The sequence below is a fragment of the Serratia marcescens genome, assembly GCF_001902635.1.
GTDB classification, from domain to species: domain Bacteria; phylum Pseudomonadota; class Gammaproteobacteria; order Enterobacterales; family Enterobacteriaceae; genus Serratia; species Serratia marcescens_F.
In genome coordinates this window covers 1-230,686 of the sequence record NZ_MJAO01000006.1, presented here as the reverse complement: position 1 = coordinate 230,686, position 230,686 = coordinate 1, and the positions used below count along the sequence as shown (strand labels likewise).

The window sequence follows — 230,686 nt, the reverse complement described above, 5'->3', positions numbered from 1 at the left end:
CATCCAGCAACAGCAGCCGCGCGACGCCTTCAACCGCTTCCAGCGCGAGGCGCTCGACGAGCTGGCGCGCCAGTTCGGCCTGTAATCCTCTCTGCGGGCGCCGCACCCGGCGCCCCTGACAACCTCGCCGCCAGCCGCTACGCTGAAGGGCAACCCTGTCACCATGAGAACAATAAGATGTCCGAACAAACCGTCAGCTTTATCAAAGGCCGTCACGGCGACATCGCCGTGCACGACTGGGGAAACGACAAGTCGCGCTATCTGGCGCTGCTGATACACGGCTACGGCGAGCATCTCGGCCGCTATCAATACGTGGCGCGCACGCTGCAGGCGCAGGGCGCGCGGGTGTTCGGCCCCGACCATCTCGGCCACGGCCTGTCGCAGGGCGAACGCGTGCTGATCGAGGATTATGACGCCGTGGTCGACGACGTGCAGCGCGTGGTCGCGCATCTCCGGCGGCAATACCCCACCTTGCCGCTGGTGGTGATCGGCCATTCGATGGGCGGCATGATCGCCACCCGCTACGTGCAGCGCCATGGCGAGGAGGTGTGCGCACTGGTGCTGTCCGGGCCGCTGCTCGGCGACAGAACAGCGATCTCCGATCTGGCCGAACTGCCGACGATCCCCGACGCGCCGCTGGATACCGCCACCCTGGCGCGCGATCCGGCGGTCGGCGCGGCGTATCAGGACGATCCGCTAGTGTGGCACGGGCCGTTCAAGCGCCCCACCCTGCGTGCCATGCAGCGGATCCTCGCCGCCATCAACGCCGGGCCGGGCTTCGGCGCACTGCCCACGCTGTGGATCCACGGCGACGACGATCGGCTGGTGCTGATGAGCGAAACGCAAACCGCGTTCGATCGTCTGCGCGGCGACGATTTCGAACGGATGATCAATGCAGGCGGGCGGCACGAGAGCTTTAACGAAACCAATAAGGATCAGATCCTCAAGCGGGTGACCGATTTTATTGCGCGGGTGTTAGGCTAAGGCGTTCCCCCTCAGCGGGCCGAGGGGGGCATGACAGCGTCAGCCTTCGACGATAGCGAGGTAGTGTTTGACGAAGCGATCCGAGGTGATGTCCCAGCGCACCGGGGTGCCCTTCTCGACGAACCAGGAATCGCCGGCCTGATACTGCACCGATTCGCCGGTGCGTTCGTTGGTCAGGGTGGCGCTGCCTTCCCACACCGTGGCGTGCTCGGCGAACGGATACTCCATCGCGAAGCTGCCGCGGGTGCAGCTGAACACGCCGCAGTTCAGGTTGTCGGTCGGTTCGCCGAAGATGCTGGCCACGCCGACGGTCGGCGTGCCGGCGATCACCGTGGCGCCCAGGTTGCTGACGCTGCCGATTTCCAGCAGTTCCGGCAGCGGTTGTTTAAGCAGTAACGGTTTCATGTCATTCTCCTCTGAGGGTTAACGGCGGCCTTTCCAATAGCCGGATGTCTGGTGCCAAACCTTACCGGCGGTGGTCATCACCCGCCGCAGCTTGTCCTTGCCGAAGATGTTGACGTGCGGGATCGCGCTCATCAGATCGTAACGATCGGATCCTTCGCTCATGCCCTCCGCCAGTACCTTGCACACGATGTGGCTCGGCGTCACGCCGAAGCCGGAGTAGCCCTGCACGTAAAACACGTTGTCGCGATCCGGCAACGTGCCGATCTGCGGGAACAGGTTGGCGCTGCAGCACAGCGGGCCGCCCCAGGCCAGATCGATCTTCACGTCTTTCAGGTACGGGAACACCTTCAGCATCAGGTTGCGGTTCCAGGCCTTGAGATCCGACGGGAAATATTCGATCAGGCGGGTGGCGCTGCCGAACAGCAGCCGGTTTTCGTTGGTCACCCGGTAATAGTCGATCACCGGGCGGATGTCGCTGTAGGCGCCGCGGATCGGGCTGATCTGGCGGATCAGATCGTCAGACAGCGGCTCGGTGGCCAGCTGGAAGGCGTAGGTATTGATGGTCTTGCGGTAGATCTGCGGCTCCATGCCGTTGAGGAAGCCGTTGCAGGCCCACAGCATCTTGTTGGCGCGCACCGAGCCCATGGCGGTGCGCACCGTGATGCGCGGCCCGTACTCCACGTTGAGCACGCTGCTGTTCTCGAAGATTTTCACCCCGTAGCCGCTCAGCGCCTTGGCCTCGCCCAGCAGCAGATTGAGCGAATGCACGTGGCCGCCGCCCATGTGTTTCAGCGCGCAGGTATAGGCGTCGGAGCCCACCACCTGCTTCACCTCCGCCCCGGTGTAGAGCTCGATCTCCTCCTGCGGCGCGACCGCCTTGAACTCCTTCAGCCAGCCGCGCAGGGTCTTCTCCTGGCGCGCGTTGCTGCCGAGGTAGCCGTAGCCGAAGCAGAAGTCGGCGTCGATATCATATTTCTTGATGCGCTCGCGGATAATGCCGGCGCCGAGGTTGCTGATTTTGAAGATGGTTTCCAGCCCGGCCGGGCCGACGTGGCGTTTGATCTTCTCCAGATCGTGGCCGATGCCGGCCATCACCTGGCCGCCGTTGCGCCCGGTGCCGCCGTAGCCCAGATAGCGGCCTTCGAGAATGGCGATGTTGGTGATGCCCTTCTCCGCCAGCTCCAGCGCGGTGTTGATGCCGGAGAAGCCGCCGCCGATGATCACCACGTCAACGTCCAGATCCTCTTCCAGCGTCGGGAAGCGCAGATCGTATTTTTTGGTCGCCGCGTAGTAGGTTAAGGACTCGATTTCGTTGTTCACTGCCGCACTCCCGATTGCCTATGCCATGACATCGGATTATCGGGAGGCGGCGGCGGGGTCGCCATGTCCCCTTAGGGACATTTGCTACAAAAAATTAACATTCACGCGCTGCGCCGCTGCGGGGCGGTCAGCAACAGGCTGAACAGTTCAGCCTGCGAGCCGATGTTCAGCTTGCCGTAGATGTTCTTGCGGTGGTTTTTCACCGTGCCAAGGCTGATGAACAGCCGGTCGGCAATCTGCTGCGAGCCGCAGCCGGCGAGGATCAGATCGACGATCTCGCGCTCGCGCGGCGTCAGCAGATAACGCGCCTGCGCGCCGTCGCCGTTCACCGTGTCGGCATCGGCCGGTGCCACCACCACTTCGCCGTGCAGCCGCGCCACGCTTTTCACCAGCGTCAGCGCACTGCGCAGCTCCGCCCGCTGCGGGTAGCGCACCGCCACCGTGCGGCGCGCCGAGCCGAAGAACACCCCCAGCCCGCGCTCCGGCGTCAGCTGCAACAGCACGCCGGCCTCGTCGTGCCAGCCGGTCTTACGATAAAAATTGCGGTAATAGTCGCTGTGATAAAACCCGCAGGGCGCCAGCTGGCGCAGCGTGAGCACCTCACCTTCACCGCCGTCGTTCAGCGCGCGGTAAAACGGATCCTGCAGGTAGGCACCCTGCTGATAGATTTGGTTGACCGCATCGCTGTTTTCCCGCTCGGTTTTGATCAGGCAGCGCGGCGGCAGGCCGCGTTCGAAGGCATAGACGATGGCGTTGTCAAAGGCGAAAAACCCTTCCAGCCAATTCAACAGGCTGGGATAAAAGCGCGGGCTGGCCACCGCATCGATCACCGCAGACAAGCGTTCAACCTGAATATCCATACCCGCCTCGCCATTATTAATACATTAACAATCTACCGGTTCCGGATGGTGTTGGCCGCATGGCGACCGATACTGTTAAAAAAAGCATCCGGCGCGCCGAAATGCAAGAACGCGATCGTTTACATGTTAAACAACTCACAAGTTGCCGCGGCGGGGAAAGCGATAGCCGCTCCGCGCCCGCTGGCTTATGCTGTGGCATTGCGCCCTGCCACGCCGTCAAGGAGACCTCATGTCCGTCAGCCACATCATCGCCAACCGCCAGACCTGGTTCGGCCACGGCAGCATCCAGCAACTGCCGCCGCTGCTGCTCGCCGATCCGCAGCCGACGCTGCTGTTCAGCTGCCGCTCTTTTCTCAACGGCCCGGTGTACGCCGGCCTGCGCGAATCGCTGACGCCGCTGCTCATCGGCACTGAGATCGTCAGCCACGAGGCGTCGCCGCAGGAAATAGACGCCTGGGTGGCGCGCTGGCGCGGCCAGGCGCGGCGCGTGGTGGCCATCGGCGGCGGCAGCGTGCTGGATGCCGCCAAGGCGTTCTCCGCGCTGGTGGAGCATCCGCTGCCGACGCTGCGCTATATGGAAAAGGTGGGCGACAGCAAAATCAGCGGCGCCACCCTGCCGCTGATCGCCATTCCTACCACCGCCGGCACCGGCAGCGAGGTGACGCAGAACGCGGTGATCACCGACACCCAGGTCAGCAAAGTGAAGGCCTCGCTGCGCCACAATAACTTCGTGCCGCACACCGCCATTCTCGATCCGCAGCTACTGGCGGGCGCGCCGGACAAGGTGCTGGCCTACTGCGCCATCGACGCCTTCACCCACCTGTTCGAGGCCTATCTGTCAAAAACCGCCGGCGCCATGACGCGCGACATGTCGCTGAGCGGCATCCGCCACTTCCTTGCGGCCTGGCCGGCGCTCAACCGCAGCGACGCGGCGCGCGAAGCGATTATGCAAGCTTCGTACCTTGGGGGGCTGACGCTGAGCGCCGCCGGGCTGGGGGTGATCCACGGCATCGCCGGCGAGATCGGCGCGCTGCGCGACTATCACCACGGCCAGGTCTGCGGCCGCCTGCTGCTGCCGTTCCTCGCCCAGCTGGAAAGCAGCGAACAGCCGCAGCAACGCGCGCTGATGGCCGAGCTGGCCGCACGCCTGTACCCGCACTGGCAGGGCAGCCCGGAGCGCTATCTGATCGATTTCATCACCCGCCACGCCATCGCGCCGTTCTGGCAGGACGATTTGCCGATTTCCGGCCAGGAATTGGCGGTGGCGCTGGAGAAATCCAACAGCAAGAATTCCTGGATCGACTATGCGCCGGCGCAGCGGCAACGGATGATCGAAGAGGCGTTTCGCGTCGAATGATGATATCTACCCTAAATAGTTGGAGCTGCATCCCGGCGGCAAGAGGCGGCTCGCCAGGAGCTTACTCAAGTAAGTGACTGGCGTACGCACTCGCAGCCAACACAGATGCAGTTTCAAGTATGACGGGTATAATCAGATCAACGCACTAGCAGGAGTTAAGGAAATGGGCATCATCGGCTGGATCTTCGCCGGCATCGCGGTCGGCATCCTGGTCGGCGCGCTGATCAGAATCTTCAGTAAGAAGAAAGAGCAGTAAGCGTCACGCTGTTCCGTGGGCCGCCAGCAGGCACTCATGGAACAGCTTCACCACCCGCTGCGGCACCGGCGAGCGGCGCAGCACGCTGGAGTATTCGCAGTGATAGCGGAACAGCGCCGGTTTGATTGCCCGCATCAGGTTCTGCGCCACGAAAAACGCCGCGTAGTGATCCGGCAAAAAGCCGACGTATTTGCCGGACAGGATCAGCGTGGCGATCGACTCCTGCGCGAACCCCGTCGCCTTGCGATGCAAATGTTGCTGCAGGCTCAGTTCCATATTCGGCGAATGGTAGCCTAATCCGGCGAAGGCATAATTGTGCAGCAGATCCCAATTTAACGTTTCATGGCGGGCGGAAAATAATTCATGCTGCGCGCCGCAATATAAGAACATCCTCTCACTGAATAACGAATGATAAGATAAACTTTCCGCGCTGCGGTGCATGGGAATAACGCCAACCTGAAATTGCCCGTCAATTACGCCGCGTTCAATGGTATTAATCGGCTCCACGTACATTTGCAAAGAAACCTCCGGCGCACGCTCGCTGAATAACGCGATGGCCCGGCCGATCTGCGCCTGCGGATTGCTGACCGTATGGTCAAATATCGCCACGTGCAGCTGCCCGCCCATGCGCTGATGCACCTCGTCCACCCCGCGCCGGAACGCCTCGGTGGCCGCCAGCAGGTTGACGGTTTCCTGGTAGATCAACAGCCCCTCGTCGGTGACCGCAAAGCCCTCGCGCCCGCGCTGGCACAGCGTCAGACCCAGCCGCTGCTCCAGATCCTTGATGTGCTTGCTGATGGTCGACAGGCTGATGTTCAGCTCCAGTTCGGCGGCACTCATGCCGCCGCAGTCGACCACGGCCTTGAATACCCGCAGCAAACGCAGATCCATATCCGACAGTTGCCCTAACAGCGCGCGCTTTTTTACTTGCATAAAACCTTAAGTAAGTTTCGACATATGATTATTCACAGTAGAGAACAAGCGGTACATAGTCAATTTCGCACAACAATTCGTTAACAACTCGGTTTATTTCATTAATCGCTCTTATTTTCCTGTTCGGAGGAAAACATGGCCGCTGAAAATCACCCGCTAAATAGTCTCGATGCCGAAGGGTTAGAGGCCCATTGGATGCCTTTTACCGGTAACCGTAATTTTAAAGCGCAGCCGCGCATTATTACTCAGGCCGCGGGGGCGTATTACACCAGCCATGACGGCAGAAAGATTTTCGACGGCCTGTCCGGCTTGTGGTGCTGCGGATTGGGGCACGGCCGGCAGGAGATCACCGACGCCGCCCAGCGCCAGCTGGCGACGCTGGATTACTCGCCGGCGTTTCAGTTCGGCCACCCGCTGTCGTTCGAACTGGCCAACAAGATCAAGGCACTGACGCCGGCGGGGCTCGATTACGTGTTCTTTACCGGCTCCGGCTCCGAAGCGGCGGACACCTCGCTGAAAATGGCGCGCGCTTACTGGCGCGCCAAAGGTCAGGCGGGCAAAACCTGCTTTATCGGCCGGGAAAAGGGCTATCACGGCGTTAACTTCGGCGGTATCTCGGTCGGCGGCATCGCCGGCAACCGCAAGGCGTTCGGCGCCGGCGCCGAAGCGGACCACCTGCCGCATACCCTACTGGCCGGCAACGCCTTTTCGCGCGGCATGCCGCAACAGGGGGCGGAGCTGGCGGAAGAGCTCAACCGCATCATCGCGCTGCGCGACGCCTCGACGATCGCCGCGGTGATCGTCGAACCGTTCTCCGGCTCTGCCGGGGTGATCGTGCCGCCGGTCGGCTACCTGCAGCGCCTGCGCGAGATCTGCACCCAGCATGACATCCTGCTGATCTTCGATGAAGTGATCACCGCCTTCGGCCGCTGCGGCGCGATGACCGGCGCCGAGGCGTTCGGCGTCACGCCGGACATCATGAACATCGCCAAACAGGTGACCAACGGCGCGCAGCCGATGGGCGCGGTGGTGGTGCGGCCGGAGATCTACCAAACCTTCATGAACGGCGGCGAGCCGGACTACCAGCTCGAATTCCCGCACGGCTACACCTACTCCGCCCACCCGGTCAGCTGCGCGGTCGCGCTGGCGACGCTGGACATCCTGCAGCGCGAACAGATGGTGGAGCGCGTACAGGCGCTGGCGCCCTACTTCGAGCGTGCGGTGCACAGCCTGCAAGGGGCTAAACACGTCACCGACATTCGCAACATCGGCCTGGCGGCCGGCATTACGCTGGCGGCACGGCCCGGCGAACCGGCGCGGCGCCCCTTCGAGGCGGCGATGCGCTGCTGGGAAAGCGGATTTTACGTGCGCTACGGCGGCGACACCCTGCAGCTGGCGCCACCGTTCATCAGCAGCGAAGCGCAGATCGATGCGCTGATCAACGCCGTCGGCGATGCCCTTAACGCCACCGAATAAGGAGAGAACCATGACCATTACCCATTGGATCAACGGCGAGCCCGCCGCCGGCGGCGAACGCAGCCAGCCGGTTTACGACCCGGCCACCGGCCAATCGGCGCAGGAAGTGCAGTTGGCCGACCGTGCCACGGTGGAGCGCGCCATCGCCGCCGCCGAACAGGCTTACCCCGCCTGGCGCGACACCCCGCCGCTGAAGCGCGCGCGCATCATGATGAAGCTCAAGGATCTGCTGGAGCAACACGCCGACGCCATCTGCCAGTTGATCACCGCCGAGCACGGCAAGGTGCTCAGCGACGCCCTGGGCGAACTGCAGCGCGGCATCGAAAATATCGAATACGCCGGCTATGTGCCGGAACTGCTGAAGGGCGAACACAGCAAAGAGGCCGGCCCGGGCATCGACAGCTGGAGCGAGTTTCAGCCGCTGGGGGTGGTGGCGGGCATCACGCCGTTCAATTTCCCGGCAATGGTGCCGCTGTGGATGTGGCCGATGGCGGTGGCGTGCGGCAACACCTTCGTGCTGAAGCCTTCCGAGCGCGTGCCTTCCGCCGCGCTGTATATCGCGCGGCTGGCGGCGGAAGCCGGGCTGCCGCCGGGGGTGCTCAACGTGGTCAACGGCGATCGCGAAGCGGTGGAGACGCTGCTGCATGACGGGCGCGTCAAAGCGATAAGCTTCGTCGGTTCGACGCCGGTGGCGGAACACATCTATCACACCGGCTGCGCGCAGAACAAACGGGTGCAGGCGTTGGGCGGGGCCAAGAACCACGCGGTGGTGCTGCCGGACGCCGATATCCCCGGTGCGGTCGGCGCGCTGATGGGCGCCGCCTTCGGCTCCTGCGGCCAGCGTTGCATGGCCATCCCGCTGGTGGTGGCGGTGGGCGATGGCACCGCCGAAGCGCTGATCGCCGGGCTGCGGCAACAGATGGCCGCCATGCGCGTCGGCCCCGGCAGCGACAACCGCAACGACATGGGGCCGCTGGTGACCCAACAGCATTATCAGAAGGTAAAAGGCTATATCGATCAGGGCGTGGCCGAAGGCGCCGAGCTGCTGGTGGACGGCCGCGAACTGAGCGTGATCGGCGACGACGGCCGCCCCAGCCAGGGCTATTTCCTCGGCCCGACGCTGTTCGATCGCGTGACGCCCGGCATGCGCATCTATCAGGAGGAGATCTTCGGCCCGGTGCTCGGCGTGGTGCGCGCGGCGTCGCTGCCGGAGGCGATGGCCTTGATCGACGCCCACGAATACGGCAACGGCACCTGTCTGTTCACCCGCGACGGCGAAGCGGCGCGTTACTTCTCCAGCCGCATTCAGGTCGGCATGGTGGGGATCAACGTAGCACTGCCGGTGCCGGTGGCCTACCACTCGTTCGGCGGCTGGAAGCGCTCGCTGTTCGGCGATCTGCACGCCTACGGCCCGGACGCGGTCAGGTTCTACACCAAACGCAAGACCGTCACCCAGCGCTGGCCGGCCTCCGGCGATGCCCGGCACGCCAGCTTCAGCTTCCCGTCGGGACAGGGGTAATCCCAGCATAACGAAAAGTCCTTTCCGGGGAAGTTCGCTTCCCCGGCGTTTCCGCGCGCTCCATTTCATCTTTACGCAGGACAACAGAGTCGCCCTCCTGGCGGCAACAACAATTCACCCAAGCGTTAATGGAGTAGTTCCCCATGAAAGAGTCCGCCCCTGAACACACCTTCAAAGGCAACCTCAGCGTCCTCGACGTGGTGATGATCACCGCGTCCGGCGTGACGCCGGCCAGCTCGATCTTCGTCATCGCCCCGCTGGCGATTGCCAGCGCCGGCAGCGGCGCCTTTCTGTCGTTTCTGATCGCCGCCTGCGTCGCCGCTACCATCGCGCTGTGCTATGCCGAACTCGGCGCTGCACACCCCAGCGCCGGCGGCGAATACAGCATAATCAAGCGCCTGTTCGGCACCCTGTGCGGGTTGCAGACCTATCTGTTTATCCTCAGCGCCGCGCTGTTCGTGCCGGCGGTGCTGGCCACCGGCGCGGTGCCCTACCTGAACACCGCGCTGGGCACCCGGTTCGACGCCTCGACCGCCGGTATGATCACCGTCCTGATCGGCGGTGCCTGCGCCATTTTCAACATCAAGGCTAACGCCCTGCTGACCGGCGCCTTCCTGGTGGTGGAAGTGGCGGTGCTGGCGCTGATCGCCTGGCTCGGTTTCAGCCATCCGCACCAGAGCACGGCGATCCTCACCGCGCCGGTGATGCTGGACGCGCAAGGCAGCCTGGCGCCGGTGTCGCTGCCCCTGATCGTCGCCATGGTCGGGGTCGCGCTGTTCTCCTACAACGGTTACGGCGCGGCGGTGTACATGGCGGAAGACATGCGCGAACAAGGTAAGCCGATGGCGCTGGCGATCATACTGACGCTGGTCATCGTGGTGCTGGTGGAACTGGTGCCGTTCACCGCCCTGTTGATCGGCTCGCCGTCGCTGACGGAGATGGCCAAACAGGCCGACCCGGTCGGCTATGTGGTCACCCAGCTCGGCGGCCCGACGCTGGCACGGGTGGTGAGCGGCGCGATTTATCTGTCGGTGTTCAACGCCATCATCGCCATCGTGGCGCAGTTCAGCCGCATGATGTTCGCCAGCGGGCGCGACGGTTTCTGGCTGCCGGCGTTCAACCGGGCGCTGAAAATCATCCACCCGCGCTTCGGCACCCCCTGGATCGCCACCCTGCTGTTCGGCGTGCCGTCGGCGCTGTTGGCGTTTTGCTCCGATCTCGAATCGCTGACCTCGTTCACCGTGATCCTGCTGCTGCTGGTGTACATCATCATGGCGGTGGCAGCGCTGATCAGCCGCCGTCGCCGCCACTTCCATCACCCATACCTGATGCCGCTGTGGCCGCTGCCAGTGGTGATGGCACTGCTGTGCTGCCTGTATGTGCTGTGGACGATTTTGATCGCCAGCAGCCTGAAAGACTTTATTATCATTGCCGGCATCATCGGCTTCGGGCTGGCGCTGAACCACCTGCGCGGCCGCCAGACGGCGCCCCTCGCCGCCCCCTCAATAGAAGGAGAATAACCATGACGCAGCGCGCTCAGGATCTGGGCATTATCATCGGACAGGGCACGCCCGGCCCGCTGAACGCCATCACCGACGTGCCCGGCGTGCGCGTCGGCCATGCCAGCATTCATGCCGATTTGGCGGACGGGCGCAGCGTGCACACCGGCGTGACGGTAATTGAACCGCGCCCCGGCTCCGCCCGCCACGCGCCTTGCTTCGCCGGCGTGCACGTACTGAACGGCAACGGCGACGCCACCGGCCTGGAATGGGTGCGCGAAGCAGGCCTGCTGACCAGCCCGATCGCCTTCACCAACACCCACAGCGTGGGCGTGGTGCGCGATGCGCTGATCGCGCTGGAGCGTGAAACGCTGCCCGCGGGCGACAACGCGGTGTATTGGAATATGCCGGTGGTGATGGAAACCTTCGACGGCCTGCTCAACGACATCAACGGCTTCCACGTCAAGGCCGAGCACGTGCGCCAGGCGCAGCAGGCAGCCCGGGGCGGCTTGCCGCAGGAAGGCGCGGTCGGCGGCGGCAGCGGCATGATCTGCCATGAATTCAAAGGCGGCAGCGGCACCGCATCGCGCCGCTTGCCCGCCGATCAGGGCGGCTGGACGGTGGGCGCCATCGTGCAGGCCAACCACGGCAAGCGCGAGTCGCTGCTGGTAGGCGGTTACCCGGTAGGCCGGTATTTGGGGCATCTCCCCTCGCCGTTCACGCCGCAGCTGCCGCACCCCGGCATGGGCTCCATCGTGGTGGCACTGGCGACCGATGCGCCGCTGCTGCCGCACCAGTGTGCGCGGCTGGCGCAGCGCGCCAGCATCGGCATCGCCCGCACCGGCGGCGGCACCGAGGACTCGAGCGGCGACATTTTCATCGCCTTCGCTACCGGCAACGACGGCCTGCCACCCGCCGACTACGCCAATAAAGGCGCTTTCACTACGCCGCTGCGCATGGTGAACAACGATTATATTTCAGCGCTGTTCGCCGCGGCGGCGGAAGCGGTGGAGGAAGCGATCGTCAATGCGCTGCTGGCGGCCAATACCGTCAGCGGCAACGGCCATCGGGCGGAAGGGTTGAGCGCCGAACAGCTGGTGACGGCGCTGGAGAAAGCCGGCTGGCGGCGGTAAAAAACAGGGCGCGGGGGTGAGCCGCGCCCTGCTTATCAGGATTCGCCGCCCGGCTTGGGTGGCGGATAGTCGTAATCCAGCCGCAACGGTTCGGCGTAGACGCTGTTCCACAGCTGTTGGTACAGCTTGTCCAACCGCCCGCTCATCGCCGCACTGTGCATCACCAGCTCCAGATTGCGCGAATTGTCCAGATAGCCGCCGGTCCAGTTGCTGGTGCCCACCCAGGCAATCTCATCGTCGATGGTCATCAGCTTGCTGTGGATCACCCGGGCAAACGGAATGAAGCCGCTGCTGGCCGGTGGTATGGTCACCACTTTGATTTGCACATTCGGCACCAGCGCCAGGCTCTTCAGCCAGGCGATATCCGGCTTCTTGGTGTTCCAGTTGGCCACCATCAGTTCGATCTGCACCCCGCGCGCCGCCGCGCTGCGCAGCGCGTTGTCGATCACCGCATAGAAGGGGCGACTGCGCTCCGGGCCGAACGACAGCGGCGCATAATCCATCACCTGCACCCGCACCTGCCGTTTGGCGTCGGCCAGCAGGCGCGGCAGCTCAGCCTGCGAGTCAATCACCCCCGCCGGGTTGTAGGCGCGCGGACTGGCGACCAGATAGTTGCCCTGCGGCGATAGCGTCGGCGGCGAATCGGGCAACGGCGGCACCGGCTTACCCTGCGCCAGCAGCGCCTGCGCCTGCCAGTCCTGCTCGAAGATCGCCTGGATCTGCCCCACCACCTTGGCGTCGCTGATGCGCAGCCCGGTTTCGTGAATGTGCTCCAGCGCGCGCCAGTCGAAGTTCTGGCTGCCGACAAACGCCTGTGCGCCGTCCACCAGCAGATACTTGGCGTGCAGGATGCCGCCGCTCAGCTTCTGGTAAGGAATGATGCGCAGCTCCAGATTGGGGATCGCCTTCAGCTGTTCCAGCGTCTCGGCGGTAGAAATGCGAATGCCCTTATCTTCCACCAAAAAGCGGATTTTCACCCCGCGTTCGCCGGCCGCCTTCAGGTGCTGCAGCACGCCGTCCAGCAGCGAACCGTCCTGATTCGCCACGTAGAACTGCCCCAGATCGATGCGGGTTTTCGCCGCGTCGAACATCTCGCGCCACACCTCTGCGGTGTTGCGCAGGTCGTCGGCCTGCAATGCGGTTTCCACCGGTGCGGTGTACACCAACTCATAGCCGGGAATAGCAAAACGCGCCGCAGCGCTCTGGCTCAACATCAACAAACAGCCGCCCCACAATGCCGTATAAAGGCGGCCAAGTGGCCGCCGTACTGGATGGCCATTAGGCATAGCGCGGCGCTCCGCTGTCAACCCATTGTTCGCCGCTGCCGCTCTCCGGGCGGCTGGTCGGTTGGCCGGCACGGATCAGCAGTACCTTCAGCAGCTCGTTGATGCGCTCCATGCGGCTCTGCAGGAAGTTGTTGGCCACCAGGCACAGCAGCGCGATGGCGATGCCCAGGCCGGTGGCGTACAGCGCGGTGCCCATCCCGGCCGACACCAGGCTCGGCTCGGACACCCCCGAGGCGGCCAGCGCCTTGAAGGTTTCGATGATCCCCATCACCGTGCCCAGCAGCCCCAGCAACGGCGCGGCGGTGACCACGGTTTCCAGCAGCCACAGGCCGCGCGCCATCGGCGGCTTGCTCAGCAGGTACTGGGCGTCGATCAGATCGCCGATCGCCTCGCGATCGCCGGCGCGGTGTTTCTGCGCCAATACCGGCGCGATCACCGCCATCGGCAGGCTATTGCGTTGGGTCAACTCGTCCGGCAGATCGGCGGCGCGGCGCACGTCCGGCGTCAGCGCCTGCTCCAGCCGGCGCGCCTGGCGCTGGGTATAGGCGAAGTACAGCGTGCGTTCAATGATGATCACCAGCGCGATCGCCAGCGCGGCGTACATCACGTAGAAAATAATGTCGTGCAACAGATTGGCGTCCATACAGGGTTCCTCTTCCCCGCCGCCCGACAGGCGGCGGGGTATTCAGTTAAAAGGTGGCTTCCAGCGAGACGCTGAAGGTGCGTTCTTCGCCGACGTTGTAATACGGCGTGCTGGCCTTCACGCCGCCGTAAGGCACCGCGTTGAAGGTGGTGGTGCGCACCGAGGTCAGGTATTCCTTGTCAAACAGGTTGCTGATGCCAAAGCGCAGCGCGGCGCTCTTGACAATTTTCTTGTCCACCGGCAGATGCACCCCCGCCGCCAGATCGAACACCGTGCGGCCACCGATCTTCTCGTCGTTGGTCAGATCGCCGTAAAACGCACTGACGTATTTGCCGCTGACGCTGCCGTAATACAGCCCGTCGTCATACCCCAACGTCATGTTCAGCAGGTTTTTCGGCACGTTCGGCACCTCTTTGCCGGAGGTCGGCAGCGGCTGCCCGCCGTTGCTGACGATGTCGCTCTTCTGCTTCGACTCGGTGTAGGTATAAGAGGTGTAGTAGTTGAAGTTATGCGGCAACTGGCCACTCCACTCCAGCTCCAACCCTTTGTTTTCCACGTTGCCGATGTTCATCATTTCGTAGTCGCCGGCCGCGTTGGTGGTGGAGATTTGACGATCGCTGTAACGCATGTAGAACAGCGTGGCGCTCAGCAACATGTCTTCCTGTTGGAAACGCCAGCCCAGCTCGTGGTTCCAGCTCAGTTCCGGCTTGGTGCTGATCGAGTCGCCGACGTTGTACAGCACGTAGTTCGGCGGCGTGCGCATGTTGCGCGTCAGGTTGTAGAACACCTGGTTTTCCTGGTTCACCTTGTAGCTGGCGCTGAAGCTCGGCAGGAATTCATGATAGGTGGCGTGGCGCTTCTCCGGCACGTTGTACAGGCTGCCGCGGTTGTCCCCTTTACGCTCCACGTACTGATAGGCCAGGCCGCCGACGAAGGTCCAGTCCGGCGTGGCTAACCAGGTGTCCTGCAGCCACACCTTCTGCGCCGGGGTGACGGTGTACTGGTTACGCCCCTGCACGGTGTTGCCGTTGGCGTCCTTAACCTGATCGGAACCACCCGGCTGCCCCCAAATCTGCGACGGGTTGCCGTCGCCCTTGATGCTGATGAAGGGCTGGGTCTGCAGCTGACGCGCGCGCTCATACCAGTAGCCGATATCCAGGCTGTGCTGATCGTTGATGTCCCACTTCAGCTTGGTGGTGATGCCCGGCCGCCAGGTCTGGGTCCAGGACGGGCGGTAATAGGTGTTGGACTGCAGATTGCTGAGATCGTACTGCCCGGCCTTGCTGGAAGTGCTGGACAGCACTGAGGCCGTTTGGCCGTTGAAGCTGCCGCCGTTGCCCCAGTAATAATAAGGCTGCAGGGTCAGCGACAGGTTGTCGCGCAGTTGCAGTTTCTGGGTAAACGACAGCGTGAAGTTCTCGAACGGGTTGCGCTCGATCTTGTAGTACTTGTTCAACTGCCCTTTGTTGTTGTACTCCGGCGTGGTGGCGTAGTCGGTGTTGCGGCCGTCGTTTTGGAACTGCGCCTTGCTCAGGGTGTTGTAGTTGGTGTTGTTCTGGCGGTTGTACTTCATCACCAGATTGCTGCTGTTGCCGTTGCCGTCTTCATACAGCGAGTTCATCTCGAACTTGTCGGAGTACAGGCGCCCCTCGCCGCGCCACTTTTTCGCTTCGGTGTGCGAATAAGAGAGCCAGTTGCTGAAGCCGTTGTACTCGCCGGTCTCGAGGCGGGCGAAGGTTTTGCTCAGGTTGTTGCTGCCCAGCGTTTGCTTGAGGAAGCCGCCGAAATCTTTCGCCGGGCGGCGCGTCACCAGGCCGATGTTGCCGCCGCTGGAGCCGATGTGCGGGCCGTCCGCTTCGGAAGAACCCTGGGTGACAAACACCTCCTGCAGGTTTTCCGCATCACCCAGCAGGTTCGGGTACACCGCGTAGTTGCCGGAATCGTTGATCGGAATGCCGTCCATCGACAAACCGATCTGATCCGAGTTCATGCCGCGCATGGTGTAATCCACGCCGCTCAGGCCGCTGGCGTCGTTGCTGTTGACGTTCAGGCCCGGCGTAAATTTCAGTTTGTCGATGGCGTTGGCTGCCGCCGGCATTTTATCCATCGCTTCTTTGGTGACGGTAGATCGCGCCTTGGCGCTGTCGTCCTGCACCATCATACCGCCGCCGAGCGACTGCCCCTTGACGCTGATGGTGCCGACATCGGTAGCGTCGGCCGCCAATACGGCGCCCGGCAGCATCGCCGACATCACCGCCAGATAGATCCCAGAACGATTGAACGATTTCATTGTTTCCATCCCATAAAAATCAAACGATTAACCCTTGCGCTAAGGCGCCTGATAATTGAACGTTGCGGTAAATCTTTTGGTTGTTTGCCCGGCGAACGCCTCGCTCGGGAACGGCTTCACGGTACTGATGCTTTGCAGGCTGCTCATCGCCGCGCGGTTCAGCAGCATGCTGGCGGCTTTGTTGGCAATGCCGGAAGAGAGCACCCGGCCGCTGCGATCGACCTCCAGCCACACCTCCACGTTGCCCTGCGGGCGTTCGAGCGAAGCCTGACGCCCGCTCGGGTAGCGCTTGCGCTGTTCCAGCTCGCGGCGCAAGGCCAGCAGATAGCCGTTTTCAATCGCCTGCGCGTTCACCTTCGGCGCGGCGGGGGTGGCCGGTGCGGGTTGCGCCGCCGGTTTACTGACCAGCGTGCGCGGCGCGGCGGGCGCCGGCGTCGGTTTAAGCGCTTCCACCGGTTTGGCTTTCTCTTTCACCGGTTTAGGCTTGGGCTTCGGCTGCGGTTTCGGTACCGGCTTGGCTTCAACGATCGGTTCCGGCGCCGGCACGACCGGTTCGGGAATCGGTTCCGGTTCGGGCGGCGGCGGTTCTGGCTGCGGCTCCGGCGGCGTTTCCGGTTGAGGTTCGGGCGCCGGCTCAGGCTCCACCAGCGCCAGTTCGATGGCGGTTTCGTCGTAGCGCGGCTGGATCTTCAGCGCCGCCTGCTGGCTGGCGAACAGCAGGCAACCGGCGACAATCAGCGCCGGCAACCAGCTGAAAAGATGACGTGAGCGATAGAGCAGATACATGTCACAGCTTCCGTGTCGCGATGGAGACGGAGAAGAAGCCGCCCTGGCGCAGGTTGTCCATGACCGCCACCAGCCGCTCGACCGCCACGCCCTTGTCGCTGTTGACGATGATGGTGGTGGTCTGATTCGCCTGCTGCTGCTGTTTCAGCGTGTTGACCAATGCGTCGAGCGCGATCGGCTGGCCATCCAGTTGCAGCTGTTCGTCGGCCCCCAGCGTGATGATCGCTTTCTTCTGCGGTTTAAGCTGCTGCGCGCTGCCGGCGGACGGCAACTGCGTTTTCAGCCCGAGCGCCGGAATGACGTTCAGGCTGATCAAGACGAAAAACACCAACAAAAACATCATCACGTCGATCATCGGGATCAGTTCGATGTGCGCTTTGTTCTTTTTCGGTTCATTCCAGTTACGCATGACACTCCCTCCCAAAAGCGAAGCAGCCAATATAGGAGGGCTTTGTTTACCTTTTGTTACGCTTATGTGATCTTATTTTCACAGTGTGGATTTTTTGCGAGAATTTTTTCAATTTCTGGCGGTGAGGGAAGAGATATAACTCATTAATTAGCGATAGTTTTTATCGGAATAATTGCGAGGCGGGCATATCGGCATGGCAACAACAGAGAGAACAATGTGAGAATAGTGACACCTCAAACGGTCACTACAACAAGACCTGAAGCCCGTGTTTGCGTACGATTGAAAGCCGTTTGAGCGACACGCCGCCCAGCCGCTTCACCTCCGTTTCCCATTTCTGTACGGCCGACACGCTGGTATTCAGATAACGGGCAAAAACCGGTTGGCTTGATACCGCGCATCTGTGCAACGCTGAGGGCATCATGGCGAGCGCACACGCAACAACCTGTTTTGCAGGCATAAAAAAAGACGCCCGCAGGCGTCTTCTTGGCATTTTCACTGAAGCCCGAGGCGATCAGTTCACTTTCACCGGCATGCCGGAACGGGCCTTGATCGCCGCGTCCACGTCGCTCTGGTTGACGCCGGCGTCCATCAGCACTTTGCCGACCGGCGCAGAGATGGTCAACGGCACCGGATCTTTGGATTTCAGCTGCTCTTCGTTGGCCGACAGCGGGTTATGCACTTCCACGTAGCGCGAGCCGTCCGGTTCAACGGTGGCTTTCATCGGTTCGTTGATAAACTGCACGCGAGTACCGACCGGCACTTTCTCGAACAGGTACTTGATGTCGTCGGCGCGCAGACGCACGCAGCCGTGGCTCACGCGCAGGCCGATGCCGAAGTTGGCGTTGGTGCCGTGAATGGCGTACAGGCGGCCGACATACAGCGCGTACAGCCCCATCGGGTTATCGGGGCCGGCCGGGAACACCGCCGGCAGGATTTCGCCTTCGGCCGCGTATTCGGCGCGCATCTTGGCGGTCGGCGTCCAGGTCGGGCCGTCCTTCTTGCGCTGCACGGTGGTGGTCCAGTTCAGCGGGGTGTCTTTACCCAGCTGGCCGATACCGATCGGCAGCACCACCACGGTGTTGGAGCCTTTCGGGTAGTAGTACAAACGCATCTCGGCGCTGTTGATAACGATACCATCACGCGGCGCGTCCGGCAGGATAAGCTGCTGTGGGATGGTCAGGGTGCTGCCGGCCTTAGGCAGGAACGGATCCACGCCCGGGTTGGCTTCCAGCATGTTGCTCAGCCCCATCTGGTACTGGGCGGCGAAGCTTTCCAGCGGCAGTTTGCTGTCTTCCGGTACGGTGATTTGGATATTCTCGCCCACCAAACGGCTGTCTTTTGGCGGCAGCGGGTAAACGACGGCGAAGGCAGCCTGGCTGAATGCAGCCAGTGCCGTAAACAGGGTTAATAACGCGCGAATGCTCATTTTCATCTTCGTGTTGGTCAAGGCCACTGGCGATTATGGGTATCGGTTTCTACGGCCACCTTGCTCCGCTGAGTTTCAGCCGGCAGCCAAGCGCGCTGCGGCCTGAAAAACCCAGGGGGGTTTGACCGGATGCGCATTATATGTGCACATGAATCAAAGTGTGAACCATTACCGAAGCAATATCGCAATTTTTTGTAACCTGACGCGCCACGAAGATGATTTTTTGCGAGAACCTCCGCCTAACTGGCGGCAGCCAGCGGTTCCGCTCGCCGGATCGGGATCAAATATTCACAGCGGATCGCCGCGCCGCCGAGCGGGCAACTGCCCTCCTGTGCCGGATAGAAACGTTCGATATCCTGCCCCGGCCGACGAATGGCGTTCATCAGCGGCATCGCGGTGTCATACAGACGGGCGATAAAATGCTGTAATCCTTCCGCCTGCCCCTGATAGGCAAAGCGGGCATACTCGCCCTGTTCGATGGTCACGCGCTCGCCCACCGCCCCTTCGTCCGGCAACGCGGCGGTGTAGGCCATGCGCGGGCAGCCCCGACGTTGCCGATCGACCTCCAGGCTGGTGAGACCGTACACCACCTCCGGCAGCGCCTGCGGCTGCAGCAGCTGCCGCCAGGCGTGCCGACGCAGTTCGCACTTAGAGTCCGCCAGCTGCCCCAGCGTAAAACTGCGACGCTGGGTATGGCCCACCAACTGCATGGCCGGCAATGTCACGATGTCGGCCTGCGGCAGTGGGGCCTCGGTCAGCCGCAGCGGCGGTTGCAGACCATAGCTCGACCAGTCCTGGCTGCGGCGATAGCTGGCCGGCGGCAAACCGAACTGCTTGCGGAAGCAACGGGTGAAAGTCTGCTGCGAATCGAACTGGTAAGCATCGGCGATGCAGGACACGCTGGTGCCGGTCAGGCGCAGTTCGCGCGCCGCCGCGGTCAGCCTTCTGCGGCGCGCGTAAGTGCCGAGAATATGGCCGGTATGTTGTTTGAACATCCGCTGCAAATGCCACTTGGAGTAGCCGGATTTGGCGGCGATGTCGTCCAACGTCAGCGGCTGATCCAGACTCTGCTCGATCCAGGCCAGCAGCTGTTCAATCACCTGTTGCTGGTGCATGGTTTTCCCCTTATTTGCTCAATAACGTCTGCGCCAGCATCCTGCCTGCGGCTTCATCGGCGGCCACCAGCACCGGATAGCCCCAGAATTTGGCGCCGTATTCGGCGAACGCTTCCGCCGCCGCGCGTTTGACGTCGTCCGGCTCCAGCATGATCATGCCTTTCACCCACAGCTTCAGTGCCTCGCGGTTATCGCGTTTCCACAACGCCACCTGGGTGCGGGCATCGCGGTCGTGCTCTTCTCCTTCATCGCCGACGCTGCGGTCGGTCATCAGCACAAAAGGTTCGGCGCGCGCCAGCAGCGCGCTGAATTCGGCCAGCTCGGCCTGGGTATCGCGGCCGGTGCCGCGCATCCACACCAGCGGAAAATCGGCGGTATCGAGTGACATAATCAGTTTCCTTGCGAAAGGGTTTAGGACAGGCGCTTACTTTATCGGCAGCGGCGCTAGACCACATTGCGCAATCAGGACATAATACTTTTCAATTACGCCAAATTGAGAACTATTCTCATGAAAATACAGATCCCGCGCCGCTGTCTGGATATCGATCAGGTGCCTCGCCCCCTGTTCGCGGTGCAAAGTTCCACCATCGCTCAGGATTGGGAAGTCGAGCCGCACCGCCATCAGAAGGCGCAGCTGATCTACACCGTGCGCGGCCTGATCCGCTGCGAGGTGGAAAACGGGCTGTGGCTGGTGCCGCCGCAGTGCGCGCTGTGGATGCCGGGCAACGTGTTGCACAACGCCCAGGGCGCCGGTTCCACTGAAGCCTACTGTCTGTTCGTCGATCAGCACGCCATCGCCGGCCTGCCGCAAAACTGCTGCACCCTGTCGGTCTCGCCGCTGCTGCGCGAACTGCTGTTGCAGGCCACCACCTTCGAACCGCTCTACGACGAACAGGGTGCCGAGGGGCGTCTGACGGCGGTGTTGCTGGATCAACTGGCGGCCGCACCGATCGAGAATCTGCATCTGCCGGTGTCCGACGACGCGCGCATACGGCAACTGACTGAAGGCATGCTGAGCAGCCCGGCAGACAAATCCACCCTCGGGCAGTGGGCGCAGCGCATCGGTATGAGTGAGCGCTCCCTCAGCCGCACCTTGCAACAGCAGATGGGCATGAGCTTCGGCCACTGGCGACGTCAGCTGCACGTGATGTTGGCGCTGCAGCGGTTGACGCAGGGTGAAAGCGTGCAGACGGTGGCGCTGGATTTGGGTTACGAGAGCGCCAGCGGCTTCGTCACCATGTTCAGAAAGGCGGTGGGCAAACCGCCGGCGCGCTACCTGGCGGAGCGCAACGCCTCCGGGCAAGCGCCGGGCGGTGCGATCACCATGTGACAAACCGGCGCGCCTGCACGCGCCGCAGGAAAGGCATTATTGCGCCAGCCAGCCGCCGTCCATGTTCCAGGCGGCGCCGCGTACCTGCGCCGCCGCATCGCTGCACAGGAACAGCGCCAGCTCGCCGAGCTGCTGCGGGGTGACGAACTCTTGCGAAGGTTGCTTCTCCGCCAGCAGCTCATCGCGCGCCCGCTGCGGATCGGCGCCGGCAGCGATGCGTTTGTCGATCTGCTGCTGCACCAGCGGCGTCAGCACCCAGCCGGGGCAGATGGCGTTGCAGGTGACCGGCATGCGCGCGGTCTCCAGCGCCAGCGTCTTGGTCAGCCCCACCACGCCGTGCTTGGCCGCCACATAGGCCGACTTGTCTTTCGACGCCACCAGCCCATGCACCGACGCCACGTTGATGATGCGCCCCCAGTTGCGCTCGCGCATGCCCGGCAGCGCCAATCGGCAGGTGTGGAACACCGCCGACAGGTTGATGGCGAGAATGGCGTTCCATTTCTCCACCGGGAACTGATCCAGCGGCGCCACGTGCTGAATGCCGGCGTTGTTCACCAGAATGTCCACGCCGCCGAACTCGCGTTCGGCATACTGCATCATGTCCGCTATCTGGGCCGCATCGCCGAGATCGGCGCCGTGATACCCCGGCGCGGCGCCCAGCCGGGCGATCTGCGCTTGCGCCAGCACCACATCGCCGAAGCCGTTGAGGATCACGCGCGCGCCGGCGGCGGCCAACACGGACGCTATCCCGAGGCCGATGCCGCTGGTCGAGCCGGTCACCAGCGCGGTTTTGCCTTGTACACTCATGGTATCGCTCCTTTAAACAATGCCGGTCAGGTAGAACACGCCGATCACGAACAGCACCGCGGCGCTCTTGATCAGGGTGATGGCGAAGATGCCGCCATAGGCCTGCCGGTGGCTAAGGCCGGTGATCGCCAGCAGGGTGATCACCGCGCCATTGTGCGGCAAGGTGTCCATGCCGCCGCTGGCCATCGAGGCCACCCGGTGCAGCACTTCCAGCGGGATATGCGCGGCATGGGCGGCGGCCACGAAGTTATCGGCCATTGCCGCCAGCGCGATGCTCATGCCGCCGGAGGCCGACCCGGTGATGCCGGCCAGCAAGGTAACGCTGATCGCTTCGTTCAGCAGCGGGTTGGGGATCGCTGCCAGCGCCTGCGACAGCACCAAAAAGCCCGGCAGCGCGGCGATCACCGCGCCGAAACCGTATTCGGAGGCGGTGTTCATCGCCGCCAGGATCGCCCCGCCGACCGCCGTCTTGCTGCCTTCCGCCAGCCGGCCGCGAATATTGCGAAAGCCGAACACCACCACCAGCAGAATACCCGACACCAGCGCCGCTTCCACCGCCCAGATGGCGGTGATCTTCGCCACGTCAGTGGTGATCGGCTTGGCCAGCCCTGGCAGCGTCAGCTCGTGGCTGGCGCCGTACCACTGCGGGATCCAATGGGTGAAGCCAAGGTTGAATACCCCGACCAAAATCAACGGCAGGATGGCGATCAGCGGATTCGGCAGGTTGATGTTGTCCGGGGTTTCCGGCTCGTTCAGCAGATCGGTGCCGTACCCCTCTCCCTTCAGCTGCGCCTTGCGCCGCTGGCGCTCAAGGTACAGCAGGCCGACCGCGATGATGAACAGCGAGCCGATCAGCCCCAGCCAGGGCGCGGCCCAAGCGTTGGTGCCGAAGAAGCTGGTCGGGATAATGTTTTGGATCTGCGGCGTGCCGGGCAAGGCGTCCATGGTGAAGGAGAAGGCACCGAGCGCCACGGTGGCCGGGATCAGCCGTTTGGGGATGCCGCTCTGGCGGAACAGCTCGGCGGCGAACGGATAGACCGCGAACGCCACCACGAACAGCGATACGCCACCGTAGGTCAGCAGCGCACACACCAGCACGATCACCGGAATGGCGTGGCGCCGGCCGAGAATGCGGATCGCCGCCGCGACGATCGAACGGGAAAAGCCGGACAGCTCGATCAGCTTGCCGAATACCGCCCCCAGCAGAAACACCGGGAAGTAGAGCTTCACGAAGCCGACCATCTTCTCCATAAACAGCCCGGTGAAGGTCGGCGCTACCGCGCCGGGGTCGGTCAACAGCACCGCGCCCAGCGCGGCGATCGGGGCGAACAAAATCACGCTGTAGCCGCGGTAGGCGGCCAGCATCAGTAATCCCAGTGCTGCCAGGGCAATCAAAACGCTCATCGGTCACCTCTTTCCCCTGTATCTTTCGTGCCGCAGCGTTGTTGCCTGGCTGCAACCTGAAATCCATTGGGGTGGTTGTTGTTATTGTCAGGTACGGAGTGCGAAATTACGGTTTCAGCGCAAAGCGCAGCTGATGCGCCCGTCGCCGTTGAATGCGTTCCCTGCGTGCTTCATCCCAAAGATAAAATCCCTGGCCGCTGCGCTGGCCGGTATCGCCGCGCTGCAGCCGCTGTTCCACCAGCGCCATCATCTCGTCACCGGTCGCCAGTTCCGGGAACAGGTGGCGGGCGATGTCCGCCACCGTCGGCAGCCCGGTCATGTCGGCGGCCTCCAGCGGGCCGACCATGGCGTAGCGCCGCCCCAGCGAGGCGCGCATCACCTGATCCACCACCTCGGCGCTGGCGATGCCGCTGTGGACGATGTGCAGCGCCTCGCGCAACACCGCAAACTGCAGCCGGTTGCCGACAAACCCCGGCGCGGCGCGCTCCAGCAGCACCGCCTCCAGATCCATTTCGCCGAGCAGCGCCTGCACCGCCGCCAGATGGCGCGGATCGGTGGCGCGGCCGGGCACGATCTCCACCAGCGGGATCAGGTGCGGCGGGTGCCAGAAGTGGGCGATCAGCAGGCGCTGCGGGTGGGTCATGCGCGCCGCCAGCTCGTCCGGCGGCAGGCCGCTGGTGTTGCTGGCAATCACCGCGTCGTCGGCGATCAGCCCTTCCAACTGCTCATACAGCGCATGCTTCAGCTCGAGCCGTTCCGGGATCGCCTCGATCAACAGCCGGGCGCGTGCCACGTCGTTCAGATCGCCGGTTACGCGCAGCCGCGCCAGCGCCGCGTCGCGCTCGCCATTATCAAACTGCCCGACGTCGCTCAGCTCGGCCAGAATGCCGCTCGCCACCGCCGGCGCCTCCACCCGGCGCTGCGGATCCGGGTCATACAGCAACACCTCATGGCCGTGGCGAATAAAGTGGGTGGCGATGCCCACCCCCATCAATCCGGCACCCAGTACCGCATAGTCAGATGACTGCATCGTGCCCTCCTCGGTTGTTTACGGGCGCTCTACCGCCAGCGCCACGCCCTGCCCGCCGCCGATGCACAGCATCGCCAGCCCCTTGTTCACCCCGCGGCGCTGCATTTCGTACAGCAGCGACACCAAAATGCGGCAGCCGGACGCGCCGATCGGATGCCCCAGTGCGATCGCCCCGCCGTTGACGTTGACCCGCTCCGCCTCCCAGCCCAGTTCTTTGCCCACCGCCAGCGCCTGCGCGGCGAAGGCTTCGTTGGCTTCGATCAGATCGACCTCCTCCAGCCGCCAGCCGGCTTTCTCCAGGCAGCGGCGCGCGGCGGGTGCCGGGCCGATGCCCATGATCGCCGGATCGACGCCCGACGAGGCGTAACCGGCGATGCGCGCCAGCACCGGCAAGCGCAGCGTGGCGGCTTTTTCCGCGCTCATCAGCAACACCACGGCGGCGCCGTCATTGAGCGACGAGGCGTTACCGGCGGTCACCGAGCCCTCCTTGCGAAACGCCGGGCGCAGCCGCGCCAGCGCCTCCAGGCTGGTGTCGCGCGGCTGTTCATCGTGCGCCACACTCAGCGCCTCGCCCTTCGGCTTCGGCACCGTCACCGGCGTGATCTCCTGGGCGAAACGCCCGGCCTGCTGCGCCGCCCGCGCCTTCTGCTGCGAGCGCAGCGCAAAGCTGTCCTGCTCGGCACGGCTGATGGCGTATTTCTCCGCCAGGTTCTCGGCGGTGATGCCCATGTGGTAGTCGTTGAACGCGTCCCACAGGCCATCGTGGATCACGCTGTCCACCATCTGCGCGTGGCCGAGGCGCAGACCGGCGCGCGCGCCGGCCATCAGGTAAGGCGACTGGCTCATGCTCTCCTGGCCGCCGGCGATCACCGCCTCGGCATCGCCGCTGCGGATCGCCTGCACCGCCAGATGCACCGCCTTCAAACCGGAACCGCACACCTTGTTGATGGTCAGCGCCGGCGTCGTAGAGGGCAGCCCGGCGTTCAGCGCGGTCTGGCGCGCCGGATTCTGCCCGCAGCCGGCGGTCAGCACCTGGCCGAGGATCACTTCATCGATCTGCTGCGGTGCCACCCCGCTCTGCGCCAGCAGCCCTTGTACCGCCGCCGTGCCCAGTTCCACCGCCGTCAACGGCGCCAGCGCGCCGTGAAAACTGCCGACCGGCGTGCGCGTCGCCGCCACGATCACCACTTCACGTTGTTGCACATTCACCTCCCGTCTCAGAAACGCATTTCCGGCACGCGATCCGGCACGATCAGCCGGCCGGCGGTTTTAGCGACAATCTCCGCCACGCTGACGCCAGGCGCGCGTTCGCGCAGCACGAAGGCGCCGTCTTCAATTTCCAGATAGGCCAGATCGGTCAATACCTTGCGGATGCAGTTGGCACCGGTCAGCGGCAGCGTGCAGCGCGGCAGCAGCTTGGACTCGCCGCCCTTCGCGGCGTGGGTCATCACCACGATGATGTTCTCCGCCCCTGCCACCAGATCCATCGCGCCGCCCATGCCCTTGACCATCTTGCCGGGGATCATCCACGAGGCGATATTGCCCTCGACGTCCACTTCAAACGCCCCCAGCACGGTCAGATCGACGTGGCCGCCGCGGATCATGGCGAACGACTGCGCCGAATCGAAGATCGACGCACCGATACGCGCGGTAACCGTCTGCTTGCCGGCGTTGATCATGTCGGCGTCCAGCTGCTGCTCGGTCGGGAACTCGCCCATCCCCAGCAGGCCGTTTTCCGACTGCAGCATCACGTCCATGCCCGCCGGCACGTAGTTGGCCACCAGCGTCGGGATGCCGATGCCCAGGTTGACGTAGTAACCGTCCCTCAGCTCTTGTGCCACGCGCTGCGCCATTTGTTCACGGGTAAGCATGCGTATTCTCCTTATGCCCGCAGGGTGCGTTGTTCGATACGCTTTTCGAAGGTGCCCTGGATCAGCCGATCGACGTAGATGCCGGGGGTGTGGATCGCCGCCGGATCCAGCTCGCCCGGCGCGACGATCTCTTCCACTTCCACCACCGTGATGCGCCCGGCGGTGGCCATCAGCGGATTGAAATTCTGTGCGGTATGGCGGTAGATGACGTTGCCGAAGTGGTCGGCCTTCCAGCCTTTGATGATGGCGAAATCGCCGGTGATGGCGGTTTCCATGATGTAAGGGCGGCCGTTGAACTCGCGCACCTCTTTGCCTTCGGCGATCGGCGTGCCGTAACCGGTGGCGGTGAAGAACGCCGGGATACCGGCGCCGCCGGCGCGGATCTTCTCCGCCAATGTGCCCTGTGGCGTGAGATCCACCTCCAGCTCGCCGCTGAGCGCCTGCTGCTCGAACAGCGCGTTTTCGCCGACGTAAGATCCCACCACCTTGCGGATCTGATGGGTCTCCAGCAGCCGCCCGAGGCCAAACCCGTCGACGCCGCAGTTGTTGGAGACCACCGTCAACCCGCGCACGCCGCGCCGGCGGATCTCTTCGATCAGGTTTTCCGGGATGCCGCACAGGCCGAAGCCGCCCGCCAGCACCGTCATGTTGTCCGTCAGGCCTGCCAGCGCTTCCTGGTAGCTGCCGACGCGTTTGTCGAGCCCTGCCATATCGTTGCCCCTGCATATTGCGGCGCAGGGCGAAATGCCCTGGCTTGCGTGAGGGCATCTTCAGGTCACAAAAATGATTTGTTAATTTTGTTTTTATGCCACATTCATTTAGAATTTTTATTAATCAATCGTTAACCGTCAATTAACAAAGAGTTAACGCCAGCCAAAATGAAAATGAGCATCAAACAGTTACGCGCGTTTTTAGCGGTAGCTCACACTCTGAACTTCGCCCAGGCCAGCGAGCGGCTGAATATTTCTCAGCCGGCGCTCAGCCTGGCGATCCGTGGGTTGGAAGACGCGCTGGGCGGGCCGCTGCTGCTGCGCACCACCCGCCGGGTGACGCTGACGCCGGAGGGCGAAACCTTCTTCCCGATGGCGCGCCAGCTGCTGGCGGATTGGGACAACGCGGAAGAGGCGATGCGCCAGCGCTTCACCCTGCAGATGGGTAAGGTGGCGATCGCCGCCATGCCGTCGTTCGCCGGCAACCCGCTGCCGCCGATTCTCAAGGCGTTTCGCGGTCGCTACGCCGGTATCAACGTGGCGGTGCACGACGTCATCAACGAGCAGGTGTTTGAAATGATCCGCGAAGGCCGGGTGGAGATGGGCATCGCCTTCGAGCCGGAGCCGAGCGACACCCTGCACTTCACCCCGCTGTGCCGCGATCGCTTTATGGCGGTGGTGCCCAAGGATTCGGCGCTGGCGCGCAAGGCGCAGGTGAGCTGGAAGGAGTTGCTGGCGCTGGATTTCATCACCCTGCAGCGGCCTTCGGCGGTGCGGCTGCTGCTGGAACAGGAACTGGCCCGCAGCGGCCGAATGCTGGAGGTGGCGTTTGAAAGCCACCAGCTGGTGACGGTCGGGCGTATGGTGGCCAACGGGCTCGGCGCCAGCGCGGTGCCGGCGCTGTGCGAGAAACAGATGGATGAGCTGGGGGCGGTCTGCGTGCCGCTGATCGGCCCGATCATCGAACGGCGCGTGGGCCTGATCCGCCTGGCCCAGCATCAGCTCTCTTCCGCCGCGCAGGCGCTGGCGACGGTGATCGAAAGGGAGATGGCGGAGAGTGGCGCACAGCCTGCGCTTAAACCGTAAACCCGACGTGCTTGCCGCCCGGCAGCTCAACGTCCAGGCGCAGCGTGCCGCCCATCGCTTCCACGTAGCGTTTCAGGGTCGAAATCTTCAGCTCATTGCCGCGCCCTTCGATGGCCGCGACCGAAGGCTGAAAAATACCCAGCGTTTTCGCCAATTCCTGTTGGGAAATATTCAGCGCTTCCCGCAACTGGTGCAGGTGCGCTTCAAACAGCATCTCTTCGGCCATTTCCTCGATGCGCCGGCGGCTCTCCGGGGTGCGGGAGGCCAGCAGTGGTGATTGCCTTGCGGCTTCGATAGGGGATGCGGACGTTTTATTCCCCCCACCAACGCCACCGCGCTCTTTACGGCATTTTTATTCCGCGCCCCGTTAACGTTACGGCGTTTTTACAGACAGTTTTTGCCGCCGCAGATACCCTTTTCACATCGCCATTATGGCCCCACAAGAGAGTCGTCTCATGCGTTTATCCCTGCCTCTGGCCGTGACCGGTCTTCGTTCTGGAGCGCGCCATGCATTCTAATATCATCGGCTTCAATCCTCTGCTGGCGGAGCTGCCCGCTTCGACGACGCGCACCTTCCGCAAAGAGCTGGAGCACTACCTGCAGCGCTACCCAGAAACCGAACAGCTGGATATTTATCTGCACGATCTGAACGGCCAGCTGCGCGGCAAACGGCTGCCGATCGCTGAAGCCTTTGGGCTGGAAAAAGGCTGCTACTTCCCGCTGTCGATCTATGCCCTGGATCTGCACGGCCGGGTAATTGAAGAGAGCGGGCTGGGGCAGCGGGCGGGCGAGCCGGACCGGCTGTGCCTGCCGGTATCCGGCACCCTGCGGCCCTGCGCACGCGATCCCGAACGCCACGCCCAGCTGCTGCTGACGATGCAAAACGCCGACGGCGACGCCTGCGAGCTGGAACCGCGCGTGGTGCTGCAACGGGTACTGAAGCGCCTGCACGATCGCAACTGCTTCCCGGTGGTGGCGGCCGAGCTGGAGTTCTACCTGCAAGATCCGCAGCGCCCCGCCGACGCGGAAACCTGCCCGACGCAAAGCTTCGCGGTGGATGCGCCGGAGCGCCACCATGCGCTGCTGAGCGATATCGAACGGCACGCCCGGCTGCAAGGCCTGCCGCTGACCGGCGTGGTGGCCGAAGCCGCCTCCGGCCAGTACGAGCTGAACCTGCATCACAGCCGGCGCGTGCTGGAAGCCTGCGACCAGATCATGGCGCTGAAACGCCTGACGCGGCAGATAGCCGAGCAACACCACCAACACGCCTGCTTTATGGCCAAGCCCTGCGCCCACGCCGCCGGCAGCGGGCTGCACTTTCACATCAGCCTGCAGAACGAGCACGGCGAGAACCTGCTGACCGGCGCGCCGGGCGAACTGAGCGACAACATGCAGCAGGCGATGGCCGGCATGCTGGCGCTGATGCCGGCGTCGATGGCGATCCTGGCGCCCAACATCAACGCGTTTCGCCGCTTCCGCCCCGGCATGCACGTGCCGCTGCGCGCTTCCTGGGGCCACAACAACCGCACAGTGGCGCTGCGCCTGCCCTGTGCCGACAGCGCCAACCAGCGCATCGAATATCGCCTGGCCGGGGCCGACGCCAACCCTTATCTGGCGCTGGCGGTGATGCTCGGCGGCCTGCTGCACGGGCTGGAACACCCGCTGCCGCTGCCACCGGCCGCCAACGGCTGCGAGAGCGACAACGCCGCGCCCTTGCCGCTCGGCCAGCAGGAGGCGCTGGCGCTGTTCCGCCACAGCGATCCGCTGCGCGAGCTGCTCGGCCCGGCGTTCTGCACCCTGTGGCACACCTGCAAAAGCGCCGAACTGCACCGTTTCGAAGAACAGGTCACCGCCGCCGAACTCGGCTGGATGCTGTAACCGACCTCTGATTGGCTAACGGAAGGATAATCATGAACATGCAATCGCAATTGGCACCTGCGCAGCCGCTGCTCTGCTGGCGCAAAGGCGTTTTTCACATCAGCACCGATCGGCAGTTGCTGGATCTCGATGTGATCCAGCGTTTCCTCAGCTTGCCGGATCGGGCGGCGGCGGAGCGCCTGGTGCACCACGGCCTGTGCTTCGGCCTGTACCGCAAACGCCACCAGCTCGGCTTCGCCCGCATGGTGACCGATTACGCCACCTTCGCCTCGGTGAGCGAACTGTTCGTCAGCGCCGAATACCGCGGCGTCGGGCTGGGAAGCTGGCTGACGCGCTGCTGCCTGGCGCATCCGGCATTGCGCGGCCTGCGCGTCACGCTGCCCGCGCTGCAAGCGCCCTGGCGCGCCGACGGTGCGGTGCACGCCCTGCGCGCCCTTCACTGATAAGGAGACCCCAATGTCTCGTTTGGTGTTGATTTCAAACAAGCAGTGTGACGGTAAGGATCTGGCCTGCGCCGGCCAGACGCTGGCGGCCGATGCCGAACCGGGGCTGTGGCTCGGCTGGAACGGCGACGTGCAGAATTTCGCGCAGCGCCCGATCCACTGCCGCCAACGCGCCGGTTACGATCAGGTGACCTTCCCGTTGTCGATCGAGGAGTTTCGCCGCCACTATCAGGGCTACTACCACGACGGCCTGTGGCCGGTGTTCCACAACCAGCCGGAGAAGGCGCACTTCACGCCGGAAAACTACCGCGCCTACCGGCAGCTGAACCGCCATTTCGCCGATATCGCCTGCGAGCACCTGTGCCCCGGCGACATCGTCTGCATCGACGACTACCAACTGCTGCCCTGCGCCGAGGCGCTGAAGGAGCAGGGATTGCTGAACCCCTGCGCGTTCTTTTTCCACCTGCCGTTCCCGTCGGCGGCGCTGCTGCGGCGCATCCCGGAACATCGCCAACTGATCGCTTCGCTGCTGTTCTACGATCTGATCGGTTTTACCTCGGCGGACGATCGCAACGCCTTCCTCAACTGCCTGGCAGGCGAGTTCCCGCTGGAGATGCTGCCCGACGACCAGATCCAGGCCAACGGGCATATTTTCGCCACCGGCATTTTCCCCGCCGGCATCAACGGCAGGCAGGTTTACTGATCTCAGGCCACCGGCGGCCAAAGGCATTACCCAGGCCGCCAACCGCTTACCCCGCCAATCCAACCGTTCACCCGGCGAATCCAACCGCTGACCGAAATACGCCTGTCTTCCCCCCTTACCCCCGGCGATGATGAGCTGTTCCTAAACCCGCCTTACCTCGGGAAAGACGCTACGGCTCGCCGCGCCACTCTGACATCTCTTACAAGCGGATGAGTTCATTCATATTTTGCAGACTGGAATTAAGGATACCTCATGAAACGAGAGGGGATTTTAAAGCACATTCCGTGGATGCTGCTGGGGATACTCGGCGCAGCCTGCCTCGGCGTGGTGGCGCTGCGCCGCGGCGAACACATCAGCGCGCTGTGGATCGTCGTCGCTTCGGTGGCGGTGTATCTGGTGGCCTACCGCTACTACAGCCTGTACATCGCTACCAAGGTGATGAAGCTGGACGCCGGCCGCGCCACCCCGGCGGTGGTCAACAACGACGGCCTGAACTACGTGCCGACCAACAAGAACGTGCTGTTCGGCCACCACTTCGCCGCCATCGCCGGCGCCGGGCCGCTGGTGGGGCCGGTGCTGGCCGCGCAGGTCGGTTACCTGCCCGGCACGCTGTGGCTGCTGGGCGGCGTGGTGCTGGCGGGAGCGGTGCAGGACTTTATGGTGCTGTTCATCTCCTCGCGCCGCAACGGCGCCTCGCTCGGTGAGATCATCAAGAAAGAGATGGGGCCGGTACCGGGCACCATCGCGCTGTTCGGCTGCTTCCTGATCATGATCATCATCCTGGCGGTGCTGGCGCTGATCGTGGTGAAAGCGCTGGCGGAGAGCCCGTGGGGGGTATTCACCGTCTGCTCCACCGTGCCGATCGCGCTGTTTATGGGCATCTACATGCGCTATCTGCGCCCCGGCCGCGTGGGTGAAGTGTCAGTCATCGGCATCGTGCTGCTGGTGGCCGCCATCTGGTTCGGCGGCGTGGTGGCGCACGACCCGTACTGGGGCCCGGCGCTGACCTTTAAAGACACCACCATCACCTTCACGCTGATCGGCTACGCCTTTGTCTCCGCCCTGCTGCCGGTGTGGCTGATCCTGGCGCCGCGCGACTATCTGGCCACCTTCCTGAAAATCGGCGTGATCGTCGGGCTGGCGATCGGCATCGTGATCCTCAACCCCGAGCTGAAAATGCCGGCGGTTACCCAGTTCGTCGACGGCACCGGCCCGGTGTGGAAAGGCACCCTGTTCCCGTTCCTGTTCATTACCATCGCCTGCGGCGCGGTCTCCGGCTTCCATGCGCTGATCGCCTCCGGCACCACGCCGAAGCTGTTGGCCAATGAGACCGATGCACGCTTTATCGGTTACGGCGCGATGCTGATGGAGTCCTTCGTCGCCATCATGGCGCTGGTGGCGGCTTCCATCATCGAGCCTGGCCTGTACTTCGCCATGAACACCCCGCCGGCGGCGCTGGGCATCACCATGCCGGATCTGCACCGCCTGGGCACCGAAGACGCGCCGATGATCATGGCTTCGCTGAAGGACGTCACCGTGCACGCGGCGGCGGCGGTCAGCTCCTGGGGCTTCGTCATCAGCCCGGAACAGATCCTGCAGACCGCCGCCGACATCGGCGAACCTTCGGTGCTGAACCGCGCCGGCGGTGCGCCAACGCTGGCGGTAGGCATCGCCCACGTGTTCCATCAGATCATCCCGGGCGCCAACATGGGCTTCTGGTACCACTTCGGCATTCTGTTCGAGGCGCTGTTCATCCTGACCGCGCTGGACGCCGGCACCCGCTCCGGCCGCTTTATGCTGCAGGATCTGCTGGGCAACTTCGTGCCGTTCCTGAAAAAAACCGACTCGCTGGTGGCCGGCATCATCGGCACCGCCGGCTGCGTCGGGCTGTGGGGCTACCTGCTGTATCAGGGCGTGGTGGATCCGCTCGGCGGCGTGAAGAGCCTGTGGCCGCTGTTCGGCATCTCCAACCAGATGCTGGCCGCCGTGGCGCTGGTGCTGGGCACCGTGGTACTGATTAAGATGAAGCGCACCCAATACATCTGGGTGACCGTGCTGCCGGCGGTGTGGCTGCTGATCTGCACCACCTACGCGCTGGGCCTGAAGCTGTTCAGCGACAACCCACAGCTGGAAGGCTTCTTCTTCCTGGCCGGCGAGTACAAGCGCAAGATCGCCGAAGGCGGCGCCGAGCTGAGCGCCCAGCAGATCGCCAACATGAACCACATCGTGGTGAACAACTACACCAACGCCGGGCTGAGCATTCTGTTCCTGCTGGTGGTGTACAGCATCATCTTCTACGGGGTGAAAACCGCGATGACGGCGCACAAGAACCCGAAACGCACCGACCAGGAAACGCCTTACGTGCCGGTGCCGCAGGCCGCGCCCGCCGACGGCGTAACTGAGGGGGAGGTCAAAGTTTCGACCCAGCATTGATGTGATTTAACGGATACCCTGCATATACCCTTCATCTTTCAAGTGGCAGGGGTGTTGGCTACCTTCGCTCACCCCGGTCACTTGGCGGACCAAGCTCCCGGGGAATCGTTCAGTTGCCGCCTACCTGCAACTTGAAATCTATTGGGTATAATGAGATCTATCATGCAGGGTATTCTCTTCAATAAGGACAGGCTATGTTCGGAAATCTCGGCCAGGCGGGAAAGTACCTCGGGCAGGCGGCGCGCATGTTGGTGGGCGTGCCTGACTACGATACCTACGTCCAGCACATGAAAGACAACCACCCGGACAAGCCGGTGATGACCTATAAAGAATTTTTCCGCGAGCGCCAGCAAGCGCGCTACGGCGGCGACGGCAAAGGCGGCATGCGCTGCTGTTAACCCGCAGTCACAAGGATCCGTATGAAACCCATCGCAGTCACCATCCTGACCGGCTTTTTGGGCGCCGGTAAAACCACCCTGCTGCGCCACATCCTGAACGCCGAACACGGCTATAAAATCGCGGTCATCGAGAACGAATTCGGCGAAGTGCCGATCGACGACGCGCTGATCGGCGATCGCGCCAGCCGCATCACCACGTTGAGCAACGGCTGCATCTGCTGCAGCAAATCCAACGAACTGGCGGACGCGCTGCTGGATCTGCTGGACGGCGCCGACAGCGGCCAGCTGGCGTTCGATCGGCTGATCATCGAATGCACCGGCATGGCCGATCCCGGCCCGATTACCCAGACCTTTTTCTCGCACGAGATCCTGTGCGAGCGCTTCCTGCTGGACGGCATCATCACCCTGGTGGACGCGGCGCACGCCGAGCAGCAACTGAGCCAGTTCAGCATCGCCCAGGCGCAGGTGGGCTACGCCGACCGCCTCCTGCTGACCAAAACCGACGTGGCGCCGGACTGCGAGGCGCTGATCCAGCGGCTGCAGCGGATGAACGCCCGCGCGCCGGTCTACAAGGTGACGCACGGCGATATCGATCTGAGCGTGCTGTTCGACATCGAAGGCTTTACGCTGAACGACAAGCTCAACCTGACGCCGCCCACCCCGCTGTTCCGCCGCATCCCGCAGCAGCAGAGCGACATCCGCTCGATCGTGGTGACGCTGGAGCGCCCGCTGCCGCTGATGCAAATCTCCGAAGTGATGGAAGGCCTGCTGCTGGAATACGCCGACAACCTGCTGCGCTACAAAGGCATTCTGTCTATCGAAGACGAGCCGCGCCGCCTGCTGTTCCAGGGCGTGCAGCGGCTGTATAACGCCGACTGGGATCGGGAGTGGCTGCCGGAGGAAGAGCGCAAGAGCACGCTGGTGTTTATCGGCGTGGATCTTCCGGAGGAGGAGATTCGGAGAAGGATTGGGGGGTTGGGGTAAGCGGGGTTTGGATATGGGAGCCTGTGGGTGGGCTCCTTTATGTAGGGTGCTAACGGGGTGGAGGAAGTGCAACCATCAGCAGCTGTATTTCTCTCGGCTGTAGGGCACACTCAACGCTACGGCTATCGCCCTTGCCAACCGCGTTTTTCCGATAGATATGACTGACATATCACAACAAAAACATTCATCAAGGTAGGCATTCACTCCCTCACCTGGCATAGTTAACGCATTCGGTAAATCGATGAGTTAACTGCTGGGTATTGATGCATACTGCTCTCGTCAGCAGTCACATTGCCCAGAATCAGCTCGGCAATGTGAGGGAGTGGTTTTGGCAACTGCAATAGAGGCGTTATCTTCAAAAGAATCCGTTTTAAAAGCCATCGAAGAATATAAAAAAATTGGCCGAGATACATTCTTAAAACAACATAAAATAAAGCGATTTAAAAAATACACCATTCTTTATAATGGCGAGAAGTACGATATCCGAGGCATCGTCGCCAGAGCATACAGTGAGCAGCATGGCTATCCGTTAAAGGGAATCAACGCCGATAACGGCACGGAAAAAGCCATCCAATTTCTCAAAGATCTCGGTTTTGAGATCGTCGAAACGCCACATCCTTTTGACTATTTAACCGAAGGCAAACTGTACACACGCAAAGCGCTTATCGAGCTCTACGGCGGACAGCTGCAAGGCGGTATCTGGACCCCGCGGGAATTCCCGGTAATCTTTATCTTCACCGGAGAAAGCGGCGAAACCTACGGCTATAAAGATGGATGGACAGCCGAAGGCAGCTTCTCTTATACAGGAGAAGGCCAAAAAGGCCCTATGGAATTTATTCGAGGCAATAAATCCATCCGTGACCATAAGAAAGACGGCAAAGATATCTTCCTATTCGAAGACAACAAGAAAGAAAAAGGCGTCCGCTATCTTGGCATGTTTGAGTGCGACTCTTGGGATCACATTCAGTGTTTAGACTTCGAAAATAACATGCGCCAAGGCATTACCTTTAACCTGTTCAAAGTCTCGTCACTGCACGCGGTTGAAGAAGATGCAGACGCCGATGAAGCTGATACGCAGACAGAGACGCTCGAGCAGTTACGCAAGAAGGCACTGCAGTCCTCCCAGCAATCTGGCCAGCGCCAACAGAGTGACAGCAAAAAATCCTGGTTCAAACGCAGCGAAGACGTAAAAAAATACGTGCTCAAGCGCGCCAATGGTATCTGCGAAGCCTGCGACCAGCCGGCACCGTTCAAGAAAAAGAACGGAGATCCCTACCTTGAACCCCACCACACCAAGCGCCTAGCCGACGAAGGCCCCGATCACCCGCAGTGGGTGGGCGCCATCTGCCCAACTTGCCATCGCCGGATTCATAGTGGGGTGGATGGTAAAGAGGTGAACAAGAAGCTGATGGTGAAGTTGGAGTTGAAAGAGGCAGCTATCGGTTAAAAGTTGCCTGCAACAGCGTGCTACCTGTCAACTTCAAAACCAGGTTTGTGCAGTATCATAGGAATAATAAAGAATAACAGGGAACCTCAGCATGTCAGTACCAACCTACGACCAATTCATCGAGCCAGTGCTTCGCTTTTTGGCAACTAAGCCCGAAGGCGCACTTGCTCGGGATGTGCAAGATGCAGCAGCAGACATACTTAACCTAAACGAAGAACAACGAGCAGAGACCATCGCCAGCGGCCAATTGGTTTACAAGAACCGTACCGGCTGGGCCCACGACCGTTTGAAACGTGCAGGGCTCTCGCACAGCTTATCCAGAGGCAAATGGTGCTTAACCGCCAAAGGCATCGACTGGTTAAAGCAGCATCCAAACCCGCTCACTGCAGCAGAAGTCGAGCATCTCGCTTTGGCTTATACCACCGTCAAACTTCAACAAAATAGTGATGCAGTGGATTTGGACCCGGTTACAAAACCCCTTCTCACCGAAGCGATGTTAACAAACAGCCCAGACGATCGCCTGGAACAATCAATCAAAGAGATCCGCGATGCGGTTGCGACAGAACTGCTAGAGAACCTGAGCCAAGTATCCCCAGGCCGCTTCGAGGTCATCGTGCTGGATGTGCTGCACCGTTTGGGCTACGGCGGCCACCGCGATGATTTAAAGCGAGTCGGAGGCAGCGGTGATGCGGGGATTGATGGCGTAATTTCTTTAGACAAGCTCGGCTTAGAAAAAGTGTATGTGCAAGCCAAACGCTGGCAAAACACCGTAGGCCGCCCTGAGTTGCATGCCTTCTACGGTGCACTTGTGGGGCAAAAGGCCAAACGAGGGGTATTCATCACGACCTCTGGCTTTACTAAGCATGCCGTTGCCTATGCGCAATCGGTAGAAGGCATGGTACTTATCGACGGTAACCGACTGGTGCATCTGATGATGGACAATGAGGTGGGTGTTAGTTCAACGTTGCTGAAGGTTCCTAAACTCGATAGCGACTACTTCGACCAGTGATCCCCTTGCAAAATCGGTAATTTCTTAGAGATCGAGCACATATCTCCTGGCCGATGTGTGGCCATGCCGTATTTTGTCCCTTTAGTTGGCTTATGTCGTTTAAGATTGCTCTGCTTGCGGGTATCATTTTGCGATACACATTCCAAATGACTAGTTCAGATTTAGCGTTTCTTGAGGATTTTCATGAATAACAACGAGCAGCTTTTCTTAAACGAGCTGGATAACAAATTTTGGAAGGCCGCCGACAAGCTGCGTGCCAATATGGATGCCGCCAACTACAAGCATGTAGTCCTGGGGCTGATCTTTCTAAAATATGTTTCCGATGCCTTCGAGGCGCGCCAGCAGGAGCTGATCACTTTGTTCCGCGATGTTGGTAACCCGGACAACATCTATGCCATGTCACGCGACGATTACGATTCTGATGAAGAGTACGCTCAAGCGATCCAGGAAGAACTAGAGATCGAAGATTACTACACCGAGAAAAACGTCTTCTGGGTACCCAAAGCCGCACGCTGGGAAACGCTGAAAAACAAAGCCATGCTGCCGACCGGGACGGTATTGTGGGTCGATAAGACCACAGGCCAAGAAATTAAACTGCGATCGGTCTCTTGGCTTATCGACAATGCGCTGGATGAAATTGAAAAAACCAACCCAAAACTGAAAGGTATTTTGAACCGCATCAGCCAATTCCAACTGGGCAATGCGGTTTTGACTGGCCTCATCAACACCTTCTCCGACGCGAACTTCAGCAACCCGGAATATAACGGCGAGAAGCTCAGCTTAAAAAGCAAAGATATTCTTGGACACGTTTACGAATATTTCCTCGGCCAGTTTGCACTGGCGGAAGGCAAACAAGGCGGCCAGTACTACACACCAAAAAGTATCGTTACGCTGATTGTCGAAATGCTGCAGCCGTATAACGGGCGCGTGTATGACCCGGCAATGGGTTCTGGCGGGTTCTTCGTCTCTAGCGATCGTTTTATTGAAGAACACGCGGGTGAGAAGAATTACAATGCTGCTGAACAGAAGCGCAATATCTCCGTCTACGGCCAGGAGTCTAACCCGACCACCTGGAAACTGGCGGCGATGAACATGGCGATCCGTGGCATCGACTTTAACTTCGGTACGAAAAACGCCGACACCCTGCTGGATGACCAACACCCGGATTTGCGCGCCGACTTTGTGATGGCTAACCCACCGTTCAATATGAAGGAATGGTGGAACGCTAAGCTGGAAAACGACGTGCGCTGGAAGTACGGCACACCGCCGCAGGGCAACGCTAACTTCGCCTGGATGCAGCACATGATCCACCACCTTGCGCCGAAAGGCTCGATGGCGCTGCTGCTGGCCAACGGTTCAATGAGTTCTAACACCAACAACGAAGGCGAAATCCGTCGTAACCTGATCGAAGCCGATCTGGTGGAGTGTATGGTGGCGCTGCCGGGGCAGCTGTTTACTAACACCCAAATCCCAGCCTGTATCTGGTTTTTAACCAAAGATAAATCCGGCGGCAATGGTAAAGCGCACCGTAAAGGTGAAGTATTGTTTATCGACGCTCGTCAGATCGGCTATATGAAAGACCGCGTACTGCGTGATTTCACCCGCGAAGATATCGCCAAAATTGCCGACACCTTCCACGGCTGGCAGGCAGATAAGGATTACGAAAACGAGGCAGGATTCTGCTTCTCTGCAACTCTTGAAGATATCCAGAAAAACGACTTTGTGCTAACCCCTGGCCGCTATGTCGGTGCTATCGAGCAGGAAGAAGACGATGAGTCATTTGCCGAGAAGATGACACGGCTGACGGCACAGCTTAAAACGCAGATTGAAGAGAGTGCAAAACTGGAAGCGCAGATTAAGGCGAATCTTGGGGGGCTGGGTTATGAGTTTTGAATCCAAATTAAACATAGGATGGGCGGTAAAACCGTTAATTGAATGTACTAAGGACAGGGTTATCTCATATGGTGTTGTTCAACCAGGTAAGCACGAACCTGACGGTATCCCAATTGTTCGAGTAAACAATATCACTTCAAATGATTTCAGTTTGAATAATGTGTTATGCATTTCAAAGGAAATTGAAGAAAAATTTAATCGAACGAGACTGAGTGGGGGAGAAGTGCTACTTACTTTAGTAGGAAGTACCGGACAGAGTATGGTCGCCCCCCAAGAATTATCCGGTTGGAATGTGCCCCGTGCGATTGCAGTAATGCGTATTGATGACGACATTGGTGCAGAATGGGTAAATATATGCTTACAAACTAAAGAAGTTTCCGAATATCTTGATGCAAGAGCGAACACTACTGTTCAAAAAACAATCAACCTAAGAGATGTCCGAGAGATTCCAATTGTTTTACCCCCGAAGCACCTTAAGTCTGTGATTGAATCAATTGCGTTAAGCATCAGTAAAAAAATTAATATTAATACTCAAATCAACCAAACCCTCGAACAAATGGCGCAAGCCCTGTTCAAAAGCTGGTTTGTCGATTTTGAACCGGTAAAAGCTAAAATCGCAGTGCTGGAAGTGGGTGGTTCGCAGGAAGATGCGACGCTTGCCGCCATGATGGCTATTTCCGGGAAAGATGCTGATACGCTGGCGGTTTTTGAACGTGAACCCCCTGAACAATATGCTGAGTTAAAAGCCACAGCAGAACTGTTTCCGTCTGCGATGCAGAATAGTGAGTTGGGGGAGATTCCGGAAGGGTGGGAGCTAAAAACTTTCGGTAAAGTATCAAATTGCCACGATAAAAAAAGAATACCACTATCCAAACCTCAGCGAGAAAAAAAGAAAGGAGATATTCCTTATTATGGAGCAACGTCAATTATGGATTATGTAGATGAATACATATTTGACGGTATATATCTTTTGCTAGGTGAAGATGGCTCTGTTATTAAAGAAAATGGACTTCCATTTACTCAGTACATTTGGGGTAAATCTTGGGTTAATAATCATGCCCATGTACTAACTGGAACTGGAAGTGTCACAACTGAGCATCTAATGGTGTTCATTAAGCAGAAAAGCATAGCAGCGTATGTTACTGGAGCTGTTCAGATGAAGTTGAACCAAAAAAATATGAACAGCATACCTTTTATATTTGCAGATGAGGCAGTGAATAATGTGTTTGGACAGAGAATTGCCTCTATCTATGCAGTCGTCAGAGCTAAAAGTGAAGAAAATTTAACTCTGACTAGTCTCCGTGACACCCTCCTCCCAAAGCTCCTCTCTGGCGAAATCACTCTGCCGGAAACCGAGCAGGCAGTAAGTGAGGTGGAAAATGTATAAAGTTGATATGCCAACTAACAGCCTGCACTCCCTACAGGAAGTCTCTTTCAGCAGTCTCGGCTTTACCGAACGGGGAAATCTACAAGAGTGGCTGGCGCAGAATCCTCAAGCGTTGACTCGCGATAACGACGATGAGCTACTAATTATACAGAAAGAGTTCGCCGGGTTTGACGATACCAAAGAGCGCCTCGACCTGCTAGCAATTGATAAACAGCGCAATCTAGTGATTATAGAAAACAAACTCGATGATTCCGGGCGTGATGTTGTCTGGCAGGCACTGAAGTACGCCGGTTACTGCGCCAATCTGCGTAAAGAGCAAATTCTCGATATCTTCCAGCGTTATCTCGACAAATACGAACAGGAAGAAACCCGTCCAGCGGCGGAAGTCATGGCAGAGTTTCTGGAATGCGAAAGCCTGGATGAAATACAAATCAATCAGAGCCGTACCCAGCGGGTGATGATGGTAGCCGCCAGCTTCCGTAAGGAAGTCACCAATACAGCACTGTGGCTGATGCAATTTGGCCTGCGGGTTCAGTGCTTTAAGGTTAAACCCTATAAATTCAACGACGATATATTCGTTGATATTCGGCAGGTTATCCCTACGCCGGAAGCGGAATCCTTCATGATCGGCATGGCCCAGAAAGAAGCTGAAGAGCTGTCCACCAGTAGTGGTGTTAAAACAACTCTGATGACCCGTAAATCTTTTTGGACCAAGGCACTAGAGCGTCTAAAAACTAGCTCTTGCACGTTGTATAACAATATCAGCCCGTCCACTGACCACTGGCTTAGTGCAGGTTCTGGCATTAGCGCCGTGTCGTATAACCTGATTTTCAGTAAAAAAGAGATTCGGGTTGAGCTGTGGATTGCCAAAGCCTCCGCAGAAAGTAATACCTTTGCTTTTAACTGGCTGCATGAGCGCAAAGAGGCAATTGAAAACGCGTTTGGTCATGCGCTTAAGTGGGAGCCTCTGCCAGGTAAGAAATCCTGTCGAATTTCCTATGCCTGCCCGGCCATCAGCCTTGATGAAGCTAACTGGCCCGAGATGATCGATTGGCTGTTAGTAAACCTGACGGAGTTTGAAAAAGCGCTCGCTCCTTTTATTGCCCCACTGAATATGGCGCTCAAAGAGATTTCAAACGCGCCGGAAGAAATGGAAGAAACCGAGACAGAGGAAGCCTGATGCTGAGTGAAGACGATTTAGAACAGCAAAGCCTGCAGTGGTTTGCTGAACTGGGTTGGGAGGTACTACATGGCCCGGATATCGCGCCCGACGGTGATAATCCGCTGCGTGCTTCGTTCCACGATGTGTTTTTGCGTCCGTTATTGCTGGAACAGCTGCAAAAAATTAATCCGCATCTCCCGGTTGCCGTGCTGGATGAGGTGATATTGCGTATCGCCCATGCACAAAGCCCGGATCTAATCGTCAGTAACAAAGCCTTCCATCACCTGCTGCTCGACGGCGTGCCGGTACAGTACAAGCAGGACGATAACGTTATCCACGATAAAGCACTGTTGATGGATTTTTACCACCCGAACCATAACCGTTTTACGGTGGTCAATCAGGTAGCCATCCAGGGAACGAAGCAGGTGCGTCGCCCGGATGTCATTTGCTATATCAACGGGTTACCGGTGGCAGTGATTGAACTAAAAAGCCCAATTGATGCCAATGCCGATATCTGGGCAGCATTCAATCAGCTACAGACCTATAAAAACGAACTCAGCGATTTGTTTATCTGCAACGAAGCGCTGGTAGTCAGCGACGGCTATAACGCCCGCATTGGATCCCTTACCGCGAACGAAGAGCGTTTTCTTCCGTGGAAAACGCTGTCTAACGAAGACGACAAGCCGCTGTTTGAGTGGCAACTTGAAACGGTAGTTAAAGGATTCTTTAACCGTGAATTGCTGCTCGACTACATTCGTTATTTCATTCTGTTTGAAAGCGATGGTAAAAGACTGATTAAAAAGATTGCTGCTTACCACCAATTCCACGCAGTGCGTGAGGCGGTGGCAGCGACAATTGTGGCCTCTACCGGTAAACACTTGCCGCTACGCAGCAACATCACGCCAGGCAGTAAAAAAGCGGGCGTAGTTTGGCATACTCAAGGTTCTGGTAAGAGTATTTCAATGTGCTGCTACGCCGGGAAGCTGCTGCAACAGGCAGAAATGAACAACCCGACCATCGTGGTAGTGACCGACCGTAACGATCTCGACGGACAACTTTATGCCACGTTCTGCCAGGCGCAAGATTTGCTTAAACAGGAACCGTTGCAGGCGAACGACCGCGACCAGCTCCGCGAGATGCTCAATGCCCGTGAATCAGGCGGAATTATTTTTACCACCGTACAAAAATTTGCCCCGCTGGACGGCGAAAAAACTCACCCAGCGCTCAATCTACGCAGCAATATCGTCGTCATTTCCGATGAGGCGCACCGCAGTCAATATGGCCTTAACGCCACGTTGGATCGCGAAACAGGCGCTTATAAGTACGGTTACGCCAAACATATGCGCGATGCATTACCCAATGCATCGTTTATGGGCTTTACCGGAACACCTGTATCTTCCGAAGATAAAGATACGCGCGCTGTGTTCGGCGATTACGTCTCTATCTACGATATTCAGGATGCAGTGGAAGACGGTGCAACCGTGCCTATCTACTATGAATCGCGTCTGGCAAAACTCGACCTCAACCACGAAGAGCTGGAAACGCTCTCTGAGCAAGTTGATGAGCTGGTCGAAGACGAAGAGACCGATCAGAAAGAGAAAACCAAAGGTGACTGGAGCCGCCTGGAAAAACTTGTAGGTTCTGAACCGCGTATCAATCAGGTGGCTGCCGATCTGGTTCAGCATTTTGAGGCCCGTAACGCCACAATGGATGGCAAAGCGATGATTGTTGCCATGAGCCGTGAAATCTGCGTGAAACTGTATAACGCATTGGTCGCGTTACGTCCAGAATGGCACAGCGATGATGTTGAAAAGGGTGAAATCAAAATCATCATGACCGGCTCAGCCTCCGATAATAAATTCCTGCAGCCGCACATCTACAATAAGCAGACCAAAAAACGCCTTGAAGCACGCTTTAAAGATCTCAACGATCCGCTCAAACTGGTAATTGTGCGCGATATGTGGCTTACCGGGTTTGATGCCCCCTGCTGCCATACCATGTATATCGACAAGCCAATGCGCGGACATAACCTAATGCAGGCCATTGCACGCGTTAACCGTGTCTTTAAAGACAAACCTGGCGGGTTGGTGGTCGATTACATCGGGATTGCTAACGAGCTGAAGCAAGCTTTGAAAACCTATACCGATTCAAAAGGTAAGGGGCAGACCACTATCGATGCTCATGAAGCTTTCGCTATTCTGCTTGAAAAGCTGGATGTAATTCACGGCATGTTTGCCAAAACACCAACCGCTGCCGGGTTTGATTACACTGGTTTTGAAGAAGTACCCCAACGGTTTTTACTCAAAGCTGCAGATTACGTGCTGGGCCTCGATGATGGTAAAAAACGCTTTTTTGATGTCGTACTGGCAATGAACAAAGCCTGGTCACTGTGCAGTACGCTGGATGAAGCCAAACCATTGCAAAAAGAGATAGCGTTTCTGTCAGCGGTGAAAGTAGCGATTATCAAGCTGACGACAACCGACAAGAAATTCAGCCAGTCAGAGAAAAACACGCTGCTCGGTAAAATCCTTGATAACGCTATTATTGCGACAGGGGTGGATGATGTGTTTGCACTGGCGGGGTTGGGAAAACCCAATATCGGCTTACTTTCAGAAGAGTTTTTAGAAGAAGTGCGTGAAATGCCTCAGCGTAATCTGGCCGTTGAATTGCTAGAGAAGTTGTTGAACGACGGAATTCATGCTCGTACAAAAAATAACGTAGTACAGGAGAAAAAGTATTCAGATCGCCTTAGGGCCGTATTGCTTAAGTACAATAACCGCGCAATAGAAACTGCACAGGTAATTGAAGAGCTTATACAGATGGCTAAAGAGTTCCAAGAAGCCATGGCACGCGACGATGCTCTAGGTCTCAATCCGGATGAGATCGCGTTCTACGATGCATTAGCAGAAAACGAAAGTGCTGTGCGTGAACTAGGTGACGAAACGCTCAAAAAACTGGCAATTGAAGTTACCTTGAAACTGCGACAGTCCACTACGGTAGACTGGCAAGTACGAGAAAGTGTGCGTGCCAGACTGCGTATTTTGGTAAGACAAACACTGCGTAAATATAAATACCCTCCGGATAAAACCGCAGGCGCAGTTGAGCTTATTTTGAAACAAGCCGAGGTTGTTTCGAATAATTGGACCAGCTAATAAATATAAAGGGAGGGCACATCACCTCCCATCTCTAATAATTTAGGCTTGCGAGGATAACATCTGATGAATCGTTCAACAAAACAGTTGAAACTCTTGGACTCACTTAGGTTACATGAAAAAAACAATCATAAGTTCTCTATAAAAGATCTTGTTAACTCTACCGGCTACAATGAAAATAGCATCAGAAAATATATTAATGAAAAGTTAAACGGCGTTTACTTACACCCAATCAATGAAAAAGAATGGCGATGTGATGGGCTATTAAAATTATCAAATGATGATTTTATAAGAATGATGTCTCAATCTTTGAAAGCAAAAACCGTCACACCTGAGTTGAAGATATATAAAGGACTATTAAAGCGCAGTTTAGATGCTTTCATCCTTTCACTTGAAGTATATAACAGGCCAAGCTTAGATAACCGTGTTGAAGCATTTTGCATTCTTTCAATAAATGCGTGGGAATTATTACTTAAGGCTGAATTAATTAAAGCGCTAAGTTTGGATACTGTATTCAAGTCTAGTGGCCATTCGATTAGTATAAGTGATGCACTAAATAAAAGATTACAACAGAATGATCCCGTCAGGAAGAATCTAGAAACACTAGTTGAATTACGAGATAGCGCGATACACTTACTTATCCCTGAATTACAGCCCGAGTTGTCAAGACTATTCCAAGCAAATGTACTGAACTATCAACAGCGATATTTAAATGAAACAGGTTCATCACCGTTATCAGGCCAAAGCATTGGAATGCTCAGCTTAGTTATTGATGGTCCACAGAGTGATATCTCTATTATTAAAGAAAACTATGGGAGTATGACAGCAGCAGTAGCTGAAGAGTTTCTGGGAAGATTCAATAAAAATGCAAGTGAATATGATTCTGTAGAATTCACAATACCAGTGGACTATAAGTTAACGCTAACAAAAAATACTAAAGAGAGTGATTTGTCATTAGGCATAGGTGAGAAAGGTCATAATGCCATTATTATTAGAGAGGTCAGAGATCCAGATATCACCCATCCTTATTATGAAGGGACAGCCATTGAAAGAATAAACAATCAGCAAAGTGAGTTCTCGATCACTCGATATTCATTCAGAGCTGTAATTAGTAAACACAAAGTTCAAAACAACAAAAAATCCCCTATGCATTTTGAAATTGACAAGAGACATAGATACTCTGAAAAATTCATAATATGGTTTGTAGATAGTTTAAAACAGCCAGAATGGTTAGATGATGCAATCAGTTATTTGAAAAACAAGAAAGTAAAAAAGATAGTTAGTTAATTATCCCGATATTGCAGCTATGCATGCACCGTCGTAAGTAGCTGCTAACTTTTCATAGAAAAGCAGAAGTTGTAAAAAGATAGACGAATCAGTTTAATTAATCCTAACAACACACATAGACTCCTATCACCTTCAATAATAGTACCAGTTTCACCCCATATCTCTTGAGAATGAAATAGTCCGCAATTATCGATGCCTGCAGTTCCATGCTGTAGTGGTGCAGCAAAGGTTTATCAAGCCGATATTGATAACTTACCGCCCAACTGAGAAGCCCACGGGTACGTACCCACAGCCCTTCTGGTGCTGCCAAACGTGTACCATCTCATGAATAAAAAGATGCTGAGCTTCAGGATCCTGGCTCGCATAATCCTTTTTATATAAAGCCCTACGAAAGTACGGCTCCCCATTCTGACTCATCGCCGTGTACTGATTCTGTAACCCAAATGGCAGGTAGCTATCGCAGTGAACCAACACGCCCTGATAGAAAATAGTGCTGCCAAACACTGAACGCGCCAGGTTGGCCTAGCCCGGAGTTAACGCCCGCATGATCCCTTCCTGTTTTGGCTCCATCCTGGAACTCCTTGATCCGAAAGAGTTCAATAAGACGAAATTTTATCCTTTAATATCAATCAGATGATAATTAGGAAAGCATCAGGAAGATCTGGGTTTTACTAAAATGGGAAATGCGTCAATACAGAGTCAAATAGGCAGGCAGTGGCAACAGGCAGATTCCAAACACAAAAAAACCACCTTTCGGTGGCTTCTTGTTCGCGCGGTACTTAATGGTGCCGAAGGCCGGACTCGAACCGGCACGTATCTCTACGGTTGATTTTGAATCAACTGCGTCTACCGATTTCGCCACTTCGGCACTGAAGTAGTATGCGGAAAACGGGTGCATTATACCTTTCAGCGATCCGCGTGCAACACTTATCCGTTGTTCAATGAGTTAAGTGTCGAAAAAAGCGCCGCAGCGCACGTTTGCCCACTCTCTCTCAGCTCCCCGCCGCTCAGCCGCGTCACAAACCCTGTGCCATATCACATTAATTATCACAGGATAGTGTTGCGCAGAGAAACCTGCCAGATAGAGAATAATAAGAAATTAATCATATAGTTAATTTAAAAACCACCCCAAACACCCACGCCGGCATTTGTGATAACCGTCGCTTACTTGTTAACCGCGATGATTGAAGATGTTCCTCCATAACAAAAAATAACAGCTTCGCGGCGCCCCTGCCGCCGCCGGGGCCACAGGAGCGAACATGATCCCGTCTGAACGCCGCGATTACATCTATCGCTATGTGCATGAATATCAGCTGGCTAGCATCAGCGCGCTGTCGGAGCTGATGAGCGTCTCGCACATGACAGTACGGCGCGATATCCGCGTGCTGGAAGAGCAAGGCAAAGTGGTCAGCGTCAGCGGCGGCGTGCGCCTGAGCGAGGCGTTGCGCCAGGAGCTGGCCTATTGCGAGAAGGCGCAGCTGCACCATCGCCACAAGCGCGAGATCGGCAAATACGCCGCCGGGTTGGTGGAAGACGGTCAGGTAGTCTATCTCGACGCCGGCACCACCACCTTCGAGATCGCCCGCAGCCTGGCGGAGCGCTTCAATCTGACGGTAGTCACCAACGATTTTTCCATCATCCAGCATCTGATGAATCGCCCGCAGCTCAGCCTGTTCCACACCGGCGGCCAGGTGGATCAGCGCAACTACTCCTGCGTCGGCAACAGCGCCGCCATACTGTTGCGCAGCCTGAATATCGACGTGGCTTTCATCAGCACCAGCTCGTGGGATCTGGAGCACGGCCTCTCCACGCCGCACGAGGAGAAGGTGCTGGTCAAGCAGGCGCTGCTGGAGGTCGCTCGCCGCCGGGTGCTGGTCTCCGACAGCAGCAAGTACGGCAAATACGGCATGTTCCGCGTCTGCCCGCTGGAGGCGCTGAGCGACATCATCTGCGACGCCGCGCTGCCGCCGGAAGCGCAGCAGTTGCTGCGCGAGCGCGGTCTGCAACTGCACAACGTCCAACTCTGATAACAACAACGCTAGGGAAAGGAGCACCATATGAACATCGTCATCACCGGCGGCGCCGGTTTTCTCGGCCAGCGGCTGGCGAAAGCGCTGCTACACGGCAGTTGTCCGCTGGCCTTCGACAGGCTGATCCTGGCGGACATCACCCCTCCGCCCGCCCCGCTGCCGGATGCGCGCCTGCAGTGTCTGGCGCTCGATCTGTCGCAGCCCGGCGCGGCGGAGCGGCTGATCGACGCCGACTGCGGCGTGCTGTTCCACCTGGCGGCCATCGTCAGCAGCCACGCGGAGAGCGATTTCGATCTCGGCATGCAAGTCAATTTCGACGCCACCCGCCAATTGCTGGAAGCGGCGCGCCGCCGGGCGCCGGGCATGAAGTTTATCTTCACCAGTTCGCTGGCGGTGTTCGGCGGCGAGCTGCCGCCGGTGATCGACGATCGCTGCGCGGTCACCCCACAATCCTCCTACGGCACGCAGAAGGCGATGTGCGAGCTGCTGATCAACGACTATGCGCGCAAAGGCTTCGTCGATGGCCGCGTGCTGCGCCTGCCCACCATCAGCGTGCGGCCGGGCAAGCCGAACAAGGCGGCCTCGTCGTTCGCCAGCGGCATCATCCGCGAGCCGCTGCACGGTGAGCAGGCGGTGTGCCCGGTAGACGCCGAGCTGGCGCTGTGGCTCTCCAGCCCAGCCGCGGTGGTGCGCAACTTCATCCGCGCCGCCACGCTGCCCGCTTCGGCGTTCGGCACGCTGCGCACGCTCAACCTGCCCGGCATCAGCGTGCGCGTGCGGGAGATGCTCGAAGCACTGCGCACGGTGGCCGGTGACGCCGTCGCCGCACGGGTGCGCTTCGAGCCGGACGCCGCCATCAACCGCATCGTTGCAGGTTGGCCAGGCAAGTTCGACACCGGGCGGGCGCAACAGTTGGGCTTTATTGCCGATGAAAGCTTCGAGCAGGCGATCCGCACCTTTATCCGCGATGACATGCCGCAAGGCGGGGGCTGATCATGGCGATGTATACCCCAATCATCGGGCTGGCGGTGGCGGTGTTCGCGCTGATCTTCCTGGTGCTGCGCACCCGCGTGCATGCGTTGATCGCCATGCTGATCGCCGCCTCCATCGCCGGCATTACCGGCGGGATGGGCGCCACGCAAACCGTCGACGCCATCACCAAGGGCTTCGGCTCCACGCTCGGCAGCATCGGCATCGTCATCGGGCTGGGGGTGATGATGGGCCGGGTGCTGGAAGTCTCCGGCGCCGCCGAGCAGATCGCCTACAGCTTTATCAAATGGCTGGGCAAAAAGCGCGAAGAGTGGGCGCTGGCCATCACCGGCTATATCGTCAGCATCCCGATCTTTGTCGATTCGGCGTTCATCATCCTCTATCCGCTGGTCAAGGCGCTGGCGAAAAAGGGCAAGCGCAACCTGCTGACGCTTGGCGTCGCGTTGGCGGGCGGGCTGATCCTCACCCACCACGCGGTGCCGCCAACACCGGGGCCGCTGGGCGTGGCGGGCATCTTCGGCGTGGATATCGGCGCCATGATGCTGGCCGGGCTGGTGCTGGCCATCCCCTGTGTGATCGGCATCGTGCTGTATGCGCGCTGGCTAGGCACGCGCTACCCAGACTTTATGCCGCAGGAAGAGGAAGCGCCGCAGGATCTGCGCGCCGCGCATCAGCAGTATCTGGCGGAGAAAGAGGGCAAGGCGCTGCCGAGCCTGACGTTATCACTGTTGCCGATCCTGACGCCGATCGGGCTGATCTTCGTCAACGCGGTCAACAATATGCTGGCCAAGCGCGAGGGCATGGGCTGGCTGGCGGAAAGCCTGTGGGGCCAAAGCTTCGCCTTTCTCGGCTCGCCGATGATCGCACTGGCGATCAGCGTGCTGCTGGCGGTGTACACCCTGATGCCGCACGCCAACAAGCACGACACGCTGGAGCGGCTGGAGGAAGGCCTGCAGACCGCCGGCATCATCCTGCTGGTCACCGGCGCCGGTGGCGCGCTGGGGGCGGTATTGCGCGAGAGCGGCGCCGGCACGCAGCTGGCGCAGCAGGTCGCCGGGCTGCCGATATCGCCGGTGCTGATCCCGTTCGTCATCGCCACACTGGTACGGGTGATACAGGGTTCCGGCACGGTGGCGATGATCACCGCCGCGTCGATCTCAGCACCGATCGTCAGCCTGCTGCCCGGCGTCAATATGCTGGCGGCGGCGCAGGCGGCCACCCTGGGCGCGCTGTTCTTCAGCTACTTCAACGACAGCATGTTCTGGGTGGTCAACCGCATGATGGGCATCAAGGATGTACGCCAACAGATGATGGTGTGGTCGGTGCCCACCACTATCGCCTGGGCCATCAGCCTGTGCGGCGTGGTGTTGCTGGACTGGCTGCTGTAACGCTTCCTCCTTCAGCTACAAGGCGCGATCTATGGGGAACGCGCCTTGCCTTCCTCTTACTGCTGCCATGGGTTCTGCTCAACCAAAGCAAGTGCTAAAAGATCCCGAAGCGGAATGACAATACTGCGCATAATTACCGGGCAATGATTCGGCCAATAAAAAATGAGTCTGCAAAACATTCCAGAAACACTACTTTTACTTTTTGACATTTAACAGGAAATAATTAATTCAACGCAGGATCTTCATCGAAGATGAGGTTATTTTCGTTGGATAGCGCTCTAGCCAAAACCATCAAAAAATAGCTTACACTCCTGGCAAAATAGCTACCTGGCGCTAAAAACCAGCAGAGAGCACTTGCCTCTGCGGAGTTAATAGTTTTAAGATGATGCAAGAAAATTTTCCCTGGTGTTGGCCTATATTGGCAGCCTGGCCCGACGAGGCCAGGTTTTTTTTTATATTTTTATCAGCGATATATAAGGGAAAAATTGTACTAATTTAGTGAGTTAGACACCAATCAAACTAAGACACAGTGCTTTGACAGACCGTTAGTCGTTCAGACGGATTATTATGTAGCACCGAAAAAAATCGACTACCATCACTATATTCATCCACCACCCTTTCAATCAAAATAATATAATTCCTATCTGATTTTATCTATTTTTTAGATTTATATCGAATGTCATCAACTATAGGAACATGTCAGCCTATCGGCGGAATAATTCCGTGCCAACAAAAAAGGCGCGGCCCCGCGGCCACGCCTTTCTTCAAATACCGATTGTGCCGCTATTTGCGTTTGAGCAGCATATACACGCTGATCAGCAGGAACAGCATGCTCGGCAGCAGCGCACCCAGCACCGGCGGCATGTTGTATACCATGCTCAGCGGGCCGAAGATCTGATCCAGCACGTAGAACAGGAAGCCAAAGCTGATGCCGGTCACCACGCGGATGCCCATCGGCACGCTGCGCAGCGGGCCGAAGATGAACGACAGCGCCATCAGCATCATCACCGCCACCGACAGCGGCGAGAAGATCTTGCTCCACATGTTGAGCTGGTAACGGCTGGACTCCTGGCCGCTCTGCTTCAGGTACTTCACGTAGTTGTGCAGCCCGCTGATGGAAAGCGAATCCGGATCCAGCGCCACCACGCCCAGCTTGTCCGGGGTCAGGTTGGTTTTCCATTCGCCGGTCAGCGTCTGGGTGCCGGTCACCTGTTTCGGGTTGGTCAGATCCGAGGTGTCCACCTGCGAAAGCTGCCACAGGCCTTTCTCGAAGCTGGCGGTGGCGGCATAGCGCACCGTCTCCAGGCGACGCTGATCGTTGAAGTGGTAGATGTTCACGCCGGAGAGTTCTTTATCGCCGGAGACGCGCTCGATGTAGATGAAGTCGTTGCCGTCCTTCGCCCACAGCCCGCTCTTGGTGGAGAGCAGCGAGCCGCCGTACATCTGCTGGGCGCGGTAGTTGCGCGCCATCTGCTCGCCCTGCGGCGCCACCCACTCGCCGATAGCCATGGTCAGCAACACCAGCGGAATGGCGGTTTTCATCACCGAGCCGGCGATCTGCAGGCGGGTGAAGCCGGAAGCCTGCATCACCACCAGTTCGCTACGCGTCGCCAGCTGGCCCAGGCCGAGCAGCGCGCCGAGCAGCGCCGCCATCGGGAAGAAGATCTCGATGTCTTTCGGCACGCTCAGCAGGGTGTACATGCCGGCGCTCAGCGCGGTGTATTCGCCCTGGCCCACCTTGCGCAGCTGATCGACGAACTTGATGATGCCGGACAGCGACACCAGCATGAACAGCGTCATGATGATGGTGTTGAAAATCGTTTTACCGATATAACGGTCTAATACGCCAAACATCAGGCCGCTCCTCTCAGGCGTGCGCGCAGTTTGCGCATCGGCACGGTATCCCACAGGTTCAGCGCCAGCGCCAGCGCGAAGTAAGCGCCGTTAACCAGCCACAGCCACAGCATCGGATCCAGCTTGCCCTTGCCGGCGTTGGAGCGCAGCGAGGTCTGCAGCAGGAAGAAGATCAGATACAGCAGGATGGCCGGCAGCATGCTCAGCACGCGGCCCTGGCGCGGGTTCACCACGCTGAGCGGCACCACCAGCAGCGCCATCAGCGCCACCGACACCACCAGCGTCAGGCGCCAATGCAGCTCGGCGCGCGCGTCCGGATCGTCGGATTCCCACAGCGTCTGCATCGACATCTGCTCGGATTCGGTGTTGTCCGCCGCCACGGTGCGGTGGCCAATCACCGCTTTGTAGTCGTTGAAGTCGGTAATGCGGAAGTCGCGCAGCAGCGCGGTGCCTTCAAAGCGGGTGCCCTTGTCGAGCGTCACCACCTGCGAGCCGTCTTTCTGCTGCACGATGTTGCCGTGTTCAGCTACCACCACCGACGGGCGTTGGTTGCCGTTCGGCCGCAGCTGCGCCAGGAACACGTCGTTGAAGGTGCTGCCCTTCACGTTGCCGATAAACAGCACCGCGTTGCCGTCCTGCGAGGGTTTGAACTGCCCTTCTGCCAGCCCGGCGATGCTCGGGTTGGCCTTGGCTTCGTTCACCACCACGTCCTGATAGCGCGAGGCCCAGGGGCCGGCCCAGAACACGTTCACCGCCGCGACCGCAGAGGTGAACAGCGCCAGGATCATGGCGGCGATAATCAGGGTGCGTTTGCCCAGCCCGCAGGCGTGCATGACGGTGATTTCGCTCTCGGTATACAACCGCCCAAGCGTCATCAGCAAGCCGAGAAACAGGCTCAAAGGCAGGATGAGCTGCGCCATTTTCGGCACGCCCAACGCGAGCAGGGAGAGTACTAAGTTTGTCGGGATATTGCCGTCCACCGCGTCGCCCAACACCCTGACCAGGTTCTGACAAAAGAAGATCAGAAGCAGGATGAACAGGATGGCGATTTGGCTCTTGAGCGTTTCCCGTACCAGATATCTTATGATGATCACGCTTATTACGCCTGTGAAAACTTGTCTTTTTGCAGGAAAATCGATAATTTCATCGTTAATCCGCCATTTATTCTCATCATATGGCAACCTTCACAGCTAAAATAGTATTACAACATCAAGCCGTTTGGGTGTCCTATAGGAACTTGCTTATAGTCGCCAAAACAGAGCAATTTATGCCGTTCAGGTTAACATAATCTGTTAACTCAAATGGCAGGAGATCGTTACGGAGTCGGTTATTCTAGCCGTAGCGTCCGCCTTTGTCTTTAAGATTCAGGAGAGTGCATGGAGTTCAGTGTAAAAAGCGGTAGCCCGGAAAAACAGCGCAGTGCCTGTATTGTAGTCGGCGTTTTCGAACCGCGCCGCCTGTCCCCTATCGCAGAACAACTCGACAAAATCAGTGATGGTTATATCAGCGCATTGCTGCGCCGTGGCGAACTGGAAGGCAAGGTCGGGCAGACGCTGCTACTGCACCATGTGCCCAACATTCTCTCCGAGCGCATCCTGCTGATCGGCTGCGGCAAAGAGCGCGAGCTCGATGAGCGCCAATACAAGCAGGTGATCCAGAAAACCATCAATACCCTCAACGATACCGGCTCGATGGAAGCGGTCTGCTTCCTGACCGAACTGCACGTGAAAGGCCGCAATACCTACTGGAAAGTGCGCCAGGCGGTGGAAACCGCCAAAGAGACGCTCTACACCTTCGATCAGCTGAAAAGCAACAAGGTGGAGCCGCGTCGTCCGCTGCGCAAAATGGTGTTCAACGTGCCGACCCGCCGTGAGCTCACCAGCGGTGAACGCGCCATCCAACACGGCCTGGCGGTGGCTTCCGGTATCAAGGCAGCCAAAGATCTCGGCAACATGCCCCCGAACATCTGTAACGCCGGCTACCTGGCCTCGCAGGCCCGCCAGCTGGCGGACGCCTTCAGCACCCACATCACCACCCGCGTCATCGGCGAACAGCAGATGAAAGAGCTGGGCATGAACGCTTATCTGGCGGTCGGTGCCGGTTCGCAGAACGAATCATTGATGTCGGTGATGGAATATAAGGGCAACCCGAATCCGGACGCTAAGCCGATCGTGCTGGTAGGCAAAGGGCTGACCTTCGACTCCGGCGGCATCTCGATCAAACCGGCCGACGGCATGGACGAGATGAAATACGACATGTGCGGCGCGGCGACCGTGTACGGCGTGATGCGCGTGGTGGCGGAGCTGAACCTGCCGCTGAACGTGATCGGCGTGCTGGCCGGCTGTGAAAACATGCCGGGCGGCCGGGCGTACCGTCCGGGCGACGTGCTGACCACCATGTCCGGCCAGACCGTCGAGGTGCTGAACACCGACGCCGAAGGCCGTCTGGTGCTGTGCGACACCCTGACCTACGTCGAGCGCTTCGAGCCGGAGCTGGTGATCGATATCGCCACCCTGACCGGCGCCTGTGTGATCGCCTTGGGCCACCACATCACCGGCCTGATGTCGAACCACAACCCGCTGGCGCACGAGCTGCTGGGCGCTTCCGAGCAGGCCGGCGACCGCGCCTGGCGTCTGCCGATGGCCGACGAGTACTACGAGCAGCTGGACTCCAACTTCGCCGACATGGCGAACATCGGTGGCCGCCCTGGCGGTGCCATCACCGCCGCCTGCTTCCTGTCGCGCTTCACCCGCAAGTACACCTGGGCACACCTGGATATCGCCGGCACCGCCTGGCGTTCCGGTAAAGCCAAGGGCGCGACCGGCCGCCCGGTAGCGCTGTTGTCGCAGTTCTTATTGAACCGCGCGGGCCTGAACGGCGACGATTAAATACCCTTCATCTTTCAAGCCGCAGCGTTGTTGGCCGCATTCGTTCACCCCAGTCACTGACTTGATGTCAGCTCCTGGGGATGAACGAACTTGCCGCCTAGCTGCAACTTGAAATCTATTGGGTATATAATCCTCTCAGCAGCGAAGGGGTAGAGTTATCTGCTCCGTTCCCTAAAAGGGCGCAACCGACATGTTGTGCCCTGTTTTTTTATCGGCAGCGGTGGATCCTTAATGAAACAGGCGACGTTTTATTTGCTCGACAACGCGGAACCGTCAGGCGCGCTCAGCGCCCATGAGGCCGTGGCCTGTGCCGTTGCCGCCGAACGCTGGCGTGCCGGCAAGCGGGTGCTGATCGCCTGCGAGAGCCAGGAGCAGGCCCAGCGGCTGGACGAAGCGCTGTGGCAGCGCGAGCCGCATGAATTCGTGCCGCACAACCTGGCCGGCGAAGGGCCGCACTACGGTGCGCCGGTGGAACTGTGCTGGCCCGGCAAGCGCGGCAATGCCCCGCGCGATCTGCTGATCGCCCTGCTGCCGCAGTTTGCCGATTTTGCTACCGCTTTCCATGAAGTGGTAGACTTCGTTCCTTACGAAGACACTCTGAAACAGTTGGCGCGCGACCGTTACAAGGCCTATCGCAGCGTCGGCTTCCATTTGACCACGGCTACGCCGCCAACTCACTGAATACGATAAAGAATGGAAAAGACAAACAGTCAGCTCGACACCGCATACGACCCAAAACAGATCGAACAGAAGCTGTACGATCACTGGGAAGGTCAGGGTTACTTCAAGCCGAACGGCGACACCAGCCAGGAAAGCTTCTGCATCATGATCCCGCCGCCGAACGTCACCGGCAGCCTGCACATGGGCCACGCGTTCCAGCAGACCATCATGGACACCATGATTCGCTATCAGCGCATGCAGGGTAAAAACACCCTGTGGCAGGCGGGCACCGACCACGCCGGCATCGCCACCCAGATGGTGGTGGAGCGCAAAATCGCCGCGGAAGAAGGCAAAACCCGCCACGACTACGGCCGTGACGCGTTCATCGACAAAATCTGGCAGTGGAAAGCGGAATCCGGCGGCACCATCACCCGCCAGATGCGCCGTCTGGGCAACTCCGTGGACTGGGAGCGCGAGCGCTTCACCATGGACGAAGGCCTGTCGAACGCGGTGCGCGAAGTGTTTGTCCGTCTGCACAAAGAAGACCTGATCTACCGCGGCAAGCGCCTGGTGAACTGGGATCCGAAGCTGCGCACCGCTATCTCCGATCTGGAAGTGGAAAACCGCGAATCCAAAGGCTCCATGTGGCACCTGCGCTACCCGCTGGCCGACGGCGCGAAAACCGCCGAGGGCAAAGACTATCTGGTGGTTGCCACCACCCGTCCGGAAACCGTGCTGGGCGATACCGGCGTGGCGGTCAACCCGGAAGATCCGCGCTATAAAGACCTGATCGGCAAAGAGATCATTCTGCCGCTGGTCGGCCGCCGCATCCGCATCGTCGGCGACGAGCACGCCGATATGGAAAAAGGCACCGGCTGTGTGAAGATCACCCCGGCGCACGATTTCAACGACTACGAAGTCGGCAAACGCCACGGCCTGCCGATGATCAACATTCTGACCTTCGACGGCGACATCCGTCAGGAAGCGGAAGTGTTCAACACCCTGGGCGAAGTCTGCACCGACTACTGCAACGAGATCCCGGCCGAGTTCCGTGGCCTGGAGCGCTTCGCGGCGCGTAAAGCGGTGGTTGCCGCCTTCGATCAGTTGGGCCTGCTGGACGAGATCAAACCGCACGACCTGACGGTGCCTTACGGCGACCGCGGCGGCGTGGTGATCGAGCCGATGCTGACCGACCAATGGTACGTGCGCACCGCGCCGCTGGCCAAAGTGGCGGTGGAAGCGGTCGAACAGGGCCAAATCGAGTTCGTGCCGAAGCAGTACGAAAACATGTACTTCAGCTGGATGCGCGACATTCAGGACTGGTGCATCTCGCGTCAGCTGTGGTGGGGCCACCGTATCCCTGCCTGGTATGACGTGAACGGCAAAGTCTACGTGGGCCGCAGCGAAGAAGAAGTGCGCAGCGAGAACAACCTGGGCGCCGACGTGGTGCTGACCCAGGACGAAGACGTGCTGGACACCTGGTTCTCGTCCGGCCTGTGGACCTTCTCCACCCTGGGCTGGCCGGAGCAGACCGACGCGCTGAAAACCTTCCACCCGACCAGCGTGATGGTCAGCGGCTTCGACATCATCTTTTTCTGGATCGCGCGCATGATCATGCTGACCATGCACTTCATCAAGGATGAAAACGGTAAGCCGCAGGTGCCGTTCAAGACCGTCTACATGACCGGCCTTATCCGCGACGACGAAGGCCAGAAGATGTCCAAGTCGAAAGGCAACGTGATCGATCCGCTGGACATGGTCGACGGCATCTCGCTGGAAGATCTGCTGGAAAAACGCACCGGCAACATGATGCAGCCGCAGCTGGCGGAGAAAATCCGCAAGCGCACCGAGAAGCAGTTCCCGAACGGCATCGAGCCGCACGGCACCGACGCCCTGCGCTTCACCCTGGCGGCGCTGGCCTCGACCGGCCGCGACATCAACTGGGACATGAAGCGCCTGGAAGGCTACCGCAACTTCTGTAACAAGCTGTGGAACGCCAGCCGCTTCGTGCTGATGAACACCGAAGCGCACGACTGCGGCTTCAACGGCGGCGAGAAAGTGCTGTCGTTGGCGGATCGCTGGATCCTGGCCGAATTCAACCGCACGGTGAAAGCCTACCGCGAAGCGCTGGATACCTACCGCTTCGATCTGGCGGCCAACATCCTGTACGAATTCACCTGGAACCAGTTCTGCGACTGGTATCTGGAGCTGACCAAGCCGGTGGTGAGCAACGGCAGCGAAGCGGAACAGCGCGGCACCCGCCACACGCTGATCACCGTGCTGGAAGCGTTGCTGCGCCTGGCGCACCCGATCATTCCGTTCATCACCGAAACCATCTGGCAGCGCGTGAAGCCGCTGACCGGCACGACCGCAGACACCATCATGCTGCAGCCGTTCCCGGCCTACGACGCCGCGCTGGAAGACGAGCAGGCGCTGAACGATCTGGAGTGGATCAAGCAGACCATCATCGCCGTGCGCAACATCCGCGCCGAGATGAACATCGCGCCAAGCAAGATGCTCGACGTGCTGCTGCGCAACTGCAGCGCCGACGCCCAGCGCCGCGTGCAGGAGAACCAAAGCTTTATCGCCCGTTTGGCGCGCCTGGAGTCCATCGCGCTGCTGCCGGCCGGTGATAAAGGCCCGGTCTCCGTCACCAAGCTGGTGGACGGCGCCGAGCTGCTGATCCCAATGGCCGGTTTCATCGACAAAGACGCCGAGATCGCGCGTCTGGCGAAAGAGATGGGCAAACTGGATGCGGAAATCGCTTCGATCGAAGGCAAGCTGGCGAACGAAGGCTTCGTGGCGCGCGCGCCGGAAGCAGTGGTCGCCAAAGAGCGCGATCGTCTGGCGGCCTGCAAAGAAGGCAAAGTGAAGCTGCAGGAACAGCAGGCGACCATCGCCGCGCTGTAATTCACCGGCTCACGCCAACGCCTAAAAACAGCGGGGTCTTCCCCGCTGTTTTTTTATCGCCGTTGCATCCGGGCCGGGTTAGATGTTATTACAAGATATTACTGCTGCAGGGACGCCGCCGGGAAATAATCCCCGGCGCGTTTCGTGCTGCGATAAAAACGAAAAACGAACGTGGTCTCTTTCAATGGCGAGTGTAAACATGACAACAGCAACCCCGGTGCGCCTGCTGGTGCGCCCTATCACGGCGGAAGACAATGCCGCCATTGCTCACGTCATTCGCGAAGTCTCCGCCGAGCACGGCCTGACGGCGGATAAAGGCTATACCGTCTCCGATCCCAATCTGGACGCCCTGTATCAGCTCTACAGCCTGCCGCGCAGCGCTTACTGGGTGATCGAGGTGGACGGCCAGGTCGCCGGCGGCGGCGGCATCGCGCCGCTGCAGGGCGGTGCTGACGACATTTGCGAATTGCAGAAGATGTATTTCCTGCCGGTGCTGCGCGGCAAGGGATTGGCGAAACGCCTAGCGCTGCAGGCGCTGGATTTCGCCCGCCAACACGGCTTCCGCTGTTGTTACCTCGAGACCACCGGCAGCCTGACGCAGGCCGTCGCGCTGTACGAACACCTGGGCTTCGAACACATCGACCACGCGATGGGCGCCACCGGCCACGTCGATTGCGAAGTCACCATGCTGAAAACGCTGTAATCACCCCCGCCTCCCCATCCGGGCGCAGCTTGCTGCGCCTTTTTATTAATATCGCAATCAATCAGTAAAACTCGCTATAACGCCGTTTTTCAAGCAGATAAACTGACGTTAAAAACCACTATGTAAATTTAATGTGAAGTTCGTTAATAAATTAACGATTGTAAATTGACCGCCTTTTCCCCCGCGTTACTCTGCCAGTATCCCAATCGCGCACGGAGAGCTGTCATGTCGGAAAATACCTTTGATTACATCATCGTCGGCGCCGGATCCGCCGGCTGTGTGCTGGCGGCGCAGTTGATCCGCCGCACCCAGGCGCGGGTGCTGCTGCTGGAAGCCGGCGGCGACGACAATAACCTGTTCATCAAGATGCCGGCCGGCGTGGCCAAGATCATCGCCAAAAAGAGCTGGCCCTACGAGACGGAACCGGAACCGCACGCCAACAACCGCCGCATGCAGATCGCGCAGGGCAAGGTGCTGGGCGGCAGCAGTTCGGTCAACGGCATGATCTACCTGCGCGGCCAGCCGCAGGACTACGACGACTGGGCCGAGCGCTACGGCTGCACCGGCTGGAGCTACCGGGAGGTGCTGCCCTACTTCAAACGCGCCGAAGCCAACGAAAGCCTGTCGGACGACTACCACGGCGCCGATGGGTTGCTGCCGGTCAGCGAAAACCGCTACCGCCACCCGCTGAGCATGGCGTTTATCCGCGCCGGCCAGGAGCTGAACCTGCCCTATCGCAACGACTTCAACGGCGACAGCCAGCACGGCGTCGGTTTCTATCAAACCACCACCCACAACGGCGAACGCGCCAGCACCGCCCGCACCTACCTGAAGGCGGTGCGCGACGAACGGCGGCTGGTGGTGAAACTGAACGCCCTGGCGCATCGGCTGACTTTTGAGGGCAACGTCGCCACCGGCGTGGTCTACAGCCAGAACGGCGGCGCGGAAATGACTGCACGCGCCACCAAAGAGGTGATCGTCAGCGCCGGCGCGGTCGGTTCGCCGAAGCTGCTGATGCTGTCCGGCATCGGCCCGCGCGACCACCTGCAGCAGCTGGGCATCGAGGTGCGGGCGGATCTGCCGGTGGGCAAAAACTTCCACGACCATCTGCACATGTCGATCAACGTCAGCACCCGCGAGCCGATCAGCCTGTTCGGCGCCGATCGCGGCCTGCAGGCGCTGAGCCACGGCGCGCAGTGGCTGGCGTTTCGCAGCGGCGTGCTTTCGTCCAACGTGCTGGAAGGCGCCGCCTTCACCGACAGCCAGGGCGGCGGCCGGCCGGACGTGCAGATCCACTTCCTGCCGCTGCTGGACAGCTGGGACGACGTGCCCGGCGAGCCGCTGCCGAACATTCACGGCTTCACGCTCAAGGTCGGCTACCTGCAGCCGAAGGCGCGCGGCGAAGTGCTGCTGCGCAGCAGCAACCCGCGCGATCCGGTCAAGCTGCACGCCAACTACCTCGGCCATCCGGACGATCTGGCCGGCAGCGTGCGTGCGGTGAAGTTTGGCCTGGGCTTCCTGCAAACTGCGGCGCTGAAGCCGCTGATCAAAGATCTGCTGATGCCGCAGCCGGAGTGGACGCGCGACGAAGCGCAGCTGGAAGAGTTCGTGCGCAACTTCTGCAAGACGGTGTATCACCCGGTGGGCAGCTGCCGCATGGGGCCATCGCCGCAGGACGCGGTGACCGATCCGCAGCTGCGGGTGCACGGTTTTGAGCAGCTGCGGGTGATCGACTGCTCGGTGATGCCGCAGCTCACCAGCGGCAACACCAATGCGCCGACCATCATGCTGGCGGAAAAGGCGGTGGATCTGTTGCTGGGCGCGCCGCAGTAGGGGCGCCCCTCAACGTCATGCGGCGGCGGGCACGCCGCTGTGGAAACGCAGCTCGCTGTCCGGGGACAGGATCAGTTCAGCTTCGAGGCGGCCGAAATGCGCCACCCGTTCGCTGATGTCGCCGCCGGCGATCTGCTCGGCCAGCGTCAGGTAGTCCTGATAGTGGCGCGCTTCGGATCGCAGCAGCGAGACGTAAAAGCGGTTCAGCTCGTCGTCCAGGTGCGGCGCCAGTTTGGCGAAGCGTTCGCAGGATCGCGCTTCGATGTAGGCACCGCAGATCAATTTGTCGATCAGCGTCGCCGGATCGTGGGTGCGGATCTCGCGGATCATGCCTTTGGCATAGCGGCTGGCGGTGATCTTGCGATACGGGATCCCGCGCGCCTGCATGATCTCCAGCACCTGCGAGAAGTGGTGCAACTCTTCCTTGATTAACAACACCATGCGATCCGCCAGATCCTGGCCGTAGGCAGACCCGTTTTTCGGCAGGATCTTGCGGGTGAACTGGCCCTGCCGGAACAGCGTGTCGGGCGCACCCTGCGCTTCGTGCAGAAACGCCTCGTAGGGGCGCAGCAGCGCCAACAGCGCATCGCCGCTCTCTTTATCCGCCACATAGCGGCGGATCAGCCACATGCCGGTCTGCGCGGCTTTCAGCTCGCACACCAGGTGGTCGGTCAGCAACAGCTGCAGGTTCTCCGGACGGCGCGCGGCGTCGATCCAGGCATCGGGAGTTTCACAGTGCAGGAAGCTTAAAATCGGGGCTAACAGGGATTGGTATGTCATCGGCTTCATTGCCCTATGTATTTCAAGTTGCAGCTAGGCGGCCAGCTCACTCATCCCCAGGAGCTTACTTAGGTAAGTGACTGGGGTGAGAGAGTGCAGCTAACAACGCTGCTGCTTGAAAGACGACGGGGATATCAGGGGCCGGCGAGAACCGGCCCACAGGTATTGATCGGAAAGGGATTAGTGGCGTTTGCCGTCGTCGTCTTCGTCGATGTAGTCGCCGTCTTCGTCATCCTCACCGTCTTCACCGTTCGGATCTTCGAAGTAGGTGCCCCAGCCGTCGTAGTTGACGCCGCAGCGTTCCGCCAGCGCCACCAGCTGTTCTACCTGGGCGTCGATCAGCTCGGGGTTCAGGCCGACTTCGCTGATCACGTCGCAGCACATCACCATCGAACCGTCTTCCACTTCCAGCTCTTCGGCGTCGGTCACTTCGTAGCCCAGCTTGAAGGCTTCAACGGCGGCCTGCTCCAGAACCTCAAATTTCTCGGCGGACAGATGGTGCTCGATGGTGTAGAGCGCGTCCGGATCGCTGCCGTCTTCCAGCAGTTCTTCGATGATCAGGCGAGTCTCTTCACGTTGTTCTTCCAGCAATTCGCGGTTTGCCATGCCTATATCCTCAAGTCAAATGGCCTTCATTCCTTCTATTTTCACACACCGCCGACATTGCTTCCACGATAAACGTGAAAGATTTCCTTGTCGGGGTTGAAATTGAATATTCATACATATAAAGTGAATTTTAATTCAATTAAACAATCAGGGAATCGGACTATGAGCACCGGCAATGCGTTCTACCAACGTCACTTTCTGAGGTTAATGGATTTCACCCCCGCCGAGCTGCAGGCGCTGCTGCGGCTTTCGGCCGACCTGAAGCAGGCCAAGAAGCAGGGGCAGGAACAGCGCCGGCTGCAGGGCAAAAACATTGCGCTCATCTTCGAAAAAGACTCGACCCGCACGCGATGCTCTTTCGAAGTTGCCGCATTCGATCAGGGTGCCCAGGTCACGTACCTCGGCCCAAGCGGCAGCCAGATCGGCCATAAAGAGTCGATGAAAGACACCGCCCGGGTGCTGGGCCGCCTGTACGACGGTATTCAATATCGCGGCTACGGCCAGGCGCTGGTGGATACCCTGGCGGAACACGCCGGCGTGCCGGTGTGGAACGGCCTGACCGACGAGTTCCACCCCACCCAACTGCTGGCGGACCTGCTCACCGTACAGGAACACCTGCCGGGCAAGGCGCTGAGTGAAGTGAAACTGGCGTACGTCGGCGACGCGCGCAACAACATGGGCAACACGCTGCTGGAAGCCGCCGCGCTGGCGGGCATGGATCTGCGGCTGGTGGCGCCGAAGGCCTGCTGGCCGCAGCCGGAGCTGGTGGCCGAGTGCCAGGCGCTGGCGCAGCAAACCGGCGCAAAACTCACCCTGACCGAAGACATCGCCGAAGGGGTGCAGGATGCCGATTTCCTCTACACCGACGTGTGGGTGTCGATGGGCGAACCGAAAGAGACCTGGCACGAGCGTATCGCGCTGCTGCAGCCGTATCAGGTCAACATGGCGATGCTGAAACTGACCGGCAACCCGAACGTGAAGTTCCTGCACTGCCTGCCGGCGTTCCACGACGATAAAACCACGCTCGGCAAACAGATGGCGCAGCAGTACGATCTGCACGGCGGCATGGAAGTGACCGACGAGGTGTTCGAGTCGGCGCACAGCGTAGTGTTCGATCAGGCGGAAAACCGGCTGCACACTATCAAGGCGGTGCTGGTCGCCACGCTGAGCAAAACCCTCTGACAATCCCCCCTCCGCCCTGGCCCCCCCGGCCAGGGCGGCTAATATATTCCTGGAATATCAAATAGCAGATTGACCTTTGCCCACCGCCGGCAAAGGTTCTACCGTGACAGGCCGACGGCGCCCGCGCCGTGAAAACCAACGATAACAAACCGTGCTCAGCGCCGCCTTGCGGCGCCTTCAGGGGATACATACCGATGAAAGCCAAACTCTTGCCGCTGTTCCTGCTCGCCGCCCTGCCCGCCGCCGCGTTAGCCGCCACGCCGCCGAATACGCTGGTGGTGGTGCAATCGCTGGATGACATCGTCAGCCTCGATCCGGCGGAAGCCAACGAACTCTCCAGCATCCAGACGGTGCCCAGCCTGTATCAACGATTGGTGCAGGCAGATCGCGACGATCCGGCCAAAGTGGCGCCGGTGCTGGCGGAAAGCTGGCAGGGCGATGCGGCGGCCAAAACGCTGACGGTGAAACTGCGGCCGCAGGCGGCGTTCGCCTCCGGCAACCCGCTGACCGCCGACGACGTGATCTTCTCCTACCGCCGCGCGGTCAAGATGAACAAATCGCCGGCGTTCATCCTCAACGTGCTCGGCTGGCAGCCGGACAACATCGACGCGCAGCTGAAAAAGATTGACGAACATACCGTGCAGCTGCGCTGGACGGCGGACGTCAGCCCGGCGGTGGCGCTGAATATCCTCTCGACGCCGATCGCCTCGATCGTCGACAGCAAGGCGGCGCTGGCCAACGTCAAAGACGGCGACTTCGGCAACGCCTGGCTGAAAATGCACTCCGCCGGCAGCGGCCCGTTCAAGATGCGCGTCTATCAGCCGCATCAGGCGATCGTGCTGGACGCCAACGCCACCACGCCGGGCGACAAGCCGCAGCTGAAAAACATCATCATTAAAAACGTGCCGGATCCGGCCACCCGCCGCCTGCTGATCCAGCAGGGCGACGCCGATATCGCCCGCGAACTGGGCGCCGATCAGACCGACACGCTGAAGAACCAGCCGGGCGTCAAGGTGCTGGAGATCCCGTCCGCCGAACAAAACTACCTGGTGTTCAACACCGGCAACGGTGCCAATCCGCTGCTGAACAACCCGGCCTTCTGGGAAGCGGCGCGCTACCTGGTGGACTATCAGGGCATCACGAAGGATCTGCTGAAGGGCCAATACTTCGTGCACCAGAGCTTCCTGCCGGTCGGGCTGCCTGGCGCGCTGAAGACCAACCCGTTCAGCTACGATCCGGACAAGGCGAAAGCCATCCTGGCCAAGGCCGGCATCACCCACGCCGCCTTTACGCTGGACGTAGAGAACAAGCCGCCGTTCATCACCATCGCGCAGGCGCTGCAGGGCAGCTTCGCCGCCGCCGGCGTGAAGGTAGAGCTGCTGCCGGCCGCGGGCAGCCAGGTTTACTCCCGCGTGCGCGCCAGGCAGCATCAGGCGGCGATCCGCCTGTGGATCCCGGATTACTTCGACGCCCACTCCAACGCCAGCGCCTTCGCCTACAACGACGGCAAGAGCAGCACGGTGGCCGGGTTGAACGGCTGGCAGATCCCGCAGTTGAACCAGCAGACGCTGGCGGCGCTGGCCGAAGCCGATCCGGCCAAGCGCCGCGCGCTGTACACCGCCATGCAGCAGGAACTGCAGCGCAGTTCGCCGTACGTGTTTATCGATCAGGCCAAAACCGAAGTGGTGCTGCGCGACAACGTCAAAGGCTACCAGCAGGGGTTGAATGCCGACATGGTGTACTACGATCGTGTCAGCAAATAGCCGGCGGGCGACCATCGCCGGCCAATCGATTGCGGGGCGGCAAAAAACGGCGTTTTAACGCTTGCAGTGGCGAAAAGCGCGAGTATAATGCGCCACAATTTGCCAGGAGAAAGCATGAAAAACGACGTTTGTTTTGTTAGCCGCAATCGACAAAACCGACTGCCTATCGGCGGCCAGCTGCCGTTGTTTCTCCTGTTGCTAAACCGATCGTTTCAAGCCCCTCATTGAGGGGCTTTTTTTTGCCTTAAAAAGTCCCGCGCCACGGGCACGCGTCGAGGAGGAGTGAAAAATGGCCAACCCGCTGTATCACAAACACATCATCTCTATTAACGATCTCAGCCGCGAGGATCTGGAGCTGGTGCTGCGCACCGCCGCCGGTCTGAAAACCAACCCGCAGCCGGAACTGTTGAAACACAAGGTGATCGCCAGCTGCTTCTTCGAAGCCTCGACCCGTACCCGCCTGTCGTTCGAAACCTCGATGCACCGCCTCGGCGCGTCGGTGGTCGGCTTCGCCGACGGCAGCAACACCTCGCTCGGCAAGAAAGGCGAAACCCTGGCCGACACCATCTCGGTGATCAGCACCTACGTAGACGCTATCGTGATGCGCCACCCGCAGGAAGGCGCGGCGCGCATGGCCGCTGAATTCTCCGGCAACGTGCCGGTGCTCAACGCCGGCGACGGCGCCAACCAGCACCCGACCCAGACCCTGCTGGATCTGTTCACCATCCAGGAAACCCAGGGGCGCCTGAGCAACCTCAGCATTGCCATGGTCGGCGACCTGAAGTACGGCCGCACCGTGCACTCGCTCACCCAGGCGCTGGCCAAGTTCGAAGGCAACCGCTTCTACTTCATCGCCCCGGACGCACTGGCGATGCCGGCCTACATCCTGAAAATGCTGGAAGAGAAAGGCATCGAGTACAGCCTGCACGGCAGCATTGAAGAAGTGGTGCCGGAGCTGGATATTCTCTACATGACCCGGGTGCAGAAAGAGCGTCTCGATCCGTCCGAATACGCCAACGTGAAGGCGCAGTTCGTGCTGCGCGCTGCGGATCTGGCCGGCGCGCGCGCCAACCTCAAGGTGCTGCACCCGCTGCCGCGCATCGACGAGATCGCCACCGACGTGGATAAAACGCCGCACGCTTACTACTTCCAGCAGGCGGGCAACGGCATCTTCGCTCGTCAGGCGCTGCTGGCGCTGGTGCTCAACGCAGACTTGGCTCTTTAAGGGGGAACCGCCATGACTCACGACAACAAACTGCAGGTCGAAGCGATCAAATGCGGCACGGTGATCGACCACATTCCGGCGCAGGTCGGCTTCAAATTGCTGACGCTGTTCAAGCTGACCGCCACCGATCAGCGCATCACCATCGGCCTGAACCTGCCCTCCAACGAGCTGGGCCGCAAGGATCTGATCAAGATCGAGAACACGTTTCTGACCGAGCAACAGGCCAACCAGCTGGCGATGTACGCGCCGAAGGCCACGGTGAACCGCATCGACAACTACGAAGTGGTGCGCAAGCTGACCCTCAGCCTGCCGGACCACATCGACGGCGTGCTGACCTGCCCGAACAGCAACTGCATCAGCCGCAGCGAGCCGGTGGCGTCGAGCTTCAGCGTGAAGCCGCGCGACGGCGAAGTGCACCTGAAGTGCCGCTACTGCGAAAAAGAGTTCGAGCATCAGGTGGTGCTGCAGGCGGACTAAGTCCGGCATTTGTACCGGGAGATGGCGCTGTTATTCTCCCGGTGACGCCCTATAATGGGCCCTCTGAAAATAACTCTACCCACGTTGCTACCCACCGAATTTCAAGCTGCGGCCGAGCGCGGCGGCGTGAAAGACAACGGGTCTATCAGGAGAAAACATGTCACGTAACATCAGCACTGAACTCGCCCCGGCAGCCATTGGTCCTTACGTGCAGGGCGTTGATCTGGGCAGCATGATCATCACTTCCGGCCAGATCCCGGTCGATCCGAAAACCGGCGCCGTCGCCGACGACGTCGCCGCTCAGGCGCGCCAGTCGCTGGAAAACGTCAAAGCGATCGTCGAAGCCGCCGGCCTGATCGTTGCCGACATCGTGAAAACCACCGTGTTCGTGAAAGACCTGAACGACTTCGCCACCGTCAACGCCGCGTACGAAGCCTTCTTCACCGAACACAGCGCGCCGTTCCCGGCCCGCTCCTGCGTGGAAGTGGCACGTCTGCCGAAAGACGTGAAGATCGAAATCGAAGCCATCGCCGTGCGTCGTTAATCGACACGCACGCGCATCACGGCCAGTGCAGACTGGCCGTTTTTCAATTAATTGAATGCTTGGCGCTGACGGACACAGCCCAGAGTTTCAGCATCCGGAGAGGATGAAGCGTTAACCTGCTTCGCCGCCAGCTTCAAAACGGCGATAACCTCTTCTCGCGAAGCCGTAATCGGTTTACCGCGAGGCGTTATGCGGTCAATCTGTTCAGATGTATAGATTTTCACTGTATCTACACCTTCCATGCCGAATTTATACACCTTCAGCGCATAAGAGGCAGGTTTTGTTACCTGACGTTTTGTTGACTTTATCACCATGCGAACCTCCTGTGCCCCTACCGGCATTTCGCCATTATTGCGCAAATTTCACCCACCTTCAATTATGAGGCCGGCGGCGAAAAACCTTCCTGGAACCACAGGAAAAGCGCCTCAGCATCTCGATAAAGTATCTGTTTTAGCCCCCCGGTGAGATCGACAAAATGATGATGATTTATATAATAATCGGCCAACTCCGTATTAATCGGCGATATTAAGCGCAAACCTGCGCATGCCGTATCCACCATAAAGAGCACGGCGACATAGAGCGCAAAACGTAGCGTATTGCCATCAAGGCTCGAGGCTCTAATACGAAAATTTTGCAGCATCTCAATGTTTAACATCGCCAGTTGCTCGCCCGAAGCCGGACAAAACCGGCAGATACAGGCACCTGCTGGCCGGTCATCGATGCCCAGTATCTTAAAGCTAAACGTAAAGCCGTCAGGATCGCCCAACGCGGCGCCATTCAGCGCCCAGGGAATACGGCGCTCTTCAGGCTGTTGGCGGGCCAGCGCAACGCACCACTCAAAATCCTCAGCATTCATCATTTGCACCCGGACGCCATACCCGGCCTCAGCAAAGATGTCATTGGTTGCAGCCAATGCGCCTTCTCCAATCAATCGGACATTAAAAACATGCGGCATTATCAATCCCTTGAATGCGTAAACCGTATTGAATGAACAGCCAGGGCTGGATTTTACAACCAGCCCGTCGTTTCTGCTCTTTCAACCACACCGCAGTGTCGAGATATGGAATACGCCCCGCAGTTTCTTAGTCAACCTATCCTTACTGCACCGTTTGCATCCCGCGCAGCAGCGCCTCCAGCGGGTACACCGCCGCAATCACCACTTCGTCGCGCGTCTGCGCCGCCGCATCCAGCTGGCGCTGCGCTTGCTCGGACTCGGCCCGGCTCAGCGGTTTGCCCTGCTGATGGCGATCCAGCAGCGTTAAGCCCAGCGTGGCCAAGGCGCCAACGTCCTGCGCCACCGGCGCCAGCTCGCGCAGCGTGCGGTTGCCCGCGATCGCCGTCTGCAATGCCGCGCCGTTCGCCTGCCAGCGCTGCAGCCGTTCGCGCAGCGCCTGCGCCGCCGCCTTATCGCGCTTATCCTGCAACAAGGCCGCGACCTGGGCATGCATGTCGCGCACCGCGCCGCTCTCCGGCGGCAGCGCATCGGCAAAGCGGTTCAGCGGTTCGAACTGGTGATAGTTGCCGGCCTGGAACTTCAGGTGCTGGCGGGTGTAATACTGCGCTGGCTCCACCGCCTCTGCCAGGATCTGCAGCGGCACGATCTGCACGCTGTTGCTCAGCCGGGTGAATTCGCGCGCCGTTTCCGCGTGCTGCTGCAGGCCGACCGACACCACCGACCAGGCGTCGATCGCCGCCAGCCGCCGGTACATGTTGCTTTCGTCGGTAACGTCCTGCGCCGACCACAGCCGCTCCGCCACCGCGAAGGCGCGCGGCCACAGCTTAAGATCGAGAAGCGGCGCGCGCACGTTTTCCGCCCACAGCGCCGCTTCGCCGCCGAGAATGTTGGCCTGCCCCTTCTCGTCCGGCACCACCGGCATCTTGCCCGCCGGCACCGCCGCCAGCTTGTCGCCGCGGGTGGGGTAACGCACGTTGCCGACCAGCGTATAGCCGCTGAGCTTGTCCTGCTGCAGCGTGAACACCGGCCGCGTGTCGCCCATCCAGGTATCGACGCGGAACGTCACCTGCTGCGGCGTGCGCCAGACGATGTCGTGCACCGCGCGGCGCGATTTGCCGTTGAAATCGATAAAGCCGCGCCAGCCCTGCTTGCCCTCGATCAGCGTGAAGCTGCCCTCCACCGCGCTGCCCTTCAGGCGCGGCAGGCTGAAACGCCAGCTTTGCGCCTGCTCGCCGGGTTGCACCGCCGTCTCAACCCCCAGCGGCTGCGGCAGAATTTCATTACGGTAGTGATAGGCGGTGCTTTGCGGCTGATCGAGGTAGAAACCGGTGGAGAGAATGCCCTGATAGCCGTCTTGGGCGCTGGCACCCAGCGAGTCTTGCCCCTGCCAGGACTGAATGACGATCGAACGCGGCAGCGACGGATGGTAGATCTCGTCCCAGCCGACCATCTGCCGCTGGTGTTTCTCGAGGATCTTTTCCAGCTTCTGGTTGAAGTCGGCCTGCAGCGCATGGGTATCCGCCAGCCCGTTCTTCTGCATAAACGCCTGAATCGACGGCGACGCCCGCCACTGGCTGGCGTCCACCTCGTCGCCACCGATGTGCAGATAAGGATCGGGGAAGATCGCCGCCAGCTCGCCGACGATCGTGTCGACAAACTGATACACCTCGTCGCGGCTCGGATCGAGCGTCGGCTTATGCACGCCCCACTCGCGCTCCATGCGATACGGCCCCGGCGCGCTCATCAGGTCGGGATAGGCCACCGCGATGCTGGAGGCGTGCCCCGGCATGTCGATCTCCGGCACCACGCGAATGCCGCGCGCCGTGGCGTAAGCCACCACCTGCCGCATCTGCTCGCGGGTGTAGAACTGGCCGTCGCTGGCCTGCTGTTGCAGCTTGGGGTAATGCTCGGAGGCAAAGCGCCAGCCCTGATCGTCGGTCAGGTGCCAGTGGAACACGTTAAGCTTGGCCGCCGCCATGCCGTCGAGCTGGCGCAGAATGTCCGGCAGCGGCAGGAAATGGCGCGCCGAATCCAACAAGACGCCACGCCAGGGGAAGCGCGGCACGTCGCGGATATCCACCAGCGGCAGGAAGGTATTTTGCCCGTCGGTCTGCAGCAGCTGCAGCAGGGTCTCCATGCCGCGCAGCGCGCCGAAGCGGGTGTTGGCGGTCAGCGTGGCGCCCTGCGGCGTGACCGCCAGCCGGTAGCTCTCGTCGCTGCCCGGCAGCGGCTGCGCCGCCACCCGATCTTTGATCATCACCCTGATCGCCGCGCCGCCCTTCGCTTCACCCGCCGGCGCCAGCGTCCAGCCGGTCTGCAGTTCGATGCGCTGGCGCCAGCGCGGCAGCGCGTCGCCCAAGTCGTCACCCTGCAGCGTCAGAGACAAGCGGTGATCCAGCACCAGCTTGCCCGCAGGTTGCGTCACTTCCACCTGCTGCGGCCAGGGCATCAGCGGCAGATCGCCGGCCGGCTGCGCCAGCGCGCCGCAAGAAAACCATAACGATGAAGCCAGTAGCGTATAACGGTAAGGTCTGTGCATCGGAAATTCCTCAGAGGAAAAAAACAAAATATCCCCAATGAATTTCAAACCACCGCCAGGCGGCAAGCGCCTGCATCCCCAGGCGCTTAGGCCTGCTAAGTCACTGGGGGGCGGGCGTACAGCCAACAACGCGGTGGCTTGAAAGGCGCAGGGGAAAACAGCCAACGCTGTAGATAAAGACTTAGCACAGAACAGATGTCCAACCGTTACGGTGAAAAAGCGGACGGGATCACAGTTGCCCCCTCCCGGCCGGAGGGGGCGAACGGGTTATTGCCAGCCGTAGCGGCGCACGAACCAGCCTTTCACGCACTGGGTCAGCACCATGTAACCGGCGAGGATCAGCACCAGCCACGGGAAGTAGCCGAGCGGCAGCGCCTGCAGCTGCAGGAAGCCGGCCAGCGGCGAGAACACCAGGCCGATGCCGGTGGCGATCACCGCCAGCGTCATGATGCACAGCGGCCAGGACGGGCGGCTCTGGATAAACGGAATTTTGCGCGTGCGGATCATGTGCACGATCAGCGTTTGCGACAGCAGCCCTTCTACGAACCAGCCTGACTGGAACAGCGTCTGCATTTCCGGCGTATTGGCCTTGAATACCCACCACATCAGGCTGAAGGTCAGTACGTCGAAGATCGAGCTGATCGGCCCGAAGAACACCATAAACCGCCCCAGATCGGCGGAGTTCCAGCGCTGCGGCTGGGTGATCTGATCGTCGTCGACGTTATCGAACGGGATGGCGATCTGCGAAATGTCGTACATCAGGTTCTGAATCAACAGGTGCAGCGGCAGCATCGGCAGGAACGGCAGAAAGGCGCTGGCGATCAGCACGCTGAACACGTTACCGAAGTTGGAACTGGCGGTCATCTTGATGTATTTCAGCATGTTGGCGAAGGTACGGCGCCCTTCGATCACCCCCTGCTCCAGCACCATCAGGCTTTTTTCCAGCAGGATGATGTCCGCGGCTTCCTTGGCGATGTCCACCGCCGAATCGACGGAGATGCCGATATCGGCCGCACGCAGCGCCGGCGCGTCGTTGATGCCATCGCCCATAAAGCCCACCACGTGCCCCTGGCGGCGCAGCAGTTTGACGATGCGCTCCTTGTGCAGCGGTGTCAGCTTGGCGAACACCGTGGTGCGCGCCGCCGCCTGCGCCAGTTGCTCGTCGTCCATCTGCTCGATCTCGCTGCCGCGCAGCAGGTGATCGGCCTCCAGCCCGACGTCCCGGCACACTTTGGCGGCCACCAGCTCGTTGTCGCCGGTGAGGATCTTCACCGTGACGCCGTTCTGTTTCAGCGCCGCCAGCGCCGGTGCGGTGCTCTCCTTCGGCGGATCAAGGAAGGCGACATAGCCTTCGAGGATCAGATCCGACTCGTCCGCCACGCCGTATTCACGGGTTTGCGCCGGCAGGATCTTGTTGGCCACCGCCACCACCCGCAGCCCCTGCTGGTTGAGATCGTCGGTGATGCGGCGAATGCGCGCCAGCAGCGCCTCGCTGAGCGGGATCACCTCGTCTTCGTGGCGCACGTGGCTGCAAATCGCCAGCATCTCTTCCAGCGCGCCCTTGCACACCAGCTCGTGATACTCGTTGTCCTTGGCCACCACCACCGACATGCGGCGGCGCACAAAGTCGAACGGGATCTCATCCACCTTGCGGTAGTGCTGCAGCGCTTCCGGCTGCTGATTTTGCTCCGCGCAGCTCAGCACCGCCACGTCGAGCAGGTTTTTCAGACCGGTCTGGTAGAAGCTGTTCAGCCAGGCGTAGCGCAGCACCCGCTCGCTGCTGGCGCCGAACACGTCGGTGTGGCGCTCCAGCACGATCTTGTCCTGGGTCAGGGTGCCGGTCTTGTCGGTACACAGAATATCCATCGCGCCGAAGTTCTGGATGGCATCCAGCCGTTTGACGATCACCTTCTGGCGCGACAGTTTCACCGCCCCTTTGGCCAGCGTCGAGGTGACGATCATCGGCAGCATTTCCGGCGTCAGCCCGACCGCCACCGACAGCGCGAACAGCGCCGCTTCCCACCAGTCGCCCTTGGTGTAGCCGTTGATCAGCAGCACGATCGGCGTCATCACCAGCATAAAGCGGATCAGCAGCCAACTGACCTTGCTGATGCCGCTCTGGAAGGCGTTCGGCTGCTCATCCTGGCTGGTGACACGCTGCGCCAGCTGGCCGAAATAGGTACCGCCGCCGGTGCCGATCACCATTGCCAGCGCGGTGCCGCTGACCACGTTGGTGCCCATAAAGCACAGGTTCGGGCAGTCCAGCGGATCGGCCGCCAACGCCTGCGGCGCCGCGGATTTTTCCACCGGCAGCGATTCGCCGGTCAGCGCCGCCTGGCTGATGAACAGATCCTTGGCCGACAGCACGCGCAAATCCGCCGGGATCATGTCGCCGGCCGCCAGTTTGATGATATCGCCCGGCACCAGCTGCGCGATCGGCAGCTCCACATGTTCGCTCTTGCCGGTGAGCGCGTCGCTGCGGATCACCGTGGCGGTGTTGCTCACCATCGCCTTCAACGCGTCGGCCGCCCGGTTGGATCGCGCCTCCTGGATGAAGTTCAGCAGCGTGGAGATCAGCACCATCAGCGCGATCACCAATGCGCCGGTCAGATCCTCGGTGGCGTAAGAGATCATGCCGAGCGCGGTCAGCAGCAGGTTGAATGGGTTGCGGTAGCAGTGCCAGAGGTGCTGCCACCAGGCCTCTTTCTGCTGATCGTCGATGACGTTCTCGCCGCAGCGCTGACGCGCCAGCTCCGCCTCATGGGCGGTGATGCCTTCCGGGTGGCTGTGAAAACGCTCAAACAGCTGCATCGTCTCTGCGGCGGCGCATTCCAGCCGCTGTTGCGCCAGGCCGGCCGGCATATCGCGCGCAGCGCCGCCGACGCTGTCCAGCAGGCTGTCGCGGTGCACCAAACGGCGCGGAAGGCTGCGGGCGAACAGGCCCAGCAGCTGACGGGGGAGTTTTTTCAGTTTCATGGTTCGCACCTCGTCGCCCGGTGCCTCACGGCAGCGGGTAAACGGGGATCGTCATCGGCCGGGCTTGCGGCGGGCACGCCAAAAAGCCTCTGCCAACGCAGATCCTTATTCTTTTTTTCAGCAGCAGGAGCGAACGACGAAGCGCGCGCCACCGGTTACCGTGATGTACTTCACCGGTAAAACAGCAGCGCCAGGCGGAGAGGTTTTACCGGAGAACCGAGTGAGTGTCTAAAGCAGTCGGGTCGGGGTCCATATGGGGTATAACCTCCGGTAAAGGGAAAAACAGAGCGGCAGGAGCGGCCGTTCATCGCAATGTCACAATCCCGTTTTGCATCAAGATCCGCGTCGGAAAATGAGCTATGCTGACGGGCATTCATTATTGGCCGTCAATTTACGCCTTACAACCTAAACGACAAGTAAACCATGCAAAACCGGCTGACCATCAAGGACATCGCACGCCTGAGCGGCGTAGGCAAATCCACCGTCTCACGCGTGCTGAACAATGAAGGCAGCGTGAGCCCGCAAACCCGCGAACGGGTGGAAGCGGTGATCCGTCAGCAGGGGTTTACCCCCTCCAAGTCGGCGCGCGCCATGCGCGGCCAGAGCGACAAGGTGGTGGGCATCATCGTTTCCCGTCTCGATTCGCCGTCGGAAAACCAGGCGGTGCGCACCATGCTGCCGCTGCTGTATCAGCAGGGCTTCGACCCGATCGTGATGGAAAGCCAGTTCGAAACCCGCCTGGTGCAGGAGCACCTGCACGTGCTGCGCCAGCGCAACGTCGACGGGGTGATCCTGTTCGGCTTCACCGGCCTGACCGCGGCGATGCTCAAACCGTGGCAGGAAAAAATGGTGGTGATGGTGCGTGAATACGACGGCTTCTCGTCCGTCTGCTACGACGACGCCGGTGCGGTAAACCTGCTGATGGATCGCCTGTATCAGCAAGGGCACCGGCATATCGGTTATCTGGGGGTGCAGCTCAGCGACGCCACCACCGGCCAGCGCCGCTATCAGGCCTATCTCGACGCCTGTGAACGCCTCAAGCTCACGCCGCGCGCCACGCTGGGCGAGCTGAGCTACCAAAGCGGTTTCCAACACGCCGCCGAGGTGATTGACGCGCACACCAGCGCGCTGATCTGCGCCTCCGACAGCATCGCCCTAGGGGCGATCAAATACCTGCAGCAGCAGCCGGCACGCGCCATTCAGGTGTGCGCCATCGGCAACACCCCGCTGCTCAGCTTCCTGTTCCCCGATACCCTGTCGGTCGAGTTCGGCTACGGCAGCGCCGGCCTGCTGGCGGCGCAGCAGCTGCTGGCGCAGCTCAGCGGTGAACAGGGGATCCGCCGCCTGGTGGTGCCCAGCAAACTTTCCTGACGACCTGATTGGAATTTGACCATTTTTTGTCATTTTGTGATCCTCGCCCCAAACCGGGAACGTTCCCATTTCATTCAAAAAGCCGAGTGGCTAAGCTTTGATCATTACTCAGTCAACACCTCTGCAGGTATCCCATAATGAGCAAAGTAAAACAGCAGGATATTGATCGCCTGATTGTTTTGGTCGGCGGCCGCGAGAACATCGCCACCGTCAGCCATTGCATTACCCGGCTGCGTTTCGTCCTCAATGACCCCAGCAAGGCCAGCCCCAAAGAAATCGAAGAGCTGCCGATGGTCAAAGGTTGCTTCACCAACGCCGGGCAGTTCCAGGTGGTGATCGGCACCGACGTCGGCGACTACTATCAGGCGCTGATCGCCAGCACCGGCGTCAACGAGGCCGACAAAGAACAGGCCAAAGTAGCCGCGCGCCAGAACATGACCTGGACCGAGCGCACCATCTCCCACTTCGCCGAGATCTTCTTCCCGCTGCTGCCGGCGCTGATCAGCGGCGGTCTGATCCTCGGCTTCCGCAACGTGATCGGCGACATCCCGATGTCCGGCGGCCAAACGCTGGCGCAGATGCACCCGGCGTGGAAAACCATTTACGACTTCCTGTGGCTGCTGGGTGAAGCGATCTTCATGTTCCTGCCGGTGGCCATCTGCTGGTCGACGGTGAAAAAGATGGGCGGCACGCCGGTGCTCGGCATCGTGCTGGGCGTGACCCTGGTGTCGCCGCAGCTGATGAACTCCTACCTGCTCGGCCAGCAAACACCGGAAGTGTGGAACTTCGGCTGGTTCGTGATCCAGAAAGTCGGCTATCAGGCGCAGGTGATCCCGTCGATCCTGGCGGGCATGGCGCTGGGCTGGATCGAAACCCGGCTGAAAAAGATCGTCCCCGACTATCTCTATCTGGTGGTGGTGCCGGTGGTTTCGCTGCTGTTGGCGGTGTTCCTGGCGCACGCGCTGATCGGGCCGTTCGGCCGCATGATCGGCGACGGCGTCGCATGGGCGGTGAAAGCGGTGATGACCGGCAGCTTCGCCCCGGTAGGCGCCGCGCTGTTCGGCTTCCTGTATGCGCCGCTGGTGATCACCGGCGTGCACCAGACCACGTTGGCCATCGACATGCAGATGATCCAGAGCATGGGCGGCACCCCGGTATGGCCACTGATTGCGCTGTCCAACATCGCGCAGGCCTCGGCGGTGCTCGGCATCATCATCATCAGCCGCAAGGCCAACGAGCGTGAAATCTCGGTGCCGGCGGCGATCTCCGCCTACCTCGGCGTGACCGAACCGGCGATGTACGGCATCAACCTCAAATACCGCTTCCCGATGCTGTGCGCGATGATCGGCTCCGCCTGCGCGGGCCTTATCTGCGGCCTGGACGGCGTGATGGCCAACGGCATCGGCGTCGGCGGCCTGCCGGGCATCCTGTCTATCAAGCCGCAGTTCTGGCTGATTTACTCGCTGGCTATTCTGGTGGCGATCGTCATCCCACTGGTGCTGACCATCATGGTCTACAAGCGCAAGGCCGCCCGCGGCGAGCTGCCGGTTTAATTGACGCAAAATACGCAACATGAATGTAGGGGCTGGAAATACCCTATAGCTTTCGAGCTGCAGCTAGGCGGCAAGGGTGCAAATCCCCAGGAGCTTACTCAAGTAAGTGACTGGGGTGCAGCGCCAGCAGCCAACAACGCTGCAGTTTGAAAGATGAAGGGTACGGGCCCGTTGTCACGATTCAAAGGTATACAGCTATGAGCAACCCAACCCCCTGGTGGCAGAACGGCGTCATCTACCAAATTTATCCGAAGAGTTTTCAGGACAGCACCGGCAACGGTTACGGCGATTTGGCCGGCGTCACCCGGCGGCTGGACTATCTGCAGGAACTGGGCATCGACGCCATCTGGCTGACGCCGGTCTACGTATCACCGCAGGTGGACAACGGCTATGACGTGGCGGACTACTGCGCCATCGATCCGGCCTACGGCACGATGGCGGACTTCGAGCAGCTGATCGCCGCCGCCCACCGGCGCGGCATCCGCATCGTGATGGACATGGTGTTCAACCACACCTCGACCGAACACCCGTGGTTCAAGGCTGCGCAGGATCGCCACAGCCCGTATCGCCAGTTCTACGTCTGGCGCGACGGCGAGGGGGATACGCCGCCGAACAACTGGCGCTCCAAGTTCGGCGGCAACGCCTGGCAGTGGCACGCCGACAGCGGCCAGTACTACCTGCACCTGTTCGCCACCGAGCAGGCGGATCTCAACTGGGAACACCCGCCGGTGCGCGAAGAGCTGAAGAAAGTGTGTCAGTTCTGGGCGGATAAAGGCGTCGACGGCCTGCGTCTCGACGTGATCAACCTGGTGTCCAAACAGCAGGACTTCCCGTCCGACAGCCAGGGCGACGGCCGCCGCTTCTACACCGACGGCCCGCGCATCCACGAGTTCCTGCAGGAGATGAGCCGCGAGGTGTTTCAGCCGCGCGGCCTGATGACGGTGGGCGAGATGTCTTCCACCACGCTTGAGCATTGCCAGCGCTACGCGGCGCAAAGCGGCGAAGAGCTGTCGATGACCTTCAACTTCCACCACCTGAAGGTGGACTACGCCGGCGGAGAAAAATGGACGCAGGCGGCGCCGGATTACGTGGCGCTGAAGCAGATCTTCCGCCACTGGCAGCAAGGGATGCATAACCGCGCCTGGAACGCGCTGTTCTGGTGCAACCACGATCAGCCGCGCATCGTGTCGCGCTTCGGCGATGAAGGCGCACTGCGGGTGCCGGCCGCCAAAATGCTGGCGATGGTGCTGCACGGCATGCAGGGCACGCCTTATATCTACCAGGGTGAAGAGATCGGCATGACCAACCCCGGCTTCCGCGCCATCGAGCAGTACCGCGACGTGGAAAGCCTGAACATGTACGCCGAACTGAGCGCCCAGGGCCGCAGCGACGCCGAACTGCTGGCGATCCTGGCGGACAAATCGCGCGACAACGGCCGCACGCCGATGCAGTGGAACGCCGCGCCGCACGCCGGTTTCACCACCGGCACGCCGTGGATCGGCTGCGCCGAGAACTACCCGCAGATCAACGCCGACGCGGCGCTGGCCGATCTCGACTCGGTGTTTTACGCCTATCGCCAGCTGATCACCCTGCGCAAGCAGTATCCGCTGCTGACCCACGGCGACTATCAGGATCTGGCGCCGGAACACCCGGCACTGTGGTGCTATCAGCGCAGCTGGAACGGCCAGCGCCTGCTGGTGGCGGCCAACCTGAGCCGCAAACCGCTGGCCTGGGCGGCAGAAGGCGTGGAAGCCTCCGCCCAATGGCGCCCGCTGATGAGCAACTACAGCGACTCGGCGGATCAGCCGCGGGCGCTGACGCTGCGGCCGTTCGAAGCGGTGTGGTGGCTGCTCGAAGACTAACCCCGCAGGGCGCGGCGAGCGCTGCGCCCTACCATTTCCCCAGCAGTTTCACCACCCCGGCGGCCTCTTGCGCCAGTTGCTCATCGCTCATGTCGCTCACGCCCTGCACCAGGTGCGGCGGCAGGTAATCCATGCCGGTCAGGTTAGCCAGCGCGTGGAACGGCAGCAGCAGATCCTGCACCGGATAGCGGTTGTACCCTGCCGGCGTATAGGCCTGCGCGTTACCGCCGGTGCTCACCACCAGCTGCAGCGGCTTACCGTGCAGTTTGGTGCCTTCGTCGCCGTAGGCGAAACCATAGGTTAATACCGCATCCTGCCATTCGCGCAGGATCGCCGGCGAGCTGTACCAGAAAAACGGGAACATCATCACCACCGCATCATGGCCTTTTAACAGCTCCTGCTCGCGCGCCACGTCGATGCGGTAATCCGGGTAAGCGCGGATCAGTTCGTGCACGGTGACGTTAGGCAGCGGGCGTACGGCCTCGATCAGCGCCTGGTTGATGCGCGACTCGTCGGGGGTGCGGTGGGCGGTTAATACTAAAATACGCGACATAAATGATTCCTTGAACGTAAAGAAGATGAGGCATTTTTTCATTTCCGCCGCTCCGGGTGTAGGCTGTTAAGCGTCACTTCAATTTCAACCGAAAGTATCAACCACTATGTCGCTGCCCTTTGACGTGCACCGCCTGCTGCCGGCTTTCCTCGCCGCCGCGCAGGCGCAAAATTTCTCCGCCGCCGCCCGCCAGCTGGGCGTCACGCCGGCGGCGGTCAGCAAAAACATCCGTGCGCTGGAAGAGAAGCTGGCGCTGCGGCTGTTCCAGCGCAACACCCACAACGTGCTGCTGACCGACGAGGGCAAAGCGCTGTTGGCACAGGTGGCCCCGCTGTGGCAGGCATTGGCGGCGACGCTGGAAAGCGCCGGCGGCGAACGCCAGGCGCCGGCCGGGGTGGTGCGCGTCACGATGATCCCCGGCTTCGGCCGGCAAATGCTGATGCCGTTGATCCCGCAATTTCTGGCGCGCTACCCGCAGATCGATCTCGATCTGTCGCTGGATGCCCGGGTGGTGAACCTGGTGGGCGAAGGCTTCGACGTCGGCATCGGCAGCCGGGTCGATCCCGACAGCCGGCTGGTGGCGCGCCCGCTCTACCCAATGCACATGATGCTGGCGGCATCGCCCGACTATCTGGCGCGGCACGGTGAACCGCAAACGCCGCACGACCTGCTGCGGCACGACTGCCTGCTGCACCGTAACCCCAGCAACGGCCGCCACGTCAAATGGCAGTTGCGCCATCAGGGCGAAACGCTGGCGCTGGATCTGAACGGCCGGCTGGTGGTCAGCCGCCCGGAAATGTTGCTGGATGCGGCACTGGCCGGGCTGGGCATCGTCAACCTGGCGCGCTGGTATCTCGAAAAACACTTCGAACAGGGCACGCTGCGGCCGGTGCTGGCGGAATGCTGGCCGCGCCCGGTGCAGCTGTGGCTCTATTACGCCTCGGCGGATCTGCCGCCGCGGGTGCGCGTTTGGGTCGATTTTCTGCTGGAACATTTTCGCGATCGGCCTGCGGGCGATTGACGACTGTTCAGCTTGCGCACGCTCTTCCGCTTTCCTTGTCCTACATCAAAAGAATGCCGCCAACATCTATATATAGTGCATTAATAATTGCAGACACCTATATATAGTAGTTATCCACAAAATCATCCACACGCCGCCACAGCCCTTGCGCGCTGCGGCTTTGCCCTGTGGATAAGCGAAATTTGACGGTTGCTCGCCACGCCAGGCGGGTATGAACGCTCCCTCGGGGAACAAGGAGTACAACGTGAAACCAGTAGTGATTAAGCGGGACGGTTGCCAGGTACCTTTTGACGAAGCGCGCATCGCGCAGGCCATCGAACGCGCCGCGCTGGCGGTGGGCGTGGTCGATGCCGACTACTGCGCCACTGTCGCCCGCGTGGTCGCTCAGCGCATGAAGCAGCAGCCGCGCGTCGATATCCACGAGATCCAGCAGGCGGTGGAAAACCAGCTGATGGCCGGCGAGTACAAACAGCTGGCGCGCGCCTATATCGAATACCGCCACGATCGCGACGTGGCGCGCGAGCTGCGCGGCCGCCTGAACCAGGAAATTCGCGGCTTGGTTGAGCAGAGCAACCGCGCGCTGCTGAACGAGAACGCCAACAAGGACAGCAAGGTGATCCCCACCCAGCGCGACCTGCTGGCGGGCATCGTCGCCAAACACTACGCCAAACAGCACATCCTGCCGCGCGACGTGGTGCTGGCCCATGAACGCGGCGAAATTCACTATCACGATCTCGACTACTCGCCGTTCTTCCCGATGTTCAACTGCATGCTGATCGATCTGAAAGGCATGCTGACCAACGGCTTCAAGATGGGCAACGCCGAGATTGAGCCGCCGAAGTCGATCTCCACCGCCACCGCCGTGACCGCGCAGATCATCGCCCAGGTCGCCAGCCATATCTATGGCGGCACTACCATCAACCGCATCGATGAAATTCTGGCGCCGTTCGTCGACGAGAGCTTCCGCAAACACCTGCAGGTGGCGGAAGAGTGGCAGATCCCGGACGCCAAAGGCTATGCCATGGCGCGCACCGAGAAAGAGTGTTACGACGCCTTCCAGTCGCTGGAGTACGAGGTCAACACCCTGCACACCGCCAACGGCCAGACGCCGTTCGTCACCTTCGGCTTCGGCCTCGGCACCAGCTGGGAGTCGCGCCTGATCCAGCGCTCGATCCTGAAAAACCGCATCGCCGGGCTGGGCAAAAACCGCAAGACCGCCGTGTTCCCCAAACTGGTGTTCGCCATCCGCGACGGCCTCAACCACCAGTACGGCGATCCGAACTACGACATCAAACAGCTGGCGCTGGAGTGCGCCAGCAAGCGCATGTACCCGGACATCCTCAACTACGATCAGGTGGTGAAGGTGACCGGCTCGTTCAAAACGCCGATGGGCTGCCGCAGCTTCCTCGGCACCTACGAGCAGGACGGTGAACTGGTGCACGACGGCCGCAACAACATCGGCGTCATCAGCCTCAACCTGCCGCGCATCGCGCTGGAGGCGATGGGCGATGAGTCGCGCTTCTGGGCGCTGCTGGATCAGCGCCTGCAGCTGGCGAAAAAGGCCCTGATGACGCGCATCGCCCGGCTGGAAGGCATCAAGGCGCGGGTGGCGCCAATCTTGTACATGGAAGGCGCCTGCGGCGTGCGGCTCAAAGCCGACGACAACATCGCCGATATCTTCAAGAACGGCCGCGCCTCGATTTCGCTGGGCTACATCGGCCTGCACGAGACCATCAACGCGCTGTTCGGCGGCGAAAACCACGTGTATGACGACGAAACGCTGCGCGCCAAAGCGGTGGCGATCGTCGCGCGCCTGCGCGCCGCCGTCGACGCCTGGAAGGACGAGACCGGCTACGGCTTCAGCCTCTACAGCACGCCGAGCGAAAACCTATGCGATCGCTTCTGCCGGCTGGACACCGCCGATTTCGGCGTGGTGCCGGGCGTCACCGACAAGGGCTATTACACCAACAGCTTCCACCTCGACGTGGAGAAGAAGGTCAATCCGTACGACAAGCTGGACTTCGAAGCGCCCTACCCGCCGTTGGCCAGCGGCGGCTTCATCTGCTACGGCGAATACCCGAACCTGCAGCACAACCTGAAGGCGCTGGAAGACGTGTGGGACTACAGCTACAGCCGGGTGCCTTACTACGGCACCAACACGCCGATCGACGAGTGCTACGAATGCGGCTTCACCGGTGAATTCTCCTGCACCAGCAAAGGCTTCACCTGCCCGAAATGCGGCAACCACGACTCGGCCAAAGTCTCAGTCACCCGCCGGGTGTGCGGCTACCTCGGCAGCCCCGATGCCCGGCCGTTCAACGCCGGCAAGCAGGAAGAGGTGAAACGCCGGGTGAAACACCTCGGCAACGGGCAGCTCGGCTGAGAAACGCCGTGCAACCTATGCAGAAGCCTGTTCATCAGGCGTGATTGTCGCAGCCAGTTTGCCTTCGGCCAGCGCGCACAAACCGCGGCGTACACGCAGTACGTGAGGATTGGCAGCACTGCCCGGAGGCAAAATGGCCAGTAAAATAGCCTGATGGGCAGGCCTCACATGAATTATCACCAGTATTACCCGATCGACGTAGTCAACGGCCCCGGCACCCGCTGCACGCTGTTTGTTGCCGGCTGCGTGCACCAGTGCCCCGGCTGCTACAACAAAAGCACCTGGCGGCTCAACTCCGGCCAGCCGTTTACCCCGGCGCTGGAAGACCGCATCATCGCCGATCTGAACGATACGCGCGTGCCGCGCCAGGGGCTGTCGCTCTCCGGCGGCGATCCGCTGCATCCGGCCAACGTGCCGAGCATCTTAAAGCTGGTGAAACGGGTGCGCGCCGAATGCCCCGGCAAGGATATCTGGCTGTGGACCGGCTACCGGTTGGCGGAGCTGGACGCACAGCAAATGCAGGTAGTAGACAGAATCAACGTGCTGATCGACGGCAAGTTCGTGCAGGATTTGAAAGACCCGGCGCTGATTTGGCGCGGCAGCAGCAACCAGGTGGTGCATAGGTTGCGTTGAGCTGGCAGTATGTATCTCAGCAGTGTTGATCCAGAGTCGACTGGAGACGGCTACGGCATAAAGCAAATCTGACGGACTGGTATTGTATGTGCCTGGAGCAGAGGTTGCTAGGAGGCATGTCAGTCAATGATTGTTTTATTGGGGCGCTTATACCAACAACTAGTTTTTACTTTTAAGGCCCTAACTTTAGGGCCATTATTTTAAATTTTTTAGCACTAGGATTTTAGCAACACACTAGAAATTTCATCAATAATCGCTGAGTACTTGGTAATTTCTTTTTCGTGAAAACATCCAAATTTCTCATTAAATTTCACCAATGAAATTAAATAAGAACGATAACCAGCCAGCTTATTATGAAACTGAGAGTTATAAAACTCCATTACAAATTGATCTGCATTACTTTTGTACTTAACACTTGGTGGTTTTACTGAGAGTACCTTTTGGCAGATATGTTTTTTAGAATACCCTTTTTTATATTTATCCAATGCTTTCCTTATCAAGTACGTCTTCCCATTAGATATTCTCAAGCTTCCTCGCTCACCTCCTCCATCTTTATTCTCGATCACATAACCATTCAGTGAAACAATACCTCTTTTAAATATTTTTTTATGTACATTGAGGTTCAGTCCTGCAATGTTAACAATGGAGGATATTTCTTTATCAAAATGCTCGCTTCCAAGAAGGTTGTCTTTTCCAGAACTTGAAAAAAGCATATCATCGGCATAGCGCGTGTACATAATGCTTCTTTTGTCACACAGATTTTTAATTAAAACATCTAACTTTCTGAAAACTATATTGGATATAAATGGTGATGTAGAAAATCCCATTGGGAATATTCTTTTTTTCTTATCATTGAGTTCTACTTCAACAGACAAACTATTCAAAAAAGCGTCAACAACTTTTATTTTTTTATTTACTAAATATTCATCTTCAAAGTAGGATTTAAAACATTCTCTTGCATAGTCGTAGTTTATATTATGAAAAAAATTACACAAGTCAATTCGACAAAAATTTTCACCATAGATATGAGGTTCTAAAAAATGTAAATAACTTAATTTCTTACGATAGGCAATTGCGGGTGAACTAAGGGGTACCTTTTGCAGGAAATTTCTTATGATTCTTTCTTGTATTTTTTTATGTGGAGAGCTTTGTTTAATAGAGAAAAATACTCTATTGTTAAATGAAATGTTTTGATATTCACTATTGGTAATATTAGGAACTCCATGAGTCATAATAATATCATCGGTGAACGTTTCTCTAAGGTAAAAATTTTTGTAAAAATCACTGTTAATTTTCGTAATTTTGTGCTTCATAAAAAAGCTTCCTCTTCGATACCAATAACATCTTTACACCCCGTGAGGCTTAAAGCGGCTTGGCGGACGCAAGATAATCCGAGCTAGTGTTTGCTGGAGCAAGTGACGGCATGCGTCAACTCATTTGAGTCCTCCAGCTTCTATCGAAGAAGAAGCATGATCAATAATATGTGATAATTCAGGGAAAGCCAAGCGAAAATTTTTTCCGACATTTTCTTTATCTAGGCTTACATAATGATTTATACTAAAATCAATGAAGCTAGTGACCCAACCAGAAGTCTTTCCCATGTAAGAGTTCAAAAAAGAGAAATTTTCCGACTTCAGTTTCTTAATATAATCTAATATATCTTGACAAATCGGTTTTTGAGCAATTTTGTAATGCATTTCAAGACTTACTAATGTTTCCGTTTTGCCGCTAAAAGCAAGGCGAAGAATAGCCAGCTGATCCTTTACATCAGGGATATTTTCTTTAAACTCTTCAATTATTTCTTTCACATATCTAATTTTAATAATATTCAATAGTCTCATATGACGTAATGACAAGTCATGATTAGATCGACAATTCGAAAATATTTTTAAAAATAGATGTTTGGATTGAGTTTTAATGTCATATTTACGCAATAAGGCATCAATCATTTTGGAGGGGTTATTATTATTTATACCAAAATCCTTCGTTATTACATCTCTAATCCATAAAGAGAATAAGTCTAAAGAAGGTTCATTAATCAATGAGCCTTCTATAGTTGTAGATGTATAATAAACATTATCTCTAGAGGATAGAAAATTAACTGCATTTATAACTCTGGCGATACTAAACCGTCTAAATCTTAAGCCATTATCACTAAATGCCACTTTTCTTCCATCTTGACTTTCAAGAAATTTAGCTGTATCAAAAAAAGGTTTTCTATGTTTTGAAAAATAAGTTAGCCTGTCATTCTTTATGCATTTATTGATAATTGCCTTTCCCTTTGCATTAAATCTAAACTTCCCTTGCTCGAAGTCAATTACAGCAATCTGATCAATATCTTTTACTATCAGAAATGGAATTGCTGCATTTGAATAGCTTGGCTTTATATTTTTCAACATTACTTCATCGCAATCATACACATCTAACCTTTTAAGCACAGGAAACAACTTTTGCAAATTATAATTTCTAAATAATTCAACTTCAGTAGAACCCTCTACAAACAGTATATATTCACTAAAGAAAAGACGAGCCTCATTATCGCTAAGCATATTTATAAACCTAGCATCATCATATTTGGAATTTAATTTCGATACTATGGTCGAACCATCACTTCCTTTTGAAAAATGTAAAACCTGTTGCTTTTTTAAAAAAGATTTTAATGTTAGCTTTAGCAAACTCGAAGAGTGAGTGCTAAATATAAATGTTGGGTATGGCGTTGAATATTTATTAATTTCAATTTCTTTAGAAGTTTTATCGTACTTTTTATATGTCAGGCTTAAGTTTTCAATAAAACTCTCACTTAGTTTTGGATGCAACCCAATTTCAGGTTCATCAATATATATAATTGGGTTGATGAATTCTGTTCTCGTTAATGAAATTAATAAGTTAAGTATAACTTCAAGATATTTATGGGAATTCGTACCATCAGACTGAACATGTAACTCTTCACCTTTGTTTGTAAAAATATCACCATCTAAAACTATCTTGAGATAATTAACAACTTTATCTTTATATGTATAAGGTTTCGTGTGAATTACATTTTCAACTCTTTCTATATACTTCTTGTAACTCCCTCGTTTAGTTGATATTTTCTCATCCAAGAACTCGAGAAGGTCTTCTTTCTTAATTTCAGAAAAATTAAACGAATTTATACTACTCACCATTTTCCAAATACTATTCCAATCGTACAAATTAATATGTCTGGTTTCAATATGGAAAAAAGGGAATAAAGTTTTAATTAAACGTCGAGCATTTTGATCTTTAATAGACCAAGTTATAGAATCATCTTTGGAAATTGTGAGAGTTATACTATAAGTACTTTTACTCTGAAAACTAAAAGGGAAAGTGAAAGGGAAAACTAATTTATGTGGCTTTCGGATAAATGATTGCGGCCTAAACAATGTGTTATAAATATGTTTATGGAAGCGACCATTATTGTTGGGATTCATTACAATCTTCTTTATTCTTGTCACATCATAGGTTAATGTTATTGATCCTGATGGAGTGTAACTAGAATGAAAGTCGGGAGGTATTACTTTCATATCATCAAGTTTGTCATAAAAATATCTCAACATTTTCATAAGATTAGATTTTCCAGCATTATTCATTCCTATAATGCAATTGACATCCTCTAACGAACTTATTGTTACATCATCAAAGGATAGCAAATTCTTTATTCTTATACTTTGCAAGCCCATAAAAGACACTCCTTATAAAAATAAGATTTTGTATTTCTACACACCGGTTAGTATCTCAACCGCCCGTCCGGGATAGTTCTAGTTTATTTTTCAAACTGTGGCTTTGATTATTATATATAAATGATATATTTACAATATCCTATTTTTATTTGATAACTACTTCCACACAAATAATATAATTTCTTTTGTATGCAGCGTCAGCTTCTCACTCAAACCTGCTGCCAGATAAGATTCTGCTCTATCCACAGAACCTGCCAGCCCAGAACGAATCCCCCTCAATCCCCCCGCCGATAACGTTCCCGGATTTTCTCCTTGAATAAAGCCATTCGTTTTTCTGCCTCCGAATGGCTTATATAAACCGCGGTGCCATTTTTTAAGCGTTCAAGGGCGGCATCTACCCTTTCACGCAACGCCTGCGCCAGCAACATTGCCTCTACGTCCATTTCAGGTTTATTCCGCTGTTCCATTCTCATTTCCTCCATTGAGATAGCGTCAAGTCACGAATCAGTTACACCAACCCCATCCCCACCACGCCAGTCAGTACGCCGCACAGCGCCACCAGCGCCGCCGTCAGGCACAGCGCCCGGGCGGAGAAGGCCTTGTGGAGCATCAGCAGCGAAGGCAGGCTGACCGCCGGCAGGGTCATCAGCAGCGCCAGTGCCGGGCCGGCGCCCATGCCCGCCAGCATCATGGTCTGCACGATCGGGATTTCCGCCGCGGTGGGGATAACGAACAGGCAGCCGACGATCGCCAGGCCGATGATCCACAGCAGGCTATTGTCGACGGCGCCATCGGCGTGCGGGAACAGCCAGACTCGCGCCGCCCCCAGCGCCAGCACCGCCAGCACGTAGATCGGGATGGTCGACCAAAACAGCGCCCACAGCGCCTTCCCCCAGCGGGCGAGGAACGGCCGCTCGTCGCTCTGCGCCGTCATCACCGGCGGCTGCGGCGCGGCGGGCTGCGGGTCGTTGGCGGTCACGCGCTGCACCAGCCAGGCGATGCCCAGCACCATCACCACGCCCGCCACCAGGCGGATGGCGGCGAACGGCCAACCGAGCACAAACCCCATAAACACCAGCGTCGCCGGGTTCAATACCGGGTTGGCGAGCCAAAAGGCCAGCGCGGCGCCGCTGGATACCGACTGGCGGCGCATGCCGGCGGCAACCGGTGCGGCGCAGCAGGTGCACATCATGCCCGGCAGCGCGATCAGCGCCCCCAGCACGGTGCCGGAAAAACGCCGGTGCCCGAGCGTGCGCGCCAGCCAGTCGCGCGGGATCAGCACCTGCACCAGCGAACCTAACAGCACCCCGAGCAGCGCCGCCTTCCATACCGCGGTGAAGTAGACCAGCGCGTACTGCCAGGCCGCCAGCCAGGGGCTCGCGGCGCCGTCGGCCAGGATCGATTTGCCGATCGAGTGGCTGTCCGCCGCCACGAACGCTTTGCCGTAGTAAGGCTGCCATTTGACGTAGTAGAGGCCGACGGCCACCACCAGCAGAAACAGGATCGGTTTCCACAGCGGCCAGGCGCGTGGGGCGGGTTCAGGGGCGTTCAGAGGTTGCGGCATGGTAGCGGCCAGAGTCAGTCAACAAAGGCGCCAGCATAGCGCGCCGCCGCCGCCCGTGCACGGTCGGGTTGTCCAAAATAGTTCATCTGTTCGCCACCGACGCGTAACGCGATTGTCATCTGCGCCCGGCACCATGATGCCAACTTGAAAACCACAGGGTAGACGCACGATGAAACGCACCGCTTCCGCCTTCATCGCACAGCCATCGGTATGACGAGGTTTTTATTATGATGGAGTTATCTAGACATCCGACCACTTACCCCACCCGCTATCAGCAAATCGCCGCGCAGCTGGAACAGGAACTACGCACGCAATACCGCTGCGGCGACTATCTCCCTTCGGAACAACAGCTGGCCGAGCGTTATCAGGTCAATCGCCACACCCTGCGCCGCGCGGTGGATCAGCTGGTAGAGCGCGGCTGGCTGCAGCGCCGCCACGGCGTCGGCATTCTGGTGCTGATGCGGCCTTACGACTACCCGCTGCACGCCAATACCCGCTTCAGCCAGAACCTGTTCGAACAGGGCAGCCATCCCACCAGTGAGCGCTTACTCGCTGTCTTGCGCCCGTGCAATGGGCATGTCGCCAGCGCACTCTCGCGTGAAGAAGGCGAAATGGTGATCCACCTGCGCACCCTGCGCCGGGTCAACGGCGTGCCGATGAGCGTGATCGACCACTATCTGCCCGATCTGGACTGGTGGCCGGCGCTGCAGCAGTTCCACAGCGGTTCGCTGCACCAGTTTATCGAACAGCACCTGCAGCAGCCGCTGACCCGCCGCCAGACGCGCATCAGCGCGCGCCGCGCGCAGGCCAAAGAGAGCCGGCTGCTGGAGATCGCCACCCACGCGCCGCTGCTGTGCGTGCGCACCCTTAACGTCCGCAGCGGCGGCGAAGACGTGGCGGAATACTCCGTCAGCCTGGCCCGCGCCGACATGATTGAACTGACGATGGAGCACTGAATGCAAGCCTTAGAGTCGAGACAACGCTGGATGTCGGTGCTGGCGCACAGCCGGCCCGAGCAGCTGCGCAGCCACTGGCAGGCGCTGAACCTTAGCCCGGGTTACCGCAGCATCCGCGCGCCGGAGATCGGCCTGGCCCAGCTGCAGGGGCGCATGGGCGCCACCGGCCGCCGCTTCGTGCTGGGGGACATGACAGTCACCCGCGCGGTGGTGCAGCTGGACAACGGCGGCTACGGCTACAGCTATATCGCCGGGCGCGACAAGGCGCACGCCGAGCTGTGCGCGCTGGCCGATGCGCTGCTGCAACAGCCGGAACACGGCGAGCGCCTGCAACAACAGCTGATCGCGCCGCTGGCCGCGCTGCAGCACGAGCAGCGCCAGCTGCGCGCCCGGGCCATCGCTTCCAGCCGGGTGGACTTCTTTACGCTGGTGCGAGGGGATTAAGCCATGAGTTTATTGACCGGTTTTGAGCAACCGATAGACCAATCGCAGCACGCTTTCCGTTTGATTCTTAAAGCCTTGAGCGAACCGGGCCACCGGGTGACGCTGCCGAACGGCCCGGCCTGGGCGCCGCTGAACGCCGCCAGCACCGCCGCGCTGCTGACGCTGGCCGATCAGGAAACGCCGCTGCAGCTGTGCGCTGCGCTAAAAAGTGAGCAAGTGCTAACAAACATTCGTTTTCACAGCGGTGCGCCGCTGGCCGCCACGGCGCAGGAGGTCTGTTTTGCCCTGTTCGATGAGCAGCTGCAGGCCGCCGATCTGCAGGCGTTGCCGCACGGCACTGAAATCTCGCCGGAGTTCGGCGCCACGGTCATTGTGCAGCTCGTCGAGCTGGAAAACGGCGCCGCACTGCGCCTGACCGGCCCCGGCATCGAGAATCATCGTCTGATTGCGCCGCGCCTGCCGCCGGCGCTGCTGGATTATCTGGTCAACCGCCCGCAGCGCTTCCCGCTGGGGCTGGATATTTTGCTGACCTGCGGCGATCGCCTGCTGGCGATCCCGCGGACCACCCGCGTGGAGGTGTGCTGATGTACGTAGCGGTAAAAGGGGGCGAAAAAGCCATTGAGGCTGCCCATCAGCTGCAGGAACAGCTGCGGCGCGGCGACGAGGCGCTGCCGGCGCTCGGCGCGGAACAAATCGAACAGCAGCTGGGGCTGGCAGTGGATCGGGTGATGACCGAAGGCGGCATCTACGATCGCGAGCTGGCGGCGCTGGCCATCAAACAGGCCAGCGGCGATCTGGTGGAGGCGATCTTCCTGCTGCGCGCCTACCGCACCACCCTGCCGCGCCTGGCGGTCAGCGAGCCGCTGGCCAGCGAAAACATGCGGCTGGAGCGGCGCATCTCGGCGGTTTACAAGGACTTGCCCGGCGGGCAGGTGCTGGGGCCGACCTACGACTACACCCACCGGCTGCTGGACTTCGCGCTGCTGGCGGAAGGCGAGGCGCCGCGTACGCCGCAGGCCGACGAACCGCTGCCGGACAACTGCAGCCATGTGTTCGATCTGCTGTGCCGCCAACAGCTGGCGCGCGAGGAACAGGACGACGGCAGTACGCCGGACGACATCACCCGCAACCCGCCGGTTTACCCCTGCTCGCGCTCGGCGCGCCTGCAGCAGCTGGTGCGCGGCGACGAAGGTTTTCTGCTGGCGCTCGGCTACGCCACCCAGCGCGGCTACGGCCGCAACCACCCGTTCGCCGGCGAGATCCGCACCGGCCACGTTTCGGTGGAGATCGTGCCTGAAGAGCTCGGTTTCGCCATCGACATCGGCGAAATCCTGCTGACCGAGTGCGAAATGGTCAACGGCTTCGTCGATCCGCAGGACCATCCGCCGCACTTCACCCGCGGCTACGGGCTGGTGTTCGGCCGCGCCGAGCGCAAGGCGATGGCGATGGCGCTGGTGGACCGCGCATTGCAGAGCCCCGACTACGGCGAAGGCGTCGCCGGCCCGGCGCAGGACGAAGAGTTCGTGCTGGCCCACGCCGACAACGTCGAGGCCGCCGGCTTCGTCTCCCATCTCAAGCTGCCGCACTACGTCGACTTCCAGGCCGAACTGGAGCTGCTCAAGCGGCTGCGACAGGAATACAGCGAGCGTCAGGAGGCCCGCGATGAGTGAAGTATTGACCGGCTATAACCTCGGTTATCTGGACGAACAGACCAAACGCATGATCCGCCGCGCCATCCTGAAGGCGGTGGCGATCCCTGGCTATCAGGTGCCGTTCGGCGGCCGCGAGATGCCGATGCCCTACGGCTGGGGCACCGGCGGCATTCAGCTCACCGCCAGCGTTATCGGCCGCGCCGACGTGCTGAAGGTGATCGACCAGGGCGCCGACGACACCACCAACGCGGTGTCGATCCGCCGCTTCTTCCAGCGCGTCGCCGGGGTGGAAACCACCGAACGCACGCCGGAGGCCACGCTGATCCAGACCCGTCACCGCATTCCGGAAACCGCGCTGCGCGAAGACCAGATCCTGATCTATCAGGTGCCGATCCCGGAGCCGCTGCGCTTTATCGAACCACGCGAAACCGAGACCCGCAAGATGCACGCGCTGGAGGAGTACGGCGTGATGCAGGTGAAGCTGTATGAAGACATCGCGCGCTACGGCCATATCGCCACCACCTACGCCTACCCGGTGAAGGTCAACGATCGCTACGTGATGGATCCGTCGCCGATCCCGAAATTCGACAACCCGAAAATGCACATGATGCCGGCGCTGCAGCTGTTCGGTGCCGGGCGCGAGAAACGCATCTATGCCCTGCCGCCGTTCACCAAGGTGGAGAGCCTGGACTTCGACGACCATCCGTTCAGCGTGCAGCAGTGGGACGAACCCTGCGCGCTGTGCGGCTCGCGCCAGAGCTACCTGGACGAGGTGGTGCTCGACGATCAAGGCAACCGCATGTTCGTCTGTTCGGACACCGACTACTGCCGGCAGCAGCTGGCGCAATCTTCGCAAGAGGCGCAGCACTGATGACTTCCATCCCTTTGAGCACCACTCCGCTGCTGTCGGTGAACCGGCTCACCCACCTGTACGCCCCCGGCAAGGGCTTCAGCGACGTGTCGTTCGACATCTACCCCGGTGAAGTGCTGGGCATCGTCGGCGAATCCGGCTCCGGCAAAACCACGCTGCTGAAATCGATCTCGGCGCGGCTGGCGCCGCAGCACGGCCAGATCCTTTACCGCCCGCAGGCGGGCCAGGAACACGATCTGTACGCCATGGCGGAGAGCGATCGCCGCCGCCTGCTGCGCACCGACTGGGGCGTGGTGCACCAGCACCCGCTCGATGGGCTGCGGCCGCAGGTCTCCGCCGGCGGCAACATCGGCGAACGGCTGATGGCCATCGGCCAGCGCCACTATGGCGACATTCGCCGCCAGGCCGGCCAGTGGCTGGAGGACGTCGAAATCCCGCTGTCGCGCCTCGACGATCTGCCGACCACCTTCTCCGGCGGCATGCAGCAGCGGCTGCAGATCGCCCGCAACCTGGTGACCCACCCCAAGCTGGTGTTTATGGATGAGCCGACCGGCGGGCTGGACGTGTCGGTGCAGGCGCGCCTGCTCGATCTGCTGCGCAACCTGGTGGTGGAGATGCAGCTGGCGGCGGTGATCGTCACCCACGATCTCGGCGTGGCGCGGCTGCTGGCCCACCGCCTGCTGGTGATGAAACAGGGCGAAGTGGTGGAGAGCGGCCTGACCGACCGGGTGTTGGACGATCCGCACCATCCTTACACCCAGCTGCTGGTTTCTTCGGTGCTGTCGTAACCCAAGGCGATAACAGATGACTATGCAAATCCGAGTTGAACATCTCAGTAAAACCTTTGTGCTGCATCAGCAGTACGGCACCCGCCTGCCGGTGCTGCACGACGCCAACCTGACGGTTCACGGCGGCGAATGCGTGGTGCTGCACGGCCACTCCGGCAGCGGTAAATCCACCCTGCTGCGCTCGCTGTACGCCAACTACCTGCCGGACAGCGGCCATATCTGGATCAACCACCAGGGCGACTGGCTGGACATGGTCAGCGCCGACGCGCGCCAAATTCTGGCGGTGCGCCGCCATACGCTGGGCTGGGTCAGCCAGTTTCTGCGGGTGATCCCGCGCATCAGCGCGCTGGAGGTGGTGATGCAGCCGCTGCTGGAACAGGGCGTCGAGCGCGCCGAGTGCCGCGAACGCGCCGAAGCGCTGCTCGCCACGCTCAACGTGCCGCAGCGCCTGTGGGCGCTGGCGCCGTCCACCTTCTCCGGCGGCGAGCAGCAGCGGGTGAACATCGCACGCGGCTTTATCGTCGACTACCCCATCCTGTTGCTGGATGAACCGACCGCCTCGCTCGACAGCCGCAACAGCGCGGCTGTGGTGCAGCTTATCGAACGCGCCAAGACGCGCGGCGCGGCGATCGTCGGCATTTTTCACGATGAAGGCGTCCGCCAACAGGTCGCCGACCGGCTTTATGACATGCAGGCGCCGCAGGCGCTGGAGGCCCTCTGATGATCGTCAATAACGTTAAGCTGGTGCTGGATGACCAGGTGGTGCAAGGCTCGCTGGAGATGCAAGACGGCGTGATCCGCAGCTTCGCCGACGGCCCGAGCCGGCTGCCGCAGGCGCTGGACGGCGATGGCGGCTGGCTGCTGCCGGGGCTGATCGAACTGCACACCGACAACCTGGACAAGTTCTTTACCCCGCGCCCGAACGTCGACTGGCCGGCCCATTCGGCGATGAGCAGCCACGATGCGCTGATGGTGGCCAACGGCATCACCACAGTGCTGGACGCGGTGGCGATCGGCGACGTGCGCGACGGCGGCCACCGGCTGGAAAACCTGCAAAAGATGATCGATGCGGTGATCCACAGCCAGCGCGCCGGGGTGAACCGCGCCGAGCACCGGCTGCACCTGCGCTGCGAGCTGCCGAACGAGAGCACCCTGCCGCTGTTCGAACAGCTGATGGACAAGCCCGGCGTGTCGCTGGTGTCGCTGATGGACCATTCGCCGGGCCAGCGCCAGTTCGCCTCGCGCGAAAAATACCGCGAATATTATCAGGGCAAATACCACCTCAACGACCAGCAGATGAGCGAGTACGAGGAGCAGCAAGTCGCCCTGTCCGCCCGCTGGGCCGCGCCGAACCGCGAGGCGATCGCCGCCCACTGCCGCGCGCGCCGCATTTCGCTGGCCAGCCATGACGACGCCACCGCCGAGCACGTGGCCGAGTCCTGCGCGCTGGGCAGCGCGATTGCCGAGTTCCCCACCACCGAGGCGGCTGCCCGCGCCTCGCACCAGCAGGGCCTGCAGGTGCTGATGGGCGCGCCGAACATCGTGCGCGGCGGCTCCCACTCCGGCAACGTGGCGGCGCACCATCTGGCGGCGCTGGGGGTGCTGGATATCCTCTCTTCCGATTATTACCCGGCCAGCCTGCTGGACGCGGCGTTTCGCCTCGCGGCGGACGAGCGCAACGCCTACGATCTGCCCCAGGCGGTGCGCATGATCACCCGCAACCCGGCGCGGGCGCTGGATCTGCAGGATCGTGGCACCATCGCCGAAGGACTGCGGGCTGATCTGGTGCTGGCGCGGCCGCACGGCGAACACGTTTATGTGCAGAACGTGTGGCGCCAGGGCAGGCAGGTGTTCTGATGGCGCGGCTCATCTATCTGATGGGGCCTTCCGGCGCAGGCAAGGACAGCCTGCTGGCCGCGCTGCGGGCCGACGCCGACAGCGCGCCGCTGGTGGCGCACCGTTACATCACCCGGCCGGCGGACGCCGGCTGCGAGAATCATATCGCGCTGAGCGAACCGGAATTTCTGCGCCGCCGCGCCAGGGGGCTGTTCGCGCTCGACTGGCAAGCCCACCAGCAGCGCTACGCATTTGGGATCGAGGTGGATCTTTGGCTGCTGCAGGGGATCGACGTGGCAGTCAACGGTTCGCGCGCTCATCTGCCGCAGGCGCAGCAGCGCTACGGCGCACAGCTGCTGCCGGTGTGCCTGCAGGTCAGCGCCGGGATCCTGCGCCGGCGCCTGCAGGATCGCGGGCGGGAAAGCGCCGCACAGATCGAGCAGCGGCTGGCGCGGGCGGCGGAATATCAGCAAAGCCTGCCCGCCGGCTGCCGGGTGCTGCACAACGACGGCCCACTCGATGACACCCTGGCGGCGCTGCTGGCGCTGCTGCCGACCGCCACCCGACAAGCTCAGGACGCGACGCCATGAACGACTTCGCCCAGCCGAAAATCGGCGACAACGTGACCCTTAACCGCACCCGGCTCGGCCAGTACGTGCATCTGGCCGACGATGCGATCCTGGAAGAGGTGGACATGGGGGACTACTCCTACACCGCCGGACACAACCAGATCTTTTACGCCACCCTCGGCAAGTTCGTCTCCATCGCCTCCTATGCGCGCATCAATCCCGGCAATCACCCGACCTACCAGCGCATCGCGCAGCACCACTTCACCTACCGCGCCTCCGAGTACGGGCTGGGGGAAGATGACGCGGCATTCTTCGACTGGCGGCGCGAGCACCACGTCACCGTCGGCCACGACGTGTGGATCGGCCATAACGCCATCCTGATGCCGGGCGTCAGCGTCGGCAACGGCGCGGTGATCGGCAGCGCGGCGGTGGTCACCAAGGACGTGGAGCCTTACAGCATCGTCGCCGGCGTGGCGGCCAAAAAGATCGGCATGCGCTTTGACGATGCGCTGATCGCGCGCATCGAACGCAGCCAGTGGTGGCACTGGGATCACGCCACGCTGCAGGCGCGGCTGGCAGATTTTCGCGACATCAACCGCTTCGCGGAGAAGTACCTTTAACGGAGGGGGAGCGATGCAACTGACCTTTCTCGGCACCGGCGGCGCGCAGCAGGTGCCGGTGTTCGGCTGCGACTGCCTGATCTGCCAACGGGCGCGGCGTGAACCGGCATTTCGGCGGCGAGCGTGCAGCGCCATGCTTAACTATCAGGGAGAAACGACCTTACTGGATGCGGGATTACCGTCTTTGGAGCGGCGATTTTCGGCGGGGCAAATTCAACGTTTTTTGCTTACACATTACCACATGGATCACGTTCAGGGGTTATTTCCTTTGCGTTGGGGGTGCGGAAATTCCATTCCGGTATATGGCCCGCCGGATGAACAGGGCTGCGACGACCTGTTCAAACACCCCGGTATTCTGGCGTTTCAGCCGCCGCTAGCGCCCTTTGCCACCATCGAACTGGGCGGCATGCGCATCACCCCGCTGCCACTGCAACACTCCAAACTGACCCACGGCTATCTGATCCAGGCCGCAGGCGCATCGCTGGCCTACCTGACCGACACCGTCGGCCTGCCGCCGGCCACCGCCGACTATCTGCAGAACGTGGCGCTGGATCTGCTGGTGCTCGATTGCAGCCTCCCGCCCCAGCCGCAGGCGCCGCGCAACCACAACGATCTGACCCGCGCGCAGGAGACACAGCAGCGGCTGCAACCCAAACGCACGCTGCTGACGCACATCAGCCACCGTCTCGATCGGTGGCTGCTGGACAACGAACTGCCTGCCGGGCTGGAGCTGGCGTTCGATCACCTCAGCGTCAGCCTCGGTAGCAGTGTAGCCGATCCGACTCCAGCACCCTGACGCCTTCACCCGGCGTGAACGCCTGCTGCAGCAGCGTTTGCGCCACGTCTTTGGCGGAGACGGCGCGCCATTTGCCGGGCAGCAGCCTGAACAGCGGCAGCGTGAGGCGCTCCATCAGGCGCGGCGCGGGGCGATCCCCCACCAGCATGGAAGGCCGCACCAGCGTCAGGCGCGGCCAGTGCTGTTCGCGCAGCGCCTGCTCCATCTCGCCTTTGGTGCGGTTATACAGGAAGGTGGAATCCGCGTTGGCGCCCAACGCGCTCACCACCAGACAGTGCTGCGCCCCCAACCGGCGGCCGGTCAGCGCGCTCTCCACCACCAACTGGTAATCGACATAACGGAAGGCATCGGCGCTGCCCGCCGCCCGGCGGGTGGTGCCCAGGCAGCAGAACACCAGATCGACCGGCTGCTGCTGGCCACTCAGCAGCTCGAACAGCGCATCGCCGACCGGGTTGGTCAGCTTGCCGTGCGGCGGCAGCGGCGTGCGCGTCGGCGCCACGATGGCCGTTATCTGCGGATCGCTTTGCAACCGCTGCAACAACTCGCGCCCCACCAGCCCGGTTGCGCCGACTAACAGTGCTCGCGCCATGCAATCTCCCGTTGTAATGGCTATTTCGACTTAAAGTATAGACCGCGCCCAATGCAGCTTCTTGCCGAAGCCGAGGGTGTTGTCGGTCATCTTCACCTCGTGCAGATCCAGCCGCCAAACCGAGGCCTTCATCGCCCTGGCGATCGGAAAGCGCTTGCAGTAACGCGCGCGCGCCGCCTCGGCTTCTTCGCCGCTCAGCAGCACCGCCTCGGCGCGGTACTGCACGCCGCGGATCAGCGCGATGCTTTTCGGCTTCGGCGCGATGGTGCCGACCACCCGGCCATTGTTCAGCATCAGCCCGCCGTGGCGGGTGTGCGGTTCGGTCATCAGCCACAGCGCCATCGTCGCGGCGTCGAACACGTAAAAACAGTTGGCGCACCACATGTCGAGGCCGTCGCCGGCGCACAGCGTCAAGACGTGTTGTTTGCCGATGAAATCCGCAATCTGCTGCCGTTGTTCTGGGGTATTCAAGGTTACTCGCCTCCTTGTTCACTCACTTCATCTTACCCTGCGTTGTTGAGGCGAGTCACAAATAACGATAATCATCAAGAAATCATAGGTGAATATAAAATCACAATAGATGCATTTTTATTAATTCAGGTGACGGGTTCGTTTATAACATAAAAAACACAAAGCGGATTTATTTGATCGTTATGCAACCGGTTTACCACGCGATTTTTTTATTCTCACCCTGGCAAAACGGAAAGTTAGCCCGTCAGCACGGCGCCGATTAGCAATTCATTTACATGCACGCAAGCTTCTCTGAGCGCCGTTTATGCAATTAGCTGCATAAGTGATGAATAGTTATCTATAAATAGCGGCATTTATGTGACTTCCATCACTATTTATAGCCTGCCTTGCGCTAAAATAGCGCCATCTTTTCACTCAGCAAGGTGGATTAGAAAATGGAAAACAATAACCGAAAAATGGCGCACATCAGGCGCACAACCCATATTATGATGATGGCTCATCGCAGCTGCTTTAGCTTTGCATTCTTCAACTACAGATAACCCTCCCCCTCGCTCTTACGCCGTTGATAAGAGTGTCATTGCGTTTTTATTTATTCTCCGCACTCCGGTGATAATGTCTCTTTCTCGCTAACCGGGAAGGACACGCAATACATTTTTAATATCGTCAAAGGGCACCCAAGCAAAATAAAACAATGAACACAGTTAATGTCTTTCGGCATCACTGGGTTCTCGCACACCTTTTATTTTCGTGAAGGCGTTAACGGTGAATGGAATTATTTACCGGCGGAATGCCTTTGCCTGAAGAATGAGAAAAATGAAAAAATTAAAAATCGCCGCCAATACCCGCACCCTCGGTTGCTTTGAAACTGAACGTGACATCGTCGATGTGCATCACAGCGATTTCAATGATGTCGCCGCCATCGTGCTGTCGGTAGAAGACGTCGCGCAAGGCATGGTGGCGCGCATTGAAGAGCACGGCCTGAACATTCCGCTGTTCGTCGCCGTCTGCTGCGAAGAAGAACTGGATAACGCCGTGTTGCCGGCGCTGCACGGCGTGTTTGAACTGTGCGGGAAGAACATCCCGTTCTACGGCAAACAGCTGGAAGCCGCCGCCGCAAAATATGAAAGCGAACTGCTGCCACCGTTCTTCAACACGCTGACGCAGTATGTGGAGATGGGTAACGCCACCTTTGCCTGCCCCGGCCACCAGGGCGGCGAGTTCTTCCGCAAACACCCGGCGGGCCGCCAGTTTTTCGACTTCTACGGCGAAACCCTGTTCCGTTCCGATATGTGCAACGCCGACGTCAAACTGGGCGATCTGTTGATCCACGAAGGCGCACCTTGCGCTGCGCAGCAGCACGCCGCCAAGGTGTTCAACGCCGACAAGACCTACTTCGTGCTCAACGGCACCTCGGCCTCGAACAAGGTAGCGACCAACGCCCTGCTGACACGCGGCGACCTGGTGCTGTTCGACCGCAACAACCATAAATCCAACCACCACGGCGCGTTGATCCAGGCCGGTGCGACGCCGGTCTATCTGGAAACCGCCCGCAACCCGTTCGGCTTTATCGGCGGCATCGACGCGCACTGCTTCGACGAACGCTACCTGCGCCAACAGATCCGCGAAGTGGCGCCGGAACGTGCCAACGAGGCCCGCCCGTTCCGCCTGGCGATCATCCAGCTCGGCACCTACGACGGCACCATCTACAACGCCCGCCAGGTGGTCGACAAGATTGGCCACCTGTGCGACTACATCCTGTTCGACTCCGCCTGGGTGGGCTATGAGCAGTTCATTCCGATGATGAAAGACTGCTCGCCGCTGCTGCTGGAGCTGAACGAGAACGATCCCGGTATCATCGTCACCCAGTCGGTGCACAAACAGCAGGCCGGCTTCTCGCAAACCTCGCAGATCCACAAAAAAGACAAACACATCAAGGGCCAGAGCCGCTACTGCAACCACAAGCGCTTCAACAACGCCTTTATGCTGCACGCCTCCACCAGCCCGTTCTATCCGCTGTTTGCCGCGCTGGACGTCAACGCCAAGATGCACGAGGGCAAAAGCGGCCAGCTCCTGTGGCAGGAGTGCGTACGTGTGGGTATCGAAGCACGCAAAATGCTGCTGGATACCTGCACGATGATCAAACCGTTCGTACCGGATCAGATCGACGGCAAGCCGTGGCAGGCCTATGACACCGCGGCGATGGCCAACGATCTGCGCTTCTTCAACTTTGTACCCGGCGAAAAATGGCACGCCTTTGAAGGCTACGCCGAATCGCAGTACTTCGTTGATCCGTGCAAACTGCTGCTCACCACGCCGGGCATCGATAGCGCCACCGGCAGCTACAGCGAGTTCGGCATCCCGGCGACCATTCTGGCCAACTACCTGCGTGAAAACGGCATCGTGCCGGAAAAATGCGATCTCAACTCGATCCTGTTCCTGCTGACGCCGGCGGAAGACATCGCCAAGATGCAGCATCTGGTGGCCTTGATCGCCCGCTTCGAGAAACACATCGAGCAAAACTCCCTGCTCAGCGAGGTGCTGCCTGCGGTCTATAAAAACCACCAGCAGCGCTACAAAAACTACACCATCCGCCAGCTGTGCCAGGAAATGCACGATCTTTACGTCAGCTACGACGTTAAAGAACTGCAAAAAGAGATGTTCCGCAAAAGTTATTTCCCGCGCGTGGTGATGAATCCGCAGGACGCCAATACCGAGTTCGTGCGCGGCAATGTGGAATTGGTCTCGCTGGCCAAGGCCGAGGGCCGCATCGCCGCCGAAGGCGCCCTGCCTTACCCGCCTGGCGTGCTGTGCGTCGTGCCCGGTGAAATTTGGGGCGGCGCCGCGCAGCGTTATTTCCTGGCATTGGAAGAAGGCATCAATTTATTGCCGGGATTCGCGCCGGAATTGCAGGGCGTTTATATCCAACAGGATGAGGACGGCTGGAACCGCGCTTATGGCTACGTCATGAAAAATTAATCACCTTACGGGGCGGCGATCATTTTCGCCGCCCGGATCGCATCCTAAAAGAGAAAATGATCATGAGTAAGTCCAATAATAAAATGGGGGTCGTGCAATTAACGATCCTGACCGCCGTGAATATGATGGGTTCCGGCATAATTATGCTGCCGACCAAGCTGGCTGAAGTGGGCACGATTTCGATCGTTTCCTGGCTGGTGACCGCCGTCGGCTCGATGGCGCTGGCCTACGCCTTCGCCAAATGCGGCATGTTCAGCCGTAAATCCGGTGGCATGGGCGGCTACGCCGAATACGCCTTCGGCAAATCGGGCAACTTTATGGCGAACTACACCTACGGCGTTTCGCTGCTGATCGCCAACATCGCCATCGCCATTTCCGCCGTCGGCTACGGCACCGAGCTATTTGGCGCTACGCTCAGCCCGCTCGGGATCTGTATCGCCACCATCGGCGTGCTGTGGCTTGCGACCGTCGCCAACTTCGGCGGTGCGCGCATCACCGGCAAAATCAGCGGCATCACCGTCTGGGGCGTGATCATTCCGGTGGTGGGCATCTCGGTCATCGGCTGGTACTGGTTCAGCGGCAGCGCCTACGTCGCCGCCTGGAACCCGCATCAGGTGCCGACCTTCGAAGCCATCGGCGCCTCCATCTCGATGACCCTGTGGGCGTTCCTGGGGTTGGAATCCGCCTGCGCCAACACCGACGTGGTGGAAAATCCGGAGCGCAACGTGCCGATCGCCGTGCTAGGCGGCACCCTCAGCGCGGCGGTGATCTATATCGTTTCGACCAACGTGATCGCCGGCATCGTGCCGAACATGGATCTGGCCAACTCCACCGCCCCGTTCGGGCTGGCGTTCTCCCATATGTTCAACCCGACGGTCGGCAAGATCATCATGGCGCTGATGGTGATGTCCTGCGTCGGCTCGCTGCTCGGCTGGCAGTTCACCATCGCTCAGGTGTTCAAATCCTCCGCCGACAGCGGCTTCTTCCCGAAAATCTTCTCCAAGCTGAGCAAGGCCGATGCGCCGGTTAAAGGCATGCTGACCATCGTCGTCATCCAGAGCGGCCTGTCGCTGATGACCATCAGCCCGTCGCTGAACAAGCAGTTCAACGTGCTGGTGAACCTGGCGGTGGTGACCAATATCATCCCTTACATCCTGTCGATGGCGGCGCTGGTCATTATTCAGAAAGTGGCGAAGGTGCCGGACAACAAGGCCCGCATCGCCAATATCATCGCCGGCATCGGCGCGCTGTACAGCTTCTACGCGCTCTACAGCTCCGGTGAGGAAGCGATGATGTGGGGCGCCATCGCCACCTTCCTCGGCTGGACGCTGTACGGCATCGTCTCGCCACGCTTCGAACTGGCGGGAAAAAAGGGGTAAGGCGGTAAGGCACCGGCGGCCGGGGATGGGATTGTGATGGTGAACATGCCATCATACGCCGACCCTGGCCACCGAAACGGCGTACGATGACCAACACCTCTCCCACTCCCTGGCACCTCTACATGCTGCGTTTACCGAGCGGCGTGCTGTATACCGGCATCACCACCGACGTGGCGCGCCGCCTGGCGCAGCATCAGGCTGGCAAAGGTGCCAAGGCGCTGCGCGGCAAAGGGGAACTGACGCTGGTATTTCACTGCCAAGTAGGGGATCGCTCAACGGCGCTGAAGCTGGAATACCGCGTCAAACAGCTGAGCAAAATACAAAAAGAGCGGCTGGTGAACCACCCGCCGCTGTCGTTGGAGTATTTGCTTCACCATTAATGCATCCTAGTAAAGATTTTTCCTCTATATTTCAAACTGCCTGTACGGCAGTGCACCGGCGAACAGTGAGAGCGGCACCGGCATCGCCTTTCTAAGCTGCCTATACGGCAGTGAACTGACAGCCTGCGCCAGCCGTAAAATCGCCTCTTTTCTAAGCTGCCTATACGGCAGTGAACTTAATCGCCCCTCTGCTGATGGGATTGGCGTTTTTCTAAGCTGCCTATACGGCAGTGAACTATGTCCCATGAGCGCTACAACAACCAAATCATTTCTAAGCTGCCTATACGGCAGTGAACCTGGTTCAAAAGACTGACTGATTCTGGGTGCATTTCTAAGCTGCCTATACGGCAGTGCACCGTTGAATCTTAGCGCTAATCAGCTGATTAATTTAGGAAAATCGAAATACCCGTTCAAAAAGCCTTTTTTAAAGCGCTTAAAAATATGACTTTAAATCAATCAATTAAAAATGACACTCAAAAAAGGGTTCGACAACCACTAACGAAGTAAGGTGAGATTCCTGCATTTTTAGGGGGGAATTATTGGTTCTCTGTTTGGTATCTCCATCCGTCTCACTGAGACGCATAGACACCACAGAAGAGCTGAGTTGTCAGCTCAAACAGCTGAGCAAAATACAAAAAGAGCGGCTGGTGAATCACCCGCCGCTGTCGTTGGAGTATCTATTGCCGATCGTTAAAAGCGATTAAACGGCGCCGAAAAAGCCACTTCGCCGCTGACGCCATTCAGGGCGTCTTCCGCCAGCGGATACACCTGGAATGCGTTTTCCGTGTTCGGCCAGCGGCAGTTCAAGCCATAGGCGGCGGCCGGTTTAAAGCCGAAGCGGCCGTAGTAGGCCGGATCGCCCAGCACCACCACCGCGGCGTAGCTGAATTCGTTCAGCGAATCCAAGCCTTCGTACACCAGCTTTTCAGCCAGCCCCTGACGGCGCAGGCTTTCGTCTACCGCCAGCGGTGCCAGCGCCACCCATTGGCGGTCTTCGCCGGCCACGTCCACCGGGCTGAACGCGGCGTAACCTACCACCCCGCCTTCGTCGTCAGTGGCGACCACGCCCAGCGTCAGCAGGCCGTCTTCGCGCAGCTGCTGCACCAGATCGGCTTCGTCATCGCGGCCAAAGGCGCGGCGCAGCAAGGCGTCGATGCCCGCCGCGTCTACCGGGATCTCTACGCGGATCAGCATGATACCGGTACACGGGAAACCGACGCCGTGCCCTCCTGCTGCCCTGCTTCAACAAAATCAGCCAGCTGCAACAGGCCCATGCGCAGTGGCGCGGGCATGCTTTCCAGCTCGATGGCATCCATCAAATTTTTCACATACAGGCCCAATTCGGTATCCCCTTCAATCTGCAGCCGACGCTGAAAGAACAGCGTATCCGGATCTTGCTTGCGCGCCGCGATCAGGATCAGATCGTTGGCGTCGCCGCTGAAGCTGACGTCCGCTTCGGCGTGCTGGCTGACCACCAGTTTGTCGTTTTCTACCGTCATAAACCATTGTAGCGCCAGATCGCGAACTTCGATCTTCAACCAGCGCGATTCGAGAAATTCCAGATCGCCATCCGCCAACGCCTGGCGGAACTGCCAGCTCAGCACCTGTTGCAGCAGCTGGCGCTGCAGAGCGAACGGCGTGAATTTCAGCGGTATGCGCAGCAGCGACGGCCCCTGGCGCACAAGGCGTGCTCGTAGTTGTTCCAACACGGTCATCCACTCCTTTCAATACGGACTACCGCTATTTTGCCACACTGACGCGCGGCTTCAGCGGTCTATATCAACAAATAGTGCATTTCACCGCCATGTTTATCAATACGCCATAAGCTGCCTCAAATCAAAACCTGCGCGCCACCCTTTGCCTAAAATGGCCTCCCCAATTCGCGTTTGCCGGCGGAACACCGCCGTCGGCAACCTTTAAAGACAGCGTGCGCCCGGCCGGGCGTACGGTTAAGCCAGGATAAATCTATGGAGCTGCTTTGTCCCGCCGGCAACCTGCCGGCCCTGAAGGCCGCGGTGGATAACGGCGCCGACGCCGTTTACATCGGTCTGAAAGACGATACCAACGCGCGCCACTTCGCCGGCCTCAACTTCACCGAGAAAAAGCTGCAGGAAGCGGTCGATTACGTGCACCGCCACGGCCGCAAACTGCATATCGCCATCAACACCTTCGCCCATCCCGACGGCTACGCCCGCTGGCAGCGTGCGGTGGATATGGCGGCCCAACTGGGCGCCGACGCGCTGATTCTGGCGGACCTGGCGATGCTGGAATACGCCACCCAACGCTACCCGCAGCTGGAGCGCCATGTCTCGGTGCAGGCTTCCGCCACCAACGAGGAGGCGATCCGTTTCTACCAACGTAACTTCGAGGTGGGCCGGGTGGTGCTGCCGCGCGTGCTGTCGATGCACCAGGTGAAACAGCTGGCGCGCACCAGCCCGGTGCCGCTGGAAGTGTTCGCCTTCGGCAGCCTGTGCATCATGGCCGAGGGGCGCTGCTATCTCTCTTCCTACCTGACCGGCGAGTCGCCGAACACCGTCGGCGCCTGTTCGCCGGCGCGCTTCGTGCGCTGGCAGCAGACCCCGCAGGGCATGGAGTCGCGCCTGAACGACGTGCTGATCGACCGCTACCAGGACCATGAAAAAGCCGGTTACCCGACGCTGTGTAAAGGGCGCTATCTGGTGGACGACGTGCGCTACCACGCGCTGGAAGAACCCACCAGTCTCAACACGCTGGAACTGCTGCCGGAGCTGCTGGCCGCCAACATCGCCTCGGTGAAGATCGAAGGCCGCCAGCGCAGCCCGGCTTACGTCAGCCAGGTGGCGCGCGTCTGGCGCCAGGCGATCGACCGTTGCCAGGCCGATCCGACCGCCTACCGCGCCGACGCCGCCTGGATGGAAACGCTGGGCGCGATGTCCGAGGGTACCCAGACCACGCTGGGCGCCTATCACCGCAAATGGCAGTAGCCGGAGGAAACATGAAATACGCACTGGGGCCGGTGCTCTACTACTGGCCGAAAAACGACATCGCGGCGTTCTATCAGCAGGCGGCGGACAGCAGCGCCGACATCATTTACCTCGGCGAGAGCGTCTGCACCAAGCGACGCGAGATGAAGGTCGGCGATTGGCTGGCGTTGGCGCGCGAGCTCGCCCACAGCGGCAAGCAGGTGGTTGTCTCCACGCTGGCGTTGCTGCAGGCACCGTCCGAACTGAATGAGTTGAAGCGCTATGTGGAGAACGGCGAGTTCCTGATCGAAGCCAACGATCTGGGCGCGGTGAACATGGCGGCGGAGCGCGGTCTGCCGTTCGTCGCCGGTCATGCGCTGAACTGTTACAACGCTTATACCCTGCGCCTGCTGCGCCGCCAGGGCATGATGCGCTGGTGCATGCCGGTCGAGCTGTCGCGCGACTGGTTGGCCAACCTGCTGGCGCAGTGCGACGAGCTGGGCTTCCGCCACGACTTCGAGGTGGAGGTGCTGAGCTACGGCCATCTGCCGCTGGCCTATTCGGCGCGCTGCTTCACCGCGCGTTCGGAAAACCGCGGCAAGGACGAATGCGAAACCTGCTGCATCAAGTATCCGCAGGGCCGCATGATGCGGTCGCAGGAACAACAGCAGGTGTTTGTGCTCAACGGCATTCAGACCATGAGCGGCTACTGCTACAACCTCGGCAACGAGTTGCAGAACATGCAAGGTCTGGTGGACATCGTGCGGCTGTCGCCGCAGGGTGCCGAGACGCTGGCGCAGATCGACGCCTTCCGCGCCAACGAGCGTGGTGAACAGCCTTTGGCCTTGACCGACCACGCCGACTGCAACGGCTACTGGCGCCGCGTGGCGGGGCTGGAGTTAGTGTCTTAGCAGCTTAACGTGCCGGTTGCAGGGATGCCGCCGGTACGTGTTTTATACGGTACGATCCCCCTACCTTCTTCGACATTGTTCACTTTACCGCTCTCGATAAGTCACATCGCGAATCATTGTCCGCGCTGCTCATTACGCGAACACTTGATTAATTCATTTGAATGAATTAATTTTTAAGCGTCATTCAATGAGCACGATGAGGAGTAACGACATGTTAAAGCCCCCTGAACCGTTATCCCTGGCCGAACGCGACCGCCGTTGGCAGCTGGCGCGGGATATCATGCAAACGGAAAATCTCGCGGCCCTGATCGTTTACGGCGATCGGGAAGCGGCGGCCCCCGCCGGCTTCGCGCCGGATTGTTACTTCACCAACGATCGTCCCGGTTCGATCGTCGTTTTCGTCGGCGACGAATCGCCGCGCGTTTACACTTTCGCCTCAATGATGGTGGCCGATCACCTGCAGGCGTCGTTACGCGGCGATCTGCAGTGGATCAGCGCGGCACAGCTGTTCGTCGGTAAAACCGGTCGCGACGTCGGCGCCTGGCTGGCCGAACGCCACCTGGCGGGAGCCCGTATCGGCATTATCGGGCTGGAACCCTATCCCCCCTTCTACTTCGACGGCGCCATGCCCGCTCGCACGCTGCAGGGATTGACAGAGGCGCTCCCGACGGCCAATTGGGTGCCGGTCTACCGCGAATTCTTCCGGCGCGCCTCGGTAAAGAGCGGGGAAGAGCTCACGTTGGTGCGCTATGCCGCGCAAATCGGCGAAGCGATGAGTGAAACGCTGCGCACGACCGCCAAACCCGGCGTTTCCGAAGCGGAGTTGGTGGCGGCGGTGACGGCGACCTGCTTCTCGATGGGCGGCTATACCGCAGAATTGCTGCTGGGATCCGGCCCTGAGTATGTAGGGTGGGGGCCGCCCGCCTGGCAATACCGCGCGCAGGCGCCGCGAGTGCTGCAAGAAGGCGACCTGGTGTTGTCGGAGATCTTCGCGCTGTACGGTATGATGGAAACTCAGCATCAGGCCGCCGTCGCCATCGGCGAAGTGCATGCGGAGATCCTGCGCGCCGCAGAGGTTGCCAGGGAAAGCTACGAGTTGGGGCTACGGGCACTACGCGTGGGTAACACCTTCGGCGACGTGGTCGACGCCATGGAACAGCCGCTGTTGGCCGCCGGTGGTTGGCATGTGCATCCGCTGATCCATAGCCTCAACCCTTATGGCCCGGTCGGTTTCGGCACCGCGCCAGGCATCGAGACTCTTCCCGAGGCCGCCCACTATGTGCAGCTCAGGCGCTTGCCTACCGTGGGGCGTGAACTGCCGCTGCTGGCGGGCATGTGCTTCGCGTTTGAACCCAACTGCGCTTTCGGCAGGCACATGGCCAACATCGGCGGTACGGTATTGGTCGGCGAAACGGGCGGCGTGGCGCTGAATGTGAACTCTACCCGACTGATGTTTGCAGACGGTTAACATCGATAATCAGGAGACAGTGTTTCAATGCAGAATCAGGACAGGCTCAATGAGCGTACCCGAGAAACCCAGGAACGGCTGATCCGGGCAGGCTTGAGCCTGTTCAGCAAACAGGGGCTGGAAGGCGTACGCACCCGCCAACTGGCCGAAGCGGCAGGGGTGAATCAGTCCGCCATTCCCTATCATTTTGGCGGTAAGGAAGGCGTGTATTTGGCGGTTCTGGAACACGTAGCCACGGGTATCGTCCAACGTTTGGCATTACCCCGCCGCCCGGCCGCCGATCAGCCGCCGTCCGCCGCCCTGCAGGCACTGATGCAAGATTTCGTCACCGCCTTGCTGGGCTCGGAAACCTCTGCGGCAAGCAGCCTGCTGTTGGCGCGTGAGCAGCTGCAGCCCAGCGCGGATTTCGACGCTCTGCATACCCGCTTATTCTCGCCGCTGCATCATGCCGTAAGCGAACTGGTCACGGCGATCCGCGGCGATCAACCGGAATTGAAGGAAAATATTCTGCGCGCCCACGCCATTCTCGGTCAGGCGCTGGCCTTCGCCGTCGCGCGCGAGGCGCTGTTGCGAAGGTTGGGCGCAAACGCGCTGCAACCGCAAGAGATCGCGCAGATCGCCGAGCTGGTCGGCGCCATGTCGGCCGCCGCCGCGCGAGGTTAAACGCGGCGGCGTTGGTTACGCCCGCCGCTTCCTGAACATCCCGCGCAGCGCCGCGCTGTTGCGTAAAAAGCCCACGCCGAACCCCAGCAAGGTATAGACCACGCCGAGCATCAGCAGCATCACGACGTCGCCCCACACTTCATTCAGCGACAGCCCCATCTGGTTGACGCCGGCGATCGCCTTGGTGCCCCAAGTGGAGGGAATGCTGTACGAGATGGCGCGCACCCAGCCCGGCATCGACTGCAGCGGCCAGATGGTGCCGGACAGATAGAAGATCGGCGTGGTGATGAACGCCAGCGTCAGGTAGATCATCTCGACGCTGCGCAGGCACTCCGTCACCAGCTTGCCCAACCCCAACACCGCCAGCAAAAACGGGAAGGTCAGCAGCAGCAATTCGGCGATGTTCGCCGTCTGCCGGTAGCCCAACACCCACGGCCACAGCACGAACAGCACGATCGACAGAAACAGCCAAATTGGCAGCAGCGCCGTCAGCCCGCCGAGGTGCGCCGCCAGCGGTGCCTTGCCGCCGGGCATGCTCTTCATGGCGATGTTGACGCGAATACAGGCGATCAGCAGCGAGTGCTGCAACAGCATCACCAGCAGGCCGGGAAAGATGATCGCCGCAAAGCTGATGCCGGGGTTAAACACGTCCAGCGTTTGCCCCAATATCGGCGTCAGCAGCACCTGCGCCTGCCGTTCGCTGAAGCCGCTGCGCAGCAACAACCCGTTGTTGTACTGCGTCAGCAACTGCTGATAAACCGCCACCACGTCCTGTTGGATCTGGCCGTTGGCCAGGCGGTTGGTGGCGTCGCCGTACACCGGCACCACGATGTTCTGCCCGCTGAGGATCTTCTTCTCCAGATCCACCGGCATGATGATCACCGCAAACAGTTTGCGCCAGCTGAGATCGCGCTGCGCTTGCTCCAGGCTGTCGTAGGTTTCAATAGCGATCTTGGAGGTGGCGTCCAGTTGGCGGATCAGCTGGCGGCTGGCGGTGCTATGATCCTGATCGACCACCCCCACCGGCAGATCCCACACCGTGCGGTTGGCGTACACCATGCTCATGATGCACAGCGACAGGATCAGCATCAGCCACACCGGCCGCTCCAACATGCCGAGCAGCACCTTAACGAAGGTTTGCCAATAGAGCTTCATCCGGCGTTCCCCTCTTTCGCCAACCGCGCCGGCAGGCGATTACGCACCAGCAGCGCGGCCACCAGCGGATAGACCGCCAGCAGCGCGCACACGCTGAAGATGGCGCTGGCGTGCACCTGCCGCAGGAACACGTCGAACATCGCGTACAGCGCGTGGGTCAGCGGTTCGATGTTGGAAATGATGCGCGCCGGCAGCGGCATCGACAGCTCAGGCACCGCCATGCCGGAGAAGGTCATCGCGATACTGACCAAAATACCGATCAGGCTGTAAGCGGTGATAGTGCTGCCGGTAAAGGTGTACAACAGCAGGCCGATGCTCTGCGCCGCCATCACGTAAAACAGGCCGATCATCAGCATAAACAGCGGATTGCCGCTGACGCGGGCGTCAAAAATCCCCACCAGCGCCGCGATCTCCACCATCAGCAGGCTGGTGAAACACAGGGTGTAAGGCGCCAGTTTGCCGAGCAGCGCCAGGCTGAACGGCCTGGCCTGCAGCAGCGACTTGCTGCGCGCCAACACGTAGATCATGCAGGTCACCACGAACAGCTGCAGGAGGTGGATGGTGGCGGCGAACTGCTGGTAATAGATATAGCTGCCGCTGGCGTTGAACAGGCTACCGTAAGAGAGCGTCACGTCCGCCAGCGGCGGTAGCGTTTTGCCCATTTCGGTGGCAATGATGCTGCGGGTACTGGCGTTGATTTCGTTCATCAGGCCGCCGAAATCCTGAGTGGAGTACAGCCCGGCGCCGTAAAACAGCGCATTGTAGTACATCACCACGCTCGGCTGCTTGCCCGACAGCGCGTTGGCCTCGAAATCCGGCGGGATATACAGCAACGCGTAATCCTGCGCGCTGCGCAGGCGGTTTAGCGACTCCGGCAGCCCGCCGCCGTAGGCTTCGACGTGGGCGTGCGAACCGGCGTCCAGCCGGCGCGTCAGCGATTTGGACAGCGGGCTGTGATCGCTGTCCACCACCGATACCGGCAAATCGAGCAGCGTGCCTTCGGAAAAGTTGCTGCTGATCAGCCCAAACAGGATCAGCGGAAAGATCCAGCTCAACCAGTGTACCACCGGGCTACGAAAGGCGACGCGGCACTCTTTGTCGAACGCGTGACTGAAGCAGCGCCAGCCGGCCCTTACTCTTTCCATTGCCATAAGGTGCTCATCCCCGGACGCAGGCCGTCCACCGGCTGTGACGGATACAGGCGCACTTCGAAGGTTTTCAGATCGAAGTCGCCGGTGGCGCGGGTGGCGCGTTTGGTGGCGTAATCCCCCAGCGGCGCGATGTAGCGCACCTCGGTGTCGATCATTTTGTCTTTCAGCGCCGGCACCCGCAGCTTGACCTTGTCGCCTTTGCGCACATGAGCCAGGATGTCTTCGCGCAGGTTAAACACGAAGTAGGCATCCGGCACCCGGATCAGCGTCACCAGCGGGCTGCCGGCATTCAGCAGTTCGCCTACCTCGGCCGGGATCGGCCCCACTTCGCCGTCCACCGGCGCTTTCACCTGCAGATCGTCGCTCTGCGCCTGGATCTGCAGCAGGTTCTCTTCCGCCACCCGCAGCGCCGCCGCGTATTGTTGCCGCAGCTCGACGCGGTCGCCGTTGATGCCTTCGTCCAGGTTGGCCTTGGCCGCCTGCACCTGCTGGAAGGCGGTGTCGCGCGCCCGACGCGAAGCGTCCAGCTCAGACTTCGAGATATAGCCCTTGCCGCCCACGCTCAGGTTGCGGTTGTAGTCGTTCTGCGCGTTGCGGTATTGCGCCTCGGCCTGCGCCAGATTGGCGCGCAGGTTGCGGATGCTCTCTTCACGGGTGCCATGCAGCGACTGATCGAGCTGCGCCTTGGCTTCGTCGCGCGTCGCCTGCGCGGAACGCAGCTGCGCCATCAGTTCCGGGCTGTCGAGTTGGATGATCAGCTGCCCGCTTTTTACATCGTCGCCGCGTTCAATCAGGCGTTCAATCACCCGGCCTTTCGCCTTGGAGGCGACGATCACTTCGGGCGCATCCACTTCACCCTGCAGTAACAGATCCTGATTATGCGCGCGGAACAAGATCGCCAGTGCGATCGCCACTACCATCAGCAACAGGGTAAACAGCGTCTTTTTTTTCATTATGTCGGCTCCCGGAACGGTAAGCGGCGGGCGGGGATCATCATTTCCATATCTCAAATTGCTCCAAAAAACACCAGTGCTCTCATGAGGATATCACAAGCACATATCTCCTCTTTTATAACTATAAATTGGATTATGCTTTTAACACTAAAATGCATTATTTTCGGCCTTTTAGTATGCAGACTCCTGCAATCGCCCTTTAAGCGATTCACTCTCTGATGGACGATGTCATGACTGAAAACACTGCCGTACCGCTTTCGGTACTGGATTTATCCCCGATCCCGCAAGGGGCCAAAGCGCGCGACGCTTTCCACTGCTCGCTGGATTTGGCACAGCACGCCGAACGCTGGGGCTACCAACGCTACTGGCTGGCGGAACACCACAATATGACCGGCATCGGCAGCGCCGCCACTTCGGTGTTGCTGGGCTACCTGGCCGCCGGCACCCAGAGTATTCGCCTCGGCTCCGGCGGCGTGATGCTGCCGAATCATGCGCCGCTGGTGATCGCCGAACAGTTCGGCACGCTGGAATCGCTTTACCCCGGCCGCATCGATCTGGGGCTGGGCCGTGCGCCCGGCACCGACCAGCGCACCATGATGGCGCTGCGCCGCCACCTTTCCGGCGATGTGGATACCTTCCCGCGCGACGTGCAGGAGCTGCAAAACTACTTCTGCGACGCGCAGCCCGGCCAGCCGGTGCAGGCGGTGCCGGGCCAGGGGCTGCACGTGCCGCTCTGGCTGCTCGGCTCCAGCCTCTACAGCGCGCAGCTGGCGGCACAGCTTGGCCTGCCGTTCGCCTTCGCCTCGCATTTCGCCCCGGATATGCTGTTCCAGGCGCTGCAGCTGTACCGCGAGAATTTCAAACCGTCCAAACAGCTGGCGCAACCGCACGCCATGGTCTGCGTCAACGTGATCGCCGCCGACAGCGATAGCGATGCGCGCTTCCTGTTCAGCTCGATGCAGCAGCAGTTCATCAACCTGCGCCGCGGATCGCCCGGCCCGCTGCCGCCGCCGGTGGATAACATCCACGCGCTGTGGACCGCCGGGGAGCAGTACGGCGTCGAACAGGCGCTCAGGATGTCTATCGTCGGCAATGAAAACACGGTGCGCCACGGGCTGCAGACGCTGCTGCGCGAAACCGACGCCGACGAGATCATGGTCAACGGCCAGATCTTCGATCATCAGGCGCGGCTGCGTTCGTTCGAGATTGTCGCCGGAGTGCAAGGCGACATCGTGAAGGGATAAAAAGCGAAAAGGCGGTGGGGTTCCCCACCGCCTCGGCGTTAACGCTGGATCAGATAACGGATGGTCGGGCCGTCCTGTTGGATATCCAGCACCTTGTAGCCGTGGTTGCGCGCGTCGAGCGGAATGTTGTTGATCGACTGCGGGCAATCGCTGATCACCTCCAGAATTTCCCCCGGCTTCAGCTGCGGCATCGCCTCCAGCGTCGCCACCGCAGGATACGGGCAAGGCTCGCCCAGCATGTCCAGCCGGTAGTCCGGCACTATCGTGGTTTCTTTCATGGCATGCTCCTCAAATTCACCACCTGCGCCTCAGGCCGGGCGCGGAAAAAGCGTTTCTCCCACCACAGCATGGCGGCGAAGGCCAGCGCCAGCAGCAGGTAAGTCACCAACAGGCCGCCGATCGGGCCGAAGGTGTCGAGCAGGTTGATCTTGTCGTAGTCGGTCGCCAGCGCCGGCGCCAGATCGTCCCAGTAATAGGCCAGCAGCGTAGCGCCGATGATGTTGCCCAGGCCGACCCACCAATAGTGCACCTGCCCTTCCACCGCGCGGTACATCCAGCCGGTCTCGCAGCCGCCGGCCAGCACGATGCCGAAGCCGAACAGCAAGCCGCCCAACACCGCATTCGGGCCGGCCCACATGATCTTCGGCGCCACGCCAAGCTGCACGTAGCTGAAGATGCCGATGGCGCTCACCGCCATGCCGATGATGATGGCTTTCGCCATATGGGTGCGGCCGGTGATCCACAGGTCGCGGAACGCCGAGGTGAAGCAGATCTGCGCACGCTCGATCAGCAAACCAAAACCGATGCCGAACAGCATGGCGATGCCGAGCTTCGGCGCATCGAACAGCGTCCACAGCGACCAGGCCACCGCCAGGCCGAAGATCGCCATGCCCAGGCGGAAGCGGCGACGCGCCTGCTCAGGCTTCTGCGTCAGCGGCGCGGCAGCCTGCACCTTTTGCAATTTGACCGGAATACGGAACATCGGCAGCAGCGTGAACTTGGCGCCGAACCAGGAGCCGGCGGCGGTCGCCAGCGCGAAGAACCAGGCGTGCAGCGAGAACTGCGGAATGCCGGTGAAGAACGCCGCCAGGTTGCAGCCCATCGCCAAGCGCGCGCCGAAGCCGGCGATAATGCCGCCCAATAGCGCCTGCACGATGCGAATGCGGTGCTGCGGCTGGCGCAGCTTGATGTTGTTGGCCCATAGCGCGGCGGCGATGCAGCCGGCGAACATGCCGATGATCATGCGCCCATCGATGCGCTCCAGCGGCGTGCCTTGCAGACCGATGACCTTGAAATAGCCCCATTGTTCAGGGTGCAGGCCGAACCATTGCAGCACATGGCCGCCCCAGCGGGTGAACTCGCCGGTCACCGCCCAGAAGGTGCCGGTCATGCCAAAGTAGTAGGTAGAAAGGATCCCGGCGGCAATCACCGCCGGCAGCGGCGCCCAAAAGCGCACCAGGTATTGAGATTTGAACTGCTGCCAACTCATGGCATCTCCCGTGCATATCATCCGTAAGAAAAAACCTTGTGAATCATACGCCATTCAGGGGTGTTTGACGGCAACTTTCAGGCATAAAAAAACCAGCCCGCAGGCTGGTTTTTCAGAGCGCTTCACCGCGGACGGTGAATCGGCGATTACGCGTCGCCGAAACGACGACGTGGTGCTGCCGGTGCGCCGTCATCACGACGTGGAGCTGGCTTGCCGTCACGGTTGTAGTTACCACCACGACGCTCGCCACCGTTACCGCCTTCACGACGTTCGCCGAAGGAACGACGTGGGCCGCCTTCGCGACGTTCGCCGTTAAACGGACGACCGTTTCCGCGACGCTCGCCACCGTTACCGCCGTCACGACGCTCGCGACGTTCGAACGGCTGTGCATCGCCCAACAGCTGCATGTTCATCGGCTTGTTCAGAATGCGGGTACGAGTGAAGTGATTCAGGATCTCGCCCGGCATGCCTTTTGGCAGCTCGATGGTGGAGTGGGAAGCGAACAGCTTGATGTTACCGATGTAACGGCTGCTGATGTCGCCTTCGTTAGCGATAGCGCCAACGATGTGACGGACTTCTACGCCGTCATCCCGGCCCACTTCGATGCGGTACAGCTGCATCTCGCCAACGTCACGACGTTCGCGACGCGGACGATCGCCGTCGCGGCTGTCGCGGCGGTCGCCACGGTCACCGCGACGATCGTCACGGTCGTTGAACTCACGGCGCTGACGCGGCTTGAAGACCGGATCCGGTGGCAGGATCAGCGGACGCTCGCCCTGAGCCATTTTCAGCAGTGCTGCGGCCAGGGTTTCCATATCCAGCTCTTCTTCCGGCTGCAGTTTGGTCAGCAGTGCGCGGTACAGGTCCAGATCGCTGCTTTCCAGCTGCTGCTGAACTTTCGCGGCGAACTTGGCCAGACGACGCTCGCCCAGCAGTTCTGCGTTCGGCAGCTCCACTTCCGGGATAGTCAGCTTCATGGTGCGTTCGATGTTGCGCAGCAGGCGGCGTTCGCGGTTTTCCACGAACAGCAGCGCGCGGCCGGCGCGGCCCGCACGACCGGTACGGCCGATACGGTGAACGTAAGATTCGGAGTCCATCGGGATGTCATAGTTGACAACCAGGCTGATGCGCTCAACGTCCAGGCCACGGGCCGCAACGTCGGTGGCGATCAGGATATCCAGACGACCGTCTTTCAGGCGCTCCAGGGTCTGCTCACGCAGCGCCTGGTTCATGTCGCCGTTCAGCGCGGCGCTGCTGTAACCGCTGCGCTCCAGCGCTTCGGCCACTTCCAGGGTCGCGTTCTTGGTGCGCACGAAGATGATCGCCGCGTCAAAGTCTTCGGCTTCCAGGAAACGCACCAGCGCTTCGTTTTTACGCATGCCGTACACCGACCAGTAGCTCTGGCTGATGTCCGGACGGGTGGTCACGCTGGACTGGATGCGCACTTCCTGCGGCTCTTTCATAAAGCGGCGGGTGATGCGACGGATCGCTTCCGGCATGGTGGCGGAGAACAGCGCGGTCTGATGTTCAGCCGGGATCTCTGCCATGATGGTTTCTACGTCTTCGATAAAGCCCATGCGCAGCATTTCGTCGGCTTCATCCAGTACCAGACCGCTCAGGTTAGAGAGGTTCAGGGTGCCACGTTTCAGGTGATCCAGCAGACGGCCTGGGGTACCCACCACGATTTGCGGGCCCTGGCGCAGAGCGCGCAGCTGCACGTCGTAACGCTGGCCGCCGTACAGGGCCACCACGTTGACGCCGTTCATGTGTTTGGAGAAATCGGTCATCGCTTCGGCAACCTGAACCGCCAGTTCGCGGGTCGGCGCCAGCACCAGGATCTGAGGTGCTTTCAGGTCTGCCTGCAGGTTGTGCAGCAGCGGCAGCGAGAACGCTGCGGTTTTACCACTACCGGTCTGTGCCATGCCCAGAACGTCGCGGCCGTTCAACAGGTGAGGAATACACTCAGCCTGGATCGGAGAAGGTTTTTCATAGCCCAGATCGTTCAGGGCGGAAATGATTGGAGCAGACAGCCCCAGATCAGCAAAAGAGGTTTCAAACTCAGTCGTCATGTACACGTGCCTCATTAATAATGGCAGCCAGTCTACATAACTCGTCGAGAAAATTTTCAGTCATTTTCATTGAAAAGTGTGAACCGGCTCAAATTAGATTATAAAACGAACAAAAAAGCCCTCGCCCGTTAAGGCGATAACTTTGGCGTAAAACCAATGTTCATCAGGCTGATTACCCTTCATCTTTCAAGCTGCCGCTGTGTTGGCTGCTCTCCCTCACCCTCGTCACTTAGTGAACTAAGCTCCCAGGGATTCGTTCGATTGCCGCCTTGCCGCAACTTAAAATCTATTGGGTAGAGGTGTTCGTCAGCTATTGCTGGTCCGATTCCGATAGGTCGTCTTGCTCTTGGCCCAAAAGCGCCAATTCCAACAATGCATAGCGGTGCTCAACGAAGTTGTGAACGTTGTTAGACACCGTCAGTTTGAACAGCGCCGAAGCGGTGTCCTTGTCCCCCAGACTCAGGTAGTGTTTACCCAAATAGAAGTCAGTTTCACTGAGATGCTCAGCGAGCGAAGTGTTATCCGTTGCATCTGCCTTGAGGCGTTCCATCAGCGTTTTTTCGCTGATCTTGCCCAGGTAGAATTCGACAATATTCCATCCCCATTGCCCTCTGTCCGCTTTGTCATAGCGCTGTTGAAGCGCTACCTCAGCCTTCTTGGGATCGATTTCTCGCTCCACCAGATACAGCCATAACGAACGGAAGGGATCGTTTGGGTCGTCTTGATAAAACGCCAGCAGATCATCCTGCGCCAACGGGAAGCGGCCGCCATAATACAGTGCGATGCCCCGGTTTAAACGCGCGTAATTGTAAGTTGGATCAAGCTCTAGTACAGAATCAAACGCTTCATAGGCAGCATCAAAATTGCCTGCCTGCGTTAAGTAAATGCCCAGGTAGTTGAAAACTTCCGGCATGTCGGGACGTATCGCCAGCGCCTGCGAGAAATCATTGCGCGCTAATGCACGTAACCCGAGGCTATCATACAGCACACCGCGCTCATATAAAAGCTGTGCGCGTTCGTCGTCCGTCAGTGCCCGGCTGGCAAGAATTTGTTCCATGCGCGCCAGGATCACTTCCTGCTGCAACGTAGGCTGCAACGGGATCGCCAAAACTTCGTCTTTACGCCAATCATGGTTGCTGCATCCTGCCAGCATGAGTGCTGTCGCAACGTAACACCAGCGCAAGAAAGGCTTCATTTCCCACTCCCGAAGACAAACATTGGATGAACGTCCTGTCCTCCGTTTGCTAATACGCAGGCATCCTACCCGCGCGATACGAACAGCTCCCAACCCCATGGCGGGGAGCTGTAAAACTATCTATACAGTTATTCTGCTTCAGGCGCAGGCGAACCCGCTTCCGGCGCCATCGCTTCTTTGATGCTCAGACGCACGCGGCCCTGACGGTCAACTTCCAGTACCTTAACCGGCACTTCCTGACCCATCTGCAGATAGTCGGTCACTTTCTCAACGCGCTTGTCGGCGATCTGAGAAATGTGCACCAGGCCTTCTTTACCGCCGCCGATGGCGACGAACGCGCCGAAATCAACGATACGGGTCACTTTACCCTGGTAAACGCGGCCCACTTCGATCTCTGCCGTGATCTCTTCGATACGACGGATAGCGAATTTCGCCTTCTCACCGTCGGTCGCAGCGATTTTAACTGTACCATCATCTTCGATTTCGATGGTAGTGCCAGTCTCTTCGGTCAGCGCGCGGATAACGGAACCGCCCTTACCGATCACGTCTTTGATCTTATCCGGGTTGATGCGGATAGTGTGAATACGCGGTGCGAACTCGGAGATATCGCCGCGCGGGGTGCTGATCGCCTGTTCCATCACGCCCAGGATGTGCAGACGCGCGCCCTTGGCCTGGTTCAGAGCCACCTGCATGATTTCGCGGGTGATGCCTTCGATTTTGATGTCCATCTGCAGCGCGGTGATACCGTCGCGGCTACCGGCCACTTTGAAGTCCATGTCGCCCAGGTGATCTTCGTCACCCAGAATGTCGGACAGAACCACGTAGTTGTCGGCTTCTTTCACCAGGCCCATCGCGATACCCGCAACGGCGGCTTTGATTGGCACACCAGCGTCCATCAGCGCCAGAGATGCGCCGCACACGGAAGCCATGGAAGAAGAACCGTTGGATTCGGTGATTTCGGAAACCACACGCACCGTGTACGGGAAATCTTCCGGTTTAGGCATCATAGCCAATACGCCGCGTTTCGCCAGGCGACCGTGACCGATTTCACGACGCTTAGGAGAACCGACCATGCCGGTTTCACCTACGGAGTATGGAGGGAAGTTGTAGTGGAACAGGAAGCTGTCGGTCTTCTCGCCCATCAGCTCGTCCAGGTTCTGTGCGTCGCGCGCGGTGCCCAGGGTCGCGGTAACCAGCGCCTGAGTTTCGCCACGGGTGAACAGCGCGGAACCGTGGGTGCGCGGCAGTACGCCGGTGCGCACGTCCAGGCCACGGATCATGTCTTTCTCACGGCCGTCGATACGCGGCTCGCCACGCAGTACGCGGCTGCGCACCACGTTCTTCTCAACGTTGCCCAGGATGTCTTGAATTTCAGAGGCATCCAGCGTTTCGTCCTGCGCCAGCAGGGTTTCGACGACGCTGTCTTTGATCACGTCAACCTGAGCGTAACGCTCTTGTTTTTCGGTGATGTGGTAAGCGTCGCCCAGGCGAGCTTCGGCCAGTTCAGCCACGCGCGCGTGCAGCGCTTCGTTGACTGCAGGCGCCTGCCAATCCCACTTCGGCTTGCCGGCTTCGGCAACCAGCGCGTTGATGTTTTCGATAACCACTTGCTGCTGGTCGTGGCCGAACACTACGGCGCCCAGCATCTGATCTTCGCTCAGCACGTCCGCTTCGGATTCAACCATCAGCACCGCGCCCGCAGTACCGGCAACCACCAGATCCAGACGGCTTTCTTTCAGTTCGTCGGAAGTCGGGTTCAGCACGTACTGGTCGTTGATGTAACCCACGCGCGCTGCGCCGATTGGGCCGTTGAACGGAATACCGGACAGGCTCAGGGCGGCAGAAGCACCGATCATCGCCACGATGTCCGGGTTCACCTGCGGGTTAACGGAAACCACGGTCGCAATCACCTGCACTTCGTTCAGGAAGCTGTCCGGGAACAGTGGGCGAATCGGACGGTCAATCAGACGGGAAGTCAGAGTCTCGCCTTCGCTCGGACGGCCTTCGCGACGGAAGAAGCTGCCCGGGATACGGCCGGCGGCGTAAGTACGCTCTTGGTAGTTAACGGTCAGCGGGAAGAAGCTCTGGCCCGGCTTGGCTTTTTTCTGGCCAACGACGGTAACGAATACGGCGGTGTCATCCATGCTCACCATAACGGCAGCGGTGGCCTGACGAGCCATCATGCCGGTTTCGATGGTGACGGTATGCTGGCCATACTGGAATTTGCGAATGATCGGTGTCAGCAAAATTATATCCTTGATTAGCGGCGCGCAATCGCATTGACGACTCGACACGCCTGTGACTCGATTTGCCTTCTCACTACATCCTCGCGACTAATGACAATCCTTACCTCAAGCGGGAGATAAAGCCTCTCATTAGCCGCGCGAACCTCTGTAACGGAAGAGCCTGTTTGGAAACATCAGTAATACATTAACCTGATTTGCTTATGCTTCCTAGAAGAAAGGGGCCAAAATAGGCCCCTTTCCACTGAAACTTGCTAGATTAGCGACGCAGACCCAGACGCTCGATCAGGCTGGTGTAACGTGCTACATCTTTACGCTTCAGGTAGTCCAGCAGCTTACGACGCTGAGAAACCATACGCAGCAGACCACGACGGCTGTGGTGATCTTTTTTGTGCTCGGAGAAGTGGCCTTGCAGATGGTTGATCTGCGCAGTCAGCAGGGCAACCTGAACTTCGGTAGAACCGCTGTCGTTAGTACCACGACCGAAATCAGCTACGATTTGAGCTTTAGCTTCAACACTTAGAGACATTGTAATACTCCAGATTATAGATAATAAATACAGGCGCCGATCTCTAATTCAGCAACCCAATGCATAAGCTGCGCCATTCTACTCTTAGCGCAGTGCGATCGCAAGGCGACGCAGTGCCCCGCCGTCAGTCGAAATGCTCGACCACCAGGCGGCGCGGCGCCACGCGACCATCCTCGGCGATGTCGCCAACGCCGATGAATTTCCGCTCTTCACCTTCGGTGATGCGCACCATGCCGGAGGCCGGCGCACCGGCAACCTGCACCGGCTGCCCCTGCTTGACGTAGCCCGCCACTACCGGCAGCAAATTCACTTCCGGATAGTTCTCAACCGGGCTGTCCATCGGCATCAGCAGCGGATCGAGCAGCTCGCCGGAGGCGATCTCTTGTTCCTGCGCCTGCGCCAGCAAGGCGTTCAGTTGCTCCAACGTCACCATGCGCGCAATCGGGTAGGTCGCCACCTGCAGGCGGCGCAGATAGATCACGTGCGCGCCGCAGCCCAGCAGCTCACCGAGATCGTCGGTGATGGTGCGAATGTAGGTGCCTTTCGAGCAGTGGATCTCCAGCTCCAGCTCATCCCCTTCCCAGCGGATAAACTGCAGCTCGTACACCGTGATGCTGCGCGCTTCGCGCGGCACTTCAATCCCCTGGCGCGCATACTCGTAGAGTTTCTTGCCTTGGTATTTCAGCGCCGAATACATCGACGGCACCTGCTGGATGTCGCCGCGGAAGGTGTCCAGCGCCGCGTCGAGCTGCGCTTGGGTGAAGTTCACCGGGCGCTCCTGCACGATCTGGCCGTCGGCGTCGGAGGTATCGGTACGCTGCCCCAGCTTGGCGATTACCCGATAGCGTTTATCGGAATCGAGCAGGTATTGCGAAAACTTGGTCGCTTCGCCCAGGCAGATAGGCAGCATGCCGGTCGCCAACGGATCGAGCGCGCCGGTATGGCCCGCCCGGTTGGCATTGTACAGGCGTTTTACTTTTTGCAGCGCATCGTTGGACGACAAGCCCTGTGGCTTGTCCAGCAACAGAACGCCGTGGATGTCACGGCCGCGGCGACGAGGGCGACTCATTAATCCTCCTTGTCATCGCCTGCGGCGGAACGGCGCTCGGCGTCGTTCTTCACCACGTTGGTCACCAGGTTGGACATGCGCATGCCTTCCACCAGGGAGTTGTCATAAGCGAAAGTCAGCTCCGGCACCACGCGCAGGCGCATCGCTTTGCCCAGCAGGGTGCGGATGTAACCGGAAGCGTCCTGCAACGCTTTGATGCCGTTGGTGACCAGATCCGGATCGTGGTTCTCGGTCAATACGTTCAGGAAGGTGACGTAAACTTTGGCGTACGCCAGATCACGGGAAACTTCTACGCCGGAAACGGTCGCCATGCCGACGCGCGGATCTTTAACTTCACGCTGCAGAATGATCGCAATCTCTTTCTGCATCTCTTGCGCCACGCGTTGACCGCGGCTGAATTCTTTTGCCATTTTGGATTCTCCAGACAAATCGGGGGGCACAAAGGCCCCCCGTAAACAGATATAAGCAGATGTGCAATCGTTAAGCGATGGTGCGTTGGATCTCAATGATTTCGAACACTTCGATCATGTCGCCGACGCGCACGTCGTTATAGTTCTTAACGCCGATACCACATTCCATGCCGTTACGGACTTCGTTAACGTCATCCTTGAAGCGGCGCAGGGATTCCAGCTCGCCTTCATAGATAACCACGTTGTCGCGCAGTACGCGGATTGGGTTGTGACGCTTGATGGTCCCTTCGGTAACCATACAGCCGGCGATAGCGCCGAACTTAGGCGATTTGAACACGTCGCGCACTTCGGCCAGGCCGATGATCTGCTGCTTGTATTCCGGCGCCAGCATACCGCTCATCGCCTGCTTCACTTCGTCGATCAGGTTATAGATCACGGAGTAGTAACGCAGATCCAGGCTTTCCGCTTCGATCACGCGGCGCGCAGAAGCATCGGCACGCACGTTGAAGCCCAGGATGATGGCGTTGGAAGCCGCAGCCAGCGTCGCGTCGGTTTCGGTGATGCCACCTACGCCGGAGCCGACAATCTTCACCTTCACTTCGTCGGTGGAGAGTTTCAGCAGTGAATCGCTGATCGCTTCGCAAGAACCCTGTACGTCGGATTTCAGTACGATGTTCAGCTCGGACACTTCGCCGTCGGTCATGTTGGCGAACATGTTTTCCAGCTTGGACTTCTGCTGACGCGCCAGTTTGACTTCGCGGAACTTGCCCTGACGATACAGCGCAACTTCACGCGCTTTCTTCTCGTCACGCACCACGGTCGCTTCATCACCCGCTGCAGGCACGCTGGACAAACCCAGGATTTCCACAGGGATAGATGGACCGGCGGAGGTCACTTCACGACCCAGTTCGTCGCGCATCGCACGCACACGGCCGTATTCGAAGCCGCACAGGACGATGTCGCCCTTGTTCAGCGTACCTTCCTGCACCAGCACGGTAGCCACTGGGCCACGGCCTTTATCCAGGAAGGATTCGATCACTACGCCGCTCGCCATGCCGCTGCGTACCGCTTTCAGCTCCAGCACTTCGGCCTGCAGCAGGATCGCCTGCAGCAGCTCGTCGATACCGGTACCGGCTTTCGCGGACACGTGTACGAACTGCGCTTCGCCGCCCCACTCTTCCGGCATCACGCCGTACTGAGACAGTTCCTGCTTAACGCGGTCCGGATCGGCTTCCGGCTTGTCGATTTTGTTAACCGCAACCACCAATGGCACCTGCGCCGCTTTCGCGTGCTGGATAGCTTCGATGGTCTGTGGCATCACGCCGTCGTCGGCTGCCACCACCAGAACCACGATGTCAGTCGCCTGAGCACCGCGAGCACGCATCGAGGTAAACGCGGCGTGGCCCGGGGTATCCAGGAAGGTGATCATGCCGTTCTCGGTTTCTACATGGTAGGCACCGATGTGCTGGGTAATGCCGCCGGCTTCGCCCGCCGCCACTTTGGTGGAGCGGATGTAGTCCAGCAGAGAGGTTTTACCGTGGTCAACGTGGCCCATGATGGTCACGACCGGCGCGCGCGGCTCGGCCGCAGCGCCCGTATCACGGTCGCTCATCAGCGCTTCTTCCAGCTCGTTTTCACGACGCAGGATCACTTTGTGGCCCATCTCTTCGGCAACCAGCTGTGCGGTTTCCTGGTCGATAACCTGGTTGATGGTGGCCATGGCGCCCAGCTTCATCATCACTTTGATGACCTGAGAACCTTTTACCGCCATCTTGTTGGCCAGCTCGGCCACGGTGATGGTTTCACCGATCACCACGTCGCGGTTAACCACCTGCGCCGGCTTGTTGAAGCCCTGCTGCAGAGCGCTAGGCTTGCGTTTGCCGCCTTTACCGCCACGGGTAACGGCACGCGCTTCTTCACGATCCGCTTTGGATTCGGACAGCTTGTTGCCTTTCTTCTGCTTGGTGGCTTTGCCGCCGCGGGTGCGGCTGCGACGATCGCCTTCAACTTTGGCGTCGTTTTCGTCTTCAGCGGCGCGAGCGTGCTGAGAGGTGGTCACGTGATAGTCGGCGCTTTCAACCGCGGCGCTTGCCGCGTCGGCTTCGGCCCACTTCTCGCCGTTCTCTTCAGCCATGCGGCGGGCTTCTTCCGCCACGCGCTTGGCTTCCTCTTCAACCTTGCGGCGCACTTCCTCTTCCGCTTTGCGTTTCAGTTCAGCGGCTTCGGCTTCACGGCGTGCTTTTTCCGCCTGAGCTGGCTTGGTCATTTCGTCGGTATGTTGATTGGTCACTTTTTCTTTTTCCGCTGAATTACGCTTAGCAATCTCCGCGGCCTCACGTTTGGCTTGCTCTTCGGCAGCGCGCTTCGCTTCCGCTTCGCGTTTTGCGAGCTCTTCCGCTTCGCGCCGTGCCTGCTCTTCCGCTTCACGCTGTGCCTGCTCTGCCGCTTCAGCCAACTGGGCTTCCTGCGTATCGCGATTTACATAAGTGCGTTTCTTGCGGACCTCAATTTGCACCGATTTACTTTTACCGCCGGTGCTCGGGATATTCAAGGTGCTGCGCGTTTTGCGCTGCAAAGTGAGTTTACCCGGCGCACTGCCGTGTTCACGGTTCAGGTGCGCCAGCAATGTTTCTTTTTCTTGCTGGGTGACAGAGTCCGACTCGGACTTGTTGATCCCTGCATCAGCAAACTGCTGTACCAGGCGATCAACCGGAGTCTGAATCTCTGCTGCCAGCGATTTTACAGTTACATCTGTCGTCATGCTGTTCCTTCCTGCTACAGTTATTACGCGTTGTCGCCAAACCAACAGATATTGCGTGCAGCCATGATCAGCTCACCGGCTTGCTCATCGCTAAGCCCTTCAATATCAGCCAGATCGTCAACACCCTGCTCGGCAAGATCTTCCAGCGTACAAACCCCACGCGCGGCCAGTTTAAAGGCCATGCTGCGCTCAAGACCCGGCAGGTTGAGCAAATCGTCGGCCGGTTTGTTGTCGCCCAGGCTTTCTTCTTGCGCCAGGGCCAGCGTGGTCAATGCAGCTTTGGCGCGTTCGCGCAATGCTTCAACCGTATCTTCATCCAGACCGTCGATTTCCAACAGCTCTTTGATCGGCACGTAGGCCAGCTCTTCCAGCGTGGAGAAACCTTCTTCAACCAGTACGGTGGCGAAATCTTCGTCGATATCAAGATACTTGGTGAAGGTATCAATGGCGGCATGAGCTTCGGCCTGGTGTTTGGCCTGCAGATCGTCCGCCGTCATCACGTTCAGTTCCCAACGATCGTCGCCGCGGTGTTGTTTCAGCAGCTGGGAAGCCAAACGCACGTTTTGGCCGTTACGGCCGATCGCCTGCGCCAGGTTGCTGGCTTCAACGGCGATATCCATAGTGCAGTTATCTTCGTCTACCACGATCGACGCGACGTCGGCCGGCGCCATGGCGTTGATGACGAATTGCGCCGGGTTGTCATCCCACAGGATGATATCGATACGTTCGCCGCCGAGCTCGCTCGACACGGCCTGAACGCGCGCGCCGCGCATGCCTACGCAGGCGCCGACCGGGTCGATGCGCTTGTCGTTGGTTTTCACTGCAATTTTAGCGCGGGAGCCAGGATCGCGGGCTGCCGCTTTAATTTCGATCACTTCTTCGCCGATTTCCGGCACTTCGATGCGGAACAGTTCTTTCAGCATTTCCGAGCTGGAACGGCTGACGAACAGCTGCGCGCCGCGAGCTTCAGGACGCACCGCGTACAGTACGCCGCGAATGCGGTCGCCCGGACGGAAGTTTTCGCGCGGCAGCATGTCTTCACGGCCAATCACCGCTTCGGCGTTGTTGCCCAGATCCAGCGCGATGCTGTCACGGTTCACTTTCTTCACCACACCGGTGACGATTTCACCTTCGTGTTCACGGAAAGCGTCAACCACCATCGCACGCTCGGCTTCGCGCACTTTCTGCACGATAACCTGCTTGGCGGTTTGGGTGGTGATGCGGTCGAAGGTCACGGATTCGATCTGATCTTCGACGTATCCGCCGAGCTCGATGCTCGGGTCTTCGAACTGAGCGGCTTCCAGCGTGATCTCACGCGTTGGCTGAGTCACTTCGTCTACGGCGACCCAACGGCGGAAGGTATCGAAGTCGCCGGTTTTGCGATCGATACTGACGCGAACGTCGATTTCCTGCTCGTATTTTTTCTTGGTTGCGGTGGCTAATGCAGTTTCCAGCGCTTCGAAAATCTTCTCGCGCGGAAGGGATTTTTCATTGGAAACTGCTTCAACAACAGCCAGAATCTCTTTGTTCATCCTAGTTGCCTCTTCCAAACTTTAAAAGTGGGGTACCAGGTTCGCTTTCTGGATGTTGCTCAGCGCGAACACTTCATCTTTCCCTTCCACAGTCACCGTGATCATCTCGCCTTCGACAGACTTGATAATACCCTGCCACTTGCGACGGTTCTGTACCGCCATGCGCAGGACCAGGCTGACTTCTTCACCGAGGAAACGCGTATAGTGCTCTGCGGTGAACATCGGGCGCTCAAGGCCAGGAGAGGAAACTTCCAAGTTGTAAGCGACCGTGATTGGATCTTCGACGTCCAATACAGCGCTGACCTGGTGGCTGACATCAGCGCAATCATCAACATTGATGCCGTTATCACTATCAATATAGATGCGGAGCGTCGATTGGCGCGCACGAATGAATTCGATGCCTACAAGCTCAAAGCCCAACGCTTCTACCGGTGCCGAAAGCATCTCTGTTAACTTTTGCTCTAATGTGGACAAGCCCACCCCCAAGACATAAAAAAAGGGCTAAATAGCCCAGTGATTCTGTTGCCAAATAACAAAAAACCCCGAAAATTCGGGGCTTTGTGCAACTGGACCCTGTTTGCCGCTAGGCGGCCTCGGTACAACTTTCGAGCAAGTGTCATTTTCAAATGTTGATCGAGAAAAGCGGATTTCAATCGAAAAGTGTATTTGAAAATAAACACTTAAAGGAAAGTGGTTGCGGGGGCCGGATTTGAACCGACGACCTTCGGGTTATGAGCCCGACGAGCTACCAGGCTGCTCCACCCCGCGTCCGAAAACGTGGCAAATACTACGCCGATAATCGCAAAATTGCAAGTTATCTCTGGGATTTGGTACCGAGGATGGGACTCGAACCCACAAGCCCGTTAGGGCACTACCACCTCAAGGTAGCGTGTCTACCAATTCCACCACCTCGGTACTGATTCTTACTGCTAACGGCCGTTGTTCTTTCGAGTTCACAACCACCGTTTTCAAACTTTATTGCGGCTTACTGCGGGATATCGCTGCTCGGTTTGGCGGGTGCCGCCGGCGCGGTCGTCTGCTCAGTTTTCACTGGCTGACCCAAATTTTCCCACTCGCTGCCTTTCTTGCTTTGGTTGCTGCTGAGGTTGCCCAGAATCAGGCTAATGACGAAGAACAACGTCGCCAGCACAGCAGTCATGCGGGTCATAAAGTTACCGGAACCACTCGAACCGAACAATGTGCCTGATGCACCTGCTCCGAAAGAGGCTCCCATATCAGCGCCTTTACCTTGCTGCAGCATAATCAGAGCAACCAGCCCGATTGAGATCAGCAGGAAAATTACCAGAAGAGCTTCGTACATAGTAGTACCCGTATCCTTGCGGCCTAACCGCATGCCAAATGCTTCACACTCATCAAGCAGGCGTTTTTATAAACTGCCTACCGAAGCGGGTGTGAATACTAACCAAAGCCGCCAACCCGCGCAAGGGCAATTTGCAGCCGCCGGCGCGTTTGCGGAAAAAAACGCCAACAATCGCCCATCCGGGCTCGGCCTCACCGAGCCCGGCGGTTAACTGTCTGTTTTAACCTGCGGATTTCACCGCGTCGGCGATGCGATGCGCCAGCGCAGTCACCTGCTGCTCGTCTTCACCTTCCACCATCACGCGGATCAGCGGTTCGGTGCCCGACTTACGCAGCAACACCCGCCCGCGGCCGGCCAGTTCGGCCTCCACCTGCGCGGTGATCTTGCGTACGTCTTCGGACTCCAGCGGGTTGTGTTCACCGGCAAAGCGCACGTTAACCAGGATCTGCGGCAACAGCTTCATGCCGCTGCACAGGTCATGCAGGCTCATGTCGTTGCGCACCATGGCGGTCAGCACCTGCAGCCCGGCTACGATGCCGTCGCCGGTGGTGGTTTTATCCAGCAGAATCACGTGGCCGGAGTTTTCCGCCCCGATGCGCCAGCCCAGCTCCTGCAGCTTCTCCAGAACATAACGGTCGCCCACTTTAGCGCGAGCGAACGGAATGCCCAGCTGTTTCAACGCCAGTTCCAGCCCCATATTGCTCATCAGGGTGCCGACTGCGCCGCCGCGCAGCTGGCCCTGGCGCAGGCCTTCGCGGGCGATGATGTACAGGATCTGGTCGCCGTCCACCTTATTGCCCAGGTGATCTACCATCATCACGCGGTCGCCGTCGCCGTCGAACGCCAGGCCGACGTGCGCTTTTTCTTGCAGCACGCGCTCCTGCAGTTGGCGTACGTCGGTAGCACCACATTTTTCGTTGATATTCATGCCGTCCGGCTCAACGCCGATGGCGATCACCGTGGCGCCCAGCTCGCGCAGCACGCTCGGCGCGATGTGGTAAGTCGCGCCGTTGGCGCAGTCGACCACAATTTTCAGCCCCTTCAGGCTCAGTTCGCTCGGGAAGGTGCCTTTGCAGAATTCGATATAGCGGCCGGCGGCATCGATGATGCGGCTGGCTTTACCCAGCTCGGCGGACTCTACGCAGGTCAGCGGTTTTTCCATCTCGGCTTCTATCGCCTCTTCAACGTTGTCCGGCAGCTTAGCGCCGTCGATCGAGAAGAACTTGATGCCGTTGTCGTAGAACGGGTTATGCGAAGCGGAGATGACGATGCCCGCTTCGGCGCGGAAGGTGCGCGTCAGATAGGCTACCGCCGGGGTCGGCATCGGCCCGGTAAAGGACGCGGAGAGCCCTGCAGCCGCCAGCCCGGCTTCCAGCGCGGACTCCAGCATGTAACCGGAGATGCGCGTATCCTTGCCGATGATGATCTTGCGCGAACCGTGACGCGCCAGCACCTTGCCGGCCGCCCAGCCCAGCTTCAGCACGAAGTCCGGGGTGATTGGGCTGTCCCCGACCTTGCCGCGGATACCGTCGGTGCCAAAATATTTACGCTCGCTCATGTTTCTACTGTCCTTTAGCTGAAAGTGTTGCCTCGACGACGCGCATCGCCTCGACGGTTTCTTTAACATCATGCACTCTGACAATCTGCGCGCCCTGCATCGCCGCGATCACCGCACAGGCCACGCTGCCGATAACCCGTTGTTCCGGCGGCACGTTCAGCAGTTGTCCAATCATCGATTTGCGCGACATGCCCACTAACAGCGGTAAACCAAAACGATGAAACTCTGACAACCGGGCCAGAAGCTGATAGTTGTGCGCCAAATTTTTACCGAAACCGAAGCCGGGGTCGAGCAGCAATTTCTGATTTGTTATCCCCGCCTCGTTGCAGCGCCGGATATGGTGCTCGAAAAACGCCTGAACATCGGCGATCAAATCGTCGTATTGCGGTGCCTGCTGCATAGTGCGAGGCTGCCCCTGCATATGCATCAGGCAAACCGGCAAACCGCTTTCCGCCGCCGCCGCCAGGGCACCCGGCTCCTGCAACGAGCGGATATCGTTGATCAAATGCGCCCCGGCCCGCGCCGATTCGCGGATCACCCCCGCTTTCGACGTGTCGACCGAGATAAAGACTTCAAAACGCTGCGCCAGGGCCTCAACCACCGGCACGACTCGTTCCAGTTCCTCCTCTTCGCTGACTTCCGCCGCTCCCGGCCGGGTAGATTCACCACCGACATCGATCATCGTGGCGCCGGCCGAAATCAACGCATGTGCATGCAGCAACGCCTGATTCAGGGTGTTGTGACGGCCGCCGTCGGAAAACGAATCCGGCGTCACGTTGAGGATACCCATCACCTGCGGATAGGAGAGGTTGAGCGTCATGTCGCGCACGGTTAACTGCATGGTTGTTCCACCTTACTGTTGCCTGGTTCACTGCCCGCCGGGCAAAAAAAAACCCCGGCGTACCGGGGTTTGATGTTATTACACAGCCGCTGTTACTTGTCGAGCTGTTCGGACAAGGTGTTGCCCGGCGTTGGGGTGCGTGGCTCATCTGCCGGCGTCGGGGCTTTCGGGGTGCCGCCGTTGTCGGAGTTGTTGCCTTTGTTCGCATCGTCCCAGCCCGCCGGCGGACGCACATCTTTGCGGTTCATCAGATCGTCGATCTGCGGCGCATCGATGGTTTCGTACTTCATCAGCGCATCCTTCATCGAGTGCAGGATGTCCATGTTTTCCATCAGCAGCGTGCGTGCGCGGACATAGTTGCGTTCGATCAGCGACTTCACTTCCTGGTCGATGATGCGCGCGGTTTCATCCGACATGTGCTTCGCCTTGGCCACGGAGCGGCCCAGGAACACTTCGCCCTCTTCTTCCGCATACAGCAGCGGCCCCAGCTTCTCGGAGAAGCCCCATTGGGTCACCATGTTGCGGGCGATGGAGGTCGCCACTTTGATGTCGTTCGACGCACCGGTAGAAACTTTTTCCGGCCCGTAGATGATCTCTTCCGCCAAACGGCCGCCGTACAGGGTGGAGATTTGGCTCTCCAGCTTCTGACGGCTGGCGCTGATCGCGTCCCCTTCCGGCAGGAAGAAGGTCACACCGAGCGCCCGGCCACGAGGAATGATAGTGACCTTGTGCACCGGATCGTGTTCAGGAACCAGGCGGCCGATGATGGCGTGGCCCGCTTCGTGATACGCGGTCGACTCTTTCTGCGCTTCGGTCATCACCATGGAGCGACGTTCTGCACCCATCATGATCTTGTCTTTGGCTTTCTCGAACTCCACCATCGACACCACACGCTTGTTGCCACGGGCGGCGAACAGTGCCGCTTCGTTAACCAGGTTGGCCAGGTCAGCACCGGAGAAGCCCGGCGTACCGCGCGCAATGACGGAGGCGTCGATGTCGGCGGCCAGCGGCACACGGCGCATGTGCACCTTCAGAATCTGCTCACGACCACGCACATCCGGCAGCCCTACCACAACCTGACGGTCGAAACGGCCTGGACGCAGCAGCGCCGGGTCAAGCACGTCCGGACGGTTGGTGGCCGCGATGACGATAATGCCCTCGTTGCCTTCGAAACCGTCCATCTCAACCAGCATCTGGTTCAGGGTCTGCTCACGCTCATCGTGACCACCACCCAGGCCGGCGCCACGCTGGCGGCCGACGGCGTCGATTTCATCGATGAAGATGATGCACGGCGCGGCTTTCTTCGCTTGTTCGAACATGTCGCGCACGCGAGATGCGCCCACGCCGACGAACATTTCGACGAAGTCGGAACCGGAGATGGTGAAGAACGGCACCTTCGCTTCGCCGGCGATCGCTTTCGCCAACAGGGTTTTACCGGTCCCCGGCGGGCCAACCATCAGCACGCCTTTCGGGATCTTGCCGCCCAATTTCTGGAAACGGCTCGGCTCGCGCAGGTATTCCACCAGTTCGCTCACCTCTTCTTTCGCTTCGTCACAACCGGCGACATCGGCGAAAGTGGTCTTGATCTGGTCTTCCGTCAGCATGCGGGCCTTGCTCTTGCCGAAGGACATCGCGCCCTTGCCGCCGCCGCCCTGCATTTGCCGCATAAAGAAGATCCAAACCCCGATCAGCAACAGCATCGGGAACCAAGAGATAAAGATAGAAGCCAACAGGCTCGGCTCTTCAGGCGGCTCGCCGACAACTTTCACGTTCTTCGTTAACAACGTATCCAGCAACTTGGGATCGTTGACAGGGATGTAGGTCGTGTATTTGTTACTGTCTTTCTTGGTAACGTTAATTTCACGTCCGTTGATTCGCGCTTCGCGAACCTGGTCCTGGGTCAGTTCGGACATGAAGGTAGAGTAATCCACCCTACGGCCATTCGACTCGCTGGGCCCAAAGCTCTGGAATACAGACATCAACACTACCGCGATGACTAACCAGAGAATTAGGTTTTTCGCCATGTCACTCAAGGGATTAACCTCATCTTACAACTGTGTTAACAAACAGCGTTAGGGTACTACAGTTTGCGCCCTGTCGCTACAATGTACACTTCGCGCGAACGGGCGCGGGAAGCGTCAGGCTTACGAATCTTAACCTTCGTAAACAGGGAGCGAATTTCCCGTAGGTACTCGTCAAAGCCATCTCCCTGGAACACCTTCACCAGGAAACTTCCGCCTGGTGCGAGGACATCACGACACATATCCAGCGCCAACTCCACCAGATACATCGACCTTGGAATATCGACGGCCGGGGTGCCACTCATATTCGGGGCCATATCGGACATGACCACCTGAACCTTACTTTCGCCTACTCGTTCCAACAGCGCCTTCAGCACCAGTTCATCACGAAAATCGCCCTGAAGGAAATCGACGCCAACGATAGGATCCATTGGCAAAATATCACAGGCGATGATGCGACCGGTACCGCCGATTTGGGTCACCACGTACTGCGACCACCCGCCCGGCGCGGCGCCGAGGTCAACCACGGTCATGCCCGGCTTGAACAGTTTGTCGCTCTGCTGTATTTCATCAAGTTTAAACCAGGCGCGGGAACGCAGTCCTTTTTTCTGCGCCTGCTGTACATATTTATCGCTAAAGTGTTCTTGTAACCAGCGACTGGAGCTAGCCGAACGCTTTTTATTAGCCATCTCGTTTTCCAACTATCATAAAAAGAGTCTTATGTCAGGTTCGCTGCTCACGTAGACTCACACCGGTGAAGACCGATTTGGTGATATACATGAGATGGCGGTAGAATGTACCGTTTTCAATCCCAACTTAAGCAAAAAAGACAATGAATCTGAATAACAAACAAAAACAGCACCTGAAAGGCCTGGCACATCCGTTAAAACCGGTGGTGATGCTGGGCAATAACGGTCTTACCGAAGGGGTGCTGGCTGAAATTGAACAGGCTCTGGAGCATCATGAGCTGATCAAGGTAAAAATCGCCGCTGAAGATCGCGAAACCAAGACCCTGATCGCCGATGCTATCGTGCGTGAAACGGGCGCCTGTAATGTGCAAGTTATCGGTAGTACGCTTATTCTTTACCGCCCGTCGAAAGAGCGCAAGATCAGTCTACCGCGTTAATAACCATCAGGTTAACGAAAAGGTGCCATGCGCCTGACGAAGATAAAAGGCCGCTTGCGGCCTTTTTCCTATCTTTACAAAACGTTGGCGCATTAATGACCAACGGGGCTCATCAGAGATACTCGACCTTCAGGATCTCGTATTCCACATCGCCACCTGGGGTTTTGATCACCACCACATCGTCTTGCTCTTTGCCGATCAGACCGCGCGCCATCGGCGAGTTTACCGAAATCAGATTTTTCTTGAAGTCAGCCTCGTCGTCGCCAACGATGCGGTAAGTCACTTCTTCTTCACTGTCCAGATTCATCACCGACACGGTGGCGCCGAAGATCACCCGGCCGGTGTTCGGCATCTTGGTGATATCGATCACCTGAGCATTGGACAGCTTGGCTTCGATTTCCTGAATGCGGCCTTCGCAGAAACCCTGCTGTTCGCGGGCGGCGTGGTACTCGGCATTCTCTTTCAAATCGCCGTGCTCGCGGGCATCAGCGATGTCCGCAATGATTTTCGGGCGGCGCACGCTTTTCAGATATTCAAGCTCTTCGCGCAGTTTTTCAGCGCCAAACAAGGTCATCGGAATTTGGTTCATCGTATAAATACCTCTAAATCTTTCCTGTTCAAATAACCGTCATCCTGACGTATTCGTATGAAAACACGGTTGGCTTACCGCCCCCCGCCTCCAGGCGACAAACAAAAGAAACCTGACTCGGAACGGGGTCCAAGCCAAGATCGGTTTTGCATTTTGATACGCATTTTAGCCTAGAGTTCCTTGAGGGTCATCGTTTACTTTTTCCCTGATTGCACCGTAGTATGACGGCACGTTATCCAGCTGTTATCCCGAGATTATGCGTTTTTCACGAATTGTCAGTGCATTGGCTTGCGCATTTGTTCTGAATGCGAATGCGGCCCCGGTTGAAGAGTACACACAATATCTGCCTGATGGGGCCAACCTTGCCCTGGTCGTTCAGAAAATCGGCGCCGGCACGCCAACGATCGATTACCACTCTCAGCAAATGGCGCTGCCGGCCAGTACCCAAAAAGTGCTGACGGCGCTGGCTGCGCTATTGCAACTCGGGCCCGATTACCGTTTCACCACCACGCTGGAGAGCCAGGGCGATATCCGCGACGGCGTGCTGCGCGGTAACCTGATCGCCCGTTTCAGCGGCGATCCGACCTTCAAACGCCAGAGCCTGCGCAATATGGTGGCCGTCCTGAAAAAACAGGGCGTGCGCCAAATCAGCGGCGACGTGCTGGTCGACACCTCGGTCTTCGCCAGCCATGACAAAGCGCCCGGTTGGCCGTGGAACGATCTGACACAATGCTTCAGCGCGCCGCCGGCTGCCGCGATCGTCGATCGCAACTGCTTCTCGGTTTCGCTGTACAGCGCGCCGAATCCAGGCGACATGGCGTTTATCCGCGTCGCTTCCTATTATCCGGTCAATATGTTCAGCCAAGTGCGCACGCTGGCTCGTGGTTCCGCAGAAGCGCAGTACTGCGAACTGGATGTGGTGCCGGGCGAACTGAACCGCTTTACCCTGACCGGCTGCCTGACGCAGCGCAGCGAGCCGCTGCCGCTGGCCTTCGCCGTCCAGAACGGTGCCAGCTATGCGGGTGCCATCCTGAAAGATGAGCTGACGCAGGCCGGCATCCAGATTGACGGGCACCTGAAGCGCCAGACGCGCCCCGGTATTACCGGCACGGTGATCGCGCAAACCCAATCGGCGCCGCTGCACGACCTGTTGAAGATCATGCTGAAGAAATCGGACAACATGATCGCCGATACCGTCTTCCGCACCATCGGCCACGAACGCTTCGGCGTGCCGGGCACCTGGCGAGCGGGTTCCGACGCGGTGCGGCAGGTGCTGCGTCAGAAGGCCGGCATCGATCTGGGCAATACCATCATCGCCGACGGCTCCGGCCTGTCGCGCCACAACCTGTTGGCGCCGGCGACCATGATGCAGGCACTGCAGTACATCGCGCAGCATGACAACGAGCTGAATTTTATCTCGATGCTGCCGCTGTCCGGCTATGACGGCACCCTGCGCTACCGCGGCGGCCTGCACGAAGCCGGCGTCGACGGCAAAGTGTCGGCCAAAACCGGCGCGCTGCAAGGCGTGTATAACCTGGCGGGCTTCATTACCACCGCCAGCGGCCAGCGCATGGCGTTCGTCCAGTATCTCTCCGGTTACGCCGTGCCGCCGGAAGACCAGAAACAGCGCCGCGCGCCGCTGGTGCGCTTCGAAAGCCGCCTGTATCGCGATATTTACCAGAACAACTGAGGATCGTCATGAAGCTGCTGGTCGTTGAAGATGATGAACTGCTGCAACAGGGGCTCGCGCTGGCGCTGACCGGCGAAGGCTATGTCTGCGACTGCGCCGCCACGGCGGCGGAGGCCAACAGCCTGCTCATCACCAGCCAATACAGCATGGTGATCCTGGACCTCGGTTTGCCCGATATGGACGGCGCCGCGCTGCTGCGGCAGTGGCGCCGCCAGCAGATCGATCTGCCGGTGTTGATCTTGACCGCCCGTGACGCTCTGGAAGATCGCGTCGACGGTCTGGACGCCGGCGCCGACGACTATCTGGTCAAACCCTTCGCGCTGGTCGAGCTGCTGGCGCGGGTGCGCGCCCTCCTGCGGCGCTACCAGGGCCACAGCGACAACCTGATGCAGGTGGACGACCTGCAGCTGAACCTCTCCAGCCAACAGGTCTACCTGCTGCAGCAGCCGGTGGAGGTGACGCCGAAAGAGTTCGCCATTCTGGCGCGCCTGATCATGCGCGCCGGGCAGACGGTCAATCGCGAGTTGCTGCAGCAAGACCTTTACACCTGGCAGGATGATTTAGGCTCCAATACGCTGGAAGTGCACATTCACAATCTGCGCCGCAAACTGGGCAAGGATCGCATCCGCACCGTGCGCGGCATCGGTTACCGTCTGGAACCCTCGTCATGATCAGCATGCGCCGCCGCCTGCTGCTGATGCTGGCGCTGATCCTGTTGGTCACGCAACTGATCAGCGCCTTCTGGCTGTGGCACGAAAGCCAAGAGCAGATCAGTTTCCTGGTGGACGAAACCCTGTCCGCCAAGGCGCGCAGCGAGCGCGTCGACACCGAAATCGCCGAGGCCATCGCGTCGCTGTTGGCGCCCTCGTTAATCATGATGATCGTCACGCTGCTGGCTTCATTCTGGGCCATCAGCTGGATCACCCGTCCACTCAACCAATTGCAACAGCGGCTGGAAAAGCGCTCCGCCGATAACCTGACGCCGCTGCCGATCAACAGCGACAGTCTGGAGATGGTGGCGGTCACCAATGCGCTCAACCAGCTGTTCTCGCGCCTGGACAACACCATCCAGCAGGAACGTTTGTTCACCGCCGACGCCGCCCACGAGCTGCGCACGCCGCTGGCCGGCATTCGTCTGCATCTGGAGCTGTTGGAACAACAGGGCGTCAAGGGCAGCCAGGCGCTGATCGCCCGCATCGATCAGCTGATGCACACCGTTGAACAACTGCTGATGCTGTCGCGCGCCGGCCAAGACTTCGCCAGCGGGCATTACCAACATTTCGATTGGGTGGCCGATGTGGTCCAGCCGCTGCGCGAAGAGCTCGGCGAAATGACCGCTCAACGCCGGCAGACGCTGGACTGGCAATTGCCGGCCACCGCCGCAGTGAACGGCGATCCGGTATTGCTGCGGCTGTTGCTGCGCAACCTGGTCGAAAACGCCCACCGCTACGGCCCGGAAGGCGGCGCGATACAGGTGCGGTTAACGCCGCAGGACAACGGCTATCTGCTGCAGGTCATCGACGACGGTCCGGGGATCAAGGAGGAGATGGTCGGGGAGCTCACGCAGGCGTTCCGCCGCATGGATCAACGTTATGGCGGCAGCGGATTGGGTTTGAACATCGTGATCCGCATCGTACAGCTGCACCAAGGGCGTTTGACGCTGGAAAACCGTCGCGATGCGCGCGGCCTGAACGCCCAGTGCTGGATGCCTGAAAAAGCGCTGAAATAACAAGGGCCCAGCGTTGCTGAGCCCTTTATCACCGAATTACTTCTGGTAGATGATTTCGACGCCTTCGTCGTCGTCTTCGTCCCAGTCGTCATCCCAGTCGTCGTCTGCTTCCGACTCCATCTCCGCCAGCTGTTCGCGGTGGTAGTCGTCCCACATGAATTCAACTTTTTCCGGCGCGCTTTCTTCGATCGCCATCGCTTTCGGCTGGGTGTTGATGAAGTTCATCACGTCCCAGCACAGCGCGTTGACGCCTTCGCGATTGGCGGCAGAGATCATGTAGTACTTCCCTTCCCAGCCCATGCCTTCCACAATCGCCTTGGCGCGTTCGGCGGCTTCTTCCTCACCAATCACATCAATTTTGTTGAACACCAGCCAGCGTGGCTTCTGCGCCAGATTTTCGCTGTACTGATGCAGCTCGTTGATGATGACTTTGGCGTTTTCCACCGGATCGGATTCATCGATCGGCGCAATGTCCACCAGGTGCAGCAGCACGCGGCAACGTTCCAGGTGTTTCAGGAAGCGAATGCCCAGGCCCGCGCCTTCGGAAGCGCCCTCGATCAGTCCCGGAATGTCGGCGACCACAAAGCTCTGCTCGTGATCCATACGCACCACGCCCAGGCTCGGCACCAGCGTAGTGAACGGATAATCGGCCACCTTCGGCTTGGCGGCGGACACCGCGCGGATGAAGGTCGATTTACCGGCGTTCGGCAGCCCCAGCATGCCCACGTCAGCCAGCAGCAGCAGTTCCAGCAACAGGTCGCGAGCTTCACCGGCGGTACCCAACGTCTTCTGACGCGGTGCGCGGTTCACCGAGGATTTGAAGCGGGTGTTGCCCAGGCCGTGCCAGCCGCCTTTGGCGACCATCAGCTTCTGCTCGTGACGGGTCATGTCACCGAGGATCTCACCGGTGCCCTGATCCTTCACGCGCGTGCCGACCGGCACCTTGATGATGACGTCTTTACCGCGTTTACCGGTACAGTCACGGCTCTGGCCGTTCTGGCCGCGTTCGGCGCGGAAAGATTTCTCAAAGCGGTAGTCAATCAGGGTGTTGAGGTTCTCGTCCGCCAACAGGTAGACGTCGCCGCCATCGCCGCCATCGCCGCCGTCCGGCCCGCCGTTCGGGATATATTTTTCGCGGCGGAAGCTGACGCATCCGTTGCCGCCGTCACCTGCAACGACCAGAATCGCTGCTTCATCTACAAACTTCATTTACCGTCTCCGTAAATCATTCACCGGGCTGCTTCAAAGGCGCAGCCAGGGGGGGTTCTGCCCGTCGCGGCCACCACCGGTGACCAATTGCGGAAAACATGGCGCCCGCCACCACCACAAACGCGCCGACATAGCCGACGATGTTCAACGTCGGCGCGGCGAATGCCTGGGGCCAGGCCAGCGCCAATAAATCTGAAAACAGCAGGGTAAACAGCGGGGTCAGCGTAACCAACGCGCTCACCTGCGCCGCCTGCCAGCGCGCCATCGCTTCCGCCAGCGCGCCGTAGCCGATCAGCGTGTTGGCGCCGCAAAACAGCAGGCACGCCAATTGCCAGCCGCTAAGCTGGAAAATCACCTCTGGCTTGGCCAGAGGAAACAACGCTATCGCACATAAAGTGTACAACATAACCAAGATCTGCGGCGAAGCCAGCCGCCGCAGCAGCACCTTCTGTGCCACGCCGTAGCTCACCCAGACCATCGCCGCGCACACGCCCAACATAACGCCGAGCGTGTAGTCCGTCAGCCGGGTGAAGATCTCAACCAGGCTGACGTTGAAAAACAGCATCAGCCCGCCAATCAGCATCAGCGCACCGATCGCCTGGGTGATGCGCATGCGCTCTTTTAAGATCAACACGCTGGCGAACATCATGCCCACCGGCGACAGCTGGCCAATCACCTGCGACGCCGTCGGGCTCAGGTATTGCAGCGATGAGCTGAACAACACGAAGTTGCCCAGCAGCCCTGCGGTGGCGATCGCCAACAGCAGTAGCCAACGCGGCTGGCGGAACATCGTCAGCCGCGGCAGCTTGCCACGCACCGCGAGGATCACGCCCAAACCGATGGCGGCCATGGTAAAGCGATACCAGACGATGGTAAACGGCTCCATCACCACCAACACTTCTTTCATCGCAATCGGCAATGCGCCCCAGCAAACCGCCGTGGTTAACGCCAGGGAAATGCCAACGCCGACCTGCTGCTTCGAATCCATATCACCTTCGCCAACGCTGACGGGCCTGCTCCCAGGCAGCCCATAAATGTAAAAAGCCCCGCAACGAATTGCGGGGCTTACATCTATTTCGTAAGGCTCGAAAAATTATTCAGCTTCGATGCTGATGAATTTACGATTGCTCGGGCCTTTAACTTCGAATTTGACTTTACCGTCTTTCAAAGCAAACAGAGTGTGGTCTTTGCCGCAACCCACGTTGGTACCAGCGTGGAATTTGGTGCCGCGCTGACGAACGATGATGCTGCCTGCCAGTACTGCTTCGCCGCCAAAGCGTTTTACGCCCAGACGTTTAGCTTCTGAATCGCGACCGTTACGAGTCGAGCCGCCAGCCTTTTTGTGTGCCATTAATCCGCTCTCCTAACTTAAGCGCTGATGCCGGTGATTTTAACGTCAGTGAACCACTGACGGTGGCCCTGCTGCTTACGGTGGTGTTTACGACGACGAAACTTAACAATTTTAATTTTCTCGCCACGACCGTGAGCAACGACTTCAGCTTTGATCTTGCCGCCATCGACGAAAGGAACGCCGATTTTGATATCTTCGCCATTAGCGATCATCAGAATCTGGTCAAACTCAACCGCTTCACCAGTTGCGATGTCCAGCTTTTCCAAGCGAACGGTCTGACCTTCGCTTACTCGGTGTTGTTTACCACCACTTTGGAAAACCGCGTACATATAAAACTCCGCTTTCCGCGTGCCCGACTGTGTTAGTTCAGAGCGCGCTATAAATATTCACAATAGGGCGCGAATTCTACGCAAAAAACCGGCGCATGACAAGAGCAGAATAAGACCAGAAGCAGAAAAAAGAAGAAAAAAAGCACAGTTTCTTTCGTGGCGTTTATCTGAACCGTTTTTCAAGTACAATCAGAGTGACAGTTACCGCCATGTACCGATGTGAGCAGCGATCTCAACGCGGTGAAGAGAAACACAGCTGAAAAAAATACAATGAACCTAGAGCAAATTACCGAGTTAACCGCGCAAGATATGGCGGCCGTGAACGCAACAATTCTCGAACAGCTGAATTCCGATGTCACGCTCATCAATCAGCTTGGCTATTACATTATCAGCGGTGGCGGTAAGCGCATCCGGCCGATGATCGCCGTCCTGGCGGCACGGGCGTTGAGCTATGAAGGCAACAAGCACATCACCGTCGCTGCGCTGATCGAATTCATTCATACCGCCACGCTGCTGCATGACGATGTCGTCGACGAGTCGGACATGCGCCGCGGCAAAGCCACCGCCAACGCCGCGTTCGGCAACGCCGCCAGCGTGCTGGTCGGCGACTTTATCTATACCCGCGCCTTCCAGATGATGACCAGCCTGGAATCCCTGCGCGTGCTGGCGCTGATGTCGGAGGCGGTCAACGTCATCGCCGAAGGCGAAGTGCTGCAGTTGATGAACGTGCACGATCCCGACATCAGCGAAGAGAGCTACATGCGGGTGATCTACAGCAAAACCGCACGGCTGTTTGAGGCGGCGGCGCAATCGTCGGCGATCCTGTCCGGCGCTAGCGCCGCGCAAGAGCAGGCACTGCAAGATTATGGCCGCTACCTCGGCACCGCTTTCCAGCTGATCGACGATCTGCTCGACTACAGCGCCGACGGCAGCACCCTGGGTAAAAACACCGGCGACGATCTGAACGAAGGGAAACCGACCCTGCCGCTGCTGCACGCGATGCACAACGGCAACGAAGCGCAGCGTGACATGATCCGTGGGGCGATTGAGCAAGGCAACGGCCGTCACCTGTTGGAGCCGGTGTTGCAGGCGATGCAGCAATGCGGCTCGCTGGAGTATACCCGCCAACGCGCCGAGGAAGAGGCAGACAAGGCGATCGCCGCACTGCAGGCATTACCGGCATCGGCGCACCGCACGGCGCTGGAGGGGTTGGCTCACCTGGCGGTGCAACGCGATTTTTAAGAAAGTTTAATTTCCTAACATCGTCATCAGGCCCGCTTTGGCGGGCCTGTCTATTTGTGCTCTTCGCTGATACGCGCCAGCAGGCCGCCGATCCCTTCCCGCATCAGGAATGCCACCATTTTTTCCCGCTCGTTTTCCGTCAGGTGATAGTAATACTCGATCCACACCGCCAGCGGATCCTGCCGCTCCACGTCATACGCCGCAGCGTCTTCTTTCAGCATCAATAGGTTGCGCGCGCCTGCCGGCAGGCTATCGATATGGTACTCCAGCGCTTTTCCCTGCACCCCTTTACGCCTGCGGCTGATCCAGCCTTCGCGCCGGGCCATCAGATTGATTCCCTGTGGTGAGGAAGGTAATCCTGCAACGCCTGTCAGTTCCTTGGCGGCAAACCACTCGTTTTTCATAGCCATCTTCTCTGGGCAATAGGGGCAACGTCATTTTTAGGAAACTAAATGGGTATTTTTTAGGAAATTTAATGGTATTCTGGTTTCCGAATAAGCGTTTCACGTTGTTCTAACGCCTTACCTTGACCCGTTAGTTATACCACTAACGCAACTTTGGCTAATCAAAAAAGGAATGTAAACATGAATTCAAGGAACCAGGATTGGCATCCGGCGGACATCATCGCGGCGCTGCGCAAGCGGGGCACCACGCTGGCTGCGGTATCACGCCAGGCAGGATTAAGCTCATCGACGCTGGCCAATGCGCTGTCGCGCCCGTGGCCGAAAGGCGAATGGCTGATCGCCGAAGCGGTAGGCGTTCACCCTTCGGAAATCTGGCCAAGCCGTTATTATGATCCCCATAGCGATCGGCTACTGGACCGCAAAGCACGCACCAAATCGTGAGCGCAGGGCAAAAAAAACCGCCGGAACAGCGTCCGGCGGCGTTTATAGGCTGACTATCGACGACGATCAGTTATTGATGAACTTCTCGCCCAGCTCGATATCTTTGTGCAACACGTCCAGCATCTCATTCAGTGCTTTCTGTTCGAAGGCGCTCAGCGTGCCGATGTCTTTACGTTCTTCAACGCCGTTTTTACCCAGCACCAACGGCTGTGCGAAGAAACGAGCATATTTGCCGTCGCCTTCCACGTAAGCGCATTCCACCACGCCTTTCTCGCCCTGCAGCGCACGCACCAGAGACAGACCGAAACGCGCGGCCGCCTGGCCCATAGACAACGTTGCAGACCCGCCACCGGCTTTGGCTTCCACCACTTCGGTACCTGCGTTCTGAATGCGTTTGGTCAGATCCGCCACTTCCTGCTCGGTGAAACTCACGCCTGGGATCTGCGACAACAGAGGCAGGATGGTCACGCCGGAGTGGCCGCCGATCACCGGCACGTTCAGCGCTTCCGGCTGTTTGCCTTTCAACTCGGCCACGAAGGTGTTGGAACGGATGATATCCAGCGAGGTCACGCCGAACAGTTTGTTCTTGTCGTAAACGCCGGCTTTTTTCAGCACTTCAGCCGCGATGGCGACCGTGGTGTTAACCGGGTTGGTGATGATGCCGATGCAGGCTTTCGGGCAGGTTTTCGCCACTTGTTCAATCAGGTTACGCACGATGCCGGCGTTAACGTTGAACAGGTCGGAGCGATCCATGCCTGGCTTACGAGCCACGCCGGCGGAGATCAGCACCACGTCCGCCCCCTGCAGAGCCGGGGTCGCGTCTTCGCCGCTGAAGCCTTTGATTTTAACTGCGGTTGGGATGTGGCTTAAGTCGACGGCAACGCCTGGGGTAACGGGGGCAATGTCGTAGAGAGAGAGTTCAGAACCTGAAGGAAGCTGGGTTTTGAGTAGAAGGGCGAGGGCCTGGCCGATACCGCCGGCAGCACCGAGAACTGCAACTTTCATCCTATACTCCTTTATTATCTTAAATATATAAAGCGCCGTGAATGTGTTGGTTACGGACCTTAGATTATTACACCTTTAAAAACAATCAATTACCTATTTTTTGCCTGCGGGTGCAATAAAACGGCCGCTGTCGCGCCCATTTTAGATTAAATCGTTTACGCATGAAGGGCATAGCGCACACTAATCAAAAATAGTGCGAGGTTATTCACGAGCAAGTTAACCGGCGGTTACATTACACCCTTACGCAACATCAGAACAACATCATTTTAATAACATTTTATTTACCGCTGCAGGCCGATTTTCCGTCGTCAAAAGGGCATATTCATCGCGGCCGGTTTTTGTTAAAATGCCGCCCTTTCCTCGCCGCCCGGTCATTTTTATTTTCTTTGGGTCGGCCTTTGTTGCATAAAAATTCATCTATATGCATAATCATTACTTCCATTGTCAACATTCCACGGTGCAAAATGCGTAATCCCGCAAAACAGGAAGATCTGATCAAGGCGTTCAAAGCGTTATTGAAAGAAGAAAAATTCAGTTCTCAAGGCGAGATCGTTTTGGCGCTGCAAGAAGAAGGCTTCGAAAACATTAACCAATCCAAAGTATCGCGCATGCTGACCAAGTTCGGCGCGGTGCGTACGCGCAATGCCAAAATGGAAATGGTGTATTGCCTTCCCGCCGAACTCGGCGTGCCGACCACCACCAGCCCGCTGAAGAATCTGGTGCTGGACGTCGATCATAACGACGCCGTCGTGGTGATCCACACCAGCCCTGGCGCCGCACAGCTGATCGCCCGCCTGCTCGACTCTTTGGGTAAATCTGAAGGTATCCTCGGCACCATTGCCGGCGACGACACGATTTTCGTCACCCCATCCAGCGGCTTTACCGCCCAGAAATTACATGACGCTATCCTGGGCGTGTTCGAGCAAGAGCTGTGAAACCTGGCGCTAACAAAATGCGGCTCCCCCCGTATTTTGTTAGCGCTTCTTTAACCCTGGCGTTACCTTTCCTCCTCCTCAACCGTGTTTAACGCTGCTTTTTTACCCCGCATCGACACATTTCCATGACATTCACATGTATCCAGCAGGACTCACTGTGATCTTCCGCACTTTTGGTCAAAAGCACTTACCTCATTGAAATTACATATATTTAACACAAAAAGATCATTTTATGTGCTGTTTTTATTCCTTATGGTTATAAAAAATAAGAATCATCAGGTTAAAGTTTCACTAGCAACTGTTAGCGAACTATTAATTTTTCACGTTACTAGCTGTATACTCATTTCCGTGATGTAAATCACAGTTCGTTGGAACTGATAAAAGAATACGATGAGGTGAGATAATGAAAATTAAAGCTACCGTTGTAACCATGAGCCTTATGTCCATGCTTTCCTTTGGCGCATTAGCAGCACAATCTGTTGATGCAACCCAGGCCGCGAAACTGCAGCCCGCCGGTGTGATCACCGTGAGCGGCGTCGCCGCTGCGCCTTCCGACATTCGTCAGGCGCTGTCCGATAAAGCTGACGCCAAAGGGGCGACCGCTTACCGCGTAATCGAAGCGCGCAACGACGGCAACTTCCACGCCACCGCTGAAATCTACAAATAAGTACCGGCATTACCCGGCAACGGGCAATACATCTCTGGAACCCAACGCTGTCATAACGGCCTTCAAGAATAAAAATCGCTGCCAAGCCCTTCCAGGCTGTTATGACCAAGGATCGCTATCATGAACATGAAAACTACTCTCGCTGCACTCGGCCTGCTGTCTGTCGTCTCCTTCGGCGCCTCCGCCGCCCAACTGGTGACTGACGTTCAGACCGCCAACCTGCAATCTCTCGGCACCATTACCGTCAGCGGCGTCGCCGGCGCACCAACCGACATTCGCCAGGCGCTGTCGGAGAAAGCGGATAAACAAGGCGCGACCGCCTACCGCGTGATCGAAGCGCGTAACGAAGGCAACTACCACGCCACCGCCGAGATTTACAAATAACAACTCTGGGAACGGCTTTGCAGAGCTGATTACCCTCGTCACTGCCACTGCCGAGTTCTGACGCAAACGCCGATTTCCCGGAGACCCCTCGTCGTCCTATCCGACGAACCCCGTTGCCCTCGCTCGCGAGGGCTTTTTTATGGGCGTAAAAAAGGCCGCGTATGCGGCCCTGTGTTTATCGGTAAGGCGACTGCACGGTCAGTAGGTCACCTTCGGTTCCTGCTTTTTCGCCAGCGCGTCCAGCAGACGATCGTGAATCCCGCCAAAACCGCCGTTGCTCATCACCAGAATGTGATCGCCCGGCTGTGCGGTTTTCACCACCATGTCCACCAGCGTGTCGAGATCGGCGCTCCAGTGCGCCGGCTGCACGCAGGCATCCGCCACTTCAGCCACCTGCCACGGAATGTGGTGCGGCTGGAACAGGAACACTTCGTCGGCGCGGCCGAGTGAAGGTGCCAGATCGTTTTTGCTGATGCCCATTTTCATGGTGTTGGAGCGTGGCTCCAGCACCGCCAGAATGCGCGCCGTGCCGCCCACTTTGCCGCGCAGCGCGGCCAGGGTGGCGAGGATCGCCGTCGGGTGGTGTGCGAAGTCGTCGTAGACCGTGACGCCATTGGCTTCACCGCGCAATTCCAGGCGACGGCGGGCGTTGATGAAATCGCCCAACGCGCGGCAGGCATCCGCCGGCTGCACGCCGACGTGGCGGGTAGCGGCGATAGCCATCAGGCCGTTATGCATGTTGTGCTCGCCCACCAGCGCCCAGTTCACTTCGCCGACCTGCTCGCCGTTGAGGAACACCGCATAATGGCTGGCGTCCTGCGTCAGCTTCTGCGCACGCCAGGTCCCTTCTTCACCCACCAGCTCCTGCTCGCTCCAGCAGCCCATCGCCATCACCTGCTTCAGGTGGTTGTCGTTGTCCGGCAGGATGATCTTGCCTTTGCCCGGCACCAGGCGCACCAGGTGGTGGAACTGTTTCTGGATGGCTTTCAGATCGTCGAAGATATCGGCGTGGTCAAACTCCAGGTTATTCATGATCAGCGTGCGCGGGCTGTAGTGCACAAACTTGGAGCGCTTGTCGAAGAACGCGCAGTCGTATTCGTCGGCCTCGATCACGAAGAACGGGCTGCCGCCGAGACGGGCAGAAACGTCGAAGTTGCCCGGCACGCCGCCGATGACGAAGCCGGGCTGATAGCCGCAGGCCTCGAGGATCCAGGTCGCCATGCCGGCGGTGGTGGTCTTGCCGTGGGTGCCGGCGACCGCCAGTACCCAGCGATCGCGCAACACCGAGTCATGCAGCCACTGTGGACCGGAAACATAAGGAATGCCGCGCTCCAGCACCGCCTCCACGCACGGGTTGCCGCGCGTCATGGCGTTGCCGATGATCACCAGATCCGGTGCCGGATCCAGCTGGGCCGGATCATAACCCTGAATAAGATCGATCCCCTGGTTCTCCAGCAGCGTGCTCATCGGTGGATAGACGTTGGCGTCCGAACCGGTGACGTCATGCCCCAGTGAACGCGCCAGCATCGCCAGCCCGCCCATAAAGGTGCCACAGATCCCAAGAATGTGAATGCGCATAGGTTTCTCATGTGAGTGCATCGAATGTCGGCATATTCTACCGCTCAGAATCGTCCAGAAGAAATGGATTTGCCTATGAATGGCGCGCATCTTTGGGCTACACTTGCACGCGAAAACGTTGGCGGTTTGTTAACAACCGCTATCCATCCGTAGATTCAGGGATTGTGTCATGAAAACGTTAGGCGAATTTATCGTCGAGAAACAGCACGACTTCTCTCACGCCACCGGCGAGCTGACCGCGTTACTTTCTGCAATTAAACTGGGCGCCAAAATCATCCACCGTGACATCAACAAAGCCGGCCTGGTTGATATTCTGGGGGCCAGCGGGGTGTCCAACGTACAGGGCGAAGTTCAGATGAAACTGGACCTGTACGCGAACGAAAAACTGAAAGCGGCGTTGAAAGCGCGCGGTGAAGTTGCGGGTATCGCTTCCGAAGAAGAAGATGAAATCGTGATATTCGACGGCGAGCGTGCTGAGAATGCCAAATATGTGGTGCTGATGGATCCATTGGACGGTTCGTCCAACATCGATGTCAACGTCTCCGTCGGTACGATTTTCTCTATCTATCGTCGCATCACGCCGGTCGGCACGCCGGTGACTGAAGAAGACTTTCTGCAGCCGGGCAACGCCCAGGTCGCGGCAGGTTATGTGGTTTACGGTTCGTCCACCATGCTGGTTTACACCACCGGTTACGGCGTCCACGCCTTCACTTACGACCCGTCTCTGGGCGTATTCTGCCTCTCCCACGAGAAAGTGCGCTTCCCGGCGACCGGCAACATGTATTCCATCAATGAAGGCAACTACATCAAGTTCCCTCTCGGCGTGAAGAAATACATCAAGTACTGCCAGGAACAGGACGAAGCGACGCAGCGCCCTTACACCTCACGCTACATCGGTTCTCTGGTGGCGGACTTCCACCGCAACCTGCTGAAAGGCGGCATCTACATCTACCCAAGCACCGCCAGCCACCCGCAAGGCAAGCTGCGCCTGCTGTACGAGTGCAACCCGATGGCATTCCTGGCCGAGCAGGCCGGCGGTAAAGCCAGCGACGGCAAGAACCGCATTCTGGACATCACGCCGGTGAAACTGCACCAGCGTGCGCCATTCTTCGTCGGCACCAAGTCGATGGTGGAAGACGCGGAACGTTTCATCGCCGAAAACCCGGACGAGTAACGCGTTCCTTGCAAGGGTTCGGCACCGCGCCGAACCCTTATCGCCTTACAACTTGAACGCCGCCATGCTCTGCGCCAGCAGCTGAGCCTGATCTTCCAGCGAGCGCGTCGCCGCCGCCGACTCTTCCACCAGCGCCGCATTCTGCTGCGCCACCTGATCCATCTGCGCCACCGCCAGGTTCACCTGCTCGATACCGCTGCTTTGCTCACGCGTCGCCGCCGAGATCTCACGCATCAGCGCCGTCACCCGGCCCACTTCGCCGGTAATGCCACTCATGGTCTGCGCCGCCGATTCCACCATCTGTTCGCCTTCCTGCACCCGGCTCTGCGACGCTTCGATCAGCCCTTTGATCTCTTTTGCCGACTGGGCGCTGCGCTGCGCCAGATTGCGCACTTCGCCGGCCACCACCGCGAAACCGCGGCCCTGTTCGCCGGCGCGCGCCGCTTCCACCGCCGCGTTCAGCGCCAGAATATTGGTTTGGAAGGCGATGCCGTCCATGACGCTGATGATGTCGGCGATGCGACGCGAACTGTCGGTGATCGCCTGCATCTTGCTCATGACCTGGCTGACCACGTCACTGCCCTGGTTGGCGATATCGGACACGCTCAGCGCCAGTTGGTTGGCCTGTTCACAGTTCTCGGCATTCATTTTCACCGTCGAGGTCAGCTGTTCCATGCTGGCAGCGGTCTCTTCCAGCGAAGCGGCGGATTCTTCGGTGCGCTGCGCCAGATGCAGGTTGCCGGCCGCCAGTTCGCGTGAACCGGTGTCGATCTGGCTGCTGGCGTCGCGCACTTTGCTGACCGAACCGGCCAGCGCCTGCTGCATGCGCTGCATCGCCCGCACCAGGCGGCCCATCTCGGTATCGCCCTCGCCACGGATCTGATGGGTCAGATCGCCACCGGCGATGTGTTCCAGCTGCGCGATGGACTCGTCCAGCGGACGCAGGATGATCACACGCAGCGCGAACCAGGCCAGCACCGCCAGCAGCACGCTGAGCAGGCCCGCCACCACGATCAGCGAGATCTTGGTACTGGCGTTGCTTTCCGCCTCATGCACCTGCTTCTCGCCAAGTTTCAGGGCGAAACTGCGGAAATCGGTAAGATCCTTTTCGAAAGCGATGCTCAACGCGGAGATGCGGGTTTCCTGGATGTGATAGTACTCATCGATTTTGCCGGCCTTGATAGCGGCGGCCATCGGCTTCACGCCCTGCTCCAGATAAGCGCGATAGCTGTTTTGCAAGCGGTTGGAAAGCTCGCGGCCGCGATCGGTCACGGTGCCGACGCCGACAAAGCGCGCCATTTCCTTGTTCGATTGTTCGAGGTAACCGTAGATGCGGCCCACCGTGGCGTCAGAGACATCTATCTGGCCGACCTCCCGTTGGCGCACCGCCAGCGAGGCAGCGGTTCGGGCGCGCAGCGTCAGGTTGGAGCTGTTGGCCAGCGAGCCCAGCTCTTCGCCGAGGATCTGGTTTAAGGTCTGGATCGAGCGCGATCCTTCATTAATCGCGTTGACGCCAATAACGCTGACCATGATCAGCAACATGGTCATCAGGCTCAGCAGGGCGATCAGCCCAGCCTTCACCGTAATCTTTTTTAGCATGAGTTCTTCCCGGCTTCAGAATAGTGAGATCAGATTCAGATGTAGTAGGGGTGGCAAAACGCGGAGTCAGCTTTGCTGGCTCATTATTGTTTGTTGAAGTTATCGGCAGGCGGAGGAAAAACTTCATGCCGCGGCGGGATTAATCTGGAAATTCTCCGTGCGCCGGCACGCCGGGTTTTCGACGATGAAAAGGGCAGGAAATCGCAAAAGAGTCCGCTATAATAGCCGCCACTCCATTTCTGGTTTGATGATTAAAGGAAACCGACATGAGCTTGAATCTGGTCCCTGCTGGCAAAGACCTGCCGGAAGACATCTACGTAGTAATCGAAATCCCGGCCAACGCCGATCCAATCAAATACGAAATCGACAAAGAAACCGGCGCGCTGTTCGTTGACCGTTTCATGTCCACCGCCATGTTCTACCCGTGCAACTACGGTTACATCAACCACACCCTGTCTCTGGACGGTGACCCGGTTGACGTGCTGGTTCCAACCCCATACCCGCTGCAGCCTGGCTCCGTGATCCGCTGCCGTCCGGTTGGCGTGCTGAAGATGACCGACGAAGCCGGTGAAGACGCCAAGCTGGTGGCGGTACCGCACAGCAAGCTGACCAAAGAGTACGATCACGTGAAAGACGTGAACGACCTGCCGGAACTGCTGAAAGCCCAGATCGCTCACTTCTTCGAGCACTACAAAGATCTGGAAAAAGGCAAATGGGTGAAAGTGGAAGGCTGGGCAGATGCTGCCGCGGCTAAAGCGGAAATCATCGCCTCTTTCGAACGCGCCGCCAAGAAGTAATTCCCGCCGCCGTCCGATACAAAAACACCGCTCATTGAGCGGTGTTTTTTTTTCTTACTGTTCTTCGAGACGCTTCAGCCAGTCACCGCTGGTAATTCGCGGGTAACCGTCCACGCTGTGTTTATACAGGTAGATCCACGCACTCCCATAAGGCGTCTGAATCAGCTCGCGCTTATAGTCCTTGGTGTTGCTTTTCAGTTCGTCCAGCTCTGCCAGAATCGATGAGTTAATACGATACACTTCGCAATGTATCGTGCCCTCTCCAGGGATCGCCGCCGGGTAATGGCCCAGATTATAAATCTGATAGCCTTCGAGCTCGTGCTCGCCGAGCCATTGGGCGTTAGTCATCCAATGGCTGTTTCCCTGTTTGCGCCGTAAACTGCCGTAGACAATTATTCGCATCGCTAAAACTCAAACTGATAGAGCAAATCTAATGCCTGGTCGAGACCAGACACCGCTTCAAGATACAACTTAGGCATCAGACGATAACGCAACGTCAGCGTGGCCAGCGAGTCGAAAATACCCACCCCATATTTTACTTGTAAGCCTGGGAGGACATAGCCGCTCACGACAACCTGGGAACTGTCGCCAACCCCCTGAGTGTCCAGAGCCAAATTACTCACGCCGAATGCCTCGCCGATTTTACCCACAAGTTGACCACTTTGTGCAACCCCCATGCCGATTAACATCGACGTCATGGCGTTGCCGTCGGCGCCGGAGCTGTTCAACCCCTGGCCGCGCAGCAGATAAGACAGGGCTTCCTGTTGCGATTTGGCCGGGTCGGAGAACACTTCCAGCTTCGGCGCATCCGCCAGGCCGGTCACGCGCACCCCGGCGGTCACACCGTCTTCGGTGGATTCCGGGTTGCGGATCGCCTCGATATTGAGCAACGGCTGATCCGGCGGACCGGAGAACATCAGCTGCCCTTTACGCACGATCAAATCCTGACCATAAGCATGGAATCGACCGGAAGGGATGTCAATCTGGCCGTTGAGGCCCAGCCCTTTCTTGTCTTGCACCACTTTCAGGTCGCCCTTCAGGCGGGCTTTGAGGCCGAAGGCATCCAGCCGCACATCGTTACCGACGTGGATCATCAGGTTGCTGTTGATCGGAATCGACGCGGTCTTCGGTTGGATCGGCTTCAGCTTATCATCCAGCATCACTTCGTCGGAAGAGACACCCACCGCGCTTTCCGGCAGCTCCTGCACCGTGATGCGCGCCCAAGGGATATCCACCTTGCCGTTGAGCGAGAACAGTTGCGGCGTGGCCTCGAACACCAGATCCGGCGACACGTCGATGCGGATCATCGGCGGCACCGTCACCCGCAGCTTGTCGCCTTTGGCGGCGATGCGCGCGCGCCAGGCGTTGATGTCGCGCCAGTCGGCGTCGCCCGCCAGATTCAGCTGGCCGCGCGTGGTGCTGAGCAGCCCTTCCAGCGTCGAGGTCATGCCGTTGAAATTCACCGCCAGCCGCGCGTCGGTCATATCGAACGGCATCCAGTGCCCTTGCACCTTCGCCCGATCCAACGCCAGACGCCCGAACACCAGCGGCTTCTGCGCGCTGCCGCCCAGGCGCAGGTTGGCATTCAACATGCCCGCCGCGCTTTCGCCCTTCATCAGCGCCGGATTAATCATCGCCAGCGAGATGTTGGTGATATTAACGTTGCCGCTGATATTGCGGCGCACCTGCGGATCCGCCACCTGGATCTTGCCGTCGAACTGGCCGTTGTTGGTCAGTTTGACCAGCCAGTCGGCCTGCGCGCGGCCGTTATTCAGACCGGCGTTGAGGGTCAGCGTATCGAAGGCGATCGGCAGCGCATTGCCCTGTACCTGTTGCACCACCTTGACGCCATTGCCGGCCAGCGTGACTTTCGCCTCCGGCAGCGCGCCGCCCGGCTTCCAACTGACGTCGGCCCGGCCGGTGAACACGCCGCTCAGGGCGGTGTCCGGGCCGAGGAACGGTTTGATCATCGCCAGATCGAACCGGTTGAGCACCACGCTGGCCTGGCCGCTCTGGCCGGCTTCGATGGTTTTCGGTACGCACAGCTCGGCGTTCGGGTTCTGCCAGCAGTGCGGCCCGACGCTGATTTTCTGCGCGGTGTTCAGGTAGTCCAGCGCAATAGCGCGCGTCAGGCGCCATTCTCCCACCGGCGTATCGAAGCGGGTGTTGTTCAGATTGCCGCGCCAACGCTGCTGCTGACGGTCGAAGCTGCCCTCCAGCGCAAGCTGGCCGGAGACCGGTTTACCGTCGATCTTCAGCTGCAGCTGGTGCTGCTTCTCGCTGCCCTTGGCGTCGAGGGTCAACAGGCTGACCTCCAGCGCGTCCTGTTTCAGCTGCTCGACGCGTACCGCCAGCTGCCCCTGGATCTGATCCGAAGAGCGCACGTCGCCGTCGATCTTCACGCGGTTGATGCGCAGCGCCTGCCATTGCAAGCTGGAAGCGGTCAAATCCGCCAACAGCTGCGGCGCCTGCAGATTGCCGCGCAGCTTCAGCAGCCCCTTGACGGTGCCGCCCAAGCCCGGCAGCGCGCCGTCCAGACGCGGCGCGTCGATGTTGGCGTCCAGGTTCCAGCTCTTCTCGTCCAGCTGCCCTTTGACGTTCAACTGGTTACGCCCCAGCGCCAGATCGATACCGGGGATTTTCCACTGCCCGGCGGCGTTGCCGCTCAACGTACCACGCGCCGTGACCTTGTTCTGCTTCACGTTGCCATCCAGCTGCAGCACCGGCACCTGCAACTGCCAGCTGCCGCCGTGCAGACTGCCACGCGTGGTGATCTTGCCATCCAGCTTCGCCGGCCATTCCGGCCACTGCTTGGCGGTATTGATGCCACTCAGCGTCAATTGCGAGGTCCAGCTGATGGCCTTGCTCCAGTCCACCAGCGCGGTAAGGTCGGTATTGCCCTGCAACGCCGCCAGGCGCAGGCGCTCCAGCTTGAACTGCTCGACGTTGCCTTTGCCGTCCAGCGTCAACGCCGCCGGCGGCAGATCCTGGCCTTTCAGATTGGCGCGCGTCGACAATGCGTAATCGGTCGCTTTGCCGTTAAAGCGCAGGCGGAAGTCATTGACCTGATACTGCGCCTCACCGCTCAGCGGCCATTTCAATTGTTTACTTTGCAACGTCAGCGCCAGCGGCAGGCCGGTTTCGGCCAGCCGGGTTTGCACATCGAGCTGGGCGCCGACCGGGCCGGACAGGTTCAGCGCCACCTTCAGCTCGTCACGCAGCCCGCCGCCGATGTTCAGCTTCACCTTCTCACCCTTCAGCGGATCGATGTTCAGCGCGCTGTTGGCGGTCAGAGCCACCGGCCAGTCGCCGGTCAGGGTCGCCTGGCCCTGTACCGATAGCGTGCCCTGTGGCGACTTCACGTCGAAGTTGTCCAGCTGGATATGCTGATCCTGCGTGCTGGCCTGCAGCAACAGGCTCGTGATCAGCACGTCGGTGTCCCCGGTCAGCCGCAGCTGCTCGCCGCTGATCTCTTTGACGGTGATATCCAGCGGCAGGCGGATGTCCGGCAGATCCGGCAACAGCGGTTTGGCGAACAGTGCCTTCAGCGTTTCACCCAGCGGCTTCTCTTCCGGCTGCGGCGCCGGTTTCGCCGCGTCGGTGACCTGCTCACCGACCTTTTTCGCCGCCTCTACCGCCGGTTGCACCGCTTCCGGCAACGGATTTTGCGGGGTTTTCGGCAAGGCGATCAGCAGCGAGCCGATCTTGGTCGGCATCAGCGTCAGCGCGCGCTCTTGCCAGTGCGCGCCGGTGCTGAACTCGGCCAGAGAGATGGCGGTGTCGTCGACGGTGACCTTGACGTTGTTCAACGCCAACAGACGCAATGTGATGGGGTAAGGCGTGCTGAGATTGGTGGTCGGCTCGCTGCTTTCCGCCGCCGGTGCGGAAGGCGCCATCTCTTTGGTGTTCACCGCCACGTCCACATCCTGGGCGGTCAAGGCGTTGACGCACAGCGAGCTGCGCTTAAAACAGGACAGATCGAGGGACAGATGGAACTGCCCGGCGTTGACCGTCACGCCCGGCATCTGATATTTCACGCCCTTCAGCGTCAGATCGCGCCAGCCGCCGCTGACGCCGGCGATCTCCAGCCCCGGCACCCAGCGCGCCGCGCCGTTGATAACCATATGCAAACCGGTGGTAGTGCCCACCAGGAAGGCCAGACCGCCGACCAACACCAGCAGGACAAGCAGAAATCCGAGGCAAATCTTTTTAACCAGGCTCATAGTTCAGGCCCCAAACCGATGTAGAACTGCATCCCGTGGGTCTCCTTGTCCCCCACAGGCGCGGCGATATCCAGCTTCACCGGCCCCACCGGCGACTGCCAGCGCACGCCTACGCCGGCGCCGGTCTTGAAGTTGCTCTTCTTGATATCGTTCACCGCTTCACCGGAGTCGACGAACATCGCCCCCCACCATTTACCGGTCACGTTGTATTGATATTCCAGCGAGCCGGTCAGCATCTTGGAGGCTCCGGTCAGTTTGCCGTCGTTATCGCGCGGTGAAATGCCTTTGTACTTGTAGCCGCGAATGCTGCGGTCGCCACCGGCGAAGAAGCGCAGGTCCGGCGGCACCTTGTCGAAGTCGTTGGTTTCGATCCACCCCACCTGCCCGCGTGCCACAAAGCGGTGCTTGTCGGCCAGGGTACGGATCCAGACGTTCTGCGCCTGCATCAGCGCGAAGTCCACGCCGGAACCCCAGGCGGTGTTGGAGACGTCGATGGAGTAGCGCTGGCTGTCGCCCCAGGTCGGCATCAGGCCGCCGCGCGAACGGGTGCGGTTGAAGCTGACGCCGGGGTACAGCAGCATGGTGGTGTTGCTGATATTACCCTGGGTAAAGTTATCCCAACGCCAGGTCAGGTTGATCGCCCGCTGCCAACCGCTGGAGAGATCCCAGTTGCGCGAAGCCACCACTTTGGAGGTCACGGACTTGGTGTCGTTAAGATCGACGTTTTTGAGCCCGCCTTGCAGCAGGTAATACTGCTCCAGCGGGTTCGCCAGTAATGGGATCTTGTAAGTCAGATCCAACTGCTGCTCCGGCGCCGATACGCTGGCGCTGGTTTCCAGGCTATGCCCACGGTCGTTGAGCCAGGGCTTTTTCCAGGTGCCTTTCACCCGCGGGCCGACGTCGGTGGAATAACCGATACCGGTTTCGACGGTGTTGCGCGTGCGCGGCGTCACCAGCGCGTCTAACGGCAAAATCTTGTTCTCTTTGGCATCGTTGAAATCAGGGGACACCACCACCGAGTTGAACCAGTTGGTGGCGGATAAACGGCGGTTCAGCTCGGCCAAATCCTCCGAACTGTAGTAATCCCCCTGATGAAAGGGCACCAGATTTTGCAGATAGTCTTCGCGGATTTGCGAACCGGTGAATTTCACCTTGCCGAAGCGGTAACGGTCGCCGCTGTTGAAATCGATATCCCAAAACGCCTTGTGCAGATCTTCGGCCACGCCGAGCTGGCTCTTGGTCATGTCGGCGTCGAAGTAACCTTTGCGCAACGCCAGGCCGGTCAGCGAGCCTTTGAAATCGTCATACTTGCCGTGGTTGAGGATCTCGCCGATGGCCGGCCGCCCCTTCTTTACCAGCGTCAGGTAGTCCTCATCGGTTTTCGCACCGCCTTCCAGCACGATATTGGCGCCGGCAATGCGTACCGGTTCGCCTGGATCGACCTTGGCGTGCAGCACCGGACGCGACATCCCCGGTCGGTCATCCAGCGTAAAATCGATGGTCGGCTGATAATAGCCTAGCGCGCGCAGCCCCTGGCGCACCGCTTCATCCACTCGCGCGCGGAAGCGACCGTCGGTGCCGACCTCTTCAGGCGTGATCGACGACAGCCGCACCCGGACGTTTTTTTCCAACTCTCCGCTGAGCCCCTCCACCTGCAGCCGCACGTTCGCCGCGTAGGCTGCAGGTGCCGCAAGCAGCACAGATATCAAGCACATGACCGGGTACTTTGGCACGTGTTCTCCTTATTGATTTTACTTTCCTGTTATGGTGTTCGCTCCGGGGCCAGGGCAGACTCCGCGCTATCACGACGGCAGCCCTCTTCAGCCTTGTTCCGGACGCCGCCCGCCGCGCTTTGCCACCGCTGCGCAACAGGCGAATTCTTCACTTTTGGCGCTCAAAATACTGCGTTAAGCTTATACATAAACCCAACTTGCCACTTATTGTGGGCAAAGACGCGGTGAGATACAACCGAACCGCCCCCATGTAGGGTCAATTCTTACTGTGACAACAGGAGTCAACCGTGGTGCCATTTTTTGATAAATCACAAACCGTCGATAAGGCAAGCGCGCTGCCTGGCCGCACCACGCCGATGCCTGTCGCAACGCTCAACGTCGTTACCAAACATTCGATGACCCAGGTGCCGGCAGGCATGGAAGTCGCGATCTTCGCCATGGGCTGTTTCTGGGGCGTCGAGCGCCTGTTCTGGCAACAGCCGGGTGTCTACAGTACCGCCGCCGGCTACAGCGGCGGTTACACCCCGAATCCGACCTACCGCGAAGTGTGCAGCGGCCAGACCGGTCACGCCGAAGTGGTGCGCGTGGTGTTCGATCCGCAGACCGTCAGCTATAAGCAGCTGCTGCAGCTGTTCTGGGAAAATCACGATCCGGCGCAGGGCATGCGCCAGGGCGGCGACGTCGGCACGCAGTACCGCTCGGCGATTTATTCGCTGAACCCAGAGCAGCAGGCCGAGGCGGAAAGCAGCCTGCAACGCTTCCAGCAGGCGATGGACGCGGCGGGCGACAAACGCGTCATCACCACCGAGATCGTGCCGGCGCTGCCGTTCTATTACGCGGAAGACGATCATCAGCAGTACCTGTTCAAGAACCCGGAGGGCTACTGCGGGCTGGGCGGTATCGGCGTTTGCCTGCCACCGCAAGGCTGATCCGATGCCGGCCGGCGGCACTTTTTTAACCGCTGGCGGCCCCTGTGGGGCAACTGCTATACTATGCGGGCCGCTTCTGCGGCCCGATAGCTTCCTTTCTGGTTGTTATCGCTGCTTTTTTTACTATGTACTACCCTTCCTCAAGAGCGCCGGCATCCCGTCGGCACGTATGGATAGATTATGTTAAACAGTATTTTACTGATTCTTTTTCTGATCGCGGTGAGTGCGTTCTTCTCACTGTCGGAAATTTCTCTGGCCGCCTCACGCAAGATCAAACTGAAACTGATGGCCGACGAAGGCAACGTCAACGCCGCCAGAGTGCTTAAGCTGCAAGAAACCCCAGGCATCTTCTTCACCGTGGTGCAGATCGGCCTGAACGCCGTGGCCATCCTCGGCGGTATCGTCGGTGACGCGGCTTTCTCTCCCACCTTCAAGGTGCTGTTTGACCGCTTCCTGTCGCCCGAACTGGCGGAACAGGTCAGCTTCATCTGCTCCTTCGTGCTGGTGACCAGCCTGTTTATCCTGTTCGCCGATTTGACCCCGAAGCGCATCGGTATGATTGCACCGGAGACGGTCGCCGTCCGGATCATCAACCCGATGCGTTTCTCCATCATGATCTTCCGCCCGCTGGTGTGGTTCTTCAACGGCATGGCCAACCTGATCTTCCGCATGTTCAAGCTGCCGATGGTGCGCAAGGACGACATCACCTCCGACGATATCTACGCGGTGGTGGAAGCCGGCGCCTTGGCGGGCGTGCTGCGCAAGCAGGAGCACGAGCTGATTGAAAACGTGTTCGAGCTGGAATCGCGCACCGTGCCGTCTTCGATGACCTCGCGCGAAAGCGTGGTGTACTTCGATCTGCGCGAAAGCGAAGAGAGCATCAAAGAGAAGGTCTCGACCCACCCGCACTCCAAATTCCTGGTGTGCGACGGCCATATCGATCAGGTGGTCGGCTACGTCGACTCCAAAGACCTGCTGAACCGCGTGCTGGGCAACCAGAGCCTGGTGCTGAGCAGCGGCGTGCAGATCCGCTCGGCGCTGATCGTGCCGGATACGCTGACGCTGTCCGAAGCGCTGGAAAGCTTCAAGACCGCCGGCGAAGACTTCGCGGTGATCCTCAATGAATATGCGTTGGTGGTGGGCATCATCACCCTCAACGACGTGATGACCACGCTGATGGGCGATTTGGTCGGCCAAGGCCAGGAAGAGCAGATCGTGGCGCGCGACGAAAGCTCATGGCTGATTGAAGGGGGCACGCCGATCGACGACGTGATGCGCGTGCTGGATATCGACGAGTTCCCGCAGGCGGGCAACTACGAGACCATCGGCGGCTTTATGATGTATATGCTGCGCAAGATCCCGAAACGCACCGACTTCGTCAAATACGCCGGCTACAAGTTCGAAGTGGTGGATATCGACAGCTACAAGATAGACCAGCTGCTGGTCACCCGGCTGAGCGACAAACCGGCGGCGGTGTTGCCGAAAGCCCCGGAAGACACCCCGGCAGCTTGACAGCAGTGAGACAAAAACATCAGCGGCCCCATCGGGGCCGCATTTTTTTTACCGCTGTCAGCGCCGTGTTCAGCCAAACTCGGCCTGCAACAGCAGCACCTGGCGGTTCACTTCAGACATCACGCTGAAATGGCGCTTGTCGCGAATCTTCGGCGGCAGGATTTTCCCCTCGTCGAATTCAAATGCGCCCACGTCCTTGATATACAGCCTTCCGCGAAACAGGGTCTTAACGTACTTTGCCACTTTCAAAGGGTTATAACGCTGGAAGATTCTCATTCTTTTACGCTCCTCCCGTTGATCCATGCGCTCAGCGAGCCGCCAAAGGTGGCAGCCTCGAAATTCAGAACGCAACTTGATTGCATGTAGTAGACCCAGTAAAGACCAGAACGTTCACTTCCGCCCGGTGATCTACGCTGGATTTACACTTTTTGACAGAATTGTATATGATAATTTATAACGTTTTCAGGATATCCCTTCAAAATCTGATGATTAGCGAACCAAGGGGAAATCTGCGATCCGGTTAACAGGACAGACCTCTTATCAGATCCTATGCTTTAGGCTGTCGCACAAATTCCCCCCATTACAAGGAGAAAGCATGAAAACAAGCCGCATGCTGATGGTATCCCTGCTGCTCGCCCCACTTTTCGCTTCCGCGCACAACTTCCAGCTCCAGCAGCGCGTAGCGCCGGTCGGCGTCAGCGACAAGGGAGAGCTCAATTACGCTGACGGTAATTTTAGCTACCAAAACTGGAACAGCGCGCAGCTCAGTGGAAAAGTGCGAGTGATACAACATATTGCCGGCCGCAGCTCCGCCAAAGACATGAACGACCCACTGATTGAAGCGATTAAGAAGGCGAAGCTACCACACGATCGTTACCAAACGACGACAATCGTCAACACCGACGACGCCCTGATGGGCACCGCAATGTTCGTGCGCAGCAGCATTGAAGACAGCAAGAAGGCGTTCCCGTGGTCGCAATTTATCGTCGACAGCGACGGCAACGTGCGCAAAGCCTGGGATCTGCAGCCGAAAGGCTCCGCCATCGTGGTGCTGGATAAACAAGGGCGCATTCAATTCGCCAAAGACGGCGCGCTGACGCCGGAAGAGGTGCAGCAGGTAATGTCCAAGCTGCACCAGCTGTTGGCGAACTAACTCAGAACAGCGAGACCCGGAAGCCGGGGTTGAGGAAGGATTCACGCGGGGTGTAGAGCAATGGTTTACCCTGCCAATCGTGAATTTGCGCCCCGGCGGCCACCGCCACCGCATGCCCTGCGGCGGTATCCCAAATGTTGGTCGGCCCGAAGCGCGGATAGAGCTGCGCCTTGCCTTCCGCCACCAGACAGAACTTCAGCGAAGAACCGACGGAAACGGTTTGGTGCTCGCCCAGCTGCTGCAAATAGTCTTTCAACTCGTCGTCGATATGCGAGCGGCTCACCACCACCAGCGGCGGATGCGCATTGCTGACGCCGATCGCCTGCCGCATGCCCTTCTCTTCTTTCCAGGCCTTGCCGCGCTCCGCCAGATACAGCACGTCGATCGCCGGGGCGTACACCACGCCCATCACCGCCTGCCCGTCTTCAATCAGGGCGATATTGACCGTGAACTCGCCATTGCGGTGCAAAAACTCTTTGGTGCCGTCCAGCGGATCCACCAGCCAGTAACGCGTCCAGCTGCGGCGAGCTTCCCACGCCGGCGGATCTTCTTCCGACAGCAACGGCACCTCCGGCGTCAACGCCGCCAGGCCGCGCTTGATGATGTGATGCGCCGCCAGATCGGCCGCCGTTACCGGTGAATCATCTTTTTTCTGTGCGACATCAAGCGGTTGTTCACCGTCGTACACCGCCATGATCGCCGCCCCCGCCTCGCGGGACAGTTGGCAAATTCGCTCTAACATCATGCACCTCAACTCTGCATCTCCGTGGGAAATTTCCCTCTGTCTCTGCTAGCAGACTAGTTTTTTTTACGCCGAATATCCATCTCAACCGGCTAACCCCCGGGAATTCCTCAGATCTTGTTGGGCGCAACTGTGAACTTCCCCGCGTTACCTGTCGCCGTTTTCTGCCACACTTCACAGTTTGCTGTGGCAAGCAATGTTAATTACATTTCCCTCTGCGATAACACTCGAATAATGGAATGGAGAGAGCCCAAAATGATGAAGCATCCACTGACGCTGTCCGCGCTTGCGCTGCTGGTGTGCGCCTCGGCGCAGGCGGCCACCGTCGACCTGCGCGTGCTGGAAACCACCGACCTGCACAGCAACATGATGGACTTCGATTACTACAAGGACACGCCGACCGATAAATTCGGCCTGGTGCGCACCGCCAGCCTGATCCAGCAGGCGCGCCAACAGGCTACCAACGCGGTGTTGGTAGACAACGGCGACATCATTCAGGGCAGCCCGCTCGGCGACTATATGGCCGCCAAGGGGCTGAAACCGGGCGACGTGCACCCGGTCTACAAGGCAATGAACACGCTGGACTATGTGGTCGGCAACATCGGCAACCATGAGTTCAACTACGGGCTGGACTATCTGAAAAACGCCATCGCCGGCGCCAAATTCCCCTATATCAACGCCAACGTCATCGACGCTAAAACGCAAAAGCCGCTGTTCACGCCGTACATCATCGTCGATACGCCGGTGAAAGACCGCGACGGCAAGACGCATACGCTGCGCATCGGTTACATCGGCTTCGTGCCACCGCAGATCCTGGTGTGGGACAAAGCCAATCTGCAAGGCAAAGTGACGGTGGACGACATCACCGCCACCGCCAAGCGCTACGTGCCGGAGATGCGTAAACAGGGCGCCGACCTGGTGGTGGCGATCCCACATTCCGGGTTGTCCAGCGAGCCATACAAGGCGATGGCGGAAAACTCGGTCTACTACCTCAGCCAGGTGCCGGGCATCGACGCCATCATGTTTGGCCACGCCCATGCGGTGTTCCCGAGCAAGGATTTCGCCAACATTAAAGGCGCGGATATCGACAAAGGCCTGCTGAATGGCGTGCCGGCGGTGATGCCAGGCCAATGGGGCGACCATCTCGGCGTGGTGGACCTGCAGCTCAACAACGATGCCGGCAGCTGGAAAGTCACCGCCGCCAAAGCGGAAGCGCGGCCGATCTACGACAAAGAGAACAAGAAATCGCTGGCGGCGGAAGATGCCGCGCTGGTGAAGGTCTTGGCGGACGATCACAAGGGCACGCGCGAATTCGTCAGCCAGCCAATCGGTAAATCCGACGGCAACATGTACAGCTATCTGGCGCTGGTGCAGGACGATCCGACGGTGCAGATCGTCAACAATGCGCAGAAGGCCTACGTCGAACATTACATCCAGGGCGATCCGGATCTGGCGGATCTGCCGGTACTGTCGGCGGCGGCACCGTTCAAGGTCGGCGGGCGCAAGAACGATCCGGCCAGCTTCGTCGAAGTGGAAAAGGGCCAGCTCACCTTCCGCAACGCCGCCGATCTCTATCTCTACCCCAATACCCTGGTGGTGGTGAAGGCCAGCGGCAAAGAGGTGAAAGAGTGGCTGGAGTGCTCCGCCGGCCAGTTCAACCAGATCGACGTCAACAGCGACAAACCGCAGGGCTTGATCAACTGGGACGGCTTCCGCACCTATAACTTCGACGTGATCGACGGCGTCAACTACCAGATCGACGTCAGCCAGCCGGCGCGCTACGACGGCGAATGCCAGCTGATCAACGATAAGGCGGAGCGCATCAAGCAGCTGACCTTCAACGGCAAGCCGATCGATCCGAACGCCACCTTCCTGGTCGCCACCAACAACTATCGCGCCTACGGCGGCAAATTTGCCGGTACCGGCGACAAACATATCGCCTTCGCTTCACCGGATGAGAACCGTTCGGTGCTGGCGGCCTACATCAGCGCCGAAACCCAACGGCGCGGCGCGGTGCACCCGCAGGCAGACAACAACTGGCGTTTGGCGACCTTCAGCAGCAAGCAGCCGCTGGATATTCGCTTCGAGACCTCGCCGTCGGACAAAGCGACGGTGTTTATCAAGGAGCACGCCCAATATCCGATGACGGCCGAAGGCAATGACCGTATCGGCTTCGCCGTGTATCGCATCGATTTAAGCGCGAAGTAACCTTCCAGGCCGGGGCAATCATCCCCCGGCCATCTTCTCCGTTTTCCCGCTGGCGCGCCCATTAAATTGCATTTAAAATACATGTTATTAATTCCTTCGCTTAAAGAGGCACTACCATGGATTACCGCAATCAATCCCTTGGCGCGCTCGCCATCGCTATTCCCCGCGCATCCCGCCTGTTTCGCCTGCATCAGCTGGATTTCTGTTGCGGTGGGCGGCAATCGCTGGCGCACGCCGCCGAACGCAAAGGCCTGGACATCGACCAGTTGGAAAACGCGCTGGCTGCGCTTGCCGCGGCGCCGGAGCAGAGCCAGGACTGGCGCAACGCGCCGCTCGATGCGCTGATCGATTACATTCTGCCGCGCTTTCATCAGCGGCACCGCGAACAGCTGGCCGAACTGGTGCTGATGGCGGAGAAAGTCGAGCGCGTGCACCGCGACAAGCCCAACTGCCCGCGCGGATTGGCGAAGCAACTGAACCTGATCCGCCAGGATCTGGAGAATCACATGATGAAAGAGGAGCAGATCCTGTTCCCACTGATCAAGCAGGGGATGGGGCCACGGGCCGCCGGACCGATCTCGGTGATGGAGCATGAGCATGACGAGGCGGGTGAACAACTGGAGGTGTTGAAATTCCTCACCAATAACGTGACGCCGCCGGAGGGCGCCTGCACCACTTGGCGGGCGCTGTATAACGGCATCGACGAGTTCATCGGCGATCTGATGGAGCACATCAGCCTGGAAAACAATCTGCTGTTCCCGCGCGCGCTGCGCGGCGCATAAAACAAGGGCGCCGGTAAGGCGCCCAGAGTAATCTTCGGTAGGATTACAGGATTTCCAGCAGCTCGACGTCGAACACCAGCGTGCTGAACGGCGGAATGGACGCGCCCGCACCACGTTCGCCGTAGGCCAGGTTGTGCGGAATATACAGCTGCCATTTGGAGCCAACCGGCATCAGGGTCAACGCTTCGATCCAACCTGGGATCACGCCGCTGACAGGGAATTCCGCCGGCTGGCCGCGCTCAACCGAGCTGTCGAATACGTCGCCGTTGATCAGACGACCGGTGTAGTGCACGCGCACGCGATCCTGGCGGGACGGGATTGGGCCGTTGCCCTGCTCCAGCACGGAGAACTGCAGGCCGGACTCGGTCAGCGTCACGTCGTCGCGCTTGGCGTTTTCATCCAGGAATTTCTGGCCTTCAACGGCCATCGCCTGCTGGCGCTCGCGGCGCACCGCGTCCGCACGCTCGTGGATTTCACGCAGCGCACGATGCACCACGTCTACCGGAACCGCCGGGGCATTCCCTTCCAGCGCGTCACGCAAACCCGCCAGCAAAGCTTCCGGTTGCAAACCTTCCAGCCCGGACTCTTGCAGCTGCTGGCCGACCTGTAAACCAATCCCGTAACTTGCTTGCGCTTCAACGCTGTCAAAAGAAGGGGTTGTCATGGGGTTTTCCTTAAGTCTGTAAAAAGTCGAAAGCGCAGCATAACAGCGCGTCAATGCCGGGTAAAATCTTGTGTGGAGAATGATGACTTTTGTCGTAGAAAAAGAAACAATAACCTTCTGTTAACGCCCGCAGCCGCAAACCCCGGCCCTGCCGCTCAGCCGCCTTTCACTTCAATCAGTTAGCGGACTATACTGAAAGCAGGATATCGGGCAGGCGGCGCGCTTGCCGCGCCGCGCTAATTACTACGCCGTCGAAGAGAGGTCACCATGGGCAGAATCGCGCCCAGGAGAAGGAAAACCACCCGCATCTACCAGCCGCTGCTGCGCACCTGGCTGAACGTCAGCCAACGCCTGAAACCGGGCGCAGCGCCAACGCCGGCAGGCACGGAGCCGCCATCGGAACAGCCGCCGGCAAACGACAAAATGCAGCAGGTCAAAGCGCTGCTGGTCAAAGTCTGGCATCTGCCGGACGGTTTCCATTGGATGGAGCCGCTGCCCTACTTCCACCGCCGCTGGGTGCTGATCTTCGGCATCATCTTGCTATTGGCCCTGCTGTGGCCCTATTCGCCTGAAAGACAGCCATTCCCAGTCTCCCAGCAGGAGACCAGCGTGCCGCTGCAGGCCGAGCTGCAAAACGGCGGCGGCGAACCGACGCCGGCGGGCAACTGGCAACGTTATCAGATCCAGCCCGGCCAGACGCTGGCCCAGCTGTTTCGCGACAACAACCTGCCGGTGAGTGAAGTGTTCGCCATGGCGCAGGTAGAAGGCGGCGACAAGCCGCTGAGCAACATGAAAGCCGGCCAGGAAGTGCGTATCGAGCGTGACGCCAACGGCGTGATTAACGCGCTGTCGGTCACCACGGTGGACAACAATCAGGTGCTGTTCCGCCGCCAGGCCGACGGCAGCTACCGCCGGGAGCGTTAACCCCCAAGCTGCGCCAGCAGAAAGTCGCGCAGCACCACGCCCTGGTTATGCTCGGTATCCTTGCTGCCATACAGCAGGGTCAGCGCTTGCCCCTGCCGCAACAGCGCCACCAGTGGCTGCCAGGCGTCGTTGGCCGCCAGCTGTTGGCGATACCGCTCCTCGAAGGCTTCCCACTGGTCGGTATGCTGATGAAACCACTTGCGCAGCTCGTCATCCGGCGCCACCTGTTTCAGCCACTGCACGCCCGTCAACCTCTCCTTGCTGACGCCGCGCGGCCATAGCCTGTCGATCAGATAACAGTGCTCCGGCGCCGGCGCGCTGAAGTCGTAAACCCGCTGTAGCGTAATCTTTGCTGCCATCGCACGCTCTCCTTTTCATCCCGTGTTCAAGCGTAGCGCGTTTTGCCGGGCGCAGAAAAGCAAAACGCCAGCACGAGGCTGGCGTTTTAACCGGGTTAACAGCAGCGTGAATTACGCTTCTGCAACCACAACTACATTCAGCTGTGCGAACACGTCGCTGTGTACCTGGAAGTGCACTTCGTGCTCACCAGTGGTACGCAGAACGCCGTTCGGCAGACGAACTTCGCTCTTGGCAACTTCAACGCCTGCCGCAGTGATTGCGTCAGCGATGTCGCGGGTGCCGATAGAGCCGAACAGTTTACCTTCGTCGCCAGATTTGGAAGCGATGGTCACTGAACCCAGTTCGTTGATCTTGGTTGCGCGAGCTTCAGCAGCAGCCAGAACGTCAGCCAGTTTGGCTTCCAGTTCAGCACGGCGTGCTTCGAAGAACTCAACGTTTTTCTTGGTAGCAGGAACAGCTTTGCCCTGTGGTACCAGGAAGTTACGAGCGTAGCCCGCTTTAACGTTAACTTGATCACCCAGGCTGCCCAGGTTTGCTACTTTATCAAGCAGAATAACTTGCATTACCTTATCCTCTCAAAGTCGTTAATGGACAGTGGCCGATTACTGATGACGATCAGTGTACGGCAACAAAGACAGGTAGCGCGCGCGCTTGATAGCACGGGCCAGCTGGCGCTGATATTTTGCACGAGTACCAGTGATGCGGCTCGGTACAATTTTACCACTTTCAGTGATGTAGTTTTTCAGCGTAGCGATGTCTTTATAGTCAATCTCTTGAACGCCTTCCGCGGTGAAACGGCAGAACTTGCGACGACGGAAATAACGTGCCATTTGGCTAGTCTCCAGAATCTATCAATTCAATCTGCTCGGCATGCAGAACCAGTTTGCTCAGCCCGTTGCGCCCTTGATGGCAGCTTACAAAGCCTTGCACGGTAATCTGACTGCCGACCGTTAATCTTTGAGTTAGTGCTTGTGACTGTTGTCCGCTGACAACCACGGGCATTCGGCACCATGCTTGTCTGCTGAATCCGGCTTCCGTCTGCTGCGAACGGTGCTCTAGCACAAATTGGCAGTGCGGTATCCCGGAAGGACTCACTTTTCGAACCGGCGCCTTGCACACAGTGCCCGACAAAACCAGACGATTAGCCGTCACGGCGGCAATTACTCTTCAGAATCCCCAGCATCTGCATCATCTGCGGTTTCGTTAGCGAAATCTTCGCGGCGATCGCCACGACGTTCGTCTTTCGCTTTAACCATCGGAGATGCTTCAGTTACCGCGTGCTTAACGCGCATAACCATGCTGCGGATAACGGCGTCGTTGAAGCGGAAGTTAGTTTCCAGCTCATCGATCGCTTCCTGCGGTGCTTCAACGTTCAGCAGAACGTAGTGAGCTTTGTGCAGTTTGTTGATCGGATAAGCCAGCTGACGGCGGCCCCAGTCTTCCAGACGGTGAATCTGACCTTGCGCGTTAGTGATGGTAGCACTGTAACGCTCGATCATGCCCGGAACCTGTTCGCTTTGGTCAGGATGGACCATAAAAACGATTTCGTAATGACGCATCGAATTGCTCCTTACGGATTATTCAGCCTCCTGTCAGGGTCAACCGCGGCCCATGGAAGCAAGGAACGTGTTTAAGTGCGGCTGAAAAATGACGCGTAATCATACTGACGCAGGGCGGGAAACTCAAGGACTGCGTGGGTTTTATTCGCGTTAATGCGAGGCGGTAGGGGAAATAGCACGATTTGCCTGCGGGTAAACCCATGTACGCCGATCCATCGGTTTCAAAAATCTTTCAATGAAATCAGCGCTGAGTCACAAATCTATTTCACTTTTTTTGAAAAAGGCCATCAAAATGCCCCGCTTTTTAATCCCCCGCGACGGACTAAAATTAACCATATCCGCCGCAGACAGCGCGACGAAAAAGATTCCAGGTTATTCAATGCAGATAAATGACTTTTTGCCACAGCGACACTCGCTGTCAGGCCGTAACGGCAAAGGGTTAAGAGAGGCACTATGAAACGCATGATTCTCGCGACGGCGCTGGCCGTCTTGTTCTCCGCCAACGTGATGGCCGCGACGGAGATCACCTCACACCAGGCCGATCAACGCCAGAGCGTCGGTTTCGTCACGCTGAACCAAAACGTGGTTTCGCCGGATGATGCCAGCAGCCAGGTCAGCAAAATCGCCGACCAGCGCGGCGCGACGTCTTATCGCATCATCGCCCTGCATGAACCGAGCGACAACAGCACGATACACGTCAGCGCAGAGCTGTACCGCTAAAGAGACACGCCATACCAGGGAAAATCCCAGGGCTTCATCAGAAAGCCCGTACAGTCCGCACCGGAGCGCCGCGCGTAGGGCGCTCCACTTCCCCTCGAATCACAACTTGAGCAGTGCAGGCGCGCTGAACGCGGTGCCCGGATTGTGCAATTGCAACGCCATCCGCAGATAGTTCGTCCGCGTTTGCAACAGCTCTGCACTTTCCGTCAAGGTCGCCCGCTGCTCGAAGGAGAGCGTGTCGGCCGCCGCGGCGTGGGTAACCGCCGCTTTAGGCGCGGAGGCAAACAGCGCCGTCATATTCTGTACCGTATGTGCCGTGATGCGCGACAGCGGGTTGGCCTTGTTTTGCTGCGCCTTACCGTCGGCGGCCCCCAATATCTCGCTGAATGCCGCTGATTTAAGCTCGGCGCGCGCTTTCATCGTTCCCATCACGCCGCGTTCGGCCTCGGCCATATTGCTGATATCCTTTATCATGCCCTCTGCTCCTTGCTGCCCTGAAAGAATTCACGCTGACATTCTCCCCTTCATTCGGCCAAACGATGGCCGAAACAGCAGGCACAGAGCGGCGCAATTCCGCGCATCGCACCCGGATGCGCATTACAGTTCGCGGCGGAAAAAGTCGGCCGTGGCGGACAGCGCCAGCGGCGTGATGCGGTGTTTCACGCCCGGTTCGATGAGCGACGTCAAACGGCTGTCCGCGCCTTGCCGCCGCAGTTCAGCCGCCAAACGCAGGCTGTCCGCCGCCGGCACCACATCGTCCGTCTCGCCGTGCCACAGCAGCAGCGGCCGCCCGGCTATCTGCGCCAACCGCCCCTCCAGTTCATACTCCGCCAGCACGGCGGTGCGCGCCGCAAACGCCGCCGGCGAGAGCGCCTCGCCCTCTTCGCCCAACGGCGGATACAGCGTTGGCGCCAGCGAACGGTAATAGCCGGAGCCCATCAGGCTGGCGGCCGCCCGGATCCACGGGAAGCGCGCGAAAGCGCCAAGCGCGGCCATGCCCCCCATCGAGGCACCGGCGACGCCGATACGCCCGTCGGCAATCAAACCAAGCCGCTCGAAATGTGCCTTGATCTGCGGCAGCTCGTCGATATTGCTGCGCAGGATCTCCCAAAACGTGGCCAGGCGCCGCGCTTCGTCACCGTCGAACCGCTCACCGTGCCGATCGGCGTCCGCCAATACAGCCCGAAAACCGGCGCGCGCCAGCGCATAGGCGAAGTAGGCGTACACCTCTTTCGACGAGGTATAGCCGTGGCAGAAAAACACCGTCGGCAACGGCCGCTGATACTGTCCCGCCGGTACCGCGTGGATCACCGCAATATCGCCTGCCCGTTCGTCATGAATTTCGATCATCCGCTCATCCTCAGCACACCTATTGGCCTTCATCATGACAAACTTGCTCCAGGCAGCGTTAGCTCAATCTGTTCCAGCTTATATTGCGTTACACTGAAGCCATCGCTCCGGCTCTTCCGAGGTCATCATGACGCTTGTTCGCCCCCTCATCGCCCTGACGCTGGCCGTACAGCTTTCCGCCTGCGGCATCATGACCACCACGCCGAAACCACCGCCGCCGCCCACCGCACAGGCGCAGGAGATCGTCCGCGCACAGACCGCCGAGCTGGTGAAAATGGGCACCGTCACCGCCGTGGTGCGCGGCAGCCCGATGGACGTGGAAGCGGCGATCCAGCATAAGGCCACCGCCGCCGGCGCCCGCTATTACGTGATCATCATGAACAGCGAAACCATCGTGCCGGGCCAGTGGTATTCCCAGGCGATCCTGTATCGGTAACGCGAGGATTGTTTAAGCAGATTTACACGGACTTTGCACAGGCTGAAGAAGATTGCTGCACACTGGCGGACAGCATGCCGCATGTTGCGGGTGTCTATTCAGGATCTGACGAAGGGGAACGCCATGAAACGCTCCGCCGCACTCACCTCCCTCTTGCTTTCCATGGGATTGCTCAGCACCGGCGCGCAGTCCGCCGAGCTGGCGCCCGCCGATCGCGTGACGCCGCTCAGTGAAATCGCCGAGATCACCTTCAACGACCTGCCCGGTTCGCCGCAGGAGGCGGAACAGGCTATCGCCCGCACCGCCGAGCAACACGGCGCCAGCTATTACCGCATTCTGAAGATGGAAGAGCAGGCGCACCAGCCCGGCTGGCGCGCCTCGGCAATCTTATACCTTTAATAGCTCATGCACGCCGCATTCAGCACACCGCCGCTGACGGAGACGCCCCCCAGGAAAATCCCGGCGGCCAGGTGATTCGCTTCGATCTTGTCGCTGATGCGCGGCATGTAGATCTTCACGGCGGCGAACAGCAACAGTTGCACCACCAGCGCCACCACGCCCCACAGCAGGTAGTCCAGCAGACTGATCGAGTTGATCGCCGCGCTGGCCAACGGGATCACATACCCCAGGCAGGCACCGATAAAAGCAAAGGCGGCGGATTGATTGTCGGCCTTGATCAACGCCCATTCGTCGTGCGGGGTGATACGGGTATAGACGAACAGAAACACCAAAATCATGGCGAAGCCGCTGAAGAAGTAAGAGGCGAAGGCCGCCAACGCGCTGAGAATATCCATGTGCATTTTCCTGTCAGAGTGAGGCTGAATTAAAAAGGTTTTCGCCGCGGCGCGCCACCCTTTTCCCTAACCGCCGATGGCGCGGTTCAGCAACAGTTCGCAGGCCTCGGCCGATAGCAGGCTCTCACCACGGTGATCCAGCGTCAGATGACACCAGGCGTCGGCTATTTGCGGGCTGGCGTGTTGCAGCAACTGCGCAGCGCAGCACAGGTCGAACAGCTGCTGGGTCAGCAAGCGCCCCATCTCTTCACGCGGTTGCCGGGCACGCTGCTGCCACTGCCGCCAGGCGTGATCGAACAACCGGTTCTGGCCACGCACCGGCTGCAGCTCGAACAGCAGCATATCAAGCGCCCCCGGCAGTTTGTGCAGGCTGCGCAGCACGTCCAGGCACATGATGTTGCCGGAGCCTTCCCAGATGCTGTTGACCGGCATTTCACGGTACAGGCGCGGCAGTTCGCTCTCTTCGCAGTAGCCGATGCCACCCAGCACCTCCATCGCCTCGGCGATAAACGGCATGCCCTGGCGGCAGATGCTGTATTTGGCCGCCGGGGTCAGCAAGCGGCTGTAGATCAGCTCACCTTCACTGCTGCGGTACTCCCAGGCGCGGGCCAGCCGGAACAGCAACGCGGTATGCCCTTCCAGTCGCAGCGCCATGCGTGCCAGCACCTGACGCATCAGCGGTTGTTCAATCAAGAGTTTACCGAACGCCTGCCGCTGCATGGCGTGATACAGCGCCACCGATAGCCCGCGGCGCATCAGGCCGTGGCTGCCGAGCGAGCAGTCGAAACGGGTCAGGCCGCCCATCCTCAGGATATGCCGCACGCCGTCGCCCTCTTCACCCAGCAGCCAGGCGGTGGCGTCCTGAAACTCCACTTCGCTGCTGGCGTTGGAGCGGTTGCCCAGCTTATCTTTCAGCCGCTCCAGACGAATGGCGTTGCGGCTGCCGTCCGGCAAAATGCGCGGCAGGAAGAAGCAGGACAGCCCGCCCTCGGCCTGCGCCAGCACCAGATGCGCATCGCTCTGCGGCACCGAGAAGAACCACTTGTGCCCCACCAGCCGGTAGGCTTCGCCCGGCCCGCGCGCGCCGAGCGGCGCAGCGGTGGTGGTATTGCTCAATACGTCGGAGCCGCCCTGCTTCTCCGTCATGCCCATACCGATCAGCAGGCCGCGCTTTTGCCCGCCCGGCAGCAGGTGGGCGTCATAACGATCCGACAGCAGCGGCGTTAGCCAGGAACGAAACGCCGCCGGCAGCGCCTGCTGCAACAGCGGCGTAGCGCCGAAAGTCATGGTAACCGGGCACAGGGTGCCGGCCTCGACCTGCGCATGCAGCATAAAACGCGCGGCGCGCGCCACGAAGGAGCCGATGCGCGCATCCTCCTGCCACGGCAGATTGTGCACCCGGTTGGCGATCAGCCCCTGCATCAGAATATGCCAGGCGGGATGGAAGCGGACGTCGTCCAGCCGCTGGCCGGTGGCATCGTAGCGCAGCAGCTCCGGCGGATTGGCGTTGGCCAGGCGCCCCAGCTCCAGCGACTCCTGCGTACCGAGTTGCTGGCCCAGCGAGGCCAATACCTCGGCGTCCCAACCGCCCTGTTCGCGCTGCAACGCTTCGCGCAATGGCGTATCGGAGAGAAACAGGTTGCTGTTGCCCAGCGGCTTGGGTTGGTTAAAAACGGTGTGCGTAGTCCAGACCATGAGAGTGCTCCCTGAGAAAAGCGTCAGGAATAAGTATGGTCGGCGCAGAGATTTCTGCCGAAGGTGGGATCACAAGAGGGAGAATTAACGGGGGCACAGGGCCCCCGTCAGGAGAATCAGCCGCGCTGACGCACCGCTTCGAACAGGCAGATGCCGGTGGCGACCGACACGTTCAGTGAAGAGACGGTCCCGGCCATCGGGATGCTGATCAGCTCGTCGCAATGTTCGCGGGTCAGGCGACGCATGCCTTCGCCTTCCGCGCCCATCACCAGCGCCATCGGGCCGGTCATTTTGCTTTGATACAGCGTATGATCGGCCTCACCGGCGGTGCCCACTACCCAGACATTCATCTCCTGCAGCAAACGCAGCGTGCGCGCCAGGTTGGTGACGCGGATCAACGGCACGCTCTCGGCGGCGCCGCAGGCCACTTTCTTGGCGGTGGCGTTCAGCTGGGCGGAACGGTCGCGCGGCACGATCACCGCGTGCACGCCGGCGGCGTCGGCGCTGCGCAGGCAGGCGCCAAGGTTATGCGGGTCGGTCACGCCGTCCAGCACCAGCAGGAACGGCGTCTCCACGCTTTCCAGCAGGCCCGGCAGGTCATTTTCCTGATACTGACGCCCTTCGCGCACCCGGGCGATGATCCCCTGGTGCACCGCGCCTTCGACCTTGTCATCCAGCCACTGGCGGCTCGCCACCTGGATTACGATGCCGGTCGCCTCCAGCTCGGCGATCAACGGTTGCAGACGGCGATCCTCGCGGCCTTTCAGGATAAACACTTCCAGGAAGCGTTGCGGATCGCGCTCTAACAGGGCTTTGACGGCGTGGATGCCGTAAATAATTTCGCTCATGATGCTCTTTTAAATTCGTGCGGCCGGCGATAACCGGCCGATGATAACGATGTGCGGCAGGTTAAGCCTGCTCGGCACTTTTCTTCTTGGCTGCGCGTTTGGCTTTGGTCGCCGCAGCGATTTTCCGCGTTTTGTCGGACGCTTTCTTGGCTTTCTTTTTCGCCTTCTTCACTTTGTCGGCGGGCTTGGCGTCATCCTGCTTGCGGAAGGCGCTGTCCGGCTCGAAGTTGGCCGGCGGTTTGCCGCCGCGACGCTTGCTGCGCCCCGCGTTCCCGCTGTCGCGCAGCGTGCGCTGGCCGCTCTTCTTGGCGCGTTCGCGCTCGGTTTTGCCTTCACCGCGCGCTTTGCGGGTGCTGGATACCAGCGCGAAATCGATCTTGCGCTCGTCCATATGCACCGCGTCTACGCGGATCTCCACCGTATCGCCCAGGCGATAGACCGTGCCTGAAGATTCGCCAATCAGGCGCTGGCCGATATTATCGTAGCGATAGTAATCATTATCCAGCGTTGATACGTGCACCAACCCGTCGATAAACAGATCGTTCAGGCGCACGAAGAAACCGAAACCGGTGACGCTGGAGATGATGCCGCTGAACACTTCACCGACATGATCCTGCATAAAGTCGCACTTCAGCCAGTCGGCAACGTTGCGCGTCGCTTCGTCCGCGCGGCGTTCGGTCATCGAACAGTGCTCGCCCAACTGCAGCATCTCTTCGAATTCGCTGTGCCAGCCGCCGGTCGGCGTCCAACGCTCTTTCGGCTCGCCGTGCTCTTTGGCCAGCTGGTATTTGATCGCGCGGTGCAGCGCCAGATCCGGATAGCGGCGGATCGGCGAAGTGAAATGACCGTAGGAAGCCAGCGCCAGGCCGAAGTGGCCGCGGTTTTCCGGATCGTAAATCGCTTGCTTCATCGAACGCAGCAGCATGGTTTGCAGCATTTCGTGGTCAGGGCGCTCGGACACTTCATCCATCAGCAGCGCATAGTCTTTCGGCTGCGGCTTGTTGCCGCCGCCCAGCGTCAGCCCCAACTCGCTCAACACGCTGCGCAGCGCGGAGATATGGTCATCGCTCGGGCGATCGTGCACACGGTACAGCGCCGGCTCGTTGCGTTTCTCGACGAAGCGCGCAGCCGCCACGTTAGCCATGATCATGCACTCTTCGATCAGCTTGTGGGCGTCGTTGCGCACCGTCGGCTCCACGCGTTCGATGCGGCGTTCGGCGTTGAAGATAAATTTGGCTTCTTCGGTTTCGAACGCGATGCCGCCGCGCTCGGCGCGCGCCTTATCCAGCACCTTGTACATCGTATGCAACTCTTCCAGGTGCTTGACCAGCGGATGGTAGTGCTCGCGCAGCTCCTTATCGCCCTGCAGAATGTGCCAAACCTTGTTATAAGTCAGACGGGCGTGAGAGCTCATCACCGCCTCGTAGAACTTGGCTGTGGACAGGCGCCCCTGGGCGGAGATGGTCATCTCGCACACCATGCACAGGCGATCGACCTGCGGGTTCAGGGAGCACAGCCCGTTGGACAGCACTTCCGGCAGCATCGGGATCACCTGCGACGGGAAGTAGACCGAGTTACCACGGCTGCGCGCTTCGTCGTCCAGCGCGGTGCGCGGACGCACGTAGTAACTGACGTCGGCGATCGCCACCCACAGGCGCCAGCCGCCGCCGCGTTTCTTCTCGCAGTAGACGGCGTCATCGAAGTCGCGCGCGTCTTCACCGTCGATGGTGACCAACGGCAGCTCGCGCAGATCGACGCGGCCTTTTTTGGCCGCTTCCGGCACCTGCTCGCTGAGATCGGCTACCTGTTTTTCCACCTGCGGCGGCCAGGTATGCGGGATCTCATGGGTGCGCAGCGCAATATCCACCGCCATGCTGGTGCCCATCTTGTCGCCGAGGATCTCGACGATCTGGCCAACCGCCTTGGTGCGGCGGGTTGGGCGCTGAGTCAGCTCCACCACCACCATAAAGCCCATGCGCGCGCCGCTGACGCTGTCCGCCGGGATCAGAATATCGAAGCTCAGACGGCTGTCGTCCGGCACCACGAAACCGGTGCCGGCGTCCATGAAGAAGCGGCCGACAATCTGACTGGTTTTCGGCACCAGCACGCGCACGATGCGCGCCTCGCGGCGCCCTTTGCGATCCGCGCCCAGCGCCTGCGCCAACACCACGTCACCGTGGATAGCCATTTTCATCTGTTCGGCGGACAGGTACAGGTCGTCTTTGCTGCCTTCAACGCGCAAGAAACCGTAGCCGTCGCGGTGGCCGATCACCGTGCCGCGCAGCAGATCCAAACGTTCCGGCAGCGCGTAGCACTGACGGCGGGTAAACACCAACTGGCCGTCGCGCTCCATGGCACGCAGGCGGCGACGCAGCGCTTCCAGCTGTTCTTCACCGCTGAGGCCCAGTTCGTTACCCAGTTCTTCACGGCTGGCGGGCGTTTCTCGTTTCGCCAAATGGGCCAGGATATATTCGCGACTGGGGATGGGGGATTCGTATTTTTCTGCTTCTCGTTCCAGGAATGGATCTTGTGACATTGCGGTTCCTCCGTTGTCATCAGCAGGATGACGTTGAGCCTTGTCTTCTCAACGTCGTTTTATTCGACAAGCAATAGCTTGTAGAGCGGCGGATTGTCTTCGACCATATCGGCCAACGTATGCTTATCCAGCTCTTCAAGGAAATTCTGTACGCCCTGATGGAGCACCTGCTTCAGTCGGCAGGCAGGGGTGATGTGGCAAAACTCGCTGCTGCAGTTAACCAGCGCAAGCGGCTCCAGCGCCCGCACTACGTCGCCGAGACGAATGCTCTCGGCCGGTTTGCCCAAACGGATGCCGCCATGCTTGCCGCGCACCGCCGTGACAAAACCCTCTCGGCTCAACTGATTGATGATCTTCACCATATGGTTGCGAGACACGCCATAAACCTCGGTCACTTCCGAGATGCTGGTCATTTTGTCCGGCGGCAACGAGGCCATGTAGATCAACGCCCGCAGGCCATAATCAGTAAAACTTGTTAACTGCACATCTTACCTCTGGGTATCACTTTACCCGTCTGATACGCCGATTTTCGGCGCTATTCAAAAGATTACTCATTGGATAATAAACCAGCCGGAGAGTTCGTCGCTAATTATTTAGCGAATCCCGCGCCCTAAGGCGGGTTTATGAAAGGATTTTTTGACGTGAAACCGCAATCGGAGGGAGTCAGGATAAAAACAAACCGGGACACGCCCGGTTTGTTTAATGCCGCAAAGCCTGATTATGCGTCGAACGGGTCGCGCAGGATCATGGTTTCGCTGCGATCCGGGCCGGTAGAGATGATGTCTACCGGTACGCCGGTCACTTCTTCGATGCGCTTGATGTAGTTCAGCGCAGCCTGAGGCAGCTTGCTGTGCTCTTTCACGCCAAAGGTGGTTTCGCTCCAGCCCGGCATGGTTTCGTAGATTGGCTCGATGCCTTCCCAGCCTTCAGCCGCCAGCGGAGTGGTATCCACTTCACGACCGTCCGGCATGCGGTAACCCACGCAGATCTTCACTTCTTTCAGGCCGTCCAGGACGTCCAGTTTGGTCAGGCAGAAGCCGGACAGGGAGTTGATCTGCACCGCGCGACGCACCGCTACCGCGTCCAGCCAGCCGGTACGACGACGACGGCCGGTGGTGGCGCCGAATTCGTTGCCCTGCTTGCACAGGTACTCGCCGGTTTCATCGAACAGTTCGGTTGGGAACGGACCTGCACCCACGCGAGTGGAGTAGGCTTTCACGATACCCAGCACGTAGTCCACATAACGCGGGCCGATGCCGGAACCGGTAGCCACGCCGCCGGCGGTGGTGTTGGAAGAGGTGACGTACGGGTAAGTACCGTGGTCGATATCCAGCAGGGTGCCCTGAGCGCCTTCGAACATGATCAGGTCGCCACGCTTGCGCGCGCCGTCCAGCAGTTCGGACACATCAACCACCATAGCAGTCAGGATGTCAGCGATAGACAGCACGTAGTCCAGCGTCGCCTGATAATCAACGGCTTCAACTTTGTAGTAGTTGACCAGCTGGAAGTTGTGGTAATCGACGATCTCTTTGAGCTTAACGGCGAAGGTTTCTTTGTTGAACAGATCGCCTACGCGCAGGCCGCGACGAGCCACTTTATCTTCGTAAGCCGGGCCGATGCCGCGACCAGTGGTGCCGATCGCTTTAGCGCCGCGCGCTTTCTCACGCGCGTTATCCAGCGCAACGTGGTAAGGCAGGATCAGCGGGCAAGCTTCGGACAGTAACAGACGTTCGCGTACCGGGATGCCACGCGCTTCGAGTTCACCCATTTCTTTCATCAACGCGTCAGGTGCCAGAACAACACCGTTGCCGATGATGCTGGTGACGTTTTCACGCAGAATGCCTGAAGGAATTAAATGAAGGACGGTTTTTTCACCGTTGATTACCAGAGTGTGGCCAGCGTTATGACCACCTTGGTAGCGCACAACATATTGAGCCCGTTCGGTCAGCAGGTCTACAACCTTGCCCTTACCTTCGTCACCCCATTGGGTGCCCAGTACGACGACGTTCTTACCCATTTTTCAAAATCACCGATTGCTTAAAAATGGATTCTACCACCGTAATTTTCGATTTTCAGCACTTTTAGCATACGATTGCATAAAATTTGGTCTAGACTTTAAAGACCCGTGCGGCCACTCAACATGTAGTAGATCACGCAGCCCGCAACCACTATTCCGCCGCCAAATCGCCGTAGCGTCGCATCCGGCAACTGCGACATCGCCACAATCATCTTGCGCCAGGCCTGCGGAAACAGCATCGGCCCCAGCCCTTCCAGCACCAGGACCAGCCCGAGCGCCAGCCAAATCGTTGAGTTCATGCATCCCCCAAGAACGAGAAAGGGCCCGCGTAAACGGGCCCCCGATCAGATTGCCTGCCGCGCTTATTTGCGCAGGGTATCAGGCGACTTCATGTAGCGGAAGAAATCGCTGTCCGGGCTCAGTACCAGCACGTCCTGGTTGTCCTTGAAGCTGGCTTCATAGGCGCGCAGGCTGCGGATAAAGGCATAGAAGTCCGGATCCTGGCTGAACGCGTTGGCGAACAGTTTGGCCGCTTCGGCATCGCCTTCACCGCGGGTGATACGCGCCTGACGCTCGGCTTCCGCCAGAGTACGGGTCACTTCGTAGTCCGCGCTGGCGCGCAGCTTCTCGGCTTCTTCCTGACCCTGCGAACGCAGACGACGGGCTACCGCTTCACGCTCGGCGCGCATACGCTGGTAGATAGCGTCGGACACTTCGGCCGGCAGGTTGATCTGCTTGATACGCACGTCGATCACTTCGATACCCAGCGCCGCCATGCTGTTCGGGTTAACCTGCGGCTGTTTGCCGGTGGTTTCCCGCTCAACGCGCGCCGCCGCAGAAGCGATAGCGTCATCGGCTTCGGTGGTCGCCACTTCTTCGCCGTCGCCCACGGTGCCGGTGTTCAGCGCGTCACGCACGTCGGACATCAGTTTGCCGCGCGAGTCGGTCACGATGTCTTTCACGTCCAGGCGGCCGATTTCGGAACGCAGACGGTCGCTGAACTTACGTTTCAGCAGCACTTCGGCCTGGGAGACGTCGCCGCCGCCGGTCGCCAGATAGTAACGGCTGAAATCGCTGATGCGCCACTTCAGGTAAGAGTCGACGATCAGGTCTTTCTTCTCGCTGGTCACGAAGCGATCGGCCTGGTTGTCCATAGTCTGGATGCGCGCATCCAGGTTCTTCACGGTCTCAATGAACGGTATCTTGAGGTGCAGACCCGGCGCATACACCAGCGGCTTGTTTTCGCCGTCGCGCAGAACCTTGCCGAAGCGCAGCACGATGCCACGCTGGCCTTCCTGCACCACGAACAGCGAAGCGTACAGCACCACCAGCACCGCGAGGACAATAACTACAAAAGACTTACGCATTGATTACTCTCTCCCTACGCGAGTGGTGTCGTCACGCTGCGCATTCGCCCGGCGCTGATCCATAATCGAACCGCCGCTGGTGCGCGGGGTGCTGCTGTTGGCAGCCGGCGCAGGATTCGGATTGAGGCGAATCAGGCTGGTATCCTTATTGCCGCTCTCCGTCGCCGCGCCTTGGCCGCGCAGCATCTGATCCAGCGGCAGTACCATCAGGTTGTTGCCTTTGTCGCTCACCAACACCTTACGGGTATGGCCCAGCACTTTTTCCATGGTTTCGATATACAGACGCTCGCGGGTGATCTGCGGTGCGGACTTGTATTCCGGCAACAGTTTGGCAAAGCGCGCCACCTCACCCTGAGCTTCCAGGATGGTGCGGTCTTTATAAGCCTTGGAGTCTTCCAGCAGACGCTGTGCCTGGCCGTTCGCACGCGGCTGAACTTCGTTGGCGTAGGCTTCCGCTTCACGGATGTATTGCTGCTCGTTCTCACGCGCGGCGATCGCATCGTCGAACGACGCCTTCACCTCTTCCGGTGGACGCGCCGCCTGGAAGTTGACGTCCAGCAGCGTGATGCCCATGTTGTAAGGACGAATGGTCTCTTCCAGCATGCGCTGCGTATCGTTACGCACCACGGTACGGCCTTCGGTCAGGATACGATCCATCGAGTATTTGCCGATCACGCCGCGCAGGGCACTGTCGGTCGCCTGGCTCAGGCTGTCGTCGGCATTGACGACGCTGAACAGGTACGCTTCCGGGTTGGTCACGCGGTACTGCACGTTCATTTCCACGCGCACCACGTTTTCATCGGAGGTCAGCATCACGCCGGACGCCGCCAGCTCGCGCACGGATTCCACGTTCACCGGACGGACGTCGTCGATGAAGGTCGGTTTCCAGTTCAGGCCCGGCTGCACCAGGTGGCTGAACTTACCGAAACGCGTCACGACGCCGCGTTCGGCTTCTTTGATGGTGTAGAAGCCGCTGGCGGCCCAGATCACCACCACGGCGACCGCCGCGATACCGATAATGCGGCCGCTGAAGCCCGGACCGGAGGTGCCGGTGCCGCCGCTATTGCTGTTGGAGCCTTTGCCCCCGCCGAAACCGCTCAATTTCTTGCTCAGTTTGCGGAAGATATCGTCCAAATCAGGTGGCCCTTGATCACGACCGCCTTTGTTGTTACCGCCAGAGTTGCCGCCATTGTTATTGCTGCTCCCCCACGGGTCGCGGTCCTGTCCGTTATTACCGGGCTGATTCCACGCCATGTTTTAGCTCCATATTCTGTGATTGGGTACTTCAGGCTTTCGCGAAGCATAAATGTAACAGGATATGATCATACGATAAAGTCAATCAGGTCCTGTTCTTGCTTGCAGAGACGACGCCATTCGACGATCGGCATTCGCACCACCACGCCAATGCTACCGTCCTCTTCGTTCCACTCTTTTTCAATCGCCTGAAGCTGGTAAAAACGGCTGCGAAGACGGCCTGCCCGTGGCGGTAAGCGCAATTCGTAATGTGCGATCTCCCCCGATAAGCGCTCCGTCAACGCCTGATACAGCAACGGAATACCCTCTCCGCTGGCGGCGGACAGCCACACCCGGATCGGCAGGTTTTCATCGTTGCGGTCGATACGCGGCACAAAATCGTCCAGCATATCTATTTTGTTCATCACTAACAGTGTAGGGATTTCATCCGAGTCGATCTCCGCCAGCACAGTGTTCACCGCTTCGATGTTCTCATCGACGCGCGGATCTGCGGCGTCGATGACGTGCAGCAGCAGAGACGCCTGACGCGTTTCTTGCAGCGTCGCCTTGAAGGCGGCTACCAGATCGTGCGGCAGGTGCCGGATAAAGCCTACGGTATCCGCCAACACGGTATCCCCCACGTCCGGCACGTCAATGCGCCGCAACGTAGGATCCAGGGTGGCAAATAGCTGATCCGCCGCATACACCTCGGCAGACGTTATTCGGTTAAACAGGGTGGATTTGCCGGCGTTGGTGTAGCCCACCAGCGAGACGGTCGGCACATCGGCGCGGGTCCGCGCGCGTCGGCCTTGTTCACGCTGCTTTTCTACCCGCTCCAGGCGGCGCAGAATCAAGCTGATACGATCGCGCAACAGGCGACGGTCGGTCTCAAGCTGGGTTTCCCCCGGCCCGCGCAGGCCAATCCCCCCTTTTTGCCGCTCCAGGTGCGTCCAGCCGCGTACCAGACGCGTGGCGATGTGACGCAGCTGCGCCAACTCCACCTGCAGCTTACCTTCATGGGTACGGGCACGCTGGGCGAAGATGTCTAAAATCAGCCCGGTGCGGTCGATCACCCGGCATTCGCACAGGCGCTCGAGGTTTCTTTCCTGCGCCGGGGAAAGGGAATGATCAAACAGGACAACAGACGCGCCGCTGGCTTTCACCGCATCTGCAATTTCTTCGGCCTTTCCTTCGCCGACAAAGTACTTCGGATGCGGGGCTTTGCGGCTACCAGTCACCACTTGCAAAGCTTCGACACCGGCTGAGGAAACCAACGATTCGAACTCGTTGAGGTCTTCCGTATCTTTGTCTTGCGAGAAATAGATATGAACCAGTACGGCCTGCTCACCGGCTTCATAACGGTCAAACAAGCGTGCAACCTCTCAAACGGACACTCACCGTGAGTTTGGGGGACATAAACAGCCCGCGGCTGCTTATGCTCCCCGTCATGGTTGACTTGCAACGCGCTTTATTCAGCGTCATCGCTTTCCTGCTGCGGCTGTTGCTGCGCAGACGGATTGTTACCATGGTGATAGTTGCTTGAACCGCCGCTCGGGTTGTTGCTGTGATGCGAAACCGGGCGTGACGGGACAACGGTAGAGATAGCGTGCTTGTACACCATCTGGCTAACCGTGTTCTTCAACAGGATGACAAACTGGTCAAAAGACTCAATCTGGCCTTGCAGCTTAATACCATTCACCAAATAAATAGAAACCGGAACACGTTCACGACGCAATGCGTTCAGGAACGGATCTTGCAAAGATTGCCCCTTAGCCATTCTATCTTTTCCTTATTTGCTTGTTGTTTGTAACTAAGAACCTGTCGGCTCTAAAATAAACGACGTAAAAAATTTGCGCGCTGAATACTCAGCAATTGTACACAATCACCCAACCTATGCACTAACAACCTGTGTCACCGAGTCCAAAGCCTCTCCCGGCTTTTCACTGTCCAACCAATGGACCGACTCCCAACCCCGTAACCAGGTCATCTGGCGTTTAGCCAACTGACGTGTTGCGCAAATACCACGATAAACCATCTCATCGTAACTAATTTCACCAGACAAGTATGACCACATCTGGCGGTAACCGACACAGCGAATGGAGGGCAAGTCCGTATGCAAATCACCCCGTGCGAAAAGTGCACGCGCTTCCGTCTCAAAACCCGCCGCCAACATTTGATGGTACCGCAGCTCGATGCGTTGATGGATCAACTCACGGCTGGTCGGCGCTATCGCAAATTGGTGAACTTGATACGGTAACGATTCACCCGAAATTTTAGTCAGTTCCGTTAAAGTTTTACCCGAAATAAAAAAAACTTCCAGTGCTCTGGACAGTCTCTGCGGATCATTCGGATGAATTCTCAATGCCGCGACCGGATCGATCGCCTGTAACTGGCGGTGCAACGCCTCCCAACCCTGCTCCGCCGCCTGCTGTTCAATGCGCTCGCGAACCAAGGGATCGGCGGACGGCAACGGCGACAATCCTTCCAGCAACGCCTTGAAATACAACATAGTGCCACCCACCAGCAGCGGAATACGCCCGGCAGCGGTGATGTCGGCCATCTCCTTCAGCGCGTCGGCGCGAAACTCCGCCGCCGAGTAAGCTTCTGCGGGATCGCGGATATCGATCAACCGATGGGGGGCCTGCGCCAGTTCTTCGGCGCTCGGCTTTGCGGTGCCGATATCCATGCCGCGATAAATCAGCGCGGAATCGACGCTGATCAGCTCCACCGGCAGGCGTTCGCGCAGCGCGATCGCCAGCGCGGTCTTACCCGAGGCGGTCGGCCCCATGATGAAAATAGCCGGGGGACGTGGTGTCATTTCAGTTTCAGTCATGCTTGAGGGCCGCCAGTGCGGCCTGTAAATCAACGGGTTGTAAAAGTCCGCTCGGTGGCGATTTGACCAGCTGCGGGCAAAGTCGTTCAACGTCGGTCAGCAATTGTATCGCTTGCGAGGTGTTCCACTGTTCATGTTCGCTGCCAAGGCGGCGAGCGAGCCAGGTGGCCAGCACCGCGGGCAACATCTCCTGATGTTCGGCCAGATAGCCTAACAGTTCGGGTATCAGTTTTTGTAAATTTTGTTGGCGCAATGGTAAAGGCACTGCGCGCAGCGTCACACGGCCGTGATCCGTTTGCAGATCCAGCCCCATCGCCGCCAACAGCGCCTGATGCCGCGCGATGGCCGCCGCTTCATTTTTGTTCAGCGTCAGCTTGATTGGAATGAGCAGCGGTTGTGGCCGCAGCCCTTCCGCAGGCGGGTTGAGCTGCGCCTGACGCAGCCAGCGTTCGGCCACCGCCAGGTTGAGCAGCGCCGGCTGCAAGCGCTGTTCAATCAACGCGTAGCAAGGCGGATGGATCATCAGCACCCGGCCAAAACTGTGTTGGCCGCCCGCCAACGGCGTTTCCGCCGCGGCTTTCACCGGCGGGAACAACGGCGGCTTACTCGAGACTTCCGGCGCGGCCTCGGCCTGCGGCTCGGTAGAGGGCTGCATCAGTTTGCCGTACAGCTCGCCTTCGCGTTTCTGGTAACCGCCCGCCGTTTGCCAACCGGGCTGCGGCGCGCGCTCACGGGCGACGCCGCCGGCCTGTGGCGACGTTTCGCGGCGCGGCGCAGGCTGAGAAAAATGGTTGCCGCCGGCGGCGACGCGGTTCTCCTGCTGCCAAACCGGCACGGGTTCTTCGTCAGGCGTTTCCGCCAGCGGCAACGACGGCGACTGACCGGCCTGTTGCAGCACGGTGGTCACCGCCTGATAGATAAAATCGTGCACCAGCCGCGCCTGATGGAAACGCACCTCGTGCTTGGCGGGATGAACGTTGACGTCCACCTGATGCGGATCGACCTCCAGATACAACACGTAAGCGGGTTGCTGCTCCTCTTTCAGCTGATCCTGATAGGCCTGCCGAATGGCGTGATTGATCAACCGATCGCGCATCATGCGGCTGTTGACGTAGCAGTACTGCATTTCACCCAACTGACGTGCCCCGGCGGGATCCGCCACCCAACCGCGAATGCTAAGGTCGCCGTGCTGCCAGTTGATGTTCAGCGCATGCTGCAAAAATGCCGGGCCGCAAATGCTGCCCAAACGGCGCTCGTGTTGGCTTTCTTCTTTCGCCGCCCGGTATTGGCGGATCAGTTTGCCGTTGTGGCTGAGGTTGATCGCCACATCGAAACGCGCCAGCGCAATGCGCCGCACCACCTCATCGATATGGCCGAACTCGGTTTTCTCGGTGCGCATGAACTTGCGGCGCGCCGGGGTGTTGTAAAACAGATCCAGCACCTCCAGCGTGCTGCCGACCGGATGCGCGGCGGGTTTGACCGTCACCGCCTGCTCTCGCCCTTCGGCATAGGCTTGCCACGCCTCACCCTGGTCGGCGGTACGCGACGTCAGGGTCAAACGGGAAACCGAGCTGATGCTGGCCAGCGCTTCGCCGCGAAAGCCGAGGCTGACGATCGCTTCCAGATCGTCGAGCGTGCTGATTTTACTGGTGGCGTGCCGCGCCAACGCCAGCGCCAGATCGGCCTTGCCGATGCCGCAGCCGTTGTCGCGAATGCGGATCAGCTTGGCGCCGCCGCGTTCAATATCGATATCGATGCGCGTCGCACCGGCGTCCAGGCTGTTTTCCACCAGCTCTTTGACGACCGACGCAGGCCGTTCAACCACCTCTCCCGCGGCGATCTGGTTGGCAAGCTGTGGCGGTAACACCTGGATAGGCATGCTGACTCCTGTAGCGACGGCGCTAGGCCTGCGGAATGGTCAGCGTCCGATCCAGCGGCGCGACGTCCGACTTAAGATTGTTGACCCGTTTCAGATCGCCGACGCTGACCCCATAGCGAGAAGCGATGGAGGAAAGCGTATCCCCGCGGGCCACTTTATGTTTAGACGGCTTCTTCGCCGGCGTTTTTACCTTGGCGACGGCAGTTACGGCGGCGGTTTTACCCGCCGGCACCTTCAGGCGTTGGCCCACCCACACGCCGTCTTTCTTCAGTTTGTTCAGATCGCGTAGCGCCGCCGGGGTGGTGCCGTAGCTGTCGGCAATACCGGACAGCGTCTCCGCCCGCTTCACCACGTGGATCTGGGTCTTGCCGCTCACGCTGCGGCTCGCGCCGGCCGAGCTGACGATCGGCTCCGGCTGGCGCACGTCTGGTGTTGAGGTGTTAACCGCCGCTGCGACGTCCAGCGGTCGGTTTTCCACCTTTGGGTCGGCTTGCAGCGGATGCGCCAGGAAATAGCTGCGCAGGCCGTTATGGATGGCCTTGGCAATCTTCTCCTGATACGCGCTACTGCCCAGCAGCCGCTCCTCCGTGCTATTACTGATAAATCCTGTTTCCACCAGCAGCGATGGGATATCCGGCGAACGCAGCACGCCCAAACTGGCGTGTTCCGGCCGGCGCTTATGCAGTGAGCCGACGCTTTGCAGCTGCTGTAACACCTTCACCGCCACATCGTATCCTACGCGTTGCGAATGACCGAACTGCAGATCCAGCACCGCCTGGCTCAGATAAGGGTCGGCCTGGCTGTTGGCCAGCAGGTCGCCGGCGCCGCCAAGCAGCTCGGACTGCTTCTCATGCTGTTCAAGCCAGCCGGCCATTTCGCTGTTGGCGCGGCGGTTGGACAGCACCCAGACGGAGGCCCCGCTGGCGCTGCGGTTCGGCGCGGCGTCGGCATGAATGGAGACCAACACGTTGGCGCCCTGCTTACGCGCCACGTCGGAACGCCCCATCACCGAAATGAAATAGTCGCCGTTACGCGTCAACACCGGCTTGAACTGCGGATCGTCGTTCAGCATCGCCTGCAAGCGGCGCGCGATGGCGATGGTGACATTCTTCTCTTTCAGCCCGCTCGGGCCGATGGCGCCCGGATCCTGACCGCCGTGGCCGGCGTCGATCGCCACCACCACCCGATCGCCGGAACCAACGGAAACGCGGCTGCTGCGCGGCGTCACTTCAGTGGCAGTGCCCGCAACCACGGCAGGTTTATTGGTAAACGGATTCGCACCCGTGGGCGCTTTACGCAATGGTGGCTCCGGCGCTTCGCTTACCGCGACCGGTACCTGGCGCGCGGGTTGGCTGACTGTGACCGGCGCAGGCGTTTGCACCGGCGCTTTGCGCACGACGTTATTAGCGCCGCCTTCGGCCGTGATGGTGAACACCACGGTATGCACGCCACCGTTCTGGCGGGTAGAGACGCGGGTTTTGGCGCGCTGGGTCAGATCAAATACCAGACGCACGCTCTGAGCGTCTTTCGGCGTGCTCGAGCGAATGCTTTTCACCAGGTTCTGGCCGCTGAAGTTGAGCGGTAGGCCGCCGACTTTCCCCTTCTGATTGACGTCCAACACCACGCGATCCGGACCGTGCAGCGGGAAAAAGGCATAGTCAGGCGGGCCGTTGAAGCTCACCGACACCGTCGCTTCACGCTGAGCGTTGGCGACCTTGATATCCGATAGCGAGGACGCCGCCAGCGCGTTCAATGCGCCGAACGGCCCCAGCACAGCGATCAGCATGAGGACCGCGAATTTTTTCAACGCATGCGTCATTGCAGCATCATCCCTGTGGCCCGTGAATGCGGTCTAAAAGCTGGCTGCCGTAAGCGGAAATCGCCTCGATCTTCGCCTCGCGCCCTTCGCCCTGATAGCCGAGGTGCAGCGCCAGATCCGGCTCCGGCAGCACGCCGGTGCCCTGCTGTGGCCATTCGACCAGGCAGATGGCGTCTTGCGCGAAGTAATCACGGATGCCCATGAATTCGAGTTCTTCCGGATCGGCCAGGCGATACAGATCGAAGTGATACACCGCCAGCGGCTGTAAGGCATAAGGTTCCACCAGGGTGTAGGTCGGGCTTTTGACGTTGCCCTGATGCCCTAACGCCTGCAGGAAACCGCGGCTGAAGGTGGTTTTACCGGCGCCCAGGTCGCCGTAGAGATAGATGACGCTGGCGCGATCGCAGGCCTTGGCCAACGTGGCGCCCAATGCGACAGTCGCTGCCTCGTCCGGCAGAGGTAAAACGAGTTCTTTCATTCGATAAAGTCTATTTTGCCCACTCAGGGTTAACGAAATGAAGGATGTCCGGCAGTAAATCGGTCGCCAACATGCCTCTTGTTCCTTGTCTTTCCGCCACGCGATCGGCGGCCGCGCCGTGTACGACGCAGCCCGCACAAGCGGCATCATACAGCGAGAGCTTTTGCGCCAGCAAACCGCCGATGATGCCCGACAGCACATCGCCCATGCCGCCGGAGGCCATGCCGGCATTGCCGACGTCGGCGATCGCCATCTGCCCCCGCTCATCGGCGATCAGCGTTCCGGCGCCTTTCAGCACCGCCACGCCGCCGTAGCGCACCGCCAGCTTGCGCACGGCAAGTAAGCGATCACTCTCGATATCAGCGGTGCTGCAGCTCAACAGCCGCGCCGCCTCACCGGGATGCGGGGTCATCACGCGATTCTGCCGCTTCTCGGGATTTAATGCCAGCAAGTTCAGCGCATCGGCGTCCCACAAGGCCGGTTTATCGCTGGCTTGCAGCACATTCAACGCGTTCTTGCCCCATTCAGACTGGCCCAGGCCCGGGCCAATCACCAGCACATCCGCCCATTGCATCGCCTGCCGCAGCGTCGCCTCGTCCAGCGCCTGCACCATCAATTCCGGCCGGGCTGCCAACAGCGGCGCAACGTGTTCAATGTGAGTAAGCACTCGCACCAAGCCAGCACCGCTGCGTAGGGCCGCCTCCGCCGCCATGCGAATGGCGCCGCCGAAACCGCGGTCGCCGCCCACCAACAACAGGCGGCCGTGCTCGCCCTTATGGGCGCAGGGGCGGCGCGGATGCAGCCAACGCGGCAGCATCTCGGCGGTAAGCCGCTGAATCTGCGCCGGTTGCTTCGCCAGCCAATCCGATAAGCCTAGCGTATTCTGATGAAGTTGCCCGACCCAGTCGCGCGCCTGGCCGGTCAGTAAACCCGGCTTGAGGCCGATGAACGTGACGGTGTGCGCGGCACGCACCACCGCGCCTGGCGCGGCGCCGCTTTCCGCCAGCAGACCGGACGGGATATCGAGTGCCACCACCGGCGCCGAATGCCGGTTGGCGGCCTCGATCAGTGCATCGTAAGGCGCACGCGGCGCGCTGCTCAGGCCGGTACCCAACAGCCCGTCGATGATCAGCGAGACAGACCCCGGCCAGCGGCTGTTCGCCGGCAGAATATCGCCGCCGGCAGCCAACCAGGCCTGGCGGGCGGCGGCGGCCTCCGGCGGCAAGGGCCGTGAGCCTTCGCAGGCGATCAACGTCACCTGCACGCCCGCCGCCTTCGCCAGGCGCGCCACCACATAGCCGTCGCCGCCGTTGTTGCCGTGGCCGCACAACACCAGCCAGTGGTTGAGGGAAGGATACGCGTCGCGCGCCAGCGCGTAGGCCGCCTGACCGGCGCGCTGCATCAAATCGTAAAGGGAGATGCCGAGCGAGGCCGCCGCCGCAGGCTCCGAACGACGGATCCAGTCCGCAGACCAGACAGAGTGTGGTAAGCTGTCAGCGTATGCTTTTTCACTATGGCCCGTCATGACGCACCCCCTCGATCTCCATCAACTCGCCCAACATATCAAGCAATGGGGGCAATCGCTAGGATTCCAGCAGGTTGGCATCTGCGATACCGATCTAAGCCTCGAAGAGCCGAAACTGCAGGCCTGGCTCGACAAGCAGTACCATGGCGAGATGGACTGGATGGCGCGCCACGGCATGCTGCGCGCACGCCCTCACGAACTGCTGCCGGGCACGCTGCGGGTGATCAGCGTGCGCATGAACTACCTGCCGGCCAAGGCGGCGTTCGCCAGCACCTTGCAGAATCCGCAGCTGGGTTACGTCAGCCGCTACGCGCTGGGGCGCGACTATCACAAATTGTTGCGCCAGCGCCTGAAAAAGCTGGGCGATCAGATCCAGGCATACTGCGGCGAGCTGAATTTCCGTCCCTTTGTCGATTCCGCGCCGGTGATGGAGCGCGCCCTGGCCGCCAAGGCAGGCATCGGATGGGTTGGTAAACACTCACTAATTCTCAACCGCGAAGCTGGGTCGTGGTTTTTCCTCGGCGAATTGCTGATCGATCTGCCGCTACCGGTGGATCGGCCGCAGGAAGAGCAGTGCGGCCGCTGCGTCGCCTGCATCACCACCTGCCCGACCGGTGCCATCGTCGCGCCCTATACCGTAGACGCCCGGCGCTGCATCTCTTACCTGACCATCGAGCTGGAAGGCGCGATACCGGAGGAGTTCCGACCGCTGATCGGCAACCGCATTTACGGCTGCGACGACTGCCAGCTGATCTGCCCGTGGAACCGCTTTTCTCAACTCACAGATGAAGACGACTTCAGCCCGCGCGCCGCGCTACACGCGCCGCAGCTGATCGATTTGTTCAACTGGACGGAAGAAAAATTCCTGCGCATCACCGAAGGCTCGGCGATACGCCGCATCGGCCACCTGCGCTGGCTGCGCAATATCGCCGTGGCGTTGGGTAATGCGCCATACGAAGACGGCGTGGTGATCGCGCTACGCGCGCGTTTAGATCAGGACGCTATGCTGGACGAACATATCCACTGGGCGCTGGCGCAACAGCTCGCCCGCCGCGAAGCGCAGGGCGTTGAGGTGCAGACGGCGCAGAAAAAACGACTGATACGGGCTGTGGAAAAAGGTTTGCCGAGGGATGCCTGACGGCCTGCACCGCGCGGTCATACCGCCCGCGGACTCTCTCTGTGGATTTGTGCATAAAAATAAAAACACGTTGTCTTTCAACTGCAACAAAAAGAGCAAGTGATCGGCATAACGTTTTGGGATAAATAAATAAGCTTAAAAATCAAAGAATTAAATATTTGATTTGTATGCTGTTGATTTTTTAGTCTGACGGTATTAAGTACAGGGCCTGTGGATAACTCTGTTTACAACATTTTTACCAGACATGTAAAACGGGACAAAAATCCGCGCCGGATAAGGCGTTGGATTTGAGTTTGAAACGAAGAGAAAATTGGAGCGGGAAACGAGACTCGAACTCGCGACCCCGACCTTGGCAAGGTCGTGCTCTACCAACTGAGCTATTCCCGCATTGAGATGCTTTGGGCATCCGGTCACCAAACACTGGCGTGACCTTTGAATTTTTGGAGCGGGAAACGAGGCTCGAACTCGCGACCTCAACCTTGGCAAGGTTGCGCTCTACCAACTGAGCTATTCCCGCGTCGCATAGGTACTGCTTGATACTGCTTTATTTATTCATCATGCCGCATCGCGACATTGTTGAATTTGGAGCGGGAAACGAGACTCGAACTCGCGACCCCGACCTTGGCAAGGTCGTGCTCTACCAACTGAGCTATTCCCGCCCGGCGTATCGATGGTGGAACTTTACGAAATTCTTCATCGGTACGGGGTGCGCATTATACGAGAAATCCTTTTTGTCGCAAGCCCCTGAAAGCAAAAAAACGCGATTTTTGTTTGATTGCCGATTAAAGCGCCAAGTTGGCGAATTAAACGGCTAAAAGCGGCGTTTTTTCCCCTCCGGGGCCGCCACAGCCTTAGAGCTGGATGAAATGTTCGCGGTAATAAGCCAGTTCGGCCACCGATTCGCGGATGTCGTCCAGCGCCTGATGGGTACCCTGCTTTTTAAAACCACCGAGAATTTCCGGCTTCCAACGACGCGCCAGCTCCTTCAGCGTGCTGACGTCCAGATAACGGTAATGGAAGTAAGCCTCCAGCTCCGGCATATAGCGGAACAGGAAACGGCGGTCCTGGCCCACGCTGTTGCCGCAGATCGGCGATTTGCCGGCCGGCACCCACTGCTGCAGAAAGGCGATGGTTTCCAGCTCGGCGGCGCGATCGTCCTGGCGGCTGGCTTTCACCCGCTCCACCAGCCCGCTGCCGGTATGGGTGCGAACGTTCCACTCGTCCATCAGAGCCAGCTGATCGTCGGATTGATGCACGGCGATCACCGGCCCCTCCGCCAGGATGTTCAGGTTGGCGTCGGTGACCAGCGTGGCGATCTCGATAATGCGGTCACGCTCCGGATCCAGCCCGGTCATCTCCAAATCGATCCAAATCAGGTTATTTTCGTTTCCTGTCATGATGTTTCCTGCCTAAAAGCCGAGAGAAAAACGCTGTGCGGACGAGACGGCGGGCGCCGCCGGTGGCGACGCGCCGCAGCCGGCGGCTAACAACGGTTATTTAATATAAAATAGCGTGTATCATAGTCTTTTTGGTCGCCCTGGGCGACATATACCCCGACGGGTTCAAGGCTGCGGCCGGGGAAAGCCCCCCTACCGCCGTCGTACGTGTAAAGGTATAAAACCGATTCAAGTGAGGCGCAGTGAGTAAGAACAAACTGTCCAAAGGTCAGCAACGCCGCGTGCAGGCGAACCATCAGCGCCGTCTGAAGCGTGCTGATAACAAACCGGAGCCGGATGATTCCCAACTGGGCGAGCCGCAGGAAGGCGTCGTCATCAGCCGTTTCGGCATGCACGCTGACGTTGAGGCGCCGGATGGCACTCAGCACCGCTGCAATATCCGCCGCACGCTGCGTTCGCTGGTGACCGGCGATCGCGTGGTGTGGCGCCCCGGCCTGGGTGCCCATGAAGGGGTGAAAGGCATCGTGGAAGCGGTGCACGAGCGCACCTCGGTGCTGACGCGCCCGGACTTCTACGACGGCGTGAAGCCGATCGCCGCCAATATCAATCAGATCGTCATCGTGTCGGCGATCCTGCCCGAGCTGTCGCTGAACATCATCGACCGCTATCTGGTGGCCTGCGAAACGCTCGAAGTTGAACCGCTGATCGTACTCAACAAAATTGACCTGCTGGATGCCGAAGCGCGCAAGCTGGTCGACGGCATGATGGATATCTATCGCAAGATTGGGTACCGGGTGCTGGAAGTCTCCAGCCAGACGCGGGAAGGCATGGCGGAGTTCGAACAGGCGCTGGCCGGGCGCATCAGCATCTTCGCCGGCCAGTCCGGGGTCGGCAAATCCAGCTTGCTGAATGCGCTGCTGCCGCCGTCCGAAGAGCAAATTCTGGTAAATCAGGTTTCCGACGTATCAGGCCTCGGGCAACATACCACCACCGCCGCGCGGCTTTACCATTTCCAACACGGCGGCGATGTGATCGACTCCCCTGGGGTGCGCGAGTTTGGCCTGTGGCACCTGGAACCGGAACAAATCACCCGCGGCTTTGTCGAATTCCGTGATTATTTAGGCGGTTGCAAGTTCCGCGACTGCCGCCACGATACCGATCCCGGTTGCGCCATCCGCGCAGCAATGGAGAAAGGTGATATCGCGGAAGAGCGTTTCGACAACTATCACCGCATTCTGGAAAGCATGGCGCAGGTGAAGGTTCGCAAGAACTTCACGGACGCCGCAGACTGACAATAACGGGCGGCATTGACGACGGCGGAGCCCTCGTTACAATGCGCGCCCTTTACCCTGATTCACGAGGTTAACGTGCTGGATAGCATCAAGATTAAATTGCAATATTGGCTGCCGAAGCTGGCGCTGACCCGCCTGGCGGGCTGGGGCGCCGACAAACAGGCCGGCTGGCTGACCCAACTGGTGGTCAAGGCCTTCGCCCGCTACTACCGCGTGGACATGCAGGAAGCGCAAAATCCGGACCTGGCCTCCTACGCCACCTTCAACGAGTTCTTCGTGCGTCCGCTGCGCGACGGCGCGCGCCCGATCGTCGCCGACGCCAACTGGCTGGCGCTGCCCGCCGATGGCGCCATCAGCCAGCTCGGCCCGATCCGCGACGATCAAATCTTCCAGGCCAAAGGCCATCACTACAGCCTGGAAGCGCTGCTGGCCGGCAACTACTTGCTGGCCGAGCCGTTCCGCAACGGCCTGTTCGCCACCACCTATCTGGCGCCGCGCGACTACCACCGCGTGCACATGCCTTGCACCGGCGTGCTGCGTGAAATGATCTATGTGCCGGGCGATCTGTTCTCGGTCAATCCGCTCACCGCCGCCAACGTACCTAACCTGTTCGCGCGCAACGAGCGCGTGATCTGCGTGTTCGACACCGATATCGGGCCGATGGTGCAAATCCTGGTCGGCGCCACCATCGTCGGCAGCATCGAAACCGTCTGGGCCGGCACCGTCACGCCGCCGCGCGAAGGCATCATCAAGCGCTGGACCTACCCGGCCGCCGGCGAAGAAGGCGCCATCACGCTGGAAAAAGGCGCCGAAATGGGCCGCTTCAAGCTCGGCTCCACGGTGATCAACCTGTTTACCGCCGGCAGCGTGCAGTTCGCGCCGCAGTTGCATAACGGCACCGTCACCCGCATGGGCGAAGCCTTCGCCGAAATCCCGGCCACCGCTGAAACACCACAGACTTAGACCTAAAGGAATCGACGCCGTGCGCCTGATTATCACGCTTTTGCTCGGTTGCCTGCTGTTGCAACCGGCGCTGGCCGCCCCCGTGCCGACCGAGACCCAGCTCAAGCAGGAGCTGAAGCAGGCGGAAAGCAGCAAAAACGCGCCGAATCAGGCGGAAACTACCGAGGCGCTGCAAAGCGCCCTCAACTGGCTGACCGAGCGTAAAGAGTCGCAGACCCGCTCCGAGCAATATCAGAAGGTGATCGACGATTTCCCGAAGATGACGCAGGAACTGCGCCGTCAGCTGGTGTTGGAAGGCAACAAGATCCTGCCGAACGGCGACGATCTCCCGGCCAGCGATCTGGAACAGCAGATCCTGCAAACCAGCAGCCTGCTGCTGGAACAGGCGCGCCTGCTGCAGCAAGAGCAGGATCGCACGCGGGAGATCAGCGACTCGCTCGGCCAGTTGCCGCAGCAGCAGACCGACGCCCGCCGCGCGCTGACCGAAGTGCAGCGCCGCCTGCAGGCGCAGCCCGCCAACCCGACCACCCCGTACGCGCAGGCCGCCCTGGCCCTGCTGCAGACCGAGGCCGCGGCGCGCAAAGCCAAAGTGGACGAACTGGAGCTGGCGCAGCTGTCGGCCAACAACCGTCAGGAGCTGGCGCGCATGCGCGCCGAGGTCTATAAAAAACGCCACGAGAAGATAGACGTTCAGCTGCAGGCGCTGCGCAATAACCTCAACGCCCAACGCCAACGCGAAGCGGAACTGGCGCTGGAAAAAACCGAGCAGTTGGCCGAGCAGAATGGCGATTTGCCGAAGAGCATCAGCCAACAGCTGCAGATCAACCGCGAGCTGTCCGCCGCGCTGAACAGCCAGGCGCAGCGCATGGACCTGATTTCTTCGCAGCAGCGGCAGGCGGCGGCACAGACGCTGCAGGTGCGTCAGGCGCTGAGCACCATCATCGAACAGGCCCAGTGGCTCGGTTCGTCATCGGCGCTGGGGGAAACCCTGCGCGCGCAGGTGGCGACGTTGCCGGAGATGCCCAAACCGCAGCAGCTGGATGGCGACATGGCCCAACTGCGCGTGCAGCGTCTGCAGTTTGAAAGCCAATTGGAAAAACTGCCGCAGCGCGAATTCAAACGTGACGACGGCAGCGCGCTGACCAACCAAGAGCAGCGCATCGTCGACGCCCAGCTGCGCACCCAGCGCGAGCTGCTGAACTCGTTGCTGTCCGGGTGCGACACCCAAATCCTCGAGCTGACCAAGCTGAAGGTGGCCAACACCCAGCTGATCGAAGCGTTGAACGAAATCCGCGACGCCACCCACCGCTATCTGTTCTGGGTGCCGGACGTCAACCCGATCAATTTCTCTTACCCGCTCAACGTGGCGCACGATCTGACGCGCGTCCTGTCGCTGGACACGCTGTCCCAGCTCGGCGGCGCCTTCATGATGATGGTGACCAGCCGCGAAACGCTGATCCCGATCTTCGGCGCCCTGCTGCTGGTGATTTTCAGCATCAGTTCACGCAAGCACTATCACGCCTTCCTCGAGCGCGCCAGCGGCCGCGTCGGCAAGGTGACGCAGGATGAATTCTTCCTGACGGTGCGCACCGTGTTCTGGTCAATCCTGGTGGCGATGCCGTTGCCTGTGCTGTGGGCCGCACTCGGCTACGGCCTGCAAAGCGCCTGGAACTACCCGGTGGCGGAAGCGATCGGTAAAGGGGTGACCGCCACGCTGCCAATCCTGTGGATCTGCATGGTCTGCGCCGCCTTTGCCCACCCGCAGGGGCTATTCATCGTTCACTTCCGCTGGCCGGCGAAGCAAGTTTCGCGCGCCATGCGTTACTACAAAATGTCGATCTGGCTGATCGTGCCGCTGATCATGGCGCTGATCACCTTCGATAGCCTGAAAGAGCGCGAGTTCGCCAACACGCTGGGGCGGCTGTGCTTCATCCTGCTGTGCCTGGCGCTGGCGCTGGTCACCCACAGCCTGAAGCGCGCCGGCATCCCGCTATATCTGGATAAAAACGGCTCCGGCGACAACATGCTCAACAGCGCCTTCTGGGGGCTGCTGCTGTCGGCGCCGTTGCTGGCGGCGCTGGCGTCGACCGTCGGTTACCTCACCACCGCGCAGGCGCTGTTGGCGCGCCTGGAAACCTCGGTGGCGATCTGGTTCCTGCTGCTGGTGATCTACCACATCATCCGCCGCTGGATGCTGATCCAACGGCGGCGCATCGCCTTCGATCGCGCCAAACAGCGCCGCGCCGACATTCTGGCCCAGCGCGCCCGCGGCGAAGACGAAACCTCGCACACGCCGAACAGCACCGAAGGATCCATCGATCCGGACGACTCGGACTTCGATCTGGACACCATCAGCGCCCAGTCACTGCGGCTGGTGCGGTCGATCCTGACGCTGATCGCGCTGGTGTCGGTGATCGTGCTGTGGTCGGAGATCCACTCCGCGTTCGCCTTCCTGGAAAACATCTCGCTGTGGGATGTGACCTCAACGGTCAACGGCGTGGAGACCGCCCATCCGATCACCCTCGGCGCGGTTCTGATCGCTATTTTGGTATTGATCATCACCATGCAGCTGGTGCGCAATCTGCCGGCGTTGCTGGAGCTGGCGGTGCTGCAGCACCTGGATCTGACGCCGGGCACCGGCTACGCCATCACCACCATCACCAAGTACCTGCTGCTGCTGTTCGGCGCAGTGCTCAGTTTCGCCTGGATCGGCATCGAATGGTCGAAACTGCAGTGGGTGGTCACCGCGCTCAGTCTGGGATTGGGCTTCGGCATGCAGGAGATCTTCTCCAACTTCATCTCCGGCCTGATCATCCTGTTCGAGAAACCGATCCGCATCGGCGATACCGTGACGATCCGCAACCTGACCGGCACCGTCACCAAGATCAACACCCGCGCCACCACCATCTCGGACTGGGACCGCAAAGAGATCATCGTGCCGAACAAAGCCTTCATCACCGAACAGTTCGTCAACTGGTCGCTGTCGGATAACCTGACCCGTGTGGTGCTGACCGTACCGGCACCGGGCGAAGCCAACAGCGAAGAGGTGACCAAGATCCTGATGAACGCCGCCGAACGCTGCTCGCTGGTGCTGGATAACCCGGCGCCGGAGGTTTACCTGGTCGATCTGCAACAGGGGATCCAGATCTTCGAGATGCGTATTTACGCCGCCGAAATGGGCCACCGCATGCCGCTGCGCCACGAGATCCACCAGCTGATCCTGGCGGGCTACCGCGAGCACGGCATCACGCTGCCGTACCCGCCGTTCCAGGTACGCACCGAGACGCTGTCGCGGCTGACCAACAACGGCCGTACGCCGCCTTCCACGCCGGCGCCGAACACCAAGCGCGACGCCGGCGGTCTGTAAGCGGTTCTCGCGATAAAAAAATGGTCGGCAGATGCCGACCCTTTTCTCTTTATCACCGCCGGAAACGTCAGGCGATCCCAACCGGGAAGGCCAACACGTCACTCAGGCTCTCGGCGCCCAGCGCCAGCATCACCAGGCGATCCACGCCCAGCGCCACGCCGGAGCATTCCGGCATGCCGTGCTGCAACGCCGCCAACAGGTTGTAGTCGATCGGCTGCTGCGGCAGGCCGCGTTCCGCGCGTTTGCGGTTGTCCTGCTCGAAACGCTGCTGTTGTTCACGGCCGTCGGTCAGCTCGCGGAAACCGTTCGCCAACTCGATGCCCTTGAAATACACCTCAAACCGCTCCGCCACGCGGTGGTCTTCGGTGCTGATCTCCGCCAACGCCGCCTGGCTGGCCGGGAAGTGGTAGACGAACGCCGGCTTTTCACGGCCGATATGCGGTTCCACGCCCACGGTGAACAGCAATTGCAGCAGCGTATCGCGGTCTTCTTCGGTATCGGCGATGTTGCTCAGATCGAGTTTGGCCGCCGCTTCGCGCAGCTGTGCCTTCTCCGCCGACAGCGGGTCGATGTCCAAATGACGCAGGAACGCCTGCTGATAAGACAGGGTCTCCGCGCTCTCGCAATCCAGCACCTGTTGCAGCAGATCGTCCACCTCATTCATCAGGCGATACATGTCGTAGTGCGGACGGTACCACTCCAGCATGGTGAATTCCGGGTTGTGATGCCGCCCGGCTTCTTCATTGCGGAAGCTGCGACCCATTTGGTAGATCGGGCCACTGCCCGCCGCCAGCAGGCGCTTCATGTGATATTCCGGGCTGGTCATCATGTATAGCGTCAGGCCCTCTGCCGCCCCCGGCCCGACGAAACGCGTCTCGAACGGGAACAGGTGAACGTCGGTGACCGTTGCCTGGCTCATGGTGGGCGTCTCAACTTCCAGCACGCCACGATCGGCGAAGAAACGCCGGATCTCAGCCAGAATCGCTGCGCGTTTCAACAAATTGGCGATGGGTGCACTAGGCTGCCAGCTTGCCGTTTCGCTCATGGTAATTAACTCCGAAATCAAACAGGGGATGCAGTCTACTCGCATCCTTGCAAGCAAACAAATTCTTCACGTTGGGCAGCCGGCGCTGACGCCAATTTCCGACAAACGGGCGGTAAAAGGGGCAATAAAAAGGGAAACGCACCCCGAACCCGTAAAAAGGCAGGCAAGCCTGTCGAACGAGTGTTAATCGACAAAACAATCGATCACATCAAATTTCGACTACTTAACTTTAGGTATAGTTAATTCCCCATTATTGGTGGGAGATATCTATCCTTAACCTTTAAGCAACATTAATCGGTTCAATTAGTTAGCACCCGAAGAGTTCGCTAAATTTTAAGCATAGATATTTAACTTGCCGTTCTTAACAAGAACATTGGAGGAATGCAGTGCAAACCTTTAACGCCGATCTTGCCATTATTGGGGCCGGGGGCGCTGGTTTACGTGCAGCAATAGCCGCAGCGGAAGCCAATCCCCAACTGAAAATCGCGCTGATCTCTAAGGTCTACCCGATGCGCAGCCACACGGTCGCCGCCGAGGGGGGCTCCGCCGCCGTCACTCAGGATCACGATACCTTCGACTACCACTTCCACGACACCGTCGCCGGCGGCGACTGGTTGTGCGAGCAGGACGTGGTCGATCACTTCGTGCATCAGTGCCCGCGCGAGATGACCCAGCTCGAGCAGTGGGGTTGCCCGTGGAGCCGCAAACCGGACGGTTCGGTCAACGTGCGGCGCTTCGGCGGCATGAAGATCGAACGCACCTGGTTCGCCGCCGACAAGACCGGCTTCCACATGCTGCACACCCTGTTCCAGACCTCGCTGAAATACCCGCAAATCCAACGCTTCGACGAACACTTCGTGCTGGATATCCTGGTGGATGACGGCCAGGCCCGCGGCCTGGTGGCGCTCAACATGATGGAAGGCACCCGCGTGCAGATCCGCGCCAACGCGGTGGTGATGGCCACCGGCGGCGCCGGGCGCGTTTACCGCTACAACACCAACGGCGGCATCGTCACCGGCGACGGCATGGGCATGGCGTTCCACCACGGCGTGCCGCTGCGCGACATGGAGTTCGTGCAGTATCACCCAACCGGCCTGCCCGGTTCCGGCATCCTGATGACCGAGGGCTGCCGCGGCGAAGGCGGCATCCTGGTGAACAAGGACGGCTACCGTTACCTGCAAGATTACGGCATGGGCCCGGAAACCCCGCTGGGCGAGCCGAAGAACAAATACATGGAGCTGGGCCCGCGCGACAAAGTGTCCCAGGCCTTCTGGCACGAATGGCGCGCCGGCCGCACCATCGCCACCCCACGCGGTGACGTGGTCTACCTCGATCTGCGCCACCTGGGCGAGAAAAAGCTGCTGGAGCGGCTGCCGTTCATCTGCGAACTGGCCAAGGCCTACGTCGGCGTCGATCCGGTGAAAGATCCGATCCCGGTGCGCCCTACCGCGCACTACACCATGGGCGGCATTGAAACCGACCAGAACTGCGAAACCCGGATCAAGGGGCTGTTCGCGGTCGGCGAATGTTCCTCCGTCGGCCTGCACGGCGCCAACCGCCTCGGCTCCAACTCGCTGGCGGAACTGGTGGTGTTCGGCCGCGTCGCCGGTGAACACGCGGCGCGGCGCGCGCTGGAAACCGCGCCGGCCAACGGCAGCGCGCTGGATGCGCAAACCCGCGACGTCGAAAGCCGGCTGAGCAACCTGATGAAACAGGAAGGCAGTGAAAACTGGGCGAAGATCCGCGACGAAATGGGGCTGTCGATGGAAGAAGGCTGCGGCATCTACCGCACGCCGGAGTTGATGCAAAAAACCATCGATAAGCTGGCCGAGCTGAAAGAGCGCTTCAAGCGCGTCAAAATCACCGACAACTCCAGCGTGTTCAACACCGATCTGCTGTACACCATCGAGCTGGGTTATGGCCTGGACGTCGCCGAATGCATGGCGCACTCCGCGTTTAACCGCAAAGAGTCGCGCGGCGCCCACCAGCGTCTGGACGAAGGCTGCACCGAGCGCGACGACGTCAACTTCCTCAAGCATACGCTGGCGTTCCATAACCCGCAGGGCGCGCCGCATCTCGAATACAGCGACGTGAAAATCACCAAGCTGCCGCCGGCCAAACGCGTCTACGGCGCAGAAGCCGAAGCGCAGGAGAAAAAGAATAAGGAGCAGGCAAATGGCTGAGATGCAAACCCTGAAGATCGAAGTCATGCGCTATAACCCGGAAACCGACGCCGAGCCGCATTTCGTCACCTACGCCGTGCCTTACGACGAACAAACTTCGCTGCTCGACGCACTGGGCTACATCAAGGACAACCTGGCGCCGGATCTCTCCTACCGCTGGTCTTGCCGCATGGCGATCTGCGGTTCCTGCGGCATGATGGTCAACCGCGTGCCGAAGCTGGCGTGCAAAACCTTCCTGCGCGAGTACACCAACGGCATGAAGGTCGAAGCGCTGGGCAACTTCCCGATCGAGCGCGATCTGGTAGTCGATATGACCCACTTCATCGAAAGCCTGGAGGCGATCAAGCCGTATATCATCGGCAACGATCGCAAACCGGAAGACGGCCCGAACGTGCAGACCCCGGCGCAGATGGCCAAGTACCACCAGTTCTCCGGCTGCATCAACTGCGGCCTGTGCTACGCCGCGTGCCCGCAGTTCGGCCTCAACCCCGAGTTTATCGGCCCGGCGGCGATCACGCTGGCGCACCGCTACAACCTGGACAACCGCGACCACGGCAAGAAACAGCGCATGCCGCAGCTCAACGGCCAGAACGGCGTCTGGAGCTGCACCTTCGTCGGCTATTGCTCCGAAGTCTGTCCGAAACACGTCGATCCTGCCGCCGCTATCCAACAGGGCAAGGTGGAGAGCGCCAAAGACTTCATGATCGCCATGTTGAAGCCGCAATAAGGGAGAAAAATTGCCATGACAACTCAACGTAAGCCCTATGTGCGCACCATGACACCCACCTGGTGGCAAAAGCTCGGCTTCTACCGTTTCTACATGCTGCGCGAAGGCACCTCGGTGCTGGCGGTCTGGTTCAGCATCGTGTTGCTCTACGGCGTGTTCGCACTGAAGGGCGGCACCGAGAGCTGGGCCGGCTTCATCGGTTTCTTGCAGAATCCGCTGGTGCTGCTGATCAACATCGTCGCGCTGCTGGCGGCGGCGCTGCATACCAAAACCTGGTTCGATCTGGCGCCGAAAGCCGCCAATATCGTGGTCAACAGCGAGAAAATGGGGCCGGGCCCCATCGTTAAAGGACTGTGGGCCGTCACGATCGTCGTCAGCGTGGTCATTCTGGCCGTGGCCCTGATCTAATCCGGAGGAAACATGATAAATCAAGCACCTAAACGCTCCGACGAGCCGGTTTTCTGGGGGTTGTTCGGCGCCGGCGGCATGTGGGGCGCGATCGTCGCGCCGGCCATCGTGCTGCTGGTCGGCATCCTGCTGCCGCTGGGGCTGTTCCCCGGTGAAGCGCTGGGCTACGAACGCGTGCTGGCGTTCTGCCAGAGCCTGATCGGCCGTCTGTTCCTGCTGCTGATGATCATTCTGCCACTGTGGTGCGGCCTGCACCGCATCCACCATGCGATGCACGATCTGAAGATCCACGTGCCGGCCGGCAAGTGGGTGTTCTACGGTCTGGCGGCGATCCTCAGCGTCGTTACCGTCATCGGCGTCGTCACCTTGTAAACCGCTCAGGCGGCCAACGCCCGTTGGCCGCCTGTTATTATTTCTAAGGGTCTATCAGTTCGATCAAATCGACATACCCTATGGATTTCAAGCTGTAGCCAGGTGCCCAGCTCACTCATCCCCAGGAGCTTACTTAGGTCAGTGACTGGGGTTAGTGAGTGCAGGTAACAACGCGACAACGTGAAAGACGACGGGTATCAGTGACTGCTGAATTTCAACCCAAGTATGCCGACCACGATCAGGCACAGGCTGATGATGCGCGCGATATTGGTCGACTCCCCCAACAGCACCATGCCCATGATGGCCGCGCCCACCGCGCCGATACCGGTCCATACCGCATAAGCGGTGCCGGCGGGCAGCGTTTTCATGGCGTTGGCCAGCAGCAACATGCTGACCACCATCGCGGCGATGGTGATGATGCTCGGCGTCAGCCGGGTAAAACCGTGGGTGTATTTCAAACCGATAGCCCAAACCACTTCAAGCAAACCGGCGATAAGCAGAATAATCCAGGCCATGAGACGGCCTCCCTACCACTGGGGTCGTCCCCGATATAATGACGCGTAAACGGGTCGTCCCGTTCAGCTGGGTGATGAATGGCGGGCAACCTCACCCGCACCGCGGCAGGATAGCAGCAGCGCAAACACATAGACAAGGGTTTGTAATGCGGCGGCCCCCGTTTGTGGAACGCCGCCGGGTGGAGTACGGATTATTCCGCGCTGCGCTGAATGGCCTTGCCGCCGGCCTGAATGTCTTCACCCACGCCGCGGGTGGTATTGCAGGCGGTCAACGAGGCCAAAATCATCAAGGAGAAGATCGCGATAATACTTTTCTTCAGCATAAGAAAGCCCTTCTTGGTCGTGATGAAAAAGTACGGCTCTTTAAGCTTAGTCAAAATTGACGGAGGGGGAATCGCCACCGGCTTTGTGGCGCAAATACATCGGATTAAAGGGCGGGTCAGCTGGCCGTGCGCGAGATGGCGCCGCCGAGATGCTGAACGTCTTCGCCGAAACCGCGAAACGTATTGCAACCGCTAAGGGAGAAAAGGAACAACAGGGAGAGCACGGCCAACAACGTTTTCTTGAACATGCGGATTTTCTGCCAACGAACGAGGATGGGATAAAGCAGAGGAACCGCTGGGGTTCCTCTGCTTTGAAACTTATTTAACGCGAGAGACGTATTCGCCAGAGCGGGTGTCAACGCGAACGACTTCGCCAATCTGGACGAACAACGGTACTTTAACCACGGCGCCGGTGCTCAGGGTAGCCGGCTTGCCGCCAGTCCCTGCGGTATCGCCTTTCAGGCCCGGATCGGTATCGGTGATTTCCGCTTCGATGAAGTTCGGCGGCTGAACGGCGATTGGGCGACCATCCCACAGGGTGATGATGCACTCCGCGTTGTCCTGCAGCCATTTTGCCGCGTCAGATACAGTTTTGCCGTCAACCTGATGCTGTTCGAAAGTCTCAGGGTGCATGAAGTGGTAGAACTCACCGTCGCTGTACAGGTAGTTCATGTTGGTATCTACCACATCTGCGCCTTCGCAAGAATCGGTAGACTTGAAGGTTTTTTCCACGCGGGTGCCGGTCAGCAGACGACGCATTTTCACGCGCGCAAACGCCTGGCCTTTGCCCGGCTTAACGAACTCACTGGCTTCGACGGCGTAAGGTTCGCCCTCGAACATGATTTTAAGACCCGGACGGAAATCGTTGCTAGAATAAGTCGCCATGATGGCCCTCTGAATATTTGAACTGGTAGCTTAGCCAAAAAAATGGCACACATTATAACCCAAAGTACGGCACATAGAGAAGATTGGTTGCATCAACTCGCCGATGTTATTACCGATCCTGATGAATTACTGCAGCTTTTGTCACTGAATACGCACCCGGAACTGCCGCAGGGGCGCGATGCCCGCCGGCTGTTTGCCCTGCGCGTGCCGCGCGCCTTCGCCGCACGCATGCGCCCCGGGGATGCCAACGACCCGCTGCTGCGCCAGGTGCTGACCGCCAGAGAGGAGTTCATCAACGCCCCAGGGTTCACCACCGATCCGCTCGATGAGCAGCGCAGCGTGGTGCCGGGCCTGCTGCACAAATACCGCAATCGCGCGCTGCTGCTGGTCAAGGGCGGCTGCGCGGTCAACTGCCGCTACTGCTTCCGCCGCCACTTCCCCTATCAGGATAATCAGGGCAATAAGAACAACTGGCGGCAGGCGCTGGATTATATCCGCCAACACCCGGAACTGGACGAGATCATTTTTTCCGGCGGCGATCCGCTGATGGCGAAAGACAGCGAGCTGGAGTGGCTGGTCGGCGAACTGGAGAGCATCCCTCACCTGAAACGCCTGCGCATTCACACCCGTTTGCCGGTGGTGATCCCGGCGCGCATTACGCCGGCGCTGTGCCGCCTGCTGTCGGCCTCGCGCCTGCAGGTGCTGATGGTCACGCACATCAACCACGCCAACGAAATTGACCGCGATCTGCAGAGCGCCATGGCGCAGCTGCGCCTGGCCGGCGTCACGCTGCTCAACCAGAGCGTGCTGCTGCGCGACGTCAACGACAACGCCGACACGCTGGCGGCGCTCAGCAACGCGCTGTTCGACGCCGGTATCCTGCCCTATTACATCCACGTGCTGGACAAGGTGCAGGGCGCGGCGCACTTCATGGTCAGTGACGATGAGGCGCGCGCCATCATGCAGGCGCTGCTGAGCAAGGTGTCCGGTTATCTGGTGCCGCGCCTGACGCGTGAAGTGGGCGGCGAACCGAGCAAAACGCCGATCGACCTGCGCCTGATGCAGGAGTGACGCGCAGCGCTCGCGCCAACGAAAAGAGGAATGCCATGGCATTCCTCTTTTTTTTATCTCTTCGCGGCTGTCGGCCTCAGCGCCTTAGGGGCACTTGTAAACCTGGCCGACCATTTTGCTGTCCAGCGGCGCGAAGCTGGAGAGCAGGTTCTGGCTCGGGCTGTTGGCGCCGTAGATCACGTTGCCGCCCATCGCCGCCGCCTTGTTGCGCAGATCGTTGGCCGCACCGCGCATGGAGCTGCCTTCACCGCCGTTGCCGGACAGCCAGTTGCTCTGGGTGCCGGTCACTTCCCCCAGCAGCTGGCATTCCGCCGCCGGCTTGCTGTCGGTGAACTTGATCTGCTGACCCGCAGCGGTCAGTTCATTCGTGGTGCTGCAACCCGCCAGCAGCATCGCTGCCGAAAGACCCAGTAAGGCTTTAATCCGCATCTTGTTCCCCATTCGATGTTGAGAATTACGCAAAAGCTTATCAGAAAGCGATGCCATCTCTTAAGCATCCGTTGCCACGCTAGTGGGCCAACGTCTTGAGCGACAGCTGATGACTTACCAGTTTACCAGCTAAATCGCCCCGGGCGGCAAAAATATCATCAAATACAGTGCTGCCGCGCGCAGGCATAAAAAAACCCCGGCCATTTGGCCGGGGTTCTCAGCACACGAACGTGTGGGGGATGATTACATCATGCCGCCCATGCCGCCCATGCCACCCATGCCGCCTGCTGCGCCCATATCCGGTGCGTCAGCCTTCGGCAGGTCGGTGACCATGCATTCGGTGGTGATCATCAGGCCAGCCACGGAAGCCGCGTACTGCAGAGCAGAACGGGTCACTTTGGTTGGATCCAGGATACCCATCGCGATCATGTCGCCGTATTCTTCAGAGTAAGCGTTGTAGCCGTAGCTGCCTTCGCCCGCTTTAACGTTGTTAGCGATAACGGAGGCTTCTTCACCGGCGTTGATCACGATCTGACGCAGAGGAGCTTCCATTGCGCGCAGCGCAACTTTGATGCCCACGTTCTGGTCTTCGTTGTCGCCTTTCAGCGCGGCGATTTTGCCTGCCACGCGGATCAGCGCTACGCCGCCGCCGGCAACCACGCCTTCTTCCACTGCGGCGCGGGTCGCATGCAGGGCGTCTTCAACGCGTGCTTTCTTCTCTTTCATTTCAACTTCAGTCGCTGCGCCAACTTTGATAACGGCTACGCCGCCAGCCAGTTTCGCTACGCGTTCCTGCAGTTTTTCACGATCGTAGTCAGAGGTCGCTTCTTCGATCTGCTGACGGATCTGAGCAACGCGGCCCTGGATGGTCGCTTCGTCGCCTACGCCATCGATGATGATGGTGGTGTCTTTGTTGATCACAACGCGTTTTGCCTGGCCCAGGTCTTCCAGGGTGGCTTTTTCCAGCTCCAGACCGATCTCTTCAGAGATCACGGTACCGGCGGTCAGGGTCGCGATGTCCTGCAGCATGGCTTTACGACGGTCGCCGAAGCCAGGCGCCTTAACGGCAGCCACTTTCACGATGCCGCGCATGGTGTTGACCACCAGGGTCGCCAGCGCTTCGCCTTCAACGTCTTCGGCGATGATCAGCAGCGGTTTGCCTGCTTTGGCAACGGCTTCCAGCACCGGCAGCATTTCGCGGATGTTGGAGATCTTCTTGTCAGCCAGCAGGATGAACGGGCTTTCCAGCTCAACAGAACCGGTTTCCGGCTTGTTGATGAAGTACGGGGACAGGTAACCGCGGTCGAACTGCATACCTTCAACCACGTCCAGTTCGTCTTGCAGGCCAGTGCCTTCTTCAACGGTGATCACGCCTTCTTTGCCCACTTTCTCCATCGCTTCCGCGATCAGAGTACCCACGGTTTCGTCGGAGTTGGCAGAGATGGTGCCGACCTGAGCGATAGCTTTGGAATCGGAGCAAGGTACGGACAGTTTTTTCAGTTCTTCAACCGCAGCGACAACCGCTTTGTCGATGCCGCGCTTCAGATCCATCGGGTTCATGCCTGCAGCAACCGCTTTCAGGCCTTCGGTGATGATGGCCTGAGCCAGTACGGTGGCAGTGGTAGTACCGTCGCCCGCCGCGTCGTTCGCTTTGGAGGCTACTTCTTTTACCATCTGCGCGCCCATGTTCTCGAACTTGTCTTCCAGTTCGATTTCACGCGCAACGGATACGCCGTCTTTGGTGATGGTCGGCGCGCCGAAAGATTTATCCAGCACTACGTTGCGGCCTTTCGGGCCCAGGGTCACTTTTACTGCATCAGCGAGAACATTCACGCCGCGGAGCATTTTCACGCGAGCGTCATTGCCGAATTTTACGTCTTTAGCTGCCATTGGTATTTCCCTTCAACTCGTTCAGTTCAGAAGATAAAGCGCAATTACGCTTCAACAATTGCCAGAATGTCGCTTTCGGACATGATCAACACTTCTTCATTGTCGATCTTCTCTGCTTTCACGCCGTAGCCGTCGTTGAAAATCACGATATCGCCAACTTTCACATCCAGCGGTTGGATGTTGCCGCTTTCCAGCACACGCCCTTTACCCACTGCAACCACTTCACCGCGAGTGGATTTACCCGCAGCAGAGCCAGTCAGGACGATGCCGCCAGCAGATTTTGATTCAACTTCTTTGCGCTTGACGATAACGCGGTCATGCAATGGACGAATACTCATTGAACGCTCTCCTGTAAGAAGGTCTCTATCAGATTTAGGGTTGTACACCGGATGGTTGTTATTACCGGCCTCGTGGCATTTGAGATGGGGGCGTTCCAGCCCCCTTCAAGGGGGCAAACGAAAAAAATTTCGCATTTTTGGTCGCGCGGGCGCGGCGGAGATGAAAAACGCGGCCCAGGCCGCGTTTTGTTAACGATCGTGAGGTTTGCGGTCCTCGTCCGGGCGATGTTCCAGCACCGGACGATCGTCGTCCTTGCGCTGAAATTCGCCGTCGAAGGTGTTGCCGTTGGCGGCGTCGCCCCCCGTCCAACCACCGGGGCGGTAAACCGACAGATGCGGCATCAGCTTCAGCGTCAACGATTTTTGCACCGGCGGCAACAGCAGCAACAGGCCGAGGAAGTCGGTGAAAAAGCCCGGTATCAGCAGCAGGAAGCCCGCCAGCACCAGCGAAACGCTTTTCACCATCTCCGCCGCCGGGCTTTCACCGGCCGCCAGTTTTTGCTGCATCTGCACGAAGGTTTTCATGCCCTGATTGCGCACCAGCGAAATGCCGACGCAAGAGCTGAACACCACCAGCAGCAGGGTGACAGCCACGCCGAGCACGGCGGCGACTTTGATAAAGATGGATATTTCTATGTAAGCCAGCAGAAATATCAGCAGTAGCGGTAACCAGCGCACCTGGTTCTCCTATCGGTAGGTAAAGCGCGGCCGCCACGGGGCGACGGCGCGAAAAAAGAGGCCGTAAACGGCCGACCCCACTACAATGGGGACATCCCCCCGCCATTTCAACCGAGAGCCGGTTTTTATTGCTAAAGTTCACAAACGTGAAAGAAGTCACAGAACCGGAAAAGGGCATATCCTTAAACACCATAAGGTGATCTGGATTCAGTCATTTCTTACCAACCAGCATATGATCTGGGCAGCAACGGGCGATTTGGTTAATCGTTTCACGCCCCAAGCCTTCGGCAATATTAATTTAGGCTGCGCCCTTACCAGCCTTGACCTGACAAATTATTAATTCGGCAGCAACACATAGAGAAGGTTCTCATGTCAAACAACATTCGTATCGAAGAAGACCTGTTAGGAACACGTGAAGTCCCCGCAGACGCTTACTACGGAGTTCACACTCTGCGTGCGATTGAAAACTTCTACATCAGCAACAGCAAAATCAGCGACGTCCCCGAGTTCGTTCGCGGCATGGTGATGGTGAAAAAAGCCGCGGCGATGGCCAACAAAGAACTCAAAACCATCCCGCGCAAAATCGCCGACGTCATCATCCAGGCCTGTGACGAAGTGCTGGATAAAGGCAAATGCATGGATCAGTTCCCGGTGGACGTGTTCCAGGGCGGTGCGGGCACCTCGCTGAACATGAACACCAACGAAGTGCTGGCGAACATCGGCCTGGAGCTGATGGGCCACCAAAAGGGCGAATACCAGTACCTGAACCCGAACGATCACCTCAATAAGTGCCAGTCCACCAACGACGCCTACCCGACCGGGTTCCGCATCGCGGTGTACGCCTCCAACCAGAAACTGATCGACGCCATCAACCAACTGCGCGAAGGCTTAGATCGCAAGGCGAAAGAGTTCGAAACCATCCTGAAAATGGGCCGCACCCAGCTGCAAGACGCGGTGCCGATGACGCTCGGCCAGGAATTCCACGCGTTCAGCGTGCTGCTGAACGAAGAAACCCGCAACCTGCACCGCACCGCGGAGCTGCTGCTGGAGGTCAACCTGGGCGCCACCGCCATCGGCACCGCGCTCAACACCCCGGAAGGCTACCAGCCGCTGGCGGTGCAAAAACTGGCGGAAGTCAGCGGCCTGCCGGTGGTACCGGCGGAAGACCTGATCGAAGCCACCTCCGACTGCGGCGCCTATGTGATGGTGCACAGCGCGCTCAAACGCCTGGCGGTGAAACTGTCCAAAATCTGTAACGACCTGCGCCTGCTCTCCTCCGGCCCGCGCGCCGGCCTGAACGAGATCAACCTGCCGGAACTGCAGGCGGGCTCGTCCATCATGCCGGCCAAAGTCAACCCGGTGGTGCCGGAAGTGGTCAATCAGGTGTGTTTCAAGGTGATTGGCAACGACACTTGCGTTACCATGGCGGCCGAAGCGGGCCAGTTGCAGTTGAACGTGATGGAGCCGGTGATCGGCCAGGCGATGTTCGAGTCGATCCACATCCTGACCAACGCCTGCTACAACCTGCTGGAAAAATGCATTAACGGCATCACCGCGAATAAAGAAGTCTGCGAACACTACGTCTTCAACTCGATCGGTATCGTCACCTATCTGAACCCGTTCATCGGCCACCACAACGGTGACATCGTCGGGAAGATCTGCGCCGAAACCGGCAAGAGCGTGCGCGAAGTGGTGCTGGAACGCGGCCTGCTGACCGAAGCCGAGCTGGATGACATCTTCTCCGTGGAGAACCTGATGCACCCGGCCTATAAAGCCAAACGCTATACGGATGAAAATGAACAATAACAGACCTACCCGGTAGCCCTGAAAGGCACGCTAAATCCTCTGGATAGCGTGCCTTTTTACTTTCCGGCGCCCACAAAATTTTAACGTTTTATTTTCAATTTACACCCTAAATCATTGGGACTGCATCAAGACGGCAAGCGCGCAAGTCCCCAGGAGCTTACTCAAGTAAGTGACTGGGGTGAGCGCTCGCAGCCAACACCGATGCAGTTTCAAGGATGACGGGAAATCTCATTTTAAGGAGTAAACACTATGCTAGCCGTAGAGTTGGTTATCGTTCTGCTGGCCATCTTTTTAGGGGCCAGGTTGGGCGGTATCGGTATCGGGTTCGCGGGGGGATTGGGCGTCTTGGTCCTGGCGCTGATCGGCGTCAAGCCGGGCAGCATTCCCTTCGACGTGATTTCCATCATCATGGCGGTGATCGCGGCGATCTCCGCCATGCAGGTCGCCGGGGGGATGGACTACCTGGTGCAGCAGACCGAAAAGCTGCTGCGCAAGAACCCCAAGCACATCACCATTCTCGCCCCTATCGTCACCTACTTCCTGACCATCTTTGCCGGTACCGGCAACATCTCGCTCTCGGCGCTGCCGGTGATCGCCGAAGTGGCGAAAGAACAGGGCATCAAGCCTTGCCGGCCGCTGTCGACCGCCGTGGTCTCCGCCCAGATCGCCATCACCGCCTCGCCGATCTCCGCCGCGGTGGTGTACATGTCTTCGGTGATGGAAGGCCACGGCGTCAGCTACCTGCACCTGCTGATGGTGGTGATCCCGTCCACCTTCTGCGCCGTGCTGGTGATGTCGCTGCTGGTGACCTGGCTGTTCGACTCCAAGCTGTCTAACGATCCGGTGTACCTGAAACGCCTGGAAGAAGGCCTGATCACCCTGCGCGGCAACAAGGCACTGGCGATCAAACCGCGCGCCAAAACCTCGGTGCTGTTGTTCCTGCTGGGCGTGCTGTGCGTGGTCGCCTACGCCATCATCAACAGCCCGGGCCTGGGCCTGGTGGCCAAGCCGCTGATGAACACCACCAACGCCATCCTGATCATCATGCTGAGCGTCGCCACCCTGACCACCCTGCTGTGCCGCGTCGACACCGACATGGTGCTGAACTCCAGCACCTTCAAGGCCGGCATGAGCGCCTGTATCTGTATTCTGGGCGTCGCCTGGCTGGGCGATACCTTCGTGCAGGCCAACATCGACTGGATCAAAGAGACGGCAGGCACGGTTATCCAATCGCACCCGTGGCTGCTGGCGGTGATCTTCTTCTTCTGCTCGGCGCTGCTGTACTCGCAGGCCGCTACCGCCAAGGCGCTGATGCCGATGGCGCTGGCGCTGAACGTATCGCCACTGACTGCCGTCGCTTCCTTCGCCGCCGTCTCCGGCCTGTTCATCCTGCCGACCTACCCGACGCTGGTCGCCGCGGTGCAGATGGACGATACCGGCACTACGCGCATCGGCCGTTTCGTGTTCAACCATCCGTTCTTCATTCCCGGCACCATGGGCGTGATCTTCGCCGTGGTATTCGGCTTCCTGCTCGGCAGCATCATGCTGTAACGCTTCGACCGGGGCTGCGGCCCCGGTTTTCCTTTTGGCGATAAACTCACCTTCTAGCCAATCCGCCTTCAGGGTATAGTGCCCATTCGAACCGATGAGAGGGCTGAAGATGTCTGATTGCGAAGCTGTCGTCATACTCTGTACCGCACCCGATGAAGCCAGCGCCCAGGAACTGGCGGCGCGGGTCTTGGGCGATAAGCTGGCGGCCTGCGCCACGCTGCTGCCCGGCGCCACCTCGCTGTATTACTGGGAAGGGAAACTGGAACAGGAATACGAAGTGCAGATGCTGTTCAAAAGCGATCGCCGCCGTCAGCAGGCCCTGCTCGACACCCTGAAACAACATCACCCCTACCAGACGCCCGAGCTGCTGGTGCTGCCGGTGATGGCCGGAGATAAAGACTACCTGTTATGGATCAACGCTTCATTAAACTGATTTTGCTGCTGTGCAGCCTGTTCTTCCTGCCGCAGGCGGCGCAGGCTTCGCTGTTCGCGCCGAAAGGCGGCAGCCAGTTCGTGCCTGTCGACCAGGCCTTCGCCTTCGATTTCAAACAGCAAGGCAGCCAGGTGATGCTGAATTGGCAGATCCGCCCCGGCTACTACCTGTATCGCCAGCAGATCAAACTGGTGCCGCAACAGGCGACGCTCGGCGCGTTTACCCTGCCCGAAGGGCTGAGCCACAAGGACGAGTTCTTTGGCGAAGTGGCGATTTTCAAACAACAGCTGAATCTGCAGGTGCCGCTGCAACAGGCGGCGGCCAACGCCAGCCTCAGCGTCACCTATCAAGGCTGCGCCGAGGCCGGCTTCTGCTACCCGCCGGAAACCCGGGTCATTCCATTGGATGTCGTCAGCGCCAGCGCGGCGGCCCCACTTCCGGCGGCTGCCCCTGCGCCAACCGAACAGCCCGCCGCACCGGCCAGCCTGCCATTCTCTCCGCTGTGGGCACTGCTGATCGGCATCGGCATCGCCTTCACCCCCTGCGTGCTGCCGATGTACCCGCTGATCTCCGGCATCATCCTCGGCCGCGACCGGCCGCAAAGCAGCGGCCGTATTCTGGCGCTGGCGGTGGTTTACGTGCAGGGCATGGCGCTCACCTACACCCTGCTGGGGCTGGTGGTGGCCGCCGCCGGCCTGCAATTCCAGGCGGCGCTGCAGCACCCTTACGTGCTGATCGGCCTGTCGGTGCTGTTTATCGCGCTGGCGCTGTCGATGTTCGGCCTCTATTCCCTGCAGCTGCCCTCGGCGCTGCAAACCCGGCTGGCGAACTGGAGCAATACCCAGCGCGGCGGTTCGCTGACCGGGGTGTTCCTGATGGGCGCCCTGGCCGGGCTGATTTGTTCCCCCTGCACCACCGCGCCGCTCAGCGCCATCCTGCTGTATATCGCCCAGAGCGGTAACCTGTGGGCCGGTGGCGGCACGCTGTACCTGTACGCGCTGGGGATGGGCATTCCGCTGGTGATCGTCACCCTGTTCGGCAACCGCCTGCTGCCGCGCAGCGGCCCGTGGATGCAGTACGTAAAAGAGGCCTTCGGCTTCGTGATCCTGGCGCTGCCGGTCTTCCTGCTGGAGCGAGTGATCGGCGATCTGTGGGGCATGCGCCTGTGGAGCCTGCTCGGCCTGGCGTTCTTCGGCTGGGCCTTCGCCCTGAGCCTGAGAAGCGCACGCGGCTGGGTGCGCGCCTTGCAGCTGCTGCTGCTGGCGGCGGCAGTGATCGCCGCACGGCCGCTGCAGGACTGGGCCTTCGGCGCCGACCAGGCGCAGCAGGCCGCTCAGTCGCACCTGACCTTTACCCGCATCAACAACGTCGAGCAGCTCGATCGGGCGCTGCAACAGGCGCGCGGCAAGCCGGTGATGCTGGACCTGTACGCCGACTGGTGCGTGGCCTGTAAAGAGTTCGAGAAATACACCTTCAGCGACGCGGCGGTGCAGGCGAGCCTGGCCAACGCGGTACTGCTGCAGGCGGACGTCACCGCCAACGGCGCGGAACAGGCGGCACTGCTGAAGCACCTGCAGGTGCTGGGGCTGCCGACGATCCTGTTCTTCGATCCGGCGGGCCAGGAGCTGACGGCCCAGCGGGTCACCGGTTTTATGAAGGCAGAAGCCTTCAACGCGCATTTGCAGAAAGTGATGCGACATACCCTATAGCTTTCGAGTTGCAGCTAGGCGGCAAGCACAGGAGTCCCCAGGAGCTGACTAAAGTAAGTGACTGGGGTGACAAATCTGCTGGGAGCAGATTTGAACACTGCCTACAGTGGCCCCGCAAGGGGTGAGGCCCATGGAGGGGCAGAATAACGGTGAGCAGCCAACAACGCTGCGGCTCGGAAGATGACGGGTATAATAAATAACACTGAGGTTCTGAACCGAAGAGGAGGAAGCACAAGTGCAACGTGAACACGTCCTTGATACCGCGCTGGGCCTGTTGGAACAACAGGGCCTGGCGACCGCCACATTAGAGATGCTGGCGGAAAAACTCGACGTTCAGCCCGGCGATCTCAAGCGGTTCTGGCCGGATCGCGAGGCGCTGCTGTACGACTGCCTGCGCTACCACGGCCAACAGATCGACACCTGGCGCCGCCAGCTGCTGCTGGACGAGCATCTGAGCCCACAGCAGAAGCTGCTGGCGCGCTATGACGTGCTGGCAGAATACGTGCAGCAAGACCGCTACCCCGGCTGCCTGTTCATCGCCGCCTGCAGCTTCTTCCCGGAAACGGATCACCCGATTCATCAGCTGGCGGAGCAGCAAAAGCTGACCTCGCTGGAGCTGACCCGCGAACTGCTGCGTGAAATGGACGCCGACGACGCCGACATGGTGGCGCAGCAAATGGAGCTGATTCAGGAAGGCTGCCTGAGCAAACTGCTGGTAAAACGCCAGCTCCAGGACGTATCGGTCGCCAAACGGCTGGCGGAAGACATCTTGCAGGTGGCGCAGTGCCGCCGCAACGGGGCGCTGAGCTGAGCGCGCTGCGCTTGCGGCACCGCCAACCCGAGGCGAGAACCCGAACAGGCGCATTTTTTGCGCCCTTTGCCTGAAAAGCCAGCAACCGGTGGCATTTTAACGCCTTTCACGCATAAAGCCGTTGACGGCTATCGGCCAATACGGTTTAATGCTGCCCGTTGCCCGGATAGCTCAGTCGGTAGAGCAGGGGATTGAAAATCCCCGTGTCCTTGGTTCGATTCCGAGTCCGGGCACCAAATTCATATCAACGGACCTCCACGGAGGTCCGTTTTTGCATTCTAAGCCTGCCAAAATCAACACTTCTACAATCCCTTAACTCCACCCAACTCAATCAACTTCAACCCGCATCAAGTCCCTTGCGAGGGTACAACTGAGGGTATAGTCTGATTCGATAAAATTTATACCCCTTTTACTATCAGGAGATACCGCCAATGGCGCTCACTGACGCTAAAATCCGTGCAGCTAAACCGGATGAAAAACCTTATAAACTTGCCGACAGCGGCAACATGTTTTTGCTCGTTCACCCTAACGGCTCACGCTACTGGCGACTCCGCTACCGATTTCTGGGCAAAGAGAAAACGCTCGCTCTGGGTGTCTATCCTGAAGTCTCGTTATCAGAAGCAAGGGAAAAACGCGATACGGCGAGGAAGCTGATAGCAGAGGGAACTGACCCGTGCGAACAGAAACGGATCAAAAAGTCGGTCCCCGAAACAGCTCAGACATTTGAAGGCATCGCAAGACAGTGGCATAAGAGCAACAAAAAATGGTCAGCCTCACATAGTGAGAAGATACTGAAAAGCCTCGAAACTCATGTGTTTCCCTTTATTGGCTCACGTGACATTACCACCCTCAGGACTCCCGATTTACTTGTCCCCGTTAAGGCTGCCGAAGCCAAAGAGATCTATGAGATTGCAGCACGCCTTCAGCAGCGTATCACTGCAATCATGCGCTATGCTGCCCAGTCAGGCATTATCACCTATAACCCTGCCGTGGATATGGCTGGCGCGTTAACCACGGTTAAACGCCAGCACCGCCCTGCCCTCGCCTTAAATCGCATTTCAGAGCTTCTTGAACGACTGGATGCATACAGAGGGCAACCTCTCACCCGATTGGCAACTAAACTCACCCTGCTTATCTTCATCCGTTCCAGTGAACTACGCTTTGCCAGGTGGTCTGAGATCGACTTTAAGAAAGCCATGTGGACCATTCCTCCTGAGCGGAAACCTATTGAAGGGGTCAAGTATTCCCATCGTGGCTCAAAAATGCGTACAGAGCATCTGGTACCACTCTCAACTCAGGCACTGGATATTCTGCAGCAGATCCACACCATCAGCGGTGAATATGAGTTGATTTTCACTGGCGACCATAATCCCTGGAAACCCATGAGTGAAAATACGGTGAATAACGCATTACGCCTGATGGGCTACGATACAAAGATCGATGTCTGTGGTCATGGCTTCCGGGCGATGGCTTGTAGTTCACTGATTGAGTCAGGGTTATGGTCGAGAGATGCAGTGGAGCGCCAGATGAGCCATCAGGAACGAAATGGTGTCCGCGCAGCTTATATCCATAAAGCGGAGTTTCTGGATGAACGCAGACTGATGCTGCAGTGGTGGGCTGATTTTCTTGATGCAAATGAGGAAAAAATAGTGAGCCCGTTTGACTTCGCAAAACTCCATTCTCGATAGCAGCCCGCATCAAAACCAATCAGGAAAATGCGGGATTCAAAACACGTGAATCGAGATGCAACTCGCTCACATGGATAAAAACAGCATTCGTGGGACGTATAACCACGCTCAGTATTTGGATGGGAGGAGGGAGATGATGCAGTGGTATGCAAGCTACATCGACAATCTTTATGCTCAGTAAGGGTGGATAAAAAATAGACGATACTGACGGGTACACCAGCTCAGCCTTTATGGCTGAGCTGTCAGGCTATTTATTTTTTTCGGCAAAATATTGTCATGTAACCGCCTTTTTCGGAATGCAACAGGATAACGGCATCGGCAATACGAACAATTTTTGTCTGCTGTGGAGTATCTGCCGCAGCATCATGATTGCAGGGAGACAACAAAACGCTCAGGGTACATGCTGATGCCGTCAGCGGATACTGAACAGCAACGCATCGGGGCTTTGGCTGTTTTAGCAGGGCACTTTGATCGTTCCCTGTCAGCTGCAATAGATGGTGATGATTGGAGAGAGCATCCCGCTTTTAACGAATACATTGCCATGGCACTGCCTGCTGCAGGCTTTATTCCCGCACACATCAAAAACAGACTGGTTGCAGAATTTGGCGAATTTCCCGGTTTTTTTAACGACTCTTACTGGAAGCCGAGGAGAGAGAAAATGGCCAGAAGTGCGCCGCCTAAGGACCGCAGCAGTACACGTGAGAGACTGTTCGCGGCGCTGACTTTATAACTTCCTATACATTTATTCCCTAGCTAATTATTATGATTGCTATTAACTTATTGATATCCCCTCTATGAAATAGTTGAAAATGTAATAATCAAATGGCTCAAAAAAACCATATAAAACAGTTTTATTCTCAATACTCAAATCCAAGAAATCATTAAAAACCTCATGCAATTCTTTTTCATGACTGCTTAGATCTATAATTCCAGTATTGTGGATGACTCTAGATAACATTCTCGGCAAGCCATATTCTTCGAGCTGATACACTAAAGGGGGAAGAAATGCATTCGATACTTTACTCACAAAAGGTGAAATATCGACATTAGAACCTAGTATCTTCTTTTGTAGTACATTTACATCGTTCAAAAGCGAAGCCAGCTTAAATGTTACATTTTTTTCCAATTCAAAAAATTGCTCAACGCCAATATCATGTGCACTGAGTTCAAGGAGTAACTCAGGGATAGTAAGCTCCCAATTTCGTGATAATATTTTTATGAATGCAACTACTTTGTTATATTCAGCTCCCCAGCCCCCTGCAGATAATCGGATAACTCGATAAAGACATCCCTCCCAATCTTCGGGATGTAACGAATTTAAGTAGCCTAATCCATTCCAACTGCGCTGATTGCTATAAATATCCTTTGCAATATCACGAATTACAAATGAGCTACTTGATTCCAGTAGTCCTTCTTCCTGCAGTGACTCAAGTGTTCCTTCACCTAACAACTCTACCATTTCTTCTTTATAGGCAATAATTTTGGCTATCTGCTCTTTACTTAATTCATTTTTAAATTCATCTAAATCGATACTACCTACAAGCTCATCAGGAAATGTCAAATCAAGTTGTATATCTTCGGTTTCTGGCGGTTTTTCTAAGATATAGATCTTGCCTATAAAATGTTTAAACATCCTCCCGCCGCGCCCAATAATGTTCCTATAGCTAAAATCATTGATTTTAGCCCGTCCTTTACCACTTTTGTTACTCCATAACACTACATTTTCTGCTGATGTATTGACACCTTCGATAATAGAAGATGTTGACACTAGGTTTTTTAGCCCATCAGGTTCTTCAAATAACCTAACTTGAATCTGGCTCAAGGAACGATGCAATCTCCCGTTATGAACACCTGTGCCACGTTTGACAAGACTTGTTAACTGCCAATTACTTTCATAGTTAATTGATAACCACGCACGAAAATCCCTCAACAAATTACTATCTGATATGGGATGTTGGTCAATTAAAAGATTAGACACATTAGATATATTTGAAAATGTTCCGGCATAAATGAGGGTTTTGCCTTTAGCATCTTTTAATATATCAAGTAAAATATTACTTTTTACTACTTCATTGCTGCCAATTTGATTATATAAGTTATGTTGCTCTAGGAATACCGTGTTGAAATTAATGCTGACAAATTCCATTTCTTTTGTGAAGAAGCTATCTTTTAAAGATGAAATATTTGGGGCTAAGAAATATTTTTGACTAGCTTTAGAACCCAATTTCATTATGGCATTTATTAATGCGGGGGAGCGTTCCTTATCAAATACCGAGCTGGCTTTATAAAATTCATCTACAATAAGCATGTCTATTTCATTTATTTTATCAACATAATGAATAGCTCTCTCTTGCGGAAAGATAAATATATTAAATTCATTCAACGCCACTTCTGATGTAGTTATTACTTTATATGTACCGCCAAATTTTTTATGTAATCTCCGCCTTGTTTCATCAGTTAAGGCTATAGTAGGTACAATTATTACTATATTTCGGGGTTTCTTCAACGAAATGAATGCATCGATAATGAAACTTTTTCCAAAACTAGTCGGAGCACTAACAGCAAGATTCTCCCCGTTAATTAGTTTTTTTAGTATTGCGGACTGTTCTCTATGTAGAGTAATCGGAGTATCTTCTCCTACATTAACTTTAAATGCCTCATGTATAAATCGCTCCTGCCAATCACTGGTCTCTGTTTGCAAATAAGGATAAAGACCAACTTGTCTTATCAAGTTATTAACCAGAGGAGAGTAATTGAGTTGTGTTTTTTGATGGTAGTCCAGTAGTTTTATTAACTCATTTCGCGCTCCTACCTCTTCCCCTCTTGTTATGAGGTCATTTATCTCGCTGCATTTGTCAAAAATATCCATTAAAATTCCTCCTTGTAAAACTCCACTTTTTTAACAAACTTATCCACTATCCTAGATTTGTTTGGGACAGGAAATAAGATGAAATGAAATGTGATCTGCTCATGTTGATGGATATCTTTTAATGAAACAACTTGTTTTTCAAAGAAAGATTTTGCTCTTTCAGTGTGATATTCAATAATATTTCTTTTATACTCAGGAGACATCATTGTTGCCGCACTGGTTGTCTCACATTCATGAAGAATAAATATTGGGATGTGGATTTTCGATTTTAGTAGGTCAATGGAGTTTTTTGGAGATAATGCATTTTTTATTTCGTTTCGTAAGTCAACATCCAGAATCAAATCATCAAGATCGTTGATATTTGTAATTATGCTGTTTTCTTTTTTTAACTTGTCAGTTTTTAACGAATTTTTTACTGACTCTATAATCCCTCCAAGTCTAGCATTCTCTATTGAATTATAAAATTTAGCCTCGCCAAACCATAACGAAAAATCGTTATCATGTAAAACTAAATGTACGCTATCAGCACCTTTAGCATTGTCTTGCGAATTTTGTTTATAGAATATTTTAGGTACTACTGGCAATGCTCCGTAATGATGTTTCATTATTCCATAAAGCATTATTTCAGCCAATTCACTTCCTTTACTAATGTCATTCTCTTTGTCAACCAAGCGAAGGTTTTCAGCTGCTGCACTCATCAAGGATGCCGAACGATCAATAAGTGAAGTTCTTTCTTTTGAAGACAATGACGTTTCAGCAATATTATCCCATATAAACAGATGGAAATTTTTATACCACCATTCCCCATCCTCAAAATCATTCACTATGCTTAAAACTGACTTATTATGTGATGGGGATAAACAATCACCACAAACATTTATAAATGAATCATCGATAAGCACTTGGAAATTCATACATTATCCCTTTCAAAAAGTACACATGCATTATCTGAATAATAATCAATTATTGAAGACAAAGCAAAAAAAACAGCTTTATCCAGCACAGATAGTGAATAGTAAAGTTAGTTTCGGTTTGATTAAATTGTTCACTGCATAATGCAGAAATTTACTGTCAACATAACACAAATAAATATATAATTATTCCTCATCTGGATGTTTTCGATTTATGGACAGTGACTATTTTATCTGAAAAATCAAACGATAACTCGACATCTCAATCACCCGCGCATCATCAGATTCGAGGTCATAGCGCATCAGCACCAGACTCCAAATATTCGTACGAATATTTGGAGTTCGATAATATAGCAATACTCCATATATTTTTATCCATTTTTAGATCAATGCTGACAGCCAGTAAAGAGAATGGACTAGTGTTTCCTGATTTTAGATATTTTTACAAGTGCGCCAATCAAAATTACCACCTCCTCTAAAATTCTGTTCAGGATAGTTATCAGGCAGCGTCAGGGACCATCCTTTTAGTCTTGACACACAAACAACAACAGGAAAAAGAGAATAATCTATTGACTCGCTAATAAACTGTGATTTGCCTATATGGCTCAAAAATTTATCACCACGATTCCAAATCGCTTTTCTTAGACGAATATTCCACTCTCGATAGCTTACACCAGCAATAACTGCCCCTTGTCCTTTTGGATTTGTTTTTTTCCAGTTAATATCACCACCGTCGCTTAAATATTGCCATATTGCATAACGCTCCAGCTCAAATTGGCTTGGCAATTGACTGGCGTGCTCAGAATTAACATGGTCAAGCAAATGTGGTTCAGCCAGCAACATTGCCATTGCTTTATGCATATAACCAAGCATAATTTCAGGATGCTCCGGCAATCCTTCCTCTGCGTTAAATAAGCTGAGATATGATAGATAAAGTGCATCATTTTGCACCGTTCTTCCGTTATCTTTGGCTGTTGAAACTATTTTTGCAGCCCGATATTGCAAACTTCCCCAGGATTCTGCTCCGCTGATTGGTCTGTAGCGATGAGAATAAAGATTTCCTGTAAGAAATCCTTCTGCAGATTTTAGATCATCGTTGTCCATTGCTGAAACTGCCCGAGCATGATCGGAAAGTGTCAGCGTATTATTTTTAAGGTTTTTTGCAGTATTGATTACCGGCCTGCATGCGGAAGACATAACGCTAGCGAACGCCACCAAAAAAGCAGTAATTGCAATCCTTTGAATCCTATTCATGCCTTTCCCTTTACTTATATATATATTTCGTTGTTATTTGGTATGGTTCAAGCGTAAGCAAGACAGTTGTACGACCTTTTTTGTAGTCGCTCTGCCATTTTGGGCAGTTTGTTATTTTGCTAACATCCAGTCCCTTGCTATACCAATCTTGCTGTTTTCTCTTGCATTCAGAAAGGCTCTTATAAAAGTTTCTCTTGTCAGTAACCGTTTCTTCCTTGTTTTTAGCCAGACCATATTGCTTTTCCAGAAATTTAGTCTGCTTTTGATAAATCTCAAGTCCCTCTTTTCCATTATCAACTCTTGCTGATTTTTTTCCGTTATCATGCTGTTCATCGACTGATGTTGTAAATACAGCCCCTTTCAGTCCAATTTTCTTATCAAAATATAAAGTTACATATTGGAATTCATCAGCATTCAATTCATATGGTTCTACCTCTGCAGAGATTAGGTTATGATCCCTCCCTGCGTAGTTTATATCCTGGACTGCCAATGAGTACAACGGAATGTTTCTTGCTTCATCGTAACTCATACCCCACCTTAAATTGTATGGTGCTGATGGCTCTCCATCATGATTCATACTGGCAACTGCTGCTTCGGATATAGACAAAAGGAAACACGTCGCCATTATCATTAATTCTGTTTTTTTCATTACCACCTCTCTTTTTTAAATATATCCATTTGAAATCACCTTTCATTCAGAATGAATGCATCAACGGCCAGCTTTTACAAAATCAATTTTTTCATTCTGTTTTATCTACTACTGGCAATGAGTTCCCCACTTTAATAATATGGACATCAACTGGGCCAAGACGATCTCAAGCTACTATATTTCTGACATCCTGGGCACAATACGTGCTCCATGATAGCAACATACTGGTATAGTGATTACTGAGTAAGAACATTAGGATACGATTGATGAGGCTTCTGAATCCCAAAATGACTGTCCTCATAGCCGCGCGGTTGACGACCGCGCTCAATATGAGGAAAAACCATGGCAAGAACCCGTGCGGAACGACGCCACCATATGCGTCGAATGAAACAAAAACGGCAACACGACAACGCGATTGGTAACTGCAGCCCGGAACATCAGGGTCATCATTATAAAACCCCGTGCAGTTGCTCCTGCTGGATGTGCGGGCACCTGCGTTACTGGCATGGACCAGGCATTCAGGAGAGACGCGCACGAGAAAAAAATATATAACGGCATAAACTTGGGCGCCAGGGCTTTTATGCCCGGGCGTCCGTTCTTTTTTTATCCTGTATGGCATTACCAAGTGGATTGAGTGACATCAGACTTCAATAGCGTAATAGGTCTACTCGTGCTCAGACAGATATCCATGCTTTTCAAGCATATCGTCGTAGCCCTTGCTTTTCAGCCTGCCGATGAACCGAGTTAACGGTCCGGCCTGGTAACATCGCGACAACCTTTCTTCCCAGAGCCGGATAATATTGCTGAAAAATACTGAGTTCTTCTGACGTCCATGCCTCTGCTCGTTTTAATCCTAATTTGGTCGCCTGCGTAGCAATAGCTCGTCTGGAACGATGAGGTAATAATGCATGAATTTCATTAAGATTATCTGAGTTAGCGTATTGAGAGGTTAATATCGCGTTCTCTTCAGGAGTCCATTTTCTGAGTCGCGCTTTCCCGAGTTTCATAACAGTAGCTCTGTTCCTCACAGCACTGGCAGTTTTGTTGAGAGTAATGGCGATATCCTCAACATTCATATGACCATAGTGCTCTTTCAAAAATTTAATTGCATCAGGATGCCAATCCCGGACATCGGTAACACCGGCTTTAGCTGCCTGTTTTCTGATAGACTCCTTATCACGGTGCGGCAACAGAGTCTGCACCATGACAATACTAGCACCGTGTGAATAATATTTTTTCACTACCTCAATTTCAGCTAGCGACCACGGTTTAGCTCCCGTACGACCAACACCAAGTTTTAGCGCCATTGCTCTGACTGCCGGAATACCTCTCCCCAGAAAATCTGCTATCTGCTGCGTCGGGAGTTTACCGTAACTCTTTTCGACAAACTCCATCTCACTGAGGCTCCAGCGAGAAAAATGATTTCGTCGTAATGAATTTTTATCAGACATATGTTATTGCTCTATCAGTACTGTCGATTGTTCAAGTAGATGAATCAGCGAATCCAGGGGACGGACAGCCTGCTCTGTATTCACTCCGGAAGCTGAAACGAGCTGTCAGAGATGCTCTGCAACCGGGAGAACACTGGCAAATTTGCTGGTAATGCGCCAGACGCTCGTCTTCATTTTCTGCCTGCCCGGGGCATCCAGTTACCCGACAGCGCCCGAAACTGCATCATTCCATCGTGCCCACCATTCAGTTCACTTGCAGGCAACGTACTGGCCGCCTGGTACTGTTCCCAGCGCTGTAGTGGTGCCCGTGTCCATTATTTTAAAAGCGAAAAAAGCGGGATTCCGATGGATGGCTAAATCTGACCGGAACAAATCGGCACGAATTACATCAGAATCAATGGTCGGATTGTGTCGGAATACGCAGCGGAGTCAGCCCACGTCAAAGATTAGATACAATTCCATTACATCCCATACCTCCAAGCAACTTTTCAGCATTGCTCAATAATTGTAGCTTCACATCACTCTCAGGCATTGACCACGCCTCGCCCAGCAATCGAACTGTAATATTGAAATCCCATGGCATCACAGTTAGATTGTTAAATTGAGCAAATGGCCCGTCGCTCTCTGGCACAACCCTGTCTTTAGGAAGCTTAGTAGCAAGAGCTTTCCCTGCGGCAGAGTTGAAAGCTGCCGGACCAATACTGAACCAGCATCCCTGCGCTGAAGCATTTTTCAATTCCGTAACACTTCCAGTGAACCAATGTAAAATAGGAATTCCGTGAGAGGGGAACGCTTTTAAGGTAGCCAGCACATCCGGAACGGCCTGTCTTGAGTGAATGCTCATTGCTCGTCCCCCAACATCGTGGCACTTCCTGACCACCTCGGAAAACACTCGACGTTGCATCGCGTAACTGGTGGAATATCGTTTTGAACCATCCAGTCCAACCTCACCTACGGCAGCTACGTTTTGAATCAACTCGAGAAGCATTTCCAATTCCTGGAAACGATCAGCGACAATTTCAGGATGAAGCCCAGGACTGATCATTACCGATTCATGTTTTTCTAAAACATGACTTGTAGCCTGAAAAGCCTTTGGGCTCGTAGTAACTAACCAAGTGAAAACATTACGCTCAATCGCACCAGCATAAACATCTCTAGCCTTGGGATACAAATCAACGTGACAGTGAAAATCAATCAAAGCAATTTATCCTGAGTGAGTACAGTTTCTAGCTCTTTTATACCTTCTTGCAAAACTCTACGGTACATAGGGCGCTCGTTAATCGGTGCAAAAGCCAACGAGCCACCAAGAAATCTGTCAAGCCCCCTCTTCCTTACATCAAGGATGGCAAGTGCAACAGCCATAGGATCATCGGGTGCACTTGATTTGTCACTGCCAACAACAGACCCAAAGCGGTAAGACGTTGTATCCCCCTCAGGTTTCCATGCAAGGAATGCAGCCCGACGGATCAAGCATGGAACACAGCGTCCACAGTGCTGACGATTATAAGTTCGAAAACGGCCACAACTTGTAGAATCAGCAGCCCATTTTTGCAAGAGGTCTTGGTCAATACATTCCCGCATCATTTCGCCTTTAGTTTTAAAACGGTAAGGCAATTGAAACTGCACATGAATACCCAAAGTATCCAGAACTCTTTGCAACATATCGATAAATATAGGATGTGTTGTTCGAGTACTCAAACTAGATACACGCCCTGGAACCAAAGGAGGATTAATGGAGATCACCCCATTTTCGGGGATAAATATTGTAGGCTTCGGTAGGTTGATTTTTGTTGAAGCAAGTAGTGCAAATGCATAAAAAGCTAATGAACGACCACGTGTAGAAGGTTCGCGCGATCCTTTGAAGCTGATACCATGACTCCATTGATAATGTGAGCCATTTCCCATCAGCATAGTCGCGTATGCTCTCTGTCTCTCCGAATCTTTATGCGCGAGCTGAGAAACAAATAGAGGTTTTTGGCCTTTAGCTACCAAATCAATCCCACCTATTAGACTATCTAGTCCACCCGATAATAAAGACACGCAGTCATTGCTGAGAAAATCGCCATCTCCTTGAGGAGGTTCCATGCCTGCATTATTGAAGTTTAATAACCAATAATCACCAGTCAGAACTTTTAGCATATCTTCAAGATCGGATTTCAGCGGTAGCCATTTATCTGGATCGCACAATCCAACCGTAAGCTGAATATTCCGGGTCCAGCCATCTGCACTTGTTCTTCTAGTGCTTGATAGATCCGCGCTACATACCGCGAGGCAAAACTGTACAAAATCCAAATCTCTGTTGAAGGTCGAAACCCACCCCGTTTCAATGCACCATGCCATCGATTCGCAATTGTACCGACACCTGCACGCTTAGCGCCTTTGAAATAGGAGAATACTCGCACATCAGCAGGAATCGACGCTGGTATAAGTTCTGCTTTAGTACACATAACTTTAATCATTCTGAAAATACCTCTAAGGCAGAGAAGAGAATGGACTGAGCCAAGCTCTTCGGAGTTGTGTTTTTTGTAGTTTGTTTTTCCAATACCACTCTAACCTTAGCGCCGACCCACTCGCGAATATCAGAACGCCGTTCCTGAATTAATAGAGGATCATATTTTAATTTTTCGTAAGTCTGCCCAAGCTGGAGATCTATTCGATTACAAATCTCATTCGCAATGGTCAACCCCATGACTTCAGCTACTTGCGCATCCGTGAGATTGAATATGTCCACTTCCGGATAAAGTTCATAGAGTTGCGCCATAGCCTCCGCGCCAGCATTACGGAGAGATTCATCATCAACGCTTCCTGTCTCAGGAATAACTTCTTTCAAAATTTCAAGAGTAAGATCCGTTGCCGAAAGATTCTCTTGACGAACGTGAGTAAGCCAATCAATCACTCGCTGATCGCTTCTATCCCTGACTGATGTCAGGAACTCACCAAGACTACCGACACCGCTGGCAACGCCTCGCATAGTAGTGGCAGCTCGTCGCGCTCCTCCCATTCCTTTCGAGACCATGCTTTTTGTCGCACCGCGTAAATTGTCGTGGCTGCCATTTTGCAGGTATCCACCAAGTAGCGAACGAGCAGGTCCAAACCGTCGTTCAGGGGCGACTGCGCCATCAGGAATTACATTTTCACCATTCTCCTGCGATGGTGAATCAGGCGAATCTCCTCCACCTGTTGTAGTGCCACTTTCAGGTTTTAACCATTCAGGGTCAAACGGTGAGCCTGCGCGCCCTCCCCCACTAGAGGTTGATGTTCCCATTAGCGCCCCCTCCCAAGGTCCACAATTGCCTTCCTAGTCGTCTTTGGTAATTCGTTAAGATCTTTCCATCGTTCCAAAAGTTGCTGTGCCCATGACTGAGCACCAAGAGTTGGGATTAAACCTGGGCCAATAAGTTTCAGAGGAGCCTGCTCCAACAGGCTGACCGCTTTATTTCCAATTTCCTTGTAAACCTTGCAGCACTCAATCAGCATTACAATATCCTTGTAACTCTTCCAGGTACGTGAACCACTGTTACTCTGCCACGCCTTAGTCATCGCCAACTCAGTCTGTGAAGGTCCTATTTTCTTCATAAGTTCGACTAAGGATTCATGACCATTAGTTGCAATTTTCAATGCATCTCTCAATTTTCTAGAATCTGGAGTCATGTTGTCATCACCGAAGTCACGAGTTCCAGAGTCACGACTTAGATGGAGAAGTGGGCGCAAATCCTCGGTTCCCAGAGTTGGCAGGAGTTGGAGCCACTGCTGAGTAAATGGTGTATCCTTAAAAGGCTCAGGTAAACTACTCTGACCCGCTGCAGCGGCTTCAGCGTCCGCCAAAACTTGTACCCGACCATCATTGTCCGAATGAACACGACTGGCAAGTTCCTCTGCGAGGCTTTCATCGCACCTTTCAAGGAGATGCCATTTTGCCAGTGCTGCTATATCTAAAGTTATTCCTTGAGGCGCGGAGAGAGCATCACGCAGATAAACGGTATTTAAAAATCTTTTCATTAACCGGGGATTGGCGTTCACTGCTAAAGAACTATGGAGAAGTGCCGCAAGACCCTGGGCTAAATCCATTAAACTTTTGAGTGCATCAACATGCTCTACCAGTTCATATAGAAACTCTTGATTGATTGTTTCACCTTTCCAACTATTACGCAGTTTCTCAGGGATAACGCTAAGCGCATGATTGAACCTTTCCTTGCTAAAATGGCCTGCGTTAGTCTCTCGCTCAAGCAGCAAAAGCACCAGATACGCTTTCGCCTCATTCAAACCAAGGCGAGGAACATGGAGTGGAACCTGTATTAATTTATCGAAATAGTTAGTTGCAACATCGCCCGTAATTCCTGCGCCATCAAAGTGAACCTTCACTGCAGCTTTTATAAAATCATTATCTGCAGCAATAACGAAAGCGCTACGGCGAATAAATAGTAATAAACGAATTGATTCAAGTGTTGAAATTGCTGTTTGTGGCAAACATCTGTCTAAATCATCCACAAATATTACTAGCGTAATTTTCAACTCATCGAGAATACTCTCTAAAGTATCCCTGAATGCCTGAATATGGGCTGGCATCGAGAATGGTTCACTCGGTTTTAGAAGACCACTGGTATTTAGCTCGAGACTATCTGTATCTGATGATCCATTGCTCGATTTGTCATCCGACGCAAACCAACCAGCCAATTTACAAATGGTTTTTCCAAGAGAACCAATAGGAATGCCAGTAGTTAAAGTCAATGCAGCTTCGCCACTTAATTGAGCGACTCGGAGAAGATTTATCCTTCGCCACAATTCAGATACTTTGTCAGTGATAGTCTTATTTTCATCTGTAAGCCGAACAATCTCGTCCCCCACAATTTGTAACAATGCACTTCTGGCGGACTCAAAATCTTGGTATAGCCATGGATTGAAAGTGAGTACGACGAAGGAATGCTTTTCTTGATTTCCCTCTTTAACCAACGCCCCTTCAACTGAAGAGCTCTCTAGGCGGGATGCAATCATTTTCACCAGAGAAGATTTACCAGCTCCCCAGCCACCTGAGACTCCTATAGAAATAGGTTCCCCATTAGCCTGCTTCAGCATACTTGCACATGCATCAGCAACAACACCAAAATTCAAATAATCGACAGTTGTCTCGTTATCATGCCACATAGTCAAAAATCCAATTAAAATTTCACTAAAATAAACAAAATATGAGTAATACTGCTACCATTGTCTTCAGATTCACAAATCTTCTCTTGTACAGGGGACCTGTCCAGCAGGTCTATACAGCACTCTGCAAAGCTGTTTGGTACCGCAAGAGCAACAACATGACGAGCACGGGTTTCTGTGAGCTACCGGTCACTCACGCTGCACCTCTTTCACCTGTGCGCTGTTTTCCATTTGTCCCAGCGTATAAATCTGTGACCGGAGATGCTGCTCAAGCTGCCTGATAAGCTGCTGACGCTGAGGGGAACCGACGGGCAGGTGCTGAATTTGTCGAAGTTGCTCTTCTGTCGGTACAGTCTGTCCAAAATCAGTCATCATGCCAAAGACAGAGGATTTCAGTTCGCTGACCGTCATGTATTTTCCCTTCTGTTCGTCCAGCCCGTTCAGCCGGCTGGTCAGTTGCTGCAGCTTCGTCATGCCCTGGTGCCAGCCGTCCAGTTTTTCAGCTGGCAGCGCACTCGCGTTGAGCTGTTGCTGCCACTGTTGTGCCAGAGGCTTGCTCTGTTCCGGCCACAGAGCCTGTGCCTGTTCTGTAAGTTTTCTGGCGTAAGCAAGATTCCAGTCAGGCGGCAACTTATCCAGTCGGGCAAGCTGCTGCTGTGTCTGCGCGATAAGGTCCTGCGGTAACGGAGTTTGCTGACGCAACATCCCCACCTGTTCAGACGAGAGAGGTGCAGGGAACGGAGCCAATGAAGCAGCAAGCTGGGTCTGCAGTGGATCAGGATGGTAAAGATACTGCCAGCCCCACATGGTGATGACGCTTATCCCCAGCATAGTACACATTCCGGCGGCGAAGGATTTCCATTTTTTGGCCGGAGCCGGCACCGCTGCAAGTACTTCCACATTAACCTGGTGTTCCGGTTGCGTTACATACACCCACTTCACTGGACTGGCCGGTGCGTCTTTCTCTGCAATCGGGATACCAGAGTGGGCTTCAGATGATATCCCTGAATCATTCATTGTCGCAGCAGGCAGCACGATACCGGGCTGAATAGCAGCGCCGGAACCTGAGACACCATCACTGTTTTCCAGCCGAACAGCACTGTTATGCATCAAGGTGCGCAGTGTATCGAACTGGCTAAGATGTTTGAGTTCCAGCCGCTGGAGCACCGCCCCCAGGCTGGCAAGCTGCTGTTCGGCACGATAAAGCTGACTGAGGTCACTGTAATTCAAGGGGAGCGTACGCATCAGCTGTTGTATACGCTGGCTCAGACCACTGAGGATTTCCATCCGGGCATGTACCGGCTGCGGCCAGAGCGCCCCCCACTGATGGCTTATCAGGGCTTCCAGTATCGCCAGCCCTTCATTCAGGCCAAACAGCCCGGCCAGTTGAGTCCGGGCAAGCGTGTACCAGGCTGCCGTCTGCAGCTCCACGCCGTTTTGCTCAAACAACGAAAGACAGAGTTTTTCGGCATAACACCAGTTCACATCCGGACGCGCCGGATGTGACAGCTTACTCAGCTCATCGCGCAGAGCAGCATAATCCGGCAGCGTGCGCGGGTCGCTGCCGGTTTTAATTTTACGGGAGGGAATGTCATTCATGACCAGATATCCATTTGACTTGCATACAGAGCCTGAGGGTTATTATTTATGCCGCTTCGCTTTCCGCATATTCCTGGCTTTGCAGGTACTGTAATGCTGCCGGGTCGGCAATATAGTCAACCCGCCCATGGTGACGTTCCACCTCATTAATTATTTTACTGAGATCTACCCGGAAAAATTCTTTGCGTAAGTTAATCCTGTTAATGCGGTAACTTTCCAGATGATCGTGCAGCGTTTTTTCCAGTGCGGGCGCGTCATCGCAGGAAATCATGGCGTGGACATCAAAATCGAAGGGTACGGATGCCCCGCTTAACTCTTTG

213 protein-coding genes, 7 tRNA genes, 2 pseudogenes and 1 CRISPR repeat array (1 of these 223 cut by a window edge) are annotated in these 230,686 nt (G+C 58.3%); of the genes and pseudogenes, 99 read left to right on the top strand and 123 right to left on the bottom strand.

Going from position 1 to position 230,686, the window contains the following annotated elements:
* On the top strand, nt 1-85 hold the 3' end of the coding sequence (locus tag BHU62_RS08210) for a class II histone deacetylase (RefSeq protein ID WP_073531474.1). The gene continues 1,028 nt to the left of window position 1, outside the view; the window shows 85 of its 1,113 coding nt (coding positions 1,029-1,113); the start codon falls outside the window, past its left edge; it ends in the stop codon at nt 83-85.
* Nucleotides 86-177: 92 nt separating this feature from the next.
* A complete protein-coding gene (locus BHU62_RS08205; protein WP_073531473.1) occupies nt 178-984 on the top strand; it encodes an alpha/beta hydrolase in 807 nt (268 codons plus the stop codon).
* Nucleotides 985-1,023: 39 nt separating this feature from the next.
* Here BHU62_RS08205 and BHU62_RS08200 read toward each other — a convergent pair whose 3' ends face one another.
* From BHU62_RS08200 to BHU62_RS08190, 3 genes are all read right to left on the bottom strand, one after another.
* On the bottom strand, nt 1,024-1,389 hold the full coding sequence (locus BHU62_RS08200) for a cupin domain-containing protein (RefSeq protein ID WP_073531472.1): 366 nt from the start codon (nt 1,387-1,389) through the stop codon (nt 1,024-1,026).
* An 18-nt stretch (nt 1,390-1,407) separates the two neighbouring features.
* Complete coding sequence (locus tag BHU62_RS08195; RefSeq protein ID WP_073531471.1) at nt 1,408-2,709, bottom strand: NAD(P)/FAD-dependent oxidoreductase; 1,302 nt, start codon at nt 2,707-2,709, stop codon at nt 1,408-1,410.
* Nucleotides 2,710-2,810: 101 nt separating this feature from the next.
* The gene (locus BHU62_RS08190) at nt 2,811-3,569 is read right to left on the bottom strand and encodes a response regulator transcription factor (protein ID WP_073531470.1); all 759 of its coding nucleotides are present in this window, start codon (nt 3,567-3,569) and stop codon (nt 2,811-2,813) included.
* A 229-nt stretch (nt 3,570-3,798) separates the two neighbouring features.
* Here BHU62_RS08190 and BHU62_RS08185 point away from each other — a divergent pair, with 229 nt between their 5' ends.
* Nucleotides 3,799-4,926 carry an iron-containing alcohol dehydrogenase gene (locus BHU62_RS08185; RefSeq protein WP_073531469.1) on the top strand — a complete coding sequence of 376 codons (1,128 nt, stop codon included), beginning with the start codon at nt 3,799-3,801 and terminating at the stop codon, nt 4,924-4,926.
* A gap of 259 nt (nt 4,927-5,185) precedes the next feature.
* On the opposite strand, the gene BHU62_RS08180 is transcribed toward BHU62_RS08185, so the two are convergent.
* On the bottom strand, nt 5,186-6,115 hold the full coding sequence (locus BHU62_RS08180) for a LysR family transcriptional regulator (protein ID WP_025159607.1): 930 nt from the start codon (nt 6,113-6,115) through the stop codon (nt 5,186-5,188).
* Between the two features lie 135 nt (nt 6,116-6,250).
* Here BHU62_RS08180 and BHU62_RS08175 point away from each other — a divergent pair, with 135 nt between their 5' ends.
* The 4 genes from BHU62_RS08175 (at nt 6,251) to BHU62_RS08160 (ending at nt 11,742) form a co-directional block, all read left to right on the top strand.
* Nucleotides 6,251-7,591 (top strand): aspartate aminotransferase family protein, encoded by a 1,341-nt coding sequence (locus BHU62_RS08175; RefSeq protein WP_073531468.1) that lies wholly within the window; start codon nt 6,251-6,253, stop codon nt 7,589-7,591.
* 10 nt (nt 7,592-7,601) lie between these two features.
* Nucleotides 7,602-9,110 carry a CoA-acylating methylmalonate-semialdehyde dehydrogenase gene (locus BHU62_RS08170; RefSeq protein WP_073531467.1) on the top strand — a complete coding sequence of 503 codons (1,509 nt, stop codon included), beginning with the start codon at nt 7,602-7,604 and terminating at the stop codon, nt 9,108-9,110.
* 143 nt (nt 9,111-9,253) lie between these two features.
* Nucleotides 9,254-10,630 (top strand): APC family permease, encoded by a 1,377-nt coding sequence (locus BHU62_RS08165; RefSeq protein WP_073531466.1) that lies wholly within the window; start codon nt 9,254-9,256, stop codon nt 10,628-10,630.
* A gap of 2 nt (nt 10,631-10,632) precedes the next feature.
* Nucleotides 10,633-11,742: a P1 family peptidase gene (locus tag BHU62_RS08160; RefSeq protein WP_073531465.1), complete on the top strand. Its 1,110-nt coding sequence runs from the start codon at nt 10,633-10,635 to the stop codon at nt 11,740-11,742.
* Nucleotides 11,743-11,777: 35 nt separating this feature from the next.
* Here BHU62_RS08160 and BHU62_RS08155 read toward each other — a convergent pair whose 3' ends face one another.
* The 9 genes and pseudogenes from BHU62_RS08155 to BHU62_RS08115 form a co-directional block, all read right to left on the bottom strand.
* Complete coding sequence (locus BHU62_RS08155) at nt 11,778-13,028, bottom strand: phospholipase D-like domain-containing protein (protein ID WP_073531464.1); 1,251 nt, start codon at nt 13,026-13,028, stop codon at nt 11,778-11,780.
* A complete protein-coding gene (locus BHU62_RS08150) occupies nt 13,021-13,671 on the bottom strand; it encodes a MotA/TolQ/ExbB proton channel family protein (protein ID WP_060435216.1) in 651 nt (216 codons plus the stop codon). The genes BHU62_RS08155 and BHU62_RS08150 overlap by 8 nt, the downstream gene beginning before the upstream one ends.
* Before the next feature lie 46 nt (nt 13,672-13,717).
* Complete coding sequence (locus BHU62_RS08145) at nt 13,718-15,961, bottom strand: TonB-dependent receptor family protein (RefSeq protein ID WP_073531463.1); 2,244 nt, start codon at nt 15,959-15,961, stop codon at nt 13,718-13,720.
* Between the two features lie 39 nt (nt 15,962-16,000).
* The gene (locus BHU62_RS08140) at nt 16,001-16,747 is read right to left on the bottom strand and encodes an energy transducer TonB (RefSeq protein ID WP_073531462.1); all 747 of its coding nucleotides are present in this window, start codon (nt 16,745-16,747) and stop codon (nt 16,001-16,003) included.
* Nucleotide 16,748: 1 nt separating this feature from the next.
* Entirely contained in the window at nt 16,749-17,156 is a 408-nt protein-coding gene (locus tag BHU62_RS08135) for an ExbD/TolR family protein (protein WP_004933244.1), read from the bottom strand.
* 244 nt (nt 17,157-17,400) lie between these two features.
* Nucleotides 17,401-17,541 (bottom strand): annotated as a pseudogene (locus BHU62_RS24855) (helix-turn-helix domain-containing protein); the annotation flags it as partial.
* A 126-nt stretch (nt 17,542-17,667) separates the two neighbouring features.
* Nucleotides 17,668-18,588, bottom strand: coding sequence for a L,D-transpeptidase family protein (locus BHU62_RS08125; protein ID WP_073531498.1), 921 nt, complete (start codon nt 18,586-18,588; stop codon nt 17,668-17,670).
* Between the two features lie 233 nt (nt 18,589-18,821).
* The gene (locus tag BHU62_RS08120) at nt 18,822-19,697 is read right to left on the bottom strand and encodes a helix-turn-helix domain-containing protein (protein ID WP_073531460.1); all 876 of its coding nucleotides are present in this window, start codon (nt 19,695-19,697) and stop codon (nt 18,822-18,824) included.
* A 10-nt stretch (nt 19,698-19,707) separates the two neighbouring features.
* Nucleotides 19,708-20,085 (bottom strand): hypothetical protein, encoded by a 378-nt coding sequence (locus tag BHU62_RS08115; RefSeq protein WP_073531459.1) that lies wholly within the window; start codon nt 20,083-20,085, stop codon nt 19,708-19,710.
* A gap of 120 nt (nt 20,086-20,205) precedes the next feature.
* Between BHU62_RS08115 and BHU62_RS08110 the strand changes: the two genes are divergently transcribed.
* Nucleotides 20,206-21,027 (top strand): AraC family transcriptional regulator, encoded by an 822-nt coding sequence (locus BHU62_RS08110; RefSeq protein ID WP_073531458.1) that lies wholly within the window; start codon nt 20,206-20,208, stop codon nt 21,025-21,027.
* A gap of 36 nt (nt 21,028-21,063) precedes the next feature.
* Here the strand turns inward: BHU62_RS08110 and BHU62_RS08105 are convergent, their stop codons facing one another.
* The 6 genes from BHU62_RS08105 to BHU62_RS08080 all read right to left on the bottom strand — a co-directional run bounded on the left by BHU62_RS08105 (nt 21,064) and on the right by BHU62_RS08080 (nt 26,849).
* Nucleotides 21,064-21,834, bottom strand: a complete 771-nt coding sequence (locus BHU62_RS08105; RefSeq protein ID WP_073531457.1) for a 3-hydroxybutyrate dehydrogenase — start codon at nt 21,832-21,834, stop codon at nt 21,064-21,066.
* Between the two features lie 12 nt (nt 21,835-21,846).
* A complete protein-coding gene (locus BHU62_RS08100; protein ID WP_073531456.1) occupies nt 21,847-23,238 on the bottom strand; it encodes a GntP family permease in 1,392 nt (463 codons plus the stop codon).
* A 106-nt stretch (nt 23,239-23,344) separates the two neighbouring features.
* Nucleotides 23,345-24,268, bottom strand: coding sequence for a 3-hydroxyacyl-CoA dehydrogenase family protein (locus BHU62_RS08095; RefSeq protein ID WP_073531455.1), 924 nt, complete (start codon nt 24,266-24,268; stop codon nt 23,345-23,347).
* Between the two features lie 18 nt (nt 24,269-24,286).
* Nucleotides 24,287-25,471, bottom strand: a complete 1,185-nt coding sequence (locus BHU62_RS08090; RefSeq protein ID WP_073531454.1) for an acetyl-CoA C-acetyltransferase — start codon at nt 25,469-25,471, stop codon at nt 24,287-24,289.
* Nucleotides 25,472-25,485: 14 nt separating this feature from the next.
* On the bottom strand, nt 25,486-26,139 hold the full coding sequence (locus BHU62_RS08085) for a CoA transferase subunit B (RefSeq protein ID WP_073531453.1): 654 nt from the start codon (nt 26,137-26,139) through the stop codon (nt 25,486-25,488).
* Between the two features lie 11 nt (nt 26,140-26,150).
* Nucleotides 26,151-26,849, bottom strand: a complete 699-nt coding sequence (locus BHU62_RS08080) for a CoA transferase subunit A (protein WP_073531452.1) — start codon at nt 26,847-26,849, stop codon at nt 26,151-26,153.
* A 168-nt stretch (nt 26,850-27,017) separates the two neighbouring features.
* Between BHU62_RS08080 and BHU62_RS08075 the strand changes: the two genes are divergently transcribed.
* A complete protein-coding gene (locus BHU62_RS08075) occupies nt 27,018-27,935 on the top strand; it encodes a LysR family transcriptional regulator (protein ID WP_073531451.1) in 918 nt (305 codons plus the stop codon).
* On the opposite strand, the gene BHU62_RS08070 is transcribed toward BHU62_RS08075, so the two are convergent.
* The gene (locus BHU62_RS08070) at nt 27,925-28,206 is read right to left on the bottom strand and encodes a helix-turn-helix domain-containing protein (protein ID WP_073531450.1); all 282 of its coding nucleotides are present in this window, start codon (nt 28,204-28,206) and stop codon (nt 27,925-27,927) included. The two genes, BHU62_RS08075 and BHU62_RS08070, sit on opposite strands and share 11 nt — an antisense overlap.
* A gap of 236 nt (nt 28,207-28,442) precedes the next feature.
* Between BHU62_RS08070 and BHU62_RS08065 the strand changes: the two genes are divergently transcribed.
* The 13 genes from BHU62_RS08065 (at nt 28,443) to BHU62_RS08005 (ending at nt 46,111) form a co-directional block, all read left to right on the top strand.
* Nucleotides 28,443-29,813, top strand: a complete 1,371-nt coding sequence (locus tag BHU62_RS08065; protein ID WP_073531449.1) for a glutamine synthetase family protein — start codon at nt 28,443-28,445, stop codon at nt 29,811-29,813.
* Nucleotides 29,814-29,845: 32 nt separating this feature from the next.
* A complete protein-coding gene (locus BHU62_RS08060) occupies nt 29,846-30,256 on the top strand; it encodes a GNAT family N-acetyltransferase (RefSeq protein ID WP_073531448.1) in 411 nt (136 codons plus the stop codon).
* 13 nt (nt 30,257-30,269) lie between these two features.
* On the top strand, nt 30,270-30,959 hold the full coding sequence (locus tag BHU62_RS08055; protein WP_073531447.1) for a trehalose-6-phosphate synthase: 690 nt from the start codon (nt 30,270-30,272) through the stop codon (nt 30,957-30,959).
* A gap of 252 nt (nt 30,960-31,211) precedes the next feature.
* Nucleotides 31,212-33,392, top strand: a complete 2,181-nt coding sequence (locus tag BHU62_RS08050) for a carbon starvation CstA family protein (RefSeq protein ID WP_073531446.1) — start codon at nt 31,212-31,214, stop codon at nt 33,390-33,392.
* Nucleotides 33,393-33,586: 194 nt separating this feature from the next.
* The gene (locus BHU62_RS08045; protein WP_004953088.1) at nt 33,587-33,790 is read left to right on the top strand and encodes a YbdD/YjiX family protein; all 204 of its coding nucleotides are present in this window, start codon (nt 33,587-33,589) and stop codon (nt 33,788-33,790) included.
* Between the two features lie 21 nt (nt 33,791-33,811).
* Nucleotides 33,812-34,774: a GTPase gene (gene yjiA, locus BHU62_RS08040; RefSeq protein WP_073531445.1), complete on the top strand. Its 963-nt coding sequence runs from the start codon at nt 33,812-33,814 to the stop codon at nt 34,772-34,774.
* A 328-nt stretch (nt 34,775-35,102) separates the two neighbouring features.
* Nucleotides 35,103-36,221: an HNH endonuclease signature motif containing protein gene (locus tag BHU62_RS08035; RefSeq protein WP_073531444.1), complete on the top strand. Its 1,119-nt coding sequence runs from the start codon at nt 35,103-35,105 to the stop codon at nt 36,219-36,221.
* 91 nt (nt 36,222-36,312) lie between these two features.
* Nucleotides 36,313-37,230, top strand: a complete 918-nt coding sequence (locus BHU62_RS08030) for a restriction endonuclease (RefSeq protein WP_073531443.1) — start codon at nt 36,313-36,315, stop codon at nt 37,228-37,230.
* A gap of 183 nt (nt 37,231-37,413) precedes the next feature.
* Nucleotides 37,414-39,123, top strand: a complete 1,710-nt coding sequence (locus BHU62_RS08025; RefSeq protein WP_073531442.1) for a type I restriction-modification system subunit M — start codon at nt 37,414-37,416, stop codon at nt 39,121-39,123.
* Nucleotides 39,113-40,510 (top strand): restriction endonuclease subunit S, encoded by a 1,398-nt coding sequence (locus BHU62_RS08020; protein ID WP_073531441.1) that lies wholly within the window; start codon nt 39,113-39,115, stop codon nt 40,508-40,510. Before BHU62_RS08025 ends, BHU62_RS08020 begins: the two co-directional genes overlap by 11 nt.
* Nucleotides 40,503-41,690 carry a DUF4268 domain-containing protein gene (locus BHU62_RS08015; RefSeq protein WP_073531440.1) on the top strand — a complete coding sequence of 396 codons (1,188 nt, stop codon included), beginning with the start codon at nt 40,503-40,505 and terminating at the stop codon, nt 41,688-41,690. The genes BHU62_RS08020 and BHU62_RS08015 overlap by 8 nt, the downstream gene beginning before the upstream one ends.
* Nucleotides 41,690-44,824, top strand: coding sequence for a type I restriction endonuclease subunit R (locus BHU62_RS08010; protein ID WP_073531439.1), 3,135 nt, complete (start codon nt 41,690-41,692; stop codon nt 44,822-44,824). Before BHU62_RS08015 ends, BHU62_RS08010 begins: the two co-directional genes overlap by 1 nt.
* A gap of 66 nt (nt 44,825-44,890) precedes the next feature.
* Nucleotides 44,891-46,111, top strand: coding sequence for a DUF3644 domain-containing protein (locus tag BHU62_RS08005; RefSeq protein WP_073531438.1), 1,221 nt, complete (start codon nt 44,891-44,893; stop codon nt 46,109-46,111).
* A gap of 783 nt (nt 46,112-46,894) precedes the next feature.
* Here BHU62_RS08005 and BHU62_RS07995 read toward each other — a convergent pair.
* Nucleotides 46,895-46,979, bottom strand: a tRNA-Leu gene (locus BHU62_RS07995).
* A gap of 391 nt (nt 46,980-47,370) precedes the next feature.
* Here BHU62_RS07995 and BHU62_RS07990 point away from each other — a divergent pair.
* Genes BHU62_RS07990 through BHU62_RS07980 form a run of 3 tightly spaced genes read left to right on the top strand, consistent with a single transcriptional unit; the run spans nt 47,371 to nt 50,519 of the window.
* A complete protein-coding gene (locus BHU62_RS07990; RefSeq protein WP_073531437.1) occupies nt 47,371-48,138 on the top strand; it encodes a DeoR/GlpR family DNA-binding transcription regulator in 768 nt (255 codons plus the stop codon).
* 30 nt (nt 48,139-48,168) lie between these two features.
* Entirely contained in the window at nt 48,169-49,134 is a 966-nt protein-coding gene (gene denD, locus BHU62_RS07985) for a D-erythronate dehydrogenase (protein WP_073531436.1), read from the top strand.
* Nucleotides 49,134-50,519 carry a GntP family permease gene (locus BHU62_RS07980; RefSeq protein ID WP_236720652.1) on the top strand — a complete coding sequence of 462 codons (1,386 nt, stop codon included), beginning with the start codon at nt 49,134-49,136 and terminating at the stop codon, nt 50,517-50,519. Before denD ends, BHU62_RS07980 begins: the two co-directional genes overlap by 1 nt.
* Nucleotides 50,520-51,302: 783 nt before the next feature.
* On the opposite strand, the gene lptG is transcribed toward BHU62_RS07980, so the two are convergent.
* Both lptG and lptF read right to left on the bottom strand, forming a co-directional pair.
* Complete coding sequence (lptG, locus tag BHU62_RS07975; protein WP_073531434.1) at nt 51,303-52,373, bottom strand: LPS export ABC transporter permease LptG; 1,071 nt, start codon at nt 52,371-52,373, stop codon at nt 51,303-51,305.
* Complete coding sequence (gene lptF, locus BHU62_RS07970) at nt 52,373-53,467, bottom strand: LPS export ABC transporter permease LptF (RefSeq protein ID WP_073531433.1); 1,095 nt, start codon at nt 53,465-53,467, stop codon at nt 52,373-52,375. The genes lptG and lptF overlap by 1 nt, the downstream gene beginning before the upstream one ends.
* 282 nt (nt 53,468-53,749) lie before the next feature.
* On the opposite strand from lptF, the gene pepA reads away from it, so the two are divergent.
* The 5 genes from pepA (at nt 53,750) to BHU62_RS07945 (ending at nt 61,367) form a co-directional block, all read left to right on the top strand.
* Nucleotides 53,750-55,261 carry a leucyl aminopeptidase gene (gene pepA, locus BHU62_RS07965; RefSeq protein ID WP_033636874.1) on the top strand — a complete coding sequence of 504 codons (1,512 nt, stop codon included), beginning with the start codon at nt 53,750-53,752 and terminating at the stop codon, nt 55,259-55,261.
* A 231-nt stretch (nt 55,262-55,492) separates the two neighbouring features.
* Nucleotides 55,493-55,942, top strand: a complete 450-nt coding sequence (locus tag BHU62_RS07960; RefSeq protein ID WP_019453292.1) for a DNA polymerase III subunit chi — start codon at nt 55,493-55,495, stop codon at nt 55,940-55,942.
* Nucleotides 55,943-55,954: 12 nt separating this feature from the next.
* Nucleotides 55,955-58,831 (top strand): valine--tRNA ligase, encoded by a 2,877-nt coding sequence (locus BHU62_RS07955; RefSeq protein ID WP_073531432.1) that lies wholly within the window; start codon nt 55,955-55,957, stop codon nt 58,829-58,831.
* Between the two features lie 199 nt (nt 58,832-59,030).
* Nucleotides 59,031-59,534: a GNAT family N-acetyltransferase gene (locus BHU62_RS07950; protein ID WP_073531431.1), complete on the top strand. Its 504-nt coding sequence runs from the start codon at nt 59,031-59,033 to the stop codon at nt 59,532-59,534.
* Nucleotides 59,535-59,759: 225 nt separating this feature from the next.
* Nucleotides 59,760-61,367, top strand: a complete 1,608-nt coding sequence (locus BHU62_RS07945; RefSeq protein WP_073531430.1) for a GMC family oxidoreductase — start codon at nt 59,760-59,762, stop codon at nt 61,365-61,367.
* A 15-nt stretch (nt 61,368-61,382) separates the two neighbouring features.
* Here the strand turns inward: BHU62_RS07945 and miaE are convergent, their stop codons facing one another.
* Nucleotides 61,383-62,147, bottom strand: a complete 765-nt coding sequence (gene miaE / locus BHU62_RS07940; RefSeq protein WP_015376459.1) for a tRNA isopentenyl-2-thiomethyl-A-37 hydroxylase MiaE — start codon at nt 62,145-62,147, stop codon at nt 61,383-61,385.
* 180 nt (nt 62,148-62,327) lie between these two features.
* Complete coding sequence (gene rraB / locus BHU62_RS07935) at nt 62,328-62,753, bottom strand: ribonuclease E inhibitor RraB (RefSeq protein ID WP_073531429.1); 426 nt, start codon at nt 62,751-62,753, stop codon at nt 62,328-62,330.
* 162 nt (nt 62,754-62,915) lie between these two features.
* Between rraB and argF the strand changes: the two genes are divergently transcribed.
* The 5 genes from argF to ridA all read left to right on the top strand — a co-directional run bounded on the left by argF (nt 62,916) and on the right by ridA (nt 67,944).
* On the top strand, nt 62,916-63,935 hold the full coding sequence (gene argF / locus BHU62_RS07930) for an ornithine carbamoyltransferase (protein ID WP_073531428.1): 1,020 nt from the start codon (nt 62,916-62,918) through the stop codon (nt 63,933-63,935).
* Nucleotides 63,936-64,129: 194 nt separating this feature from the next.
* On the top strand, nt 64,130-65,698 hold the full coding sequence (locus BHU62_RS07925; RefSeq protein WP_073531427.1) for an ABC transporter substrate-binding protein: 1,569 nt from the start codon (nt 64,130-64,132) through the stop codon (nt 65,696-65,698).
* A gap of 289 nt (nt 65,699-65,987) precedes the next feature.
* Entirely contained in the window at nt 65,988-66,923 is a 936-nt protein-coding gene (gene pyrB / locus BHU62_RS07920) for an aspartate carbamoyltransferase (protein ID WP_073531426.1), read from the top strand.
* 12 nt (nt 66,924-66,935) lie between these two features.
* A complete protein-coding gene (gene pyrI / locus BHU62_RS07915; protein WP_073531425.1) occupies nt 66,936-67,400 on the top strand; it encodes an aspartate carbamoyltransferase regulatory subunit in 465 nt (154 codons plus the stop codon).
* A gap of 157 nt (nt 67,401-67,557) precedes the next feature.
* Nucleotides 67,558-67,944: a 2-iminobutanoate/2-iminopropanoate deaminase gene (gene ridA, locus BHU62_RS07910; protein WP_004933379.1), complete on the top strand. Its 387-nt coding sequence runs from the start codon at nt 67,558-67,560 to the stop codon at nt 67,942-67,944.
* Between the two features lie 47 nt (nt 67,945-67,991).
* Here the strand turns inward: ridA and BHU62_RS07905 are convergent, their stop codons facing one another.
* From BHU62_RS07905 to mgtA, 4 genes are all read right to left on the bottom strand, one after another.
* The gene (locus tag BHU62_RS07905; RefSeq protein ID WP_073531424.1) at nt 67,992-68,258 is read right to left on the bottom strand and encodes a hypothetical protein; all 267 of its coding nucleotides are present in this window, start codon (nt 68,256-68,258) and stop codon (nt 67,992-67,994) included.
* A 62-nt stretch (nt 68,259-68,320) separates the two neighbouring features.
* The gene (locus BHU62_RS07900; protein ID WP_073531423.1) at nt 68,321-68,899 is read right to left on the bottom strand and encodes a hypothetical protein; all 579 of its coding nucleotides are present in this window, start codon (nt 68,897-68,899) and stop codon (nt 68,321-68,323) included.
* 142 nt (nt 68,900-69,041) lie between these two features.
* Nucleotides 69,042-71,438: a beta-N-acetylhexosaminidase gene (locus BHU62_RS07895; protein ID WP_073531422.1), complete on the bottom strand. Its 2,397-nt coding sequence runs from the start codon at nt 71,436-71,438 to the stop codon at nt 69,042-69,044.
* A gap of 267 nt (nt 71,439-71,705) precedes the next feature.
* Nucleotides 71,706-74,414: a magnesium-translocating P-type ATPase gene (mgtA, locus tag BHU62_RS07890; protein ID WP_073531421.1), complete on the bottom strand. Its 2,709-nt coding sequence runs from the start codon at nt 74,412-74,414 to the stop codon at nt 71,706-71,708.
* 423 nt (nt 74,415-74,837) lie between these two features.
* On the opposite strand from mgtA, the gene treR reads away from it, so the two are divergent.
* The 3 genes from treR to treC all read left to right on the top strand — a co-directional run bounded on the left by treR (nt 74,838) and on the right by treC (nt 79,200).
* A complete protein-coding gene (treR, locus tag BHU62_RS07885) occupies nt 74,838-75,785 on the top strand; it encodes a trehalose operon repressor TreR (RefSeq protein WP_073531420.1) in 948 nt (315 codons plus the stop codon).
* A 137-nt stretch (nt 75,786-75,922) separates the two neighbouring features.
* Entirely contained in the window at nt 75,923-77,338 is a 1,416-nt protein-coding gene (gene treB / locus BHU62_RS07880; RefSeq protein WP_073531419.1) for a PTS trehalose transporter subunit IIBC, read from the top strand.
* A gap of 197 nt (nt 77,339-77,535) precedes the next feature.
* Complete coding sequence (gene treC, locus BHU62_RS07875) at nt 77,536-79,200, top strand: alpha,alpha-phosphotrehalase (RefSeq protein WP_073531418.1); 1,665 nt, start codon at nt 77,536-77,538, stop codon at nt 79,198-79,200.
* A gap of 28 nt (nt 79,201-79,228) precedes the next feature.
* Here treC and BHU62_RS07870 read toward each other — a convergent pair whose 3' ends face one another.
* Nucleotides 79,229-79,753, bottom strand: a complete 525-nt coding sequence (locus tag BHU62_RS07870; protein ID WP_073531497.1) for an NAD(P)H-dependent oxidoreductase — start codon at nt 79,751-79,753, stop codon at nt 79,229-79,231.
* Between the two features lie 106 nt (nt 79,754-79,859).
* On the opposite strand from BHU62_RS07870, the gene BHU62_RS07865 reads away from it, so the two are divergent.
* From BHU62_RS07865 to nrdG, 3 genes are all read left to right on the top strand, one after another.
* Nucleotides 79,860-80,774, top strand: coding sequence for a LysR family transcriptional regulator (locus tag BHU62_RS07865; RefSeq protein ID WP_073531417.1), 915 nt, complete (start codon nt 79,860-79,862; stop codon nt 80,772-80,774).
* 244 nt (nt 80,775-81,018) lie between these two features.
* On the top strand, nt 81,019-83,157 hold the full coding sequence (nrdD, locus tag BHU62_RS07860) for an anaerobic ribonucleoside-triphosphate reductase (protein ID WP_073531416.1): 2,139 nt from the start codon (nt 81,019-81,021) through the stop codon (nt 83,155-83,157).
* 168 nt (nt 83,158-83,325) lie between these two features.
* Nucleotides 83,326-83,790: an anaerobic ribonucleoside-triphosphate reductase-activating protein gene (nrdG, locus tag BHU62_RS07850; protein ID WP_039567952.1), complete on the top strand. Its 465-nt coding sequence runs from the start codon at nt 83,326-83,328 to the stop codon at nt 83,788-83,790.
* A 215-nt stretch (nt 83,791-84,005) separates the two neighbouring features.
* Here nrdG and BHU62_RS07845 read toward each other — a convergent pair whose 3' ends face one another.
* From BHU62_RS07845 to BHU62_RS07830, 4 genes are all read right to left on the bottom strand, one after another.
* Nucleotides 84,006-85,103, bottom strand: a complete 1,098-nt coding sequence (locus BHU62_RS07845; protein WP_073531414.1) for a reverse transcriptase domain-containing protein — start codon at nt 85,101-85,103, stop codon at nt 84,006-84,008.
* Nucleotides 85,104-85,223: 120 nt separating this feature from the next.
* The gene (locus tag BHU62_RS07840; RefSeq protein WP_073531413.1) at nt 85,224-87,488 is read right to left on the bottom strand and encodes a retron Eco8 family effector endonuclease; all 2,265 of its coding nucleotides are present in this window, start codon (nt 87,486-87,488) and stop codon (nt 85,224-85,226) included.
* A 275-nt stretch (nt 87,489-87,763) separates the two neighbouring features.
* Entirely contained in the window at nt 87,764-87,955 is a 192-nt protein-coding gene (locus BHU62_RS07835) for a hypothetical protein (protein WP_073531412.1), read from the bottom strand.
* 41 nt (nt 87,956-87,996) lie between these two features.
* Nucleotides 87,997-89,052 (bottom strand): permease, encoded by a 1,056-nt coding sequence (locus BHU62_RS07830; RefSeq protein ID WP_073531411.1) that lies wholly within the window; start codon nt 89,050-89,052, stop codon nt 87,997-87,999.
* A gap of 227 nt (nt 89,053-89,279) precedes the next feature.
* On the opposite strand from BHU62_RS07830, the gene phnF reads away from it, so the two are divergent.
* Genes phnF through phnP form a run of 11 tightly spaced genes read left to right on the top strand, consistent with a single transcriptional unit; the run spans nt 89,280 to nt 97,584 of the window.
* Complete coding sequence (gene phnF / locus BHU62_RS07825; protein ID WP_015376439.1) at nt 89,280-90,008, top strand: phosphonate metabolism transcriptional regulator PhnF; 729 nt, start codon at nt 89,280-89,282, stop codon at nt 90,006-90,008.
* On the top strand, nt 90,009-90,452 hold the full coding sequence (gene phnG, locus BHU62_RS07820) for a phosphonate C-P lyase system protein PhnG (protein ID WP_073531410.1): 444 nt from the start codon (nt 90,009-90,011) through the stop codon (nt 90,450-90,452).
* 3 nt (nt 90,453-90,455) lie between these two features.
* Entirely contained in the window at nt 90,456-91,037 is a 582-nt protein-coding gene (gene phnH / locus BHU62_RS07815; protein ID WP_073531409.1) for a phosphonate C-P lyase system protein PhnH, read from the top strand.
* Entirely contained in the window at nt 91,037-92,122 is a 1,086-nt protein-coding gene (locus BHU62_RS07810; RefSeq protein ID WP_073531408.1) for a carbon-phosphorus lyase complex subunit PhnI, read from the top strand. The genes phnH and BHU62_RS07810 overlap by 1 nt, the downstream gene beginning before the upstream one ends.
* On the top strand, nt 92,115-92,975 hold the full coding sequence (locus BHU62_RS07805) for an alpha-D-ribose 1-methylphosphonate 5-phosphate C-P-lyase PhnJ (protein WP_073531407.1): 861 nt from the start codon (nt 92,115-92,117) through the stop codon (nt 92,973-92,975). Before BHU62_RS07810 ends, BHU62_RS07805 begins: the two co-directional genes overlap by 8 nt.
* Nucleotides 92,975-93,763, top strand: coding sequence for a phosphonate C-P lyase system protein PhnK (phnK, locus tag BHU62_RS07800; RefSeq protein ID WP_073531406.1), 789 nt, complete (start codon nt 92,975-92,977; stop codon nt 93,761-93,763). The genes BHU62_RS07805 and phnK overlap by 1 nt, the downstream gene beginning before the upstream one ends.
* A 16-nt stretch (nt 93,764-93,779) precedes the next feature.
* On the top strand, nt 93,780-94,484 hold the full coding sequence (phnL, locus tag BHU62_RS07795) for a phosphonate C-P lyase system protein PhnL (RefSeq protein ID WP_073531405.1): 705 nt from the start codon (nt 93,780-93,782) through the stop codon (nt 94,482-94,484).
* Nucleotides 94,484-95,620: an alpha-D-ribose 1-methylphosphonate 5-triphosphate diphosphatase gene (gene phnM / locus BHU62_RS07790; protein ID WP_073531404.1), complete on the top strand. Its 1,137-nt coding sequence runs from the start codon at nt 94,484-94,486 to the stop codon at nt 95,618-95,620. Before phnL ends, phnM begins: the two co-directional genes overlap by 1 nt.
* The gene (gene phnN, locus BHU62_RS07785; RefSeq protein WP_073531403.1) at nt 95,620-96,189 is read left to right on the top strand and encodes a ribose 1,5-bisphosphokinase; all 570 of its coding nucleotides are present in this window, start codon (nt 95,620-95,622) and stop codon (nt 96,187-96,189) included. Before phnM ends, phnN begins: the two co-directional genes overlap by 1 nt.
* Nucleotides 96,186-96,788 (top strand): DapH/DapD/GlmU-related protein, encoded by a 603-nt coding sequence (locus tag BHU62_RS07780; protein WP_073531402.1) that lies wholly within the window; start codon nt 96,186-96,188, stop codon nt 96,786-96,788. The genes phnN and BHU62_RS07780 overlap by 4 nt, the downstream gene beginning before the upstream one ends.
* A 13-nt stretch (nt 96,789-96,801) precedes the next feature.
* On the top strand, nt 96,802-97,584 hold the full coding sequence (phnP, locus tag BHU62_RS07775; RefSeq protein WP_073531401.1) for a phosphonate metabolism protein PhnP: 783 nt from the start codon (nt 96,802-96,804) through the stop codon (nt 97,582-97,584).
* Here phnP and BHU62_RS07770 read toward each other — a convergent pair.
* Entirely contained in the window at nt 97,541-98,173 is a 633-nt protein-coding gene (locus BHU62_RS07770) for an NAD(P)H-binding protein (protein ID WP_073531400.1), read from the bottom strand. The two genes, phnP and BHU62_RS07770, sit on opposite strands and share 44 nt — an antisense overlap.
* Before the next feature lie 30 nt (nt 98,174-98,203).
* Entirely contained in the window at nt 98,204-98,644 is a 441-nt protein-coding gene (locus BHU62_RS07765; RefSeq protein ID WP_015376428.1) for a YhbP family protein, read from the bottom strand.
* 434 nt (nt 98,645-99,078) lie between these two features.
* Here BHU62_RS07765 and speFL point away from each other — a divergent pair, with 434 nt between their 5' ends.
* From speFL to BHU62_RS07750, 4 genes are all read left to right on the top strand, one after another.
* Nucleotides 99,079-99,183 carry a leader peptide SpeFL gene (speFL, locus tag BHU62_RS24580; protein ID WP_004933443.1) on the top strand — a complete coding sequence of 35 codons (105 nt, stop codon included), beginning with the start codon at nt 99,079-99,081 and terminating at the stop codon, nt 99,181-99,183.
* A gap of 274 nt (nt 99,184-99,457) precedes the next feature.
* The gene (speF, locus tag BHU62_RS07760) at nt 99,458-101,620 is read left to right on the top strand and encodes an ornithine decarboxylase SpeF (RefSeq protein WP_073531399.1); all 2,163 of its coding nucleotides are present in this window, start codon (nt 99,458-99,460) and stop codon (nt 101,618-101,620) included.
* 62 nt (nt 101,621-101,682) lie between these two features.
* Complete coding sequence (gene potE, locus BHU62_RS07755) at nt 101,683-102,999, top strand: putrescine-ornithine antiporter (protein ID WP_028127578.1); 1,317 nt, start codon at nt 101,683-101,685, stop codon at nt 102,997-102,999.
* An 86-nt stretch (nt 103,000-103,085) separates the two neighbouring features.
* Complete coding sequence (locus BHU62_RS07750) at nt 103,086-103,379, top strand: GIY-YIG nuclease family protein (protein ID WP_139282258.1); 294 nt, start codon at nt 103,086-103,088, stop codon at nt 103,377-103,379.
* 88 nt (nt 103,380-103,467) lie between these two features.
* Nucleotides 103,468-103,735: a CRISPR direct-repeat array (repeat unit 28 nt; unit sequence TTTCTAAGCTGCCTATACGGCAGTGAAC).
* A gap of 334 nt (nt 103,736-104,069) precedes the next feature.
* On the opposite strand, the gene BHU62_RS07745 is transcribed toward BHU62_RS07750, so the two are convergent.
* Nucleotides 104,070-104,573, bottom strand: coding sequence for a GNAT family N-acetyltransferase (locus BHU62_RS07745; RefSeq protein ID WP_073531397.1), 504 nt, complete (start codon nt 104,571-104,573; stop codon nt 104,070-104,072).
* Nucleotides 104,567-105,088: a ubiquinone anaerobic biosynthesis accessory factor UbiT gene (gene ubiT, locus BHU62_RS07740; RefSeq protein WP_073531496.1), complete on the bottom strand. Its 522-nt coding sequence runs from the start codon at nt 105,086-105,088 to the stop codon at nt 104,567-104,569. Before ubiT ends, BHU62_RS07745 begins: the two co-directional genes overlap by 7 nt.
* Nucleotides 105,089-105,346: 258 nt before the next feature.
* On the opposite strand from ubiT, the gene ubiU reads away from it, so the two are divergent.
* The 4 genes from ubiU to BHU62_RS07720 all read left to right on the top strand — a co-directional run bounded on the left by ubiU (nt 105,347) and on the right by BHU62_RS07720 (nt 109,363).
* A complete protein-coding gene (gene ubiU / locus BHU62_RS07735; RefSeq protein ID WP_073531396.1) occupies nt 105,347-106,342 on the top strand; it encodes a ubiquinone anaerobic biosynthesis protein UbiU in 996 nt (331 codons plus the stop codon).
* Nucleotides 106,343-106,353: 11 nt separating this feature from the next.
* Nucleotides 106,354-107,232, top strand: coding sequence for a U32 family peptidase (locus BHU62_RS07730; protein ID WP_073531395.1), 879 nt, complete (start codon nt 106,354-106,356; stop codon nt 107,230-107,232).
* A gap of 211 nt (nt 107,233-107,443) precedes the next feature.
* Nucleotides 107,444-108,700, top strand: a complete 1,257-nt coding sequence (locus BHU62_RS07725; RefSeq protein ID WP_078062033.1) for a M24 family metallopeptidase — start codon at nt 107,444-107,446, stop codon at nt 108,698-108,700.
* Between the two features lie 27 nt (nt 108,701-108,727).
* Entirely contained in the window at nt 108,728-109,363 is a 636-nt protein-coding gene (locus tag BHU62_RS07720; RefSeq protein ID WP_073531393.1) for a CerR family C-terminal domain-containing protein, read from the top strand.
* A 15-nt stretch (nt 109,364-109,378) separates the two neighbouring features.
* On the opposite strand, the gene BHU62_RS07715 is transcribed toward BHU62_RS07720, so the two are convergent.
* The 3 genes from BHU62_RS07715 to BHU62_RS07705 are packed head-to-tail and all read right to left on the bottom strand — an operon-like array spanning nt 109,379 to nt 112,622.
* The gene (locus BHU62_RS07715) at nt 109,379-110,518 is read right to left on the bottom strand and encodes an ABC transporter permease (protein WP_073531392.1); all 1,140 of its coding nucleotides are present in this window, start codon (nt 110,516-110,518) and stop codon (nt 109,379-109,381) included.
* Nucleotides 110,515-111,669, bottom strand: a complete 1,155-nt coding sequence (locus tag BHU62_RS07710; RefSeq protein ID WP_073531391.1) for an ABC transporter permease — start codon at nt 111,667-111,669, stop codon at nt 110,515-110,517. The genes BHU62_RS07715 and BHU62_RS07710 overlap by 4 nt, the downstream gene beginning before the upstream one ends.
* Nucleotides 111,651-112,622, bottom strand: a complete 972-nt coding sequence (locus BHU62_RS07705) for an HlyD family secretion protein (protein WP_073531390.1) — start codon at nt 112,620-112,622, stop codon at nt 111,651-111,653. The genes BHU62_RS07710 and BHU62_RS07705 overlap by 19 nt, the downstream gene beginning before the upstream one ends.
* 230 nt (nt 112,623-112,852) lie before the next feature.
* On the opposite strand from BHU62_RS07705, the gene BHU62_RS07700 reads away from it, so the two are divergent.
* The gene (locus tag BHU62_RS07700) at nt 112,853-113,866 is read left to right on the top strand and encodes a luciferase-like monooxygenase (protein ID WP_171971302.1); all 1,014 of its coding nucleotides are present in this window, start codon (nt 112,853-112,855) and stop codon (nt 113,864-113,866) included.
* A 38-nt stretch (nt 113,867-113,904) separates the two neighbouring features.
* On the opposite strand, the gene yedF is transcribed toward BHU62_RS07700, so the two are convergent.
* The 19 genes from yedF to rlmE all read right to left on the bottom strand — a co-directional run bounded on the left by yedF (nt 113,905) and on the right by rlmE (nt 133,593).
* Nucleotides 113,905-114,144 carry a sulfurtransferase-like selenium metabolism protein YedF gene (yedF, locus tag BHU62_RS07695; RefSeq protein WP_004933486.1) on the bottom strand — a complete coding sequence of 80 codons (240 nt, stop codon included), beginning with the start codon at nt 114,142-114,144 and terminating at the stop codon, nt 113,905-113,907.
* Complete coding sequence (yedE, locus tag BHU62_RS07690; RefSeq protein WP_073531388.1) at nt 114,141-115,355, bottom strand: selenium metabolism membrane protein YedE/FdhT; 1,215 nt, start codon at nt 115,353-115,355, stop codon at nt 114,141-114,143. The genes yedF and yedE overlap by 4 nt, the downstream gene beginning before the upstream one ends.
* 146 nt (nt 115,356-115,501) lie before the next feature.
* The gene (locus tag BHU62_RS07685) at nt 115,502-117,424 is read right to left on the bottom strand and encodes a DEAD/DEAH family ATP-dependent RNA helicase (protein WP_004933492.1); all 1,923 of its coding nucleotides are present in this window, start codon (nt 117,422-117,424) and stop codon (nt 115,502-115,504) included.
* The gene (gene yrbN / locus BHU62_RS25600; protein ID WP_223182019.1) at nt 117,414-117,488 is read right to left on the bottom strand and encodes a protein YrbN; all 75 of its coding nucleotides are present in this window, start codon (nt 117,486-117,488) and stop codon (nt 117,414-117,416) included. Before yrbN ends, BHU62_RS07685 begins: the two co-directional genes overlap by 11 nt.
* Before the next feature lie 246 nt (nt 117,489-117,734).
* Nucleotides 117,735-118,619 (bottom strand): lipoprotein NlpI, encoded by an 885-nt coding sequence (nlpI, locus tag BHU62_RS07680; RefSeq protein WP_073531387.1) that lies wholly within the window; start codon nt 118,617-118,619, stop codon nt 117,735-117,737.
* 128 nt (nt 118,620-118,747) lie between these two features.
* On the bottom strand, nt 118,748-120,865 hold the full coding sequence (gene pnp / locus BHU62_RS07675) for a polyribonucleotide nucleotidyltransferase (RefSeq protein ID WP_073531386.1): 2,118 nt from the start codon (nt 120,863-120,865) through the stop codon (nt 118,748-118,750).
* 256 nt (nt 120,866-121,121) lie between these two features.
* Nucleotides 121,122-121,391, bottom strand: a complete 270-nt coding sequence (gene rpsO / locus BHU62_RS07670; protein ID WP_004933502.1) for a 30S ribosomal protein S15 — start codon at nt 121,389-121,391, stop codon at nt 121,122-121,124.
* Nucleotides 121,392-121,515: 124 nt separating this feature from the next.
* Nucleotides 121,516-122,460: a tRNA pseudouridine(55) synthase TruB gene (truB, locus tag BHU62_RS07665; RefSeq protein ID WP_073531385.1), complete on the bottom strand. Its 945-nt coding sequence runs from the start codon at nt 122,458-122,460 to the stop codon at nt 121,516-121,518.
* Nucleotides 122,460-122,870: a 30S ribosome-binding factor RbfA gene (gene rbfA / locus BHU62_RS07660; protein WP_073531384.1), complete on the bottom strand. Its 411-nt coding sequence runs from the start codon at nt 122,868-122,870 to the stop codon at nt 122,460-122,462. Before rbfA ends, truB begins: the two co-directional genes overlap by 1 nt.
* 70 nt (nt 122,871-122,940) lie before the next feature.
* Nucleotides 122,941-125,631: a translation initiation factor IF-2 gene (infB, locus tag BHU62_RS07655; RefSeq protein WP_073531383.1), complete on the bottom strand. Its 2,691-nt coding sequence runs from the start codon at nt 125,629-125,631 to the stop codon at nt 122,941-122,943.
* 23 nt (nt 125,632-125,654) lie between these two features.
* A complete protein-coding gene (gene nusA, locus BHU62_RS07650) occupies nt 125,655-127,163 on the bottom strand; it encodes a transcription termination factor NusA (RefSeq protein WP_073531382.1) in 1,509 nt (502 codons plus the stop codon).
* 21 nt (nt 127,164-127,184) lie between these two features.
* Nucleotides 127,185-127,637 (bottom strand): ribosome maturation factor RimP, encoded by a 453-nt coding sequence (gene rimP / locus BHU62_RS07645; RefSeq protein WP_139282257.1) that lies wholly within the window; start codon nt 127,635-127,637, stop codon nt 127,185-127,187.
* A 217-nt stretch (nt 127,638-127,854) separates the two neighbouring features.
* Nucleotides 127,855-127,931: transfer RNA gene (locus BHU62_RS07640), tRNA-Met, on the bottom strand.
* A 60-nt stretch (nt 127,932-127,991) separates the two neighbouring features.
* Nucleotides 127,992-128,078 (bottom strand) — tRNA-Leu (locus tag BHU62_RS07635).
* Nucleotides 128,079-128,148: 70 nt separating this feature from the next.
* The gene (secG, locus tag BHU62_RS07630) at nt 128,149-128,484 is read right to left on the bottom strand and encodes a preprotein translocase subunit SecG (protein WP_004933519.1); all 336 of its coding nucleotides are present in this window, start codon (nt 128,482-128,484) and stop codon (nt 128,149-128,151) included.
* 220 nt (nt 128,485-128,704) lie between these two features.
* Complete coding sequence (gene glmM, locus BHU62_RS07625) at nt 128,705-130,042, bottom strand: phosphoglucosamine mutase (protein WP_073531380.1); 1,338 nt, start codon at nt 130,040-130,042, stop codon at nt 128,705-128,707.
* 4 nt (nt 130,043-130,046) lie between these two features.
* On the bottom strand, nt 130,047-130,883 hold the full coding sequence (gene folP / locus BHU62_RS07620; RefSeq protein ID WP_073531379.1) for a dihydropteroate synthase: 837 nt from the start codon (nt 130,881-130,883) through the stop codon (nt 130,047-130,049).
* A 92-nt stretch (nt 130,884-130,975) separates the two neighbouring features.
* Entirely contained in the window at nt 130,976-132,907 is a 1,932-nt protein-coding gene (gene ftsH / locus BHU62_RS07615; protein WP_073531378.1) for an ATP-dependent zinc metalloprotease FtsH, read from the bottom strand.
* 56 nt (nt 132,908-132,963) lie between these two features.
* A complete protein-coding gene (gene rlmE, locus BHU62_RS07610; RefSeq protein ID WP_004933533.1) occupies nt 132,964-133,593 on the bottom strand; it encodes a 23S rRNA (uridine(2552)-2'-O)-methyltransferase RlmE in 630 nt (209 codons plus the stop codon).
* A 143-nt stretch (nt 133,594-133,736) separates the two neighbouring features.
* Here rlmE and yhbY point away from each other — a divergent pair, with 143 nt between their 5' ends.
* Nucleotides 133,737-134,030, top strand: coding sequence for a ribosome assembly RNA-binding protein YhbY (gene yhbY / locus BHU62_RS07605; RefSeq protein ID WP_004933536.1), 294 nt, complete (start codon nt 133,737-133,739; stop codon nt 134,028-134,030).
* A gap of 112 nt (nt 134,031-134,142) precedes the next feature.
* Here yhbY and greA read toward each other — a convergent pair whose 3' ends face one another.
* On the bottom strand, nt 134,143-134,619 hold the full coding sequence (gene greA, locus BHU62_RS07600; protein ID WP_025305051.1) for a transcription elongation factor GreA: 477 nt from the start codon (nt 134,617-134,619) through the stop codon (nt 134,143-134,145).
* Between the two features lie 256 nt (nt 134,620-134,875).
* Between greA and dacB the strand changes: the two genes are divergently transcribed.
* Genes dacB through pmrB form a run of 3 tightly spaced genes read left to right on the top strand, consistent with a single transcriptional unit; the run spans nt 134,876 to nt 138,038 of the window.
* Nucleotides 134,876-136,309: a serine-type D-Ala-D-Ala carboxypeptidase gene (gene dacB / locus BHU62_RS07595; RefSeq protein ID WP_073531377.1), complete on the top strand. Its 1,434-nt coding sequence runs from the start codon at nt 134,876-134,878 to the stop codon at nt 136,307-136,309.
* 8 nt (nt 136,310-136,317) lie between these two features.
* A complete protein-coding gene (gene pmrA / locus BHU62_RS07590) occupies nt 136,318-136,980 on the top strand; it encodes a two-component system response regulator PmrA (RefSeq protein ID WP_073531376.1) in 663 nt (220 codons plus the stop codon).
* The gene (gene pmrB / locus BHU62_RS07585; protein WP_073531375.1) at nt 136,977-138,038 is read left to right on the top strand and encodes a two-component system sensor histidine kinase PmrB; all 1,062 of its coding nucleotides are present in this window, start codon (nt 136,977-136,979) and stop codon (nt 138,036-138,038) included. The genes pmrA and pmrB overlap by 4 nt, the downstream gene beginning before the upstream one ends.
* A 36-nt stretch (nt 138,039-138,074) precedes the next feature.
* Here the strand turns inward: pmrB and cgtA are convergent, their stop codons facing one another.
* The 4 genes from cgtA to rplU all read right to left on the bottom strand — a co-directional run bounded on the left by cgtA (nt 138,075) and on the right by rplU (nt 140,927).
* Nucleotides 138,075-139,247: an Obg family GTPase CgtA gene (gene cgtA, locus BHU62_RS07580; RefSeq protein ID WP_073531374.1), complete on the bottom strand. Its 1,173-nt coding sequence runs from the start codon at nt 139,245-139,247 to the stop codon at nt 138,075-138,077.
* Nucleotides 139,248-139,263: 16 nt separating this feature from the next.
* Entirely contained in the window at nt 139,264-140,235 is a 972-nt protein-coding gene (locus tag BHU62_RS07575; protein WP_073531373.1) for a DMT family transporter, read from the bottom strand.
* Between the two features lie 105 nt (nt 140,236-140,340).
* On the bottom strand, nt 140,341-140,598 hold the full coding sequence (gene rpmA, locus BHU62_RS07570; RefSeq protein WP_004933559.1) for a 50S ribosomal protein L27: 258 nt from the start codon (nt 140,596-140,598) through the stop codon (nt 140,341-140,343).
* 17 nt (nt 140,599-140,615) lie between these two features.
* A complete protein-coding gene (gene rplU, locus BHU62_RS07565; RefSeq protein WP_004933561.1) occupies nt 140,616-140,927 on the bottom strand; it encodes a 50S ribosomal protein L21 in 312 nt (103 codons plus the stop codon).
* 270 nt (nt 140,928-141,197) lie between these two features.
* On the opposite strand from rplU, the gene ispB reads away from it, so the two are divergent.
* Complete coding sequence (ispB, locus tag BHU62_RS07560) at nt 141,198-142,169, top strand: octaprenyl diphosphate synthase (RefSeq protein WP_073531372.1); 972 nt, start codon at nt 141,198-141,200, stop codon at nt 142,167-142,169.
* A 50-nt stretch (nt 142,170-142,219) separates the two neighbouring features.
* Here the strand turns inward: ispB and BHU62_RS07555 are convergent, their stop codons facing one another.
* Entirely contained in the window at nt 142,220-142,573 is a 354-nt protein-coding gene (locus BHU62_RS07555; protein ID WP_073531371.1) for a DNA-binding protein, read from the bottom strand.
* Nucleotides 142,574-142,753: 180 nt separating this feature from the next.
* On the opposite strand from BHU62_RS07555, the gene BHU62_RS07550 reads away from it, so the two are divergent.
* On the top strand, nt 142,754-143,014 hold the full coding sequence (locus tag BHU62_RS07550; RefSeq protein WP_073531370.1) for a helix-turn-helix domain-containing protein: 261 nt from the start codon (nt 142,754-142,756) through the stop codon (nt 143,012-143,014).
* A gap of 66 nt (nt 143,015-143,080) precedes the next feature.
* Here BHU62_RS07550 and mdh read toward each other — a convergent pair whose 3' ends face one another.
* Both mdh and BHU62_RS25210 read right to left on the bottom strand, forming a co-directional pair.
* Complete coding sequence (gene mdh, locus BHU62_RS07545; RefSeq protein WP_073531369.1) at nt 143,081-144,019, bottom strand: malate dehydrogenase; 939 nt, start codon at nt 144,017-144,019, stop codon at nt 143,081-143,083.
* A gap of 261 nt (nt 144,020-144,280) precedes the next feature.
* Nucleotides 144,281-144,436: a hypothetical protein gene (locus BHU62_RS25210; protein ID WP_171971301.1), complete on the bottom strand. Its 156-nt coding sequence runs from the start codon at nt 144,434-144,436 to the stop codon at nt 144,281-144,283.
* A 47-nt stretch (nt 144,437-144,483) separates the two neighbouring features.
* Between BHU62_RS25210 and argR the strand changes: the two genes are divergently transcribed.
* The 3 genes from argR to yhcN (BHU62_RS07530) all read left to right on the top strand — a co-directional run bounded on the left by argR (nt 144,484) and on the right by yhcN (BHU62_RS07530) (nt 146,005).
* The gene (argR, locus tag BHU62_RS07540; RefSeq protein WP_073531368.1) at nt 144,484-144,954 is read left to right on the top strand and encodes a transcriptional regulator ArgR; all 471 of its coding nucleotides are present in this window, start codon (nt 144,484-144,486) and stop codon (nt 144,952-144,954) included.
* 403 nt (nt 144,955-145,357) lie between these two features.
* A complete protein-coding gene (gene yhcN, locus BHU62_RS07535) occupies nt 145,358-145,621 on the top strand; it encodes a peroxide/acid stress response protein YhcN (protein ID WP_073531367.1) in 264 nt (87 codons plus the stop codon).
* Between the two features lie 120 nt (nt 145,622-145,741).
* Entirely contained in the window at nt 145,742-146,005 is a 264-nt protein-coding gene (gene yhcN / locus BHU62_RS07530; protein ID WP_073531366.1) for a peroxide/acid stress response protein YhcN, read from the top strand.
* A gap of 198 nt (nt 146,006-146,203) precedes the next feature.
* Here the strand turns inward: yhcN (BHU62_RS07530) and mpl are convergent, their stop codons facing one another.
* A complete protein-coding gene (gene mpl, locus BHU62_RS07525; RefSeq protein WP_073531365.1) occupies nt 146,204-147,583 on the bottom strand; it encodes a UDP-N-acetylmuramate:L-alanyl-gamma-D-glutamyl-meso-diaminopimelate ligase in 1,380 nt (459 codons plus the stop codon).
* A 169-nt stretch (nt 147,584-147,752) separates the two neighbouring features.
* On the opposite strand from mpl, the gene fbp reads away from it, so the two are divergent.
* Nucleotides 147,753-148,757, top strand: a complete 1,005-nt coding sequence (gene fbp, locus BHU62_RS07520) for a class 1 fructose-bisphosphatase (RefSeq protein WP_073531364.1) — start codon at nt 147,753-147,755, stop codon at nt 148,755-148,757.
* Nucleotides 148,758-148,802: 45 nt separating this feature from the next.
* On the opposite strand, the gene BHU62_RS07515 is transcribed toward fbp, so the two are convergent.
* On the bottom strand, nt 148,803-150,356 hold the full coding sequence (locus tag BHU62_RS07515) for a methyl-accepting chemotaxis protein (RefSeq protein WP_073531363.1): 1,554 nt from the start codon (nt 150,354-150,356) through the stop codon (nt 148,803-148,805).
* A 266-nt stretch (nt 150,357-150,622) separates the two neighbouring features.
* Here BHU62_RS07515 and ppa point away from each other — a divergent pair, with 266 nt between their 5' ends.
* On the top strand, nt 150,623-151,153 hold the full coding sequence (ppa, locus tag BHU62_RS07510; protein WP_004933594.1) for an inorganic diphosphatase: 531 nt from the start codon (nt 150,623-150,625) through the stop codon (nt 151,151-151,153).
* Nucleotides 151,154-151,207: 54 nt separating this feature from the next.
* On the opposite strand, the gene BHU62_RS07505 is transcribed toward ppa, so the two are convergent.
* Genes BHU62_RS07505 through tamA form a run of 3 tightly spaced genes read right to left on the bottom strand, consistent with a single transcriptional unit; the run spans nt 151,208 to nt 157,091 of the window.
* On the bottom strand, nt 151,208-151,555 hold the full coding sequence (locus tag BHU62_RS07505) for a gamma-glutamylcyclotransferase (protein WP_025159589.1): 348 nt from the start codon (nt 151,553-151,555) through the stop codon (nt 151,208-151,210).
* A gap of 2 nt (nt 151,556-151,557) precedes the next feature.
* On the bottom strand, nt 151,558-155,376 hold the full coding sequence (tamB, locus tag BHU62_RS07500) for an autotransporter assembly complex protein TamB (RefSeq protein WP_073531362.1): 3,819 nt from the start codon (nt 155,374-155,376) through the stop codon (nt 151,558-151,560).
* Entirely contained in the window at nt 155,373-157,091 is a 1,719-nt protein-coding gene (gene tamA / locus BHU62_RS07495) for an autotransporter assembly complex protein TamA (protein WP_415915705.1), read from the bottom strand. Before tamA ends, tamB begins: the two co-directional genes overlap by 4 nt.
* Nucleotides 157,092-157,396: 305 nt before the next feature.
* Here tamA and msrA point away from each other — a divergent pair, with 305 nt between their 5' ends.
* Nucleotides 157,397-158,038: a peptide-methionine (S)-S-oxide reductase MsrA gene (msrA, locus tag BHU62_RS07490; protein WP_073531360.1), complete on the top strand. Its 642-nt coding sequence runs from the start codon at nt 157,397-157,399 to the stop codon at nt 158,036-158,038.
* 180 nt (nt 158,039-158,218) lie between these two features.
* A complete protein-coding gene (locus tag BHU62_RS07485) occupies nt 158,219-159,550 on the top strand; it encodes a hemolysin family protein (RefSeq protein WP_049201431.1) in 1,332 nt (443 codons plus the stop codon).
* A 69-nt stretch (nt 159,551-159,619) separates the two neighbouring features.
* On the opposite strand, the gene BHU62_RS07480 is transcribed toward BHU62_RS07485, so the two are convergent.
* Nucleotides 159,620-159,826, bottom strand: a complete 207-nt coding sequence (locus BHU62_RS07480; protein WP_019453363.1) for a DUF1107 domain-containing protein — start codon at nt 159,824-159,826, stop codon at nt 159,620-159,622.
* 319 nt (nt 159,827-160,145) lie between these two features.
* On the opposite strand from BHU62_RS07480, the gene BHU62_RS07475 reads away from it, so the two are divergent.
* A complete protein-coding gene (locus tag BHU62_RS07475) occupies nt 160,146-160,703 on the top strand; it encodes a YtfJ family protein (RefSeq protein WP_073531359.1) in 558 nt (185 codons plus the stop codon).
* Between the two features lies 1 nt (nt 160,704).
* On the opposite strand, the gene cysQ is transcribed toward BHU62_RS07475, so the two are convergent.
* Complete coding sequence (gene cysQ / locus BHU62_RS07470; RefSeq protein WP_073531495.1) at nt 160,705-161,445, bottom strand: 3'(2'),5'-bisphosphate nucleotidase CysQ; 741 nt, start codon at nt 161,443-161,445, stop codon at nt 160,705-160,707.
* Nucleotides 161,446-161,700: 255 nt separating this feature from the next.
* Between cysQ and BHU62_RS07465 the strand changes: the two genes are divergently transcribed.
* Nucleotides 161,701-163,653 carry a bifunctional 2',3'-cyclic-nucleotide 2'-phosphodiesterase/3'-nucleotidase gene (locus BHU62_RS07465; RefSeq protein ID WP_073531358.1) on the top strand — a complete coding sequence of 651 codons (1,953 nt, stop codon included), beginning with the start codon at nt 161,701-161,703 and terminating at the stop codon, nt 163,651-163,653.
* A 116-nt stretch (nt 163,654-163,769) separates the two neighbouring features.
* Nucleotides 163,770-164,435, top strand: coding sequence for an iron-sulfur cluster repair protein YtfE (gene ytfE / locus BHU62_RS07460; RefSeq protein ID WP_073531357.1), 666 nt, complete (start codon nt 163,770-163,772; stop codon nt 164,433-164,435).
* 43 nt (nt 164,436-164,478) lie between these two features.
* Here the strand turns inward: ytfE and fklB are convergent, their stop codons facing one another.
* Entirely contained in the window at nt 164,479-165,099 is a 621-nt protein-coding gene (gene fklB, locus BHU62_RS07455) for an FKBP-type peptidyl-prolyl cis-trans isomerase (protein WP_073531356.1), read from the bottom strand.
* A gap of 267 nt (nt 165,100-165,366) precedes the next feature.
* On the opposite strand from fklB, the gene BHU62_RS07450 reads away from it, so the two are divergent.
* On the top strand, nt 165,367-166,023 hold the full coding sequence (locus tag BHU62_RS07450) for an OapA family protein (protein WP_073531355.1): 657 nt from the start codon (nt 165,367-165,369) through the stop codon (nt 166,021-166,023).
* Here BHU62_RS07450 and BHU62_RS07445 read toward each other — a convergent pair.
* The 5 genes from BHU62_RS07445 to rpsF all read right to left on the bottom strand — a co-directional run bounded on the left by BHU62_RS07445 (nt 166,020) and on the right by rpsF (nt 167,942).
* A complete protein-coding gene (locus tag BHU62_RS07445) occupies nt 166,020-166,382 on the bottom strand; it encodes a DUF488 domain-containing protein (RefSeq protein ID WP_073531354.1) in 363 nt (120 codons plus the stop codon). The two genes, BHU62_RS07450 and BHU62_RS07445, sit on opposite strands and share 4 nt — an antisense overlap.
* A gap of 111 nt (nt 166,383-166,493) precedes the next feature.
* On the bottom strand, nt 166,494-166,946 hold the full coding sequence (rplI, locus tag BHU62_RS07440) for a 50S ribosomal protein L9 (protein WP_073531353.1): 453 nt from the start codon (nt 166,944-166,946) through the stop codon (nt 166,494-166,496).
* A gap of 39 nt (nt 166,947-166,985) precedes the next feature.
* The gene (gene rpsR, locus BHU62_RS07435) at nt 166,986-167,213 is read right to left on the bottom strand and encodes a 30S ribosomal protein S18 (protein WP_000135199.1); all 228 of its coding nucleotides are present in this window, start codon (nt 167,211-167,213) and stop codon (nt 166,986-166,988) included.
* 4 nt (nt 167,214-167,217) lie between these two features.
* Nucleotides 167,218-167,535 (bottom strand): primosomal replication protein N, encoded by a 318-nt coding sequence (gene priB, locus BHU62_RS07430; RefSeq protein WP_004933632.1) that lies wholly within the window; start codon nt 167,533-167,535, stop codon nt 167,218-167,220.
* A gap of 8 nt (nt 167,536-167,543) precedes the next feature.
* Nucleotides 167,544-167,942: a 30S ribosomal protein S6 gene (rpsF, locus tag BHU62_RS07425; protein WP_004933634.1), complete on the bottom strand. Its 399-nt coding sequence runs from the start codon at nt 167,940-167,942 to the stop codon at nt 167,544-167,546.
* Between the two features lie 453 nt (nt 167,943-168,395).
* On the opposite strand from rpsF, the gene BHU62_RS07420 reads away from it, so the two are divergent.
* The gene (locus BHU62_RS07420) at nt 168,396-168,662 is read left to right on the top strand and encodes a DUF1471 domain-containing protein (protein WP_073531352.1); all 267 of its coding nucleotides are present in this window, start codon (nt 168,396-168,398) and stop codon (nt 168,660-168,662) included.
* Between the two features lie 99 nt (nt 168,663-168,761).
* Here the strand turns inward: BHU62_RS07420 and BHU62_RS07415 are convergent, their stop codons facing one another.
* Nucleotides 168,762-169,136 carry a hypothetical protein gene (locus tag BHU62_RS07415; protein ID WP_073531351.1) on the bottom strand — a complete coding sequence of 125 codons (375 nt, stop codon included), beginning with the start codon at nt 169,134-169,136 and terminating at the stop codon, nt 168,762-168,764.
* Nucleotides 169,137-169,259: 123 nt separating this feature from the next.
* Nucleotides 169,260-170,012: an esterase gene (gene yjfP, locus BHU62_RS07410; protein WP_073531350.1), complete on the bottom strand. Its 753-nt coding sequence runs from the start codon at nt 170,010-170,012 to the stop codon at nt 169,260-169,262.
* Between the two features lie 127 nt (nt 170,013-170,139).
* Between yjfP and bsmA the strand changes: the two genes are divergently transcribed.
* Together bsmA and BHU62_RS07400 are read left to right on the top strand one after the other, a co-directional pair.
* Nucleotides 170,140-170,448 (top strand): biofilm peroxide resistance protein BsmA, encoded by a 309-nt coding sequence (gene bsmA / locus BHU62_RS07405; RefSeq protein WP_073531349.1) that lies wholly within the window; start codon nt 170,140-170,142, stop codon nt 170,446-170,448.
* 123 nt (nt 170,449-170,571) lie between these two features.
* Nucleotides 170,572-170,847, top strand: a complete 276-nt coding sequence (locus BHU62_RS07400; protein WP_073531494.1) for a DUF1471 domain-containing protein — start codon at nt 170,572-170,574, stop codon at nt 170,845-170,847.
* Here the strand turns inward: BHU62_RS07400 and BHU62_RS07395 are convergent.
* The 16 genes from BHU62_RS07395 to nnr form a co-directional block, all read right to left on the bottom strand.
* Nucleotides 170,844-171,242 carry a DUF350 domain-containing protein gene (locus BHU62_RS07395; protein WP_015376394.1) on the bottom strand — a complete coding sequence of 133 codons (399 nt, stop codon included), beginning with the start codon at nt 171,240-171,242 and terminating at the stop codon, nt 170,844-170,846. The two genes, BHU62_RS07400 and BHU62_RS07395, sit on opposite strands and share 4 nt — an antisense overlap.
* 66 nt (nt 171,243-171,308) lie before the next feature.
* Nucleotides 171,309-172,937, bottom strand: coding sequence for an isovaleryl-CoA dehydrogenase (locus BHU62_RS07390; protein WP_073531348.1), 1,629 nt, complete (start codon nt 172,935-172,937; stop codon nt 171,309-171,311).
* Nucleotides 172,938-173,053: 116 nt separating this feature from the next.
* The gene (gene rlmB / locus BHU62_RS07385; RefSeq protein ID WP_038879203.1) at nt 173,054-173,785 is read right to left on the bottom strand and encodes a 23S rRNA (guanosine(2251)-2'-O)-methyltransferase RlmB; all 732 of its coding nucleotides are present in this window, start codon (nt 173,783-173,785) and stop codon (nt 173,054-173,056) included.
* 61 nt (nt 173,786-173,846) lie between these two features.
* Nucleotides 173,847-176,321 carry a ribonuclease R gene (gene rnr / locus BHU62_RS07380; protein ID WP_073531347.1) on the bottom strand — a complete coding sequence of 825 codons (2,475 nt, stop codon included), beginning with the start codon at nt 176,319-176,321 and terminating at the stop codon, nt 173,847-173,849.
* 59 nt (nt 176,322-176,380) lie between these two features.
* Nucleotides 176,381-176,806: a nitric oxide-sensing transcriptional repressor NsrR gene (gene nsrR, locus BHU62_RS07375; RefSeq protein ID WP_073531346.1), complete on the bottom strand. Its 426-nt coding sequence runs from the start codon at nt 176,804-176,806 to the stop codon at nt 176,381-176,383.
* Nucleotides 176,807-177,039: 233 nt separating this feature from the next.
* Nucleotides 177,040-178,338 carry an adenylosuccinate synthase gene (locus BHU62_RS07370; protein WP_025159583.1) on the bottom strand — a complete coding sequence of 433 codons (1,299 nt, stop codon included), beginning with the start codon at nt 178,336-178,338 and terminating at the stop codon, nt 177,040-177,042.
* 98 nt (nt 178,339-178,436) lie between these two features.
* A complete protein-coding gene (locus tag BHU62_RS07365; RefSeq protein WP_004933666.1) occupies nt 178,437-178,637 on the bottom strand; it encodes a DUF2065 domain-containing protein in 201 nt (66 codons plus the stop codon).
* Nucleotides 178,638-178,700: 63 nt separating this feature from the next.
* Entirely contained in the window at nt 178,701-179,705 is a 1,005-nt protein-coding gene (gene hflC, locus BHU62_RS07360) for a protease modulator HflC (RefSeq protein WP_004933669.1), read from the bottom strand.
* Nucleotides 179,706-179,708: 3 nt separating this feature from the next.
* Nucleotides 179,709-180,959 (bottom strand): FtsH protease activity modulator HflK, encoded by a 1,251-nt coding sequence (gene hflK / locus BHU62_RS07355; protein WP_073531345.1) that lies wholly within the window; start codon nt 180,957-180,959, stop codon nt 179,709-179,711.
* A 68-nt stretch (nt 180,960-181,027) separates the two neighbouring features.
* On the bottom strand, nt 181,028-182,308 hold the full coding sequence (gene hflX / locus BHU62_RS07350) for a ribosome rescue GTPase HflX (RefSeq protein ID WP_004933675.1): 1,281 nt from the start codon (nt 182,306-182,308) through the stop codon (nt 181,028-181,030).
* A gap of 98 nt (nt 182,309-182,406) precedes the next feature.
* Nucleotides 182,407-182,715 carry an RNA chaperone Hfq gene (gene hfq, locus BHU62_RS07345; RefSeq protein ID WP_004933678.1) on the bottom strand — a complete coding sequence of 103 codons (309 nt, stop codon included), beginning with the start codon at nt 182,713-182,715 and terminating at the stop codon, nt 182,407-182,409.
* Nucleotides 182,716-182,829: 114 nt separating this feature from the next.
* Nucleotides 182,830-183,771, bottom strand: coding sequence for a tRNA (adenosine(37)-N6)-dimethylallyltransferase MiaA (gene miaA / locus BHU62_RS07340; RefSeq protein WP_073531344.1), 942 nt, complete (start codon nt 183,769-183,771; stop codon nt 182,830-182,832).
* Entirely contained in the window at nt 183,764-185,650 is a 1,887-nt protein-coding gene (gene mutL / locus BHU62_RS07335) for a DNA mismatch repair endonuclease MutL (protein WP_073531343.1), read from the bottom strand. Before mutL ends, miaA begins: the two co-directional genes overlap by 8 nt.
* A 22-nt stretch (nt 185,651-185,672) precedes the next feature.
* Nucleotides 185,673-187,469, bottom strand: coding sequence for an N-acetylmuramoyl-L-alanine amidase AmiB (gene amiB / locus BHU62_RS07330; RefSeq protein ID WP_073531342.1), 1,797 nt, complete (start codon nt 187,467-187,469; stop codon nt 185,673-185,675).
* Between the two features lie 7 nt (nt 187,470-187,476).
* Nucleotides 187,477-187,947, bottom strand: a complete 471-nt coding sequence (gene tsaE, locus BHU62_RS07325) for a tRNA (adenosine(37)-N6)-threonylcarbamoyltransferase complex ATPase subunit type 1 TsaE (RefSeq protein WP_073531341.1) — start codon at nt 187,945-187,947, stop codon at nt 187,477-187,479.
* 10 nt (nt 187,948-187,957) lie between these two features.
* Complete coding sequence (gene nnr, locus BHU62_RS07320; protein ID WP_073531340.1) at nt 187,958-189,472, bottom strand: bifunctional ADP-dependent NAD(P)H-hydrate dehydratase/NAD(P)H-hydrate epimerase; 1,515 nt, start codon at nt 189,470-189,472, stop codon at nt 187,958-187,960.
* Between nnr and queG the strand changes: the two genes are divergently transcribed.
* A complete protein-coding gene (queG, locus tag BHU62_RS07315; RefSeq protein WP_073531339.1) occupies nt 189,471-190,610 on the top strand; it encodes a tRNA epoxyqueuosine(34) reductase QueG in 1,140 nt (379 codons plus the stop codon). The two genes, nnr and queG, sit on opposite strands and share 2 nt — an antisense overlap.
* A 311-nt stretch (nt 190,611-190,921) precedes the next feature.
* On the opposite strand, the gene BHU62_RS07310 is transcribed toward queG, so the two are convergent.
* The 4 genes from BHU62_RS07310 to orn all read right to left on the bottom strand — a co-directional run bounded on the left by BHU62_RS07310 (nt 190,922) and on the right by orn (nt 192,007).
* A tRNA-Gly gene (locus BHU62_RS07310) sits at nt 190,922-190,997 on the bottom strand.
* Nucleotides 190,998-191,051: 54 nt separating this feature from the next.
* Nucleotides 191,052-191,127 (bottom strand) — tRNA-Gly (locus BHU62_RS07305).
* Nucleotides 191,128-191,193: 66 nt separating this feature from the next.
* Nucleotides 191,194-191,269 (bottom strand) — tRNA-Gly (locus BHU62_RS07300).
* 192 nt (nt 191,270-191,461) lie between these two features.
* Nucleotides 191,462-192,007, bottom strand: coding sequence for an oligoribonuclease (gene orn, locus BHU62_RS07295; RefSeq protein ID WP_073531338.1), 546 nt, complete (start codon nt 192,005-192,007; stop codon nt 191,462-191,464).
* 242 nt (nt 192,008-192,249) lie between these two features.
* Between orn and rsgA the strand changes: the two genes are divergently transcribed.
* The 3 genes from rsgA (at nt 192,250) to mscM (ending at nt 197,629) form a co-directional block, all read left to right on the top strand.
* Nucleotides 192,250-193,299 (top strand): small ribosomal subunit biogenesis GTPase RsgA, encoded by a 1,050-nt coding sequence (rsgA, locus tag BHU62_RS07290; protein ID WP_033638924.1) that lies wholly within the window; start codon nt 192,250-192,252, stop codon nt 193,297-193,299.
* Nucleotides 193,300-193,374: 75 nt separating this feature from the next.
* Complete coding sequence (gene asd, locus BHU62_RS07285; protein WP_073531337.1) at nt 193,375-194,262, top strand: archaetidylserine decarboxylase; 888 nt, start codon at nt 193,375-193,377, stop codon at nt 194,260-194,262.
* A gap of 19 nt (nt 194,263-194,281) precedes the next feature.
* Nucleotides 194,282-197,629, top strand: a complete 3,348-nt coding sequence (gene mscM, locus BHU62_RS07280; RefSeq protein ID WP_073531336.1) for a miniconductance mechanosensitive channel MscM — start codon at nt 194,282-194,284, stop codon at nt 197,627-197,629.
* A gap of 67 nt (nt 197,630-197,696) precedes the next feature.
* Here the strand turns inward: mscM and epmA are convergent, their stop codons facing one another.
* Entirely contained in the window at nt 197,697-198,674 is a 978-nt protein-coding gene (gene epmA / locus BHU62_RS07275; RefSeq protein WP_004929681.1) for an elongation factor P--(R)-beta-lysine ligase, read from the bottom strand.
* A 386-nt stretch (nt 198,675-199,060) separates the two neighbouring features.
* On the opposite strand from epmA, the gene frdA reads away from it, so the two are divergent.
* Genes frdA through frdD form a run of 4 tightly spaced genes read left to right on the top strand, consistent with a single transcriptional unit; the run spans nt 199,061 to nt 202,364 of the window.
* Nucleotides 199,061-200,857 (top strand): fumarate reductase (quinol) flavoprotein subunit, encoded by a 1,797-nt coding sequence (gene frdA, locus BHU62_RS07270; protein ID WP_073531335.1) that lies wholly within the window; start codon nt 199,061-199,063, stop codon nt 200,855-200,857.
* On the top strand, nt 200,850-201,584 hold the full coding sequence (locus BHU62_RS07265; protein ID WP_073531334.1) for a succinate dehydrogenase/fumarate reductase iron-sulfur subunit: 735 nt from the start codon (nt 200,850-200,852) through the stop codon (nt 201,582-201,584). The genes frdA and BHU62_RS07265 overlap by 8 nt, the downstream gene beginning before the upstream one ends.
* 15 nt (nt 201,585-201,599) lie before the next feature.
* Nucleotides 201,600-201,992, top strand: a complete 393-nt coding sequence (frdC, locus tag BHU62_RS07260; protein ID WP_073531333.1) for a fumarate reductase subunit FrdC — start codon at nt 201,600-201,602, stop codon at nt 201,990-201,992.
* Nucleotides 201,993-202,004: 12 nt separating this feature from the next.
* Nucleotides 202,005-202,364: a fumarate reductase subunit FrdD gene (gene frdD / locus BHU62_RS07255; RefSeq protein WP_004929672.1), complete on the top strand. Its 360-nt coding sequence runs from the start codon at nt 202,005-202,007 to the stop codon at nt 202,362-202,364.
* Nucleotides 202,365-202,561: 197 nt separating this feature from the next.
* On the opposite strand, the gene sugE is transcribed toward frdD, so the two are convergent.
* The 4 genes from sugE to efp form a co-directional block, all read right to left on the bottom strand.
* Complete coding sequence (gene sugE / locus BHU62_RS07250) at nt 202,562-202,879, bottom strand: quaternary ammonium compound efflux SMR transporter SugE (protein WP_004929669.1); 318 nt, start codon at nt 202,877-202,879, stop codon at nt 202,562-202,564.
* Between the two features lie 191 nt (nt 202,880-203,070).
* On the bottom strand, nt 203,071-203,202 hold the full coding sequence (locus tag BHU62_RS07245) for an entericidin A/B family lipoprotein (protein WP_019453399.1): 132 nt from the start codon (nt 203,200-203,202) through the stop codon (nt 203,071-203,073).
* Between the two features lie 116 nt (nt 203,203-203,318).
* Nucleotides 203,319-203,450 carry an entericidin A/B family lipoprotein gene (locus tag BHU62_RS07240; RefSeq protein ID WP_019453400.1) on the bottom strand — a complete coding sequence of 44 codons (132 nt, stop codon included), beginning with the start codon at nt 203,448-203,450 and terminating at the stop codon, nt 203,319-203,321.
* Nucleotides 203,451-203,520: 70 nt separating this feature from the next.
* The gene (gene efp, locus BHU62_RS07235; protein WP_073531332.1) at nt 203,521-204,087 is read right to left on the bottom strand and encodes an elongation factor P; all 567 of its coding nucleotides are present in this window, start codon (nt 204,085-204,087) and stop codon (nt 203,521-203,523) included.
* Nucleotides 204,088-204,129: 42 nt separating this feature from the next.
* On the opposite strand from efp, the gene epmB reads away from it, so the two are divergent.
* Nucleotides 204,130-205,158 carry an EF-P beta-lysylation protein EpmB gene (gene epmB / locus BHU62_RS07230; protein WP_073531331.1) on the top strand — a complete coding sequence of 343 codons (1,029 nt, stop codon included), beginning with the start codon at nt 204,130-204,132 and terminating at the stop codon, nt 205,156-205,158.
* 84 nt (nt 205,159-205,242) lie between these two features.
* Here the strand turns inward: epmB and BHU62_RS07225 are convergent, their stop codons facing one another.
* The 4 genes from BHU62_RS07225 to BHU62_RS07210 all read right to left on the bottom strand — a co-directional run bounded on the left by BHU62_RS07225 (nt 205,243) and on the right by BHU62_RS07210 (nt 208,493).
* Complete coding sequence (locus tag BHU62_RS07225) at nt 205,243-205,587, bottom strand: DUF4156 domain-containing protein (RefSeq protein ID WP_073531330.1); 345 nt, start codon at nt 205,585-205,587, stop codon at nt 205,243-205,245.
* 243 nt (nt 205,588-205,830) lie between these two features.
* Nucleotides 205,831-207,477 carry a chaperonin GroEL gene (gene groL, locus BHU62_RS07220; protein ID WP_073531329.1) on the bottom strand — a complete coding sequence of 549 codons (1,647 nt, stop codon included), beginning with the start codon at nt 207,475-207,477 and terminating at the stop codon, nt 205,831-205,833.
* 44 nt (nt 207,478-207,521) lie between these two features.
* Complete coding sequence (locus tag BHU62_RS07215; RefSeq protein ID WP_004952634.1) at nt 207,522-207,815, bottom strand: co-chaperone GroES; 294 nt, start codon at nt 207,813-207,815, stop codon at nt 207,522-207,524.
* Between the two features lie 189 nt (nt 207,816-208,004).
* Nucleotides 208,005-208,493 carry an FxsA family protein gene (locus tag BHU62_RS07210; protein WP_073531328.1) on the bottom strand — a complete coding sequence of 163 codons (489 nt, stop codon included), beginning with the start codon at nt 208,491-208,493 and terminating at the stop codon, nt 208,005-208,007.
* 369 nt (nt 208,494-208,862) lie between these two features.
* On the opposite strand from BHU62_RS07210, the gene aspA reads away from it, so the two are divergent.
* The 9 genes and pseudogenes from aspA (at nt 208,863) to BHU62_RS07165 (ending at nt 217,221) form a co-directional block, all read left to right on the top strand.
* Nucleotides 208,863-210,299 (top strand): aspartate ammonia-lyase, encoded by a 1,437-nt coding sequence (aspA, locus tag BHU62_RS07205; protein WP_073531327.1) that lies wholly within the window; start codon nt 208,863-208,865, stop codon nt 210,297-210,299.
* A 249-nt stretch (nt 210,300-210,548) separates the two neighbouring features.
* A complete protein-coding gene (locus tag BHU62_RS07195) occupies nt 210,549-211,850 on the top strand; it encodes an anaerobic C4-dicarboxylate transporter (RefSeq protein WP_073531261.1) in 1,302 nt (433 codons plus the stop codon).
* 109 nt (nt 211,851-211,959) lie between these two features.
* Nucleotides 211,960-212,283 (top strand): divalent cation tolerance protein CutA, encoded by a 324-nt coding sequence (cutA, locus tag BHU62_RS07190; RefSeq protein WP_004929657.1) that lies wholly within the window; start codon nt 211,960-211,962, stop codon nt 212,281-212,283.
* Entirely contained in the window at nt 212,259-213,992 is a 1,734-nt protein-coding gene (locus BHU62_RS07185) for a protein-disulfide reductase DsbD (RefSeq protein WP_073531222.1), read from the top strand. The genes cutA and BHU62_RS07185 overlap by 25 nt, the downstream gene beginning before the upstream one ends.
* Before the next feature lie 235 nt (nt 213,993-214,227).
* A complete protein-coding gene (gene dicD / locus BHU62_RS07180) occupies nt 214,228-214,803 on the top strand; it encodes a division control transcriptional repressor DicD (protein ID WP_073531149.1) in 576 nt (191 codons plus the stop codon).
* A 160-nt stretch (nt 214,804-214,963) separates the two neighbouring features.
* Nucleotides 214,964-215,039 (top strand) — tRNA-Phe (locus BHU62_RS07175).
* A 195-nt stretch (nt 215,040-215,234) separates the two neighbouring features.
* Nucleotides 215,235-216,491, top strand: coding sequence for a tyrosine-type recombinase/integrase (locus tag BHU62_RS07170; protein ID WP_073531145.1), 1,257 nt, complete (start codon nt 215,235-215,237; stop codon nt 216,489-216,491).
* 49 nt (nt 216,492-216,540) lie between these two features.
* Nucleotides 216,541-216,672, top strand: a pseudogene (locus BHU62_RS25380) (hypothetical protein); the annotation flags it as partial.
* A 153-nt stretch (nt 216,673-216,825) separates the two neighbouring features.
* Nucleotides 216,826-217,221 (top strand): hypothetical protein, encoded by a 396-nt coding sequence (locus BHU62_RS07165; RefSeq protein WP_139282256.1) that lies wholly within the window; start codon nt 216,826-216,828, stop codon nt 217,219-217,221.
* A gap of 42 nt (nt 217,222-217,263) precedes the next feature.
* Here the strand turns inward: BHU62_RS07165 and BHU62_RS07160 are convergent, their stop codons facing one another.
* The 11 genes from BHU62_RS07160 to BHU62_RS07105 all read right to left on the bottom strand — a co-directional run.
* Entirely contained in the window at nt 217,264-219,360 is a 2,097-nt protein-coding gene (locus tag BHU62_RS07160) for a DEAD/DEAH box helicase (RefSeq protein ID WP_073531138.1), read from the bottom strand.
* Entirely contained in the window at nt 219,360-220,274 is a 915-nt protein-coding gene (locus BHU62_RS07155; protein ID WP_073531136.1) for a DUF1837 domain-containing protein, read from the bottom strand. Before BHU62_RS07155 ends, BHU62_RS07160 begins: the two co-directional genes overlap by 1 nt.
* Nucleotides 220,275-220,703: 429 nt before the next feature.
* Complete coding sequence (locus BHU62_RS07150) at nt 220,704-221,468, bottom strand: transcriptional regulator (RefSeq protein ID WP_073531493.1); 765 nt, start codon at nt 221,466-221,468, stop codon at nt 220,704-220,706.
* 67 nt (nt 221,469-221,535) lie between these two features.
* A complete protein-coding gene (locus tag BHU62_RS07145; protein WP_073531093.1) occupies nt 221,536-222,174 on the bottom strand; it encodes a hypothetical protein in 639 nt (212 codons plus the stop codon).
* Nucleotides 222,175-222,869: 695 nt separating this feature from the next.
* Nucleotides 222,870-223,625, bottom strand: a complete 756-nt coding sequence (locus tag BHU62_RS07135) for a hypothetical protein (protein ID WP_139282255.1) — start codon at nt 223,623-223,625, stop codon at nt 222,870-222,872.
* A 439-nt stretch (nt 223,626-224,064) separates the two neighbouring features.
* A complete protein-coding gene (gene qatD, locus BHU62_RS07130; protein ID WP_073531014.1) occupies nt 224,065-224,823 on the bottom strand; it encodes a Qat anti-phage system TatD family nuclease QatD in 759 nt (252 codons plus the stop codon).
* Nucleotides 224,820-225,965, bottom strand: coding sequence for a Qat anti-phage system QueC-like protein QatC (gene qatC / locus BHU62_RS07125; protein WP_236720650.1), 1,146 nt, complete (start codon nt 225,963-225,965; stop codon nt 224,820-224,822). The genes qatD and qatC overlap by 4 nt, the downstream gene beginning before the upstream one ends.
* Nucleotides 225,966-226,080: 115 nt before the next feature.
* Complete coding sequence (locus BHU62_RS25375) at nt 226,081-226,890, bottom strand: hypothetical protein (RefSeq protein WP_073530994.1); 810 nt, start codon at nt 226,888-226,890, stop codon at nt 226,081-226,083.
* Complete coding sequence (locus tag BHU62_RS07115) at nt 226,890-228,767, bottom strand: P-loop NTPase fold protein (protein ID WP_073530963.1); 1,878 nt, start codon at nt 228,765-228,767, stop codon at nt 226,890-226,892. The genes BHU62_RS25375 and BHU62_RS07115 overlap by 1 nt, the downstream gene beginning before the upstream one ends.
* A gap of 189 nt (nt 228,768-228,956) precedes the next feature.
* Nucleotides 228,957-230,366: a VasL domain-containing protein gene (locus BHU62_RS07110; protein ID WP_073530946.1), complete on the bottom strand. Its 1,410-nt coding sequence runs from the start codon at nt 230,364-230,366 to the stop codon at nt 228,957-228,959.
* Nucleotides 230,367-230,412: 46 nt separating this feature from the next.
* Nucleotides 230,413-230,686 (bottom strand): GIY-YIG nuclease family protein (locus BHU62_RS07105; protein ID WP_139282254.1); only part of this gene is annotated, 274 nt, incomplete at its 5' end.

Coding starts and splice junctions, on each gene's coding strand:
- BHU62_RS08205 (WP_073531473.1), top strand. CDS start 178: ATGTCCGAACAAACCGTCAGCTTTATCAAAGGCCGTCACGGCGACATC.
- BHU62_RS08200 (WP_073531472.1), bottom strand. CDS start 1,389: ATGAAACCGTTACTGCTTAAACAACCGCTGCCGGAACTGCTGGAAATC.
- BHU62_RS08190 (WP_073531470.1), bottom strand. CDS start 3,569: ATGGATATTCAGGTTGAACGCTTGTCTGCGGTGATCGATGCGGTGGCC.
- BHU62_RS08185 (WP_073531469.1), top strand. CDS start 3,799: ATGTCCGTCAGCCACATCATCGCCAACCGCCAGACCTGGTTCGGCCAC.
- BHU62_RS08180 (WP_025159607.1), bottom strand. CDS start 6,115: ATGCAAGTAAAAAAGCGCGCGCTGTTAGGGCAACTGTCGGATATGGAT.
- BHU62_RS08175 (WP_073531468.1), top strand. CDS start 6,251: ATGGCCGCTGAAAATCACCCGCTAAATAGTCTCGATGCCGAAGGGTTA.
- BHU62_RS08170 (WP_073531467.1), top strand. CDS start 7,602: ATGACCATTACCCATTGGATCAACGGCGAGCCCGCCGCCGGCGGCGAA.
- BHU62_RS08165 (WP_073531466.1), top strand. CDS start 9,254: ATGAAAGAGTCCGCCCCTGAACACACCTTCAAAGGCAACCTCAGCGTC.
- BHU62_RS08160 (WP_073531465.1), top strand. CDS start 10,633: ATGACGCAGCGCGCTCAGGATCTGGGCATTATCATCGGACAGGGCACG.
- BHU62_RS08155 (WP_073531464.1), bottom strand. CDS start 13,028: ATGCCTAATGGCCATCCAGTACGGCGGCCACTTGGCCGCCTTTATACG.
- BHU62_RS08150 (WP_060435216.1), bottom strand. CDS start 13,671: ATGGACGCCAATCTGTTGCACGACATTATTTTCTACGTGATGTACGCC.
- BHU62_RS08145 (WP_073531463.1), bottom strand. CDS start 15,961: ATGAAATCGTTCAATCGTTCTGGGATCTATCTGGCGGTGATGTCGGCG.
- BHU62_RS08140 (WP_073531462.1), bottom strand. CDS start 16,747: ATGTATCTGCTCTATCGCTCACGTCATCTTTTCAGCTGGTTGCCGGCG.
- BHU62_RS08135 (WP_004933244.1), bottom strand. CDS start 17,156: ATGCGTAACTGGAATGAACCGAAAAAGAACAAAGCGCACATCGAACTG.
- BHU62_RS08125 (WP_073531498.1), bottom strand. CDS start 18,588: ATGAAAATGAGCATTCGCGCGTTATTAACCCTGTTTACGGCACTGGCT.
- BHU62_RS08120 (WP_073531460.1), bottom strand. CDS start 19,697: ATGCACCAGCAACAGGTGATTGAACAGCTGCTGGCCTGGATCGAGCAG.
- BHU62_RS08115 (WP_073531459.1), bottom strand. CDS start 20,085: ATGTCACTCGATACCGCCGATTTTCCGCTGGTGTGGATGCGCGGCACC.
- BHU62_RS08110 (WP_073531458.1), top strand. CDS start 20,206: ATGAAAATACAGATCCCGCGCCGCTGTCTGGATATCGATCAGGTGCCT.
- BHU62_RS08105 (WP_073531457.1), bottom strand. CDS start 21,834: ATGAGTGTACAAGGCAAAACCGCGCTGGTGACCGGCTCGACCAGCGGC.
- BHU62_RS08100 (WP_073531456.1), bottom strand. CDS start 23,238: ATGAGCGTTTTGATTGCCCTGGCAGCACTGGGATTACTGATGCTGGCC.
- BHU62_RS08095 (WP_073531455.1), bottom strand. CDS start 24,268: ATGCAGTCATCTGACTATGCGGTACTGGGTGCCGGATTGATGGGGGTG.
- BHU62_RS08085 (WP_073531453.1), bottom strand. CDS start 26,139: ATGCTTACCCGTGAACAAATGGCGCAGCGCGTGGCACAAGAGCTGAGG.
- BHU62_RS08080 (WP_073531452.1), bottom strand. CDS start 26,849: ATGGCAGGGCTCGACAAACGCGTCGGCAGCTACCAGGAAGCGCTGGCA.
- BHU62_RS08075 (WP_073531451.1), top strand. CDS start 27,018: ATGAAAATGAGCATCAAACAGTTACGCGCGTTTTTAGCGGTAGCTCAC.
- BHU62_RS08065 (WP_073531449.1), top strand. CDS start 28,443: ATGCATTCTAATATCATCGGCTTCAATCCTCTGCTGGCGGAGCTGCCC.
- BHU62_RS08060 (WP_073531448.1), top strand. CDS start 29,846: ATGAACATGCAATCGCAATTGGCACCTGCGCAGCCGCTGCTCTGCTGG.
- BHU62_RS08055 (WP_073531447.1), top strand. CDS start 30,270: ATGTCTCGTTTGGTGTTGATTTCAAACAAGCAGTGTGACGGTAAGGAT.
- BHU62_RS08050 (WP_073531446.1), top strand. CDS start 31,212: ATGAAACGAGAGGGGATTTTAAAGCACATTCCGTGGATGCTGCTGGGG.
- BHU62_RS08045 (WP_004953088.1), top strand. CDS start 33,587: ATGTTCGGAAATCTCGGCCAGGCGGGAAAGTACCTCGGGCAGGCGGCG.
- yjiA (WP_073531445.1), top strand. CDS start 33,812: ATGAAACCCATCGCAGTCACCATCCTGACCGGCTTTTTGGGCGCCGGT.
- BHU62_RS08030 (WP_073531443.1), top strand. CDS start 36,313: ATGTCAGTACCAACCTACGACCAATTCATCGAGCCAGTGCTTCGCTTT.
- BHU62_RS08025 (WP_073531442.1), top strand. CDS start 37,414: ATGAATAACAACGAGCAGCTTTTCTTAAACGAGCTGGATAACAAATTT.
- BHU62_RS08020 (WP_073531441.1), top strand. CDS start 39,113: ATGAGTTTTGAATCCAAATTAAACATAGGATGGGCGGTAAAACCGTTA.
- BHU62_RS08015 (WP_073531440.1), top strand. CDS start 40,503: ATGTATAAAGTTGATATGCCAACTAACAGCCTGCACTCCCTACAGGAA.
- BHU62_RS08010 (WP_073531439.1), top strand. CDS start 41,690: ATGCTGAGTGAAGACGATTTAGAACAGCAAAGCCTGCAGTGGTTTGCT.
- BHU62_RS08005 (WP_073531438.1), top strand. CDS start 44,891: ATGAATCGTTCAACAAAACAGTTGAAACTCTTGGACTCACTTAGGTTA.
- BHU62_RS07990 (WP_073531437.1), top strand. CDS start 47,371: ATGATCCCGTCTGAACGCCGCGATTACATCTATCGCTATGTGCATGAA.
- denD (WP_073531436.1), top strand. CDS start 48,169: ATGAACATCGTCATCACCGGCGGCGCCGGTTTTCTCGGCCAGCGGCTG.
- lptG (WP_073531434.1), bottom strand. CDS start 52,373: ATGTTTGGCGTATTAGACCGTTATATCGGTAAAACGATTTTCAACACC.
- pepA (WP_033636874.1), top strand. CDS start 53,750: ATGGAGTTCAGTGTAAAAAGCGGTAGCCCGGAAAAACAGCGCAGTGCC.
- BHU62_RS07960 (WP_019453292.1), top strand. CDS start 55,493: ATGAAACAGGCGACGTTTTATTTGCTCGACAACGCGGAACCGTCAGGC.
- BHU62_RS07955 (WP_073531432.1), top strand. CDS start 55,955: ATGGAAAAGACAAACAGTCAGCTCGACACCGCATACGACCCAAAACAG.
- BHU62_RS07950 (WP_073531431.1), top strand. CDS start 59,031: ATGACAACAGCAACCCCGGTGCGCCTGCTGGTGCGCCCTATCACGGCG.
- BHU62_RS07945 (WP_073531430.1), top strand. CDS start 59,760: ATGTCGGAAAATACCTTTGATTACATCATCGTCGGCGCCGGATCCGCC.
- miaE (WP_015376459.1), bottom strand. CDS start 62,147: ATGACATACCAATCCCTGTTAGCCCCGATTTTAAGCTTCCTGCACTGT.
- rraB (WP_073531429.1), bottom strand. CDS start 62,753: ATGGCAAACCGCGAATTGCTGGAAGAACAACGTGAAGAGACTCGCCTG.
- argF (WP_073531428.1), top strand. CDS start 62,916: ATGAGCACCGGCAATGCGTTCTACCAACGTCACTTTCTGAGGTTAATG.
- BHU62_RS07925 (WP_073531427.1), top strand. CDS start 64,130: ATGAAAGCCAAACTCTTGCCGCTGTTCCTGCTCGCCGCCCTGCCCGCC.
- pyrB (WP_073531426.1), top strand. CDS start 65,988: ATGGCCAACCCGCTGTATCACAAACACATCATCTCTATTAACGATCTC.
- pyrI (WP_073531425.1), top strand. CDS start 66,936: ATGACTCACGACAACAAACTGCAGGTCGAAGCGATCAAATGCGGCACG.
- ridA (WP_004933379.1), top strand. CDS start 67,558: ATGTCACGTAACATCAGCACTGAACTCGCCCCGGCAGCCATTGGTCCT.
- BHU62_RS07905 (WP_073531424.1), bottom strand. CDS start 68,258: ATGGTGATAAAGTCAACAAAACGTCAGGTAACAAAACCTGCCTCTTAT.
- BHU62_RS07900 (WP_073531423.1), bottom strand. CDS start 68,899: ATGCCGCATGTTTTTAATGTCCGATTGATTGGAGAAGGCGCATTGGCT.
- BHU62_RS07895 (WP_073531422.1), bottom strand. CDS start 71,438: ATGCACAGACCTTACCGTTATACGCTACTGGCTTCATCGTTATGGTTT.
- mgtA (WP_073531421.1), bottom strand. CDS start 74,414: ATGAAACTGAAAAAACTCCCCCGTCAGCTGCTGGGCCTGTTCGCCCGC.
- treR (WP_073531420.1), top strand. CDS start 74,838: ATGCAAAACCGGCTGACCATCAAGGACATCGCACGCCTGAGCGGCGTA.
- treB (WP_073531419.1), top strand. CDS start 75,923: ATGAGCAAAGTAAAACAGCAGGATATTGATCGCCTGATTGTTTTGGTC.
- treC (WP_073531418.1), top strand. CDS start 77,536: ATGAGCAACCCAACCCCCTGGTGGCAGAACGGCGTCATCTACCAAATT.
- BHU62_RS07870 (WP_073531497.1), bottom strand. CDS start 79,753: ATGTCGCGTATTTTAGTATTAACCGCCCACCGCACCCCCGACGAGTCG.
- BHU62_RS07865 (WP_073531417.1), top strand. CDS start 79,860: ATGTCGCTGCCCTTTGACGTGCACCGCCTGCTGCCGGCTTTCCTCGCC.
- nrdG (WP_039567952.1), top strand. CDS start 83,326: ATGAATTATCACCAGTATTACCCGATCGACGTAGTCAACGGCCCCGGC.
- BHU62_RS07845 (WP_073531414.1), bottom strand. CDS start 85,103: ATGAAGCACAAAATTACGAAAATTAACAGTGATTTTTACAAAAATTTT.
- BHU62_RS07840 (WP_073531413.1), bottom strand. CDS start 87,488: ATGGGCTTGCAAAGTATAAGAATAAAGAATTTGCTATCCTTTGATGAT.
- BHU62_RS07835 (WP_073531412.1), bottom strand. CDS start 87,955: ATGGAACAGCGGAATAAACCTGAAATGGACGTAGAGGCAATGTTGCTG.
- BHU62_RS07830 (WP_073531411.1), bottom strand. CDS start 89,052: ATGCCGCAACCTCTGAACGCCCCTGAACCCGCCCCACGCGCCTGGCCG.
- phnF (WP_015376439.1), top strand. CDS start 89,280: ATGATGGAGTTATCTAGACATCCGACCACTTACCCCACCCGCTATCAG.
- phnG (WP_073531410.1), top strand. CDS start 90,009: ATGCAAGCCTTAGAGTCGAGACAACGCTGGATGTCGGTGCTGGCGCAC.
- phnH (WP_073531409.1), top strand. CDS start 90,456: ATGAGTTTATTGACCGGTTTTGAGCAACCGATAGACCAATCGCAGCAC.
- BHU62_RS07810 (WP_073531408.1), top strand. CDS start 91,037: ATGTACGTAGCGGTAAAAGGGGGCGAAAAAGCCATTGAGGCTGCCCAT.
- BHU62_RS07805 (WP_073531407.1), top strand. CDS start 92,115: ATGAGTGAAGTATTGACCGGCTATAACCTCGGTTATCTGGACGAACAG.
- phnK (WP_073531406.1), top strand. CDS start 92,975: ATGACTTCCATCCCTTTGAGCACCACTCCGCTGCTGTCGGTGAACCGG.
- phnL (WP_073531405.1), top strand. CDS start 93,780: ATGACTATGCAAATCCGAGTTGAACATCTCAGTAAAACCTTTGTGCTG.
- phnM (WP_073531404.1), top strand. CDS start 94,484: ATGATCGTCAATAACGTTAAGCTGGTGCTGGATGACCAGGTGGTGCAA.
- phnN (WP_073531403.1), top strand. CDS start 95,620: ATGGCGCGGCTCATCTATCTGATGGGGCCTTCCGGCGCAGGCAAGGAC.
- BHU62_RS07780 (WP_073531402.1), top strand. CDS start 96,186: ATGAACGACTTCGCCCAGCCGAAAATCGGCGACAACGTGACCCTTAAC.
- phnP (WP_073531401.1), top strand. CDS start 96,802: ATGCAACTGACCTTTCTCGGCACCGGCGGCGCGCAGCAGGTGCCGGTG.
- BHU62_RS07770 (WP_073531400.1), bottom strand. CDS start 98,173: ATGGCGCGAGCACTGTTAGTCGGCGCAACCGGGCTGGTGGGGCGCGAG.
- speFL (WP_004933443.1), top strand. CDS start 99,079: ATGGAAAACAATAACCGAAAAATGGCGCACATCAGGCGCACAACCCAT.
- speF (WP_073531399.1), top strand. CDS start 99,458: ATGAAAAAATTAAAAATCGCCGCCAATACCCGCACCCTCGGTTGCTTT.
- potE (WP_028127578.1), top strand. CDS start 101,683: ATGAGTAAGTCCAATAATAAAATGGGGGTCGTGCAATTAACGATCCTG.
- BHU62_RS07750 (WP_139282258.1), top strand. CDS start 103,086: ATGACCAACACCTCTCCCACTCCCTGGCACCTCTACATGCTGCGTTTA.
- BHU62_RS07745 (WP_073531397.1), bottom strand. CDS start 104,573: ATGCTGATCCGCGTAGAGATCCCGGTAGACGCGGCGGGCATCGACGCC.
- ubiU (WP_073531396.1), top strand. CDS start 105,347: ATGGAGCTGCTTTGTCCCGCCGGCAACCTGCCGGCCCTGAAGGCCGCG.
- BHU62_RS07730 (WP_073531395.1), top strand. CDS start 106,354: ATGAAATACGCACTGGGGCCGGTGCTCTACTACTGGCCGAAAAACGAC.
- BHU62_RS07725 (WP_078062033.1), top strand. CDS start 107,444: ATGTTAAAGCCCCCTGAACCGTTATCCCTGGCCGAACGCGACCGCCGT.
- BHU62_RS07720 (WP_073531393.1), top strand. CDS start 108,728: ATGCAGAATCAGGACAGGCTCAATGAGCGTACCCGAGAAACCCAGGAA.
- BHU62_RS07715 (WP_073531392.1), bottom strand. CDS start 110,518: ATGAAGCTCTATTGGCAAACCTTCGTTAAGGTGCTGCTCGGCATGTTG.
- BHU62_RS07710 (WP_073531391.1), bottom strand. CDS start 111,669: ATGGCAATGGAAAGAGTAAGGGCCGGCTGGCGCTGCTTCAGTCACGCG.
- BHU62_RS07705 (WP_073531390.1), bottom strand. CDS start 112,622: ATGAAAAAAAAGACGCTGTTTACCCTGTTGCTGATGGTAGTGGCGATC.
- BHU62_RS07700 (WP_171971302.1), top strand. CDS start 112,853: ATGACTGAAAACACTGCCGTACCGCTTTCGGTACTGGATTTATCCCCG.
- yedF (WP_004933486.1), bottom strand. CDS start 114,144: ATGAAAGAAACCACGATAGTGCCGGACTACCGGCTGGACATGCTGGGC.
- yedE (WP_073531388.1), bottom strand. CDS start 115,355: ATGAGTTGGCAGCAGTTCAAATCTCAATACCTGGTGCGCTTTTGGGCG.
- BHU62_RS07685 (WP_004933492.1), bottom strand. CDS start 117,424: ATGACGACTGAGTTTGAAACCTCTTTTGCTGATCTGGGGCTGTCTGCT.
- nlpI (WP_073531387.1), bottom strand. CDS start 118,619: ATGAAGCCTTTCTTGCGCTGGTGTTACGTTGCGACAGCACTCATGCTG.
- rpsO (WP_004933502.1), bottom strand. CDS start 121,391: ATGTCTCTAAGTGTTGAAGCTAAAGCTCAAATCGTAGCTGATTTCGGT.
- truB (WP_073531385.1), bottom strand. CDS start 122,460: ATGAGTCGCCCTCGTCGCCGCGGCCGTGACATCCACGGCGTTCTGTTG.
- rbfA (WP_073531384.1), bottom strand. CDS start 122,870: ATGGCAAAAGAATTCAGCCGCGGTCAACGCGTGGCGCAAGAGATGCAG.
- infB (WP_073531383.1), bottom strand. CDS start 125,631: ATGACGACAGATGTAACTGTAAAATCGCTGGCAGCAGAGATTCAGACT.
- nusA (WP_073531382.1), bottom strand. CDS start 127,163: ATGAACAAAGAGATTCTGGCTGTTGTTGAAGCAGTTTCCAATGAAAAA.
- secG (WP_004933519.1), bottom strand. CDS start 128,484: ATGTACGAAGCTCTTCTGGTAATTTTCCTGCTGATCTCAATCGGGCTG.
- glmM (WP_073531380.1), bottom strand. CDS start 130,042: ATGAGCGAGCGTAAATATTTTGGCACCGACGGTATCCGCGGCAAGGTC.
- folP (WP_073531379.1), bottom strand. CDS start 130,883: ATGCAGTTAACCGTGCGCGACATGACGCTCAACCTCTCCTATCCGCAG.
- ftsH (WP_073531378.1), bottom strand. CDS start 132,907: ATGGCGAAAAACCTAATTCTCTGGTTAGTCATCGCGGTAGTGTTGATG.
- rlmE (WP_004933533.1), bottom strand. CDS start 133,593: ATGGCTAATAAAAAGCGTTCGGCTAGCTCCAGTCGCTGGTTACAAGAA.
- yhbY (WP_004933536.1), top strand. CDS start 133,737: ATGAATCTGAATAACAAACAAAAACAGCACCTGAAAGGCCTGGCACAT.
- greA (WP_025305051.1), bottom strand. CDS start 134,619: ATGAACCAAATTCCGATGACCTTGTTTGGCGCTGAAAAACTGCGCGAA.
- dacB (WP_073531377.1), top strand. CDS start 134,876: ATGCGTTTTTCACGAATTGTCAGTGCATTGGCTTGCGCATTTGTTCTG.
- pmrA (WP_073531376.1), top strand. CDS start 136,318: ATGAAGCTGCTGGTCGTTGAAGATGATGAACTGCTGCAACAGGGGCTC.
- pmrB (WP_073531375.1), top strand. CDS start 136,977: ATGATCAGCATGCGCCGCCGCCTGCTGCTGATGCTGGCGCTGATCCTG.
- cgtA (WP_073531374.1), bottom strand. CDS start 139,247: ATGAAGTTTGTAGATGAAGCAGCGATTCTGGTCGTTGCAGGTGACGGC.
- BHU62_RS07575 (WP_073531373.1), bottom strand. CDS start 140,235: ATGGATTCGAAGCAGCAGGTCGGCGTTGGCATTTCCCTGGCGTTAACC.
- rpmA (WP_004933559.1), bottom strand. CDS start 140,598: ATGGCACACAAAAAGGCTGGCGGCTCGACTCGTAACGGTCGCGATTCA.
- rplU (WP_004933561.1), bottom strand. CDS start 140,927: ATGTACGCGGTTTTCCAAAGTGGTGGTAAACAACACCGAGTAAGCGAA.
- ispB (WP_073531372.1), top strand. CDS start 141,198: ATGAACCTAGAGCAAATTACCGAGTTAACCGCGCAAGATATGGCGGCC.
- BHU62_RS07555 (WP_073531371.1), bottom strand. CDS start 142,573: ATGAAAAACGAGTGGTTTGCCGCCAAGGAACTGACAGGCGTTGCAGGA.
- BHU62_RS07550 (WP_073531370.1), top strand. CDS start 142,754: ATGAATTCAAGGAACCAGGATTGGCATCCGGCGGACATCATCGCGGCG.
- mdh (WP_073531369.1), bottom strand. CDS start 144,019: ATGAAAGTTGCAGTTCTCGGTGCTGCCGGCGGTATCGGCCAGGCCCTC.
- BHU62_RS25210 (WP_171971301.1), bottom strand. CDS start 144,436: ATGAATTTTTATGCAACAAAGGCCGACCCAAAGAAAATAAAAATGACC.
- argR (WP_073531368.1), top strand. CDS start 144,484: ATGCGTAATCCCGCAAAACAGGAAGATCTGATCAAGGCGTTCAAAGCG.
- yhcN (WP_073531367.1), top strand. CDS start 145,358: ATGAAAATTAAAGCTACCGTTGTAACCATGAGCCTTATGTCCATGCTT.
- yhcN (WP_073531366.1), top strand. CDS start 145,742: ATGAACATGAAAACTACTCTCGCTGCACTCGGCCTGCTGTCTGTCGTC.
- mpl (WP_073531365.1), bottom strand. CDS start 147,583: ATGCGCATTCACATTCTTGGGATCTGTGGCACCTTTATGGGCGGGCTG.
- fbp (WP_073531364.1), top strand. CDS start 147,753: ATGAAAACGTTAGGCGAATTTATCGTCGAGAAACAGCACGACTTCTCT.
- BHU62_RS07515 (WP_073531363.1), bottom strand. CDS start 150,356: ATGCTAAAAAAGATTACGGTGAAGGCTGGGCTGATCGCCCTGCTGAGC.
- ppa (WP_004933594.1), top strand. CDS start 150,623: ATGAGCTTGAATCTGGTCCCTGCTGGCAAAGACCTGCCGGAAGACATC.
- BHU62_RS07505 (WP_025159589.1), bottom strand. CDS start 151,555: ATGCGAATAATTGTCTACGGCAGTTTACGGCGCAAACAGGGAAACAGC.
- tamB (WP_073531362.1), bottom strand. CDS start 155,376: ATGAGCCTGGTTAAAAAGATTTGCCTCGGATTTCTGCTTGTCCTGCTG.
- tamA (WP_415915705.1), bottom strand. CDS start 157,091: ATGTGCTTGATATCTGTGCTGCTTGCGGCACCTGCAGCCTACGCGGCG.
- BHU62_RS07485 (WP_049201431.1), top strand. CDS start 158,219: ATGTTAAACAGTATTTTACTGATTCTTTTTCTGATCGCGGTGAGTGCG.
- BHU62_RS07480 (WP_019453363.1), bottom strand. CDS start 159,826: ATGAGAATCTTCCAGCGTTATAACCCTTTGAAAGTGGCAAAGTACGTT.
- BHU62_RS07475 (WP_073531359.1), top strand. CDS start 160,146: ATGAAAACAAGCCGCATGCTGATGGTATCCCTGCTGCTCGCCCCACTT.
- cysQ (WP_073531495.1), bottom strand. CDS start 161,445: ATGTTAGAGCGAATTTGCCAACTGTCCCGCGAGGCGGGGGCGGCGATC.
- BHU62_RS07465 (WP_073531358.1), top strand. CDS start 161,701: ATGATGAAGCATCCACTGACGCTGTCCGCGCTTGCGCTGCTGGTGTGC.
- ytfE (WP_073531357.1), top strand. CDS start 163,770: ATGGATTACCGCAATCAATCCCTTGGCGCGCTCGCCATCGCTATTCCC.
- fklB (WP_073531356.1), bottom strand. CDS start 165,099: ATGACAACCCCTTCTTTTGACAGCGTTGAAGCGCAAGCAAGTTACGGG.
- BHU62_RS07450 (WP_073531355.1), top strand. CDS start 165,367: ATGGGCAGAATCGCGCCCAGGAGAAGGAAAACCACCCGCATCTACCAG.
- BHU62_RS07445 (WP_073531354.1), bottom strand. CDS start 166,382: ATGGCAGCAAAGATTACGCTACAGCGGGTTTACGACTTCAGCGCGCCG.
- rplI (WP_073531353.1), bottom strand. CDS start 166,946: ATGCAAGTTATTCTGCTTGATAAAGTAGCAAACCTGGGCAGCCTGGGT.
- rpsR (WP_000135199.1), bottom strand. CDS start 167,213: ATGGCACGTTATTTCCGTCGTCGCAAGTTCTGCCGTTTCACCGCGGAA.
- rpsF (WP_004933634.1), bottom strand. CDS start 167,942: ATGCGTCATTACGAAATCGTTTTTATGGTCCATCCTGACCAAAGCGAA.
- BHU62_RS07420 (WP_073531352.1), top strand. CDS start 168,396: ATGAAACGCATGATTCTCGCGACGGCGCTGGCCGTCTTGTTCTCCGCC.
- BHU62_RS07415 (WP_073531351.1), bottom strand. CDS start 169,136: ATGATAAAGGATATCAGCAATATGGCCGAGGCCGAACGCGGCGTGATG.
- yjfP (WP_073531350.1), bottom strand. CDS start 170,012: ATGATCGAAATTCATGACGAACGGGCAGGCGATATTGCGGTGATCCAC.
- bsmA (WP_073531349.1), top strand. CDS start 170,140: ATGACGCTTGTTCGCCCCCTCATCGCCCTGACGCTGGCCGTACAGCTT.
- BHU62_RS07400 (WP_073531494.1), top strand. CDS start 170,572: ATGAAACGCTCCGCCGCACTCACCTCCCTCTTGCTTTCCATGGGATTG.
- BHU62_RS07395 (WP_015376394.1), bottom strand. CDS start 171,242: ATGGATATTCTCAGCGCGTTGGCGGCCTTCGCCTCTTACTTCTTCAGC.
- BHU62_RS07390 (WP_073531348.1), bottom strand. CDS start 172,937: ATGGTCTGGACTACGCACACCGTTTTTAACCAACCCAAGCCGCTGGGC.
- rlmB (WP_038879203.1), bottom strand. CDS start 173,785: ATGAGCGAAATTATTTACGGCATCCACGCCGTCAAAGCCCTGTTAGAG.
- rnr (WP_073531347.1), bottom strand. CDS start 176,321: ATGTCACAAGATCCATTCCTGGAACGAGAAGCAGAAAAATACGAATCC.
- BHU62_RS07370 (WP_025159583.1), bottom strand. CDS start 178,338: ATGGGTAAGAACGTCGTCGTACTGGGCACCCAATGGGGTGACGAAGGT.
- BHU62_RS07365 (WP_004933666.1), bottom strand. CDS start 178,637: ATGAACTCAACGATTTGGCTGGCGCTCGGGCTGGTCCTGGTGCTGGAA.
- hflC (WP_004933669.1), bottom strand. CDS start 179,705: ATGCGTAAGTCTTTTGTAGTTATTGTCCTCGCGGTGCTGGTGGTGCTG.
- hflK (WP_073531345.1), bottom strand. CDS start 180,959: ATGGCGTGGAATCAGCCCGGTAATAACGGACAGGACCGCGACCCGTGG.
- hfq (WP_004933678.1), bottom strand. CDS start 182,715: ATGGCTAAGGGGCAATCTTTGCAAGATCCGTTCCTGAACGCATTGCGT.
- miaA (WP_073531344.1), bottom strand. CDS start 183,771: ATGACTGAAACTGAAATGACACCACGTCCCCCGGCTATTTTCATCATG.
- mutL (WP_073531343.1), bottom strand. CDS start 185,650: ATGCCTATCCAGGTGTTACCGCCACAGCTTGCCAACCAGATCGCCGCG.
- amiB (WP_073531342.1), bottom strand. CDS start 187,469: ATGACGCATGCGTTGAAAAAATTCGCGGTCCTCATGCTGATCGCTGTG.
- tsaE (WP_073531341.1), bottom strand. CDS start 187,947: ATGAAAGAACTCGTTTTACCTCTGCCGGACGAGGCAGCGACTGTCGCA.
- queG (WP_073531339.1), top strand. CDS start 189,471: ATGACGCACCCCCTCGATCTCCATCAACTCGCCCAACATATCAAGCAA.
- nnr (WP_073531340.1), bottom strand. CDS start 189,472: ATGACGGGCCATAGTGAAAAAGCATACGCTGACAGCTTACCACACTCT.
- orn (WP_073531338.1), bottom strand. CDS start 192,007: ATGACAGGAAACGAAAATAACCTGATTTGGATCGATTTGGAGATGACC.
- epmA (WP_004929681.1), bottom strand. CDS start 198,674: ATGAGCGAAACGGCAAGCTGGCAGCCTAGTGCACCCATCGCCAATTTG.
- BHU62_RS07265 (WP_073531334.1), top strand. CDS start 200,850: ATGGCTGAGATGCAAACCCTGAAGATCGAAGTCATGCGCTATAACCCG.
- frdC (WP_073531333.1), top strand. CDS start 201,600: ATGACAACTCAACGTAAGCCCTATGTGCGCACCATGACACCCACCTGG.
- frdD (WP_004929672.1), top strand. CDS start 202,005: ATGATAAATCAAGCACCTAAACGCTCCGACGAGCCGGTTTTCTGGGGG.
- sugE (WP_004929669.1), bottom strand. CDS start 202,879: ATGGCCTGGATTATTCTGCTTATCGCCGGTTTGCTTGAAGTGGTTTGG.
- BHU62_RS07245 (WP_019453399.1), bottom strand. CDS start 203,202: ATGCTGAAGAAAAGTATTATCGCGATCTTCTCCTTGATGATTTTGGCC.
- BHU62_RS07240 (WP_019453400.1), bottom strand. CDS start 203,450: ATGTTCAAGAAAACGTTGTTGGCCGTGCTCTCCCTGTTGTTCCTTTTC.
- efp (WP_073531332.1), bottom strand. CDS start 204,087: ATGGCGACTTATTCTAGCAACGATTTCCGTCCGGGTCTTAAAATCATG.
- epmB (WP_073531331.1), top strand. CDS start 204,130: ATGGCACACATTATAACCCAAAGTACGGCACATAGAGAAGATTGGTTG.
- BHU62_RS07225 (WP_073531330.1), bottom strand. CDS start 205,587: ATGCGGATTAAAGCCTTACTGGGTCTTTCGGCAGCGATGCTGCTGGCG.
- groL (WP_073531329.1), bottom strand. CDS start 207,477: ATGGCAGCTAAAGACGTAAAATTCGGCAATGACGCTCGCGTGAAAATG.
- BHU62_RS07215 (WP_004952634.1), bottom strand. CDS start 207,815: ATGAGTATTCGTCCATTGCATGACCGCGTTATCGTCAAGCGCAAAGAA.
- aspA (WP_073531327.1), top strand. CDS start 208,863: ATGTCAAACAACATTCGTATCGAAGAAGACCTGTTAGGAACACGTGAA.
- BHU62_RS07195 (WP_073531261.1), top strand. CDS start 210,549: ATGCTAGCCGTAGAGTTGGTTATCGTTCTGCTGGCCATCTTTTTAGGG.
- cutA (WP_004929657.1), top strand. CDS start 211,960: ATGTCTGATTGCGAAGCTGTCGTCATACTCTGTACCGCACCCGATGAA.
- BHU62_RS07185 (WP_073531222.1), top strand. CDS start 212,259: ATGGATCAACGCTTCATTAAACTGATTTTGCTGCTGTGCAGCCTGTTC.
- BHU62_RS07170 (WP_073531145.1), top strand. CDS start 215,235: ATGGCGCTCACTGACGCTAAAATCCGTGCAGCTAAACCGGATGAAAAA.
- BHU62_RS07160 (WP_073531138.1), bottom strand. CDS start 219,360: ATGGATATTTTTGACAAATGCAGCGAGATAAATGACCTCATAACAAGA.
- BHU62_RS07155 (WP_073531136.1), bottom strand. CDS start 220,274: ATGAATTTCCAAGTGCTTATCGATGATTCATTTATAAATGTTTGTGGT.
- BHU62_RS07150 (WP_073531493.1), bottom strand. CDS start 221,468: ATGTCTTCCGCATGCAGGCCGGTAATCAATACTGCAAAAAACCTTAAA.
- BHU62_RS07145 (WP_073531093.1), bottom strand. CDS start 222,174: ATGAAAAAAACAGAATTAATGATAATGGCGACGTGTTTCCTTTTGTCT.
- BHU62_RS07135 (WP_139282255.1), bottom strand. CDS start 223,625: ATGTCTGATAAAAATTCATTACGACGAAATCATTTTTCTCGCTGGAGC.
- qatC (WP_236720650.1), bottom strand. CDS start 225,965: ATGGCATGGTGCATTGAAACGGGGTGGGTTTCGACCTTCAACAGAGAT.
- BHU62_RS25375 (WP_073530994.1), bottom strand. CDS start 226,890: ATGGGAACATCAACCTCTAGTGGGGGAGGGCGCGCAGGCTCACCGTTT.
- BHU62_RS07115 (WP_073530963.1), bottom strand. CDS start 228,767: ATGTGGCATGATAACGAGACAACTGTCGATTATTTGAATTTTGGTGTT.
- BHU62_RS07110 (WP_073530946.1), bottom strand. CDS start 230,366: ATGAATGACATTCCCTCCCGTAAAATTAAAACCGGCAGCGACCCGCGC.